The 230,686-nt window shown below is 41.8% G+C and carries 219 protein-coding genes, 26 tRNA genes, 15 rRNA genes, 1 other RNA gene, 4 pseudogenes and 3 other annotated features (1 of these 268 cut by a window edge); of the genes and pseudogenes, 236 read left to right on the forward strand and 29 right to left on the reverse strand.

The features are described 5' to 3' along the window. The 16 genes from dnaA (at nucleotide 1) to rrf (LIT25_00080) (ending at nucleotide 17,919) form a co-directional block, all read left to right on the forward strand. Nucleotides 1–1,350, forward strand: coding sequence for a chromosomal replication initiator protein DnaA (gene dnaA, locus LIT25_00005; GenBank protein ID USK33907.1), 1,350 nt, complete (start codon nucleotides 1–3; stop codon nucleotides 1,348–1,350). A 226-nt stretch (nucleotides 1,351–1,576) separates the two neighbouring features. Further along, nucleotides 1,577–2,713, forward strand: a complete 1,137-nt coding sequence (gene dnaN / locus LIT25_00010; GenBank protein USK33908.1) for a DNA polymerase III subunit beta — start codon at nucleotides 1,577–1,579, stop codon at nucleotides 2,711–2,713. A gap of 217 nt (nucleotides 2,714–2,930) precedes the next feature. Beyond that, a complete protein-coding gene (gene yaaA, locus LIT25_00015; protein USK36418.1) occupies nucleotides 2,931–3,143 on the forward strand; it encodes a S4 domain-containing protein YaaA in 213 nt (70 codons plus the stop codon). Between the two features lie 98 nt (nucleotides 3,144–3,241). After that, nucleotides 3,242–4,354: a DNA replication/repair protein RecF gene (recF, locus tag LIT25_00020; GenBank protein ID USK33909.1), complete on the forward strand. Its 1,113-nt coding sequence runs from the start codon at nucleotides 3,242–3,244 to the stop codon at nucleotides 4,352–4,354. Nucleotides 4,355–4,370: 16 nt separating this feature from the next. Continuing rightward, on the forward strand, nucleotides 4,371–4,652 hold the full coding sequence (locus LIT25_00025; protein ID USK33910.1) for a DUF370 domain-containing protein: 282 nt from the start codon (nucleotides 4,371–4,373) through the stop codon (nucleotides 4,650–4,652). A 43-nt stretch (nucleotides 4,653–4,695) separates the two neighbouring features. Continuing rightward, nucleotides 4,696–6,618 carry a DNA topoisomerase (ATP-hydrolyzing) subunit B gene (gene gyrB / locus LIT25_00030; GenBank protein ID USK33911.1) on the forward strand — a complete coding sequence of 641 codons (1,923 nt, stop codon included), beginning with the start codon at nucleotides 4,696–4,698 and terminating at the stop codon, nucleotides 6,616–6,618. A gap of 177 nt (nucleotides 6,619–6,795) precedes the next feature. After that, nucleotides 6,796–7,053: a hypothetical protein gene (locus tag LIT25_00035; protein ID USK33912.1), complete on the forward strand. Its 258-nt coding sequence runs from the start codon at nucleotides 6,796–6,798 to the stop codon at nucleotides 7,051–7,053. A gap of 391 nt (nucleotides 7,054–7,444) precedes the next feature. Next, nucleotides 7,445–7,588, forward strand: a complete 144-nt coding sequence (locus LIT25_00040) for a hypothetical protein (protein USK33913.1) — start codon at nucleotides 7,445–7,447, stop codon at nucleotides 7,586–7,588. 60 nt (nucleotides 7,589–7,648) lie between these two features. Then, nucleotides 7,649–7,837 carry a hypothetical protein gene (locus LIT25_00045; GenBank protein USK33914.1) on the forward strand — a complete coding sequence of 63 codons (189 nt, stop codon included), beginning with the start codon at nucleotides 7,649–7,651 and terminating at the stop codon, nucleotides 7,835–7,837. 752 nt (nucleotides 7,838–8,589) lie between these two features. After that, nucleotides 8,590–11,151: a DNA gyrase subunit A gene (gene gyrA, locus LIT25_00050; GenBank protein USK33915.1), complete on the forward strand. Its 2,562-nt coding sequence runs from the start codon at nucleotides 8,590–8,592 to the stop codon at nucleotides 11,149–11,151. Between the two features lie 269 nt (nucleotides 11,152–11,420). Next, entirely contained in the window at nucleotides 11,421–12,509 is a 1,089-nt protein-coding gene (locus LIT25_00055; protein ID USK33916.1) for an HD-GYP domain-containing protein, read from the forward strand. A gap of 266 nt (nucleotides 12,510–12,775) precedes the next feature. Next, nucleotides 12,776–14,311, forward strand: a 16S ribosomal RNA gene (locus tag LIT25_00060). Nucleotides 14,312–14,468: 157 nt separating this feature from the next. Next, nucleotides 14,469–14,545 (forward strand) — tRNA-Ile (locus tag LIT25_00065). A 17-nt stretch (nucleotides 14,546–14,562) separates the two neighbouring features. Then, nucleotides 14,563–14,638 (forward strand) — tRNA-Ala (locus LIT25_00070). Between the two features lie 149 nt (nucleotides 14,639–14,787). Next, a 23S ribosomal RNA gene (locus LIT25_00075) occupies nucleotides 14,788–17,717 on the forward strand. Between the two features lie 86 nt (nucleotides 17,718–17,803). Next, nucleotides 17,804–17,919 (forward strand): 5S ribosomal RNA (gene rrf / locus LIT25_00080). The 16S, 23S and 5S rRNA genes sit together here with 2 tRNA genes alongside, the layout of an rRNA operon. Nucleotides 17,920–18,167: 248 nt before the next feature. On the opposite strand, the gene LIT25_00085 is transcribed toward rrf (LIT25_00080), so the two are convergent. Further along, complete coding sequence (locus LIT25_00085; protein ID USK33917.1) at nucleotides 18,168–19,127, reverse strand: YaaC family protein; 960 nt, start codon at nucleotides 19,125–19,127, stop codon at nucleotides 18,168–18,170. 117 nt (nucleotides 19,128–19,244) lie between these two features. Here LIT25_00085 and guaB point away from each other — a divergent pair, with 117 nt between their 5' ends. From guaB to LIT25_00115, 6 genes are all read left to right on the forward strand, one after another. Continuing rightward, nucleotides 19,245–20,711, forward strand: coding sequence for an IMP dehydrogenase (gene guaB / locus LIT25_00090; protein ID USK36102.1), 1,467 nt, complete (start codon nucleotides 19,245–19,247; stop codon nucleotides 20,709–20,711). 166 nt (nucleotides 20,712–20,877) lie between these two features. Continuing rightward, nucleotides 20,878–22,242: a D-alanyl-D-alanine carboxypeptidase gene (locus tag LIT25_00095; GenBank protein ID USK33918.1), complete on the forward strand. Its 1,365-nt coding sequence runs from the start codon at nucleotides 20,878–20,880 to the stop codon at nucleotides 22,240–22,242. A 198-nt stretch (nucleotides 22,243–22,440) separates the two neighbouring features. Then, nucleotides 22,441–23,325, forward strand: coding sequence for a pyridoxal 5'-phosphate synthase lyase subunit PdxS (gene pdxS, locus LIT25_00100; GenBank protein USK33919.1), 885 nt, complete (start codon nucleotides 22,441–22,443; stop codon nucleotides 23,323–23,325). A gap of 20 nt (nucleotides 23,326–23,345) precedes the next feature. Then, nucleotides 23,346–23,936 (forward strand): pyridoxal 5'-phosphate synthase glutaminase subunit PdxT, encoded by a 591-nt coding sequence (gene pdxT, locus LIT25_00105; GenBank protein ID USK33920.1) that lies wholly within the window; start codon nucleotides 23,346–23,348, stop codon nucleotides 23,934–23,936. Between the two features lie 56 nt (nucleotides 23,937–23,992). Next, nucleotides 23,993–24,212, forward strand: a binding site (T-box leader). 52 nt (nucleotides 24,213–24,264) lie between these two features. Continuing rightward, complete coding sequence (gene serS / locus LIT25_00110) at nucleotides 24,265–25,542, forward strand: serine--tRNA ligase (protein ID USK33921.1); 1,278 nt, start codon at nucleotides 24,265–24,267, stop codon at nucleotides 25,540–25,542. A gap of 121 nt (nucleotides 25,543–25,663) precedes the next feature. Then, a tRNA-Ser gene (locus LIT25_00115) sits at nucleotides 25,664–25,756 on the forward strand. Nucleotides 25,757–25,871: 115 nt separating this feature from the next. On the opposite strand, the gene LIT25_00120 is transcribed toward LIT25_00115, so the two are convergent. Next, entirely contained in the window at nucleotides 25,872–26,540 is a 669-nt protein-coding gene (locus tag LIT25_00120; protein USK33922.1) for a deoxynucleoside kinase, read from the reverse strand. Next, nucleotides 26,537–27,178, reverse strand: coding sequence for a deoxynucleoside kinase (locus LIT25_00125; GenBank protein USK33923.1), 642 nt, complete (start codon nucleotides 27,176–27,178; stop codon nucleotides 26,537–26,539). Before LIT25_00125 ends, LIT25_00120 begins: the two co-directional genes overlap by 4 nt. Before the next feature lie 276 nt (nucleotides 27,179–27,454). Between LIT25_00125 and hppD the strand changes: the two genes are divergently transcribed. The 4 genes from hppD to LIT25_00145 are packed head-to-tail and all read left to right on the forward strand — an operon-like array spanning nucleotide 27,455 to nucleotide 31,296. Further along, nucleotides 27,455–28,570, forward strand: coding sequence for a 4-hydroxyphenylpyruvate dioxygenase (gene hppD / locus LIT25_00130; protein ID USK33924.1), 1,116 nt, complete (start codon nucleotides 27,455–27,457; stop codon nucleotides 28,568–28,570). Nucleotides 28,571–28,600: 30 nt separating this feature from the next. After that, entirely contained in the window at nucleotides 28,601–29,209 is a 609-nt protein-coding gene (locus LIT25_00135; protein USK33925.1) for a flavin reductase family protein, read from the forward strand. 7 nt (nucleotides 29,210–29,216) lie between these two features. Next, a complete protein-coding gene (locus LIT25_00140) occupies nucleotides 29,217–30,146 on the forward strand; it encodes a fumarylacetoacetate hydrolase family protein (protein ID USK33926.1) in 930 nt (309 codons plus the stop codon). A 4-nt stretch (nucleotides 30,147–30,150) separates the two neighbouring features. Further along, nucleotides 30,151–31,296, forward strand: coding sequence for a homogentisate 1,2-dioxygenase (locus tag LIT25_00145; protein ID USK33927.1), 1,146 nt, complete (start codon nucleotides 30,151–30,153; stop codon nucleotides 31,294–31,296). 32 nt (nucleotides 31,297–31,328) lie between these two features. Here LIT25_00145 and LIT25_00150 read toward each other — a convergent pair whose 3' ends face one another. Together LIT25_00150 and LIT25_00155 are read right to left on the reverse strand one after the other, a co-directional pair. Beyond that, the gene (locus tag LIT25_00150; GenBank protein USK33928.1) at nucleotides 31,329–32,621 is read right to left on the reverse strand and encodes a glycoside hydrolase family 18 protein; all 1,293 of its coding nucleotides are present in this window, start codon (nucleotides 32,619–32,621) and stop codon (nucleotides 31,329–31,331) included. A gap of 68 nt (nucleotides 32,622–32,689) precedes the next feature. Further along, nucleotides 32,690–33,235: a cysteine hydrolase gene (locus LIT25_00155; protein USK33929.1), complete on the reverse strand. Its 546-nt coding sequence runs from the start codon at nucleotides 33,233–33,235 to the stop codon at nucleotides 32,690–32,692. A gap of 65 nt (nucleotides 33,236–33,300) precedes the next feature. Between LIT25_00155 and tadA the strand changes: the two genes are divergently transcribed. From tadA to rsmI, 23 genes are all read left to right on the forward strand, one after another. Beyond that, nucleotides 33,301–33,792 carry a tRNA adenosine(34) deaminase TadA gene (gene tadA / locus LIT25_00160; GenBank protein ID USK33930.1) on the forward strand — a complete coding sequence of 164 codons (492 nt, stop codon included), beginning with the start codon at nucleotides 33,301–33,303 and terminating at the stop codon, nucleotides 33,790–33,792. 85 nt (nucleotides 33,793–33,877) lie between these two features. Then, an RNA gene (gene ffs, locus LIT25_00165) (signal recognition particle sRNA large type) lies at nucleotides 33,878–34,143 on the forward strand. Nucleotides 34,144–34,380: 237 nt separating this feature from the next. Then, entirely contained in the window at nucleotides 34,381–36,078 is a 1,698-nt protein-coding gene (gene dnaX, locus LIT25_00170; GenBank protein ID USK33931.1) for a DNA polymerase III subunit gamma/tau, read from the forward strand. A gap of 18 nt (nucleotides 36,079–36,096) precedes the next feature. Next, nucleotides 36,097–36,423, forward strand: a complete 327-nt coding sequence (locus LIT25_00175) for a YbaB/EbfC family nucleoid-associated protein (protein ID USK33932.1) — start codon at nucleotides 36,097–36,099, stop codon at nucleotides 36,421–36,423. 10 nt (nucleotides 36,424–36,433) lie between these two features. Beyond that, on the forward strand, nucleotides 36,434–37,030 hold the full coding sequence (gene recR / locus LIT25_00180; GenBank protein USK33933.1) for a recombination mediator RecR: 597 nt from the start codon (nucleotides 36,434–36,436) through the stop codon (nucleotides 37,028–37,030). Between the two features lie 29 nt (nucleotides 37,031–37,059). After that, on the forward strand, nucleotides 37,060–37,281 hold the full coding sequence (locus LIT25_00185) for a YaaL family protein (protein ID USK33934.1): 222 nt from the start codon (nucleotides 37,060–37,062) through the stop codon (nucleotides 37,279–37,281). Between the two features lie 64 nt (nucleotides 37,282–37,345). Beyond that, complete coding sequence (locus LIT25_00190; protein USK33935.1) at nucleotides 37,346–37,612, forward strand: pro-sigmaK processing inhibitor BofA family protein; 267 nt, start codon at nucleotides 37,346–37,348, stop codon at nucleotides 37,610–37,612. 257 nt (nucleotides 37,613–37,869) lie between these two features. Further along, nucleotides 37,870–39,406, forward strand: a 16S ribosomal RNA gene (locus LIT25_00195). A 156-nt stretch (nucleotides 39,407–39,562) separates the two neighbouring features. Beyond that, nucleotides 39,563–39,639 (forward strand) — tRNA-Ile (locus LIT25_00200). 16 nt (nucleotides 39,640–39,655) lie between these two features. Beyond that, a tRNA-Ala gene (locus LIT25_00205) sits at nucleotides 39,656–39,731 on the forward strand. Nucleotides 39,732–39,880: 149 nt separating this feature from the next. Continuing rightward, nucleotides 39,881–42,810 (forward strand): 23S ribosomal RNA (locus tag LIT25_00210). An 88-nt stretch (nucleotides 42,811–42,898) separates the two neighbouring features. Then, nucleotides 42,899–43,014, forward strand: a 5S ribosomal RNA gene (gene rrf, locus LIT25_00215). 404 nt (nucleotides 43,015–43,418) lie between these two features. Then, nucleotides 43,419–43,622, forward strand: coding sequence for a sigma factor G inhibitor Gin (locus LIT25_00220; GenBank protein USK33936.1), 204 nt, complete (start codon nucleotides 43,419–43,421; stop codon nucleotides 43,620–43,622). 83 nt (nucleotides 43,623–43,705) lie between these two features. Beyond that, complete coding sequence (locus LIT25_00225) at nucleotides 43,706–45,130, forward strand: aminotransferase class I/II-fold pyridoxal phosphate-dependent enzyme (protein ID USK33937.1); 1,425 nt, start codon at nucleotides 43,706–43,708, stop codon at nucleotides 45,128–45,130. Between the two features lie 5 nt (nucleotides 45,131–45,135). Further along, complete coding sequence (gene tmk, locus LIT25_00230; GenBank protein USK33938.1) at nucleotides 45,136–45,762, forward strand: dTMP kinase; 627 nt, start codon at nucleotides 45,136–45,138, stop codon at nucleotides 45,760–45,762. A gap of 95 nt (nucleotides 45,763–45,857) precedes the next feature. Further along, a complete protein-coding gene (locus LIT25_00235) occupies nucleotides 45,858–46,187 on the forward strand; it encodes a cyclic-di-AMP receptor (GenBank protein ID USK33939.1) in 330 nt (109 codons plus the stop codon). 13 nt (nucleotides 46,188–46,200) lie between these two features. Further along, nucleotides 46,201–46,641, forward strand: a complete 441-nt coding sequence (locus tag LIT25_00240; protein ID USK33940.1) for a YaaR family protein — start codon at nucleotides 46,201–46,203, stop codon at nucleotides 46,639–46,641. Nucleotides 46,642–46,653: 12 nt separating this feature from the next. Continuing rightward, nucleotides 46,654–47,649, forward strand: a complete 996-nt coding sequence (gene holB, locus LIT25_00245; protein USK33941.1) for a DNA polymerase III subunit delta' — start codon at nucleotides 46,654–46,656, stop codon at nucleotides 47,647–47,649. A gap of 2 nt (nucleotides 47,650–47,651) precedes the next feature. Beyond that, nucleotides 47,652–48,479 (forward strand): stage 0 sporulation family protein, encoded by an 828-nt coding sequence (locus LIT25_00250; protein ID USK33942.1) that lies wholly within the window; start codon nucleotides 47,652–47,654, stop codon nucleotides 48,477–48,479. 13 nt (nucleotides 48,480–48,492) lie between these two features. After that, nucleotides 48,493–48,858 (forward strand): DNA replication initiation control protein YabA, encoded by a 366-nt coding sequence (gene yabA, locus LIT25_00255; GenBank protein ID USK33943.1) that lies wholly within the window; start codon nucleotides 48,493–48,495, stop codon nucleotides 48,856–48,858. Nucleotides 48,859–48,941: 83 nt separating this feature from the next. Further along, entirely contained in the window at nucleotides 48,942–49,685 is a 744-nt protein-coding gene (locus LIT25_00260; GenBank protein USK36103.1) for a tRNA1(Val) (adenine(37)-N6)-methyltransferase, read from the forward strand. Then, complete coding sequence (locus LIT25_00265) at nucleotides 49,672–49,998, forward strand: GIY-YIG nuclease family protein (GenBank protein USK33944.1); 327 nt, start codon at nucleotides 49,672–49,674, stop codon at nucleotides 49,996–49,998. Before LIT25_00260 ends, LIT25_00265 begins: the two co-directional genes overlap by 14 nt. Next, on the forward strand, nucleotides 49,976–50,851 hold the full coding sequence (rsmI, locus tag LIT25_00270) for a 16S rRNA (cytidine(1402)-2'-O)-methyltransferase (protein USK33945.1): 876 nt from the start codon (nucleotides 49,976–49,978) through the stop codon (nucleotides 50,849–50,851). The genes LIT25_00265 and rsmI overlap by 23 nt, the downstream gene beginning before the upstream one ends. 40 nt (nucleotides 50,852–50,891) lie before the next feature. On the opposite strand, the gene LIT25_00275 is transcribed toward rsmI, so the two are convergent. Further along, nucleotides 50,892–51,176: an AbrB/MazE/SpoVT family DNA-binding domain-containing protein gene (locus LIT25_00275; GenBank protein USK36104.1), complete on the reverse strand. Its 285-nt coding sequence runs from the start codon at nucleotides 51,174–51,176 to the stop codon at nucleotides 50,892–50,894. A 520-nt stretch (nucleotides 51,177–51,696) separates the two neighbouring features. On the opposite strand from LIT25_00275, the gene metG reads away from it, so the two are divergent. The 130 genes from metG to rpsI (LIT25_00925) all read left to right on the forward strand — a co-directional run bounded on the left by metG (nucleotide 51,697) and on the right by rpsI (LIT25_00925) (nucleotide 162,221). Beyond that, nucleotides 51,697–53,652: a methionine--tRNA ligase gene (gene metG / locus LIT25_00280; protein ID USK33946.1), complete on the forward strand. Its 1,956-nt coding sequence runs from the start codon at nucleotides 51,697–51,699 to the stop codon at nucleotides 53,650–53,652. Between the two features lie 91 nt (nucleotides 53,653–53,743). Then, the gene (locus LIT25_00285) at nucleotides 53,744–54,514 is read left to right on the forward strand and encodes a TatD family hydrolase (GenBank protein USK33947.1); all 771 of its coding nucleotides are present in this window, start codon (nucleotides 53,744–53,746) and stop codon (nucleotides 54,512–54,514) included. Between the two features lie 244 nt (nucleotides 54,515–54,758). Continuing rightward, nucleotides 54,759–55,976 carry a ubiquitin-like domain-containing protein gene (locus LIT25_00290; GenBank protein ID USK36105.1) on the forward strand — a complete coding sequence of 406 codons (1,218 nt, stop codon included), beginning with the start codon at nucleotides 54,759–54,761 and terminating at the stop codon, nucleotides 55,974–55,976. Nucleotides 55,977–56,093: 117 nt separating this feature from the next. Next, a complete protein-coding gene (gene rnmV, locus LIT25_00295; GenBank protein USK33948.1) occupies nucleotides 56,094–56,657 on the forward strand; it encodes a ribonuclease M5 in 564 nt (187 codons plus the stop codon). Next, nucleotides 56,650–57,531 (forward strand): 16S rRNA (adenine(1518)-N(6)/adenine(1519)-N(6))-dimethyltransferase RsmA, encoded by an 882-nt coding sequence (gene rsmA, locus LIT25_00300; GenBank protein ID USK33949.1) that lies wholly within the window; start codon nucleotides 56,650–56,652, stop codon nucleotides 57,529–57,531. Before rnmV ends, rsmA begins: the two co-directional genes overlap by 8 nt. Nucleotides 57,532–57,954: 423 nt before the next feature. Further along, nucleotides 57,955–58,839, forward strand: a complete 885-nt coding sequence (yabG, locus tag LIT25_00305; protein USK33950.1) for a sporulation peptidase YabG — start codon at nucleotides 57,955–57,957, stop codon at nucleotides 58,837–58,839. Nucleotides 58,840–59,101: 262 nt separating this feature from the next. Beyond that, nucleotides 59,102–59,371 carry a Veg family protein gene (locus LIT25_00310; GenBank protein ID USK33951.1) on the forward strand — a complete coding sequence of 90 codons (270 nt, stop codon included), beginning with the start codon at nucleotides 59,102–59,104 and terminating at the stop codon, nucleotides 59,369–59,371. Between the two features lie 163 nt (nucleotides 59,372–59,534). Further along, nucleotides 59,535–59,717 (forward strand): alpha/beta-type small acid-soluble spore protein, encoded by a 183-nt coding sequence (locus LIT25_00315; GenBank protein ID USK33952.1) that lies wholly within the window; start codon nucleotides 59,535–59,537, stop codon nucleotides 59,715–59,717. A 178-nt stretch (nucleotides 59,718–59,895) separates the two neighbouring features. Beyond that, nucleotides 59,896–60,765: a 4-(cytidine 5'-diphospho)-2-C-methyl-D-erythritol kinase gene (ispE, locus tag LIT25_00320; GenBank protein ID USK36106.1), complete on the forward strand. Its 870-nt coding sequence runs from the start codon at nucleotides 59,896–59,898 to the stop codon at nucleotides 60,763–60,765. A 55-nt stretch (nucleotides 60,766–60,820) separates the two neighbouring features. After that, nucleotides 60,821–61,657, forward strand: a complete 837-nt coding sequence (purR, locus tag LIT25_00325; GenBank protein ID USK33953.1) for a pur operon repressor — start codon at nucleotides 60,821–60,823, stop codon at nucleotides 61,655–61,657. A 9-nt stretch (nucleotides 61,658–61,666) separates the two neighbouring features. Next, on the forward strand, nucleotides 61,667–62,044 hold the full coding sequence (locus LIT25_00330; GenBank protein USK36107.1) for a RidA family protein: 378 nt from the start codon (nucleotides 61,667–61,669) through the stop codon (nucleotides 62,042–62,044). 223 nt (nucleotides 62,045–62,267) lie between these two features. Further along, a complete protein-coding gene (spoVG, locus tag LIT25_00335; protein USK33954.1) occupies nucleotides 62,268–62,558 on the forward strand; it encodes a septation regulator SpoVG in 291 nt (96 codons plus the stop codon). A gap of 192 nt (nucleotides 62,559–62,750) precedes the next feature. Further along, entirely contained in the window at nucleotides 62,751–64,106 is a 1,356-nt protein-coding gene (glmU, locus tag LIT25_00340) for a bifunctional UDP-N-acetylglucosamine diphosphorylase/glucosamine-1-phosphate N-acetyltransferase GlmU (GenBank protein USK33955.1), read from the forward strand. Between the two features lie 61 nt (nucleotides 64,107–64,167). Continuing rightward, nucleotides 64,168–65,121 carry a ribose-phosphate diphosphokinase gene (locus tag LIT25_00345; GenBank protein ID USK33956.1) on the forward strand — a complete coding sequence of 318 codons (954 nt, stop codon included), beginning with the start codon at nucleotides 64,168–64,170 and terminating at the stop codon, nucleotides 65,119–65,121. 191 nt (nucleotides 65,122–65,312) lie between these two features. After that, on the forward strand, nucleotides 65,313–65,948 hold the full coding sequence (locus LIT25_00350) for a 50S ribosomal protein L25/general stress protein Ctc (protein USK33957.1): 636 nt from the start codon (nucleotides 65,313–65,315) through the stop codon (nucleotides 65,946–65,948). A 229-nt stretch (nucleotides 65,949–66,177) separates the two neighbouring features. Then, nucleotides 66,178–66,735: an aminoacyl-tRNA hydrolase gene (pth, locus tag LIT25_00355; GenBank protein USK33958.1), complete on the forward strand. Its 558-nt coding sequence runs from the start codon at nucleotides 66,178–66,180 to the stop codon at nucleotides 66,733–66,735. Between the two features lie 65 nt (nucleotides 66,736–66,800). After that, the gene (locus tag LIT25_00360; GenBank protein ID USK33959.1) at nucleotides 66,801–67,031 is read left to right on the forward strand and encodes an anti-sigma-F factor Fin family protein; all 231 of its coding nucleotides are present in this window, start codon (nucleotides 66,801–66,803) and stop codon (nucleotides 67,029–67,031) included. Nucleotides 67,032–67,187: 156 nt separating this feature from the next. Next, nucleotides 67,188–70,718 (forward strand): transcription-repair coupling factor, encoded by a 3,531-nt coding sequence (gene mfd / locus LIT25_00365; protein ID USK33960.1) that lies wholly within the window; start codon nucleotides 67,188–67,190, stop codon nucleotides 70,716–70,718. A gap of 202 nt (nucleotides 70,719–70,920) precedes the next feature. Continuing rightward, on the forward strand, nucleotides 70,921–71,457 hold the full coding sequence (gene spoVT, locus LIT25_00370; GenBank protein USK33961.1) for a stage V sporulation protein T: 537 nt from the start codon (nucleotides 70,921–70,923) through the stop codon (nucleotides 71,455–71,457). A gap of 200 nt (nucleotides 71,458–71,657) precedes the next feature. Beyond that, a complete protein-coding gene (locus LIT25_00375) occupies nucleotides 71,658–73,250 on the forward strand; it encodes a polysaccharide biosynthesis protein (protein USK33962.1) in 1,593 nt (530 codons plus the stop codon). Between the two features lie 20 nt (nucleotides 73,251–73,270). Continuing rightward, on the forward strand, nucleotides 73,271–74,740 hold the full coding sequence (mazG, locus tag LIT25_00380; protein ID USK33963.1) for a nucleoside triphosphate pyrophosphohydrolase: 1,470 nt from the start codon (nucleotides 73,271–73,273) through the stop codon (nucleotides 74,738–74,740). Between the two features lie 15 nt (nucleotides 74,741–74,755). Next, nucleotides 74,756–75,019, forward strand: coding sequence for an RNA-binding S4 domain-containing protein (locus LIT25_00385; GenBank protein USK33964.1), 264 nt, complete (start codon nucleotides 74,756–74,758; stop codon nucleotides 75,017–75,019). Between the two features lie 92 nt (nucleotides 75,020–75,111). After that, the gene (yabP, locus tag LIT25_00390; protein ID USK33965.1) at nucleotides 75,112–75,417 is read left to right on the forward strand and encodes a sporulation protein YabP; all 306 of its coding nucleotides are present in this window, start codon (nucleotides 75,112–75,114) and stop codon (nucleotides 75,415–75,417) included. After that, nucleotides 75,414–76,043, forward strand: a complete 630-nt coding sequence (gene yabQ / locus LIT25_00395; protein ID USK33966.1) for a spore cortex biosynthesis protein YabQ — start codon at nucleotides 75,414–75,416, stop codon at nucleotides 76,041–76,043. The genes yabP and yabQ overlap by 4 nt, the downstream gene beginning before the upstream one ends. 13 nt (nucleotides 76,044–76,056) lie before the next feature. Beyond that, complete coding sequence (locus LIT25_00400; GenBank protein ID USK33967.1) at nucleotides 76,057–76,437, forward strand: septum formation initiator family protein; 381 nt, start codon at nucleotides 76,057–76,059, stop codon at nucleotides 76,435–76,437. Nucleotides 76,438–76,518: 81 nt separating this feature from the next. Beyond that, complete coding sequence (locus tag LIT25_00405) at nucleotides 76,519–76,971, forward strand: RNA-binding protein S1 (protein USK33968.1); 453 nt, start codon at nucleotides 76,519–76,521, stop codon at nucleotides 76,969–76,971. Between the two features lie 461 nt (nucleotides 76,972–77,432). Further along, nucleotides 77,433–77,509: transfer RNA gene (locus LIT25_00410), tRNA-Met, on the forward strand. Between the two features lie 8 nt (nucleotides 77,510–77,517). Continuing rightward, a tRNA-Glu gene (locus LIT25_00415) sits at nucleotides 77,518–77,589 on the forward strand. Nucleotides 77,590–77,794: 205 nt separating this feature from the next. Continuing rightward, a complete protein-coding gene (gene spoIIE, locus LIT25_00420; protein ID USK33969.1) occupies nucleotides 77,795–80,275 on the forward strand; it encodes a stage II sporulation protein E in 2,481 nt (826 codons plus the stop codon). Between the two features lie 111 nt (nucleotides 80,276–80,386). Further along, complete coding sequence (locus tag LIT25_00425; protein ID USK33970.1) at nucleotides 80,387–81,124, forward strand: VWA domain-containing protein; 738 nt, start codon at nucleotides 80,387–80,389, stop codon at nucleotides 81,122–81,124. Further along, on the forward strand, nucleotides 81,090–82,076 hold the full coding sequence (locus LIT25_00430; protein USK33971.1) for a protein kinase family protein: 987 nt from the start codon (nucleotides 81,090–81,092) through the stop codon (nucleotides 82,074–82,076). Before LIT25_00425 ends, LIT25_00430 begins: the two co-directional genes overlap by 35 nt. A 150-nt stretch (nucleotides 82,077–82,226) precedes the next feature. Next, nucleotides 82,227–83,612, forward strand: coding sequence for a tRNA lysidine(34) synthetase TilS (gene tilS, locus LIT25_00435; protein ID USK33972.1), 1,386 nt, complete (start codon nucleotides 82,227–82,229; stop codon nucleotides 83,610–83,612). Between the two features lie 21 nt (nucleotides 83,613–83,633). Then, nucleotides 83,634–84,176, forward strand: a complete 543-nt coding sequence (hpt, locus tag LIT25_00440) for a hypoxanthine phosphoribosyltransferase (GenBank protein ID USK33973.1) — start codon at nucleotides 83,634–83,636, stop codon at nucleotides 84,174–84,176. 103 nt (nucleotides 84,177–84,279) lie between these two features. Next, complete coding sequence (gene ftsH / locus LIT25_00445; GenBank protein ID USK33974.1) at nucleotides 84,280–86,214, forward strand: ATP-dependent zinc metalloprotease FtsH; 1,935 nt, start codon at nucleotides 84,280–84,282, stop codon at nucleotides 86,212–86,214. A 219-nt stretch (nucleotides 86,215–86,433) separates the two neighbouring features. Continuing rightward, nucleotides 86,434–87,201: a type III pantothenate kinase gene (locus tag LIT25_00450; GenBank protein ID USK33975.1), complete on the forward strand. Its 768-nt coding sequence runs from the start codon at nucleotides 86,434–86,436 to the stop codon at nucleotides 87,199–87,201. 19 nt (nucleotides 87,202–87,220) lie between these two features. Beyond that, a complete protein-coding gene (gene hslO / locus LIT25_00455; protein ID USK36108.1) occupies nucleotides 87,221–88,099 on the forward strand; it encodes an Hsp33 family molecular chaperone HslO in 879 nt (292 codons plus the stop codon). A gap of 23 nt (nucleotides 88,100–88,122) precedes the next feature. After that, nucleotides 88,123–89,034: a peptidyl-prolyl cis-trans isomerase gene (locus tag LIT25_00460; protein ID USK33976.1), complete on the forward strand. Its 912-nt coding sequence runs from the start codon at nucleotides 88,123–88,125 to the stop codon at nucleotides 89,032–89,034. Nucleotides 89,035–89,140: 106 nt separating this feature from the next. Continuing rightward, the gene (gene cysK, locus LIT25_00465; protein USK33977.1) at nucleotides 89,141–90,064 is read left to right on the forward strand and encodes a cysteine synthase A; all 924 of its coding nucleotides are present in this window, start codon (nucleotides 89,141–89,143) and stop codon (nucleotides 90,062–90,064) included. Between the two features lie 132 nt (nucleotides 90,065–90,196). Further along, nucleotides 90,197–91,627, forward strand: coding sequence for an anthranilate synthase component I (gene trpE, locus LIT25_00470; GenBank protein ID USK33978.1), 1,431 nt, complete (start codon nucleotides 90,197–90,199; stop codon nucleotides 91,625–91,627). After that, nucleotides 91,624–92,211 carry an aminodeoxychorismate/anthranilate synthase component II gene (pabA, locus tag LIT25_00475; protein ID USK33979.1) on the forward strand — a complete coding sequence of 196 codons (588 nt, stop codon included), beginning with the start codon at nucleotides 91,624–91,626 and terminating at the stop codon, nucleotides 92,209–92,211. The genes trpE and pabA overlap by 4 nt, the downstream gene beginning before the upstream one ends. Nucleotides 92,212–92,215: 4 nt before the next feature. Next, nucleotides 92,216–93,079, forward strand: a complete 864-nt coding sequence (gene pabC, locus LIT25_00480) for an aminodeoxychorismate lyase (GenBank protein ID USK33980.1) — start codon at nucleotides 92,216–92,218, stop codon at nucleotides 93,077–93,079. A gap of 15 nt (nucleotides 93,080–93,094) precedes the next feature. Continuing rightward, nucleotides 93,095–93,952, forward strand: a complete 858-nt coding sequence (gene folP / locus LIT25_00485; protein USK33981.1) for a dihydropteroate synthase — start codon at nucleotides 93,095–93,097, stop codon at nucleotides 93,950–93,952. Further along, the gene (gene folB / locus LIT25_00490) at nucleotides 93,945–94,307 is read left to right on the forward strand and encodes a dihydroneopterin aldolase (protein USK33982.1); all 363 of its coding nucleotides are present in this window, start codon (nucleotides 93,945–93,947) and stop codon (nucleotides 94,305–94,307) included. Before folP ends, folB begins: the two co-directional genes overlap by 8 nt. Then, a complete protein-coding gene (gene folK, locus LIT25_00495) occupies nucleotides 94,304–94,828 on the forward strand; it encodes a 2-amino-4-hydroxy-6-hydroxymethyldihydropteridine diphosphokinase (protein USK33983.1) in 525 nt (174 codons plus the stop codon). The genes folB and folK overlap by 4 nt, the downstream gene beginning before the upstream one ends. Next, nucleotides 94,780–94,986 (forward strand): helix-turn-helix domain-containing protein, encoded by a 207-nt coding sequence (locus tag LIT25_00500; protein ID USK33984.1) that lies wholly within the window; start codon nucleotides 94,780–94,782, stop codon nucleotides 94,984–94,986. Before folK ends, LIT25_00500 begins: the two co-directional genes overlap by 49 nt. Before the next feature lie 23 nt (nucleotides 94,987–95,009). Beyond that, nucleotides 95,010–96,011, forward strand: coding sequence for a tRNA dihydrouridine synthase DusB (gene dusB, locus LIT25_00505; GenBank protein ID USK33985.1), 1,002 nt, complete (start codon nucleotides 95,010–95,012; stop codon nucleotides 96,009–96,011). 92 nt (nucleotides 96,012–96,103) lie between these two features. Beyond that, entirely contained in the window at nucleotides 96,104–97,603 is a 1,500-nt protein-coding gene (lysS, locus tag LIT25_00510) for a lysine--tRNA ligase (GenBank protein USK33986.1), read from the forward strand. A gap of 286 nt (nucleotides 97,604–97,889) precedes the next feature. Further along, a 16S ribosomal RNA gene (locus tag LIT25_00515) occupies nucleotides 97,890–99,425 on the forward strand. 233 nt (nucleotides 99,426–99,658) lie between these two features. Next, nucleotides 99,659–102,589 (forward strand): 23S ribosomal RNA (locus tag LIT25_00520). A 90-nt stretch (nucleotides 102,590–102,679) separates the two neighbouring features. Continuing rightward, nucleotides 102,680–102,795: ribosomal RNA gene (rrf, locus tag LIT25_00525) — 5S ribosomal RNA — on the forward strand. A 37-nt stretch (nucleotides 102,796–102,832) separates the two neighbouring features. Further along, nucleotides 102,833–102,908, forward strand: a tRNA-Val gene (locus LIT25_00530). 46 nt (nucleotides 102,909–102,954) lie between these two features. Next, a tRNA-Thr gene (locus LIT25_00535) sits at nucleotides 102,955–103,030 on the forward strand. A gap of 171 nt (nucleotides 103,031–103,201) precedes the next feature. Then, a tRNA-Lys gene (locus tag LIT25_00540) sits at nucleotides 103,202–103,277 on the forward strand. Nucleotides 103,278–103,291: 14 nt separating this feature from the next. Continuing rightward, a tRNA-Leu gene (locus tag LIT25_00545) sits at nucleotides 103,292–103,372 on the forward strand. A 9-nt stretch (nucleotides 103,373–103,381) separates the two neighbouring features. Beyond that, nucleotides 103,382–103,453, forward strand: a tRNA-Gly gene (locus LIT25_00550). A 9-nt stretch (nucleotides 103,454–103,462) separates the two neighbouring features. Beyond that, a tRNA-Leu gene (locus tag LIT25_00555) sits at nucleotides 103,463–103,551 on the forward strand. 14 nt (nucleotides 103,552–103,565) lie between these two features. Then, nucleotides 103,566–103,642 (forward strand) — tRNA-Arg (locus tag LIT25_00560). A 4-nt stretch (nucleotides 103,643–103,646) separates the two neighbouring features. Further along, nucleotides 103,647–103,723, forward strand: a tRNA-Pro gene (locus tag LIT25_00565). 17 nt (nucleotides 103,724–103,740) lie between these two features. Further along, a tRNA-Ala gene (locus LIT25_00570) sits at nucleotides 103,741–103,816 on the forward strand. Nucleotides 103,817–103,969: 153 nt separating this feature from the next. Further along, nucleotides 103,970–105,506, forward strand: a 16S ribosomal RNA gene (locus LIT25_00575). A gap of 233 nt (nucleotides 105,507–105,739) precedes the next feature. Beyond that, nucleotides 105,740–108,668 (forward strand): 23S ribosomal RNA (locus LIT25_00580). Nucleotides 108,669–108,760: 92 nt separating this feature from the next. Beyond that, nucleotides 108,761–108,876, forward strand: a 5S ribosomal RNA gene (rrf, locus tag LIT25_00585). Between the two features lie 727 nt (nucleotides 108,877–109,603). After that, complete coding sequence (locus LIT25_00590) at nucleotides 109,604–110,065, forward strand: CtsR family transcriptional regulator (GenBank protein USK33987.1); 462 nt, start codon at nucleotides 109,604–109,606, stop codon at nucleotides 110,063–110,065. A 16-nt stretch (nucleotides 110,066–110,081) separates the two neighbouring features. Next, nucleotides 110,082–110,627: a UvrB/UvrC motif-containing protein gene (locus LIT25_00595; protein ID USK33988.1), complete on the forward strand. Its 546-nt coding sequence runs from the start codon at nucleotides 110,082–110,084 to the stop codon at nucleotides 110,625–110,627. Nucleotide 110,628: 1 nt separating this feature from the next. After that, nucleotides 110,629–111,720, forward strand: coding sequence for a protein arginine kinase (locus LIT25_00600; protein ID USK33989.1), 1,092 nt, complete (start codon nucleotides 110,629–110,631; stop codon nucleotides 111,718–111,720). Beyond that, entirely contained in the window at nucleotides 111,717–114,161 is a 2,445-nt protein-coding gene (gene clpC, locus LIT25_00605; protein USK33990.1) for an ATP-dependent protease ATP-binding subunit ClpC, read from the forward strand. Before LIT25_00600 ends, clpC begins: the two co-directional genes overlap by 4 nt. A 127-nt stretch (nucleotides 114,162–114,288) precedes the next feature. After that, nucleotides 114,289–115,671, forward strand: coding sequence for a DNA repair protein RadA (gene radA, locus LIT25_00610; protein ID USK33991.1), 1,383 nt, complete (start codon nucleotides 114,289–114,291; stop codon nucleotides 115,669–115,671). Between the two features lie 4 nt (nucleotides 115,672–115,675). After that, entirely contained in the window at nucleotides 115,676–116,758 is a 1,083-nt protein-coding gene (gene disA, locus LIT25_00615; protein USK33992.1) for a DNA integrity scanning diadenylate cyclase DisA, read from the forward strand. 193 nt (nucleotides 116,759–116,951) lie between these two features. Then, a complete protein-coding gene (locus tag LIT25_00620) occupies nucleotides 116,952–118,052 on the forward strand; it encodes a PIN/TRAM domain-containing protein (protein ID USK33993.1) in 1,101 nt (366 codons plus the stop codon). A 12-nt stretch (nucleotides 118,053–118,064) separates the two neighbouring features. Beyond that, on the forward strand, nucleotides 118,065–118,751 hold the full coding sequence (gene ispD / locus LIT25_00625) for a 2-C-methyl-D-erythritol 4-phosphate cytidylyltransferase (GenBank protein USK33994.1): 687 nt from the start codon (nucleotides 118,065–118,067) through the stop codon (nucleotides 118,749–118,751). After that, entirely contained in the window at nucleotides 118,751–119,227 is a 477-nt protein-coding gene (gene ispF, locus LIT25_00630; GenBank protein ID USK33995.1) for a 2-C-methyl-D-erythritol 2,4-cyclodiphosphate synthase, read from the forward strand. The genes ispD and ispF overlap by 1 nt, the downstream gene beginning before the upstream one ends. Before the next feature lie 76 nt (nucleotides 119,228–119,303). Then, nucleotides 119,304–120,761, forward strand: a complete 1,458-nt coding sequence (gene gltX / locus LIT25_00635; protein USK33996.1) for a glutamate--tRNA ligase — start codon at nucleotides 119,304–119,306, stop codon at nucleotides 120,759–120,761. Between the two features lie 38 nt (nucleotides 120,762–120,799). Further along, nucleotides 120,800–121,042: a binding site (T-box leader), on the forward strand. 64 nt (nucleotides 121,043–121,106) lie between these two features. Next, nucleotides 121,107–121,802 carry a serine O-acetyltransferase gene (gene cysE / locus LIT25_00640; GenBank protein USK33997.1) on the forward strand — a complete coding sequence of 232 codons (696 nt, stop codon included), beginning with the start codon at nucleotides 121,107–121,109 and terminating at the stop codon, nucleotides 121,800–121,802. Next, entirely contained in the window at nucleotides 121,753–123,150 is a 1,398-nt protein-coding gene (gene cysS, locus LIT25_00645; protein USK33998.1) for a cysteine--tRNA ligase, read from the forward strand. Before cysE ends, cysS begins: the two co-directional genes overlap by 50 nt. A gap of 2 nt (nucleotides 123,151–123,152) precedes the next feature. Beyond that, complete coding sequence (locus tag LIT25_00650) at nucleotides 123,153–123,569, forward strand: Mini-ribonuclease 3 (GenBank protein ID USK33999.1); 417 nt, start codon at nucleotides 123,153–123,155, stop codon at nucleotides 123,567–123,569. 2 nt (nucleotides 123,570–123,571) lie between these two features. Beyond that, the gene (gene rlmB / locus LIT25_00655) at nucleotides 123,572–124,315 is read left to right on the forward strand and encodes a 23S rRNA (guanosine(2251)-2'-O)-methyltransferase RlmB (GenBank protein ID USK34000.1); all 744 of its coding nucleotides are present in this window, start codon (nucleotides 123,572–123,574) and stop codon (nucleotides 124,313–124,315) included. A 4-nt stretch (nucleotides 124,316–124,319) separates the two neighbouring features. After that, complete coding sequence (locus LIT25_00660; GenBank protein ID USK34001.1) at nucleotides 124,320–124,829, forward strand: NYN domain-containing protein; 510 nt, start codon at nucleotides 124,320–124,322, stop codon at nucleotides 124,827–124,829. A 67-nt stretch (nucleotides 124,830–124,896) separates the two neighbouring features. Next, the gene (gene sigH, locus LIT25_00665) at nucleotides 124,897–125,553 is read left to right on the forward strand and encodes an RNA polymerase sporulation sigma factor SigH (protein ID USK34002.1); all 657 of its coding nucleotides are present in this window, start codon (nucleotides 124,897–124,899) and stop codon (nucleotides 125,551–125,553) included. Between the two features lie 94 nt (nucleotides 125,554–125,647). Further along, nucleotides 125,648–125,797 (forward strand): 50S ribosomal protein L33, encoded by a 150-nt coding sequence (gene rpmG / locus LIT25_00670; protein ID USK34003.1) that lies wholly within the window; start codon nucleotides 125,648–125,650, stop codon nucleotides 125,795–125,797. A gap of 63 nt (nucleotides 125,798–125,860) precedes the next feature. Further along, nucleotides 125,861–126,040, forward strand: coding sequence for a preprotein translocase subunit SecE (secE, locus tag LIT25_00675; GenBank protein ID USK34004.1), 180 nt, complete (start codon nucleotides 125,861–125,863; stop codon nucleotides 126,038–126,040). 210 nt (nucleotides 126,041–126,250) lie between these two features. Continuing rightward, entirely contained in the window at nucleotides 126,251–126,784 is a 534-nt protein-coding gene (gene nusG, locus LIT25_00680) for a transcription termination/antitermination protein NusG (protein USK34005.1), read from the forward strand. Between the two features lie 170 nt (nucleotides 126,785–126,954). After that, complete coding sequence (gene rplK, locus LIT25_00685) at nucleotides 126,955–127,380, forward strand: 50S ribosomal protein L11 (GenBank protein USK34006.1); 426 nt, start codon at nucleotides 126,955–126,957, stop codon at nucleotides 127,378–127,380. Between the two features lie 102 nt (nucleotides 127,381–127,482). Beyond that, nucleotides 127,483–128,181: a 50S ribosomal protein L1 gene (gene rplA, locus LIT25_00690; GenBank protein USK34007.1), complete on the forward strand. Its 699-nt coding sequence runs from the start codon at nucleotides 127,483–127,485 to the stop codon at nucleotides 128,179–128,181. A 49-nt stretch (nucleotides 128,182–128,230) separates the two neighbouring features. Then, nucleotides 128,231–128,376: a sequence feature (ribosomal protein L10 leader region), on the forward strand. Between the two features lie 54 nt (nucleotides 128,377–128,430). After that, nucleotides 128,431–128,931: a 50S ribosomal protein L10 gene (gene rplJ, locus LIT25_00695; GenBank protein USK34008.1), complete on the forward strand. Its 501-nt coding sequence runs from the start codon at nucleotides 128,431–128,433 to the stop codon at nucleotides 128,929–128,931. A 57-nt stretch (nucleotides 128,932–128,988) separates the two neighbouring features. Further along, nucleotides 128,989–129,354 carry a 50S ribosomal protein L7/L12 gene (gene rplL, locus LIT25_00700; protein USK34009.1) on the forward strand — a complete coding sequence of 122 codons (366 nt, stop codon included), beginning with the start codon at nucleotides 128,989–128,991 and terminating at the stop codon, nucleotides 129,352–129,354. A 136-nt stretch (nucleotides 129,355–129,490) separates the two neighbouring features. Continuing rightward, nucleotides 129,491–130,096 (forward strand): class I SAM-dependent methyltransferase, encoded by a 606-nt coding sequence (locus LIT25_00705; GenBank protein USK34010.1) that lies wholly within the window; start codon nucleotides 129,491–129,493, stop codon nucleotides 130,094–130,096. Nucleotides 130,097–130,355: 259 nt separating this feature from the next. After that, nucleotides 130,356–133,937 (forward strand): DNA-directed RNA polymerase subunit beta, encoded by a 3,582-nt coding sequence (rpoB, locus tag LIT25_00710; GenBank protein USK34011.1) that lies wholly within the window; start codon nucleotides 130,356–130,358, stop codon nucleotides 133,935–133,937. 46 nt (nucleotides 133,938–133,983) lie between these two features. Beyond that, nucleotides 133,984–137,583 carry a DNA-directed RNA polymerase subunit beta' gene (gene rpoC, locus LIT25_00715; protein ID USK34012.1) on the forward strand — a complete coding sequence of 1,200 codons (3,600 nt, stop codon included), beginning with the start codon at nucleotides 133,984–133,986 and terminating at the stop codon, nucleotides 137,581–137,583. Nucleotides 137,584–137,709: 126 nt separating this feature from the next. After that, nucleotides 137,710–137,958, forward strand: a complete 249-nt coding sequence (locus LIT25_00720) for a 50S ribosomal protein L7ae-like protein (GenBank protein ID USK34013.1) — start codon at nucleotides 137,710–137,712, stop codon at nucleotides 137,956–137,958. Nucleotides 137,959–138,065: 107 nt separating this feature from the next. Next, complete coding sequence (rpsL, locus tag LIT25_00725) at nucleotides 138,066–138,488, forward strand: 30S ribosomal protein S12 (protein ID USK34014.1); 423 nt, start codon at nucleotides 138,066–138,068, stop codon at nucleotides 138,486–138,488. A gap of 50 nt (nucleotides 138,489–138,538) precedes the next feature. After that, nucleotides 138,539–139,009 (forward strand): 30S ribosomal protein S7, encoded by a 471-nt coding sequence (gene rpsG, locus LIT25_00730; GenBank protein ID USK34015.1) that lies wholly within the window; start codon nucleotides 138,539–138,541, stop codon nucleotides 139,007–139,009. Between the two features lie 53 nt (nucleotides 139,010–139,062). After that, entirely contained in the window at nucleotides 139,063–141,141 is a 2,079-nt protein-coding gene (gene fusA, locus LIT25_00735; GenBank protein USK34016.1) for an elongation factor G, read from the forward strand. A gap of 111 nt (nucleotides 141,142–141,252) precedes the next feature. Continuing rightward, nucleotides 141,253–142,443 carry an elongation factor Tu gene (gene tuf / locus LIT25_00740; GenBank protein USK34017.1) on the forward strand — a complete coding sequence of 397 codons (1,191 nt, stop codon included), beginning with the start codon at nucleotides 141,253–141,255 and terminating at the stop codon, nucleotides 142,441–142,443. Between the two features lie 342 nt (nucleotides 142,444–142,785). Continuing rightward, nucleotides 142,786–143,094 (forward strand): 30S ribosomal protein S10, encoded by a 309-nt coding sequence (rpsJ, locus tag LIT25_00745; GenBank protein ID USK34018.1) that lies wholly within the window; start codon nucleotides 142,786–142,788, stop codon nucleotides 143,092–143,094. Between the two features lie 43 nt (nucleotides 143,095–143,137). Continuing rightward, complete coding sequence (gene rplC, locus LIT25_00750) at nucleotides 143,138–143,764, forward strand: 50S ribosomal protein L3 (protein ID USK34019.1); 627 nt, start codon at nucleotides 143,138–143,140, stop codon at nucleotides 143,762–143,764. 27 nt (nucleotides 143,765–143,791) lie between these two features. Beyond that, entirely contained in the window at nucleotides 143,792–144,415 is a 624-nt protein-coding gene (rplD, locus tag LIT25_00755; GenBank protein ID USK34020.1) for a 50S ribosomal protein L4, read from the forward strand. Continuing rightward, complete coding sequence (rplW, locus tag LIT25_00760) at nucleotides 144,415–144,702, forward strand: 50S ribosomal protein L23 (GenBank protein ID USK34021.1); 288 nt, start codon at nucleotides 144,415–144,417, stop codon at nucleotides 144,700–144,702. The genes rplD and rplW overlap by 1 nt, the downstream gene beginning before the upstream one ends. Before the next feature lie 29 nt (nucleotides 144,703–144,731). Next, nucleotides 144,732–145,562 carry a 50S ribosomal protein L2 gene (gene rplB / locus LIT25_00765; protein ID USK34022.1) on the forward strand — a complete coding sequence of 277 codons (831 nt, stop codon included), beginning with the start codon at nucleotides 144,732–144,734 and terminating at the stop codon, nucleotides 145,560–145,562. 57 nt (nucleotides 145,563–145,619) lie between these two features. Next, complete coding sequence (rpsS, locus tag LIT25_00770; GenBank protein USK34023.1) at nucleotides 145,620–145,898, forward strand: 30S ribosomal protein S19; 279 nt, start codon at nucleotides 145,620–145,622, stop codon at nucleotides 145,896–145,898. A gap of 17 nt (nucleotides 145,899–145,915) precedes the next feature. Continuing rightward, nucleotides 145,916–146,257: a 50S ribosomal protein L22 gene (gene rplV / locus LIT25_00775; protein ID USK34024.1), complete on the forward strand. Its 342-nt coding sequence runs from the start codon at nucleotides 145,916–145,918 to the stop codon at nucleotides 146,255–146,257. A gap of 3 nt (nucleotides 146,258–146,260) precedes the next feature. Next, nucleotides 146,261–146,917 (forward strand): 30S ribosomal protein S3, encoded by a 657-nt coding sequence (gene rpsC, locus LIT25_00780; protein ID USK34025.1) that lies wholly within the window; start codon nucleotides 146,261–146,263, stop codon nucleotides 146,915–146,917. Between the two features lie 2 nt (nucleotides 146,918–146,919). After that, nucleotides 146,920–147,354 (forward strand): 50S ribosomal protein L16, encoded by a 435-nt coding sequence (rplP, locus tag LIT25_00785; GenBank protein ID USK34026.1) that lies wholly within the window; start codon nucleotides 146,920–146,922, stop codon nucleotides 147,352–147,354. Then, nucleotides 147,344–147,547 carry a 50S ribosomal protein L29 gene (gene rpmC / locus LIT25_00790; protein ID USK34027.1) on the forward strand — a complete coding sequence of 68 codons (204 nt, stop codon included), beginning with the start codon at nucleotides 147,344–147,346 and terminating at the stop codon, nucleotides 147,545–147,547. Before rplP ends, rpmC begins: the two co-directional genes overlap by 11 nt. A 20-nt stretch (nucleotides 147,548–147,567) precedes the next feature. Continuing rightward, a complete protein-coding gene (rpsQ, locus tag LIT25_00795; protein USK34028.1) occupies nucleotides 147,568–147,834 on the forward strand; it encodes a 30S ribosomal protein S17 in 267 nt (88 codons plus the stop codon). Between the two features lie 38 nt (nucleotides 147,835–147,872). Then, entirely contained in the window at nucleotides 147,873–148,241 is a 369-nt protein-coding gene (gene rplN, locus LIT25_00800; GenBank protein USK34029.1) for a 50S ribosomal protein L14, read from the forward strand. Between the two features lie 39 nt (nucleotides 148,242–148,280). After that, entirely contained in the window at nucleotides 148,281–148,592 is a 312-nt protein-coding gene (gene rplX / locus LIT25_00805) for a 50S ribosomal protein L24 (protein USK34030.1), read from the forward strand. 24 nt (nucleotides 148,593–148,616) lie between these two features. Beyond that, nucleotides 148,617–149,156 carry a 50S ribosomal protein L5 gene (gene rplE / locus LIT25_00810; GenBank protein ID USK34031.1) on the forward strand — a complete coding sequence of 180 codons (540 nt, stop codon included), beginning with the start codon at nucleotides 148,617–148,619 and terminating at the stop codon, nucleotides 149,154–149,156. Nucleotides 149,157–149,177: 21 nt separating this feature from the next. Further along, nucleotides 149,178–149,363: a 30S ribosomal protein S14 gene (rpsN, locus tag LIT25_00815; protein USK34032.1), complete on the forward strand. Its 186-nt coding sequence runs from the start codon at nucleotides 149,178–149,180 to the stop codon at nucleotides 149,361–149,363. A gap of 32 nt (nucleotides 149,364–149,395) precedes the next feature. Further along, nucleotides 149,396–149,794, forward strand: a complete 399-nt coding sequence (gene rpsH / locus LIT25_00820) for a 30S ribosomal protein S8 (protein USK34033.1) — start codon at nucleotides 149,396–149,398, stop codon at nucleotides 149,792–149,794. A 30-nt stretch (nucleotides 149,795–149,824) separates the two neighbouring features. Beyond that, entirely contained in the window at nucleotides 149,825–150,361 is a 537-nt protein-coding gene (rplF, locus tag LIT25_00825) for a 50S ribosomal protein L6 (protein USK34034.1), read from the forward strand. 33 nt (nucleotides 150,362–150,394) lie between these two features. Further along, nucleotides 150,395–150,757: a 50S ribosomal protein L18 gene (rplR, locus tag LIT25_00830; protein ID USK34035.1), complete on the forward strand. Its 363-nt coding sequence runs from the start codon at nucleotides 150,395–150,397 to the stop codon at nucleotides 150,755–150,757. Nucleotides 150,758–150,780: 23 nt separating this feature from the next. Further along, entirely contained in the window at nucleotides 150,781–151,281 is a 501-nt protein-coding gene (gene rpsE, locus LIT25_00835) for a 30S ribosomal protein S5 (protein ID USK34036.1), read from the forward strand. 13 nt (nucleotides 151,282–151,294) lie between these two features. Next, complete coding sequence (gene rpmD, locus LIT25_00840) at nucleotides 151,295–151,477, forward strand: 50S ribosomal protein L30 (GenBank protein ID USK34037.1); 183 nt, start codon at nucleotides 151,295–151,297, stop codon at nucleotides 151,475–151,477. Between the two features lie 31 nt (nucleotides 151,478–151,508). Then, on the forward strand, nucleotides 151,509–151,949 hold the full coding sequence (gene rplO, locus LIT25_00845; protein USK34038.1) for a 50S ribosomal protein L15: 441 nt from the start codon (nucleotides 151,509–151,511) through the stop codon (nucleotides 151,947–151,949). Then, complete coding sequence (secY, locus tag LIT25_00850; GenBank protein ID USK34039.1) at nucleotides 151,949–153,244, forward strand: preprotein translocase subunit SecY; 1,296 nt, start codon at nucleotides 151,949–151,951, stop codon at nucleotides 153,242–153,244. The genes rplO and secY overlap by 1 nt, the downstream gene beginning before the upstream one ends. Nucleotides 153,245–153,300: 56 nt before the next feature. Next, nucleotides 153,301–153,954, forward strand: a complete 654-nt coding sequence (locus tag LIT25_00855; GenBank protein USK34040.1) for an adenylate kinase — start codon at nucleotides 153,301–153,303, stop codon at nucleotides 153,952–153,954. Continuing rightward, nucleotides 153,951–154,697, forward strand: coding sequence for a type I methionyl aminopeptidase (gene map / locus LIT25_00860; GenBank protein USK34041.1), 747 nt, complete (start codon nucleotides 153,951–153,953; stop codon nucleotides 154,695–154,697). The genes LIT25_00855 and map overlap by 4 nt, the downstream gene beginning before the upstream one ends. A 17-nt stretch (nucleotides 154,698–154,714) precedes the next feature. Next, a complete protein-coding gene (locus LIT25_00865) occupies nucleotides 154,715–155,026 on the forward strand; it encodes a KOW domain-containing RNA-binding protein (protein USK34042.1) in 312 nt (103 codons plus the stop codon). Then, entirely contained in the window at nucleotides 155,027–155,245 is a 219-nt protein-coding gene (gene infA, locus LIT25_00870; protein USK34043.1) for a translation initiation factor IF-1, read from the forward strand. Nucleotides 155,246–155,277: 32 nt separating this feature from the next. Then, nucleotides 155,278–155,391 (forward strand): 50S ribosomal protein L36, encoded by a 114-nt coding sequence (gene rpmJ, locus LIT25_00875; GenBank protein ID USK34044.1) that lies wholly within the window; start codon nucleotides 155,278–155,280, stop codon nucleotides 155,389–155,391. 23 nt (nucleotides 155,392–155,414) lie between these two features. After that, nucleotides 155,415–155,780, forward strand: a complete 366-nt coding sequence (gene rpsM / locus LIT25_00880) for a 30S ribosomal protein S13 (GenBank protein ID USK34045.1) — start codon at nucleotides 155,415–155,417, stop codon at nucleotides 155,778–155,780. Nucleotides 155,781–155,801: 21 nt separating this feature from the next. Then, nucleotides 155,802–156,191, forward strand: coding sequence for a 30S ribosomal protein S11 (rpsK, locus tag LIT25_00885; GenBank protein ID USK34046.1), 390 nt, complete (start codon nucleotides 155,802–155,804; stop codon nucleotides 156,189–156,191). Nucleotides 156,192–156,376: 185 nt separating this feature from the next. Further along, nucleotides 156,377–157,321, forward strand: coding sequence for a DNA-directed RNA polymerase subunit alpha (locus LIT25_00890; protein ID USK34047.1), 945 nt, complete (start codon nucleotides 156,377–156,379; stop codon nucleotides 157,319–157,321). An 80-nt stretch (nucleotides 157,322–157,401) separates the two neighbouring features. After that, nucleotides 157,402–157,764, forward strand: a complete 363-nt coding sequence (gene rplQ, locus LIT25_00895) for a 50S ribosomal protein L17 (protein USK34048.1) — start codon at nucleotides 157,402–157,404, stop codon at nucleotides 157,762–157,764. A 218-nt stretch (nucleotides 157,765–157,982) separates the two neighbouring features. After that, nucleotides 157,983–158,825: an energy-coupling factor ABC transporter ATP-binding protein gene (locus LIT25_00900; protein USK34049.1), complete on the forward strand. Its 843-nt coding sequence runs from the start codon at nucleotides 157,983–157,985 to the stop codon at nucleotides 158,823–158,825. Then, entirely contained in the window at nucleotides 158,801–159,667 is an 867-nt protein-coding gene (locus tag LIT25_00905; protein ID USK34050.1) for an energy-coupling factor ABC transporter ATP-binding protein, read from the forward strand. The genes LIT25_00900 and LIT25_00905 overlap by 25 nt, the downstream gene beginning before the upstream one ends. Beyond that, the gene (locus LIT25_00910; GenBank protein ID USK34051.1) at nucleotides 159,664–160,461 is read left to right on the forward strand and encodes an energy-coupling factor transporter transmembrane protein EcfT; all 798 of its coding nucleotides are present in this window, start codon (nucleotides 159,664–159,666) and stop codon (nucleotides 160,459–160,461) included. Before LIT25_00905 ends, LIT25_00910 begins: the two co-directional genes overlap by 4 nt. A gap of 6 nt (nucleotides 160,462–160,467) precedes the next feature. After that, the gene (gene truA / locus LIT25_00915) at nucleotides 160,468–161,211 is read left to right on the forward strand and encodes a tRNA pseudouridine(38-40) synthase TruA (protein USK36109.1); all 744 of its coding nucleotides are present in this window, start codon (nucleotides 160,468–160,470) and stop codon (nucleotides 161,209–161,211) included. Nucleotides 161,212–161,370: 159 nt separating this feature from the next. Continuing rightward, nucleotides 161,371–161,808 (forward strand): 50S ribosomal protein L13, encoded by a 438-nt coding sequence (rplM, locus tag LIT25_00920; protein USK34052.1) that lies wholly within the window; start codon nucleotides 161,371–161,373, stop codon nucleotides 161,806–161,808. A gap of 20 nt (nucleotides 161,809–161,828) precedes the next feature. After that, nucleotides 161,829–162,221: a 30S ribosomal protein S9 gene (gene rpsI / locus LIT25_00925; protein USK34053.1), complete on the forward strand. Its 393-nt coding sequence runs from the start codon at nucleotides 161,829–161,831 to the stop codon at nucleotides 162,219–162,221. Nucleotides 162,222–162,311: 90 nt separating this feature from the next. On the opposite strand, the gene LIT25_00930 is transcribed toward rpsI (LIT25_00925), so the two are convergent. Both LIT25_00930 and LIT25_00935 read right to left on the reverse strand, forming a co-directional pair. Further along, entirely contained in the window at nucleotides 162,312–163,268 is a 957-nt protein-coding gene (locus tag LIT25_00930) for a site-specific integrase (protein ID USK34054.1), read from the reverse strand. Next, nucleotides 163,243–163,485 (reverse strand): Arm DNA-binding domain-containing protein, encoded by a 243-nt coding sequence (locus LIT25_00935; GenBank protein USK34055.1) that lies wholly within the window; start codon nucleotides 163,483–163,485, stop codon nucleotides 163,243–163,245. The genes LIT25_00930 and LIT25_00935 overlap by 26 nt, the downstream gene beginning before the upstream one ends. 548 nt (nucleotides 163,486–164,033) lie before the next feature. On the opposite strand from LIT25_00935, the gene LIT25_00940 reads away from it, so the two are divergent. The 9 genes from LIT25_00940 to LIT25_00980 all read left to right on the forward strand — a co-directional run bounded on the left by LIT25_00940 (nucleotide 164,034) and on the right by LIT25_00980 (nucleotide 171,395). Continuing rightward, nucleotides 164,034–164,501, forward strand: coding sequence for a zinc-ribbon domain-containing protein (locus LIT25_00940; GenBank protein ID USK34056.1), 468 nt, complete (start codon nucleotides 164,034–164,036; stop codon nucleotides 164,499–164,501). 844 nt (nucleotides 164,502–165,345) lie between these two features. Further along, complete coding sequence (locus LIT25_00945; protein USK34057.1) at nucleotides 165,346–166,740, forward strand: hypothetical protein; 1,395 nt, start codon at nucleotides 165,346–165,348, stop codon at nucleotides 166,738–166,740. Nucleotides 166,741–166,941: 201 nt separating this feature from the next. Continuing rightward, complete coding sequence (locus LIT25_00950) at nucleotides 166,942–167,649, forward strand: DUF4176 domain-containing protein (protein USK34058.1); 708 nt, start codon at nucleotides 166,942–166,944, stop codon at nucleotides 167,647–167,649. Further along, entirely contained in the window at nucleotides 167,649–167,879 is a 231-nt protein-coding gene (locus tag LIT25_00955; protein USK34059.1) for a hypothetical protein, read from the forward strand. Before LIT25_00950 ends, LIT25_00955 begins: the two co-directional genes overlap by 1 nt. A gap of 30 nt (nucleotides 167,880–167,909) precedes the next feature. Beyond that, on the forward strand, nucleotides 167,910–168,215 hold the full coding sequence (locus tag LIT25_00960; GenBank protein ID USK34060.1) for a YwqI/YxiC family protein: 306 nt from the start codon (nucleotides 167,910–167,912) through the stop codon (nucleotides 168,213–168,215). Continuing rightward, nucleotides 168,215–169,747, forward strand: a complete 1,533-nt coding sequence (locus LIT25_00965) for a hypothetical protein (GenBank protein USK34061.1) — start codon at nucleotides 168,215–168,217, stop codon at nucleotides 169,745–169,747. The genes LIT25_00960 and LIT25_00965 overlap by 1 nt, the downstream gene beginning before the upstream one ends. Beyond that, on the forward strand, nucleotides 169,734–170,234 hold the full coding sequence (locus tag LIT25_00970; protein ID USK34062.1) for a hypothetical protein: 501 nt from the start codon (nucleotides 169,734–169,736) through the stop codon (nucleotides 170,232–170,234). Before LIT25_00965 ends, LIT25_00970 begins: the two co-directional genes overlap by 14 nt. A gap of 377 nt (nucleotides 170,235–170,611) precedes the next feature. Next, nucleotides 170,612–170,986 (forward strand): hypothetical protein, encoded by a 375-nt coding sequence (locus tag LIT25_00975; protein USK34063.1) that lies wholly within the window; start codon nucleotides 170,612–170,614, stop codon nucleotides 170,984–170,986. A 115-nt stretch (nucleotides 170,987–171,101) separates the two neighbouring features. After that, nucleotides 171,102–171,395: a WXG100 family type VII secretion target gene (locus LIT25_00980; GenBank protein ID USK34064.1), complete on the forward strand. Its 294-nt coding sequence runs from the start codon at nucleotides 171,102–171,104 to the stop codon at nucleotides 171,393–171,395. 502 nt (nucleotides 171,396–171,897) lie between these two features. Here the strand turns inward: LIT25_00980 and LIT25_00985 are convergent. Beyond that, nucleotides 171,898–172,083: pseudogene (locus tag LIT25_00985) on the reverse strand (tyrosine-type recombinase/integrase). Between the two features lie 134 nt (nucleotides 172,084–172,217). Between LIT25_00985 and LIT25_00990 the strand changes: the two are divergent. From LIT25_00990 to LIT25_01000, 3 genes are read left to right on the forward strand one after another with little or no spacing between them, the layout of a single operon-like run. After that, nucleotides 172,218–172,784 carry a hypothetical protein gene (locus LIT25_00990; protein USK34065.1) on the forward strand — a complete coding sequence of 189 codons (567 nt, stop codon included), beginning with the start codon at nucleotides 172,218–172,220 and terminating at the stop codon, nucleotides 172,782–172,784. 25 nt (nucleotides 172,785–172,809) lie between these two features. Beyond that, nucleotides 172,810–173,655, forward strand: coding sequence for a bacteriocin family protein (locus LIT25_00995; GenBank protein USK34066.1), 846 nt, complete (start codon nucleotides 172,810–172,812; stop codon nucleotides 173,653–173,655). 12 nt (nucleotides 173,656–173,667) lie between these two features. Then, nucleotides 173,668–174,036, forward strand: coding sequence for a 2Fe-2S iron-sulfur cluster binding domain-containing protein (locus LIT25_01000; GenBank protein ID USK34067.1), 369 nt, complete (start codon nucleotides 173,668–173,670; stop codon nucleotides 174,034–174,036). Nucleotides 174,037–174,075: 39 nt separating this feature from the next. On the opposite strand, the gene LIT25_01005 is transcribed toward LIT25_01000, so the two are convergent. Next, nucleotides 174,076–174,555: a hypothetical protein gene (locus LIT25_01005; protein USK34068.1), complete on the reverse strand. Its 480-nt coding sequence runs from the start codon at nucleotides 174,553–174,555 to the stop codon at nucleotides 174,076–174,078. 138 nt (nucleotides 174,556–174,693) lie between these two features. After that, nucleotides 174,694–175,101 carry a hypothetical protein gene (locus LIT25_01010; GenBank protein ID USK34069.1) on the reverse strand — a complete coding sequence of 136 codons (408 nt, stop codon included), beginning with the start codon at nucleotides 175,099–175,101 and terminating at the stop codon, nucleotides 174,694–174,696. 609 nt (nucleotides 175,102–175,710) lie between these two features. Here LIT25_01010 and rpsI (LIT25_01015) point away from each other — a divergent pair. Then, complete coding sequence (gene rpsI / locus LIT25_01015; GenBank protein ID USK36110.1) at nucleotides 175,711–175,782, forward strand: 30S ribosomal protein S9; 72 nt, start codon at nucleotides 175,711–175,713, stop codon at nucleotides 175,780–175,782. 136 nt (nucleotides 175,783–175,918) lie between these two features. On the opposite strand, the pseudogene LIT25_01020 reads toward rpsI (LIT25_01015), so the two are convergent. Beyond that, nucleotides 175,919–177,273, reverse strand: a pseudogene (locus LIT25_01020) (IS1182 family transposase). A gap of 216 nt (nucleotides 177,274–177,489) precedes the next feature. On the opposite strand from LIT25_01020, the gene LIT25_01025 reads away from it, so the two are divergent. From LIT25_01025 to LIT25_01035, 3 genes are all read left to right on the forward strand, one after another. Further along, nucleotides 177,490–177,933 carry a YbaK family protein gene (locus LIT25_01025; GenBank protein ID USK36111.1) on the forward strand — a complete coding sequence of 148 codons (444 nt, stop codon included), beginning with the start codon at nucleotides 177,490–177,492 and terminating at the stop codon, nucleotides 177,931–177,933. Nucleotides 177,934–178,003: 70 nt separating this feature from the next. Continuing rightward, nucleotides 178,004–178,717 (forward strand): N-acetylmuramoyl-L-alanine amidase CwlD, encoded by a 714-nt coding sequence (gene cwlD / locus LIT25_01030; protein ID USK34070.1) that lies wholly within the window; start codon nucleotides 178,004–178,006, stop codon nucleotides 178,715–178,717. A gap of 118 nt (nucleotides 178,718–178,835) precedes the next feature. Continuing rightward, nucleotides 178,836–179,894: a P-loop NTPase gene (locus LIT25_01035; protein ID USK34071.1), complete on the forward strand. Its 1,059-nt coding sequence runs from the start codon at nucleotides 178,836–178,838 to the stop codon at nucleotides 179,892–179,894. Between the two features lie 52 nt (nucleotides 179,895–179,946). Here the strand turns inward: LIT25_01035 and LIT25_01040 are convergent, their stop codons facing one another. After that, entirely contained in the window at nucleotides 179,947–180,594 is a 648-nt protein-coding gene (locus LIT25_01040; protein ID USK34072.1) for a spore gernimation protein GerD, read from the reverse strand. Nucleotides 180,595–180,736: 142 nt separating this feature from the next. Between LIT25_01040 and LIT25_01045 the strand changes: the two genes are divergently transcribed. Beyond that, the gene (locus LIT25_01045) at nucleotides 180,737–181,351 is read left to right on the forward strand and encodes a KinB-signaling pathway activation protein (GenBank protein USK34073.1); all 615 of its coding nucleotides are present in this window, start codon (nucleotides 180,737–180,739) and stop codon (nucleotides 181,349–181,351) included. Between the two features lie 30 nt (nucleotides 181,352–181,381). Here the strand turns inward: LIT25_01045 and pdaB are convergent, their stop codons facing one another. Further along, the gene (gene pdaB, locus LIT25_01050) at nucleotides 181,382–182,146 is read right to left on the reverse strand and encodes a polysaccharide deacetylase family sporulation protein PdaB (GenBank protein USK34074.1); all 765 of its coding nucleotides are present in this window, start codon (nucleotides 182,144–182,146) and stop codon (nucleotides 181,382–181,384) included. 120 nt (nucleotides 182,147–182,266) lie between these two features. Between pdaB and LIT25_01055 the strand changes: the two genes are divergently transcribed. From LIT25_01055 to glmS, 21 genes are all read left to right on the forward strand, one after another. Further along, nucleotides 182,267–182,479 carry a hypothetical protein gene (locus LIT25_01055; GenBank protein USK34075.1) on the forward strand — a complete coding sequence of 71 codons (213 nt, stop codon included), beginning with the start codon at nucleotides 182,267–182,269 and terminating at the stop codon, nucleotides 182,477–182,479. Nucleotides 182,480–182,718: 239 nt separating this feature from the next. Next, nucleotides 182,719–184,253: ribosomal RNA gene (locus tag LIT25_01060) — 16S ribosomal RNA — on the forward strand. Nucleotides 184,254–184,486: 233 nt separating this feature from the next. Next, nucleotides 184,487–187,416, forward strand: a 23S ribosomal RNA gene (locus LIT25_01065). A gap of 128 nt (nucleotides 187,417–187,544) precedes the next feature. Continuing rightward, a 5S ribosomal RNA gene (gene rrf, locus LIT25_01070) occupies nucleotides 187,545–187,660 on the forward strand. A gap of 15 nt (nucleotides 187,661–187,675) precedes the next feature. Further along, a tRNA-Asn gene (locus LIT25_01075) sits at nucleotides 187,676–187,747 on the forward strand. Nucleotides 187,748–187,751: 4 nt separating this feature from the next. Continuing rightward, nucleotides 187,752–187,824: transfer RNA gene (locus tag LIT25_01080), tRNA-Thr, on the forward strand. A 19-nt stretch (nucleotides 187,825–187,843) separates the two neighbouring features. After that, a tRNA-Glu gene (locus LIT25_01085) sits at nucleotides 187,844–187,918 on the forward strand. Between the two features lie 47 nt (nucleotides 187,919–187,965). Continuing rightward, a tRNA-Val gene (locus LIT25_01090) sits at nucleotides 187,966–188,041 on the forward strand. Between the two features lie 64 nt (nucleotides 188,042–188,105). After that, a tRNA-Thr gene (locus tag LIT25_01095) sits at nucleotides 188,106–188,181 on the forward strand. A 9-nt stretch (nucleotides 188,182–188,190) separates the two neighbouring features. After that, a tRNA-Tyr gene (locus tag LIT25_01100) sits at nucleotides 188,191–188,275 on the forward strand. Nucleotides 188,276–188,390: 115 nt separating this feature from the next. Further along, a tRNA-Gln gene (locus LIT25_01105) sits at nucleotides 188,391–188,465 on the forward strand. A 142-nt stretch (nucleotides 188,466–188,607) separates the two neighbouring features. Beyond that, nucleotides 188,608–188,683: transfer RNA gene (locus LIT25_01110), tRNA-Lys, on the forward strand. Between the two features lie 5 nt (nucleotides 188,684–188,688). Then, nucleotides 188,689–188,763, forward strand: a tRNA-Gly gene (locus LIT25_01115). A gap of 18 nt (nucleotides 188,764–188,781) precedes the next feature. After that, nucleotides 188,782–188,854: transfer RNA gene (locus LIT25_01120), tRNA-Ala, on the forward strand. 708 nt (nucleotides 188,855–189,562) lie between these two features. Beyond that, complete coding sequence (gene rocF / locus LIT25_01125; GenBank protein ID USK34076.1) at nucleotides 189,563–190,468, forward strand: arginase; 906 nt, start codon at nucleotides 189,563–189,565, stop codon at nucleotides 190,466–190,468. 189 nt (nucleotides 190,469–190,657) lie between these two features. Next, entirely contained in the window at nucleotides 190,658–191,221 is a 564-nt protein-coding gene (gene sigW / locus LIT25_01130) for an RNA polymerase sigma factor SigW (protein ID USK34077.1), read from the forward strand. Nucleotides 191,222–191,236: 15 nt separating this feature from the next. Then, nucleotides 191,237–191,848, forward strand: coding sequence for an anti-sigma-W factor RsiW (gene rsiW, locus LIT25_01135; GenBank protein USK34078.1), 612 nt, complete (start codon nucleotides 191,237–191,239; stop codon nucleotides 191,846–191,848). Nucleotides 191,849–192,057: 209 nt separating this feature from the next. Continuing rightward, nucleotides 192,058–192,879 (forward strand): diadenylate cyclase CdaA, encoded by an 822-nt coding sequence (gene cdaA, locus LIT25_01140; protein USK34079.1) that lies wholly within the window; start codon nucleotides 192,058–192,060, stop codon nucleotides 192,877–192,879. After that, nucleotides 192,872–194,128 carry a YbbR-like domain-containing protein gene (locus LIT25_01145; GenBank protein ID USK34080.1) on the forward strand — a complete coding sequence of 419 codons (1,257 nt, stop codon included), beginning with the start codon at nucleotides 192,872–192,874 and terminating at the stop codon, nucleotides 194,126–194,128. Before cdaA ends, LIT25_01145 begins: the two co-directional genes overlap by 8 nt. Before the next feature lie 32 nt (nucleotides 194,129–194,160). Next, a complete protein-coding gene (gene glmM / locus LIT25_01150; protein ID USK34081.1) occupies nucleotides 194,161–195,507 on the forward strand; it encodes a phosphoglucosamine mutase in 1,347 nt (448 codons plus the stop codon). A gap of 606 nt (nucleotides 195,508–196,113) precedes the next feature. Continuing rightward, entirely contained in the window at nucleotides 196,114–197,916 is a 1,803-nt protein-coding gene (gene glmS / locus LIT25_01155; GenBank protein USK34082.1) for a glutamine--fructose-6-phosphate transaminase (isomerizing), read from the forward strand. 205 nt (nucleotides 197,917–198,121) lie between these two features. On the opposite strand, the gene LIT25_01160 is transcribed toward glmS, so the two are convergent. Then, nucleotides 198,122–199,492: a PLP-dependent aminotransferase family protein gene (locus tag LIT25_01160; GenBank protein USK34083.1), complete on the reverse strand. Its 1,371-nt coding sequence runs from the start codon at nucleotides 199,490–199,492 to the stop codon at nucleotides 198,122–198,124. A gap of 151 nt (nucleotides 199,493–199,643) precedes the next feature. Here LIT25_01160 and LIT25_01165 point away from each other — a divergent pair, with 151 nt between their 5' ends. Continuing rightward, complete coding sequence (locus LIT25_01165; GenBank protein ID USK34084.1) at nucleotides 199,644–200,558, forward strand: DMT family transporter; 915 nt, start codon at nucleotides 199,644–199,646, stop codon at nucleotides 200,556–200,558. A 337-nt stretch (nucleotides 200,559–200,895) separates the two neighbouring features. Here LIT25_01165 and LIT25_01170 read toward each other — a convergent pair whose 3' ends face one another. Next, nucleotides 200,896–201,219 (reverse strand): hypothetical protein, encoded by a 324-nt coding sequence (locus LIT25_01170; GenBank protein USK34085.1) that lies wholly within the window; start codon nucleotides 201,217–201,219, stop codon nucleotides 200,896–200,898. 555 nt (nucleotides 201,220–201,774) lie between these two features. Here LIT25_01170 and LIT25_01175 point away from each other — a divergent pair. Then, a complete protein-coding gene (locus tag LIT25_01175; GenBank protein USK34086.1) occupies nucleotides 201,775–203,175 on the forward strand; it encodes a hypothetical protein in 1,401 nt (466 codons plus the stop codon). Between the two features lie 308 nt (nucleotides 203,176–203,483). Here the strand turns inward: LIT25_01175 and guaC are convergent, their stop codons facing one another. Then, entirely contained in the window at nucleotides 203,484–204,467 is a 984-nt protein-coding gene (gene guaC / locus LIT25_01180; protein ID USK34087.1) for a GMP reductase, read from the reverse strand. 256 nt (nucleotides 204,468–204,723) lie between these two features. Between guaC and safA the strand changes: the two genes are divergently transcribed. Further along, nucleotides 204,724–205,344 carry a SafA/ExsA family spore coat assembly protein gene (gene safA / locus LIT25_01185; GenBank protein USK34088.1) on the forward strand — a complete coding sequence of 207 codons (621 nt, stop codon included), beginning with the start codon at nucleotides 204,724–204,726 and terminating at the stop codon, nucleotides 205,342–205,344. 103 nt (nucleotides 205,345–205,447) lie between these two features. On the opposite strand, the gene LIT25_01190 is transcribed toward safA, so the two are convergent. Beyond that, the gene (locus LIT25_01190; protein USK34089.1) at nucleotides 205,448–206,350 is read right to left on the reverse strand and encodes a superoxide dismutase; all 903 of its coding nucleotides are present in this window, start codon (nucleotides 206,348–206,350) and stop codon (nucleotides 205,448–205,450) included. 256 nt (nucleotides 206,351–206,606) lie between these two features. Between LIT25_01190 and LIT25_01195 the strand changes: the two genes are divergently transcribed. Beyond that, nucleotides 206,607–207,767, forward strand: coding sequence for an AI-2E family transporter (locus tag LIT25_01195; protein ID USK34090.1), 1,161 nt, complete (start codon nucleotides 206,607–206,609; stop codon nucleotides 207,765–207,767). 46 nt (nucleotides 207,768–207,813) lie between these two features. Here LIT25_01195 and LIT25_01200 read toward each other — a convergent pair whose 3' ends face one another. From LIT25_01200 to LIT25_01210, 3 genes and pseudogenes are all read right to left on the reverse strand, one after another. Further along, complete coding sequence (locus tag LIT25_01200) at nucleotides 207,814–208,674, reverse strand: glycine/betaine ABC transporter (protein ID USK36112.1); 861 nt, start codon at nucleotides 208,672–208,674, stop codon at nucleotides 207,814–207,816. A 60-nt stretch (nucleotides 208,675–208,734) separates the two neighbouring features. Next, nucleotides 208,735–209,547: pseudogene (locus tag LIT25_01205) on the reverse strand (proline/glycine betaine ABC transporter permease). Further along, complete coding sequence (locus tag LIT25_01210; protein ID USK34091.1) at nucleotides 209,548–210,753, reverse strand: glycine betaine/L-proline ABC transporter ATP-binding protein; 1,206 nt, start codon at nucleotides 210,751–210,753, stop codon at nucleotides 209,548–209,550. A gap of 437 nt (nucleotides 210,754–211,190) precedes the next feature. Here LIT25_01210 and LIT25_01215 point away from each other — a divergent pair, with 437 nt between their 5' ends. The 4 genes and pseudogenes from LIT25_01215 (at nucleotide 211,191) to LIT25_01230 (ending at nucleotide 214,340) form a co-directional block, all read left to right on the forward strand. Beyond that, on the forward strand, nucleotides 211,191–211,616 hold the full coding sequence (locus LIT25_01215; protein ID USK34092.1) for an organic hydroperoxide resistance protein: 426 nt from the start codon (nucleotides 211,191–211,193) through the stop codon (nucleotides 211,614–211,616). 115 nt (nucleotides 211,617–211,731) lie between these two features. Then, nucleotides 211,732–212,487 (forward strand): DUF2087 domain-containing protein, encoded by a 756-nt coding sequence (locus LIT25_01220; GenBank protein USK34093.1) that lies wholly within the window; start codon nucleotides 211,732–211,734, stop codon nucleotides 212,485–212,487. Nucleotides 212,488–212,507: 20 nt separating this feature from the next. After that, nucleotides 212,508–212,864 carry a GIY-YIG nuclease family protein gene (locus LIT25_01225; GenBank protein USK34094.1) on the forward strand — a complete coding sequence of 119 codons (357 nt, stop codon included), beginning with the start codon at nucleotides 212,508–212,510 and terminating at the stop codon, nucleotides 212,862–212,864. Nucleotides 212,865–212,982: 118 nt separating this feature from the next. Beyond that, nucleotides 212,983–214,340 (forward strand): annotated as a pseudogene (locus tag LIT25_01230) (IS1182 family transposase). Between the two features lie 133 nt (nucleotides 214,341–214,473). On the opposite strand, the gene LIT25_01235 reads toward LIT25_01230, so the two are convergent. Then, on the reverse strand, nucleotides 214,474–215,481 hold the full coding sequence (locus LIT25_01235; GenBank protein ID USK34095.1) for a hypothetical protein: 1,008 nt from the start codon (nucleotides 215,479–215,481) through the stop codon (nucleotides 214,474–214,476). Nucleotides 215,482–215,485: 4 nt separating this feature from the next. Continuing rightward, the gene (locus LIT25_01240; protein USK34096.1) at nucleotides 215,486–215,815 is read right to left on the reverse strand and encodes a helix-turn-helix transcriptional regulator; all 330 of its coding nucleotides are present in this window, start codon (nucleotides 215,813–215,815) and stop codon (nucleotides 215,486–215,488) included. Between the two features lie 196 nt (nucleotides 215,816–216,011). Here LIT25_01240 and LIT25_01245 point away from each other — a divergent pair, with 196 nt between their 5' ends. Continuing rightward, nucleotides 216,012–216,941 (forward strand): ring-cleaving dioxygenase, encoded by a 930-nt coding sequence (locus tag LIT25_01245; GenBank protein USK34097.1) that lies wholly within the window; start codon nucleotides 216,012–216,014, stop codon nucleotides 216,939–216,941. A gap of 12 nt (nucleotides 216,942–216,953) precedes the next feature. After that, nucleotides 216,954–217,562 (forward strand): flavin reductase family protein, encoded by a 609-nt coding sequence (locus LIT25_01250; GenBank protein ID USK34098.1) that lies wholly within the window; start codon nucleotides 216,954–216,956, stop codon nucleotides 217,560–217,562. Nucleotides 217,563–217,661: 99 nt separating this feature from the next. Here LIT25_01250 and LIT25_01255 read toward each other — a convergent pair whose 3' ends face one another. The 4 genes from LIT25_01255 to LIT25_01270 all read right to left on the reverse strand — a co-directional run bounded on the left by LIT25_01255 (nucleotide 217,662) and on the right by LIT25_01270 (nucleotide 220,916). After that, complete coding sequence (locus LIT25_01255) at nucleotides 217,662–218,159, reverse strand: GNAT family N-acetyltransferase (protein USK34099.1); 498 nt, start codon at nucleotides 218,157–218,159, stop codon at nucleotides 217,662–217,664. Between the two features lie 287 nt (nucleotides 218,160–218,446). Further along, on the reverse strand, nucleotides 218,447–218,893 hold the full coding sequence (locus LIT25_01260; protein USK34100.1) for a DUF4385 domain-containing protein: 447 nt from the start codon (nucleotides 218,891–218,893) through the stop codon (nucleotides 218,447–218,449). Nucleotides 218,894–218,996: 103 nt separating this feature from the next. Continuing rightward, on the reverse strand, nucleotides 218,997–219,965 hold the full coding sequence (locus LIT25_01265; protein ID USK34101.1) for a tetratricopeptide repeat protein: 969 nt from the start codon (nucleotides 219,963–219,965) through the stop codon (nucleotides 218,997–218,999). 3 nt (nucleotides 219,966–219,968) lie between these two features. Further along, a complete protein-coding gene (locus LIT25_01270) occupies nucleotides 219,969–220,916 on the reverse strand; it encodes an ATP-binding protein (protein USK34102.1) in 948 nt (315 codons plus the stop codon). 235 nt (nucleotides 220,917–221,151) lie between these two features. Between LIT25_01270 and LIT25_01275 the strand changes: the two genes are divergently transcribed. After that, nucleotides 221,152–222,135 (forward strand): ring-cleaving dioxygenase, encoded by a 984-nt coding sequence (locus tag LIT25_01275; GenBank protein USK34103.1) that lies wholly within the window; start codon nucleotides 221,152–221,154, stop codon nucleotides 222,133–222,135. Between the two features lie 130 nt (nucleotides 222,136–222,265). Here LIT25_01275 and LIT25_01280 read toward each other — a convergent pair whose 3' ends face one another. Beyond that, the gene (locus tag LIT25_01280) at nucleotides 222,266–223,981 is read right to left on the reverse strand and encodes an ABC transporter ATP-binding protein/permease (GenBank protein ID USK34104.1); all 1,716 of its coding nucleotides are present in this window, start codon (nucleotides 223,979–223,981) and stop codon (nucleotides 222,266–222,268) included. A 194-nt stretch (nucleotides 223,982–224,175) separates the two neighbouring features. Here LIT25_01280 and LIT25_01285 point away from each other — a divergent pair, with 194 nt between their 5' ends. Next, nucleotides 224,176–224,916, forward strand: coding sequence for a YqcI/YcgG family protein (locus LIT25_01285; protein ID USK34105.1), 741 nt, complete (start codon nucleotides 224,176–224,178; stop codon nucleotides 224,914–224,916). Nucleotides 224,917–225,095: 179 nt separating this feature from the next. Here the strand turns inward: LIT25_01285 and LIT25_01290 are convergent, their stop codons facing one another. Next, nucleotides 225,096–226,343 (reverse strand): MFS transporter, encoded by a 1,248-nt coding sequence (locus tag LIT25_01290; protein ID USK34106.1) that lies wholly within the window; start codon nucleotides 226,341–226,343, stop codon nucleotides 225,096–225,098. A 285-nt stretch (nucleotides 226,344–226,628) separates the two neighbouring features. Here LIT25_01290 and LIT25_01295 point away from each other — a divergent pair, with 285 nt between their 5' ends. The 7 genes from LIT25_01295 to LIT25_01325 form a co-directional block, all read left to right on the forward strand. After that, on the forward strand, nucleotides 226,629–226,799 hold the full coding sequence (locus tag LIT25_01295; GenBank protein USK34107.1) for a class I SAM-dependent methyltransferase: 171 nt from the start codon (nucleotides 226,629–226,631) through the stop codon (nucleotides 226,797–226,799). Nucleotide 226,800: 1 nt separating this feature from the next. Continuing rightward, nucleotides 226,801–227,151 carry a class I SAM-dependent methyltransferase gene (locus LIT25_01300; GenBank protein USK36113.1) on the forward strand — a complete coding sequence of 117 codons (351 nt, stop codon included), beginning with the start codon at nucleotides 226,801–226,803 and terminating at the stop codon, nucleotides 227,149–227,151. Between the two features lie 65 nt (nucleotides 227,152–227,216). Continuing rightward, entirely contained in the window at nucleotides 227,217–227,396 is a 180-nt protein-coding gene (locus LIT25_01305) for a hypothetical protein (protein USK34108.1), read from the forward strand. 1 nt (nucleotide 227,397) lies between these two features. Further along, a complete protein-coding gene (locus LIT25_01310; GenBank protein ID USK34109.1) occupies nucleotides 227,398–227,886 on the forward strand; it encodes a cupin domain-containing protein in 489 nt (162 codons plus the stop codon). Nucleotides 227,887–228,024: 138 nt separating this feature from the next. After that, a complete protein-coding gene (locus tag LIT25_01315) occupies nucleotides 228,025–229,404 on the forward strand; it encodes an aldehyde dehydrogenase (protein USK34110.1) in 1,380 nt (459 codons plus the stop codon). A 139-nt stretch (nucleotides 229,405–229,543) separates the two neighbouring features. Then, nucleotides 229,544–230,260 carry an ABC transporter ATP-binding protein gene (locus tag LIT25_01320; protein ID USK36114.1) on the forward strand — a complete coding sequence of 239 codons (717 nt, stop codon included), beginning with the start codon at nucleotides 229,544–229,546 and terminating at the stop codon, nucleotides 230,258–230,260. Then, nucleotides 230,257–230,686, forward strand: partial view of an ABC transporter permease gene (locus LIT25_01325; GenBank protein ID USK34111.1) — the beginning only. It continues 584 nt past the right edge of the window; only the first 430 of its 1,014 coding nucleotides appear in the window; the start codon lies at nucleotides 230,257–230,259; its stop codon lies beyond the right edge, outside the window. Before LIT25_01320 ends, LIT25_01325 begins: the two co-directional genes overlap by 4 nt.

The following is a 230,686-nucleotide window of genomic DNA, read 5'->3' on the forward strand; positions in this document are numbered from 1 at the left end:
ATGGAGAATATTGATGAATTATGGAGCAAAGCTTTATCAGAAATTGAAAAAAAGCTGAGCAAGCCCAGTTTTGAAACATGGCTTAAATCCACTAAAGCTCATGCTCTTAAGGGAGATACATTAACAATTACTGCACCAAATGAATTTGCGCGTGACTGGCTTGAATCCAGGTATCTGCATTTAATTGCCAATACCATTTATGAGCTTACCGGCGAGGAATTGCTGATTAAATTTATTATTCCTCAAAATCAGAATGAAGCTGATTTTATGCCGAAGTCACCTATAAAGCCGATGAATAAAGAGGATGAACAAATCGAGCTTCCGCAAAATATGCTTAATCCGAAATATACATTTGACACATTCGTAATCGGATCCGGGAACCGTTTTGCCCATGCAGCTTCTCTTGCTGTAGCAGAAGCACCCGCCAAAGCTTATAATCCGCTGTTTATTTATGGGGGAGTAGGACTTGGAAAAACGCATTTAATGCACGCGATTGGCCACTATGTGATTGACCATAAGCCTAACGCTAAAGTCGTTTATTTATCATCAGAAAAGTTTACAAATGAATTTATCAACAGCATTCGCGACAACAAAGCGAAAGACTTCCGCAACAAATACCGCAGTGTCGACGTGCTGCTTATAGATGATATTCAATTTCTTGCAGGGAAAGAACAAACTCAAGAGGAGTTTTTCCATACGTTTAATACGCTCCATGAAGAAAGCAAGCAAATTGTTATCTCAAGCGACCGTCCTCCAAAAGAAATTCCCACCTTGGAAGACCGTCTTCGTTCCAGGTTTGAATGGGGTTTAATCACAGATATTACACCGCCGGATTTAGAAACAAGAATTGCTATCCTCAGAAAGAAGGCAAAGGCTGAAGGACTTGATATTCCGAATGAGGTTATGCTTTACATTGCGAATCAAATTGATTCAAATATTCGTGAGCTAGAAGGAGCACTTATTCGAGTTGTAGCTTATTCATCTTTAATTAATAAGGATATAAATGCGGACCTGGCAGCAGAAGCTCTAAAGGATATTATTCCAAGCTCTAAGCCGAGAATGATTACGATTGCTGATATCCAGCGCATGGTCGGTCAGCACTTCAGTGTAAAACTAGAAGACTTCAAAGCAAAAAAACGCACAAAATCAGTGGCGTTTCCAAGACAAATCGCTATGTATCTTTCCAGAGAATTAACGGATTCCTCATTGCCTAAAATTGGCGAAGAATTCGGAGGCCGTGATCATACGACAGTTATTCATGCCCACGAAAAAATTTCTAAGCTGCTTCAGGCCGATGATCAGCTTGTTAAACAGCTAAAAGAGATCGAAAGCATGCTGAAGGGCTCTTAAAAAAGCTTGCACTTATAAAAATTAATATGGATAATGTGAATAACCAAGCACGATTCATACACAGTCTGTCCACAGGTGGATAGGCTGTGTTTCCTTTCGTCAACAGAGTTATACACATTTCCACAGGCCCTACTAGTACTTCTACTATTTTTTCTTTAAATAATATATATATTAAGTGGCTCAATGAAATATGCTCCCATACGAAAAAAAAGGAGGATTTCCCTAAATGAAATTTGTCATCCAAAAAGATCGGTTAGTTCAAAGTGTTCAAGATGTTATGAAGGCTGTATCTTCAAGAACAACGATCCCGATTTTGACAGGAATTAAAATTGTTGCAACAGAAGAAGGTGTCACACTTACAGGAAGCGATTCAGACATCTCCATTGAATCTTTTATTCCTACTGAAGAAAACGGCAAAGAAATTGCTGAAATCAAACAAACTGGAAGCATCGTTCTTCAAGCCCGCTTTTTTGGTGAAATCGTTAAAAAACTTCCGAAAGAATCGGCAGAAATAGAAGTTGTTGGCCATCATATGACCGTCATCCGTTCAGGCAAAGCAGAATTTAATCTGAATGGGCTGGATGCAGAAGAGTATCCTCATCTGCCGCAAGTAGAAGAACATAATAGTTTTAGAGTACCGACAGATCTATTAAAAACGATGATCCGTCAAACTGTATTCTCAGTCTCAACTTCAGAAACCCGTCCCATTTTGACAGGTGTCAACTGGAAGCTTGAAAATAGAGAATTAACCTGTATTGCAACAGACAGTCACCGTTTGGCGCTCCGCAAAGCAAAAATTGAAACGGAGACAGACAGCTCTTATAATGTCGTTATTCCTGGAAAAAGCTTAAATGAATTAAGCAAAATTCTTGCAGACACAAGTGATGAAATTGAAATTGTCATTACAGAAAGCCAAGTCCTTTTTAAAGCTGAAAATTTACTTTTCTTCTCAAGGCTTTTGGACGGCAACTATCCAGATACAACGAGACTTATTCCTGCTGAAAGCAAAACGGACATGGTGCTGAATACAAGAGAATTTCTTCAAGCCATCGACCGTGCATCCCTTCTTGCAAAAGAAGGAAGAAATAACGTGGTTAAGTTTTCAACCCTTGAAGAAGGCATTGTAGAAGTTTCTTCAAACACCCCGGAAATCGGAAAAGTAATTGAGGAAGTACAGACTCAGGAAATAACAGGAGAAGAATTAAAAATCTCATTCAGTGCAAAATATATGATGGATGCATTAAAAGCACTTGAAGGAACGGAAATTAAAATCAGCTTTACGGGTGCAATGAGACCATTTTTGATCCGCACTCCAGAAGACGATTCCATTCTCCAATTAATTCTTCCTGTCAGAACGTATTAATTAAACAAGCTGCTGGCACAAGCTGGCAGCTTTTCTTTTCCATTCACAGGACCTTATACCTACTTTTTGTTCACCTAGGATGGACATTGCGATTCTTGATAGCGAACATATATAAAGTGAAGTTTTTAAAGGTTTAATTATGTATTGTTAAAGTATAAAGAAGTTTAGTAAAATTAACTGTTGGAGACTTGAAGAAAGAAGGCGATCCGTAGTGTCAATAAAACCAGTAAAAATTGAGACAGAATACATTACGCTTGGACAGTTCTTAAAGCTTGCTGAAGTCATTCAGACAGGCGGTATGGCCAAATGGTTTTTGCAGGAATATGCGATTTTTGTAAATGGCGAGCCTGAAAACCGCCGCGGGAAAAAACTGGTTGCTGATGATACGGTTGATATTCCAGACTTTGGCTCTTTTATCGTGAAAAACTAAGGCTCTTTTCTATAAAGTCCGCCATTTATATATAAGATAATCTGAATGATTGAACACTCTCTTTACAAAAGAGCAAAAACTAAAGTTGGTGAACGGATTTGTTTATCAAAGAATTAACGCTGCGGAATTACAGGAATTATGAAGAGCTGACCGTGGAGTTTGAAAATAAGGTCAATGTTATTTTAGGGGAGAATGCCCAGGGCAAGACAAATGTGATGGAAGCAATCTACGTTTTAGCCATGGCAAAGTCTCATCGTACCTCAAATGACAAAGATCTTATCTATTGGGACAAGGAATATGCTAAAATAGAAGGCAGAGTAGAAAAGTACAGCGGCTCTGTCGCCATGCAGCTCGTTGTCTCGAAAAAAGGGAAAAAAGCGAAGCTGAATCATATTGAACAGCAGAAATTAAGCCAGTATGTAGGGGCAATGAATGTCATTATGTTTGCACCCGAGGATCTCAATCTCGTGAAGGGAAGCCCCCAAATCAGAAGACGTTTTATTGATATGGAAATTGGACAGGTTTCTCCTATCTATCTGCATGATTTAAATAGATTTCAAAAAATTATGCTGCAGCGGAATCAGTATTTAAAGCAGATGCAGATGCGAAAACAAACGGATCGCACCATGCTTGATGTACTAACTTCACAGCTGGCAGAGTCTGCCGCAAAAGTCATTTTAAAACGGATTGAGTTCATAGAGAAGCTGCAAAAGTGGGCCCAGCCGATTCACACAGGCATCAGCAGAGGACTTGAAACGTTAACAATTGAGTATAAAGCATCTGTGGATGTATCAGAAGAGGCAAGTTTGTCGAAAATGATAGAAGCATATGAAGAGAAGTTTGATAAAATAAAAGATAGAGAAATCGAGCGCGGCGCAACACTTGCTGGTCCCCACAGAGATGATCTCTTATTTTTTGTGAATGGGCGCGATGTGCAGACATTCGGTTCCCAGGGGCAGCAGCGGACAACCGCATTATCGCTGAAGCTTGCAGAAATCGAATTGATCCATGAAGAAATTGGAGAATACCCGATTTTGCTTCTCGATGATGTTTTATCAGAACTCGACGATTACAGACAATCGCATTTATTAAATACGATTCAAGGGAAAGTGCAGACATTTGTTACTACAACAAGTGTTGAAGGCATTGACCATCAGACGCTGAAAGAAGCAACGACATACCGTGTTGCAAAAGGCAGGCTGACACGCTGAAAAGAGGTGGTTTTTCTTGTATATTCACCTGGGAGACAATTTTGTGATTCCCTCAAAAGAAGTTGTCATGATTGTTGATCATCAATCTTCAAAAACATCCGGCATTGTCAGTGAGTTTTTAGAAAAACATCAGAATCATACAGTCAAGCTTGCGAGCGGCGAGACAAAATCAATTGTTGTAACCACAGATAAAATCTATTTTTCCCCTCTTGCTTCAGGCACGTTGAAAAAACGCGCGAAATTCACATTTGACATAGAAATGGTTGCGGATGAACCATTCAAAAATCATTCTCAATAATTTTTATAAGCCCTTAAGAAAAGTGTAGGTGATCATAGTGGCGATGGAACAAAAACAAGTCGAACAGCAAACTTATGATGAAAACCAAATACAAGTATTAGAAGGCTTAGAAGCTGTCCGGAAACGTCCTGGGATGTATATTGGATCAACAGCAGCGAAAGGTCTTCACCATCTCGTTTGGGAAATTGTTGATAACAGTATTGACGAAGCTCTTGCTGGTTACTGTGACGAAATTAACATTATTGTTGAAGAAGATAACAGTATTACCGTAAAAGATAATGGCCGCGGTATTCCGGTCGGGATTCATGAAAAGATGGGACGCCCTGCGGTTGAAGTTATCATGACCGTTCTCCATGCCGGAGGAAAGTTCGGCGGCGGAGGGTACAAAGTATCAGGCGGACTGCATGGCGTTGGTGCATCTGTAGTTAACGCGCTTTCGACAGTCCTTGAGGTTACTGTTTACCGTGAAGGCAAAATTCATTATCTAAAATTCGAGCGCGGTGTGCCTGCCGGTGATTTGGAAGTCATAGGAGAAAGTGAACTAACAGGGACGACAACTCACTTTTGCCCTGATCCGGAAATTTTCACGGAAACGGTTGAATATGACTTTGACACCCTTGCAAATCGCTTAAGAGAATTAGCTTTCTTAAACCGTAATATTAAAATTACTATCGAAGATAAACGCGAAAATAAACGCAAAAAGGAATACTTATACGAGGGCGGAATTAAGTCATATGTCGAGCATTTAAACCGTACACGTGAAGTCATTCATGAAGAGCCTGTCTACATGGAAGGCGAAAAGGACGGCATTACAGTTGAGGTTGCCTTGCAATACAATGATTCTTACACAAGCAATATTTATTCTTTTGCCAACAATATTCATACGTATGAAGGCGGAACTCATGAAGCTGGATTTAAAACAGCTCTTACTAGAGTAATTAATGACTATGCCCGTAAAAATGGAGCATTTAAAGAAAATGATGCCAATCTGACGGGTGATGATGTCCGTGAAGGAATAACTGCGATTATCTCTGTTAAGCATCCTGACCCGCAGTTTGAAGGACAAACCAAAACAAAATTAGGCAACTCGGAAACACGAACGGTTACTGATAATCTTTTTGCAGAAGGTTTTGAGAAGTTTTTATTGGAAAACCCTTCAACCGCCAAGAAAATCCTGGAAAAAGGATTAATGGCATCGAGAGCCCGCCTTGCAGCAAAAAAAGCACGTGAATTAACACGCCGCAAAAGCGCCCTTGAAATTTCGAACTTGCCGGGTAAACTTGCGGACTGTTCTTCTAAAGACCCTTCTATTTCTGAATTATATGTCGTTGAGGGTGACTCTGCGGGAGGTTCTGCAAAACAAGGCCGTGACCGTCATTTCCAGGCAATCCTTCCGCTTAGAGGGAAAATCATTAACGTTGAAAAAGCCCGTCTGGATAAAATTCTTTCCAATAACGAGATCCGCACGATCATTACCGCTCTCGGAACAGGGATCGCAGAGGATTTCGATATATCAAAGGCGCGTTATCATAAAATAGTTATCATGACTGATGCTGACGTGGATGGCGCCCATATCCGGACGCTTCTGCTCACATTCTTCTACCGCTACATGCGTCAAATCATTGAAAATGGATTTGTCTACATTGCCCAGCCGCCTTTATATAAAGTGCAGCAGGGTAAACGAATTGAATATGCGTACAACGACAGAGAAATGGAGAAGCTGATGGCAGAACTGCCTGCTAATCCAAAACCGGGAATCCAGCGCTATAAAGGTCTTGGGGAAATGAACCCTGAGCAGCTTTGGGAAACAACGATGGACCCTAACACAAGAACATTCCTTCAAGTTACTTTAGAAGATGCGATGGAAGCAGACGAAACATTTGACATCCTAATGGGTGACAAAGTAGAGCCCCGCCGAAATTTCATTGAAGGCAATGCTCAATACGTAAAAAATCTGGATATCTAGCAAGAAATTCAGATTCGGAAATACAGCATAATCTAAAGAACAGGAAAGCAGAATTCGTGCTTTGCCTGTTCTTTTTTTTCTCCTGCTATGAATTCGCAAAGAGCCCACTACTTTTAAAGTTGTCCTGCATATCTTTTTAAAGTAAGTAGGCAATTTATCTAAGCAGGAGGCGTAAAGATGAATAATCAGCCATTTTATAATCAAGACGACTTACGGCGTCCATTTGGTTTTGGAAGACCTGGATTCGGATTCGGATTCGGCAGACCCGGGTTTGGTTTTGGAAGACCGGGTTTTGGATTTCCATTTGCAACTGGCTTTATTGGAGGGCTTGCAGCAGGAGCATTATTAACTCCTGGATATGGTTATGGTTATGGTTATCCGTACTATCCGTACTATCCGCCGTATCCATATCCGTACTACCCTTATTACTGGTAACAGCCGAAAAACATCCGGTAAGGATGTTTTTTTCTTTTTATGAAAACAAGTTTTGAAAAAATTTTTATATTTTATGATCCATTTAACAACTCTCCGTTAGTCATAGTGTAAATATAGCTAAACTAAAAGAGTAAAGTTATTCTCTGAGCATGCTGCTCTAGCTGCACTTACTATGCAAAAAGGAATAGATGGAGCGGAAGATTTTGAATCAGCAGCGGGAGCTTAAAATGAAAATACAGATGATTTAACAGCAGCAGTTGAATCTGTTTACGGTCCTGAAGGGGCTGCACAGTTTAAAGAAATTTGGAGCAGCCACATCGGATACTTTGTAGACTTCGTAACCGCAACTGCTGAAAACAATGAAGAAGGAAAAGAAACGGCTGCAGCAGAATTGGATGAGTACCGAGCAGAACAGGCGGCATTCCTTGATACTGCAACAGATGGACGCTTAAAAGCGGCTGACCTTGAGGCGGGCCTCAAAGAGCATATTGAACAATTGCTGAGTGCATTCAACAGCTATACCGGCAAAAATTAGCCTGCAGCTTATGAAAATATTCATGCTGCATACACGCATATGTTTGGAGTAGGCCAAGCAATGTCTGGCGCGATTGTTGATCGTTTCCCTGAAAAATTCGAAGGCAAAAAACCATCTGATATGCCTAAAACAGGTATGGGCGGAATGAGCGAAACAAACAGCAGAGCAATTTTAAAGAGCTTTTTTGGATTTATCCTGGCTTCTGCTGTGATTGCAATAATTGCTCGCAGGAAATCTGTAAATAACTAAGCAGGATGAAACAAGGGGCAGAGATGTCCTCTTTTTCCTATCCAAATAAGGGTGAGAAAAGAGAATATCATCTGATGAAATTGCTGGTAAGCCTTCTTATATTCCTTCTTATGCATTCCGGCTGTGCAAGTTCAGAGCAGCATGCAAAAAAGGAGATAAGACGGATCTCAGTACAGATGAGGCAGACGACACAAATGGCAATTCAGATAAAAAAACAAATTCTTCACCCTTCTATCACCCCCGGAAAGTATGAAATTAAAAGAAGATAGAGAAGGAATTGTACCCTTTTTGGTAGAGATATCCGCCCTTAAGGAACTCAAGAAAATCAGGTTTAATTACATGCACGGTACATTTAACCAAGAAGAACGTGCGAATGAAGAAAGAATGGTTGTCTGTACTGAATTAAAAGAATCACAAAACTAGAATCCTTGCCTCAACAGGCAGGGATTCTTTGATTGAATCGCATTTTTATCTGAATTTGACGTGTAATGTCATAGGTTTATTGATATAATGGAGAGTAGGCTATTATTTAATTTTATTCAGCCATACATAATCAGTTTGATATATTGTCAACAAGATTTAAAAGATCAAAAGTTTCCGGAGACCTTTAGCTCCCGTTTTTTTTTGAGATAAGAAAGTATAAAAATTTGCGCATCTTTGTCAAGCTTCAGCGCTTGGATCCTCGGTTAAACAAGGGGCTTCCGCTTTTCTGGCTGGAGCTATATAGCTATATAGATTAGGGAGGTTCAATCATGGAAGAAAATAAAACCCCTCAAGTAAAAGAGATTAATATTAGTCATGAAATGCGCTCATCTTTTTTGGATTATGCGATGAGTGTTATTGTTTCGCGTGCGCTTCCCGATGTTCGTGACGGGTTAAAGCCTGTTCACCGCCGTATTTTATATGCGATGAATGATTTAGGGATGACATCTGATAAACCGTTTAAGAAATCTGCCCGTATCGTCGGGGAAGTTATCGGTAAGTATCACCCTCATGGTGACAGTGCTGTTTATGATTCAATGGTCCGCATGGCACAAAATTTCAACTTCCGATATATGCTTGTAGATGGACATGGCAACTTCGGTTCAGTCGATGGCGACGGAGCTGCGGCTATGCGTTATACAGAGGCGCGCATGTCCAAAATTGCGATGGAACTTATTCGCGATATCAATAAAGATACAATCGACTATCAGGACAACTATGACGGTTCAGAACGAGAGCCGGTTGTCCTTCCGTCCCGATACCCTAATTTGCTCGTAAACGGCGCAGCGGGTATCGCAGTCGGCATGGCAACAAATATCCCTCCACATCAGCTGGGAGAAGTCATCGACGGTGTACTTGCTGTAAGTAAAGATCCGGATGTGAGCATTCCTGAGCTGATGGAAATCATTCCGGGACCGGATTTCCCTACAGCTGGTCAGATTATTGGCCGAAGCGGAATTCGCAAAGCTTATGAAACAGGCCGCGGATCTATAACAATCCGGGCTAAAGTGGAAATAGAGGAAAAGGCATCAGGTAAAGAAGTCATTATCGTAAGAGAACTTCCTTATCAGGTAAATAAAGCGAAGTTAATTGAAAAAATTGCTGAGCTTGTGCGTGACAAGAAAATTGAAGGTATCACCGATCTGCGCGATGAATCAGACCGCAACGGAATGCGCATCGTTATTGAAGTGCGCAAAGATGCCAATTCAAATGTTCTTTTAAATAATCTATACAAACAGACTGCCCTTCAGACAAGCTTCGGCATCAATATGCTCGCACTTGTAAATGGCCAGCCTCAAGTATTGAACCTTAAACAGTTCTTAGTTTACTATCTGGATCATCAGAAGGTTATTATCCGCCGCCGTACAGCGTTTGAACTTCGCAAAGCGGAAGCACGTGCGCATATTTTAGAGGGCTTGAGAATTGCACTAGATCACCTGGATGAAGTGATCGCCCTGATCCGCAGCTCTCAGACAACTGATATTGCGCGTCAAGGCCTTATGGATAATTTCTCCCTTTCTGAAAAACAGGCACAGGCGATTCTTGATATGCGTCTGCAGCGTTTAACAGGACTTGAAAGAGAGAAAATCGAAGAAGAATACCAGGGACTTGTACAGCTGATTGCAGAATTAAAAGCAATCCTGGCAGACGAAGAAAAAGTCCTTGAAATTATCCGCGAGGAATTAGAAGAAATTAAAGATCGTTTTAACGATGTGCGCCGCACAGAAATTGTATCCGGCGGAATTGAAATGATCGAAGATGAAGATCTGATTCCTGTTGAAAATATCGTTATTACTCTTACTCATAATGGCTATATTAAGAGACTGCCTATCTCAACCTACCGCAGCCAGCGCCGCGGAGGAAGAGGGATTCAGGGTATGGGGACGAATGAGGATGATTTCGTAGAACATCTTTTAACAACATCTACTCATGACACGATTCTTTTCTTTACTAATAAAGGGAAGGTTTACCGTGCAAAAGGGTATGAAATTCCAGAGTATGGAAGAACAGCTAAAGGGCTTCCGATTATTAACCTATTGGAGATAGAAAAAGGCGAATGGGTGAATGCCATTATTCCTGTTTCTGAATTCGTTGACGATTGGTCGTTATTCTTTACAACAAAAGAAGGAATATCTAAACGTTCACCTCTTACTCAATTTGCAAATATAAGAAAAGGCGGCTTGATCGCAGTTAACCTGCGTGAAAACGATGAACTGATTTCCGTCCGTTTAACAGATGGAACAAAGCACATCATGATCGGCACGAAAAAAGGAATGCTGATTCGTTTCCCTGAAACAGATGTGCGTTCAATGGGACGTACCGCGACTGGTGTAAAAGGGATTACACTCGACTCTGACGATGAAGTTGTCGGAATGGAAATCCTTGAAGAAGATGTCGATGTTCTTGTCGTAACCCGAAATGGATTCGGGAAACGAACGCCCGCTGCTGAATATCGGATTCAAAGTAGAGGCGGTAAAGGAATTAAAACATGTAACGTCACGGAGAAAAATGGTACAGTGATTTCTGTTAAGCCTTCTACAGGAGAAGAGGACCTCATGCTGATTACAGCAAGCGGCGTTCTGATCCGGATGGCTATCGACAGTATCTCTACAACCGGACGTAATACACAGGGTGTTAAGCTGATTAAACTTGGTGACGAAGAGCATGTTGCAACTGTTGCTGTCGTAGAAAAAGAAGAGCTCGAACCGGAAGATGATGAGCTTTTAGAGAATGAAGAAGGGTCACTGGAAGAATCATCTGCAGAACAAAACTCAATTGAAGAAAATTCTGTCGAAGACTCCATCTCTGATGAATCAGATTCAGAAGAATAAGCAAATGAAAGACATAGCCCAAAAAGCTATGTCTTTTTTTATGCTCTTTTTGTAACTTTGTTGCTGGCATTTGTCAGTAAAAAGATCGGCTTAGGAACTAATTAACTTCAGTATCTGTTTATTCCTTGATAAGAGCGCGATATGAAACTTAAAATGTGATCGGTTTATATACGGAAAGCAATAATCATTTCGAGCACAGCCTTTATTTATTTTCGAAAACCATTTTTTACTAAATGGAATCGTTTATAATATGGTTGGGAGGGATTCATATGAGAGTCCATATTAATCAGCTATCTGAAGGATGCATTCTTTCAAAAGACGTATTTTCCATATCGCCCAAGCCTTTAATGCGAAGACAAACAATCTTAGATCAAGATCTTCTGCAAATACTGCGGGCATTTTTAATAGATGAAGTTGATGTAGAGCCATACCTTGAAAATGGATATGTTTTTAAACCTGATGGGGCACTAATAGAATCTTCTCTTAGTGAAAAAACAGCAGAAATAAAACAAAGCAATGATTTTGAGGGATTGTATATAAACGCTGTATTTGCCTTTAAGCAATTGTATCTTGACTGGCAATCCGGTGCATTAGTTGATATCTCGAAAATCAGAAATCTATTAATTCCTGCTGCAGAGCAGGGACTGAAAGAGCCCCATGAAATATTTAAGACCTACAATTATACAAAACATGATGACCATCTTTACCACCATTCAGTATCTGCAGCCTTAGTAAGCGCTTATTTGGGAAAGAGTATGGGCTTTTCTTATGGTGATACGATACAGGTCGCTATGGCGGGTCTTCTCTGTGACTGCGGCATGACAAAATTAGAACAAGGGTTTCTGATTAAAAAGACAGCTCTCACTGACAAAGAGTTTAAAGAAATAAAGCAGCATCCGGTTTACAGCTACAAAATGCTTAAAAATATCGTTTCTTTGAAAGAGGCTGTTAGGCTTGGAGTGCTGCAGCATCATGAACGGCTTGACGGGAGCGGGTACCCTCTGGGAGCGAAGGCAGATCAGCTTCATGTATTCGGCAAAATTGCGGCTCTTGCTCATGCGTATCAGGCAATGGTCTCCGAAAGACCGCATAGAAGCAAACAATCTCCTTTTAAAGCTCTAGAACTGCTCATGCAAGATGAGTTTGGTAAATTTGATCTGACAGCATTGAACGAATTGAAGAAAGGTCTACTAAAACTAAGTTCAGGCACAAATGTCAGATTGTCAGACGGCAGAATAGCAGAGATCGTTTTTATAGAAGATCAATATCCGACCAGGCCTCTTGTAAAGATAGAAGAAACAGAGGAAATTCTTTCGCTGAAAGAACAAAGACACCTTTTTATTGAAGAGATCATTTAAGAGCAAACTTTTTGCTCTTTTCTTATTGCATATTTTAATAGATACTGATATACTTCTATAAGTCAGTAACAAACCTTCTACATAAAGCAGTTAACGAAAATTATTTCTTAAAAAAAATGATTGACATTAACTCAGTAGAAATGGTATATTAAAGGGGTCGCTTCGAGAGAGTGCGACACAATAAGTTCTTTGAAAACTAAACAAAACCAAAAGCGTACCAAACGTTTTAAATTTTTGAAGTCAGCAACAAATCGAGTCACAAATTTTCTTCGGAGAGTTTGATCCTGGCTCAGGACGAACGCTGGCGGCGTGCCTAATACATGCAAGTCGAGCGGACCTCTTCGGAGGTTAGCGGCGGACGGGTGAGTAACACGTGGGCAACCTGCCTGTAAGACTGGGATAACTCCGGGAAACCGGAGCTAATACCGGATAGTATCTTGAACCGCATGGTTCAAGTTGGAAAGACGGTTTCGGCTGTCACTTACAGATGGGCCCGCGGCGCATTAGCTAGTTGGTGAGGTAATGGCTCACCAAGGCAACGATGCGTAGCCGACCTGAGAGGGTGATCGGCCACACTGGGACTGAGACACGGCCCAGACTCCTACGGGAGGCAGCAGTAGGGAATCTTCCGCAATGGACGAAAGTCTGACGGAGCAACGCCGCGTGAGTGATGAAGGTTTTCGGATCGTAAAACTCTGTTGTTAGGGAAGAACAAGTGCGAGAGTAACTGCTCGCACCTTGACGGTACCTAACCAGAAAGCCACGGCTAACTACGTGCCAGCAGCCGCGGTAATACGTAGGTGGCAAGCGTTGTCCGGAATTATTGGGCGTAAAGCGCGCGCAGGCGGTTTCTTAAGTCTGATGTGAAAGCCCCGGCTCAACCGGGGAGGGTCATTGGAAACTGGGAAACTTGAGTGCAGAAGAGGAGAGTGGAATTCCACGTGTAGCGGTGAAATGCGTAGAGATGTGGAGGAACACCAGTGGCGAAGGCGACTCTCTGGTCTGTAACTGACGCTGAGGCGCGAAAGCGTGGGGAGCGAACAGGATTAGATACCCTGGTAGTCCACGCCGTAAACGATGAGTGCTAAGTGTTAGAGGGTTTCCGCCCTTTAGTGCTGCAGCTAACGCATTAAGCACTCCGCCTGGGGAGTACGGTCGCAAGACTGAAACTCAAAGGAATTGACGGGGCCCGCACAAGCGGTGGAGCATGTGGTTTAATTCGAAGCAACGCGAAGAACCTTACCAGGTCTTGACATCCTTTGCCACTTCTAGAGATAGAAGGTTCCCCTTCGGGGGACAAAGTGACAGGTGGTGCATGGTTGTCGTCAGCTCGTGTCGTGAGATGTTGGGTTAAGTCCCGCAACGAGCGCAACCCTTGATCTTAGTTGCCAGCATTCAGTTGGGCACTCTAAGGTGACTGCCGGTGACAAACCGGAGGAAGGTGGGGATGACGTCAAATCATCATGCCCCTTATGACCTGGGCTACACACGTGCTACAATGGATGGTACAAAGGGCTGCGAGACCGCGAGGTTTAGCCAATCCCATAAAACCATTCTCAGTTCGGATTGCAGGCTGCAACTCGCCTGCATGAAGCTGGAATCGCTAGTAATCGCGGATCAGCATGCCGCGGTGAATACGTTCCCGGGCCTTGTACACACCGCCCGTCACACCACGAGAGTTTGCAACACCCGAAGTCGGTGGGGTAACCGCAAGGAGCCAGCCGCCTAAGGTGGGGTAGATGATTGGGGTGAAGTCGTAACAAGGTAGCCGTATCGGAAGGTGCGGCTGGATCACCTCCTTTCTAAGGATATATGAGGACGCTTTTGGTTTTTGTTTAGTTTTGAGAGAACTTTGTTCCCTCTAAGTGAATAGCGAGTTTACTTTAGAAGTAAGCGAAGAATCATTTGCGCGTACTTTTTTGTACGTCAAAAACATTCTTTTATTCATACTTATGAGATGGGCCTATAGCTCAGCTGGTTAGAGCGCACGCCTGATAAGCGTGAGGTCGATGGTTCGAGTCCATTTAGGCCCACCATCTCTTAAAATTCATATGGGGCCTTAGCTCAGCTGGGAGAGCGCCTGCCTTGCACGCAGGAGGTCAGCGGTTCGATCCCGCTAGGCTCCACCAAGAAGTTGTTCTTTGAAAACTAGATAACGTAATTGATAACAAGTAATTCACTGAGATTTACGCTTACCATAATTAGTGATTTTCTAGACATTTATGTCTAAACAAACAACGAAATGCGAAACGCATCTTGTGATGCGGTTGACCATTTAGGTTAAGTTATGAAGGGCGCACGGTGGATGCCTTGGCACTAGGAGCCGATGAAGGACGGGACTAACACCGATATGCTTTGGGGAGCTGTAAGTAAGCTTTGATCCAGAGATTTCCGAATGGGGAAACCCACTGTTCGTAATGGAACAGTATCTTTATCTGAATACATAGGATAATGAAGGCAGACCCGGGGAACTGAAACATCTAAGTACCCGGAGGAAGAGAAAGCAAACGCGATTTCCCAAGTAGCGGCGAGCGAAACGGAATTAGCCCAAACCAAGAGGCTTGCCTCTTGGGGTTGTAGGACACTCTATACGGAGTTACAAAGGAACGGGGTAGATGAAGCGACCTGGAAAGGTCCGTCAGAGAAGGTAATAACCCTGTAGTCGAAACTTCGTTCCCTCCAGAGTGGATCCTGAGTACGGCGGGACACGAGAAATCCCGTCGGAAGCAGGGAGGACCATCTCCCAAGGCTAAATACTCCCTAGTGACCGATAGTGAACCAGTACCGTGAGGGAAAGGTGAAAAGCACCCCGGAAGGGGAGTGAAAAGATCCTGAAACCGTGTGCTTACAAGTAGTCAGAGCCCGTTAATGGGTGATGGCGTGCCTTTGTAGAATGAACCGGCGAGTTACGATCCCGTGCAAGGTTAAGTTGATGAGACGGAGCCGCAGCGAAAGCGAGTCTGAATAGGGCGTTTTAGTACGTGGTCGTAGACCCGAAACCAGGTGATCTACCCATGTCCAGGGTGAAGTTCAGGTAACACTGAATGGAGGCCCGAACCCACGCACGTTGAAAAGTGCGGGGATGAGGTGTGGGTAGCGGAGAAATTCCAATCGAACCTGGAGATAGCTGGTTCTCTCCGAAATAGCTTTAGGGCTAGCCTCAAGTATGAGAGTCTTGGAGGTAGAGCACTGATTGGACTAGGGGCCCTCATCGGGTTACCGAATTCAGTCAAACTCCGAATGCCAAAGACTTGCTCCTTGGGAGTCAGACTGCGAGTGATAAGATCCGTAGTCAAGAGGGAAACAGCCCAGACCACCAGCTAAGGTCCCAAAGTATACGTTAAGTGGAAAAGGATGTGGAGTTGCTTAGACAACCAGGATGTTGGCTTAGAAGCAGCCACCATTTAAAGAGTGCGTAATAGCTCACTGGTCGAGTGACTCTGCGCCGAAAATGTACCGGGGCTAAACGTATCACCGAAGCTGTGGACTGTTCTTACGAACAGTGGTAGGAGAGCGTTCTAAGGGCGTTGAAGCTAGACCGTAAGGACTGGTGGAGCGCTTAGAAGTGAGAATGCCGGTATGAGTAGCGAAAGAGGGGTGAGAATCCCCTCCACCGAATGCCTAAGGTTTCCTGAGGAAGGCTCGTCCGCTCAGGGTTAGTCGGGACCTAAGCCGAGGCCGAAAGGCGTAGGCGATGGACAACAGGTTGATATTCCTGTACCACCTCCTCACCATTTGAGCAATGGGGGGACGCAGGAGGATAGGGCAAGCGCGCTGTTGGATATGCGCGTCCAAGCAGTTAGGCTGAGAAGTAGGCAAATCCGCTTCTCATATAAGGCTGAGCTGTGATGGCGAGGGAAATTTAGTACCGAAGTTCCTGATTCCACACTGCCAAGAAAAGCCTCTAGCGAGGTGAGAGGTGCCCGTACCGCAAACCGACACAGGTAGGCGAGGAGAGAATCCTAAGGTGAGCGAGAGAACTCTCGTTAAGGAACTCGGCAAAATGACCCCGTAACTTCGGGAGAAGGGGTGCTTTTTAGGGTTCATAGCCCTGAAAAGCCGCAGTGAATAGGCCCAGGCGACTGTTTAGCAAAAACACAGGTCTCTGCGAAGCCGCAAGGCGAAGTATAGGGGCTGACGCCTGCCCGGTGCTGGAAGGTTAAGAGGAGAGGTTAGCGCAAGCGAAGCTTTGAATTGAAGCCCCAGTAAACGGCGGCCGTAACTATAACGGTCCTAAGGTAGCGAAATTCCTTGTCGGGTAAGTTCCGACCCGCACGAAAGGCGTAACGATCTGGGCACTGTCTCAACGAGAGACTCGGTGAAATTATAGTACCTGTGAAGATGCAGGTTACCCGCGACAGGACGGAAAGACCCCGTGGAGCTTTACTGTAGCCTGATATTGAATTTTGGTACAGCTTGTACAGGATAGGTAGGAGCCTTGGAAGCCGGAGCGCCAGCTTCGGTGGAGGCATTGGTGGGATACTACCCTTGCTGTATTGAAATTCTAACCCACAGCCCTGATCGGGCTGGGAGACAGTGTCAGGTGGGCAGTTTGACTGGGGCGGTCGCCTCCTAAAATGTAACGGAGGCGCCCAAAGGTTCCCTCAGAATGGTTGGAAATCATTCGCAGAGTGTAAAGGCACAAGGGAGCTTGACTGCGAGACCTACAAGTCGAGCAGGGACGAAAGTCGGGCTTAGCGATCCGGTGGTTCCGCATGGAAGGGCCATCGCTCAACGGATAAAAGCTACCCCGGGGATAACAGGCTTATCTCCCCCAAGAGTCCACATCGACGGGGAGGTTTGGCACCTCGATGTCGGCTCATCGCATCCTGGGGCTGTAGTCGGTCCCAAGGGTTGGGCTGTTCGCCCATTAAAGCGGTACGCGAGCTGGGTTCAGAACGTCGTGAGACAGTTCGGTCCCTATCCGTCGTGGGCGCAGGAAATTTGAGAGGAGCTGTCCTTAGTACGAGAGGACCGGGATGGACGCACCGCTGGTGTACCAGTTGTCTTGCCAAAGGCATCGCTGGGTAGCTATGTGCGGAAGGGATAAGTGCTGAAAGCATCTAAGCATGAAGCCCCCCTCAAGATGAGATTTCCCATCACATTAGTGAGTAAGAACCCTGAAAGATGATCAGGTTGATAGGTCTGAGGTGGAAGCGCGGTGACGTGTGGAGCTGACAGATACTAATCGTTCGAGGACTTAACCACAGTCTAATAAAGTGTAAAACCTAAGTGAAACTTGTTATCAAACGTTATTTAGTTTTGAAAGAATAACTCTTTCTAATTGCATATTGTCTGGTGATGATGGCAAAGAGGTCACACCCGTTCCCATGCCGAACACGGAAGTTAAGCTCTTTAGCGCCGATGGTAGTTGGGGGTTTCCCCCTGTGAGAGTAGGACGTTGCCAGGCACGCAAAAAAAAGAACAGCAGAGATGCTGTTCTTTTTTTTATGGAAAAAATAAAAGGCAAAGGACCTTTAGAGGGATGGCATTGGAAGTTGTTGCATAGCGGAACATAAAATGACGCTAAGCGCTAGTAAATGAAAATAGCCGCTTCCCATTCGATGGAGTGCTGTTACGATCCCGATAACCCGTTCAACTATTCAATATGGATTCTTTTTATCCGATACTTATTCGCCTGATTTTGAATGCGCTGAACTATCCCTTTTCCCATAATTCATTCAAAAACGTCAGTGCAAACTGAGGTATTTTTTCTTTCGTCACTTCAAGAAAACGAACGATGAATACATAATCATCCTGTGAATGGCTTAGCATTAGTTCGTACCACCACTCGGTTTCATATCTTGAGATCATGCTTAAGTTGTACAGCAATAAGTAATGAGCCATAAATTCAGGCAATCCGGCAAGATCATTCATTGATGCAGGCAAGGTGTATTCGCCTGTTTGCCCATTATACAGAAATGGAAGACTGTAAAAAGCGCTGAAGTGATCAGGCGGATAGCAAGTAATTATGTTTTCGGAATGACTTCCTCTGCTAAGCTGAAAATGATAATTAAGATATTCAAGCAGCCTTTCCGGTGTCATGTGATAAGAGGCTGCCGCTTCAACTGGAATATGCAGCTGCTTGTTTTCATATTTGGTTCTAAAATGAACATTTTTCTGTTTATGCCTAGTAAATAAATCACTTATTTCTGGGATTCTTTTTAAAAGTTCATGCATGGTGTATTTATCATTTTCTACATGTTCCAGCTTAAATAAATGGGATGCTGTGTGAGCAAATAAACCATTTCTTTGGATCTTTACTTCATCCTGCAAAAAGCGATAATGCTGTTTTTTTCGCTTTCTTGTTGATACGCCATGTGCAAGGACAGAGGAAGTGGCGGGGTATTCTGGATCTGCTGTAAGAATGCAGGCTTTCATAAGCTGAGACATTCCGTAAAACAGGAGCATTGGCTGTACGGGAAGTGCGGCGCATACTGATGAAAGATAAAAGTTTTCGGCATGCTTTAGATGGTAAACGAAAGGATAGCTGTTTTGATAGGATAATTCTGCAGGTGCTGTTTGCTGATTTTTTTTATAACTTTTTTCCAGAAACTTTTGGACCGTTTCCGTTGATTGATATGATTTTAACTGGTTCCAGACGCTTGTTTTCATCATCCTGCAGCTCCCCTTTCTTTTTTCGCAATTTTTAAACTCTTTTGCCTGTTCTTGACAGTGGGTTGGCTAGTTGTTAATCTACTAATAATATTTTGCCGTTAAGAGGGGGATTTAATGATGTGGGAAAGTAAATTTTTAAAAGAAGGCTTAACGTTTGATGATGTATTGCTTGTACCGGCTAAGTCGGAGGTTCTTCCAAGAGACGTAAATTTAAGTGTGAACTTAACACCAACATTAAAGCTGAATGTCCCAATCATTAGTGCTGGGATGGATACTGTTACTGAAGCGCAGCTTGCAATTGCAATGGCAAGACAAGGCGGAATGGGCATTATTCATAAGAATATGTCGATTGAACAGCAGGCAGAGCAGGTTGATAAGGTAAAACGTTCTGAAAGAGGCGTTATTACTAATCCATTCTTTTTAACTCCAGACCATCAAGTTTTTGATGCAGAGCATTTGATGGGAAAATACCGCATTTCCGGTGTTCCTGTTGTAAATAATGTGGATGAACAGAAACTAGTAGGCATTATCACGAATCGTGACATGAGATTTATTCAAGACTTCTCCATCAAGATCTCTGATGTTATGACAAAAGAAAACTTAGTAACGGCAGACGTCGGAACAACACTTAAAGAAGCAGAAAGCATTTTGCAAAAGCATAAAATTGAAAAGCTTCCACTGGTTGATGACCAGGGTGTTTTAAAAGGATTAATTACAATTAAAGATATTGAAAAGGTAATCGAGTTTCCGCATTCAGCAAAAGACGAGCATGGACGTTTGCTTGTTGGTGCTGCAGTAGGTGTTACTTCAGACACGATGCTTCGCGTGAAAAAACTGGTTGAGGCTAACGTTGATGCAATCGTGCTGGATACAGCTCATGGCCATTCAAAAGGCGTTATCGAAATGGTAAGAACCATTAGAAATGAATATCCTGATCTGAATATTATTGCAGGAAATGTTGCAACAGGAGACGCTACAAGAGAACTTGCAGAAGCTGGAGCGAACGTTGTAAAGGTAGGCATCGGACCTGGTTCTATTTGTACAACCCGTGTTGTTGCAGGTGTAGGGGTACCTCAAATCACAGCTGTATATGATTGTGCGACTGAAGCACGCAAGCTTGGCATTACTATTATCGCAGATGGCGGAATTAAATATTCAGGCGATATCGTAAAAGCATTAGCATCAGGCGGTCACGCAGTTATGCTGGGCAGTCTCCTGGCTGGTACTTCGGAAAGTCCCGGCGAAACGGAAATTTACCAGGGAAGACGCTTTAAGGTCTACCGCGGTATGGGTTCTGTCGGCGCAATGGAAAAAGGAAGCAAAGACCGTTACTTCCAGGAAGATAACAAAAAATTTGTTCCTGAAGGCATTGAAGGAAGAACTCCTTATAAAGGACCTCTTTCAGATACGATCTATCAGCTGGTTGGCGGTATCCGTTCCGGTATGGGATATTGCGGAACAGCAAACTTGGAAGAGCTGCGGGAAAATACACAGTTTGTCCGCATGACGGGTGCAGGTCTTCGCGAAAGTCATCCTCATGATGTTCAAATTACAAAAGAATCACCGAACTATTCGCTTTCATAAGTGTTTCTAGGTCGATTTACCTGAAATTTAAAACAATGTTCAATCTTTAGGACAGAGTCTCAGACTCTGTCTATTTTTTTTGATCATAGTGTGATAAAATCGAATTTGTTGTTTGTAACTCAGGTCAATAATTGAATATAAAAATAGATGAAAAACGGTGGAGGTTATGAATTTGAGCAACATGAAGTTAAAGCGTTTGCTGTCCGTTCTGTTTGCTGCTGTTCTGGCGATAACAGTTGTTATGCAGGCATCACAGACATCTGCGGCAGAAAATGATGCAGTAGGAGTCAATGCAAAAGGTGCAATTTTAGTAGAAGCGTCTACAGGTAAAATTTTATACGGGAAAAATGCAGACGAACTGCTGCCGATTGCAAGTATGGCTAAAATCATGACAGAATACTTGGTTCTTGAAGCAGTTGATAAAGGAAAAATCAAATGGGATCAAACTTACACTCCAAGTGAGTATGTATATAAAATTTCCCAAAACCGCGAACTTTCCAACGTTCCATTACGAAAAGACGGTACATACAATGTGAAAGAGCTTTATGAAGCGATGAGCATTTATTCTGCAAACGGAGCAGCTATTGCATTAGCTGAAATCGTTTCAGGATCTGAGACTAATTTTGTAAAATTAATGAATGAAAAAGCAAAAGAGATGGGTCTTAAAAACTTCGAATTTGTGAACTCTACAGGTTTAGAAAATGGAGATCTTGCAGGAATGCATCCGGATGGAACGACAGTAGATGCTGAAAATAAAATGTCAGCGCGGGATATGGCGCTGCTTTCTCAAAAATTAATTAACGACTACCCAGAAGTTTTGGAAACAGCAGGTACTCCGAGAAAAGTATTCAGAGAAGGCACAGAAGATGCAATCAAGATGGATAACTGGAACTGGATGCTTGAAGGCCTATTATTTGAAACAGAAGGTGTAGATGGTTTAAAAACGGGTTCTACTAAATCAGCAGGTTCCTCTTTTACTGCAACTGCTGAACGAAATGGCATGAGAGTCATAACTGTAGTATTAAACGCAACAGGTGATGACGGCAGCCTGCATACTCCTCGTTTTAAAGAAACGAAAAAAATGATTGAATATGCATATAACAATTTCAAGATGGAAGAAGTCTATCCTGAAAACTATCAAATCAAAAACAAATCTGACCTCTCTGTTGTGAAAGGGAAAGAAAAAGAAGTAGCAGTAGCAACAAAAGAACCGCTTAATCTTGTTGTTAAAAATGGTGAAAAAGAATCATATGAGCCAAGCTACGTTTTTGATCAAAAGAAGGTCAATGCTGACAATGAAGTACAGGCCCCTGTCAAAAAAGGCGAGAAGATCGGCTATATGACAGTTAAGTACACAGGTAAAGGCCAAGACCTGGGCTTCTTAGAAGAAAAAAGCGACGCCAATGTTGATATCGTAACAAAAAGCGGTGTTGAAAAAGCCAATTGGTTTGTATTATCCATGAGAGGTATCGGCGGATTCTTCGGAAGTCTTTGGGGAACAGTGACAGACACTGTCACAGGCTGGTTTTAATTGAAAAAATGACTTACTCGAGATGAGTAAGTCTTTTTTTATAAATGGTTATATTAGGAATTGGATAGGTGGATCCGCTTTTCTTTGATTGAATTGTTTTAATTATCTCTTTAATTTTGATAGGATTTTTTTATAACTTAGGATAGAATAAGTTATATGTGCAAAATGAAATTTTACATATTACAAGGGGGATATAGAATGAATAACACAGGTACAGATCGAGTAAAACGCGGAATGGCAGAAATGCAAAAAGGCGGCGTCATTATGGACGTAGTCAATGCAGAGCAAGCAAAGATCGCTGAGGAAGCTGGAGCAGTTGCTGTTATGGCACTTGAGCGCGTTCCTGCTGACATTCGTGCAGCAGGCGGAGTTGCCCGTATGGCAGATCCTACAATTGTTGAAGAAGTGATGAAGGCTGTAACGGTTCCAGTTATGGCAAAAGCACGTATTGGTCACATTGTTGAAGCTCGCATTTTAGAAGCGATGGGTGTCGATTACATTGATGAAAGTGAAGTGCTGACTCCGGCTGATGAGGAGTACCACTTAAATAAACGTGATTATACAGTTCCATTTGTTTGCGGATGCCGTGATTTAGGCGAAGCTACTAGACGTATTGCAGAGGGCGCTTCTATGCTCCGCACAAAAGGCGAGCCTGGTACAGGAAATATCGTTGAGGCTGTTCGCCATATGCGTAAAGTAAATGGCCAAGTGCGCAGAATCATTGGAATGAGCACGGATGAACTGATGACAGAAGCGAAGCTGTTAGGCGCGCCTTATGAGCTTCTTCTTCAAATCAAGCATGAGGGCCGCCTTCCGGTTGTAAACTTCGCAGCAGGCGGAGTAGCAACTCCGGCAGATGCTGCGCTAATGATGCAATTAGGTGCAGACGGTGTATTCGTAGGTTCAGGTATCTTCAAGTCTGAAAACCCGGCAAAATTTGCTCGTGCGATTGTTGAAGCAACAACTCACTATCAGGACTATGAGCTAATTGCAAGTCTTTCAAAGGGACTTGGAACAGCAATGAAAGGCATTGAGATCTCAACATTGCTTCCTGAGAACAGAATGCAAGAGCGCGGCTGGTAATCATAAAGGAGTAGAATACAATGCTTAAAATTGGTGTATTAGGCCTTCAAGGTGCTGTAAGAGAGCACATTCGATCAATAGAGGCAAGCGGTGCAGAGGGAGTCGTTGTTAAACGTCCTGAGCAGCTGGATGAACTGGACGGACTTATTATGCCAGGCGGAGAAAGCACGACAATGCGCCGCCTGATTGATAAATATGATTTCATGAATCCTCTGAAAGCATTCGCTGAACAGGGAAAGCCCATGTTTGGAACTTGTGCCGGCTTAATTCTTCTTGCTAAGAACATTGTGGGATACAGTGAAGGACATCTTGGCTTAATGGATGTTACGGTTGAGAGAAATTCATTTGGGCGTCAGCGCGAAAGCTTTGAAGCAGAATTGAACATTACGGATGTTGCTGAAGATTTCGTTGGTGTGTTTATCAGGGCTCCTCATATTGTGGAAGTTGGAGAAGATGTAGAGATTCTGTCTAAGCATAACGGGAGAATTGTTGCAGCGCGTCAAGGACAGTTCCTGGGCTGCTCGTTTCATCCTGAATTAACGGATGATCACCGGATGACTGGGCTGTTTGTACGTATGGCGGAAAACACAAAAGCAAAGTTAAGTGTATAAAACCCTTGCAACCGTCCCAAACTTGTAGTAAATTATGAATTACTTAATTGAACATGTGAAACATGATGACAGGAAATAGTAGCAAGTGTATCTTTCTTAGAGAGCCGGTGGCTGGTGAAAATCGGTGTTAGAACCTTGTGAATCCATCCTTGAATGAGATGTTGAAATCCTCGGAGAGTATACATGTCCGGTACAGGCCGTTATCCTGCTTAAGAGGAAGGCGTTTTATTTGCCTTCAATTAGGGTGGCAACGCGGATATAACTTCCGTCCCTTTACCAGGGGACGGGAGTTTTTTATTTGCAAAAAAACATAAAAAGGAGTTTTGTCATGCTGGATATTAAATATTTGCGCGCTAACTTTGAAGAAGTAAAAGAAAAACTGTCTCATCGCGGAGAAGATTTAGGCGACTTCAGCAAGTTTGAGGAACTGGATCAAAAACGCCGTGAACTGATTTCTAAAGTAGAGGTATTTAAAAGCAAGCGAAATGAAGTTTCAGGCAAAATTGCTGTTTTAAAACGTGAAAAACAGGATGCAGATCATCTAATAAAAGAAATGCGTGAAGTTGGCGACCTCGTGAAAGAAATGGACGATGAGCTTCGCGAGGTTGAGGCAGAGCTTGAAACGTTAATGCTGTCTATTCCAAATATCCCTCATGAAAGTGTGCCTGTAGGCGAGACAGAAGACGATAATATTCTTCACCGCGAATGGGGAGAAGTTCCTGCATTTGCATTTGAACCAAAGCCGCACTGGGATGTTGCCGATCACCTTAGGATTTTAGATTTTGAACGTGCTGGTAAAGTAACCGGCAGCCGATTTGTTTTCTACCGCGGCTTAGGTGCCCGTCTCGAGCGTGCACTTATTAGTTTTATGCTTGATTTGCATATCGATGAGCACGGCTATACAGAAGTGCTTCCTCCATATATCGTAAATCGTGACAGCATGACGGGAACAGGCCAGCTGCCTAAATTTGAAGAAGATGCATTTAAAATTGCGGGTGAAGATTACTTTTTAATTCCTACAGCTGAAGTGCCTGTAACCAACATGCACCGTGAAGAGATTCTCTCTATTGATCAGCTTCCGGTTAACTATGCAGCATACAGCTCTTGCTTCCGTTCTGAGGCTGGTTCTGCAGGAAGAGATACTAGAGGATTAATCCGCCAGCATCAATTTAATAAAGTAGAGCTTGTGAAATTTGTTAAGCCGGAAGATTCTTATGATGAGCTTGAAAAACTGACAGGACATGCAGAGAAAGTTCTTCAGCTGCTGGGTCTTCCTTATCGCGTGCTTAGAATGTGCACAGCTGACCTTGGATTCACTGCAGCAAAGAAATATGACATTGAAGTATGGATACCGAGCCAGGAAACGTACCGCGAAATTTCATCTTGCAGTAACTTTGAGGCTTTCCAGGCGCGCCGCGCAGGAATCCGTTTCAGACGTGAACCTAAAGGTAAACCTGAATTTGTTCATACATTGAACGGATCTGGTCTTGCGATTGGCAGAACTGTTGCCGCGATCCTTGAGAATTATCAGCAGGAAGATGGAACAGTCGTTATTCCTAAAGTCTTGCGTCCATATATGGGGAATAGAGAAGTCATTTCACGATAATAATAACCTTTTAAGAAGGGGCCATAATCCGTTTTGTCCCCTTCTTAAATTTTTTTGAAAAAGTTTTTTAGAATCGTTGACAAGCATATTTTAGATATGCTATATTAATTATTGTCAGTACGGAGGTATACCCAAGTCTGGCTGAAGGGATCGGTCTTGAAAACCGACAGGGGGGTCAAACCCCGCGGGGGTTCGAATCCCTCTACCTCCTCCATTTTACATATAAAATCCAATGTTAATTGGAGATTGATAAAACCTGCGGCAGATTCTGCTGCAGGTTTTTTGTATATCTTTTTGCTGGATACAAAAAAAATAACCGATTAGACCGGTTATTTCTTAAGTAATCTTGTCTGCTCTATAAAATGGGCGACGCGCTCAACTATTGGTTCAATTGAACCTTCGTTTGCCATAATGTCATAATCGTTAATGTTGAGGCGCAGGACAGGACATGCATTAAAGTTATTAATCCAATCCTCATAGCGGCGGTGCATCTCTTCCCAATAAGCAATTGGTGTCTGCTGCTCCATCGGACGCCCGCGTTCTTTGATGCGGGATAAAATATCCTCAAGGCTGCCTTCTAAGTAAATCAAAAGGTCAGGATGAGGGAAGTAAGGTGTCATGACCATCGCATCGAATAAATTCGTGTATGTTTCATAATCCACTTCTGTCATCGTGCCTTTTTCAAAATGCATTTTGGCGAAAATCCCAGTATCTTCATAGATTGACCGATCCTGAATAAAACCTCCGCCGTATTCAAAAATCCGCTTTTGCTCTTTAAATCTTTCAGCAAGGAAGTAGATTTGCAGATGAAAGCTCCATCTTTCAAAATCTGCGTAAAATTTATCAAGATAGGGGTTTGTGTCTACTTTTTCAAATGAGGTGCGGAATTTCAATGCATTTGCAAGTGCATTTGTCATTGTCGATTTTCCGACACCGACCGTTCCCGCTATGGTAATGACGGCGTTGTGAGGGATGCTGTATTTCTCTCTCAAATTCATTTACTAGTAACTCCTTCATGTAAAGATTCATCCAGGCGTTTAAATATATAGGTTAAATCTTTTTCGTTTTGTACAAAATCAAGCTCATCTCCGCTGAATCTCAGAACAGGGATGGATGGGTGCTCTTTTTCCCACTGTGACATGGCCACTTCGTAGTCCTCCGATAACTGCTTTAAATAGCCGGGATCGATATTTTTTTCGATCTCTCTCCCGCGCATATCAATGCGGTTAAGCAAGGTATCAAGACTTGCATTCAAGTAAATGATCAAGTTTGGCTTTGGCATGTCGCTTGTTAAAATCGAATAAATATCAAGGTATTTATCGTATTGTTCTTTTTTAAGAGTGCGCTTTGCGAAAATAAGATTTTTATAAATATGATAATCTGCCACAACAGGCTGACTCTTTTTCAGAAATAACTGAGCAATATCTTCAAGCTGTTTATATCGATTACACAGGAAGAACATCTCTGTTTGGAAACTCCACTCTTCAATGTTTTCATAAAATTTGCCGAGAAAAGGATTCTCATCAACGATCTCTTTAAGCAAATGAAATTGATAGTGTTCTGCTATCGCTCTTGCAAGCGAAGTTTTTCCAACACCAATCGGTCCTTCCACGGTAATAAACGGTACGCCACTCATCATGGGTCCTCCTAAGCAAAAAAATCTATCAAAACAGACAAATTTTATTGTATCACAGTGGCAATATGAAAGAGTAAGGTTTTAACTAAAAAGAAAAGTTTCCAATTATCCTCTCATAGCAGCGAGAGTTTTATGCGGATTCAGAAGCGGGAGATATAAGGTTACATCATTGCAGAAAAGCGTTATAGCTTTACTCAGCACTCTTGCTTTCATCTCTTCTTTTTCCGTATGATGTATTCGGAATAGTAATAATATTCATTAAATGGAGGGATTTATATGCGTGAGGAAACAGCAGCGAAGGACAGTCAGGTTGAAGATTTTTTTCCGGTTAAAGATGTTGACTATCTGGAAATGTATTCAGGCAATGCCAAGCAGTCGGCTCACTATTTTTGTACTGCCTTCGGTTTTAAAATCGTCGCCTATTCAGGACTTGAGACTGGGAACAGGGAAACCGTATCCTATGTGCTTCAGCAGCAGAAGGTACGCTTAGTTATTACAGGTTCTTTAAATGATACCTCGCGTGTAGCTGAATTCGTCAAGAAGCACGGGGACGGGGTAAGAGATATCGCTTTAGTCGTGGATAATGTTGAAAAGGCTTACAACGAGGCTGTTTCCAGAGGAGCCATTGCCATTGCTCCGCCATTTGAACTGAAGGATGAACATGGTGCCGTTAAAAAAGCCGTAATCGGTACATACGGAGACACCATTCATTCTCTAATAGAGAGGAAAGAATACAAGGGCGCATTTATGCCTGGGTTTGAAGCGGCTGAAATGAAGATTCCTTATACAGAAGCAGGAATCATCGGCGTTGACCATGTTGTAGGAAACGTTGAGAGTATGCAGGAATGGGTTTCCTATTACGAGAAAGTGATGGGTTTTAAAGAAATGCGTCATTTTACAGATTCGGATATCAGTACAGAGTATTCATCTCTTATGTCGAAGGTTATGCATAATGGAGGCCGGATTAAATTTCCTATTAATGAGCCGGCAGAAGGAAAACGCAAATCGCAAATTCAGGAATACCTGGAGTTCTTCAAAGGGCCAGGTGTGCAGCATCTTGCTATTTTAACAGAGGATATCGTCTCTACAGTTGCGATTTTAAAGAAAAATGGCGTGGAATTCCTGAAGACCCCTGAGACTTATTATGAAACACTAAGTGAACGTGTCGGAGATATTGATGAAGAGATTGATAAGCTGAAAGAACTTAACATTCTCGTGGACCGTGACGATGAAGGGTATTTGCTGCAGATTTTCACCAAGCCGATTGTCGATCGTCCCACAGTCTTTATAGAAGTGATTCAGAGAAAAGGAGCGAAAGGCTTCGGTGACGGAAACTTTAAAGCGCTTTTTGAATCAATCGAACGGGAGCAGGAGCGACGCGGTAATTTATAAGGACTTAATCCTGAAAGCAAGGTGATACAGATGGATGTAATGCCAGAGTCGCTTCACTGGAAAGATGCTTATAAATTAATGATTGGCTCGATCCTGCCAAGGCCAATCGCTTTCGTATCGACTATTGATGAAAAAGGAGCGGCAAACTTGGCCCCGTTCAGCTTTTTTACCGCAATCTCAGCTGAACCGATGATGATTTGTTTCTCTCCTATGAGAAAAGGTACGGATGGATCTAAAAAGGATACTCTCATCAATATTGAAAAAACGAAGGAATTTGTCATCAACATTGTGAGTGAACAAATAGTGGAACAAATGAATCGATGTGCAGGCGATTTTGATCCGGAGGTAGATGAATTTGTTCAAAGTGGGCTGACGAAGGGGAAAAGCAAGGCAGTTGCCCCTCCCCGTGTGAAAGAAAGTCTGGTTCACCTGGAATGCGAGCTGCATGATGTCTTGCATTTTGGAGAGAAAGCGGGATCCGGCAGTCTTGTCATCGGCAAGGTAAAGCACATCCATGTTGATGATGCTCTTTTCTATGAAGGGAAAATTGACTCTGAAGAACTAAAGCCGATCGGACGTCTTGCCGGACACATGTATACAAAACCGATGACAGATACGTTTGAGATCAAGAGAAGGTGAAATCTTTATGAAGTTTGTGACATTTCAAACCCCGTACAGCAGGCAGGCAGCGGGATGGCTTCAGGGGCATGATCTGGTGATTGATATGAACGCTGCAAGCCGGGGGTTCCTTCCTGAATCCATTCAAGAATTTTTAACAGAGCATGAACGATACCTCCCATATATTCATGAAATGAACCCGTTTGAAGAGGGGGATCTGGGAGTTTACCGGCTTTCAGAGGTGAAGCTGTCTTCACCTCTTCCAAGGCCGGTTAGCATTCGCGATTTTTATGCGTTTGAAGAGCATGTGAAAACTGCCCGCAAGAAAAGAGGGCTTGATGTTATTCCGGAATGGTATCAATTTCCCGTGTTTTATTTTACAAATCACCTGGCCGTGAAAGGTCCGGAGGAAAAGATTGAAGTTCCTCCATGCTGTAAGGCTCTTGATTATGAACTTGAGATTGCCTGTGTTATAGGGAAGGAAGGGCGTGACATCCCTGCAAGTGAATCAGAAGAGTACATTTTTGGATACTGCATCATGAATGACTGGAGTGCGCGAGATCTTCAAAGAGAAGAAATGAAAGTTGGTCTTGGTCCGGCAAAAGGAAAGGATTTCGCAACATCGCTTGGACCATACCTGGTTTCAAAAGAGGAGCTTCATCCATGTAAGGCAGGAAATCGGTATGATTTAACGATGACAGCGGCTGTTAATGGAAAAGAGATATCGAAAGGGAATTTAAAAGATATTTATTATTCTTTTGCAGAGATGATAGAAAGGGCTTCTTCGGGTGTCACCTTATATCCGGGAGAAGTGATTGGCTCAGGAACCGTTGGAACCGGGTGTATTTTAGAGCTGGGGGAAGAGGTGCATCGTTATTTAAGGCCGGGAGATGAGGTCGAATTAACAATAGAAGGTCTGGGCTCATTAAAAAATAAAATTGCAGCCAAAAGCAGGTGAGAGAATGTATTATCGCACGTTAGGCAAAATTCCGCATAAGAGACATACGATGTTTAAAAAAGAAGACGGAAGCCTATACCGGGAACAGGTTATGGGAACGAAGGGGTTTTCAGGTACACAATCCATTCTGTATCATCACTACATGCCTACAGAGGTAGCAAAGTCAGAGCTTCTTCATTCCTATCTCCCTGAATATGAACAGACGGATTCCTTGAAACACAGGCATTTCTTTACAGATGCTCTGCAAACTGAAGGGGATGCTATTGAGGCTAGAGAGTATATCCTCGGAAATGATGATCTCTTAATAGGTGTGGTTCTTGCAAAAAAACCGATGGAGTCCTATTACCGGAACGGTGATGGAGATGAATTGCTCTTTATTCATTTTGGAAATGGAACGATTGAGACGATGTTCGGTGTCATCACATACCGGCCGGGAGATTACATCAACATCCCGATAGGCACAATCTATCGTGTCGTGCCAAAAGCCGAAACAAAAATCCTTTTCATAGAATCGTTCAGCCAGATCACAACACCTAAACGATACCGAAATGAATACGGCCAGCTTTTAGAGCACAGCCCTTTTTGTGAAAGAGATTTCCGGGGTCCTGAACAGCTTCTGACAGTAGAATCCCGAGGCGAGTTTGAGGTCTTGACAAAATCCAGGGGCTATATGCATAAGCATACCTTTAACCACCATCCCTTCGATGTAGCGGGATGGGACGGCTACTTGTATCCATGGGCTTTTAATATCGGGGATTTTGAGCCGATTACAGGACGGATTCATCAGCCGCCGCCTGTTCATCAAACATTTGAAGGCCACAATTTCGTTGTCTGCTCATTCGTGCCTAGAATGTACGATTATCATCCTGAGTCGATTCCGGCGCCGTATTATCACAGTAATGTCAACAGTGATGAGCTTCTTTACTATGTAGAAGGAAATTTTATGAGCCGAAAAGGAATCAAAAAGGGATCCATCACACTTCATCCAAGCGGAATTCCGCATGGTCCTCATCCGGGAAAAACGGAAGCAAGCATCGGGAAAAAAGAGACGCTTGAACTCGCGGTAATGATTGATACGTTTCGCCCGCTCAGAATTGTGAAAAAGGCCAAGGAAATTGAAGATGCCGATTACATGTATACTTGGACCTGAAAAATAAGAAAAGCAGCCGGATAGGCTGCTTTTTATGTTGGCATTTTTACGACATTAAAGTTGTCGGCAATCAATAACCAGTTTTGCGGGAACGAGAGTCCGAGCTTCCAATAGCTCATGCCTCTTAGCTTTAACTCCTTCATTAAATCAAATTTGGCCTGAATGGAACGGGCATCCTCAAACCAGACTTCATGCTCTTTTCCTTCATTATCGCGGTAATTGAAGTGTGGAGCTTGTGCTTTCATATCATATTGTATGGGGACGTTGTATTGACTTGCTAAGCGGATCGCCTGCTGCGGGCTGATGGCTTTTGCAAATTCTCCTCCGGGCTTAAACGGCAGGGTCCAGTCGTACCCGTATAAATTCTGTCCCATCATGACTTTATTTGCCGGTATTTCTGACAGCGTGTACTCGAGGACCTCCCTAACCGGTCCAATTGGGGATACTGCCATTGGCGGTCCGCCGCTATAGCCCCACTCGTAAGTCATCACCACTACAAAATCGACAATTTCACCATGTGCTTTATAATCATGCGCCTCGTACCATTTTCCTTTTTGATCTGCGCTTGTTTTAGGGGCCAGAGCTGTAGAAATGAGCCAGCCTTCTTTTTTAAAGCGGGCTTTTGCTTTTCTTAAGAAACGATTATAGGCCTCTCTGTCGACCGGCCTTAAATACTCCATATCAAAATGGATATCGCGGAATCCATATTTTTTCGCGGTTTCAACAATGTTATTCAGAAGTTTATTCTGGACGTCCTGATTTGTTAAGATGATTCGGCCGATTTCGTCACTGAAGCCTTCATCATCTAAATTCGTCACTATCATCATTAATGTGACTCCATTGTTTTTGGCGATATTGGCAAAGTCATTTAAGAGCGGCTCATCTAGGGTGCCATCCTTTTGAATGCGGAAGCTGAACGGACCGAGGTAAGTTAAATAAGGCGCTGCTTCCCGTGCACTTTCCTCCAGAATAGGACTTACCTGATTTCCGGAAGGTTCAATATAAGCATTGAATTCTGCTTTTTGTTTTGGACGGTCGGGAATATAAAGTCTGAACCCAATTTGCAGCGGGCTATTAATCGAGATTTGATTTACTTCAGATAATTCCTTTGGAGTTGAACCGTATCTTCTGCTGATAGACCACAATGTATCTCCAGGCTGCACCCAATAAAATCGCCCTTTTATCGGAATGACTATTGTCTGGCCGATAACAAGCTGGCCTGGATTGGGAATTTCATTTGTCCGGATGATCTCTTCAGCGGTTGTACTGTAAGCTTGAGCTATCCCGTATAAAGTTTGTCCTTCTCGGACAATATGTATCTGCATATTGATTCCCCTCACTCATTCGTCATAATCTCTCTGTTACATCTTATGAAGGAACGAGCGAGAGCATGTTATATTTTTATTTGGCGGGAATCGCCTATATCTGCCTGAAGGACATTTTTCATCATACGAAGAGCGTATTCATTGTCATGTTTATCATTTGAAGCAATGCAGTCAGATGGAACGGAGAGTTTATATCCCCGCATATAGGCATCATTAGCTGAAAAAAGAACACAGATGTTTCCGGCTATTCCTGTCAAAATTAGATGCTGCACTTTAAGATTGTCCAAAAGCATGTTTAAGGCGGTTCCATAAAAGGCAGAATGCATGGGTTTAATTAAGAAAAAATCCGTATCATCAGGATAGAGCTGTTCAATGATTGGCCTGCTCAGTTCATTTGTGCATTTTTCAGAAATCTTTTGAAAATCAGCCTGCCATAATTTATAATGATCATTTATATAAATGATGGGACGTTTTTTTTCCTGCATTTTCTTTTTTAATGAGAAAATATTCTCAGAAACTCGTTTAGCTTCATCAGCTAAAACTTCACCATGCTTAAATTTAAAATTATTTATCATATCAATAATGAGCAGGGCACAGTTATCTTTTTTAACCAAGGCGTCATCTCTCCTTTATAAAAATTAGCTTGTGTCATAATGAAATAATCTATAAGGAGTACATTATGGATAAGGACATGGTATATATGGAACTTGCAATAAAAGAAGCTTTGAAAGCTAAAGCAATCGGCGAGGTTCCAATAGGTGCGGTCATCGTACATAACGATGAAGTAGTTGGATCCGGATACAATCTAAGAGAAAGTGAGCAAAGGTCAATTGCCCATGCGGAAATGATTGCGATTGATCAGGCGTGTGCCTCAATGGGTACGTGGAGGCTTGAGGATGCGACGCTTTACGTAACCCTTGAGCCCTGTCCGATGTGCGCGGGGGCGATTGTGCTTTCAAGAGTGAAAAGAGTGGTTTACGGGGCCGCAGATCCGAAAGGCGGATGTGCAGGGACGCTGATGAATCTTCTGGATGAAAAAAGATTTAACCACCAGGTTGAAGTAGCTAAAGGAATCCTTGAGGATGAATGCGGGTTAATGCTTAGCGATTTTTTCAGGGATCTTAGAAAGCAAAAGAAAGCAGAAAAAGCTTCTTCAAAAAATTTACAGTAGGTGGATATTGCATTTTTTCCGAAAAGCTTATATACTAGATTATGCGTCGTACTAAACGGCGCACCTTAACTAGGTATCAATTTTGCCGTGCTAAGCGGGGAGGTAGCGGTGCCCTGTACTCGCAATCCGCTCTAGCGAGGCCGAATCCCTTTCCCGAGGTTAGCTGTCTGTAGGGCCTGCCTTAAGTAAGTGGTGTTGACGTCTGGGTCCTGCGCAATGGGAATCCATGAACCATGTCAGGTCCGGAAGGAAGCAGCATTAAGTGGAACCTCTCATGTGCCGCAGGGTTGCCTGGGCCGAGCTAACTGCTTAAGTAACGCTTATGGACACTAATCGACGGAAGGTGCACGGCAGTTTAATTTATAATGAACAAACCCATCCTCTTGCAGGGTGGGTTTTTTATTTGTTTGGGAAATTATTCTTCGTTCAGATCCGTAACTTAGACTCCCGGTCAGAACGGATCTGACCAAGACGCCTGCGCTTTTGATCTTTGCAAAAAAGGCTGTCTGAAATTAGTCCTTGTCCCCTTTGTAAAATACTAATTCCATAAGGTATAATAGAAGGGATGAATTTGAAGGAGGGCGTTATGTGAGTTACCAGGCTTTATACCGTGTTTGGCGGCCGCAGCAATTTCATGATGTCGTAGGTCAAGAACATATTACAAGAACGCTTCAAAATGCCCTGCTGCAAGAAAAATTCTCGCATGCCTATCTTTTTTCCGGACCAAGAGGAACAGGGAAAACGAGTGCGGCCAAGATTTTTGCGAAAACAGTCAATTGTGAAAAAGCTCCGGTTGCAGAACCATGCAATGAATGTTCTGCCTGCCTTGGCATCACAGATGGTTCCATTTCCGATGTGATTGAAATAGATGCTGCTTCAAATAATGGAGTAGATGAAATACGGGATATACGTGATAAAGTAAAATATGCACCGTCTTCGGTGAGCTATAAGGTTTATATCGTTGATGAAGTGCACATGCTCTCCATAGGAGCGTTCAATGCCTTGTTAAAAACGCTTGAAGAACCGCCTAAGCATGTCATCTTTATATTAGCCACTACAGAACCTCACAAAATACCGCTGACGATTATCTCCAGGTGCCAGAGATTCGATTTTAAACGAATAACAGCGGCTGCAATTGTCGGGAGAATGCAGGAGATCATTGAAGGTCAGGAGATAGAAGCAGATGCTGCTGCGCTTCAGGTCATTGCAAGTGCAGCGGATGGCGGTATGCGTGATGCCTTGAGTTTGCTCGATCAGGCTATTTCCTTCAGTGATGAAACCGTGACATTAGATGATGCACTGCTGATAACGGGGTCAGTCTCACAGGCGATGATAGGCGAATTAATCCATGCTATGTTCAATAAAGACGTATCTGCAGCTCTGCAGGCTTTAGATGAGCTGATGAATCAGGGAAAAGATGCATCGAAACTTGTAGAAGACTTTATCTACTATTACAGGGATCTGCTGCTGCATCAAACAGCTCCGCATCTTGAGGAAGTATTAGAGCGGGTTACAGTTGATGAACAGTTTGTGGAATTATCTAAACAGATGCCTCCCGATACAATCTACCATGCTATAGATGTCCTAAACAAAAGCCAGCAGGAAATGAAATGGACAAATCACCCCCGTATTTTCCTTGAGGTGGCAATTGTTAAGCTTTCCGAGCATGAGGCAAAAGCTGTTCAATCTGGTAAAAGTGAAAACCATACTGAGCTTGAAGCGACAGTGAAGAAACTTGCAAATGAATTAGAGCTTCTGAAAAAACAGGGAGTCGCAATCAGCGGACAGCAAGCGCCGCAAAATGAACAAAAGGCACCAAAAGCCGTCCGAAGCGGGTACAAAGTGCCTGCAGGCCGGATTCAGGAAATCCTGAAAGATGCAACGAAACAAAACCTGGCAGCCATAAAGAGCCGCTGGGGAGAGCTGCTTGATTATCTGCGCAGGCAAAACAAAGTATCTCATGCAGCCCTATTGACAGACAGTGAACCGGTAGCTGCATCAGAAACAGCATTTGTGTTAAAGTTTAAATATGAAATCCATTGTAAAATGGTAGCGGACAACAACAATCAGGTTCGCAGCAATATGGAAGCCATTCTTTTAGAATTAACGGGACGAAACATGGAAATGGTTGGCGTTCCAGAACAAGAATGGGGTAAAATAAGAGAAGATTACATACGTGATCAGCGTCAGAATGATGACGGCGATTCCCCTGAAGAAGACGAAGATCCGCTCATAGCTGAAGCAAAAAAACTAGTGGGTACAGATCTCATTGAAATAAAAGATTAATATTGGAGGAGATTTATTATGAACCGTGGCGGAATGGGCAACATGCAGAAAATGATGAAACAAATGCAAAAAATGCAGAAAGACATGGCCAAAGCGCAAGAAGAACTGGCTGAAAAAACAATTGAAGGAACAGCTGGCGGCGGTATGGTCATTGTTACGATTAATGGAAACAAAGAAGTAGTAGATGTAAACATTAAAGAGGAAGTTGTAGATCCGGAAGATATCGATATGCTTCAAGATTTAGTTCTTGCTGCTACAAATGACGCTCTGAAGAAAATGGATGAACTCACAAACGATACAATGGGTAAATTTACAAAAGGCATGAACTTGCCAGGCATGTTCTAGGAGGAATGGAATGCATTATCCTGAACCGATATCAAAGCTGATTGACAGCTTTATGAAACTGCCAGGAATTGGCCCGAAGACGGCCGTTCGTCTGGCTTTTTTTGTACTGAATATGAAAGAAGACGTTGTGCTGGATTTTGCAAAGGCCTTGGTCAATGCCAAAAGAAATCTTACGTACTGTTCTGTATGCGGTCATATTACAGATCAGGATCCCTGCTATATTTGTGAAGACCAAAGAAGAGATAAAACCGTCATTTGCGTCGTTCAGGACCCAAAAGACGTTATCGCAATGGAGAAAATGAAGGAATACTCAGGGCTGTATCATGTGCTTCAAGGTGCAATCTCACCGATGGATGGCATCGGACCTGAGGATATCAAGATTCCTGAACTGCTGAAAAGGCTTCAGGACGATACGGTGCAGGAAATCATACTCGCTACCAATCCTAACATTGAAGGTGAAGCAACCGCGATGTATATCTCCAGACTTTTAAAGCCGACAGGGATTAAAATGACGCGAATAGCACATGGCCTTCCTGTAGGCGGAGATCTGGAATATGCGGATGAAGTAACTTTATCAAAAGCTCTGGAAGGAAGACGGGAGCTTTAATATCGGGATGCCGGAGAGGGGAAGTTTCTTTGTTTTTTCGCAGAAAAGGCTGGCTTAGAAAAGAATACGATCAGCTGCTGGTTGATGACCTCCTTTTTATGAAGGATGAATGGAATCGGCAAAAGCAGCTTGTTGATAAAAGTGTGGAGCCATCTCCTGAAATACTATATGAATTAAAAGTGGCTCAATCAAAATATTTCTTCTTATTAAGAGAAGCAAAAAAGAGAAATATTACAATCGGCAGGAAATAGCTTGTTCTATTTTCACCAGGCTTTCATAGATATATAGAAAGTAATGATGAAAGTGAGTGGTGGAATGGAACCGGTCTACGTTTTTTCCATTCTCGGAGGAATCATAATCCTGCTGCTTGTTGCAGGCGCCCCGCTCAAGTCAATGCGCTGGGCTGGTCAAGTGCTTGCGAAAGTTGTTATAGGTGCATTATTTTTATTCTTCATTAATGCATTTGGTACAAGCATGGGCCTGCACATCCCCATTAATCTGACGACTGCGGGTATTTCTGGATTGCTTGGTTTGCCGGGTGTTGCTGCATTAATTATTATAAAAATGGTTATTTTATCTTAGAACAGGCGGCTGATTTCGCTTGTTCTAATTTTTTTGTTGACACTATTTACAGCGGGTGGTATATTAATAGACGTCGCTGATGACGTTACATAAAACTTTTTAAAAAAGTTGTTGACGGAACAGAGCGATAAATGGTATATTAAAGAGGTCGCTTCGAGAGAGTGCGACACAATAAGTTCTTTGAAAACTAAACAAAACCAAAAGCGTACCAAACGTTTTAAATTTTTGAAGTCAGCAACAAATTGAGTCGCAAATTTTCTTCGGAGAGTTTGATCCTGGCTCAGGACGAACGCTGGCGGCGTGCCTAATACATGCAAGTCGAGCGAACTTCTTCGGAAGTTAGCGGCGGACGGGTGAGTAACACGTGGGCAACCTGCCTGTAAGACTGGGATAACTCCGGGAAACCGGAGCTAATACCGGATAGTATCTTGAACCGCATGGTTCAAGTTGGAAAGACGGTTTCGGCTGTCACTTACAGATGGGCCCGCGGCGCATTAGCTAGTTGGTGAGGTAATGGCTCACCAAGGCAACGATGCGTAGCCGACCTGAGAGGGTGATCGGCCACACTGGGACTGAGACACGGCCCAGACTCCTACGGGAGGCAGCAGTAGGGAATCTTCCGCAATGGACGAAAGTCTGACGGAGCAACGCCGCGTGAGTGATGAAGGTTTTCGGATCGTAAAACTCTGTTGTTAGGGAAGAACAAGTGCGAGAGTAACTGCTCGCACCTTGACGGTACCTAACCAGAAAGCCACGGCTAACTACGTGCCAGCAGCCGCGGTAATACGTAGGTGGCAAGCGTTGTCCGGAATTATTGGGCGTAAAGCGCGCGCAGGCGGTTTCTTAAGTCTGATGTGAAAGCCCCCGGCTCAACCGGGGAGGGTCATTGGAAACTGGGAAACTTGAGTGCAGAAGAGGAGAGTGGAATTCCACGTGTAGCGGTGAAATGCGTAGAGATGTGGAGGAACACCAGTGGCGAAGGCGACTCTCTGGTCTGTAACTGACGCTGAGGCGCGAAAGCGTGGGGAGCGAACAGGATTAGATACCCTGGTAGTCCACGCCGTAAACGATGAGTGCTAAGTGTTAGAGGGTTTCCGCCCTTTAGTGCTGCAGCTAACGCATTAAGCACTCCGCCTGGGGAGTACGGTCGCAAGACTGAAACTCAAAGGAATTGACGGGGCCCGCACAAGCGGTGGAGCATGTGGTTTAATTCGAAGCAACGCGAAGAACCTTACCAGGTCTTGACATCCTTTGCCACTTCTAGAGATAGAAGGTTCCCCTTCGGGGGACAAAGTGACAGGTGGTGCATGGTTGTCGTCAGCTCGTGTCGTGAGATGTTGGGTTAAGTCCCGCAACGAGCGCAACCCTTGATCTTAGTTGCCAGCATTCAGTTGGGCACTCTAAGGTGACTGCCGGTGACAAACCGGAGGAAGGTGGGGATGACGTCAAATCATCATGCCCCTTATGACCTGGGCTACACACGTGCTACAATGGATGGTACAAAGGGCTGCGAGACCGCGAGGTTTAGCCAATCCCATAAAACCATTCTCAGTTCGGATTGCAGGCTGCAACTCGCCTGCATGAAGCTGGAATCGCTAGTAATCGCGGATCAGCATGCCGCGGTGAATACGTTCCCGGGCCTTGTACACACCGCCCGTCACACCACGAGAGTTTGCAACACCCGAAGTCGGTGGGGTAACCGCAAGGAGCCAGCCGCCTAAGGTGGGGTAGATGATTGGGGTGAAGTCGTAACAAGGTAGCCGTATCGGAAGGTGCGGCTGGATCACCTCCTTTCTAAGGATATATGAGGACGCTTTTGGTTTTTGTTTAGTTTTGAGAGAACTTTGTTCCCTCTAAGTGAATAGCAGTTTACTTTAGGAGTAAGCGAAGAATCATTTGCGCGTACTTTTTTGTACGTCATAAACATTCTTTTATTCATACTTATGAGATGGGCCTATAGCTCAGCTGGTTAGAGCGCACGCCTGATAAGCGTGAGGTCGATGGTTCGAGTCCATTTAGGCCCACCATCTCTTAAATTCATATGGGGCCTTAGCTCAGCTGGGAGAGCGCCTGCCTTGCACGCAGGAGGTCAGCGGTTCGATCCCGCTAGGCTCCACCAAGAAGTTGTTCTTTGAAAACTAGATAACGTAATTGATAACAAGTAATTCACTGAGATTTACGCTTACCATAATTAGTGATTTTCTAGACATTTATGTCTAAACAAACAACGAAATGCGAAACGCATCTTATGATGCGACTGACCATTTAGGTTAAGTTATGAAGGGCGCACGGTGGATGCCTTGGCACTAGGAGCCGATGAAGGACGGGACTAACACCGATATGCTTTGGGGAGCTGTAAGTAAGCTTTGATCCAGAGATTTCCGAATGGGGAAACCCACTGTTCGTAATGGAACAGTATCTTTATCTGAATACATAGGATAATGAAGGCAGACCCGGGGAACTGAAACATCTAAGTACCCGGAGGAAGAGAAAGCAAACGCGATTTCCCAAGTAGCGGCGAGCGAAACGGAATTAGCCCAAACCAAGAGGCTTGCCTCTTGGGGTTGTAGGACACTCTATACGGAGTTACAAAGGAACGGGGTAGATGAAGCGACCTGGAAAGGTCCGTCAGAGAAGGTAATAACCCTGTAGTCGAAACTTCGTTCCCTCCAGAGTGGATCCTGAGTACGGCGGGACACGAGAAATCCCGTCGGAAGCAGGGAGGACCATCTCCCAAGGCTAAATACTCCCTAGTGACCGATAGTGAACCAGTACCGTGAGGGAAAGGTGAAAAGCACCCCGGAAGGGGAGTGAAAAGATCCTGAAACCGTGTGCTTACAAGTAGTCAGAGCCCGTTAATGGGTGATGGCGTGCCTTTGTAGAATGAACCGGCGAGTTACGATCCCGTGCAAGGTTAAGTTGATGAGACGGAGCCGCAGCGAAAGCGAGTCTGAATAGGGCGTTTTAGTACGTGGTCGTAGACCCGAAACCAGGTGATCTACCCATGTCCAGGGTGAAGTTCAGGTAACACTGAATGGAGGCCCGAACCCACGCACGTTGAAAAGTGCGGGGATGAGGTGTGGGTAGCGGAGAAATTCCAATCGAACCTGGAGATAGCTGGTTCTCTCCGAAATAGCTTTAGGGCTAGCCTCAAGTATGAGAGTCTTGGAGGTAGAGCACTGATTGGACTAGGGGCCCTCATCGGGTTACCGAATTCAGTCAAACTCCGAATGCCAAAGACTTGCTCCTTGGGAGTCAGACTGCGAGTGATAAGATCCGTAGTCAAGAGGGAAACAGCCCAGACCACCAGCTAAGGTCCCAAAGTATACGTTAAGTGGAAAAGGATGTGGAGTTGCTTAGACAACCAGGATGTTGGCTTAGAAGCAGCCACCATTTAAAGAGTGCGTAATAGCTCACTGGTCGAGTGACTCTGCGCCGAAAATGTACCGGGGCTAAACGTATCACCGAAGCTGTGGACTGTTCTTACGAACAGTGGTAGGAGAGCGTTCTAAGGGCGTTGAAGCTAGACCGTAAGGACTGGTGGAGCGCTTAGAAGTGAGAATGCCGGTATGAGTAGCGAAAGAGGGGTGAGAATCCCCTCCACCGAATGCCTAAGGTTTCCTGAGGAAGGCTCGTCCGCTCAGGGTTAGTCGGGACCTAAGCCGAGGCCGAAAGGCGTAGGCGATGGACAACAGGTTGATATTCCTGTACCACCTCCTCACCATTTGAGCAATGGGGGGACGCAGGAGGATAGGGCAAGCGCGCTGTTGGATATGCGCGTCCAAGCAGTTAGGCTGAGAAGTAGGCAAATCCGCTTCTCATATAAGGCTGAGCTGTGATGGCGAGGGAAATTTAGTACCGAAGTTCCTGATTCCACACTGCCAAGAAAAGCCTCTAGCGAGGTGAGAGGTGCCCGTACCGCAAACCGACACAGGTAGGCGAGGAGAGAATCCTAAGGTGAGCGAGAGAACTCTCGTTAAGGAACTCGGCAAAATGACCCCGTAACTTCGGGAGAAGGGGTGCTTTTTAGGGTTCATAGCCCTGAAAAGCCGCAGTGAATAGGCCCAGGCGACTGTTTAGCAAAAACACAGGTCTCTGCGAAGCCGCAAGGCGAAGTATAGGGGCTGACGCCTGCCCGGTGCTGGAAGGTTAAGAGGAGAGGTTAGCGCAAGCGAAGCTTTGAATTGAAGCCCCAGTAAACGGCGGCCGTAACTATAACGGTCCTAAGGTAGCGAAATTCCTTGTCGGGTAAGTTCCGACCCGCACGAAAGGCGTAACGATCTGGGCACTGTCTCAACGAGAGACTCGGTGAAATTATAGTACCTGTGAAGATGCAGGTTACCCGCGACAGGACGGAAAGACCCCGTGGAGCTTTACTGTAGCCTGATATTGAATTTTGGTACAGCTTGTACAGGATAGGTAGGAGCCTTGGAAGCCGGAGCGCCAGCTTCGGTGGAGGCATTGGTGGGATACTACCCTTGCTGTATTGAAATTCTAACCCACAGCCCTGATCGGGCTGGGAGACAGTGTCAGGTGGGCAGTTTGACTGGGGCGGTCGCCTCCTAAAATGTAACGGAGGCGCCCAAAGGTTCCCTCAGAATGGTTGGAAATCATTCGCAGAGTGTAAAGGCACAAGGGAGCTTGACTGCGAGACCTACAAGTCGAGCAGGGACGAAAGTCGGGCTTAGTGATCCGGTGGTTCCGCATGGAAGGGCCATCGCTCAACGGATAAAAGCTACCCCGGGGATAACAGGCTTATCTCCCCCAAGAGTCCACATCGACGGGGAGGTTTGGCACCTCGATGTCGGCTCATCGCATCCTGGGGCTGTAGTCGGTCCCAAGGGTTGGGCTGTTCGCCCATTAAAGCGGTACGCGAGCTGGGTTCAGAACGTCGTGAGACAGTTCGGTCCCTATCCGTCGTGGGCGCAGGAAATTTGAGAGGAGCTGTCCTTAGTACGAGAGGACCGGGATGGACGCACCGCTGGTGTACCAGTTGTCTTGCCAAAGGCATCGCTGGGTAGCTATGTGCGGAAGGGATAAGTGCTGAAAGCATCTAAGCATGAAGCCCCCCTCAAGATGAGATTTCCCATCACATTAGTGAGTAAGAACCCTGAAAGATGATCAGGTTGATAGGTCTGAGGTGGAAGCGCGGTGACGTGTGGAGCTGACAGATACTAATCGTTCGAGGACTTAACCACAGTCTAATATGTGTAAATGTAAGTGAATCTTGTTATCAAACGTTATTTAGTTTTGAAAGAATAACATTCTTTCTTCAATTGCATATTGTCTGGTGATGATGGCAAAGAGGTCACACCCGTTCCCATGCCGAACACGGAAGTTAAGCTCTTTAGCGCCGATGGTAGTTGGGGGTTTCCCCCTGTGAGAGTAGGACGTTGCCAGGCACGTATAAAAAAAGAACAGCAGAGATGCTGTTCTTTTTTGTATAGAATAAGAGATAAATGGCCTTTTTCTAGCTGCATTTGGCAAATGAATCTTTTAAGAAGCAGACAAAGCACTCATTTAAGAGAGCTTTAAGAACTTACTCTCCAAAACAGCGTTTAACTCTCCACTGGAGTATTGCAGCAGGTACTGTAACCTCATTTCGCTGTCCGAAACCGGGCTCTGACTATTCAACAGCCAAAATATCATCTGCCGCCATCTTTAATGAGCCTTCAGCCCAGATATTTTTTTGTAGACAAACACGATTTATGAACACCATCATACAATTAGAGAGGGTAAGATAATTCGTAATTTTGTATACAACTTTCAAACTGTGGCAAAACTGTTTGTATGGAGGTGGAGAGCATTGAATTCGGAAGATTTAAAGAAACCGGCTGGGGAAACGTGTATTATATGTGATACGGAAAAGGCGAAGGGAATTCATCTCTATACAAGCTTTGTTTGTACAGATTGTGAGATTGATATGATTCAGACAGAAACAGAAGATCCTAAATATAAATTTTTTATTGATAAGCTGCGGAGAGTGAAAACGCCGCCGCTCTATTCTTAAGCTGCCGGGTCAGGCAGCTTTTTCTATTGACCTACTACTGATATAATAACAGTAATACATGATAAAGGACGGTTTTTGTTTAGATGAATACTCCACTGTATTCAGCCCTGAAAAGGCATGCGATGAAGCACCCGGTTTCGTTTCATGTACCCGGGCATAAATATGGACAGATTTTTCCTCAAGAGGCAATAGATGATTTTGAAAAGATTTTAAAGTTAGATGCGACGGAGATTACAGGATTGGATGATCTTCATGATCCAAGCGGCCCGATTGCAGAGGCTCAGGGGCTTGCTGCAGCTCTATATAAGGCAGATAAAACGTATTTTTTAGTAAATGGTACAACCTCAGGAAATATCGCAATGATTATGGCTTGCTGTGAGAGAGATAAGCCGGTTTTAGTTCAGCGGAACAGTCATAAATCCATTATTAATGGAATCAGGCTTGCAGGAGCCTGTCCAGTATTTCTGGCGCCAAAATTTGATGAAGAATTGATGGTTCCTTCTTATGTGCCGCAGGAAACCATTGCTGAAGCTATAAATGAATACCCAGATGCATCAGCTTTAATATTAACGAGTCCGAATTATTATGGCCTGGCGTGTGACCTGCAAGGTGCAGTAAAGCTTGCCCATGAAAAGAATATCCCTGTTTTGGTGGACGAAGCACACGGTGCCCATTTTATACTGGGGGATCCTTACCCGCAATCTGCATTAGAGGCTGGTGCAGATGTTGTTGTTCACTCTGCCCATAAAACATTGCCAGCAATGACAATGGGTTCCTATTTGCATGTGAATGGCAAATTGGCAAATGCAAACCGTATAGGTCACTATCTATCCACTTTACAGAGCAGCAGTCCATCTTATCCAATCATGGCCTCATTGGACTTAGCAAGAGCTTATTTAAAGGGTTTAACATCTGCAGAAGCAGTTAATTCCATCTCTGACGCAATAAACACTTTTGAAAATACAATTATGGAAATAGATGAGCTGTGTATTGTTCGTTCCAAAGACAGGAAGACAAGTACAGATCCTCTTAAACTTACGATTAAATCAAATATTGGAATGACCGGTTTTGAGCTTCAGAGTCACTTAGAGGCTTCTGGCATCTATACGGAGCTTGCAGACCTCCAGAATGTTTTGCTCGTTTTGCCGTTAGCAAGTAAGATAGCGCCTGAATTTGGGTATACCACTATAAAGGGTACTTTCGCTGGAAAAAACGAGCTGAATCCTCTAATCTTCCAAACTGGCACCAGCCCTATCAGTAAGCCCCTATCCTATCATCAGTTAAATGGGTATAGTAGAGAGGTTGTATCTTTTAAGGATGCGGCCGGCTTATTAAGCGGAGATGCTGTTATTCCATATCCGCCGGGAATCCCTCTTTTAATGGAGGGAGAACGAATCACGATGGAACATATCAGCCTAATACAGGTGCTGATACAAGGCGGTGCAAGGTTTCAGGGAAGCAGTGCACTGTCAGAAGAAAAGCTTGCAGTTTATATAAAGAAAAGGTGATTGTAATGAAAGGGATTTTTATCACATTCGAAGGACCTGATGGTGCAGGGAAGACAACCATCCTAAATATGCTGTCAGAGGAATTCAGGGAAAAGGGTATAGAGGCAGTATTCACCCGTGAACCAGGAGGAATCCGGATTGCTGAGCAAATCCGCGAAGTGATTTTAAATAAAGAAAATACAGAAATGGATTCAAGAACAGAGGCTTTGCTGTATGCAGCTGCAAGACGCCAGCATATTGTAGAGAAAGTAATTCCTGCCTTAAATGAGGGGAAATTGATTATCTGTGACCGGTTTATTGATAGTTCCTTAGCCTATCAGGGGTATGCGAGAGAAATTGGTGTAGATGATGTTTATTCTATTAATATGTTTGCGATTGACGGTGTCATGCCTGAGGTTACTTTATACTTTGATATAGAGCCAGAGCGCGGTCTGATGAGAATCAGCGGCAATGACGGCAGAGAAGTGAACAGACTGGATCTTGAGAAGATGGACTTTCATTTAAAGGTTCAGCAGGGCTATAAACATTTAATTGATAAATTCCCTGAACGGATAAAAGTTATTAATGCCGATCAGTCTCTTGCTGACGTCTATCATGATGTGAAGGAAGTTTTAATTCCTTATTTAAAGTAAACGCTGATATAATAAGTAACAACAATGTTACAATTACCATAAATGAAACAATGCTTTATCGGGATTAAGCTGTTAAACTATAAGGAGGCATACCTATGAAAATGATTATTGCGGTTGTACAGGATCAGGACAGCAATAAGCTTTCAAGCGCATTGGTTGAACATAATTTCAGAGCAACGAAACTTGCATCGACTGGCGGGTTTTTGAAGTCGGGCAATACAACCTTCATGATTGGTACGGAAGACGCGCGTGTTGAGAAAGCATTAGCCGTTATTAAAGAGAACTGCCAATCAAGAGAACAGCTTGTAGCTCCAGTGTCTCCCATGGGCGGAAATGCGGATTCGTATGTACCTTATCCTGTTGAAGTTGAAGTTGGCGGAGCGACAGTCTTTGTGCTTCCGATCGAACAATTCCACCATTTTTAAGGTGCGGGCATAAATGAAGATCAATCAAGAGCTTCGTACTGGATTAGATAAGAGAAACGCCAATCAGAAAACAACAGCAGCCGGATCCAAACCATTTTCAGAAATAGTGCTGAAACAAGAATCCAAGCTGCAGCTGCAGCAATTAAATACATTGATGGCAAACGTTGAAGAGGCTGGCCGGCGTGTTGCGAAATCCCGGAATATACGGGATCTCTCAAGATATAAATCGCTTGTCAGACGATTCATACAGGAAGCTGTGGACTATGGGCTGAAAGTAAAGCAGTCCGGGAGCTGGGACTATAGCGGAAACACCCGGTCACTGGTCACCGTAGAACAACTGGATCAGCATCTAATTGAACTGACGGAAAATCTGCTCAATGAAGATCAGTCATCCATCGACATACTGGCAAAAATAGGTGAAATTAAAGGCCTTTTAATTAACCTCTATACGTAAAGAGTGATAGATATGACGATGAGTACTTGGAATGAGCTGGCCGATTATCAGCCTAAAGTACTGAAACTGCTGGGCAACAGTCTCGAAAAAAACCGGCTTGCTCATGCATACCTTTTTGAAGGAAAAAAAGGTACAGGAAAAAAAGAAATCAGCCTGCTTCTCGCCAGAAGTTTCTTTTGTGAAAATACCGAAGATTTCAGACCTTGTGAGTCATGCAGAAACTGCAAACGCATCCATTCCGGCAATCATCCGGATGTCCATTTAGTTGAACCGGACGGATTATCGATAAAAAAGTGGCAGATTCAAGATCTTCAGGGAGAATTCACAAAAACCGGCGTTGAATCAAGCAAAAAACTGTACATTATTTCACATGCTGACAAAATGACGGCCAATGCTGCCAACAGTCTGCTGAAATTTTTAGAAGAACCAAATGCCAATACGATGGCTATTTTGATGACTGAACAAGTGCATCAAATTTTAAATACAATCCTATCAAGGTGCCAAACGCTTACCTTTATGCCGCTGCCAACTTCAGCTATTGAGAAAGAGCTGTTAAAGCAGGAGATATCTTCTAATTTTGCGAAGCTTGCAGCAAGAATGACCAATAATGTTGAAAAAGCACTCGAATTAAGTCGAGATGATTGGTTTGCACAGGCAAGACTTGTAGTGATAAAATTGTATGAAGTGATATCAAAGCGAAACGGACAGGCATTTGTCCAAGTTCAAACGCAATGGATGCCATTTTTCGCAGAAAAAGAACAGCAAGACATGGGTTATGACTTGCTATTATACTTATATAAAGACATTCTTTCCATCCAAATTGGCAATACGGATCATGTTATCTATCAAGATCTGCTTCCACAGTTAGAACAGCACGCCATTCAAGTATCCAAACAAAAGATCCTTGAAAAAATCACTTCTATTTTAGAAGCAAAAAAAAGACTCCAGATGAATGTGAGTCCACAATTACTGATGGAGCAATTGGTTTTATCTTTGCAGGAGGGATAAGATTGTACGATGTAGTGGGTGTCCGCTTTAAAAAAGCGGGTAAAATATATTATTTCGACCCTAATGGGCTTCAAATAGAAAACGCCGATTTTGTTATTGTCGAAACGGTAAGAGGCGTAGAGTTCGGCAAAGTAGTAATTCATAAGAAACAAGTTGGCGAGAATGATATTGTTTTGCCGCTTAAAAAGGTTCTTCGTGTGGCTGATGAGAAAGACCGCCTGATCGTAGACGAAAATCATCATGCTGCAAAGGAAGCCTACGAGGTTTGTCAGCAAAAAGTGAACGAGCACAGGCTTGATATGAAACTTGTTGATGTTGAATATACATTTGACAGAAACAAGGTTATTTTTTACTTCACTGCTGACGGACGAGTTGATTTCAGAGAATTGGTTAAGGATCTCGCTGCCATCTTCAAGACTCGAATTGAGTTAAGACAAATAGGGGTCAGAGATGAGGCGAAAATGCTTGGCGGTATCGGACCCTGCGGAAGAATGCTGTGCTGCTCCACTTTCTTAGGGGATTTCGAACCGGTTTCCATTAAGATGGCCAAGGATCAGAATCTTTCGTTGAATCCAACAAAAATCTCAGGGTTATGCGGCAGATTAATGTGCTGCTTAAAATATGAGAATGATGAGTACGAATCTGCAAAAGAACAGCTTCCGGATATTGGAGAATCGATCGGCACTCCAATCGGCATCGGAAAAGTAGTCGGGTTAAATATATTGGAACGGGTATTGCAGGTTGAACTTTCAGAAAAAGACCGCGTGGTTGAATTTACTTGGGAAGAATTAATGAAAGAAGGCGCAGTTCCAATGAAATCCACAGATTAATGAGGTGGAACAAGTGGATAAAAAAGAGATCTTTGAATCTGTAAGCAGTATGGAGGAACAAATCGGCTCTCTGTATCGACAGCTTGGAGAGCTGAAGCATCATTTAGGCGAGCTGCTTGAGGAAAATCATCATTTGCAGCTTGAAAATGATAACCTTCGCAGGCGGCTAAACTCGACTGCTGCGACAGAAAAAAAGAAGCAAAATAAACAGCATACAGATAAACAAGCACCGGATTCAAAGATTGTGGACATTGGAGAGGGATACGACAATCTGGCCCGTCTTTATCAGGAAGGCTTCCATATTTGCAATGTTCATTATGGAAGTGTCCGCAAAGATGGAGACTGCTTGTTTTGTCTTTCCTTTCTTAATAAGAAATAAACTGGCTTTCCTGCTTATGGGAAAGCTTTTTTTATGGAAGAGGAACACTTTGTCAATACTAACAAAAAAGAAAGGATTTTATGATGGTTGATTTAATAGGAGATGAACGTCTCGATTATTTATTGGCAGAAGATTTAAGGATTATTCAAAGTCCGTCAGTTTTTGCCTTTTCTTTAGATGCTGTCCTTCTTTCGAAATTCGCATATATGCCGATACAAAAGGGACGGGTCATTGATTTATGCTCGGGAAATGCAGTTGTGCCCCTGCTTCTATCTACAAGATCCAAAGCAATGATTACAGGAGTTGAAATTCAGGAGAGATTATTTCAAATGGCAGAAAAAAGTGTGGTCTACAATGAGCTTCAGAATCAGATTACCATGATTCATGGAGACTTAAAGGATATGCCGGCAGCACTCGGTCACGGGAAATTCGATGTGGTTACGTGCAATCCTCCTTATTTTAAAACTCCTAAGAAAGACGAAATGAATCAAAATGAACACCTTGCCATTGCCCGTCATGAAATCCTCTGCACACTTGAGGATGTTATTATGGCCAGCAGCAAGCTTTCAAGAATGGGCGGCAAAATAGCGCTTGTTCATCGTCCGGGAAGATTAATTGAAATTGTAGAGCTAATGAAGAAATATAAAATTGAACCTAAGCGGATTCAGCTTGTTTACCCAAAACAGGGAAAGGAAGCGAATACTCTTTTAATAGAAGGAATTAAAGGCGGACAGCCTGATTTAAAGATTCTGCCTCCGCTGTTTGTATATGACGAAAACAATGAATACACAACAGAAGTAAAAGAGATTTTATATGGAGACAAATAGCAATCACTTCTTTTATGTGCTCGAATGCAGGGATGGGAGCTACTATGCAGGCTACACAAATGACCTTGAAGCACGCATTCAAAAACATAATGCCGGAAAAGGCGCTAAATACACCCGTGCAAGAAAACCAGTATCTTTACTATATAACAAGCAGTTTGAAACAAAAAGCGATGCTCTGAAAGCAGAATATTATTTCAAAAAGCTGTCGAGGAAAAAGAAGGACGAATTTTTGAATATGCCTGATAACGAGAAGGTATGGGGATTTTCGCAGGGAGAGGATGAAGATACAAATGCAGGAACAAAAAAGCTTTAACCAAGATACAGAGTGGGGATCCCTTTACCTGGTCCCAACTCCTATAGGGAATTTAGAAGATATGACGTTTCGCGCAATCAATATTTTAAAAGAGGTTGATGTAATTGCAGCTGAGGATACACGGGAGTCGAAAAAGCTGTGCAATTACTTTGAAATCGATACTCATCTGATTAGTTACCACGAGCACAATAAGGAATCAAGCGGCCATAAAATTCTTGAGCTGATGAAGCAGGGAAAAAACATTGCGTTAGTAAGTGATGCCGGGATGCCGATTATTTCAGATCCAGGCAGTCAGCTTGTAAATGAAATTTTGGCTGAGAATGGAAAGGTTATACCTCTCCCGGGTGCAAATGCAGCCCTGACGGCTTTAGTTGCATCAGGAATTACCCCTCAGCCATTCTTCTTTTTCGGATTTTTGGAAAGACAGAAAAAAGAGAAGAAAAAGCAGCTGGAAGAATTATCGAAGCGCACGGAAACGATGATTTTTTATGAATCTCCCCACCGGTTAAAGGAAACCCTGGCCGTGATGAGTGAAATATTGGGCAACCGCAGAATATGCTTATCAAGAGAGCTGACCAAACGCTTCGAGGAATTTATCAGGGGAACAATAAGCGACGCTTTAATGTGGTCGGAGGAGAATCAGATTCGCGGTGAGTTTTGTTTAATCGTTGAAGGAAGAGATGAAAACGACGTGATCGCGGAAGAAGAGTGGTGGAACTCCCTTACTCTTGAAGAACATGTCAGTCAATATGTCCGTGAAGGCCATCCTTCAAAAGAAGCCATTAAGCAGGTAGCAAAAGAACGCGGCATACCGAAGCGGGATGTTTATCAGTCTTATCATGTAAATGAATAAAATAAAAAGACCTGACAGCGAGTGTCAGGTCTTTTTTAAATTATTTTACTAAATTGCTTTGAATTTCTTTAAGAATTTGCTCTGCACCTTCGCGGCTAAGAACTAATTTTCCGTTGCCTAGAGTGAAGTTATCATCAGATACTTCTCCAGTTACAGCACAAGTCATGTTTGGCTTATATTTTTTAAGGATAATTCTTTCGTCATCCACGTAGATTTCTAATGCATCTTTTTCTGCAATTCCTAAAGTGCGTCGTAATTCGATTGGAATAACCACACGGCCGAGCTCATCAACTTTACGTACGATTCCTGTAGATTTCATGTTTATGTTCTCCTCCCAATAATAGGTTCTCTATATGTTTTTTTCTTAAACTTCGTCATTATTCGACAAAATCTTCATCCTCATAAGCATAACAGTGTTTCCAATAAACGTCAATCCTCAAGTATCCAATAGTTTGTAAAAAAAAATGAATTTTCCTTGAACCCTTATGCACTAAGCATAATATGAATATATACCCTTAATAAAAGGAAAATAAACTCATAAAAGGAATTTTTTAATTATACACCGAATAGTATTAATTCGAAATATTGTTTATTTTATTATAACGATTGTTCGACAATAATCAACAAAAATATTTCATTAGGAAACATTTGGCATACAAGAGGCATTCATATTATTCCTGTCATCCTTTGTTTTTTTGTCCATAGAAGGTATATTTTCTTGATATTAAAGGCTAAGATGGTATCATAAAGAGTATAAATAACAATGATTAGTCGCTCTCGTCCATTGGGGCGGGGGCTTTTCTTCTCTAACCCAGAGACAGTCTTCATTACCAGGAGGGAAACGGATGGAAGGTCACAAAAAGTCATTTTATATTACAACACCTATTTACTATCCAAGCGGAAAACTACATATTGGACATGCCTATACAACGGTTGCGGGTGATGCTATGGCCCGTTATAAACGCATGCGCGGTTTTGATGTTATGTATTTAACAGGCACAGATGAACATGGGCAGAAAATTCAGCGCAAGGCAGAAGAAATCGGAGTAACGCCTCAAAAATATGTTGATGACATTGTCAGCGGCATTAAAGATCTTTGGAGAAAACTTGATATCTCGTATGATGATTTTATTCGTACAACAGAAGACCGTCATAAAGAAATTGTTGAAAAGGTATTTGCGAAGCTGCTTGAGCAAGGTGATATTTATCTGGATCAATACGAAGGATGGTATTGTACACCTTGTGAATCATTCTTTACAGAAAGGCAGCTTGAAAACGGAAACTGTCCGGATTGCGGGCGTCCTGTTGAAAAAGTAAAAGAAGAATCCTACTTCTTCAAGATGAGCAAGTATGCAGATCGTCTTCTGCAGTATTACTCAGAGAATCCGGAATTTATTCAGCCGGAATCACGCAAAAACGAAATGATTAACAACTTCATTAAACCAGGTCTTGAGGACTTGGCAGTATCTCGGACGACTTTTGATTGGGGAGTGAAAGTTCCGGGAGATCCAAAGCATGTCATATATGTATGGATTGATGCGCTGTCCAATTATACTACAGCACTTGGATATGGCTCGGAGAACGATGAAAAGTACAAAAAATTCTGGCCTGCAGATGTTCATCTAGTAGGAAAAGAAATTGTTCGTTTCCATACAATCTATTGGCCGATTATGCTGATGGCACTTGATTTGCCGCTGCCGAAAAAAGTGTTTGCACATGGCTGGCTATTGATGAAGGACGGAAAAATGTCCAAATCAAAAGGAAATGTTGTAGATCCGGTTACGTTAATTGACCGCTACGGCCTTGATGCTCTTCGATATTATCTATTAAGAGAGGTACCGTTCGGTTCAGACGGCGTCTTTACTCCAGAAGGATTTATCGAAAGACTGAACTTTGATCTTGCAAATGACCTTGGAAACCTGCTGAATCGTACAATTGCCATGATTCAAAAATATTTCGACGGCGAAATCCCTGCGTACATCGGACCTAAGACAGACTTTGACGGGGAATTAACAGCTTTCAGCAAAGATACCCTTGTAAAATACGAAGAAGCGATGGAGAAAATGGAGTTTTCCATTGCATTGAATGCACTATGGCAATTCATCAGCAGAACGAATAAATACATTGATGAAACGCAGCCTTGGAATCTTGCAAAGGATGAGGAAAACCGTGAAAAGCTTGGTTCAGTTATGTATCATCTTGCTGAGTCCCTTCGTATTTCAGGGATCCTGCTGAAGCCATTCCTTACGAAAACACCTGACAAGATATTTGAACAGCTTGGTATCCAGGAGCCCGCGCTAAAAGAGTGGTCCAGCTTATCAGAATTTGGTCAGCTGCCTCAAGTCAAAGTCTCTAAAGGGGTTCCGATTTTCCCTCGTTTAGAAGTGGAGGAAGAGGTTCAGTATATTAAAGAGCAAATGCAGGGAACGGCTCCTGCTGCTGAGGAAGAAAAGAAAGAGCAAAAAGCGGATGCATCAGGCGAAATTACGTTTGATGAATTTATGAAAGTTGAAATGCGTGTTGCAGAAGTCATTCATGCAGAACCGGTGAAAAAAGCGGATCGTTTATTAAAACTGCAGCTTGATCTAGGTTCTGAAAAAAGACAGGTTGTATCAGGAATTGCGAAGAGCTATCAGCCTGAACAGCTTGTCGGAAAGAAAGTCATTTGCATCACGAATCTTAAACCTGTAAAACTGCGCGGAGAACTTTCACAAGGCATGATCCTGGCTGGCGAAGAAGAAGGCAATTTGTCGCTTGCTACTGTCGATTCCAGTCTTCCGAACGGTACGATTATTAAATAAAAAAAGAGAAGAAAGAGGTGTTTCACGTGTAACAATCGGGAATGACGCCTCTTTTTTCCTTTGTTTAAACCCTATGAAAGGATGTCGAAACATGTTATTTGATACACATGCTCATTTAAATGCGATTCAATACAAGGATGACTTAGAAGAAGTGATTGAAAGAGCACTTGAAGAAGGGGTAACCCATACAGTTGTAGTCGGCTTTGATACGGAGACCATTACACGTGCAATCGAGCTTGCGGAGAAGTATGATTTTATTTATGCAGCTGTTGGCTGGCATCCAGTAGATGCAATTGATATGAAAGATGAAGACCTCAAGTGGATAAAAGAACTGGCATCACACCCTAAAGTTGTAGCAATTGGTGAGATGGGGCTTGATTATTATTGGGATAAATCTCCGAAGGAAATTCAAAAGGAAGTATTCCGCAAGCAAATCGCCCTTGCAAAAGAAGTGCAGCTTCCGATAATTATTCATAATCGCGATGCAACTTCGGATGTTGTTGAAATTCTTCATGAAGAAAATGCGAGTGAAGTAGGCGGCATTATGCATTGTTTTACAGGAAGCCTTGAAGTGGCGAAACAATGTATGGATATGAATTTTTATATTTCATTTGGCGGGCCGGTTACATTTAAAAATGCTAAAAAACCGAAGGAAGTTGCTGCGCAGATTCCGATGGATCGTCTTTTGATTGAAACAGATTGCCCATATTTAACACCTCATCCGTTTAGAGGAAAACGAAATGAACCGAGCTATGTGAAATATGTAGCAGAGCAAATTGCTGAACTTAGAGAAATGGAATATGCGGAATTTGTTAGACAAACTTCCGACAATGCAAAAAGATTATTCGGCATTTCTCGCTAAAGGAATTTGTAGAATTTTGATAGGGCTTGTCCGAAAGTACAGGTTTTAAAGAGGTTCTACATGTTTCCTTTTTCTCATAGGATATATTTGTCGACAAGAATTGCTTCACTTTTTGATAGTTTTTTAGCATAATAGTGATTATGATTAGAAAAATTTGATAGAAGTGGGTGGGGGTTGACAGCAAGATCGATACTCTATATAATCCTCGGAGGAGAAGGAGGCGTTTTTCATAGTGATAAATAATATGAAAAAGCTGTTATCCGCAAAACTAAGCTTTAACAAGATTGTCCTCGCAATTGTCAGTTTAGTAGTTTTGGGATCGGGTACTGCATTCGCGACATTTGAAGCGTCGAAGAACACGGTTACTGTTTCGCTGAACGGCAAAGACGAGAAGCTCAGGACACACGCACGTACAGTAGATGAATTACTTCAAGATTTAAACATAAATAAAAAACAAGAAGATGAGGTATCCCCATCAGGAGATACTAAGATCAAAAACAATCTAAAAGTTGTTTATGAGGCTTCGAAACCTGTACAGCTAACGGTGGACGATGAGAAAAGGACAATAAGGACAACAGCAAAAACCGTAGAAGAATTTTTGAAAGAACAAAAAATAGCAGTTTCAGAGCACGATAAGATGAATGCTTCGCTACAAACGAAAATTTCTGATAATCTTACGCTCAATATTGAGAAAGCCATACTGATCACACTAACAGTTGAAAATAAAAAACAACAAGTATGGTCAACTTCGACTACTGTCGCTGACTTTTTGAAAGACCAAAAGGTACAGGTAAATGAACTTGATAAGGTTGAACCCCAAATTCATGAAACATTGAGTGCAAATGACGCCGTAATAGTCACACGTGTAGAAAAAGTCACCGATGTAGTGGAAGAACCAGTTGCATTTTCAGTTGTAACAAAAAATGATAGCAGCATTCCAAAAGGAAAACAGGAAGTTATTAAGCCTGGTACAGAAGGTACTGTTGCGAAACATTTTGAGGTTATGCTTGAAAATGGAAAAGAAGTGTCAAGAAAGCTGATCAAAGAAGAAACGAAAAGTGAAAGCCAGGATCGGGTTGTTGCAATAGGCACAAAAGCTGCACCTAAGCCTGTGAGTACGGCAAGTGCTTCAAGCAAGCCTGAAACCGTGTCGCGTTCAAACGATTCTGTTGCGAAAGAGTTTTATGTTACTTCAACTGCTTATACAGCTTATTGTAATGGGTGTTCCGGCAAGACTGCCACAGGTGTCGATTTAAGAGCAAATCCGAATGCCAAAGTAATCGCGGTAGATCCAAGTGTCATTCCTTTAGGGTCTAAAGTATATGTAGAAGGCTACGGATATGCCATTGCCTCAGATACAGGCGGCGCAATCAAAGGGAAAAAAATTGATGTTTTCTTCTCTGATAAGGGAGCAGCCTATCGATGGGGAAGAAAGCAAGTTAAAATTAAAGTGTTAAATTGATTCTCTGACAGAGGGTTTAGATCCCTCTGTTTTTTTGCGTTATAATGGGGTACAATTACGATTCAATAATATAGACGTTTGACCGCTCAGGAAAGTTTCATCTTTTTGGAGGAAAACATGAAAATTAAAGAAATTATTGTTGTTGAAGGAAGAGATGATACAACTGCCATTAAGCGCGCAGTTGATGCTGATACAATTGAAACGAACGGATCTGCAATTGGCGATTCGGTCATTGAACAGATCCGCCTTGCCCAGAAGACGAGGGGTGTCATTATTTTTACAGATCCTGACTTCCCCGGAGAAAAAATACGCAAAACGGTTGCAGAGCAGGTTCCCGGCTGCAAGCATGCTTTTATTACAAAACCTGAAGCGAGACCTAAAAATGGAAAAGGCATCGGGGTTGAGCATGCTTCCATAGAAGCGATCCGAAACGCACTTAAAGAGATCAAAGAAGAGATGATGGATACAGACCCGATTATTGATAAAGATGATTTGATGACGGCGGGTTTAATAGGCGGTCCAAAAGCGAAGGAGCGGCGTGAAAAACTCGGGGTGCTTTTGAAAATAGGCTATACAAACGGCAAGCAGCTTGAAAAAAGACTGCATATGTTTCAAATTACAAAACAAACTTTTGCACAAGCTATAGAGGAGATTGTTCGGGAGGAGCAGCAAAATGATTAAAGATATCGCAACACCGGTTCGCACGAAAGCTATTTTAGAAAAGTACGGTTTTTCATTTAAGAAAAGTCTTGGACAAAACTTTTTAATTGACCCGAACGTGCTGAACCGTATTGTAGACCATGCAGATGTAACAGATGAAACAGGTGTTATTGAAATCGGTCCGGGGATCGGAGCTTTGACAGAACAGCTTGCCAAACGGGCAAAAAAGGTTGTTGCATTTGAAATTGATCAGCGCCTCATCCCGATCTTAAAAGACACCTTATCACCTTATGACAATGTAACAGTCATTCATCAGGATATCCTTTTGGCGAATGTAAAAGAGGTTATGGAAGAACAATTCAGGGACTGCCGCGAAGTGATGGTCGTCGCTAACCTCCCTTATTATGTAACAACTCCAATTATTATGAAACTGCTTGAAGATCATTTGCCTTTGAAAGGGATCGTCGTCATGCTTCAAAAAGAAGTAGCAGATCGAATCGCGGCTTCTCCTTCTTCAAAAGATTATGGTTCGCTTTCCATTGCTGTTCAATACTATACAGACGCCAAGACGGTCATGACGGTGCCTAGAACCGTTTTTATGCCCCAGCCTAATGTTGACTCTGCTATTATCCGTCTGCTTCTGCGTGAAGAAGCCAGAGTGGTTATAAAAGATGAAGACTTTTTCTTTAAAATTGTTCGTGCGAGCTTTGCTCAGCGAAGAAAAACACTCCTTAACAATCTGACTCATTCTCTTCCAGACGGAAAAGAAAAGAAATCTGCTATTGAACAAGCTTTAGAAAAAGCTTGCATCGACGGAAAGAGAAGAGGAGAAACTCTTTCGATTGAGGAATTTGCAGTGCTGAGTGATTTGTTAGTTGAGGATTTTAATGGATAAAGTTCATTTATGAAAAATTGCCCGCAGCGGAGACAGCTGCGGGCTTTTTATGATGGGCATTTTTGATGTAAAGGGTTGTCGGGGCTGAAAGGGTTTTAATATGCTTAACAACATCTGGCGGGCGGTTCCGCTTTTCTATTGTCCAGCTCCACCGCCCAACTCCTCGGCCAGAACAGATCCGCCAAAAAAGTCAAACCCGGACTTTTCCGGTGAATCCTTATCTGTCTGTCGGAGCTAAACGGGCGGTTCCGCTTTTCTGGCGGGTCACACTTTTCAATCAGCATCATAGGCTAGAAAAGGATTGTTCTTAGCTTAGGGGTCTATACAAATTAGACATAGAATGGGCATCACCTTGGGGCCTAACCAGTCCGCGGTGCTCTTTGAAGATCAGTTCCAGGGAATCGGTCATTTGGAGTGAAGAACATGCAAGTAAAAATTGGAGATATCGTAGCCCGAAAATCATATCAGTATGATGTCCTGTTTCGGGTGATAGACTTGAAACAAGGAGAAGATGGAAAGTGGGCTGCCATTTTATACGGAGAAGAAGTACGTCTGGTCGCTGATGCCTTATGTGATGACTTGGCGATTATTGGAGACCGGGAACGCAATGAAAGGAAAGTGCATGAAAAAGAAATGCTTGAGCAGTCTCTGTACTTATTAAAGCAGGATTACCGCTTGCTGCAGGAAAAGCGTGAGTATGGGGCAACGGCGAGCTACAGCCACAATGAGGAGTTTTTTCATTTGCCTGGGAAAGTGCTTCACTTAGATGGTGATCCGCTATATCTGCAAAAGTGTCTGACTTTCTATGAGCGTGTCGGTGTCCCGGTATTTGGCGTACATGTGAAAGAAACAGAGATGCAGGATGTTGTAACGGAGCTTATTGAAGAGTACCGGCCTAATATCCTTGTCATAACGGGTCATGATTCATACTCAAAGCATAAAGGTTCGATTAATGATCTCAATGCCTACCGTCACTCGAAGCATTTCGCTCAGACTGTGCGCAATGCAAGAAAAGCCGTCCCTAATCTAGATCAGCTGGTTATCTTTGCGGGGGCCTGTCAGTCTCACTTTGAATCTTTAATCGGGGCAGGAGCCAATTTTGCGAGCTCGCCCGCGCGAGTTAATATTCATGCACTGGATCCTGTGTATATAGTCGCTAAAATAAGCTTTACTCCATTTATGGAGAGAATTAATGTCTGGGATGTCCTGCGCAATACGCTTACAAGAGAGAAAGGCCTTGGCGGGATTGAAACAAAAGGTGTCCTCCGTACAGGCATGCCTTATCACAGACATGAGGACAATTCTTAGGGTCGCTTTCCACTTTGAGAGAGCGGTCTTTTCTTTCGATAGTGAATGTACGCCCGAAAACAAGCATCTCTTATTGGACAAATGAAAACATTTCCTTTCTTTACATAAAAATTAAGAATTAGGTAAAGCCTAATTTGTAGATATAACGTGAATTTTGTTGAAAATATTTTGTTGACAACGAACTTTTATCACTGTTATAATTTAAATTTTATTTGACTTAAAATAGGCTATCGTGTATACTGAAATTAGTGAGGTGGATGCAATGGCAAAAACTTTAGTCGATATCAAAAATTCCCTGGATTCAAATCTTGGAAAGCGGCTTACGCTTAAAGCAAATGGCGGCCGCAGAAAAACGATTGAGCGTTCAGGTGTTCTTACAGAAACATACCCAGCTGTTTTCGTTGTACAACTAGATCAAGATGAAAATGCATTTGAACGTGTATCATACAGTTATGCAGATGTATTAACTGAAACAGTGCAATTAACATTTTTTGAAGATACTTCAGGTTCAGTGGCAGTTGCTGGGCAGTAGACACATGTTTGCTGCTTTTTTTTGATTAAAAATCATTAACGATTCTATATTTATTTTGGATAACACTAACACAAAGCGGCACATACTAATAGTGCCGCTTTTTTTTATGCGGTTAAATCCAGCAGGATTTAGAATCAGACGTAAATTAAAGGGGTGTTCTGTGATGGGAAGACGTCAGGGAATCATGTCCGATGAATTTAAATACGAACTGGCTAAAGACTTGGGGTTTTATGATACGGTAAAAAATGAAGGCTGGGGTGCAATCAGATCGCGCGATGCCGGCAACATGGTGAAGAGGGCGATTGAGCTTGCAGAACAGCACCTTTCAAGTCAGAATAAATCATAAAGCATAAAAACAGACGGCAGAAGCCGGGGCGATAAGCCCCGGCTTTTTATCACAATAAAAACAGGCTCATTATTTCAAATGTTCCATCAATAAGCGGAAATGTCGAAAACTGCGTTATATTCATTCTATTTGTGGTACAATGTGGATAATTTCAGTTCGTTAAAAGTAGGTGAAAATGTTGCGTATTTTGGAGAAAGCACCAGCTAAAATCAATCTATCGCTCGATGTCCTTCATAAGAGAACAGATGGTTTTCATGAAGTGAAAATGATCATGACGACCATCGACCTGGCTGATCGCGTCGAGCTTGTGGAGCTTGCGTCTGATGAGATCAAAATCATTTCTCATAATCGATTTGTGCCGGATGACCAGCGGAATTTAGCTTATCAGGCTGCTTTATTATTAAAAAAGCAGTACGGTGTAAAAAAAGGGGTCTCAATATCCATCACAAAGGTGATTCCTGTGGCTGCCGGCCTGGCAGGGGGCAGCAGTGATGCAGCTGCTACTCTTAGAGGTTTGAACAGGTTATGGAAGCTTGGACTTAGCTTAGATGAGCTAGCAGAGCTTGGAGCCGAGATAGGCTCAGATGTTTCATTCTGTGTCTACGGCGGAACTGCACTGGCTACGGGCCGGGGCGAAAAGATTCAGCATATCGATACTCCGCCTCATTGCTGGGTCGTACTGGCAAAGCCGACGATTGGCGTATCTACTGCTGATGTGTACCGCAATTTGAATTTGAGCGCTGTTGCTCATCCTGATGTAGAAGGGATGATTGAAGGAATTAAGACTCAGGATTTTGATCAGATTTGCAGCCTTTTGGGAAATGTCCTGGAAGATGTTACCTTGAAAATGTATCCAGAGGTAGCTAATATTAAAGATCAAATGAAGCGGTTTGGTGCTGATGCTGTCCTGATGAGCGGCAGCGGGCCTACTGTGTTTGGCCTTGTCCGCTATGAATCGAGGCTTCATCGTGTGTATAACGGATTAAGAGGTTTTTGCGATCAGGTATTTGCTGTAAGATTGCTTGGGGAACGGAATAACCTTGATTAAATCCGTATATTAAGTTATATTATCTTTAAAATATTCGGATTTTGGAGGTTATTCCATGAAATTTCGTCGCAGTGGAAGGCTTGTTGATATGACTTATTACTTGCTACAACATCCACATGCACTTGTTCCTTTAACTTTTTTCTCTGATCAATATCAATCGGCCAAGTCTTCAATCAGTGAAGATTTGACGATCATAAAGCAAACCTTTGAACAGCGGGGCATCGGTTCACTCTTAACCGTGCCGGGCGCTGCCGGCGGAGTTAAATTTATTCCTAAAATCGGGGTAAATGAAGCAAAAGAAATTATTTCTGAGCTTTGCAGTCTAATGGCTAAACCGGAACGCCTGCTGCCCGGGGGATATTTATATTTAACAGATATACTCGGAAACCCGACTATGGTGAATCAGATTGGACGTTTATTTGCATCTGTTTTCGCTGACCGCAAAATTGATATTGTCATGACGGTAGCTACAAAAGGGATTCCTGTCGCTTACGCAGTAGCAAATCAGCTTGACGTACCAGTTGTCATTGTAAGAAGAGACAGCAAGGTAACAGAAGGACCGACTGTCAGCATCAATTATGTTTCAGGGTCATCAAAGAGAATTCAGACAATGGTTTTATCAAAAAGAAGTCTTAAAGTGGGCTCGAATGTCCTGATTATTGACGACTTTATGAAAGCCGGCGGAACAATAAATGGAATGGTCAGCATGCTTGAAGAGTTTAATGCAAATCTCGCCGGAATTGGCGTGCTGGTTGAATCAGAAGGTGTAGAAGAACGCCTTGTGGATGAATACATATCTGTTGTGAAATTAACGGATGTTGATGTAAAAGAGAAACAAATCGATGTCATGGACGGAAACTTCTTCCGCTTCTTAAACCAAGTAACTTTATAGGGAGAGATTATTATGAGAAAAGTTGATACAAAAAAAGCTCCGGCGGCCATTGGTCCTTATTGTCAGGGAATTGTCATTGACCGATTATTCTTCAGTTCTGGTCAAATTCCGCTTACTCCTGAAGGTGAAATGGTGAATAGCTCAATTGAAGAGCAGACACATCAGGTTTTTTCGAATTTAAAAGCTGTGCTTGAAGAAGCGGGAGCCTCTTTACAGACTGTTGTAAAAGCAACTGTATTTTTAAAAGATATGAATACCTTCGCTGCATTCAACGAAGTGTATACCGAATACTTCAGCGAACATAAACCTGCCCGTTCATGTGTTGAAGTAGCAAGATTGCCTAAAGATGCGCTGGTAGAAATTGAAGTTATTGCTTCTGTTAACTGATCATTTATAAGATGGAGCTTTTGCAAGATGAATCGTTTATGATTAGCTGTATATTAAAAAAGCAGCTTGATTCCATTAATAAATGGCACAATCACAAGCGTCCAGATAAAATGAGCACAATCACCTGATTTTTCGAAAAATTTTTCCATTCTTGCAGGAAAAAGAAAAATTCCGTTGAATAACTTAACTAAAGTTTTTCATACAGGAAAAGGTGGTGAACAGAATGGAAGTAACTGACGTAAGATTACGCCGCGTAAACACCGAAGGCCGCATGAGAGCGATTGCATCAATTACGTTGGATCATGAGTTTGTTGTTCATGATATTCGTGTGATTGATGGAAACAATGGACTTTTTGTGGCAATGCCAAGCAAACGCACTCCAGACGGAGAGTTCCGTGATATAGCACATCCAATTAATTCTGGAACTCGCGGAAAAATTCAAGAGGCAGTGTTAGCCGAGTATCATCGTTTAGGTGAACTTGAAGTTGAATTTGAGGAAGCAGGCGCTTCTTGATTATATGAAGCACTTTAAAAGTCGGGTAGGACTTAGTCCTATTCGGCTTTTTTGTTTTTTTTATGATTGAAAGATTCTTACATATCATGACAATTTTATGAAAAATTATGTACTTTCATATGTTTCCTTGAAATAAGGTGCTATTTGAGATATATTTTTCTATGGATAAAAAGGTATATTGGAGGCCTGGAAATGGATAACCGATACGCAGTAATTTTAGCTGCAGGACAAGGCACTAGAATGAAATCAAAGCTTTATAAAGTGCTGCATCCAGTTGGCGGAAAGCCGATGGTTCAGCATGTTGTTGATGAAGTTTCTAAATTAGATTTAAGCAAAATCGTTGCCATTGTAGGTCACGGAGCGGAAAAAGTACAAGATCAGCTTGGAGAAAGCGTCCAATATGCTGTCCAGGGTGAACAGCTTGGAACGGCTCATGCTGTTATGCAGGCAGCAGATCATTTAGAAGATCAAGAGGGAACGACTATTGTTATTTGCGGAGATACTCCTTTAATAACAGCAGAAACAATGGCATCATTACTTTCTCATCATACAGAAATGAAAGCAAAAGCTACAATTCTTACAGCGAAAGCAGAAGATCCTGCCGGTTACGGCCGCGTCGTCAGAAATGCGGAAGGCCGCGTTGAAAAAATTGTAGAGCATAAAGATTCAAATGCAGAAGAGCTCTTGATCAAGGAGATCAATACAGGCACTTATTGCTTTGACAACCGTGCTCTTTTTGATGCGCTGAAGAAAGTGTCAAATGACAATTCCCAAGGTGAATATTATCTTCCAGATGTGATTGAAATTCTTAAAACAAACAATGAAATCGTTTCGGCATTCCAGACGGCATCATTCGAAGAGACGCTTGGAGTAAATGATAGAGTAGCTCTTGCGCTAGCTGAGCAGTATATGAAAAAGCGGGTAAACGCCTTTCATATGAAAAACGGGGTTTCCATTATTGATCCTGAGAACACATACATCTCAAGTGATGCTAAAATTGGACGGGACACTGTGATTTACCCTGGCACTGTTATTTCAGGCAATACTGTTATTGGAGAAGATTCTATTATTGGACCTCATACAGAAGTAAAAGACTGCACGGTTGGAGATCGCACAACAATCCGCCAGTCTGTTGCACATGACAGTGAAATCGGTCATGATGTAAATATCGGGCCTTTTGCGCACATCAGACCTGCATCGTCTATTGCGGATGAGGTGAAGATCGGCAACTTTGTTGAAATCAAGAAATCATCAATGGGCAAAGCAAGCAAAGCTTCTCATTTAAGCTATATCGGCGATGCTGAAGTCGGCGCAGATGTGAACCTTGGCTGCGGATCCATTACTGTCAATTACGACGGCAAGAATAAATTCCTTACAAAAATTGAGGATGGTGTTTTCATAGGCTGCAATTCAAACTTAATTGCTCCGGTAACAGTCGGTCAAGGTGCGTATGTTGCGGCAGGCTCGACAATTACAGATGATGTACCTGGCAATGCGCTTTCTATTGCGCGTGCAAGACAAGTGAATAAAGATGGGTACATGAAGTAAAGAATGCGCAAGAAATCATACTTCTCAATATTATAAAACCTAGTGGAGGTCTCCTTTAAATATGTCTAATCGTTATGCAGATTCTAATTTAAAGATTTTTACATTAAACTCGAACACAGCTTTAGCTGAAGAGATTGCAGATGAAGTTGGTGTTGACTTAGGTAAATGTTCGGTAACTCGTTTCAGTGATGGGGAAGTTCAAATTAACATTGAAGAAAGTATCCGCGGCTGTGACGTTTTCGTTATTCAATCAACGAGCGCGCCAGTTAATGAACACTTGATGGAAGTATTGATAATGGTTGATGCGCTTAAGCGTGCCTCTGCTAAAACAATCAATATTGTTATGCCTTATTATGGCTATGCGCGTCAAGACCGCAAAGCGCGTGCACGTGAGCCGATTACCGCAAAGCTTGTTGCGAACTTGCTTGAAACGGCAGGCGCAGACCGCGTCATCACTCTTGATCTGCATGCTCCGCAAATTCAGGGATTCTTTGACATCTTAATTGACCATCTAATGGGTGTGCCGATTCTTTCAGAGTACTTCCTTGAAAAAGACTTAAAGGACATCGTTATTGTTTCGCCTGACCACGGTGGCGTAACGCGTGCCCGCAAGCTTGCAGACCGTTTGAAAGCGCCGATTGCGATCATCGACAAACGCCGTCCGAGACCGAATGTAGCTGAAGTAATGAACATTGTAGGTAACATTGAAGGCAAAACAGCTATCTTAATTGATGATATAATTGATACAGCCGGAACGATTACACTTGCTGCTAACGCATTAGTAGAAAACGGGGCAACAGAAGTATATGCTTGCTGTACTCATCCTGTTTTATCAGGACCTGCGATCGAGCGTATCCAAAACTCAAATATTAAAGAATTAGTTGTTACGAATTCAATTACTTTAAGTGAAGAGAAGAAAATTAGCAAGCTGAAACAGCTATCGGTTGCTCCACTAATTGGTGAAGCTATTATCCGAGTTCATGAAGAGCAATCTGTCAGCACTCTCTTTGATTAATGCTTTTGAAAAACACCCTCGCTGCCTTTTTGGCCCTGAGGGTGTTTTTGTATTATAAAAATCGTTAAAGAATATATATATGGAAGAAGAAGACGAGACGAAACCATCCTTTTCTAAGAAAAATGTTTAGACGCTGGCAATAATGGGAATTAAATAAGACATAACTTATCTTTAGGAAGGTGTTTTGGACTATGACAACATTAAAAGTACAAGAACGAACAGTATTTACAAACTCAGCAAGAAGAAAGGTTCGTGAACAGGGACAAGTTCCTGCTGTCATTTATGGAAAGTCAACGGATACAAAATCAATCTCCTTAGATAGCACTGAATTAATTAAAACGCTGCGTGATGAAGGACGAAACGCCATTATAAAGCTTGATTTAGATGGAAAATCACATTCGGTTATGCTGTATGAAATGCAGACAGATCCGCTCAAAAACGAAATCATTCATGCTGACTTCCATGTCGTCAACCTTAAAGAAGACGTTGTCGTTGAGGTTCCGATTACACTGACAGGCGATGCAGCAGGGGTAAAAGACGGCGGAGTGCTTCAGCAGCCAATGTATCAGGCATCAATTACAGCTAAACCTGGTGATATCCCTCAGTCCATTGAGGTCGATATTTCAGAGCTTGGCGTCAACGATACACTGACGATTAAAGATGTTAAGGTTTCTGGCAAGTACACATTCAATCATGAAGAAGATGAAGTTGTTGCTTCTATTCTGCCTCCAAAGCAAGAAGAAGAAATTGACAGCGGCGAGCAGCAAGAAGGTGGCGAACCGGAGCGTGTTGAGGGCAGAGAGAATAAAGAAGATTCCTCTGAATAAAATAAACAATTATAATTTGCAGAACGTAGCCATTTAATGGCTGCGTTTTTTATGGTATTGTTTAAATAGAGAAAAAGATACTAAAACTAGGGTGATGATAGGTGATTGGGATAAATCTCTCCAATCCGCATCATCCTTTTTGAACATAATTGAGCGAGTATGGCTAAGGTAGGTACACACTGTTGGTTAGCTTAGTTATACCACTTCTAGAATAAAGGCAGGTACGAGAATGAAACTATTCATTGGACTTGGGAATCCAGGGAAGCAATATGAGGATACACGGCACAATGTCGGCTTTATGGCGATTGACGAACTATCAAAGCGATTGGACATCCCTCTTGATCGTTCAAAGTTTAACGGAATCTTCGGAATCGGTCATGTTTCAGGCGAGAAAATCATATTATTAAAACCACTTACATATATGAACCTCTCAGGTGAATGTATCAGACCCTTGATGGACTATTATGAAATCGAGGAAAAAGACATTGCTGTCATTTACGATGATCTTGATTTACCCGCTGGAAAAGTGCGCCTGAGAATGAAGGGCAGTGCGGGCGGCCATAACGGAATCAAATCAATGATTACGCATTTAAACACCCAGGAATTTAATCGTGTGCGAATTGGAATCGACCGTCCGACAGGCGGAATGAGTGTTTCAAATTATGTATTAGGCTCATTCGGGAAAGAAGAACAGCCGAGCATAAAAGACGCGATTGCAATCTCTGCAGATGCATGTGAAAGCTTTATTACAGAGCCATTTTTACAGGTGATGAACAAATATAACTGAAGAGTATAAGCGAGCTCCTGAAGGTCCATACTAGAGTTAAAAACTTTTTCAGGAGGGGCTTTTCATTGGCGCTACATTATAACTGCCGTCATTGCGGTGTAAAGGTTGGAACAATTGACAGCGTTTCAGTATACAGTGAACAATTGGGATTCCATCACCTGTCGCAGGAAGAGAGACAAGAAATGATATCATATGAGTCGAATGGCGATATACTTGTAAAAACCATTTGCGAGGATTGTCAGGAAGCATTAGAGAGAAATCCTGATTATCATCAGCTGCAGCGTTTTATTCAATAGGAAAAGCTTTGGTGACGAAAGGAACCAAGGCATTTTTCCGTTAAATCCAGTAACTGATATTGTGCAGGCGCCGGAATCTCTGGCCCTGTGCTCTGCTTCTAATAGAGAGATCGACATCCGCCTTTCTATCACTAACAAAAGGGGAGGTTTTAGCCTTTGCAAAGTTTGCAGCATTACTTTTATGATAATGACGATTTTCAGACGATTATTGAAGGAGTTCATGGAGGCCTGAAAGAGCAGCTCGTAGCAGGCTTATCCGGCTCTGCAAGGTCTGTCTTCTCGTCTTCACTTTATCAGCATTCAAAAAAACCGATTTTAATGATTACCCATAACCTGTTTCAGGCACAGAAGATCTATGAAGACCTGGCCAACCTTATAGGAGATCAGGTTCTTCTTTATCCTGTAAATGAATTAATTGCTTCTGAGCTTGCTGTAGCAAGCCCTGAGTTAAAAGCACAGAGAATGGAAGTCCTGAATCAATTATCCCAAGATAAAAGAAAAATTATCGTTGCTCCAGTCGCAGCGCTCAGAAGGTTCTTGCCGCCGAAAGAAGCTTGGCTTGAAAATCAGTTTCATTTAAAGCTTGGACAAGAATTAAATCTTGAAAAAACAATGGCATCCTTAATTACGATGGGGTATGAAAGAGCCGGAATGGTTTCTGCTCCCGGAGAGTTCAGTTTAAGAGGCGGGATTATGGATATCTATCCTCTTACTGAAGAATACCCGATTCGGATTGAACTGTTTGATACAGAGATTGATTCGATCCGCTCTTTTAACAGCGAAGATCAGCGTTCAATTGCTAAGCTTAAAGAAGTTCATATCGGTCCTGCAGAGGAACTCATTGTTGATCAAAGCAGAATCACTGCATGCATACAGAAGCTGGAAAGTGGTTTAGCCTACAGCTTGAAACGGCTGAAGGATGAAAAACAAAAAGAGATTCTGGCAGAGAATATCGGGTATGAGCTTGAACAATTAAGGAACGGCCAATTTAATCAGGAAATGTTTAAATATCTTTCATACTTTTATGAGAAGCCCGCTAGTTTACTAGATTATTTTAATGAGCAGACCATTGTAGTCATGGATGAAGTCAGCAGAATTCAGGAAATGTACGAAAATCTTGAAAAAGAAGAGGCTGATTGGTATACGAGCCTGCTTGAGCACGGGAAAATTGTGAATGATGTTAAAATGTCCCATAAATATGCAGATGTTTTAACAAAAACAAAGCATCCGCTTGTCTATCTATCCCTATTTTTGCGTCATGTCCCGCATACAAGTCCTCAGAATATCTTAAATGTGTCATGTAAGCAGATGCAGAATTTTCATGGGCAAATGAATGTGCTGAAAAGTGAAATTGATAGATGGAAAAAAGCAAAATTCTCTGTTGTATTTCTTGGTGCTACGGAAGAGAGAGTCAAAAAGCTTGAGGGTGTGCTGGCTGATTATGACATTACAGCTGCTTTTTTGAAAAAAAATGAAGCGCCAAGGCTTGGCAATCTCTACATTATGGAAGGCGATCTGCAAACGGGGTTTGAACTCCCGCTGCAAAAGCTTGCCGTTATTACAGAGGAAGAGCTTTTTAAAAAGAGAGTGAAAAAACAGCCAAGAAGCCAGAAAATATCAAATGCGGAAAGAATTAAGAGCTATTCGGAACTTCAAGTTGGAGATCATGTTGTTCATGTGAATCACGGGATCGGTAAATACTTGGGTATTGAAACCCTCGTAATAAATGGCGTGCACAAAGACTATCTGCATATCCGCTATCATGGCAGCGATAAGCTGTATGTTCCTGTCGAACAAATTGATCTGATTCAGAAGTATGTAGGCTCAGAGGGAAAAGAGCCAAAGATTTACAAGCTTGGCGGCAGTGACTGGAAGCGGGTTAAGAAGAAAGTTGAATCCTCTGTCCAGGATATAGCTGATGACTTAATCAAGCTTTATGCTGAGAGGGAAGCAAGTGTAGGTTATGGGTTTTCGCCTGATGGCGAGATGCAGCGCGAGTTTGAATCGATTTTTCCATATCAGGAAACGGAGGATCAGCTTCGCTCCATTCATGAAATCAAGCTTGATATGGAAAGAGAACGGCCGATGGACCGGCTTCTTTGCGGTGATGTGGGCTATGGTAAAACAGAGGTTGCAATCCGTGCTGCATTTAAAGCCATTGCTGATGGTAAGCAGGTCGCCCTGCTGGTTCCGACAACCATCCTTGCACAGCAGCATTTTGAAACAATCCGGGAGAGGTTTCAGGATTACCCGATTAATATAGGCTTGCTCAGCCGTTTTAGATCAAGAAAAGAAATGAACGAAACAGTAAAAGGTCTGAATAACGGGACTGTTGACATGGTTATTGGGACACACCGCCTTTTATCTAAAGATGTTACGTACAAAGAGCTGGGCCTTTTGATTATCGATGAAGAGCAGCGCTTTGGTGTTACACATAAAGAGAAAATTAAACAAATGAAGGCAAACATTGATGTCCTGACTTTAACAGCTACCCCAATCCCGCGTACGCTCCATATGTCAATGCTTGGAGTCCGCGATTTGTCTGTTATCGAAACACCGCCTGAGAACCGGTTCCCTGTACAGACATATGTCGTTGAATATAATGGCGGGTTCGTCCGTGAAGCGATTGAAAGAGAACTTGCAAGGGGCGGCCAAGTCTACTTTTTATACAACCGCGTAGACGATATTGACCGCAAAGCAGATGAAATATCTATGCTTGTACCTGATGCACGTGTGACATACGCTCATGGAAAAATGTCCGAGAATGAACTTGAATCAACGATGCTTAATTTCCTTGATGGGCAATTTGATGTGCTTGTCAGTACGACAATCATTGAAACGGGGGTTGATATTCCAAATGTGAATACGCTGATCGTCCATGATGCCGATAAGATGGGTCTCTCTCAGCTCTATCAGCTAAGGGGCCGTGTCGGACGTTCCAGCCGAATTGCGTATGCTTACTTTACGTACCGAAAAGACAAAGTGTTGACTGAAGTAGCGGAAAAACGTCTGCAGGCAATTAAAGAGTTTACAGAGCTAGGTTCGGGCTTCAAAATTGCGATGCGCGACCTTTCTATCCGCGGAGCAGGAAATCTGCTTGGTGCACAGCAGCACGGATTCATCGATTCTGTTGGTTTTGATCTTTATTCTCAAATGCTGAAGGAAGCAATTGAGGAACGAAGAGAAGACGGTCCGAAAGAGAAACCGTTCCAGGTTGAAATCGATCTTGAAGTGGATGCTTACTTGCCGGAAGAGTACATTTCAGATGGCAGACAGAAGATCGACATCTATAAACGATTCAGAGCTGTTGCCTCTTTAGCTGATTTAGAAGAGCTGCAGGAAGAAATTGTCGATAGATTCGGGGATTATCCGGCAGAGGTAGGCTATCTTATGCAGATTGCAAAGCTTAAAGTTTTTGCCGTCCAGGAGAAGGTAGATATGATCAAGCAGGAAAAAGACTCAGTAGCCCTTTACGTCAGTGAAGATGCGAGCAGGCTGGTCGATGGGCAGAAGCTGTTTGAGCTGAGCAGCAAATACGGCAGAGCCGTCGGTCTCGGAATGGACGGTAAAAGGCTTAAAATCACCATCCAGACAAAAGGAGTTATTGCTGATAAATGGCTGAAGATCGCATCAGAGCTTTTAAATGGTTTAGGCTCGGTAAAAAAAGAAGAGATTTCTGCTAACTGAGTTTAATACCCGTTCTTTTTGTCTAAGCTGAAAAGAAAATACTGCCTATTCAAGAAAAATTCGCTGTGTTTGTGTATATTGCGTGTTTTAGTGAAGGATACTATCCCTAAGCAATGGTGATTGTTGAAAAAAGAAGCTCACTTTAGCTGGAGTCAACAATCATCAAGTACACAATCATCAAGTGAAAGTGAGGCAGCATTAGATGAAAGCAACTGGTATAGTACGTCGTATTGATGATTTAGGCCGTGTGGTGATCCCGAAGGAAATTCGCAGAACCCTGCGCATCAGAGAAGGAGATCCGCTTGAAATCTTCGTCGATCGAGACGGAGAAGTGATATTGAAAAAGTATTCACCTATAAGCGAGCTTGGCGATTTTGCAAAAGAATATGCTGATGCTCTATATGACAGCCTTGGACATCCCGTGCTGATATGTGACCGTGACACATACATAGCAGTTTCAGGAGGCTCTAAAAAGGAATACATGAATAAAAATATAAGCGAACAGGTAGAAAAAGCAATGGAAGAACGCAGCTCTGTGCTGAACACAGAAGGCGGGAATATCCAATTGATAGATGGAACAAGCGAAGAGCTTAAATCCTTCACAGTTGGACCGATTGTTGCCAATGGAGATCCTATCGGTGCTGTTGTTATCTTTTCAAAGGATCAGGATGTAGGAGAAGTAGAGCATAAAGCAGTAGAAACTGCAGCTGGGTTTTTGGCGCGCCAAATGGAACAGTAGTCATTATTCATATAGTTTTATCTAGGCAGCGATTTTTGCTGCCTTTTCCTATTGAATACTTATAGAGTCTTGATCGATGTCCAGCTCCTTATCTGTCTGCCTGCGCTAAACGGGCGCTTCCGCTTTTCTGAAGATGGAGCGGGTTACATATTGTGGTATAATAGGCACGTTCAGCTTAAAATTGGAAGGAGAATTGGGCGATGAACGTCCGTTCTGATACATCAGCAAATCTCTTTCTGCAAGGTGCCTTTGTACTGACACTTGCGGGACTGATTATAAAGATAATGAGCGCTGCTTACAGGGTGCCCTATCAAAATATTGTCGGAGACATAGGGTTTTACATATACCAGCAGGTTTATCCTTTTTACGGAATTGCCATTATGCTTGCTACAACCGGATTTCCGGTCATTATTTCAAAATTAATCATCGAATTTGGAGACAGAGAAAACGATTCCTCGATTTTTTCTATAGTAAAGATTTCCTTTTTGTTCTTAATTGCAGTTTGTACTTTATTCTTTTTATGCCTCTATTTTGGTGCAGTGTACATTTCAGAAATCATGGGGGACACAGAGCTTGCCCCGCTGCTTAAAATTATTTCATTTTCTTTTCTGCTGATTCCCTTTATATCGATTGCGAGGGGTTATTTTCAAGGATTTGATAATATGCTTCCTACTGCTCTCTCCCAAGTGACAGAACAAGGGATCAGAGTTGTAACGATCCTTTTCTTTTCATATATTCTGATTCACAATGGATACTCCCTTTACGAAGCGGGAGAAGGGGCTTTATTCGGCTCATTGACAGGCGGGCTGGCTGCTGCTGCAGTGTTATCTGTATTTTTGGCAAGAGACAAAAAAAGAGGTTTTCCTTTTCGAACAGGGAAATCATCCATTAACACAAAAACAATCGTTAAATATTTATTAATAAATACTATGACCATTTGCATCACAAGCTTAATGCTGATTTTCATCCAATTGATTGATGCGATGCAGCTATATTCGGCGCTTCGCTCAAACGGAATTGAAATGTCCGCTGCCAAAGCTCTAAAAGGCATATATGACAGGGGTCAGCCTCTGATTCAGATTGGGACTGTCGCAGCAACATCCTTTTCCTTATCTTTAGTTCCGCTTATCTCATATGCGAAAAAGAATCATGAAGCTTACGTGATTGAAGATAAAATAACGAGCTCCATGAAAATCTGCACAGTAATTGGAACGGGTGCAGCAGCAGGACTGATTATGATTATGGAGCCGACAAACATCATGCTGTACCGGGATGCATCGGGAACGAAAGTACTGGCTGTTTTAGGCGTTTCAGTCATTTTTACATCCTATGCACTGACACTTTCTGCGATCTTGCACGGGCTAAGTTTCACTTTTTTTCCTGCAGCTGCAGTTCTGATTGGAACAGCAGTTAAACTTGGTTTAAACATTCTTTTGGTTCCGTCGATGAATACGGAGGGGGCAGCTGTTGCAACAGTTGCTGCATATGCAGTGATCAGTCTTCTGAATGCCTATTATTTGAAAACGAAAGGCTACATGCTGATCAGCTGGATGGATATTCTCAAAACTGCCGCCGCTGCAGGTCTGATGATTGCGGTACTTTTTCTTTATATGTCGGTCTTTGATCAATATTGGGCGGACCATGACCGTGTGGCGGCTGCAATAGGATCATTAATGGGTGCTTTAACAGGAGCGGTCATCTATATAATGGCCATTTTAAAACTATCTATTTTTACAAATAATGAACTAGCTGCATTTCCGGGCGGAAAAAAGCTTGAGAAGTTTTTAAAATAAATGAAACGGGGTATGGAATGATGGCGAAAAAGATTACTGTTGTAGGACTTGGGGGCTCAGATGCCAGTCATTTGCCGCTTGGAGTTTATCGTAAACTTACATCAGCCTCCCACTTGTTTTTAAGAACAAAAGAACATCCTGTGGTTGATGAACTGAGGGCAGAACTGCCGGATTTCAGGACATTTGATCACCTTTACGAAGAGAATGACAAGTTCGGTGATGTTTACGCTAAAATTGAACTGGAGCTATACAAGGAAGCGGAAGATAAAGAGATTATTTATGCTGTTCCTGGACATCCGCTTGTTGCAGAGCAGACGGTGCAATTGCTTCTTCAAAATGGCGGACAGAAAGGCTATGAGATCCATATAGCTGGAGGCCAAAGCTTTTTAGATGCCACATTTACTGCGCTTCAAATCGATCCGATTGATGGGTTTCAAATGGTTGACGGTCTGACGATGAAGAGAGAACAGTTAAATTTCAGACAGCATTTGATTATTTGCCAGGTATATGACCAAATGGTTGCTTCTGAAGTGAAATTAACTCTGATGGAAGATTTGCCTGATGACTATGAGGTTAAGATTATTACGGCGGCCGGAAGCAGTGAGCAAAAGATCGTAAAGGTACCCCTTTTTGAGCTTGACCGGGTTACGTCGGTTAACAACTTAACAAGTGTGTATGTACCTCCTGCAGAAGATGAGAGCATTCTGAATCATCAATTTTCAGCACTGCGCGCGGTGATTGCTGAGCTTCGGGGGCCAAATGGGTGCCCGTGGGATTTAAAGCAGACCCATCAGTCCCTGAAAAAATATTTAATTGAAGAATGCTATGAGTTAATAGAGGCCATTGACGAAGAGGATGATGAACATGTGGTTGAAGAGCTTGGAGATGTTCTGCTTCAGGTCATGCTGCATTCTCAAATTGGCTCAGACGATGGCATGTTCTCCATTGATGATGTCATCAGAACATTAACAGAAAAAATGATCCGCAGACATCCTCATGTTTTTTCAACTGCTGTTGTAAGCGGAACAGACGAAGTCCTGTCGAACTGGCAGGAGATAAAACGTGCAGAGAAGGGATCTGATGAAAAAGAATCCCTATTGAAATCCATTGCCGGTTCACTCCCTGCATTATCTAAGGCCTACCATATTCAAAAGAAGGCTGCAAAAGTCGGTTTTGACTGGGATCATGCTGAGTCAGCGTGGGAAAAGGTTCATGAAGAGATGCAGGAATTCAAGGCTGAAACAGCAGAAAATCATGCTGATCAAACGAAGATCCTGGCGGAGTTTGGGGACATCCTCTTTGCACTGGTCAACATCGGCAGATTTTACGGAGTTGAACCTGAGGAAGCCTTATCGGCAACCAATCATAAATTTAAAAGACGATTCGAATATATTGAGAAAAAGGCAGTTGAACTGAATCTAAACCTGGAACAAATGTCTCTTGAACAAATGGATTCTTACTGGGATGAAGCAAAAAGCAAAGGGCTATAAAGGGGTGATGAAAAGATGAGACTAGATAAATTTTTGAAGGTTTCAAGACTGATTAAAAGAAGAACACTTGCAAAAGAAGTGTCTGACCAAGGCAGAATAACGGTTAATGGCACAGTGGCAAAAGCAAGTTCTATTGTAAAATTAGGTGATGAGCTTGCCATTCGATTTGGGCAAAAACGCATCATCGTGAAAATTGAAAACCTGCAGGATTCTTCTAAAAAAGAAGATGCAGCGGGCATGTATTCACTTGTAAAAGAAGAAAAAATCAGCGAAGAATAGAATTTGATATCATGTGAGGGCTTGTTCTATTTCGCATTCTTGGCTCATAGAAATAGGTAAGAATATTTCTTAGAAGAATGCGGGGGTTGGCAATGAATCAATATTATGATAATCAATCACAGCCTAAGGGAACGATCCAGGAGCATGATGTTATTATGAGAGGCCGTAAACTGCTTGATATTACAGGCGTTACACATGTTGAAAGCTTTGATAATGAAGAATTTCTGCTTGAGACGGTGATGGGTGCTCTTGCTATCCGCGGTGAGAATCTCCAAATGAAAAATTTGGACGTAGATAAAGGGATCGTCTCAATAAAAGGAAGAATTTTTGATCTCGTTTATCTGGATGAGCATCAGACGGAGAAAGCTAAAGGACTCTTTAGCAAGTTATTTAAATGACGCTCTCCACTCAATTCCTGACGATGCTTTCCATGGTTTGTTCAGGCTGTTTTATTGGCGCTTCACTAGATACTTACGGCCGCTTTCTTATGCGGCCGAGAAGAGCCAAATGGGTTGTATTCATAAATGACATCCTATTCTGGCTCGTACAGGGCCTCCTTTTATTTTATATTCTCCTGAATGTGAATGAAGGGGAATTCCGCATATACATTCTGCTTGCCCTGCTGTGCGGATATGCGGCATATCAAAGCTTGATCAAAGGTATTTACTTAGCTCTTCTCGAATTCATTATTAAGTGTACAGTAGGCATTTATAAGACGATGCTGAAGATGGGAAACTTTTTTTTAATTAAGCCAATTGTTGGCATTTTTAATTTATTGACAGCAATTATAAGCGGACTTGTCATTTTTTTATGGAACTTGTTAAAATGGATGGCAAGAGTGGTTTATGCCATTGCAAAGGTGCTGTTATCTCCCGTTTTTTGGATCTTAAAAGGATTGTGGAGACTGATTCCATTGTCCATCAGAAACTTTTTTTACAGGTTTTTCAAAAAAACGGCAGGACTTTATGAGAAAATCAAGAATAAGAGTGGTAACTTATGGATTTCGTGGAAAAAGAAGAAATAAAGGAGGCTAATAAATGAGTCTCGCTAAAGACCGGAAAATTACGCAGCTTCAATCACAGTATATGCAGCAGCAGGAGCGGAAAGATCAGATATTAAAAAGGCGAAAACGCGGATTGATCAGACGGTTGACATTATTTGGATTGATTGCAGCGGTAACTTCTGTTATCGTATTAACGACTCTCATATCTCAATCTAGTGCCATTAATGAGAAGGTTCATCAAAAGAAAGAACTTCAAACTCAATTAACGGAGCTTCAAAAAGAGGAAAAGGTATTAGAGGAAGAAATCGTAAAGTTGAATGATGATGAGTATATTGCTAAAATTGCTCGTCGGGACTATTTTTTATCTGAAGACAATGAGATTATCTTCACGTTGCCAAAAAAAGATAAAGAGTAGTGTTGTTGACACTTGATTTTTGGATTATGTATAATTAAATAAATGAGTTTTTTATGTTTATTAAGGAGGAGCATTTTTTTTATGTCGATAGAAGTTGGCAGCAAGTTACAGGGTAAGGTAACGGGCATTACAAATTTCGGAGCGTTCGTAGAGCTTTCGGGTGGCACTACAGGACTCGTCCACATCAGTGAAGTTGCTGATAATTATGTGAAAGATATTAACGATCACTTAAAAGTCGGTGACGAGGTAACGGTTAAAGTCATCAATGTAGAGAAAGACGGAAAAATTGGCTTGTCAATTAAAAAGGCAATTGATCGTCCTGAGCGCCCAGAACGTTCAGAACGCCCGAATCGCTCAGACCGTCCAAACCGCTCAGATCGTCCAAGAGGCAGAACGAACACAAATGAATTCCGCCCTAAAGAGAATTTCGAGCAAAAAATGAGCAGATTCTTAAAAGACAGTGAGGATCGCTTATCATCACTTAAACGCAATACAGAATCAAAGCGCGGCGGTCGCGGAGCAAGAAGAGGTTAACTTGCTGCTATCTGATATAAATGCTGAAACGGCAGAGGAAGTACATGAGAATGTGCTTTCTTTTTTTATGGATAAGGAAGTATGTGGATATCCGCATTCGTGTCTATAGCTCCAGTTTTTGTGCTGGGCGCCACTAGTTGGCTAATAAAAGGCTATTTAAGCTTATTGATTAGAATAACGGGTGAAAAATCAAGCAAAAGGATAAATGGGTTGTTTTAGCTACTAAACAATTCCACTGCTTGCCGGGATGATTGGTCCGGTCTGTTTTTTTTCACTGCCGAAGCGTTCAGGCGGTTCTCTATATCTTTATCTGCTCAAAACGAGTGAACGATTTTTCATGAATAGATCCCATTTATTCCGACAGCGTTTACTGAATATTTCAACTTTCTTTTTTTTGTTGACGAAAGTCGAAATCCTTTGTATTATATATCTTGTGCCTTATAACATTTGGCAGTTAAAATGGCGGTGTAGCTCAGCTGGCTAGAGCGTACGGTTCATACCCGTGAGGTCGTGGGTTCGACTCCCTCCGCCGCTACCATTTTTTCCGGCCCGTTGGTCAAGCGGTTAAGACACCGCCCTTTCACGGCGGTAACACGGGTTCGAATCCCGTACGGGTCATCAAGATGAAAACCCTGATTTTCCTTAATGGAAAATCAGGGTTTTTGTTGTTTTCATTATGAAAATAAAAAGCTTTTTCGGGCATTTTGTCGCTATTCAAAAAAACAGTCGAACGTTTCTTGGGATAAGCTTCCTTCTTTTGACAAAATCTTTTTTTTACCTTCGATATAATAACCACATCATTAAAAAGTGGGGGAATGAAAATATGGAAAAGGTAGAAAGAAGGGTTATCGAGCCGATTACGGAAGTGAATCTTGAGAGGACGCATCAATGGTTTAATCGTTCAGTTCATCGTTTTGGGACAAGACTGCAGCTGCTCTTTTTGCATAAAGGTCTTCTTTATGTGCTGATCGGCTTTCTGCTGGGAAGAGCACTTATTTTAACTGAAGTACTTCCTTTTGCGCTGCCGTTCTTTGGCGCTGTCCTCTTAATGAAAAAAGATAAAGCGCTATTCTCCTCGTTTGCTCTGATCGCAGGAGCTGTCACGATATCGTGGCAGACCTCTCTATTTGTCACTGCCTCTATTCTTATCTTTCTGATCATGAAAAAAATAACCTCTCTTTTCTATAAAGATAAAATGAAAGCATTGCCGTTTGTTGTTTTCCTTTCAATGATGCTGACTAGAATCGGCTACTTCTATCTACAGGGTTCCCTTACATTGTACGATTATATGATGGCGGGGGTTGAGTCAGGACTTGCTTTTATTCTGACACTTATTTTTCTGCAGAGCTTGCCTCTAATATCAGCCAGGAAGTACAAGCAGTCTCTTAAAATAGAAGAAATCATATGCATTATGATTCTTCTTGCTTCCGTGCTGACCGGTTTTGTTGGGGTCTCCTATCAGGAGCTTCAGGCAGAGCATGTTTTATCGAGATATATTGTCCTGCTGTTTGCTTTTATCGGAGGATCGAGCATTGGCTGCACAGTAGGTGTTGTAACCGGCTTAATCTTGAGTCTTGCCAATGTCGGAAACCTCTATCAAATGAGTCTCCTTGCCTTCTCAGGGTTACTTGGAGGGCTCTTAAAAGAAGGTCAGAAATTCGGGGCGGCCATCGGTTTGTTAATCGGATCTCTGCTGATTTCCCTTTACGGAGAAGGGTCATCCGACCTGATGAAAAACTTATCGGAATCACTCATTGCCATTGGGTTATTTCTATTAACACCAAAAGCAATTACAAATAAATTAGCTAAGCATATTCCAGGAACAAACGAACATACACAGGAACAGCAGCAGTATGTAAGAAAAATCAGGGATGTAACGGCCCATCGGGTAGATCAATTCTCTCAAGTATTTCATGCCCTTTCAGAAAGCTTTGTCACATTCTATGAAAAAAGTGAAGAGTCAGAAGATCAAAGGGGGACCGACTTGTTTTTAAGCACCATAACTGAAAAAACGTGCCAGACCTGTTTTAAAAAAGAACGGTGCTGGGTGCAGAACTTTGATACAACCTATGACTTTATGAAGGAAATTATGCATGAAAGCAAAGAAAATACGTATCACGGTAACCGGAAATTAAAAAAGGAATTTGAGAGATATTGTTCAAAATCGAAAAAAGTAGAGGAGGCTATTGAACAGGAAATTAACTATTACGACGCTAATGAAAAGTTAAAAGAGCAGGTGCAGGAGAGCAGAAGGCTCGTAGCGGAACAGTTGATGGGAGTTTCGCAGGTCATGGAGGATTTTGCAAAGGAAATAAAGCGTGAACGAGAAAATCATTTTGTTCAGGAAGAACAAATTCTTGAGGCGCTTCAAAGCTTTGGGATTGAAATCGGGCACGTAGATATATACAGCCTGGAGCAGGGAAATGTTGATATCGAGATGAGTATTCCATTTTGCAATGGACACGGGGAGTGCGAGAAGATCATCGCACCAATGCTCTCTGATATTCTGGAAGAGTCAGTGATTGTCAAACATGAAGAATGCTCGAGCTATCCGAATGGATATTGTCATGTCTCCTTCGGTTCTTCGAGAACATATAGAGTTGATTCCGGTGTGGCTCATGCGGCAAAAGGAGGAGGTCTTGTTTCCGGAGACAGTTATTCAACGATTGAACTCGGTTTTGGAAAATACGCCATTGCGATCAGTGACGGCATGGGAAATGGAGTGAGAGCCCATTTCGAGAGCAATGAGACAATAAAGCTGTTACAAAAGATTCTGCAGTCCGGAATTGAAGAAAAAGTTGCAATTAAGACAATAAATTCCATTTTATCCCTAAGAACGACGGACGAAATTTTTTCAACGCTTGATTTGGCTATTGTTGATCTGCAGGATGCAACCTGCAAATTTTTAAAGATTGGATCCACACCAAGCTTTATTAAACGCGGCGATCAAATCATGAAAATTCAAGCCAGCAATTTGCCGATGGGAATCATTGAGGAATTTGATGTTGATGTCGTTGGAGAACAGCTGAAGGCGGGAGATCTTCTGATCATGATGAGTGATGGAATCTTCGAAGGGCCAAAGCATGTGGAGAATCATGATTTGTGGATGAAGAGGAAAATAAAAGAATTGGAGACAATGGATCCGCAAGAGGTGGCAGATTTAATTATGGAGGAGGTTATCCGTACGAGAGCAGGCAAGATTGAGGATGATATGACGGTGGTTGTAGCCAAAATCGATCATAATACTCCTAAATGGGCTTCTATTTCAACGTCCAAACATTACAAAAAGCAAAATGTGATTTAGAAGAATCACCCTTTAAATAAGCCCCTTCTAAAGTATAAAACTCTTATTTCATGGCGAGGATGGTAGTACATTATTTCCTTGGTGATAAGAGGATATTAGGAGGGGACTAAAATGAATAAGGGAAAATTAAAACAAATTCTGCTTATAACAGACGGCTGCTCCAATCACGGTGAAGATCCGATTGCGATGGCGGCTCTGGCAAAAGAACAAGGAATTTCAGTGAACGTAATCGGAATCGTAGAAGAAAATGTGATTGATCAGGAGGCGATCGATGAGATTGAAGGGATAGCTATGTCGGGCGGAGGCGTAAGCCAGATTGTCTATGCTCATCAGCTCTCTCAAACGGTGCAAATGGTAACAAGGCAAGCAATGACTCAAACTCTGCAAGGGGTGGTCAATTCTGAACTTCAGCAAATCTTTGGAAAGAAAGTCTCGATGGAGGAGCTTTCGCCTGAAAAACGGGGAGAGGTGATGGAAGTAGTCGATGAGCTTGGAGAAACGATCGGCATGGAGATTTTAATATTAGTAGATATGAGCGGAAGCATGAAGCCGAAGCTGCCGACTGTAAAAGAATCACTTTTGGATTTATCTATCAGCTTAAATTCGAGAATTGGGGAAAATCAATTTTCAGTGTCTGTATTTCCTGGGAAAAAGGATGAAGTTGAAACCATTTTGGAATGGACACCGAAACTTGAATCTCTCTCCTCTATTTTTCCTAAACTTACAACTGGCGGCATTACACCGACCGGACCGGCTATTCGTGATGGCATCCACTCGTTTAAGAAAAAGCGTTCTTTAAGGAGTTTGCTCTCAGATGATGAACAATACTTCAGCGAATCAAACATGTAAAGCGGCACCAGGCACTATTATTAAGGGAAAGTGGCATCATCAGCAGTACCGGATATTGAAACCTCTTGGTCAGGGTGCTACAGGGATTGTCTATTTAGCGGAGGGAAAACATGGACTTTCAGCTCTTAAAGTAAGTGAGAACAGCATGTCCATTACTTCTGAAGTGAATGTCCTTAAACACTTTTCAAAGGTCCAGGGGAATTCCCTTGGGCCTGCTTTAATTGATGTAGATGATTGGATGAATCCCAGAACACGAACGCAAGTTCCTTTTTATGTAATGGAATATATTAAAGGAAAGCAATATCTTGATTTTATCCAGACCAACGGCCATGAATGGATTGGTGTTTTAACAATTCAGCTTCTCTCGAATCTGCAGGAGCTCCATCAGGCAGGCTGGGTTTTCGGCGACTTGAAACCAGAGAATCTGATTGTGGCCGACAGGCCGGTTCAGCTCAGGTTTATAGATGTTGGAGGAACAACGCTTAAGGGCAGGTCGATAAAAGAGTTTACCGATTTTTTTGATAGAGGGTACTGGGGACTCGGGACCCGCAAGGCGGAGGCGGAGTATGATCTATTTGCAGCTGCTATGATCGTGATCAATTCTGTTTATCCTAAACGGTTTAAAAAGCAGGGCGACGGATGCGGTCAGCTGAATGCCGTTATTCAGTCAAATCCTTACTTGCGGCAGCATTCTGCCGTTTTAAATAATGCCATCTTGGGAAAATACAAGTATGCTTCTGAAATGAAACAGGATTTCCTGCAGTCTCTTTATCCAAAGAGGAGCAGAAAACCCCCTGCCTCATCAAGACAGCCTGCTCCAAATCAGCAGCAGAAAAAAACGCGAGTGCAGGTTAAAAAGAAGAGCAAAGTAAGCGGATGGCTCGAAACTGTGATGATTATTGCTGCTTTATGCATTATCTATTCATTCTATGTTTATCACTATCTCATGTAAATTTGATAAATGTGTGAACCGGGGACTTCTTTTTTGCAGACGCCAAAGCATGCGTGATAGTATTAAAGTGCACTCATTATAGAATGCTGTTCTCGGACAGGATGCGTTTTAGGAAAAACTTATTAAATAATGCTATAAAAGAGGAATGCCATGCTAGAACGTTTCCGGACTTTTCTTAATGTTAACGATATAAAAGATGCAACCATTGTGATCGGGGTTTCAGGCGGACCTGATTCGCTCGCCCTTCTTCACTTATTTATGAGGTTTCGGCAAGCTTATCAGCTTAAAATCATTGCTGCTCATGTAGATCATATGTTTAGAGGTTCACAATCCGAAGAAGAAATGGAATTTGTTAAGCACTATTGCCGTTCGAATGGGGTTCCATGTGAAGCTGTTCAGCTGAACGTTCCCCACTTCGCCAGGGAGCACCCTGAAATGAGCTCTCAGAATGCAGCCAGAGAATGCCGCTACGCTTTCTACAGCAAAGTAATGGAAAAGTATGATGGAAATTTTTTGGCTTTAGGGCATCATGGCGATGATCAGGTTGAGACCATTTTAATGAGAATGACTAGAGGCGGAATGGGTGCTTCTATTGCAGGAATTCCTGAAATACGTGATTTTGACAGCGGGAAAATCATTCGTCCTTTCTTATCCTTTACAAAAGAACAAATTCTTACTTACTGTCTTGACCAGAAGCTTGCTCCGCGGTTTGATCCAAGCAACGAGAAACTTGACTATACGAGAAATCGCTTTCGCAAACATATTTTGCCGTTTCTTAAGGAAGAAAACCCTAAGGTTCATGAAAGATTTCAGTTTTTCAGCAGAACATTTAGAGAAGATGAGCAGTTCTTACAGGAATTAACGAATGAAAAATTGAATACAGTATTGAAAAGGAAAGAAAAGAACGAAATCGAACTGAATATTGAAATGTTTAAAACCCTGCCTATGCCTTTACAAAGAAGAGGTATTCAACTAATATTAAACTATCTTTACGAAGATATTCCATCTTCCCTTTCTTCTATACATATAGAGAGTCTTCAGTCTTTACTCTCGCAAAAACATCCTTCCGGTTCACTTGATTACCCAGACGGTCTAAAAGTAATCAAATCTTATCAAACGTGTTTGTTTACTTTTGAACAAAACACAGACCAGTCATATGAGATGCAGGTGCAGATACCTTCTAGCACAGCCCTCCCAAACGGGTATATCTTAACTTGTGAAATTGCGGACAGGAGTCCTGATGATCTGTCAGGGAACCATGTGTTCGTCATGCCTTATTCTTCTTTGAACAAGCCCTTGCTGATCCGCACAAGAAGGCAGGGCGATAAAATCAAACTGAAAGGCATGAATGGTACGAAAAAAGTAAAAGATATATTTATTGATGCTAAAGTACCGATCAATAAGAGAAACAGCTGGCCTGTTTTAGAAGATGGCAGCGGTAATATCCTCTGGCTTCCCGGCCTTAAGAAATCTTCATTTGAAGAATACGGGTTATCCGAGGGCGATTGTGTTGTACTGGAATATAAAGAGCAATGATTTTGTAGGGGGCAACTTGTAATGAAGCAGGATATCGAAAAAGTATTAATCACAGAAGAAGAGATCAGTGTCAAAGTAAAAGAATTGGGCAAAGTGCTTACAGAAGAATATAAAGACCGCTTTCCGCTCGCAATTGGTGTTTTAAAAGGTGCAATGCCTTTTATGGCTGATCTGCTGAAGAACATCGATACATACTTGGAAATGGACTTTATGGATGTTTCAAGTTATGGTACATCTACGGTCTCTTCCGGAGAAGTTAAGATCCTTAAGGATTTGGATACTTCAGTTGAAGGCAGAGACATTCTTATCATTGAAGATATCATCGACAGCGGTTTAACGCTAAGCTACTTAGTAGAGCTTTTCCGTTACCGTAAAGCAAAAACAATCAGAATTGTGACCTTGCTTGATAAACCAGCTGGACGAAAAGCTGATATCCAGGCAGATTATGTAGTCTTTGAAGTTCCGGATGCATTTGTAGTCGGCTATGGTTTAGATTACATTGAACGCTACCGCAATCTTCCGTACATCGGCGTACTGAAGCCTGAAATTTATCAAAATAACTAACACTGGATTTTGTCAAGTATACAAATAGCTAATTAGTTGTATTGGTATGATTTTCTATGATACTATTTAAAATAGTTATGTTTACTGTGGGAGGAGGTAAGGAATGAATCGGATCTTCCGTAATACCATATTTTATTTATTAATCTTTTTAGTGGTTATTGGAGTCGTCAGTTTTTTCCAAGGAAACAATACAAAAACTGAAGCATTAACTTACAGCACGTTCATTTCCGAACTTGAGGCTGGAGATGTTGAAGAAATAACAATTCAGCCGATGCGTGGGGTTTATGAAGTTAAAGGTAAGTTAACTGATTATAAAGAAGATGAGTTATTTGTAACTCATGTATTAAGCGACAAAGCATTAGACCGTGTGGATGCTGCTGCTCAGGGGAAAACGGACGTTAAGTTCGTACCTGCAGAAGAAACCAGCGGATGGGTAACGTTCTTTACATCCATCATTCCTTTTGTCATTATCTTCATTCTTTTCTTCTTCTTGCTCAACCAGGCTCAGGGCGGCGGCAGCCGTGTCATGAACTTTGGTAAAAGCAAAGCTAAGCTTTACAGCGAAGAAAAGAAAAAAGTCAGATTTAAAGATGTTGCAGGTGCAGATGAAGAGAAGCAGGAGCTTGTTGAAGTCGTGGAATTCCTGAAGGATCCACGTAAATTTGCAGAGCTTGGCGCCCGCATTCCTAAAGGTGTTCTACTTGTAGGACCTCCTGGAACAGGTAAAACGCTTCTTGCACGTGCTGCTGCCGGAGAAGCTGGCGTGCCGTTCTTCTCAATCAGCGGATCTGATTTCGTTGAAATGTTTGTCGGTGTAGGGGCTTCCCGTGTTCGTGACTTGTTTGAGAATGCGAAAAAGAACGCACCGTGTATTATCTTTATTGATGAAATTGATGCAGTTGGCCGTCAGCGCGGCGCTGGTCTTGGCGGAGGTCATGATGAGCGTGAGCAGACCCTTAACCAATTGCTTGTTGAAATGGATGGATTCGGCGGAAATGAAGGAATCATTATGATTGCTGCTACAAACCGCCCAGACATTCTTGATCCTGCTTTATTGCGTCCAGGCCGTTTTGACCGTCAAATTACGGTTGACCGTCCTGATCTTAAAGGTCGTGAGGCAGTGCTTCAAGTACATGCCCGCAACAAGCCTTTAGATGATGGTGTCAATTTAAAATCGATCGCCGCCCGTACACCTGGATTCTCAGGGGCAGATCTTGAAAACCTTCTGAATGAGGCTGCACTTGTTGCTGCCCGCCGCAATAAGAAAAAGGTCGATATGACAGATATTGATGAAGCTACAGACCGTGTAATTGCAGGTCCTGCGAAGAAGAGCCGTGTTATTTCTCAAAAAGAACGCAAAATTGTTGCCTATCACGAGGCAGGGCATACAATTATCGGAGTAATTCTTGATGAGGCTGATATGGTCCACAAAGTAACAATCGTACCACGCGGTCAAGCTGGCGGATACGCTGTTATGCTTCCGAAAGAGGATCGTTACTTTATGACGAAACCTGAGCTTCTTGATAAAATTACCGGACTGCTCGGTGGACGTGTAGCTGAGGATATCGTGTTTGGCGAAGTCAGCACAGGAGCATCCAATGACTTCCAGCGTGCGACAGGCATTGCCCGCCGCATGGTAACAGAGTTTGGTATGAGTGATAAGCTTGGGCCATTGCAATTTGGCCAATCGCAAGGACAAGTGTTCTTAGGACGCGACTTCAACAGCGAGCAGAACTATAGTGATGCCATTGCACATGAAATTGATATGGAAGTGCAGCGTTTCATTAAAGAAAGCTATGAGCGCGCTAAGAAGATTCTTACTGAGAATCGTGACAAATTAGAGCTGATTGCTCAAACACTGCTTGAAATTGAAACACTCGATGCAGAACAGATTAAACACCTTGTGGATCATGGCACATTGCCGGATCGACCAGCTGCTGATCTCGACAAAAAACAAGAAGATGTGAAAGTGAACATCCTCCCTAAAAAGGATGAAGAACAAACATCTGAAATACATGAAGATCGAAAAGAAGATTAATTAGTCTTTAGAAGAACCGCATGTTCATTATGAGCTTGCGGTTCTTTCTTTTTGCATTCCATCTTCTAAAAAGAATAAAATGGAGATGTTGTTTATTTTGGGAAATAAAAACTGATTCAGTTCTTATTTTTATACGATTCGATTTCTTACCTCGTATGATATGATTGGAAAGAATAAAACTTAAAAAGTGAAAAGAAACTATACAAAGTGGTGATACATATGTTTTTAGTATTGGATGTAGGGAATACAAATACCGTTTTAGGCGTTTTTGGGAGTGATGAATTAAAACATCACTGGCGTATTGAAACGACAAGAAACAAAACGGAAGATGAGTTTGGCATGCTGATCAAATCATTATTTGAACATGAAGGTATAAAGCTTACCGATATTAAAGGAATTATTATTTCGTCCGTTGTTCCTCCAATTATGTTCTCGCTCGAGAGAATGTGTTCAAAGTACTTTAAGCAAAAGCCTTTAGTTGTAGGACCGGGAATGAAAACAGGTTTGAACATAAAATATGAGAATCCGCGTGAGGTTGGTGCTGACAGAATTGTAAATGCAGTGGCCGGCATTCATTTATACGGTGGGCCTTTGATTATTGTCGACTTTGGTACAGCCACAACCTATTGTTATATCAATGAGGAAAAACAATATATGGGGGGAGCTATTGCCCCGGGAATTAACATTTCAACAGAAGCGTTATATTCAAGGGCAGCTAAACTTCCAAGAATTGAAATTGCAAGACCGGACGATATTATTGGAAAAAATACTGTGAGTGCGATGCAGGCCGGTATTTTATTTGGCTATGTGGGACAAGTAGAAGGCATTGTTAATAGAATGAAACAGCAGTCAAAAGCAGAGCCTAAGGTTATTGCTACAGGAGGACTGGCATCATTGATTGCATCTGAATCGAATGTAATTGAGATTGTCGATCCTTTCCTGACGTTAAAAGGCCTGCAGCTTATTTATGAAAGAAACAGCATATAATTTGGAAGGTGAGATTACAATGGATTATTTAGTGAAGGCGCTTGCGTTTGACGGGCAAGTGCGTGCATATGCTGCAAAAACAACAGATACAGTAGGAGAAGCGCAAAGAAGACACCAGACATGGCCGACTGCATCAGCGGCTTTAGGCCGGTCTATGACAGCTGGAGTCATGCTTGGATCTATGCTTAAAGGCGAGAATAAAATGACGATCAAAGTTGAGGGAGGCGGGCCTATCGGTGTCATTGTTGTAGACAGCAATGCAAAAGGCGAGGTGAGAGGCTACGTCACAAACCCTCAAACTCATTTTGACCTTAACGAAAAAGGGAAGCTTGATGTCGCAAGAGCAGTAGGCACCTCAGGCATGCTTTCCATTGTGAAGGATCTTGGAATGAAAGAACATTTTACAGGTTCGGTTCCCATCGTGTCTGGTGAATTAGGTGAGGATTTCACCTATTATCTTGTATCCTCAGAGCAGGTTCCTTCGTCTGTGGGCGTTGGAGTACTTGTTAATCCGGATAATACAATCCTTGCAGCGGGTGGATTCATTATTCAATTAATGCCGGGTACGGATGAATCAACCATTACAGAAATCGAAAAACGTCTTGGCAGTGTAGAGCCAATCTCGAAGTTAATTCAAAAAGGTTTAACTCCAGAAGAAATTCTTTTTGAAGTATTAGGTAAAGAAAATGTGAAGCTGCTGGATAAACATTCCGTTGCCTTCCATTGCCCTTGCTCCCGCGAAAGAATCGCAAATGCCATTATCAGCCTAGGTGCCGAAGAAATTCAAAGCATGATTGAAGAGGATGGCAAAGCAGAAGCAGAATGTCATTTCTGCAATGAGAGATATCATTTCAATAAAGAAGAATTAACAGAGATGAAGGAAAGTGCCTCAAACTGAACAATGAAACAGGAGATGGAGAAATGAACGGGAAAACAGTATGGTCAATCATTTTTGGCCTTGTCATCATTAATTGTTTTACCTTGGCCTATTTCTTATCTAAAGATGATAGTATAGCAGCTGTTGTTTCTGGAAACCAGAAATCGGAGTCCATTGCTGTTGTCGGAAAGAAAGAAATTACAAGGGAAGATTGGATGGCGGAGCTTGAAGAGCGTTTCGGAAAAGAAACACTTGAAGAGATGATTAATTTTACAGTAGTTGAGGAGCTTGCGGAAAAGCACAGCATCAAGATTCCGGAAGAAGAACTTGAACGCGAGCTGACGATGTACAAATCCATGTACAATTCTCTTGATAACGAACAACAGCTGACAGATACTAAAGAACTGCGCGAGCAAATCAGATACAGCATACTATTAGAAGAATTGTTAACCAAGGATGTTGAAATATCTGATAAAGAACTAAAAGCTTATTATGACTCCAATAAAGAGCTGTATTCAATTGAAGATTCGTATCACTTATTCCATATTGTGACGGAGACCGAGGAAGATGCTTTAAAAGTGATAGAAGAACTAAAAGGCGGTTCAAGCTTTGAAGCGCTGGCTGCTGAAAAGTCAATTGATGAATTTACGGCAAACGAGGGCGGAGAGCTTGGGTTTGTGTCAGCCGATATTGATTACCTTCCATCAAAATATGTTGACGAGGCTGAGAAACTGAAAATAGATGAATGGAGTCAGCCGATTAAGAGTGATCTCGGCTATTCAGTTCTTTTATTAAAAGAAAAGCTTAATGGTGTCCATTACTCATATGAAGATGTCAAAAATCAAATGAGAAGGCAAATTGCACTAGAACAAATGGAATCTGCTGTATCTGTTAAACCATTGTGGGAAGAGGCAGGGGTTACGTGGTTTTATGGCGATGATACTTCTAAGGAATAAGTAGTTTGTCCTATCCGAGAAGTAAGAAAAGATTGACAATTCAGAATGAGTTTTGGTACATTCTTTTTAAAGCCAATAAAAATACTCGGAAATAGAGGTGGTCAGATTGACGCGTGTTGCAAATTCAATACACGAACTGATTGGGGAAACACCGATAGTGAAGTTAAATCGAATCGTAGAAGAGGATAGCGCTGATGTTTATTTGAAGCTTGAGTTTATGAACCCGGGAAGCAGCGTAAAAGACCGGATTGCACTTGCAATGATTGAGGCAGCTGAAGAAAAGGGTCTTCTTAAAGCTGGAGATACGATTATTGAACCAACAAGCGGCAATACAGGAATCGGCTTAGCAATGGTAGCTGCTGCTAAAGGCATTAAGGCTATTTTGGTTATGCCTGAGACAATGAGTATGGAGCGCCGTAATCTTTTAAAAGCATATGGAGCAGAGCTTGTGCTTACACCAGGTCCAGAAGGAATGGGCGGAGCCATTCGCAAAGCTGAGGAACTTTCTAAAGAACATAGCTACTTCATGCCTCAGCAATTTAAAAATGAAGCGAATCCTGAAGTTCACCGCAGAACAACAGGTCCTGAAATTGTGAGCCAAATGGGCGATAAGCTTGATGCATTTATTGCAGGTATCGGAACAGGCGGTACAATCACTGGTGCAGGCCAAGTACTTAAGGAAGCTTATCCAGACATCAAGATTTATGCTGTTGAGCCTTCAGATTCACCAGTATTGTCTGGCGGTAAACCGGGCCCTCATAAAATTCAGGGTATCGGCGCCGGATTTGTGCCTGATATTTTAAAAACAGACATTTACGATGGAGTCATTACCGTCAAAAATGAAGAAGCATTTGAGGTTGCCCGCCAAGCAGCTAAAGAAGAAGGTTTGCTCGGAGGGATTTCTTCTGGTGCAGCCATTAAAGCTGCATTGCAGGTTGCGAAAGAATTAGGAAAAGGCAAAAAAGTTCTGGCCATCATTCCAAGCAACGGCGAAAGATACTTAAGCACTCCGCTTTATCAATTCGATTAAAAATAAAAACAGCCTTCGGGCTGTTTTTTCTATATAGTCTCTTTAGTTTCCACTCCTTTCAATATTTTCATCATGTAATCTTCTTGTGTTTTAGGTAAAATGGAGGTATGAGTTTTTAAGGAGAGGGTACAGATGCATCTTGAGAGAAAGCCGATCGCAAAAAAAGCGGAATACAATCTTGATTTCTTTAAACAATATCAGCATCTTTCTAAACATGAGGAGTATCATGCATTCTTAGAAAGCGGCAGAGGCGGACGGTACAGCATTGCAGGACTGAAGCCTGCAGCGATTGTAAGAGGGAAAGATTCTGTTTTGACCATACAGTCGAATGATACGGAAGAAGAACGGAATGGGAATCTGCTCGATACATTCAGAGATTGGTTTTCTGCTTATAAATCTGTTAAAGACGAAGAGCTTCCGGATTTTCAGGGAGGAGCCATTGGCTTTTTCAGCTACGATTGTGTAAGGTATTTTGAAAAACTGGAACAGCATTCAGAAGATGATCTGGAAACGCCTGATTTGTTTTTCCTGCTGTTTGATGATCTTGCTGTTTATGATCACCAAATGCGTGAGGTTTGGTTCATTACCCATTACAGACAGGATAATGAAGTAGAAGAGGCTAAGAGACGTATTGCTGAAATGGAGCGGAGCTGGACTGAGGTGCGTTCTGAGCCATTTACTCATAAACCGGCCGCGCCTGAAGGGGAAGCGCTTCAGGGTGCTTTTACTAAAGAATCTTTTATGGAAGCAGTAGAGAAAATCAAAGAATATATAGAGAGCGGCGATGTTTTTCAAGTGAATTTATCCGTAAGGCAAACCCAGCCGTTAGGTGTTCATCCGCTTAAGATTTATGAAACGCTAAGAGAATTAAATCCTTCTCCTTACATGGCTTATCTGGAATTGAAGGATTTCCAGATTGTCAGCGGCTCTCCAGAGCTTTTAGTGAAGATTGATGGAGAAAAAGCAAGCACGCGCCCAATCGCAGGAACTAGGTCGAGAGGGGAAAATGAAAAGGAAGATACAAAGCTTGCTGATGAACTGATTCAAAATGAGAAGGAACGGGCAGAACATGTCATGCTCGTCGATCTCGAGAGAAATGACTTAGGAAGAGTATGCAAGTACGGATCAGTTGATGTAAACGAGTTTATGGTCATTGAAAAATATTCGCATGTTATGCACATTGTTTCAAATGTACAAGGAATATTAGCTGAAGGCAAAGACTATATCGATGTTTTTAAAGGTGTTTTTCCTGGCGGCACGATAACAGGAGCGCCGAAAATAAGGACGATGGAAATTATTGAAGAATTAGAACCGTCTCGAAGAGGCATTTATACGGGCTCCATCGGCTGGATTGGATATAATGGAGATATGGAGCTGAACATTGTCATCCGTACACTGCTTGCAAAGGATGGACATGCCTACATCCAGTCAGGAGCGGGGATCGTGATCGACTCAAATCCGAAACATGAATACAAAGAGTCATTAAAAAAGGCGCAGGCCTTATTGAGGGCAAAAGAGCTGAGTGAAGAAGAGAATATGACAGCAGAGGTGAGAGAAAGATGATTTTAATGATTGATAATTATGATTCATTTACATTCAATTTAGTGCAGTATTTAGGTGAGCTTGGTGAAGAGCTGATTGTCCGCAGGAATGATGAAATTACTCTGGCTGAAATGGAAGAGCTTGCTCCGGATTTCTTAATGATTTCACCAGGGCCATGCAGTCCTAACGAAGCGGGAATCAGTCTTGCAGCCATAGAGCACTTCGCAGGGAAAATTCCTATTTTTGGAGTATGCCTTGGTCATCAATCCATTGCGCAGGTATTTGGCGGTGATGTAGTCCGTGCAGAACGATTAATGCATGGCAAAACATCCGAGATGCATCATTATGGAAAAACAGTCTTTCAGGACATAGAAAATCCATTTACCGCGACGCGCTATCATTCATTAATTGTGAAAAAAGAAACATTGCCGGACTGCTTTGAGATTACAGCATGGACAGATGAAGATGAAATTATGGCGATTCGGCATAAAACCCTTCCAATCGAAGGGGTGCAATTTCATCCTGAATCGATTATGACTTCTTTCGGAAAAAATCTGCTGGGCAATTTTATAAAAACCTACCAGCCATCTAGAAAACTGGTTTAATGATATGTATATTTACCTTAATTCAGACTATGTAAAAGCAGAGGAAGCAAAAATCTCCCCTTTTGATCATGGCTATTTGTATGGATTAGGGGTATTTGAAACATTCAGGCTGTATAAGGGGCATCCTTTTTTACTGGACGATCACTTGCAGCGTCTGCAGAGTGCCATGGAAGAGCTTCACATCCGCTTAGAACTATCCGGTCTTAAGATTGAGGATGTGATTCAGAAGCTGCTTGTCCTTAATCAGCTGGAGAACGAGAACGTCTCCGTTCGTTTAAATGTTTCAGCAGGTGCCGGCGGGCTAGCTTTTGGGGCAATGGAATACATGGAGCCGACCGTGATGCTCTTTATGAGGAAGCTGCCTGAAATGCCTGAGAACTTTGAAAAGAGCGGGCGTATCTTATCGCTGCCGCGCAATACCCCTGAGGGAGAGCTGCGCCTGAAATCGCATCATTATCTTAATAATATACTGGCCAAGCATGAAATCGGCAATGACCCATCAATTGAAGGCATTTTTTTAACAAAAGAAGGTTTTGTGGCAGAAGGAATTGTATCTAACCTTTTTTGGGTGAAAAATCATATCGTATATACTCCTTCAATTGATACTGGTATTTTAAATGGGATTACCCGCCAGTTTATTATGCGCTGTTTAGAAAAAATCGGCCTGCAAGCGGAGGAAGGTTTCTATCCAACAGAAAAGCTGCTAAAAGCTGATGAGGTATTTGCGGTAAATTCTGTTCAGGAGATCATTCCTTTAAAAGAAATTGGTTCCCAATCTTTTTTAGGGAAAAAAGGTGAAATTACGCAAACACTACAGAAGATGTATAAGCAAAATACAATGCTGCTGAAAAGCAGATTTGAGCTGTAAAGGATTGATGAGAAGATGGACACGATTATATTGGACAATAAGAAACAACTATCATGCGGCCCTTATCATTTAAACCTAAGTGAAAAGACCTTTATCATGGGAATCTTAAACCTCACTCCGGACTCATTTTCTGATGGAGGGAAATTTAATCAAATAGATTCTGCCCTTGCACATGCAGAAGAGATGATTGCAAACGGGGCGGATATTATTGATGTTGGAGGGGAATCCACAAGACCTGGGGCAGAGTATGTTGATTCTGCTGAAGAGATCAAAAGAGTGGTTCCGATTATTGAAAAACTTTCTAATGACATCAATGTGCCAATATCTATTGATACGTATAAAGCGGATGTGGCTGAACAGGCCATACTTGCAGGAGCGACCATAATTAACGATGTATGGGGAGCTAAAGCAGATTCAAATATGGCTGCTGTAGCGGCTAAGTATAATGTTCCCATTGTTCTAATGCACAATAGGCCAGAGCGGAAATACGACAGCCTGATTCCTGATATGATCGCCGATCTTAATGAAAGTGTTGAAATTGTTAAGCGGGCGGGTGTACAGGATGATAAGATTATTTTAGACCCGGGAATAGGTTTTGCAAAGACAATGGAGGATAACCTCGTTGTCATGAGAAACCTTGAAACATTTACGAAGCTTGGCTATCCGGTCCTTTTAGGAACATCAAGAAAATCCTTCATTGGCCGCATTCTTGACCTCCCACCTTCTGATAGAATGGAAGGGACGGGCGCGACCGTGTGCCTCGGCATTGAAAAAGGGTGCAGCATTGTGCGTGTGCATGATGTTCAGGGTATTGCAAGAATGGCAAAGATGATGGATGCGATGCTTGGAAAAGGGGCGGCTGTTCATGGATAAAATTGTTGTGAGCGGAATGGAATTCTACGGGTATCACGGTGTATTCTCAGAAGAAACGAAACTAGGCCAGCGGTTTCGCGCGGATCTTACGGTCGAGCTTGATTTGCGGGAAGCTGGACAGACAGATGATCTTCAGCATACAGTAAATTATGCTTCTCTCTACCACATCTGCAAAAACATTGCTGAAGGGAAGCCATATAAGCTTGTGGAGTCTGTTGCGGAAAAGATAGCGGAGCAAGTGCTGAAGGAATTCCAGCAGGTGATCAATTGCACAGTAAAGCTGTACAAGCCAGATCCTCCAATCCCAGGGCATTATCGGCATGTTTCGGTTGAAATCAAAAGAGGCCGGACATGAACAAGGCCTTTCTCGCACTTGGATCTAATATAGGAGACAGAGAGCGTTATGTAAAAGATGCCATCCTAAGCTTACACGAGCATCCAGCTATAGAGGTAGAAAATATTTCCTCTATTTATGAAACAGATCCAGTCGGGTATGTGGATCAGGATGCATTTTTGAACATGGTGCTCTCCGTCCGCACAGAATTATCAGCGTTTCAGCTGCTGGCTGTCATGCAGGAGATTGAAAAAGAGCTTGGCAGAAAAAGAGAATTAAAATGGGGTCCGCGAACTTTAGACCTTGACATTTTATTGTTTAATCACGAAAATATTGAAACAGAGCACCTAATTATTCCTCACCCAAGGATGTTAGAACGCTCATTCGTATTAATACCGCTTTATGAGATACAACCAGATATAAGTATTCCAAACAGCGAGCAGCCGCTTTCGATGATTATAGATCAATTAACAGATAAAAAAGGAGTACGAATATGGAAGCAGAAAAATGGGGAAGACGTATTCGCGCTTTTCGAAAGCTAAAAGGATATACTCAAGAAGGCTTTGCAAAAGACTTGGGTATTTCTGTTTCTGTTTTAGGTGAAGTTGAACGGGGAAACAGACTGCCGAATGATCAGTTGATACAAGAAGTAGCGGCCGCGCTGAACGTCACCATAGAAGAATTATCACCAAGAGATTGAATCGCAGAAAAGGAGGTCAAATAATGTTTAAAATAGGCGATATTCAAATGAAAAACCGCGTTGTTCTTGCGCCAATGGCCGGAGTCTGCAACTCTGCATTCCGTCTGACAGTAAAAGAATTTGGAGCGGGTCTTGTTTGTGCTGAAATGGTCAGCGATAAAGCGATCCTTTATAACAATGCCAAAACAATGGGTATGCTGTATATTGATGAGCGCGAAAAACCATTAAGCCTTCAAATTTTCGGAGGCGAAAAAGAAACGCTTGTAGAAGCAGCTAAATTCGTTGAGAAGAATACCACTGCAGATATTATTGATATCAATATGGGGTGCCCTGTACCTAAGATTACGAAATGTGATGCAGGTGCAAGATGGCTCCTTGATCCGGACAAAATTTATGACATGGTTTCAGCTGTTGTTGATGCAGTAGATAAACCTGTAACTGTTAAAATGCGCATGGGCTGGGATGACAAACATATCTATGCTGTCAGAAATGCTCAAGCAGTTGAAAGAGCGGGCGGAAAAGCTGTAGCGCTTCATGGCCGTACAAGAGTTCAAATGTATGAAGGAACGGCAAATTGGGATATCATTAAAGAAGTTAAACAATCTGTCAATATTCCTGTTATCGGAAATGGCGATGTCCAAACACCTCAAGATGCAAAAAGAATGCTTGATGAAACAGGTGTTGATGGCGTCATGATCGGCCGTGCGGCACTTGGAAACCCATGGATGATCTATCGTACAGTTCAGTATCTGGATACGGGAGAATTGATCGGTGAGCCGTCTGTTCGCGAAAAAATGGATGTATGCAAGCTTCACTTAGACCGCTTGATCGCATTAAAAGGTGAAACGGTAGCTGTCAGAGAAATGAGAAAGCATGCTGCATGGTACCTTAAAGGAATCCGCGGCAACGCCATCGTAAGAAACGCCATTAATACAATGGATACAAGAGATGAGCTTGTGAACTTGCTTGATGAGTTTATTTTAGAGGTAGAAGCAAAACAACAAAACAGCATTCAGGCAGGATAATCTGTCTTTCAACGCAGCGATTGCATACTGCCAGTTTGAACTGGCAGTTTTTCTGCTTTCGTTCGTAAATAATAGAATAGGAGCTGATTTTTTTGAGTCACGAAGAATTAACCCACGAAGAACTGAATGACCAGCTGAAAGTAAGACGGGAAAAATTACATACACTTCGCGAAAAAGGTTTGGATCCATTCGGCAAACGTTTCGAGCGTACAGGTTATACAGCACAATTGGTGCGAGAGTACGGTGAAATTTCAAAAGAAGATCTTGAAGAAAGAGAAATTTCTGTTACGCTTGCCGGAAGAATCATGACCAAGCGAGGCAAAGGAAAAGCGGGATTTGCTCACATTAAAGACATCGAAGGGCAAATTCAGATCTATGTGCGCAAAGATGCTGTAGGCGATGAGCAGTATGAGCTTTTCACTACAGCTGACTTAGGGGATATTGTCGGTGTTACAGGAGTTATGTTCAAAACAAAAGTAGGCGAGCTTTCTATTAAAGTCACAAGCTTTGAATTGCTGACAAAATCATTGCGTCCTCTCCCAGACAAATTTCATGGCTTAAAAGACATCGAGCAGCGCTACCGTCAAAGATACCTTGATTTAATCATGAACGACGAAAGCAAAAGCACATTTATTGCACGAAGCAAGATCATTCAGTCTATGCGCCGTTATTTGGACCAAAACGGATACTTAGAGGTCGAAACACCAACTATGCATACAATTGCAGGCGGAGCATCAGCACGTCCGTTTGTAACGCATCACAACGCACTTGATATGCAATTGTACATGCGCATCGCGATAGAGCTTCATTTGAAGAGACTAATTGTGGGCGGAATGGAAAAAGTATATGAAATCGGCCGTGTATACAGAAACGAAGGAATTTCTACGCGCCATAATCCGGAATTCACGATGATTGAGCTTTATGAGGCTTATGCAGACTATAGAGACATCATGTCATTAACTGAAAATCTCATTGCTCATATTGCAAAAGAGGTAACTGGATCTACAAAAGTGACTTATGGCGAATATGAGATTGATCTTCAGCCTGAGTGGACAAGACTGCACATGGTTGATGCAATCAAAGAACGTACAGGTGTAGACTTCTGGCAGGAAATGACCGTTGAAGAAGCGCGTGCACATGCAGCGGAGCATAATGTTGAAATTAACAAAAACATGACTGTAGGCCATATAATCAATGAATTTTTTGAGCAAAAAGTAGAAGAGCATTTAATTGAGCCGACATTTATCTTTGGTCATCCTGTTGAAATCTCTCCTCTTGCGAAAAAGAATGATGAAGATCCTCGTTTCACTGATCGTTTTGAATTATTCATTGTAGCGCGCGAGCATGCGAACGCATTTACAGAACTCAATGATCCAATCGATCAAAAAGAGCGTTTTGAAGCACAACTTCAAGAAAGAGAACAAGGAAATGACGAAGCGCATATGATGGACGAAGACTTCATTGAAGCTTTGGAATACGGAATGCCTCCAACAGGCGGTCTTGGAATCGGAATCGACCGTGTTGTTATGCTTCTGACAAACTCTTCTTCAATAAGGGATGTATTGTTATTCCCGCATATGAGACATCGTTAATATCGGTTTAAAGCCTCCGTTCAAATACGGAGGTTTTTTTATTTTATTTTTTTATAAAAAAGTCTTGCTTAATAGTGTTAGCGGTGATATATTATTAAACGTTGCCGCAAAAAAAGCGGACAAACACAAAAATAAAAAGTTGAAAAGAGTGCTTGACTTAATAAAGTGAATTTGTTATTATTATAAAGCTGCTCTTGAAGCAAATGATCTTTGAAAACTAAACAAAACCAAAAGCGTACCAAACGTTTTAAATTTTTAAGTCAGCAACAAATTGAGTCACAAATTTTCTTCGGAGAGTTTGATCCTGGCTCAGGACGAACGCTGGCGGCGTGCCTAATACATGCAAGTCGAGCGGACCTCTTCGGAGGTCAGCGGCGGACGGGTGAGTAACACGTGGGCAACCTGCCTGTAAGACTGGGATAACTCCGGGAAACCGGAGCTAATACCGGATAGTATCTTGAACCGCATGGTTCAAGATGGAAAGACGGTTTCGGCTGTCACTTACAGATGGGCCCGCGGCGCATTAGCTAGTTGGTGAGGTAATGGCTCACCAAGGCAACGATGCGTAGCCGACCTGAGAGGGTGATCGGCCACACTGGGACTGAGACACGGCCCAGACTCCTACGGGAGGCAGCAGTAGGGAATCTTCCGCAATGGACGAAAGTCTGACGGAGCAACGCCGCGTGAGTGATGAAGGTTTTCGGATCGTAAAACTCTGTTGTTAGGGAAGAACAAGTGCGAGAGTAACTGCTCGCACCTTGACGGTACCTAACCAGAAAGCCACGGCTAACTACGTGCCAGCAGCCGCGGTAATACGTAGGTGGCAAGCGTTGTCCGGAATTATTGGGCGTAAAGCGCGCGCAGGCGGTTTCTTAAGTCTGATGTGAAAGCCCCGGCTCAACCGGGGAGGGTCATTGGAAACTGGGAAACTTGAGTGCAGAAGAGGAGAGTGGAATTCCACGTGTAGCGGTGAAATGCGTAGAGATGTGGAGGAACACCAGTGGCGAAGGCGACTCTCTGGTCTGTAACTGACGCTGAGGCGCGAAAGCGTGGGGAGCGAACAGGATTAGATACCCTGGTAGTCCACGCCGTAAACGATGAGTGCTAAGTGTTAGAGGGTTTCCGCCCTTTAGTGCTGCAGCTAACGCATTAAGCACTCCGCCTGGGGAGTACGGTCGCAAGACTGAAACTCAAAGGAATTGACGGGGCCCGCACAAGCGGTGGAGCATGTGGTTTAATTCGAAGCAACGCGAAGAACCTTACCAGGTCTTGACATCCTTTGCCACTTCTAGAGATAGAAGGTTCCCCTTCGGGGGACAAAGTGACAGGTGGTGCATGGTTGTCGTCAGCTCGTGTCGTGAGATGTTGGGTTAAGTCCCGCAACGAGCGCAACCCTCGATCTTAGTTGCCAGCATTCAGTTGGGCACTCTAAGGTGACTGCCGGTGACAAACCGGAGGAAGGTGGGGATGACGTCAAATCATCATGCCCCTTATGACCTGGGCTACACACGTGCTACAATGGATGGTACAAAGGGCTGCGAGACCGCGAGGTTTAGCCAATCCCATAAAACCATTCTCAGTTCGGATTGCAGGCTGCAACTCGCCTGCATGAAGCTGGAATCGCTAGTAATCGCGGATCAGCATGCCGCGGTGAATACGTTCCCGGGCCTTGTACACACCGCCCGTCACACCACGAGAGTTTGCAACACCCGAAGTCGGTGGGGTAACCGCAAGGAGCCAGCCGCCTAAGGTGGGGTAGATGATTGGGGTGAAGTCGTAACAAGGTAGCCGTATCGGAAGGTGCGGCTGGATCACCTCCTTTCTAAGGATATATGAGGACGCTTTTGGTTTTTGTTTAGTTTTGAGAGATCATTCTCTCTATGATAGAAGACAAATCATCTGATTTGCCGGTTGTTCTTTGAAAACTAGATAACGTAATTGATAACAAGTAATTCACTGAGATTTACGCTTACCATAATTAGTGATTTTCTAGACATTTATGTCTAAACAAACAACGAAATGCGAAACGCATCTTATGATGCGACTGACCATTTAGGTTAAGTTATGAAGGGCGCACGGTGGATGCCTTGGCACTAGGAGCCGATGAAGGACGGGGACTAACACCGATATGCTTTGGGGAGCTGTAAGTAAGCTTTGATCCAGAGATTTCCGAATGGGGAAACCCACTGTTCGTAATGGAACAGTATCTTTATCTGAATACATAGGATAATGAAGGCAGACCCGGGGAACTGAAACATCTAAGTACCCGGAGGAAGAGAAAGCAAACGCGATTTCCCAAGTAGCGGCGAGCGAAACGGAATTAGCCCAAACCAAGAGGCTTGCCTCTTGGGGTTGTAGGACACTCTATACGGAGTTACAAAGGAACGGGGTAGATGAAGCGACCTGGAAAGGTCCGTCAGAGAAGGTAATAACCCTGTAGTCGAAACTTCGTTCCCTCCAGAGTGGATCCTGAGTACGGCGGGACACGAGAAATCCCGTCGGAAGCAGGGAGGACCATCTCCCAAGGCTAAATACTCCCTAGTGACCGATAGTGAACCAGTACCGTGAGGGAAAGGTGAAAAGCACCCCGGAAGGGGAGTGAAAAGATCCTGAAACCGTGTGCTTACAAGTAGTCAGAGCCCGTTAATGGGTGATGGCGTGCCTTTGTAGAATGAACCGGCGAGTTACGATCCCGTGCAAGGTTAAGTTGATGAGACGGAGCCGCAGCGAAAGCGAGTCTGAATAGGGCGTTTTAGTACGTGGTCGTAGACCCGAAACCAGGTGATCTACCCATGTCCAGGGTGAAGTTCAGGTAACACTGAATGGAGGCCCGAACCCACGCACGTTGAAAAGTGCGGGGATGAGGTGTGGGTAGCGGAGAAATTCCAATCGAACCTGGAGATAGCTGGTTCTCTCCGAAATAGCTTTAGGGCTAGCCTCAAGTATGAGAGTCTTGGAGGTAGAGCACTGATTGGACTAGGGGCCCTCATCGGGTTACCGAATTCAGTCAAACTCCGAATGCCAAAGACTTGCTCCTTGGGAGTCAGACTGCGAGTGATAAGATCCGTAGTCAAGAGGGAAACAGCCCAGACCACCAGCTAAGGTCCCAAAGTATACGTTAAGTGGAAAAGGATGTGGAGTTGCTTAGACAACCAGGATGTTGGCTTAGAAGCAGCCACCATTTAAAGAGTGCGTAATAGCTCACTGGTCGAGTGACTCTGCGCCGAAAATGTACCGGGGCTAAACGTATCACCGAAGCTGTGGACTGTTCTTACGAACAGTGGTAGGAGAGCGTTCTAAGGGCGTTGAAGCTAGACCGTAAGGACTGGTGGAGCGCTTAGAAGTGAGAATGCCGGTATGAGTAGCGAAAGAGGGGTGAGAATCCCCTCCACCGAATGCCTAAGGTTTCCTGAGGAAGGCTCGTCCGCTCAGGGTTAGTCGGGACCTAAGCCGAGGCCGAAAGGCGTAGGCGATGGACAACAGGTTGATATTCCTGTACCACCTCCTCACCATTTGAGCAATGGGGGGACGCAGGAGGATAGGGCAAGCGCGCTGTTGGATATGCGCGTCCAAGCAGTTAGGCTGAGAAGTAGGCAAATCCGCTTCTCATATAAGGCTGAGCTGTGATGGCGAGGGAAATTTAGTACCGAAGTTCCTGATTCCACACTGCCAAGAAAAGCCTCTAGCGAGGTGAGAGGTGCCCGTACCGCAAACCGACACAGGTAGGCGAGGAGAGAATCCTAAGGTGAGCGAGAGAACTCTCGTTAAGGAACTCGGCAAAATGACCCCGTAACTTCGGGAGAAGGGGTGCTTTTTAGGGTTCATAGCCCTGAAAAGCCGCAGTGAATAGGCCCAGGCGACTGTTTAGCAAAAACACAGGTCTCTGCGAAGCCGCAAGGCGAAGTATAGGGGCTGACGCCTGCCCGGTGCTGGAAGGTTAAGAGGAGAGGTTAGCGCAAGCGAAGCTTTGAATTGAAGCCCCAGTAAACGGCGGCCGTAACTATAACGGTCCTAAGGTAGCGAAATTCCTTGTCGGGTAAGTTCCGACCCGCACGAAAGGCGTAACGATCTGGGCACTGTCTCAACGAGAGACTCGGTGAAATTATAGTACCTGTGAAGATGCAGGTTACCCGCGACAGGACGGAAAGACCCCGTGGAGCTTTACTGTAGCCTGATATTGAATTTTGGTACAGCTTGTACAGGATAGGTAGGAGCCTTGGAAGCCGGAGCGCCAGCTTCGGTGGAGGCATTGGTGGGATACTACCCTTGCTGTATTGAAATTCTAACCCACAGCCCTGATCGGGCTGGGAGACAGTGTCAGGTGGGCAGTTTGACTGGGGCGGTCGCCTCCTAAAATGTAACGGAGGCGCCCAAAGGTTCCCTCAGAATGGTTGGAAATCATTCGCAGAGTGTAAAGGCACAAGGGAGCTTGACTGCGAGACCTACAAGTCGAGCAGGGACGAAAGTCGGGCTTAGTGATCCGGTGGTTCCACATGGAAGGGCCATCGCTCAACGGATAAAAGCTACCCCGGGGATAACAGGCTTATCTCCCCCAAGAGTCCACATCGACGGGGAGGTTTGGCACCTCGATGTCGGCTCATCGCATCCTGGGGCTGTAGTCGGTCCCAAGGGTTGGGCTGTTCGCCCATTAAAGCGGTACGCGAGCTGGGTTCAGAACGTCGTGAGACAGTTCGGTCCCTATCCGTCGTGGGCGCAGGAAATTTGAGAGGAGCTGTCCTTAGTACGAGAGGACCGGGATGGACGCACCGCTGGTGTACCAGTTGTCTTGCCAAAGGCATCGCTGGGTAGCTATGTGCGGAAGGGATAAGTGCTGAAAGCATCTAAGCATGAAGCCCCCCTCAAGATGAGATTTCCCATCACATTAGTGAGTAAGAACCCTGAAAGATGATCAGGTTGATAGGTCTGAGGTGGAAGCGCGGTGACGTGTGGAGCTGACAGATACTAATCGTTCGAGGACTTAACCACAGTCTAATAAAGTGTAAAACCTAAGTGAATCTTGTTATCAAACGTTATCTAGTTTTGAAAGAATAACATTCTTTCTTCAATTGCATATTGTCTGGTGATGATGGCAAAGAGGTCACACCCGTTCCCATGCCGAACACGGAAGTTAAGCTCTTTAGCGCCGATGGTAGTTGGGGGTTTCCCCCTGTGAGAGTAGGACGTTGCCAGGCAGTATACTTTTATACTTTAGCACGAAAGTGCTGTAATGGAGGATTAGCTCAGCTGGGAGAGCATCTGCCTTACAAGCAGAGGGTCGGCGGTTCGAGCCCGTCATCCTCCACCATTTATTCTTTACAGCTGCTTAATATCAGCGAAACTTACTATTAAATGCCGGTGTAGCTCAATTGGTAGAGCAACTGACTTGTAATCAGTAGGTTGGGGGTTCAAGTCCTCTTGCCGGCACCATTTTTTACCGAAACATGTTTTATTTATTAATTATGTGCCATTAGCTCAGTCGGTAGAGCACGACCGAGTAATCTTCGAAGCTTACGCTTCAGCACACAAATCGAGCCACTCCTTGAATAATCTTTCTGAGATTTGGGTGTCTTGCAAAACTAAAGAGTGTTTTTTAACTATGTGCCATTAGCTCAGTCGGTAGAGCATCTGACTTTTAATCAGAGGGTCGAAGGTTCGAGTCCTTCATGGCACACCATTTTTCCTTAATATGCGGGTGTGGCGGAATTGGCAGACGCGCTAGACTTAGGATCTAGTGTCTTTGACGTGGGGGTTCGAGTCCCTTCACCCGCATCATATTTTGCGGAAGTAGTTCAGTGGTAGAACACCACCTTGCCAAGGTGGGGGTCGCGGGTTCGAATCCCGTCTTCCGCTCTTACTTGCGCCGGGGTGGCGGAACTGGCAGACGCACAGGACTTAAAATCCTGCGGTAGGTGACTACCGTACCGGTTCGATTCCGGTCCTCGGCACCACTTATATCATATATGCGCCCGTAGCTCAATTGGATAGAGCGTTTGACTACGGATCAAAAGGTTATGGGTTCGACTCCTATCGGGCGCGCCATATACGGGAAGTAGCTCAGCTTGGTAGAGCACTTGGTTTGGGACCAAGGGGTCGCAGGTTCGAATCCTGTCTTCCCGACCATTTTCAACTTTTAATTAGGGGCCTTAGCTCAGCTGGGAGAGCGCCTGCCTTGCACGCAGGAGGTCAGCGGTTCGATCCCGCTAGGCTCCACCAATTACTTTTAAAAAGTTGTTGACTTAATGATTCAACAATGATATGATTTAAAAGTTGCTCTTGAAGCAAATGATCTTTGAAAACTAAACATAACCAAAAGCGTACCAAACGTTTTAAATTTTTGAAGTCAGCAACAAATCGAGTCACAAATTTTCTTCGGAGAGTTTGATCCTGGCTCAGGACGAACGCTGGCGGCGTGCCTAATACATGCAAGTCGAGCGAACTTCTTCGGAGGTTAGCGGCGGACGGGTGAGTAACACGTGGGCAACCTGCCTGTAAGACTGGGATAACTCCGGGAAACCGGAGCTAATACCGGATAGTATCTTGAACCGCATGGTTCAAGTTGGAAAGACGGTTTCGGCTGTCACTTACAGATGGGCCCGCGGCGCATTAGCTAGTTGGTGAGGTAATGGCTCACCAAGGCAACGATGCGTAGCCGACCTGAGAGGGTGATCGGCCACACTGGGACTGAGACACGGCCCAGACTCCTACGGGAGGCAGCAGTAGGGAATCTTCCGCAATGGACGAAAGTCTGACGGAGCAACGCCGCGTGAGTGATGAAGGTTTTCGGATCGTAAAACTCTGTTGTTAGGGAAGAACAAGTGCGAGAGTAACTGCTCGCACCTTGACGGTACCTAACCAGAAAGCCACGGCTAACTACGTGCCAGCAGCCGCGGTAATACGTAGGTGGCAAGCGTTGTCCGGAATTATTGGGCGTAAAGCGCGCGCAGGCGGTTTCTTAAGTCTGATGTGAAAGCCCCCGGCTCAACCGGGGAGGGTCATTGGAAACTGGGAAACTTGAGTGCAGAAGAGGAGAGTGGAATTCCACGTGTAGCGGTGAAATGCGTAGAGATGTGGAGGAACACCAGTGGCGAAGGCGACTCTCTGGTCTGTAACTGACGCTGAGGCGCGAAAGCGTGGGGAGCGAACAGGATTAGATACCCTGGTAGTCCACGCCGTAAACGATGAGTGCTAAGTGTTAGAGGGTTTCCGCCCTTTAGTGCTGCAGCTAACGCATTAAGCACTCCGCCTGGGGAGTACGGTCGCAAGACTGAAACTCAAAGGAATTGACGGGGCCCGCACAAGCGGTGGAGCATGTGGTTTAATTCGAAGCAACGCGAAGAACCTTACCAGGTCTTGACATCCTTTGCCACTTCTAGAGATAGAAGGTTCCCCTTCGGGGGACAAAGTGACAGGTGGTGCATGGTTGTCGTCAGCTCGTGTCGTGAGATGTTGGGTTAAGTCCCGCAACGAGCGCAACCCTTGATCTTAGTTGCCAGCATTCAGTTGGGCACTCTAAGGTGACTGCCGGTGACAAACCGGAGGAAGGTGGGGATGACGTCAAATCATCATGCCCCTTATGACCTGGGCTACACACGTGCTACAATGGATGGTACAAAGGGCTGCGAGACCGCGAGGTTTAGCCAATCCCATAAAACCATTCTCAGTTCGGATTGCAGGCTGCAACTCGCCTGCATGAAGCTGGAATCGCTAGTAATCGCGGATCAGCATGCCGCGGTGAATACGTTCCCGGGCCTTGTACACACCGCCCGTCACACCACGAGAGTTTGCAACACCCGAAGTCGGTGGGGTAACCGCAAGGAGCCAGCCGCCTAAGGTGGGGTAGATGATTGGGGTGAAGTCGTAACAAGGTAGCCGTATCGGAAGGTGCGGCTGGATCACCTCCTTTCTAAGGATATATGAGGACGCTTTTGGTTTTTGTTTAGTTTTGAGAGATCATTCTCTCTATGATAGAAGACAAATCATCTGATTTGCCGGTTGTTCTTTGAAAACTAGATAACGTAATTGATAACAAGTAATTCACTGAGATTTACGCTTACCATAATTAGTGATTTTCTAGACATTTATGTCTAAACAAACAACGAAATGCGAAACGCATCTTATGATGCGACTGACCATTTAGGTTAAGTTATGAAGGGCGCACGGTGGATGCCTTGGCACTAGGAGCCGATGAAGGACGGGACTAACACCGATATGCTTTGGGGAGCTGTAAGTAAGCTTTGATCCAGAGATTTCCGAATGGGGAAACCCACTGTTCGTAATGGAACAGTATCTTTATCTGAATACATAGGATAATGAAGGCAGACCCGGGGAACTGAAACATCTAAGTACCCGGAGGAAGAGAAAGCAAACGCGATTTCCCAAGTAGCGGCGAGCGAAACGGAATTAGCCCAAACCAAGAGGCTTGCCTCTTGGGGTTGTAGGACACTCTATACGGAGTTACAAAGGAACGGGGTAGATGAAGCGACCTGGAAAGGTCCGTCAGAGAAGGTAATAACCCTGTAGTCGAAACTTCGTTCCCTCCAGAGTGGATCCTGAGTACGGCGGGACACGAGAAATCCCGTCGGAAGCAGGGAGGACCATCTCCCAAGGCTAAATACTCCCTAGTGACCGATAGTGAACCAGTACCGTGAGGGAAAGGTGAAAAGCACCCCGGAAGGGGAGTGAAAAGATCCTGAAACCGTGTGCTTACAAGTAGTCAGAGCCCGTTAATGGGTGATGGCGTGCCTTTGTAGAATGAACCGGCGAGTTACGATCCCGTGCAAGGTTAAGTTGATGAGACGGAGCCGCAGCGAAAGCGAGTCTGAATAGGGCGTTTTAGTACGTGGTCGTAGACCCGAAACCAGGTGATCTACCCATGTCCAGGGTGAAGTTCAGGTAACACTGAATGGAGGCCCGAACCCACGCACGTTGAAAAGTGCGGGGATGAGGTGTGGGTAGCGGAGAAATTCCAATCGAACCTGGAGATAGCTGGTTCTCTCCGAAATAGCTTTAGGGCTAGCCTCAAGTATGAGAGTCTTGGAGGTAGAGCACTGATTGGACTAGGGGCCCTCATCGGGTTACCGAATTCAGTCAAACTCCGAATGCCAAAGACTTGCTCCTTGGGAGTCAGACTGCGAGTGATAAGATCCGTAGTCAAGAGGGAAACAGCCCAGACCACCAGCTAAGGTCCCAAAGTATACGTTAAGTGGAAAAGGATGTGGAGTTGCTTAGACAACCAGGATGTTGGCTTAGAAGCAGCCACCATTTAAAGAGTGCGTAATAGCTCACTGGTCGAGTGACTCTGCGCCGAAAATGTACCGGGGCTAAACGTATCACCGAAGCTGTGGACTGTTCTTACGAACAGTGGTAGGAGAGCGTTCTAAGGGCGTTGAAGCTAGACCGTAAGGACTGGTGGAGCGCTTAGAAGTGAGAATGCCGGTATGAGTAGCGAAAGAGGGGTGAGAATCCCCTCCACCGAATGCCTAAGGTTTCCTGAGGAAGGCTCGTCCGCTCAGGGTTAGTCGGGACCTAAGCCGAGGCCGAAAGGCGTAGGCGATGGACAACAGGTTGATATTCCTGTACCACCTCCTCACCATTTGAGCAATGGGGGGACGCAGGAGGATAGGGCAAGCGCGCTGTTGGATATGCGCGTCCAAGCAGTTAGGCTGAGAAGTAGGCAAATCCGCTTCTCATATAAGGCTGAGCTGTGATGGCGAGGGAAATTTAGTACCGAAGTTCCTGATTCCACACTGCCAAGAAAAGCCTCTAGCGAGGTGAGAGGTGCCCGTACCGCAAACCGACACAGGTAGGCGAGGAGAGAATCCTAAGGTGAGCGAGAGAACTCTCGTTAAGGAACTCGGCAAAATGACCCCGTAACTTCGGGAGAAGGGGTGCTTTTTAGGGTTCATAGCCCTGAAAAGCCGCAGTGAATAGGCCCAGGCGACTGTTTAGCAAAACACAGGTCTCTGCGAAGCCGCAAGGCGAAGTATAGGGGCTGACGCCTGCCCGGTGCTGGAAGGTTAAGAGGAGAGGTTAGCGCAAGCGAAGCTTTGAATTGAAGCCCCAGTAAACGGCGGCCGTAACTATAACGGTCCTAAGGTAGCGAAATTCCTTGTCGGGTAAGTTCCGACCCGCACGAAAGGCGTAACGATCTGGGCACTGTCTCAACGAGAGACTCGGTGAAATTATAGTACCTGTGAAGATGCAGGTTACCCGCGACAGGACGGAAAGACCCCGTGGAGCTTTACTGTAGCCTGATATTGAATTTTGGTACAGCTTGTACAGGATAGGTAGGAGCCTTGGAAGCCGGAGCGCCAGCTTCGGTGGAGGCATTGGTGGGATACTACCCTTGCTGTATTGAAATTCTAACCCACAGCCCTGATCGGGCTGGGAGACAGTGTCAGGTGGGCAGTTTGACTGGGGCGGTCGCCTCCTAAAATGTAACGGAGGCGCCCAAAGGTTCCCTCAGAATGGTTGGAAATCATTCGCAGAGTGTAAAGGCACAAGGGAGCTTGACTGCGAGACCTACAAGTCGAGCAGGGACGAAAGTCGGGCTTAGCGATCCGGTGGTTCCGCATGGAAGGGCCATCGCTCAACGGATAAAAGCTACCCCGGGGATAACAGGCTTATCTCCCCCAAGAGTCCACATCGACGGGGAGGTTTGGCACCTCGATGTCGGCTCATCGCATCCTGGGGCTGTAGTCGGTCCCAAGGGTTGGGCTGTTCGCCCATTAAAGCGGTACGCGAGCTGGGTTCAGAACGTCGTGAGACAGTTCGGTCCCTATCCGTCGTGGGCGCAGGAAATTTGAGAGGAGCTGTCCTTAGTACGAGAGGACCGGGATGGACGCACCGCTGGTGTACCAGTTGTCTTGCCAAAGGCATCGCTGGGTAGCTATGTGCGGAAGGGATAAGTGCTGAAAGCATCTAAGCATGAAGCCCCCCTCAAGATGAGATTTCCCATCACATTAGTGAGTAAGAACCCTGAAAGATGATCAGGTTGATAGGTCTGAGGTGGAAGCGCGGTGACGTGTGGAGCTGACAGATACTAATCGTTCGAGGACTTAACCACAGTCTAATAAAGTGTAAAACCTAAGTGAATCTTGTTATCAAACGTTATTTAGTTTTGAAAGAATAACATTCTTTCTAATCAATTGCATATTGTCTGGTGATGATGGCAAAGAGGTCACACCCGTTCCCATGCCGAACACGGAAGTTAAGCTCTTTAGCGCCGATGGTAGTTGGGGGTTTCCCCCTGTGAGAGTAGGACGTTGCCAGGCACGCATAAAAAAAGAACAGCAGAGATGCTGTTCTTTTTTTGTATGTAAAAGATAAAATGGCAAAGGACAAAGGACGATTAGAGGGATGGCGGTTGGAAGCAGGTTTTTGCTTTTTAGTAGGACTGCACCGATTAGAGGGAATTGGCTGCATGGGCATAAAACCGTGCATAGCGAGCATAAATGTTGTTCGAGCGCGTATAACTTGGCCGTGAACGAGCACAAATGACCGGTAAGTGTGCATAAATGCTCTTCTAGGAAGGGGACTAAACCAGTGTATGATGGGGATGAGGCTCAAAATAAGAAGAGGAGTTTCAAAATGAGAACCAGTACATATCAAAACACTCCCGAAATTGGTTTTTATTTAGCTGTAAATTTATCATTTATAGCATTTGCAAACTATAGTGCTTCAGCGGTCTGAACGGGTCTCAAATAATGTATGAGCGGTGAGGAAGGGATAAACCGACATTCTATTAGAAAAAGATATTACCTTTCATGAATCCATTTTATTAGACGTATATATAACGTAACCCCTCCATGCTTTTACTCCTTTTTTATAAATTCCTTTAAGCAGCCAATAAATAAAATGGTAATTCCTGTTTAAAAATGTTTCACTGCCGTTAATAATGGAAATAGGTAAATTAGTGGTTATAAGTTGAAAAAAATTGAACTTCGTTTTATATTAGTGTTAAAGTCAAATATAGTCAAAGTCAAGTTAGGGGGAGGCGGAGTGCGGAATATTTCGGATGTCATTGAACAGTATTTGAAGCAGGTGCTTACTACGAGCGGCAAAGAAATCGTTGAAATCAAAAGAAGCGAGATTGCGGATAAGTTTCAATGTGTGCCCTCACAAATAAATTATGTGATTAATACGCGTTTTACTATTGAAAGAGGGTATATAGTAGAGAGCAAGAGAGGCGGCGGAGGCTACATTCGTATTATTAAGGTGAAATCGAATGATGCTGCCCACTTAATTGATCAGATATTGGGAATTATCGATAGACGGATTTCGCAAACCGCTGCTGAAGATCTTATTTTAAGGCTGGTTAATGAAGAAGTGATTTCAAGACGTGAAGCGAAGATTATGATGAGTGTAATTGACCGTTCCGTCTTATATATTGATTTGCCGCATAGAGACGAGTTAAGGGCAAGGATGATAAAGGCTATGCTGACTTCCTTGAAATACCGATGAAAGCAGGTGAACAGACTTGATTTGCCAGGAATGCAATGAAAGGCCGGCAACTTTTCATTTTACAAAAGTAGTGAACGGCGAAAAGACAGAGATTCATATTTGTGAACAATGTGCACAGGATAACAGTTCGATGTTTATAGACAACAGTACTGGTTTTTCAATCAATAACTTATTAGCAGGTTTATTAAATATGGAACCTTCTATTTCAAAAACTAAGCAGGATGTTTTTAAGAAAAATGAAGTTTTGCAGTGCAGCAGATGTCAAATGACATATCAGCAGTTTACAAAAGTCGGCCGTTTTGGCTGTTCGGAGTGCTATCGGACTTTTAATGATCAGATAAATCCTATTTTAAGAAGGGTCCATAGCGGAAACACTGTTCATGCGGGTAAAATTCCTGAACGAATTGGCGGTAGCATTCACGTCCGTAAACGAATAGAGTTATTAAAACAGAATCTTAAGGATTTGATACAGCAAGAAGAATTTGAAAAAGCTGCTGAGACTCGAGATGAAATCCGTTCGCTTGAACTGAAATTAAAAAGTTCCAGAGGAGGAGAATCCTGACATGTCACTTCAGCAATTTATCAATCAGGCAATGAGCGCCTGGATGAGCAAGGAAGGACCTGATTCTGACATTGTTCTCAGCAGCAGGGTCAGGCTTGCAAGAAATATTGAGAAATATAAGTTTCCAACGATTGCGACAAACGAAGAATCGCAGGAAATTTTAACCCTTTTTGAAGAAACTTTTTCGGATAAAAGTGTGAATGAAATTGGCAAGCTTGAAATGCTCAGGATGGAAGATCTGCAGCCCATTCAAAAAAGGGTTTTAGTTGAAAAGCATTTAATTAGTCCGAATTTAGCGGAAGATTCTTCTTTTGGAGGATGTTTATTATCAGAAAATGAAGAAGTCAGCATTATGCTGAATGAAGAGGATCATATTCGAATTCAATGTTTATATCCAGGCCTTCAGCTGAAAGAAGCATTAAAATCAGCAAGCGAGCTGGACGATTGGATGGAACACGCTGTAGATTACGCATTTGACGAGCAGAGAGGATACTTAACAAGCTGTCCGACGAATGTCGGAACAGGCCTTAGAGCATCTGTTATGATGCACTTGCCTGCACTTGTCCTGACACAGCAGATGAACAGGATTATTCCGGCAATTAATCAATTAGGTCTGGTTGTTAGAGGAATTTACGGGGAAGGCAGCGAAGCATTAGGTAACATCTTTCAGATTTCAAATCAGATTACACTGGGGAAGTCTGAAGACGATATAGTAGAGGATTTGCTGAGTGTTGTCCATCAGCTGATTGACAAGGAGCGTTCTGCACGCGAAGCCTTATATAAAACGTCGCAGATACCGCTTGAAGACCGTGTGTTCAGATCTCTCGGCACTCTGACATACAGCCGTATAATCGAGTCTAAAGAAGCCGCCAAATGTTTATCAGATGTCAGGCTGGGAATAGACTTAAATATTATTAAAGACATTTCCAGAAACATATTAAATGAGTTAATGATTTTAACTCAGCCTGGTTTTCTGCAGCAATATTCGGGCGGGGCTTTAAGACCAGATGAACGGGATATAAGAAGAGCTTCCTTAATAAGAGAAAGATTAAACCTAGAAATGGTCAGAAGGATGGAGGATGATGAAGTATGATGTTTGGAAGATTCACTGAGCGGGCTCAAAAAGTTCTTGCACTGGCACAAGAGGAAGCAGTTCGACTGGGACATAATAATATCGGCACTGAGCATATTCTTCTCGGTCTTGTACGTGAAGGCGAAGGAATTGCTGCAAAAGCACTGACAGCACTTGGCCTTGGTTCAGATAAAATTCAAAAAGAAGTAGAGAGCCTAATCGGGAGAGGGCAAGAAATTTCTCAAACGATTCACTATACTCCGCGGGCGAAGAAAGTCATCGAGCTTTCAATGGATGAAGCAAGAAAGCTTGGTCATTCTTACGTTGGCACTGAGCATATCCTTTTAGGTCTTATCCGTGAAGGTGAAGGTGTAGCAGCAAGAGTTCTGAACAATCTTGGAGTAAGTTTAAATAAAGCACGCCAGCAAGTTCTTCAGCTTTTGGGCAGCAATGAATCAGGATCGGGGCATCAGGGCGGCTCAATGAACAATGCCAATACACCGACCCTTGACAGTCTTGCACGCGACTTGACTGCCATTGCACGTGAAGGCAGCTTAGACCCTGTAATCGGCAGAAGCAAAGAGATTCAGAGGGTCATTGAGGTACTGAGCCGCAGAACGAAAAACAATCCTGTCTTAATCGGGGAGCCTGGAGTAGGTAAAACGGCAATCGCAGAAGGATTGGCTCAGCAAATCGTAAATAATGAAGTTCCTGAAATTCTCCGTGATAAACGAGTGATGACACTAGATATGGGAACTGTTGTAGCAGGAACGAAATACCGCGGTGAGTTTGAGGACCGTCTTAAGAAAGTGATGGACGAAATTCGCCAGGCAGGCAACATTATTTTATTCATTGATGAATTGCATACGTTAATTGGAGCTGGAGGCGCAGAGGGCGCAATCGACGCTTCAAATATTCTTAAGCCATCACTTGCAAGAGGTGAATTGCAGTGTATTGGAGCAACAACTCTTGATGAGTACCGCAAATATATTGAAAAAGATGCTGCTTTGGAACGACGCTTTCAGCCAATCCAGGTTGATGAGCCTACAGCTGAAGAAAGCATCCTGATTTTAAAAGGGCTTCGCGACCGCTATGAGGCTCACCACAGAGTATCCATTACAGATGAAGCGATCGATGCTGCAGTAAAATTTTCAGACCGTTACATTTCCGATCGGTTCTTGCCAGATAAGGCGATCGATTTAATTGATGAGGCAGGTTCAAAAGTGCGCCTTCGTTCCTTCACAACTCCTCCAAACTTAAAAGAGCTTGAAATGAAGCTTGAAGAAGTGCGGAAAGAAAAGGATGCATCTGTTCAGAGCCAAGAGTTTGAAAAGGCAGCTTCATTGCGCGATACAGAACAGCGTCTTCGTGAACAGCTTGAAGAAACGAAGAAAACATGGAAAGAAAAACAAGGTCAGGAAAACTCCGAGGTCACAGTTGAGGATATTGCCATGGTTGTGGCCAGCTGGACTGGAATACCTGTATCACGACTTGCTCAAAAAGAAACAGATAAACTTCTGAACATGGAACAAATCCTTCATAACCGTGTAATTGGCCAAGATGAGGCTGTTGTTGCAGTTGCGAAAGCCGTACGCCGTGCAAGAGCAGGCTTAAAGGATCCAAAGCGCCCAATCGGTTCTTTCGTTTTCTTGGGACCTACTGGAGTAGGGAAAACAGAGCTTGCACGTGCACTTGCAGAATCTATTTTTGGTGACGAAGATGCGATGATCCGCATTGATATGTCTGAGTATATGGAGAAGCATTCTACATCCAGACTTGTCGGTTCGCCTCCAGGGTATGTCGGCTATGAGGAAGGCGGACAACTGACAGAGAAAGTTCGCAGAAAGCCTTACTCAGTTGTACTTCTTGATGAGATTGAAAAGGCACATCCAGATGTCTTTAACATTCTCCTTCAAGTTTTAGAGGATGGACGTTTAACAGATTCTAAAGGAAGAACGGTTGATTTCAGAAATACGATTTTAATCATGACTTCAAATGTTGGAGCGAGCGAGCTTAAACGCAACAAATACGTTGGCTTCAATGTACAGGACGAAGCACAGGATTATAAAGATATGAAAAGCAAGGTAATGAGTGAACTCAAAAAAGCATTCAGACCTGAGTTCTTAAACCGTATTGACGAAATCATTGTGTTCCATTCTCTTGAGAAGAAGCACATTAAAGAAATCGTAACGCTGATGGCTGATCAGTTGATGAAACGTCTAGCAGAGCAGGATCTAGTGCTTGAGCTAACGGATGCCGCTCAGGATAAAATTGCAGATGAAGGATTTGATCCTGAATACGGTGCCCGTCCTCTAAGAAGAGCCATTCAAAAGCATGTAGAAGATCGTCTGTCAGAAGAGCTGCTGAAAGGCACAATCGAGAAAGGCCAAAAAGTCGTACTTGATGTAACGGATGGAGAATTTATCGTAAAAGGCTCTGAGGCAGAAGCGAAAATAAAATAATCATCTTAGGCGAAATATCATGAGGCATACATTTTTTACGTATGCCTCGATTTCGTTTCTGTGATAGCACATCAAAAATAACCATTTCTTATTAAAATAGGTAATCTAGTAAGGAAGGACCGAAATAATGGCTAAAACAAAATCGAAATTCATGTGTTTGACGTGCGGATATGAATCTGCCAAATGGATGGGGAAATGTCCAGGCTGCGGCGCATGGAATACGATGACAGAGGAAATTGTCAAAACAGGAACTGCAAATAGAAGAGTTGCCTTTGCGCACTCAGCTCCAGGTCAAACCGCCAATAAACCTTCACCCATTACAAACATTGAAACAACTCAAGAACCGCGCATTAAAACAAACCTGCAGGAATTTAACCGTGTCCTAGGAAGCGGAATTGTAAGGGGCTCCCTAGTATTAATAGGAGGAGATCCCGGAATAGGAAAATCAACACTGCTGCTTCAAGTTTCTTCTCAGTTAGCCGACAATGGAAACGATGTCTTATATATTTCAGGCGAAGAATCAGTCAAGCAAACGAAAATGAGGGCTGACAGACTTGGTGTTAAATCTGAAAAGCTCTTTGTTCTTGCTGAAACAGATCTTGAATTTATTTCAAAAGCGATTGATGAAACGAATCCTGCATTTGTAATCGTGGATTCAATCCAAACGGTTTTTCAAAGTGACATTACATCTGCACCGGGCAGTGTTTCACAAGTCCGGGAATGTACCGCTGAACTGATGAGGCTCGCGAAAACAAAAGGCATTGCGATCTTTATTGTGGGACATGTCACGAAGGAAGGGTCCATTGCAGGTCCGAGAATCCTAGAACACATGGTTGATACCGTGCTTTATTTTGAAGGAGAACGTCATCATACGTACCGGATTTTAAGGGCGGTGAAAAACCGTTTTGGCTCTACAAATGAAATGGGTATTTTTGAAATGAAAGAAAGCGGTCTTGAGGAGGTACTGAACCCTTCAGAGATTTTTCTTGAGGAACGTTCCAAAGGTGCAGCGGGCTCAACGGTTGTTGCATCCATGGAGGGTACAAGGCCGGTTCTGGTGGAAATTCAGGCGTTAATCTCGCCTACAAGCTTCGGGAATCCGCGAAGAATGGCAACCGGGATTGACCATAATCGTGTACCGCTGTTAATGGCTGTCCTTGAGAAAAGAGTAGGCTTGCTTCTGCAAAACCAGGATGCCTATTTAAAAGTGGCAGGAGGAGTGAAATTAGATGAACCTGCTATTGATTTGGCAATAGCAGTCAGTATAGCTTCAAGCTTTAAGGACGTACCATCAAAAGCGACGGATATCATTATTGGAGAAGTAGGCTTAACCGGCGAAGTCAGACGCGTTTCAAGAATCGAACAGCGCGTCATGGAAGCAGCCAAGCTTGGGTTTAAGCGTGCAATCGTTCCAGAGGCCAACATTGGGGGATGGACGGTGCCGGGGGACATAGAGGTTGTGGGAGTAAAGAACGTCTCAGAGGCCCTGCAGACTACATTAGGGGGGTAGGACAATGATTGATAAAGAGAAAAAAACACATGAAAAAAGCATGAAAGAAATCTTGCAATTTATTGCTCCGGGGACACCTCTCAGAGCTGGAATTGAAAACGTATTACGGGCGAAAACCGGCGGTCTGATTGTGGTCGGTTTCAGTGATAAAGTAAAAGAGCTAGTAGATGGAGGATTTTACATAAACTCTGCATTTTCCCCGGCTCATCTTTATGAACTTGCTAAAATGGACGGAGCCATTATCCTGAGTGATTCGGGCAATAAAATATTATATGCAAATGCTCAGCTTGTTCCAAATGCTTTTATCGGGTCCATCGAAACAGGTATGCGTCACCGTACAGCTGAGAGAGTGGCGAAGCAGACAGGCAATCTGGTAGTAGCCATTTCACAGAGAAGAAATGTTATTACTCTTTATTACGGAGAGCTTCGTTATGCACTGAGAGACATCGGTGTAATCTTAACGAAGGCAAACCAGGCCATTCAGACGCTTGAGAAATACCGCACCGTTCTTGATCAGTCAATCATAAATCTTGGAGCATTGGAATTTGAAGAACTTGTAACATTTGATGAATTGCTGCAGGTGATTCACCGGATTGAAATGGTCCTTCGAATAAAAAATGAAATCTTAAATTATATTAATGAACTTGGAACGGAAGGGCACCTGATCCGTTTACAGCTGAACGAATTGCTGTCAGATATAGAAGAGGAAGCAGCGCTTGTCATTAAAGATTATTGTTTTGATAAAACACTTGATCCTAAATATGTGCTCGATCAATTTCAGGTTCTCACAAATACGGAGCTCTTAGATGACATGGTCCTGCTCAGGCTTCTAGGATATTCGGCACATTTTACCAATCTTGAGGATTTAGTTATGCCCCGAGGCTACAGAGTTCTTAAAAAGATTCCTCGCCTTCCGCCTGTCATAATTGAAAATTTAGTGAACAAATTTACAAATCTGAAACTTATTACGCGTGCAACCGTAGAACAGTTGGACGAGGTTGATGGCATTGGCGAGGTTCGGGCGAAGAAAATTAGAGAAGGTCTGCGCAGGCTGCAGGAACAACTGCTGATTGATCGTCAAATATAGCGAACTTTTTATGAAATTTTTTGTTTGAACGTTTTAATCCGGAGGATTTAGGTTATATTATTCTTGTTTTTCTTTTTTGGGGAGAGGTATAATCTGTTCTAACATTTCAATCTGTTTACAGCTATAGAATTTCATATCTTTGGCGTTTTAATTGAATTAAAGTGATTATAATAGATAAAAAGGAGGTGGAGGTATGTTAAAGCGTATAGTGCAGATCTTTTTCCTGTTCCTTGGAGGAACTCTAGGCATTTTCTTTATGCCGGAGCTAATGAGATTGTTAAATCTACAAGACATACCTTTTATTAATTCACCATATGCATTAGCCATTTTAGGAGCGATATTATTCTATATAGCAACATTCTGGCTTGTCGATTATGTGATTAACTGGGTAAAGCTTTTAGAAGAATCACTGGTAAAGGCACCTGTAACGGATGTTCTATTTGGTAGTTTAGGATTGATTGTCGGACTTATAATTGCCTTTCTTATCGTAAATGTTATTCCGTTTAAAGACATCCAATATCAAGTGTTCAGTACGATTATTCCGATCTTTCTTACACTTTTGCTTGGGTATCTTGGTTTTCAGGTCGGATTCAAGCGGAAAGATGAATTAATCAGTCTTTTCTCTATTTCCGGCAAAATCGGAAAGAAAAAAGGCGCTGGCGAGGAAGACACAGAAATAGAAGACAAAAGGCTTAAAATTTTGGATACAAGCGTGATTATCGACGGCAGAATCGCAGATATCTGCCAGACGGGATTTTTAGAAGGTACGATTGTGATTCCTCAATTTGTCCTTGAAGAACTGCAGCACATTGCTGATTCCTCTGATGCATTAAAACGAAATCGCGGAAGACGCGGACTTGATATCTTGAACCGCATTCAAAAGGAGCTGTCCATTAAAGTAGAGATTTATGAGGGCGACTTTGACGAAATACAAGAGGTTGACAGCAAACTCGTAAAACTGGCCAAGCTTACATCAGGCGTCGTGGTAACAAACGATTTTAACTTAAACAAAGTATGTGAGCTTCAGGGTGTAGCAGTATTAAATATCAATGACTTAGCAAACGCTGTGAAGCCGGTAGTATTGCCTGGGGAAGAAATGAAAGTACAAGTCATTAAAGATGGAAAAGAACATAATCAGGGCGTCGCCTATTTAGATGACGGCACGATGATTGTTGTTGAAGATGGAAGAGATTATATAGGCAAGCACATTGATGTGATTGTTACGAGTGTGCTGCAGACATCTGCCGGAAGAATGATTTTTGCTAAACCCAAGCTGCTGGAAAAAGCATTGTAGGGGAGTAAACGCATGAAGTATGAAGTAGTCATTCCTGCTGCAGGACAAGGAAAGCGTATGAATGCAGGGAAGAACAAGCAATTCATTGAGCTTGATGGAATTCCTGTCATTGTTCATACATTGAAAGTTTTTGAACATGATCCACAATGTACAGGCATTCTCTTAGTTGTAAATCCGAACGAAAGAGATATTTTTGCCACCATGGCTGACCGTTACGAAATCCATAAGATTAAAGGATTGATCAGCGGGGGCAGTGAGAGGCAGCACAGCGTGTATAATGGTCTCAAAGCTGCATCATCTGAGATTGTTCTTGTCCATGACGGAGCACGTCCATTCATCAAAAAACAAATGATGACAAAATTAGTTAAAGCAGCAAGTGAAGATGGAGCAGCAACGGTTGCAGTCCCTGTAAAGGACACCATTAAACGCGTTCTAAACAGCGAAGTGATTGAAACAGTTGAACGTTCTAGCTTGTGGGCCGTACAGACCCCACAAGCTTTTCGTCTTTCAGATATCCTCACTGCCCACGAGGAAGCTTTGCAGTCTGGGTTCTTGGGAACCGATGACGCAAGTTTGATTGAAAGAAGCGGAAGAAAGGTTCAAGTGATAGAGGGCGACTATACAAATATAAAACTAACGACACCAGATGATCTGCTGATAGCAAAAGCCATCTTAGAAAGTGAAAGAGGGGAAACGTAATGTTGAGAATTGGACAGGGATTTGATGTGCACCAGCTCGTAGAAGGCCGCCCGCTCATCCTCGGAGGAATCGAAATTCCGTATAAAAAAGGACTGCTTGGCCATTCGGATGCAGATGTTTTGCTTCATACGGTAGCTGATGCATGCCTTGGTGCTATTGCTGCCGGTGATATCGGCAAGCATTTTCCGGATACTGATCCAGAATTTAAAGATGCAGACTCCGCAAAATTACTGCAGCATGTTTGGCAGCTCGTAAAAGAAAAAGGATATGCGCTTGGAAACATTGATTGTACAATTATTGCTCAGAAGCCTAAGATGGCTCCATATATTGATCAAATGAGAGAAAGAATTGCTGAGTTGCTTGAGGCTGATATCAATCAAGTGAATGTAAAAGCAACAACGACCGAACAGCTTGGTTTTACGGGCAGAGGAGAAGGAATAGCTTCACAGGCAACGGTTCTCATTCAGAAAAAATAATCACGGACCATCTTTTGAACAGAGTGACTTTAGTGATAAAATGAAACGGACGTTAAAGATTATCGGAGGTACAACAATGACAAATGAAGTAAGAGTGCGATACGCTCCAAGTCCGACTGGACATTTACATATCGGGAATGCCCGAACAGCCCTTTTTAATTATTTATATGCGAGAAATACAGGCGGCAAATTTATTATCCGAATTGAAGACACGGATAAGAAGAGAAATATTGAAGGCGGCGAAGAAAGCCAGCTTAAATATTTGAAATGGCTCGGCATTGACTGGGATGAAAGCATCGATACAGACGGTGAATACGGTCCATACAGACAGTCAGAGCGCAATGATCTTTATAAAAAATATTATGATGAACTTCTTTCTGGCGGAAAGGCGTATAAATGCTATTGTACAGAAGAAGAGCTTGAGCAGGAGCGGGAAGAGCAAAGTGCCCGCGGCGAAACTCCTCAATATTCTGGAAAATGCGCACATTTAACACCTGAAGAGCAGCAAAAGCTTGAGGATGAAGGAAGAAAACCAAGCATTCGCTTCCGTGTACCAAAGGGAGAGGTCATTACATTTAACGATATCGTGAAAGACGAAATCTCATTTGAAACTGATGGAATCGGCGACTATGTCATTGTAAAAAAAGACGGCACGCCAACTTATAACTTTGCTGTAGCAGTAGATGATTATTTAATGAAAATGACTCATGTTCTTCGCGGGGAAGACCACATTTCAAATACTCCGAAGCAAATTATGATTTTCAATGCATTAGGCTGGGAAGCACCTATTTTCGGCCACATGACACTGATCGTCAATGAAAACCGCAAAAAATTAAGCAAACGTGATGAATCAATTATTCAATTTATTGAACAATATAAAGAATTGGGCTATTTGCCGCAGGCGCTCTTTAACTTTATCGGCATGCTTGGATGGTCTCCTGGCGGCGAAGAGGAAATTTTCAGCAAAGAGCAGTTCATTGAAATATTCGATCCGAATCGACTATCGAAATCACCGGCTGTTTTTGATACACAGAAGTTAATGTGGCTGAACAATCAGTATGTCAAACAGCTCGAATTAGATCAGCTGGCTGAGCTGTCCCTTCCTCATTTGATCAAAGCTGGAAAAGTATCAGAAACTGCTTCAGCAGAAGAAATGGACTGGGCACGGAAATTAATCGGCCTTCATCAGGACAAAATGAGTTATGGTGCAGAAATAGTTGAGCTGACTGAGCTTTTCTTTAAAGAAGAAATTACTTATAACCGCGAAGCGCGAAATGTTCTTGAAGAGGAACAGGTTCCAGAGGTTCTTACAGCATTTGCAGAGGAAATTGAGAAGCTTGAGTCCTTTACGGCTGATCAAATTAAAGCTGCTACGAAAGCTGTTCAGAAGTCTACCGGACATAAAGGCAAGAACCTGTTTATGCCAATCCGTGTTGCAACAACCGGACAAACTCATGGTCCCGATCTGCCTCAGGCAATCGAGCTGCTCGGAAAAGAAACAATTTTAACCCGATTAAAAAGTGCGAACAGTTAACTTTTTTCTAAAAATGTAATATAGTAAGATTAATACATTAAAACACGTTGATAAGGAGAAGTAGAGAGTCCGTTTCCATGATAGAGAGAACCTCCCTGGCTGAAAGAGGTTTATGCGAAATCATTCTCGAAATGCACCTTTGAGTCTTTTATTGAACCATCAGCCAGTCTGACGTAGTAAATAAAAGCGGATTGCTCACCGTTACAGGAGCCTAAAGTTGAAGCAGGCAATTTTTTGCTTGTTTAAACAGAGTGGAACCGCGCATTTAAAGCGTCTCTGTCTATTAGGCAGAGGCGCTTTTTTAGTTTCATTTAAAAATCATGGGGATTGTTTGGGGGGAATAGAATGTTCAAAATCCTGAAGGAAGATATCGAGGTTGTTTTCGAACAGGATCCGGCTGCAAGGTCTTATTTAGAAGTCATTCTTACTTATTCCGGGCTTCATGCAATTTGGGCACACAGGCTGGCACATGCTTTTTTTAGACGGAATCTGTTCTTCATTGCAAGAGTCATTTCTCAAGTGAGCCGCTTTTTTACAGGAATCGAAATCCATCCAGGCGCGAAAATCGGGAGGCGCTTTTTCATAGACCACGGCATGGGTGTTGTAATTGGAGAAACGTGTGAAATCGGTAATAACGTAACAGTCTTCCAAGGAGTAACTTTAGGCGGAACCGGGAAAGAGAAAGGAAAGAGGCATCCGACCATTCTGGATAACGCTTTGATTGCTACAGGTGCGAAAGTACTGGGATCCATTACAGTCGGCGCTTATTCTAAGATTGGTGCGGGTTCGGTTGTGCTCCGTGATGTGCCTGATCATTCCACTGTTGTAGGAATACCAGGCAAGGTCGTGATACAAAATGGGAAGAGAATCAAAAATGATCTTGATCACTGCAATCTTCCTGATCCAGTCGCAGACAGGTTCAAAGAACTGGAAGCAGAAATGCTGCATTTGAGACAAGAGCTTGCACAATTGAAAGAAGGGAAGAGTCAAGATGACCATCAAGCTATACAATACGCTAACCAGACAAAAGGAAACGTTTAAGCCCCTTGAAGAGGGCAAGGTCAAAATGTATGTGTGTGGACCGACCGTTTATAACTATATCCATATAGGAAATGCCCGTCCTGCTATTGTCTATGATACTGTCCGGAAATACTTGGAGTACAGAGGATACGATGTTACTTATGTATCAAACTTTACAGATGTAGATGATAAGCTGATAAAGGCTGCAAATGAGCTTGGAGAAGATGTTCAGACAATTGCGGACCGTTTTATTGAAGCCTATTTTGAAGATGTCACGGCTCTTGGCTGCGACCGTGCAACAGCTCATCCGCGTGTGACAGAAAGCATGGATATTATTATCGACTTTATTCAGGCTTTAATTGAAAAAGGGTTTGCTTATGAAGCAGACGGGGATGTGTATTATAGAACAAGATTTTTTAAAGATTACGGAAAGCTCTCTCATCAATCCATTGATGAACTCCGCGTTGGTGCCAGAATCGATGCAGGCGAGAAGAAGCAGGATCCACTTGATTTCGCGCTTTGGAAAGCGGCGAAAGAGGGCGAGATTTCTTGGGAAAGTCCATGGGGAGAAGGAAGACCCGGCTGGCATATTGAGTGCTCCGCTATGGTCCATGATCACTTCGGAGATACAATCGATATCCATGCAGGAGGACAGGACTTAACATTCCCCCACCATGAGAATGAAATTGCCCAATCTGAAGCATTGACAGAAAAGCCGTTTGCTAACTACTGGCTGCATAATGGGTATATTAATATAAACAACGAAAAAATGTCGAAGTCTCTAGGCAACTTTGTATTGGTTCATGACATCCTGAAAGAACACGATGCCCAGGTTCTTAGATTGTTCATGCTGTCCGTCCACTACCGTCATCCGATTAATTATTCCGTTGATTTGCTTGAGAGCACTAAAAATGCATTAGACCGCCTTCGTACATCTTACGAAAATCTGCTGCACCGTGCACAAAGCAGCACTGATTTAACCGATGACAATGAAAAGTGGCTGAACATTATCTCTGAACAGCGCACGGTTTTTGTGGAAGCTATGGATGATGATTTCAACACAGCCAACGCCATTTCAGTTATGTTTGAATTGTCAAAGCAAGCCAACTACTATTTGCAGGAAAAGAATACTTCAAAAGAAGTAATTGCTGCTTTCACTGCTGCATTTGATGAGCTTGGAGCTGTACTTGGCCTTCAGTTTGGAAATAAAGAACTTTTGGATGCGGAAATTGAAGAATTGATTGAAAAGCGCATTCAAGCCAGAAAAGACCGCAACTTCCAGCTGTCAGATGAAATCCGGGATCAGCTGAAGGGTATGAATATCATTTTAGAAGATACGCCTCAAGGCACGAGATGGAAAAGAGGGTAAGCATGCTTCACTTAGAAGAGATTCCGAACCCAAAACAAGTGAACAGCCTGGCTCTTGCCTATATAGGTGATGCTATTTATGAAGTCTGCGTCAGGCATCACCTGCTTTCTAAAGGCAACGTCCGTCCAAATCAGCTGCATAAATTAGCAACAAAATATGTTTCAGCCAAGGCGCAGGCAACAATTCTTCATGAATTGTCAAAATCGGATTATTTCTCTGAAGAAGAAATGGCGATCATACGCCGCGGCCGAAATGCAAAATCAGGCACGGTTCCAAAGAACACAGATGTTCAAACATACCGCTACAGTACAGCATTTGAAGCATTAATCGGCTACCTGCATCTTGAAAAAAATGCAGACCGTCTAGCAGAAATCATTCAGTCGTCATTTGAATTGATTCAGAACGAAGGGAGGAAATAGGAATGTCAGAAGAATATATTATTGGCCGCAACACCGTCATTGAAGCATTAAAATCAACGAGAAATGTGTATAAAATCTGGATGGCGGAAAACTCCGTCAAGGGACAGGCCCAGCAAATAATGGTGCTTGCAAAAGAAAAGGGCATATCCATTCAGTCTGTTCCTAAAAAGAAAATTGATCAAATGGTTGAAGGAAATCATCAAGGTGTCGTTGCTCAGGTAGCAGCATATGAATACTCAGAGGTAGATGATATCCTAAAGGCGGCTGAAGATAAAAATGAAGCCCCATTTATTCTTCTTTTAGATGAAATTGAAGACCCTCATAACCTTGGTTCCATTATGAGAACAGCAGATGCAACAGGCGCGCACGGCATCATCATTCCTAAAAGAAGAGCAGTTGGACTGACAGCTACAGTAGCGAAGTCTTCTACTGGCGCCATTGAATATATCCCTGTAGCAAGAGTGACAAATATGGCAAGAACCATTGAGGAATTAAAAGAGCGGGGCGTCTGGATTGTTGGCACAGATGCTAAAGGATCAGATGATTACCGTTCTATGGACGGAAAAATGCCTCTTGGATTAGTTATAGGCAGTGAAGGTAAAGGAATGGGAAGACTGGTTAAAGAAAAATGCGATTTTCTGGTCAACTTGCCGATGGCTGGCCGGGTCACTTCGCTCAATGCCTCAGTGGCAGCAAGTCTGCTGATGTATGAGGTCTTTAGAAAGCGTCACCCTTTAGGAGAATAAGAAAATGGATATCCTTCTTGTTGACGGATATAACATCATCGGTGCATGGGCGAATCTTCAATCATTAAAAAAAGAGAATCTCTCAGAAGCAAGAGAGCTGCTTATTCAGAAAATGGCAGAGTATCAAGCTTACACCGGTTACCGGGTAATCGTCATATTCGATGCTCATCAAGTGAAGGGTATTGAAAAGAAACAAAAAAACCACCGTGTCGAAGTAATTTATACCCGTGAAAATGAAACGGCGGATGAACGCATTGAAAAACTTGCGATTTCCCTGAGCAATATTAAAACACAGATTCACGTGGCAACTTCCGATTTCACAGAGCAATGGGCCATTTTTGGCCAGGGAGCTCTCAGAAAGTCGGCAAGAGAACTTTTAAATGAAGTAGAAGCCATTGAAAAAAGAATTCAAAAAAGAGTAGAGAAAATCAAAGTGAATAGTCCTCAATCAAAGATTCCTATAACAGATGATGTCCTGAAAATGTTTGAAAAATGGCGCAGGGGTGATTTATAGCCTGTTGACGCTTTCAAAAATCATACTGTATAATATTTCTATCTATTGTGCGGTCGGGGGGATCGGCATGAACACACATTTCAGCACGGGTAAACTCAGCAAGGAAGACTTTCATGCTCTTTTGGATGAACGGGTTGTGGAGCTTGTTCATAATGGAGACAGCGACGCTCTTGATTATTTAATAACCAAATACCGTAATTTTGTTAGAGCTAAGGCAAGGTCCTATTTCCTGATAGGCGCTGACAGAGAAGATATTATTCAAGAAGGTATGATCGGTTTGTATAAAGCTATCCGTGATTTCAGAGAGGACAAGCTTACTTCTTTCAAAGCTTTTGCAGAACTGTGCATTACTCGCCAAATCATTACCGCTATTAAAACCGCAACCCGTCAAAAACATATTCCTCTAAACTCTTATGTTTCACTGGACAAGCCGATTTACGATGAAGAATCAGACCGGACATTGATGGATGTCATTTCAGGGACGAAAGTCATGGACCCGGAAGAACTGATTATAAATCAAGAAGAATTTGACGATATTGAATTGAAAATGGGAGAGCTTCTGAGCGACCTGGAACGGAAAGTACTTGTTCTGTACCTGGACGGCAGATCCTATCAGGAAATTTCTGAAGAGCTCAACCGTCACGTCAAATCAATAGATAATGCCCTTCAGCGGGTGAAGAGAAAACTTGAAAGATATCTGGAGCTTCGTGAAATCAATATGTAAAAATCATGTAAAACATGTCAGGCGTGATTGACGAAGGACCTTGCGTGTGTTACATTTTTATAGAAAAATGCAGGACTAGCGGAAGGTGCCATATATGCGTAAGAAAGTTACATTGGCTTGCACAGACTGTGGAAGCAGAAACTACACAACGATGAAAAACACGTCAAGTTCTGAAGAGCGTTTAGAATTCAAGAAATTTTGCAAAGCTTGTAACGCACATACGGACCACCGTGAAACAAAGTAGCACTCATCTCATAATTCTTTATTTCTATGACAGGCTTTCTGAATTCTCTTGGAGGTAATGTAAATGAAGCGTATTGTTAATTTTTTCAAAGATGTATCCCGTGAAATGAAAAAGGTCAGCTGGCCAAAAGGCAAAGAACTGACACGCTATACGATTACAGTTATTGCAACTGTCGCTTTTGCTGTTGTCTTTTTCGCCCTTGTTGATTTGGGAATTTCATCGTTAATTCGTCTAATGACTTAAGAAATAAACCAGGGATCTTCAATTTCGTTTTATTTTTTGAATAATAGATATAAAATCGTGCTATAATAGAGAATATTATATTTCCCCAAAAACCCGTTCGACGGGTTTTTTCATTGTCTTCAAAAGAGTCAGCCAAAGAAATAAGAACAGCAGAATCAAAATATAAGATTCAAAAAGCAGGGAGGGAATGGACAAATCGTCCTATAAAAGATGGAGAAAAATTGGTATGTAGTCCACACTTATTCCGGTTATGAGAATAAGGTAAAGGCGAATCTTGAAAAGCGTGTAGAATCAATGGGCATGCAAGATAAAATCTTCCGTGTAATCGTTCCGGAAGAGGAAGAAACAGATTATAAAAACGGCAAAAAGAAAGTAACGAAGAAAAAGGTATTCCCCGGTTATGTCCTAGTAGAAATCGTCATGACAGATGATTCATGGTACGTAGTCCGGAATACACCTGGTGTAACAGGATTTGTCGGTTCAGCTGGATCAGGTTCAAAGCCAACAGCGCTGCTTCCGGAAGAAGTTGTAACGATCCTTAAACATATGGGAATGGAAGAAAAGAGAGTTGAACTTGATTTCGACTTGAAAGAGACTGTAAAAGTAATAGACGGACCTTTTGCTAACTTTACCGGCTCAATTGAAGAGATTGATAAAGATAAGAGCAAAGTGAAGGTGCTTGTGAATATGTTCGGCCGCGAAACACCGGTTGAGCTGGAATTTTCTCAAGTTGATAAATTATAAGAAAAAACTTGAATTCACAAAAGAAAAGTGATAATATTTCATAAGTCAGTATGTCTCGCTATGCGGGACATAAAACTTGATTAATTTCTATCATTCATATAAAGAATGAACGACATGAGTGGGAGGGTATTACCCTATTACCACATCACGGACTTAAGGAGGTGTGTCTCGTGGCTAAAAAAGTAATTAAAATGGTTAAATTGCAAATTCCTGCTGGGAAAGCAAATCCAGCGCCGCCGGTTGGTCCTGCATTAGGTCAAGCTGGTGTTAACATCATGGGATTCTGTAAGGAGTTTAACGCTCGTACAGCTGATCAGGCTGGACTTATCATTCCTGTTGAAATTACGGTATTTGAAGACCGTTCATTTACATTTATTACAAAAACTCCGCCTGCTGCAGTATTGCTTAAGAAAGCAGCTGGTATCGAGTCTGGTTCAGGTGAACCTAACCGTAATAAAGTAGCAACAGTTAAGCGTGATAAAGTACGTGAAATCGCTGAAACAAAAATGCCTGACTTAAATGCAGCAAATGTTGAATCAGCTATGCGTATGGTTGAAGGTACTGCGCGCAGCATGGGTATCGTCATCGAAGACTAATTGTTGTTTTTGTTTTAGGGGTTGCGAGTTTGCTTTTAACAAGTTCGCAACCTTTATTCGTGGGAGGTTATTCCGCTAAAACCACTAAGGAGGAAATTTAAAATGGCTAAAAGAGGTAAAAAGTACGTAGAAGCTGCTAAATTAGTAGACCGTACTCAAGCTTACGGAGTTCAAGAAGCAATTGAACTTGTAAAGAAAACAAACACAGCTAAATTTGATGCAACAGTTGAAGTTGCATTCCGTTTAGGCGTTGATCCACGTAAAAACGATCAGCAAATCCGCGGAGCAGTTGTTCTTCCAAACGGAACAGGTAAAACTCAACGCGTTTTAGTATTTGCTAAAGGTGAAAAAGCGAAGGAAGCAGAAGCTGCCGGAGCTGATTTCGTAGGCGATGCTGACTACATCAACAAAATCCAGCAAGGATGGTTTGACTTCGATGTAATCGTAGCTACTCCTGACATGATGGGTGAAGTTGGTAAGCTTGGCCGCGTACTTGGACCAAAAGGCTTAATGCCAAACCCTAAAACTGGCACTGTTTCATTTGACGTTGAAAAAGCAGTTAAAGAAATCAAAGCTGGTAAAGTTGAATACCGTGTTGACAAAGCTGGTAACATCCACGTGCCAATCGGTAAAGTATCTTTCGAAGACAGCAAGCTAGTTGAAAACTTCACTACAATCTTCGAAACTTTATTAAAAGCTAAACCTGCTGCTGCAAAAGGCACATACATGAAGAACGTAGCTGTTGCTTCTACTATGGGACCTGGCGTTAAAGTTGATTCATCAAGTTTCAGCGTTAAATAATAGTTGACATAAGGCTCAACTTTATATATAATCAAAAATGTTGTTTAACAAATTAACTTCATTTATACCGTAGACAGTAGGTGCTTGCGAAAGCTTAATTTCCTGCCGAGGTGTATATATGTGAACTAGAATTATTAGATCGCTTGTATATATACTGCCTCCATGTCTAACGTGGAGGCATTTCTTGTTTTAAGAGAAAACACCGATCGGTATAAGTGTGGGACTTTGATTCTTACAGGAGGTGTATCAATGAGCAGCGCTATCGAAACAAAAAAATCCATCGTAGATGACATTACTGCTAAATTTCGCGACAGCAAAACAACAATAGTTGTTGACTACCGCGGTTTAACAGTATCAGAAGTTACTGAACTTCGTAAAACTCTTCGTGAAGCTGGCATCGAGTTCAAAGTTTACAAAAACACAATGACTCGCCGTGCAGTTGAAAATGTTGAACTTACTGGTCTTAATGACGCCCTAACAGGTCCTAATGCGATCGCATTCAGTAATGACGACGTAGTTGCTCCAGCTAAGATTCTTAACGACTTTGCAAAAAAGCATGACGCGTTAGAAATCAAAGCAGGTGTAATCGAAGGAAACATCGCAACTGTAGAACAAATTAAAGCTCTTGCTGATCTTCCGTCACGTGAAGGCTTACTTTCTATGTTGCTTAGCGTTCTTCAAGCTCCAATCCGCAATCTTGCACTTGCTACTAAAGCAGTTGCAGAACAAAAAGAAGAGCAAGGCGCTTAATCTGTTTGACCCGCACCAAAACAAAAAACTAATAGGTTTATAAGGAGGAAATATACAATGACTAAAGAACAAATCATTGAAGCAGTTAAAGAAATGACTGTTTTAGAATTAAACGACTTAGTTAAAGCAATCGAAGAAGAATTTGGCGTAACTGCAGCTGCTCCTGTAGCAATGGCTGGTGGCGCTGCTGGTGGCGAAGCTGCTGCTGAGCAAACTGAATTTGATGTAGTACTTGCTAGCGCTGGTGCTCAAAAAATCAAAGTTATCAAAGTAGTACGTGAAATCACTGGTCTTGGCTTGAAAGAAGCTAAAGAATTAGTTGACAACACTCCTAAAGCTGTTAAAGAAGGAATCGCTAAAGAAGAAGCTGAAGAAATCAAAGGCAAACTTGAAGAAGTTGGCGCTTCTGTAGAAGTTAAGTAATTCCAAAAAGACAAAGCTCGCTTAATTCATATAGCGAGCTTTTTTTTCACGTTTGACAGAAAATTGATTTTTTGCAAATACAGAGGTATGAAAAATACCATGATTTGCTATACTCCTTTAACATGGAGGGAAAAAGATGACAAATCATTATTATTCACAACAGCCAGAGGCTGAGAGTAACCGTAAATCATGGACGTTTACTTTAAGAGGGAATTCCTTTCATTTTCAAAGTGATCGCGGCGTTTTTTCAAAAAATGAAGTCGACTTTGGTTCAAGACTGCTGATTGAAACATTTACAATACCTGATCAAAAAGGCGACTTGTTAGACGTAGGCTGCGGATACGGACCAATCGGAATTTCGCTTGCTAAAGAATTTAAGGATCTCACAGTTGATATGATCGATGTTAATGAGAGAGCAGTAGAACTTGCGAAAGTAAATGCAGAAGCAAACGGTGTGAAAAATGTCCGTATTATTGCAAGCAATCTTTTTGAAAATGTTGATCCTTCGAAAAAGTATGCGGCTGTCTTAACCAATCCTCCTATCCGTGCAGGGAAAAAGGTTGTTCACGAGATTTTCGAAAAAAGCTTTGAATCTCTTTTGCCGGGCGGAGAATTATGGATTGTCATTCAGAAAAAGCAAGGAGCCCCTTCGGCTATTGCCAAATTGAATGAGATGTTTAAAGAGGTTGTTACAGTCAAAAAGGATAAAGGCTACTTTATTATCAGAGCAGAAAAAGATTGACTCGTATTTTTCGCTATGTTAATATTATAAAATGCCAATATATATATTCCATAAGTCTCTATTTTTTGAGGTAAATGTATAAATATAGGACAGATGGAAAAACTTATAAAATCAATAGTACGTTTTACAAAAGTGGTTTTCTAATTTATAGAGACCTTTTTATTTTTGTTTTCTCCTTGTATGTGTATTGGTGGTTAATAGATTGATTTGCGAGTACATATTACAAGTTATATTACGCTTGATTTGAGGGGTGAAGCAGTTGACAGGTCAACTAGTTCAGTATGGACGACACCGCCAACGCAGAAGTTATGCACGTATTAGTGAAGTGTTAGAATTACCAAATCTTATTGAGATTCAAACCTCTTCCTATCAGTGGTTTCTTGATGAGGGTCTTAGAGAAATGTTCCAGGACATATCTCCTATCGAAGACTTCACTGGTAACCTCTCGCTAGAATTTATTGATTATAGTTTAGGTGATCCTAAATATTCAGTAGAGGAATCTAAAGAGCGCGATGTTACCTATTCTGCACCGCTTCGTGTGAAGGTGCGTTTAATTAACAAGGAAACTGGTGAAGTAAAAGATCAGGATGTTTTCATGGGTGATTTCCCATTGATGACTGAAACAGGTACATTTGTGATTAACGGTGCTGAACGTGTTATCGTATCACAGCTCGTACGTTCACCAAGTGTTTATTACAGCGGAAAAGTCGATAAAAATGGTAAAAAAGGCTTTACTGCAACTGTCATTCCAAACCGTGGCGCTTGGTTAGAGTACGAAACAGATGCTAAAGATGTTGCATATGTGCGTATTGATCGCACTCGAAAATTGCCGGTAACGGTTCTTTTGCGCGCACTAGGGTTTGGCTCTGATCAAGAAATCACCGATCTTTTCGGTGAAAATGAATACCTTCGCAACACACTTGATAAGGACAATACAGAAAGCACAGAAAAAGCTCTTCTTGAAATCTATGAGCGTCTGCGCCCTGGTGAGCCTCCAACGGTGGATAATGCGAAAAGCTTGCTGGATTCAAGATTCTTTGATCCAAAACGCTACGATCTTGCAAGTGTAGGACGCTACAAGATCAATAAAAAGCTTCATATTAAAAATCGCCTTTTCAACCAGCGTCTTGCTGAAACATTAGTAGACCCTGAAACTGGCGAAATTATTGCAGAAAAAGATACTTTAATTGATAGACGCACACTTGACCGAATCATTCCTAATTTAGAGAGTGGAGTAGGCTTCAGAAAAATCACGCCATCTGGCGGTGTAGTTGAAGAAGATGTGACGCTTCAATCAATTAAAATCTATGCTCCTATCGATTCAGAAGGTGAAAAAGTCATTAACGTAATCAGCAACGCTTATGTTGAAGAGAACGTTAAAAATATTACGCCTGCTGACATCCTGTCTTCAATTAGTTATTTCTTTAACTTGCTTCATGGAGTAGGAGACACAGATGATATTGACCATTTAGGCAACCGTCGTCTGCGTTCTGTAGGGGAGCTTCTTCAAAATCAATTCAGAATCGGTCTTTCACGTATGGAGCGTGTTGTACGCGAGAGAATGTCCATTCAAGATACAAATACAATTACGCCTCAGCAGCTGATTAACATTCGTCCTGTTATTGCGTCAATTAAAGAGTTCTTCGGCAGCTCTCAGTTATCGCAGTTCATGGATCAGACGAATCCGCTAGCTGAATTAACTCATAAACGCCGTCTATCTGCACTTGGACCTGGTGGTTTAACACGTGAACGTGCTGGATTTGAAGTGCGTGACGTCCATTACTCTCACTATGGCCGCATGTGTCCGATCGAAACGCCGGAGGGACCAAACATCGGTTTGATCAACTCTTTGTCTTCATATGCTAAAGTCAATCGCTTCGGTTTCATTGAAACGCCGTATCGCCGCGTAGATCCTGAAACAGGGAAAGTAACTTCCCGCATCGATTACTTAACAGCAGATGAAGAGGATAATTATGTAGTTGCCCAAGCGAACGCCCGTTTAGCAGATGATGGTTCATTCCTTGATGAGGATATCGTTTCCCGTTTCCGCGGTGAGAACACAGTTATGTCCCGTGACAGAATGGATTACATGGATGTATCTCCTAAACAGGTAGTTTCTGCAGCGACAGCATGTATCCCGTTCCTGGAAAATGATGACTCCAACCGTGCCCTTATGGGAGCGAACATGCAGCGACAAGCAGTACCTCTTATGAACCCTGAGTCTCCGATTGTCGGAACAGGCATGGAGTATGTATCTGGCAAAGACTCTGGTGCTGCAGTAATCTGTAAGTACCCTGGAGTTGTTGAAAAAGTAGAAGCTAAAAACATTTGGGTACGACGCTACGAAGATGTGGATGGCGTGAAAACAAAAGGCAACTTAGATAAGTACAGTCTTCTTAAATTCATTCGTTCTAACCAAGGTACCTGCTACAACCAGCGCCCAATTGTAAGTGTCGGCGATGAAGTTGTTAAAGGTGAAATCCTTGCTGATGGACCTTCTATGGAAAAAGGCGAATTGGCACTTGGACGCAACGTTATGGTTGCATTCATGACATGGGATGGCTACAACTACGAGGATGCCATCATCATGAGTCAGCGTCTTGTAAAAGATGATGTTTATACTTCTATTCATATCGAAGAATATGAATCAGAATCACGTGATACAAAGCTTGGACCTGAAGAAATCACACGCGATATCCCGAATGTCGGAGAAGATGCGCTTCGCAACTTAGACGACCGCGGTATTATCCGTGTCGGTGCAGAAGTAAAAGACGGAGATCTGCTTGTTGGTAAGGTTACGCCAAAAGGGGTAACAGAACTGACTGCTGAAGAACGTCTGCTTCATGCGATCTTTGGTGAAAAAGCAAGGGAAGTCCGTGATACTTCACTTCGTGTTCCTCACGGAGGCGGCGGTATCGTTCTTGATGTTAAAGTGTTCAACCGTGAAGACGGAGATGAACTGCCACCTGGAGTTAACCAGTTAGTCCGTGCATACATCGTTCAGAAGCGTAAAATTTCTGAAGGGGATAAAATGGCCGGACGTCACGGAAACAAAGGTGTTATCTCAAGAATTCTTCCTGAAGAAGATATGCCGTATCTTCCAGACGGCACACCGGTGGATATCATGTTAAATCCGCTCGGCGTTCCATCACGTATGAACATTGGTCAGGTGCTTGAACTGCATCTTGGAATGGCAGCGCGCAAGCTTGGCTTACACGTTGCATCTCCAGTATTTGATGGTGCCCGCGAGGAAGATGTTTGGTCAACTCTTGAAGAAGCTGGCATGGCACGCGATGCTAAAACAGTTCTTTATGACGGCCGTTCAGGTGAACCGTTTGATAACCGTGTATCAGTAGGAATCATGTACATGATTAAACTTGCCCACATGGTTGATGATAAATTGCATGCTCGTTCAACAGGTCCTTACTCACTTGTTACGCAGCAGCCTCTTGGCGGTAAAGCCCAGTTTGGCGGACAGCGTTTCGGAGAAATGGAAGTATGGGCACTTGAAGCTTATGGCGCAGCTTATACTCTTCAAGAAATTCTCACAGTTAAATCGGATGATGTTGTTGGTCGTGTGAAAACGTACGAAGCAATCGTCAAAGGCGAAAATGTTCCGGAGCCTGGGGTTCCAGAATCATTCAAAGTATTAATAAAAGAGCTTCAAAGCTTAGGTATGGATGTCAAGATTCTCTCAAGCGACGAAAAAGAAATCGAAATGAGAGACTTAGAAGATGATGAAGAAGGACAGCAATCAGAAGGTTTATCCTTGAATGATCAGCCGGATGATCTTTCATCAGCAGCCATGGAAAAAGAAAAAGACGCAGTTACTAAAGAATAGTAAGCAATAAGGGTAAAACCTGAAGACGAAAAGGGAGGTAGGCCCCTTGCTAGATGTAAATAACTTTGAGTATATGAACATCGGTCTCGCTTCACCTGATAAAATTCGCTCGTGGTCATTCGGTGAAGTTAAGAAACCAGAAACGATTAACTATCGTACATTAAAACCAGAAAAAGACGGTTTGTTCTGCGAGCGCATTTTCGGTCCTACAAAGGACTGGGAATGTCATTGCGGAAAATATAAAAGAGTTCGCTACAAAGGTGTAGTCTGTGATCGATGCGGAGTTGAAGTAACTCGTGCAAAGGTTCGCCGTGAGCGTATGGGGCATATTGAACTTGCTGCCCCAGTTTCTCACATTTGGTATTTCAAAGGCATTCCTAGCCGCATGGGCTTAGTCCTTGATATGTCTCCGCGTGCACTAGAAGAAGTGATTTACTTCGCTTCTTACGTGGTTACAGAAACAGGCGACACACCACTTGAGAAAAAACAGCTGCTTTCTGAAAAAGAATATAGAGCATACCGTGATAAATACAGCTCAACTTTCCAGGCTGCAATGGGTGCAGAAGCAATTAAAAAGCTTCTCTCTGACATCGACTTGGACAAAGAAGTTGATCAGCTTAAAGAAGAGCTTAAAACATCACAAGGGCAGCGCAGAACCCGTGCAATCAAACGTTTAGAAGTATTAGAAGCGTTCCGCAACTCAGGAAATGAGCCATCATGGATGGTCCTTGATGTGCTTCCGGTCATCCCGCCTGAACTTCGTCCAATGGTTCAATTAGACGGAGGCCGCTTTGCGACTTCTGACTTAAATGATTTGTACCGCCGTGTAATCAACCGCAACAATCGTTTAAAACGTCTATTGGATCTTGGTGCGCCTAGCATCATCGTTCAGAACGAAAAACGCATGCTTCAGGAAGCTGTTGATGCATTGATTGACAATGGCCGCCGCGGCCGTCCTGTTACAGGACCGGGTAATCGTCCTCTTAAATCACTTTCACACATGCTGAAAGGAAAACAAGGACGTTTCCGTCAAAACCTTCTTGGTAAACGTGTTGACTACTCAGGCCGTTCCGTTATCGTTGTAGGACCGAACCTGAAAATGTATCAATGCGGATTGCCGAAAGAAATGGCTCTTGAATTATTCAAGCCTTTCGTTATGAAAGAACTAGTTGAAAAAGGCTTAGCACATAACATTAAGAGTGCTAAACGCAAAATAGAGCGTGTATCTCCTGAGGTTTGGGATGTATTAGAAGCAGTTATCAGAGAGCATCCAGTTCTGCTTAACCGCGCACCTACACTTCACAGACTGGGAATCCAGGCATTCGAGCCTACGCTTGTAGAAGGCCGCGCAATTCGTCTTCACCCATTAGTATGTACAGCATATAACGCTGACTTTGATGGTGACCAAATGGCGGTTCACGTACCTCTATCTGCTGAAGCTCAAGCAGAAGCACGCATTTTGATGCTTGCAGCTCAAAACATTCTAAATCCTAAAGATGGAAAACCTGTTGTTACTCCTTCTCAGGATATGGTATTAGGCAATTACTACCTGACATTAGAACGCGAAGAAGCTGTCGGCGAAGGAATGGTCTTCAAGGATACAAACGAAGCGTTGATTGCATATCAAAACGGATATGTGCATCTGCATACTCGTATTGCTGTTCAAGCAAGCTCTCTGCCTAATGAATCATTCACTGATGAACAGCGCAAAAAGCTTCTTGTAACAACAGTAGGAAAATTGATCTTCAATGAAATTCTGCCGCCTTCATTCCCTTATATGAATGAACCGACAAAGAGCAACATTGAAGATGAAACACCGGAAAGATTCTTTATTGATGCAAATGTGAATGTAAAAGAATTCATTCAAAGCCAAGAGGTCATTCCTCCGTTCAAGAAGGGGATCTTAGGTAAAATCATTGCTGAAATCTTTAAGAAATTCCATATCACTGAAACATCTAAAATGCTTGACCGAATGAAAGATCTTGGATTCAGATACTCTACAAAAGCCGGTATTACGGTTGGTGTATCAGATATCATCGTATTGCGCGAAAAAGAAGAGATCCTTAAAGAGGCACAGGCTAAAGTAGATAATGTTCTAAAACAATTCAAACGCGGTCTGATTACAGAAGAAGAGCGCTATGAACGTGTTATTTCCATCTGGAGTGCGTCTAAAGATGTTATCCAGGGCAAACTGATGGCTTCTCTTGATAAACGCAACCCAATCTTCATGATGAGTGATTCAGGAGCCCGTGGTAACGCATCTAACTTTACGCAGCTTGCCGGAATGCGCGGACTGATGGCCAACCCGGCTGGACGTATTATTGAACTTCCAATCAAATCAAGTTTCCGCGAGGGCTTAACAGTGTTAGAGTACTTTATCTCAACACATGGTGCGCGTAAAGGTCTTGCCGATACAGCCCTTAAAACAGCTGACTCAGGTTACTTGACAAGACGTCTCGTAGATGTTGCACAGGATGTAATCATTCGTGATGAAGACTGTGGAACGGACCGCGGCATCTTAACGAAATCAATTAAAGAAGGCACTGAAGTAATCGAGCATTTAGAAGAGCGTTTAATTGGGCGTCATGCACGCAAAACACTTAAACATCCTGATACTGGCGAAGTCATCGTTTCTGAAAATGATCTCATTACAGAAGACCTTGCTTTAGCGATTGTTGAAACTGGTATTGAAGAAGTATGGATCCGTTCTGCATTTACATGTAACACCCGTCATGGTGTATGTAAAAAATGCTACGGACGCAACTTGGCTACAGGTACAGAGGTTGAAGTTGGAGAGGCAGTCGGTATTATCGCTGCTCAATCTATCGGAGAACCAGGAACTCAGCTTACAATGCGTACGTTCCATACAGGCGGTGTTGCCGGAGATGACATCACTCAAGGTTTACCTCGTATTCAAGAGCTATTTGAAGCGAGAAATCCGAAAGGTCAAGCAACCATTTCTGAAATTGATGGTGTAGTAGTGGAAATAAATGAAGTTCGTGACAGACAACAGGAAATCGTTATTAAAGGCGATGTTGAAACACGCACTTACACAGCTGCTTACAACGCTAGACTTAAAGTGGCTGAAGGCGACAAAATTATTCACGGTCAGGAACTTACTGAAGGTTCAATTGATCCTAAAGAATTGCTGAAAGTAACAGATATCACTTCTGTTCAGGAATATCTGCTTCGTGAAGTTCAAAAAGTATACCGTATGCAAGGGGTAGAAATTGGTGACAAACACGTTGAAGTAATGGTTCGCCAAATGCTTCGCAAAGTAAGAGTAATGGATGCAGGAGATACGGATGTATTGCCTGGAACATTGCTTGATGTTCACCAATTTACGGATGCCAACAAAAAGGTATTGCTTGACGGCAAACGCCCTGCAACAGGACGTCCGATCCTTCTTGGTATTACAAAAGCATCACTTGAAACAGATTCATTCTTATCTGCTGCATCATTCCAGGAAACAACTCGTGTCCTTACTGATGCTGCGATTAAAGGCAAACGTGATGAACTGCTCGGCTTGAAAGAAAATGTTATCATCGGTAAGCTTGTGCCTGCCGGAACTGGAATGCAGCGCTATAGACGCGTTAACCCAATCCCGCGTACACAGCCGGAAGATGAAACTGTAACTGTAGATTAACTAACTGAAAAAGAGATGGACGATTCTAGAAAAATGTTTCATTGATCTAGTTGACATCCATCTCTTACGATGTTAGTATGTTCTAGGTGCTTAATTAAAACCTGTTGCTTTGGAGGATATATTATTATGTCTTATGAAAAAGTATCGCAGGCACATAAAATTATTGTTGGTACGAAGCAAACAGTAAAGGCTCTAAAACTTGATCAAGTAAAGGAACTGGTCATTGCTGAGGACGCTGATTCGAGAATCATACAAATGATTATTGAACTAGCTAAACAGAAGGACATTCCCTTTAGTATGGTTGACTCTATGAAAAAGCTTGGAAAAGCTTGCGGAATAGAAGTAGGAGCAGTAACTGTAGCTATTATCAATTAAAACCGTTTTTGCCAAGGGTTTTAAATCCTCTGCAAAAACTTTGTTTTTGCCCAAATATGAACCACCTGGATGTGTGGTATTAAACTTCGAGAAGGGAGGACATAAACATGCCTACTATTAACCAATTAGTGCGCAAGGGACGCGTAAGCAAAGTTGAAAAATCAACTTCTCCTGCGTTAAACAAAGGTTACAACAGCTTCAAAAAAGAGCAAACAAACACATCATCACCGCAAAAACGCGGAGTATGTACTCGTGTTGGTACAATGACACCGAAGAAACCGAACTCGGCTCTTCGTAAATATGCTCGTGTTCGCTTAACTAACGGAATCGAGGTAACTGCCTACATTCCTGGTATCGGACACAACCTGCAAGAGCATAGTGTTGTACTTATCCGCGGCGGACGTGTAAAAGATTTACCGGGTGTACGTTATCACATCGTACGCGGTGCATTAGACACTGCTGGTGTTGACAAACGTATGCAAGGTCGCTCTAAATACGGTACAAAACGACCAAAAGCACCAAAAAAATAATGCCTTAAGTATATAAAGCTTAAGATTATAGCATGAAGGGAGGATATAACATGCCACGTAAAGGTCCTGTTACAAAAAGAGACGTATTACCAGATCCACTTTACAACTCAAAGCTTGTTACTCGTCTAATTAACAGAATTATGGTTGACGGTAAGAGAGGTAAAGCACAAACTATTCTTTACACTGCTTTTGACTTAGTGAAAGAGCGTTCAGGTAAAGAAGCAATCGAAGTGTTTGAACAAGCACTTAAAAACATCATGCCAGTTCTTGAGGTAAAAGCTCGTCGTGTTGGTGGTGCAAACTATCAAGTTCCTGTTGAAGTTCGCCCTGACCGTCGTACTACTCTTGGTCTTCGCTGGTTAGTAAACTACGCTCGTCTTCGCGGTGAAAAAACGATGGAAGAGCGTTTAGCTAACGAGATTCTTGATGCAGCTAACAACACTGGCTCATCAGTTAAGAAACGTGAAGATACTCACAAAATGGCTGAAGCTAACAAAGCATTCGCTCACTACCGCTGGTAGGATTCAAACCGTAAAATATAATAATCCTTATAATAGGAAGGAGAAAAACCCAAATGGCAAGAGAGTTCTCCTTAGACAAAACTCGTAATATCGGCATCATGGCTCACATCGATGCCGGTAAAACGACTACTACTGAACGTGTATTATTCTACACTGGACGTATCCATAAAATTGGTGAAACACATGAAGGTGCTTCTCAAATGGACTGGATGGAGCAAGAGCAAGAACGTGGTATCACTATCACTTCTGCTGCTACAACTGCTCAGTGGAAGGGTCATCGCGTAAACATCATCGATACACCAGGACACGTAGACTTCACAGTTGAAGTTGAACGTTCATTGCGTGTACTTGATGGTGCGGTAGCAGTACTTGATGCACAATCAGGTGTTGAGCCACAAACTGAAACAGTATGGCGCCAGGCAACAACTTACGGAGTACCGCGTGTAGTATTCGTTAATAAAATGGATAAAATCGGTGCGGATTTCTTATACTCTGTAAAAACAATGCATGACCGTCTTGAAGCAAACGCTCATCCTATCCAGCTTCCAATTGGTGCTGAAGATGAATTTGTAGGTATTATCGATTTAGTAGAAAATGTAGCATACATTTACGAAGATGACCTAGGAACTCGTTCAGAAGCAATGGAGATTCCTGATGAGTATAAAGATCTTGCAGAAGAGTGGCGCGGAAAGCTTGTAGAAGCTGTAGCGGAACTTGATGAAGATCTTATGATGAAATACCTTGAGGGAGAAGAGCTTACAATTGATGAATTGAAAGCTGCTATCCGTAAAGGTACTGTAAATGTAGAATTCTACCCAGTTATCTGTGGTTCTGCATTTAAAAACAAAGGTGTTCAGTTAATGCTAGATGCTGTTCTAGACTACCTGCCATCACCTTTGGATGTACCAGCAATTAAAGGTACATTGCCTGACAGTGAGGATGAAGTAGTTCGTGAATCTAGTGATGAAGGTCCATTCTCAGCACTTGCATTTAAAGTTATGACTGATCCTTACGTTGGTAAATTAACATTCTTCCGTGTGTATTCAGGTGTTCTTAACTCTGGATCATACGTGCAGAACTCTACGAAAGGCAAGCGTGAACGCGTAGGTCGTATCCTGCAAATGCATGCTAACTCTCGTGAGGAAATTTCAACAGTATATGCTGGAGATATCGCTGCTGCTGTAGGTCTTAAAGATACTACTACTGGTGACACTCTATGTGATGAAAAGAACCTTGTTATCTTGGAATCAATGAATTTCCCAGAGCCTGTTATCTCACTTTCTGTTGAACCAAAATCTAAAGCTGACCAAGACAAAATGTCTACAGCTTTAACAAAGCTTTCTGAAGAAGATCCAACTTTCAAAGCTCACACTGACACTGAAACGGGTCAAACGATCATATCTGGTATGGGTGAACTTCACCTTGACATCATTGTTGACCGTATGAGACGTGAATTTAAAGTTGAAGCTAACGTTGGTGCTCCTCAGGTTGCTTATCGCGAAACCTTCCGTGGCTCTGCTAAGGTTGAAGGTAAATTCGCACGACAATCTGGTGGACGCGGTCAGTTCGGACACGTTTGGGTAGAATTCGAACCAAACGAAGAAGGAAAAGGCTTTGAGTTCCAAAATAAAGTAGTTGGTGGTACAGTACCACGTGAATACGTGCCTGCTGTTGCAGCTGGTTTAGAAGACTCTATGAAAAATGGTGTCCTAGCTGGTTATCCGCTAATCGATGTAAAAGCAACATTAGTTGATGGTTCTTACCATGATGTTGACTCTAGTGAAATGGCGTTTAAGATTGCTGCATCAATGGCTCTTAAAAACGCTGTATCTAAGTGTAACCCTGTTATCCTTGAGCCTGTTATGAAGGTTGAAGTTGTAATCCCTGATGAGTACATGGGAGATATCATGGGTGATATCACTTCTCGTCGCGGACGAGTAGAGGGTATGGAAGCACGCGGAAATGCTCAAGTTGTACGTGCAATGGTTCCACTTTCTGAGATGTTTGGCTACGCTACTGCGTTACGTTCAAATACTCAAGGCCGCGGAACATTCTCAATGCATTTTGATCATTACGAAGAGGTTCCAAAATCAATTTCTGAAGAAATTATCAAAAAAAATAAAGGTGAATAATTGATTTTCACCTTTTATTGAAGTATAACTACTTATGTATGAATAGAAAGTGGACATGTTTCATTTTCTGCAATCTATATAATTAATCATGACTCTAAGGAGGAATTTAGAATGGGTAAAGAAAAATTCGACCGTTCCAAAACGCATGCCAATATCGGTACAATTGGACACGTTGACCACGGTAAAACAACTTTAACAGCTGCTATTACAACTGTATTAGCTAAACGTAGCGGTAAAGGTGCTGCAATGGCATACGACATGATCGATGCTGCTCCAGAAGAGCGCGAGCGCGGAATCACAATCTCAACTGCACACGTTGAGTACGAAACTGAAACTCGTCACTATGCACACGTTGACTGCCCAGGACATGCTGACTATGTTAAAAACATGATCACTGGTGCTGCTCAAATGGACGGCGGAATCCTAGTTGTTTCTGCTTCTGACGGCCCAATGCCACAAACTCGTGAGCACATCCTTCTTTCTCGTCAAGTAGGTGTTCCTTACCTAGTTGTATTCATGAACAAATGTGACATGGTAGACGACGAAGAGTTACTTGAATTAGTTGAAATGGAAGTTCGTGACCTTCTTTCTGAATACGACTTCCCTGGCGATGACATTCCAGTAATCAAAGGTTCTGCTTTAAAAGCTCTTGAAGGTGACGCAGCTTGGGAAGAAAAAATCGTTGAACTTATGAACGCAGTTGACGAGTATATCCCAACTCCAGCTCGTGACACTGAAAAACCTTTCATGATGCCAGTTGAGGATGTATTCTCAATCACTGGTCGTGGAACAGTTGCTACAGGACGTGTAGAGCGCGGCGTAGTTAAAGTTGGAGATGTTATCGACATCATCGGCTTCACTGAAGAGCCAAAATCTACAACTGTAACAGGTGTTGAAATGTTCCGTAAGCTTCTTGACTATGCAGAAGCTGGCGACAACATCGGTGCACTTCTTCGTGGGGTTTCTCGTGAAGACATCCAACGTGGACAAGTTCTTGCTAAGCCAAAAACAATCACTCCACACACTAAATTTAAATCAGAAGTTTACGTTCTTTCAAAAGAAGAGGGTGGACGTCACACTCCATTCTTCTCTAACTACCGCCCACAGTTCTACTTCCGTACTACGGATGTAACTGGTATCATTCAACTTCCAGAAGGCGTTGAAATGGTTATGCCTGGCGATAACATCGAAATGACTGTTGAACTTATCGCTCCAATCGCGATTGAAGAAGGTACTAAATTCTCAATCCGTGAAGGTGGACGTACAGTAGGCGCTGGTGTCGTAGCTACGATCACTGAGTAATTCTACTTTTAAAAAGACGAGCTTTAATGCTCGTCTTTTTTTATATGAAAAAATCTCTTCTATTAGAAGTATTTTATTCAATCAGCAAAAACATTTTCCAGCTGCTGATTCACTTGTCAGACGCCTATGAAGTATGTATAATAGTAAAAGTGCGCAAGAAAGTAAAAACTTTATTTTCTTCTTGCATTGGGCACGGATTTTTTATATAATAGACAATGTTGGTCTTTGACTGCGATGAAGTAGGAGGTTGCCGATACACACGGCCGCTTTGCCATGGCGAGTGTGCGGAAAATTTCTACGGAGAAAGTCTATTTTAAAAGTAGGCGAAAAGGAGGGAAAATAATGGCAAAACAAAAAATTCGTATTCGTTTGAAAGCATATGATCACAGAATTCTTGATCAATCTGCTGAGAAGATCGTTGAAACAGCAAAACGTTCAGGTGCTAACGTTTCTGGTCCGATCCCGTTGCCAACAGAAAAATCGATTTATACGATTCTTCGTGCGGTACACAAATACAAAGATTCTCGTGAGCAATTTGAAATGCGCACGCACAAACGTTTGATAGATATCATTAACCCAACACCACAAACTGTTGATGCATTAATGCGATTAGACTTGCCGTCAGGCGTTGACATTGAAATCAAACTTTAATTTCAAAAATAGATTTTACAACAAATTATAGGAGGTGTGACTAATGACCAAAGGAATCTTAGGTAAAAAAATCGGTATGACTCAAGTATTTACGGAAAAGGGTGACCTTATCCCGGTAACAGTAATTGAGGCTACTGGAAACGTTGTTCTTCAATTGAAAACTGTTGAAAGTGACGGCTACGAAGCTGTTCAAGTTGGTTTCTCAGACAAACGCGACAAGCTTTCTAACAAACCTTCAAAAGGACACGCTGCAAAAGCTAATACTGCACCTAAGCGCTTCGTAAGGGAATTCCGCGGAGATGCTGGTGAGTATGAAGTTGGTCAGGAAGTCAAAGTTGATATTTTCTCTGCTGGAGATGTAGTAGATGTAACAGGAATATCGAAAGGTAAAGGTTTCCAAGGCTCAATCAAACGCCATAACCAATCTCGCGGACCAATGTCACATGGTTCTCGTTACCACCGTCGCCCAGGTTCAATGGGTCCTGTTGCTCCAAACCGTGTATTCAAAAACAAATTATTGCCAGGCCGTATGGGTGGAGAGCGTACTACTGTTCAAAACCTTGAGATCATTAAAGTTGACGTAGAACGTAACTTGCTATTGATCAAAGGGAATGTACCTGGTTCTAAAAAAGCTCTAATTACTGTTAAAAAAGCAGTTAAATCTAATTAATTTTCATAAGAAAGGAGGAATTCGATAATGCCGAAAGTAGCATTATTAAACCAAAGCGGATCAAACGTTGGTGAAATCGAGCTAAATGATTCCGTATTTGGTATCGAACCTAATCAGCACGTTTTATTCGAAGCGGTTATCATGCAAAGAGCTTCCTTACGTCAAGGAAACCACAAAGTTAAAAATCGTTCAGAAGTTAGAGGCGGAGGTCGTAAGCCTTGGCGCCAAAAAGGTACTGGACGTGCTCGTCAAGGGTCTATCCGTTCACCACAATGGCGCGGCGGTGGTATCGTATTCGGTCCAACACCACGCAGCTACGCTTACAAATTACCAAAAAAAGTTCGCCGCTTAGCGATCAAATCAGCTTTATCATCTAAAGTACAAGAAAACAATGTAGTAGTATTAGAAGACTTACTAATGAATGCTCCTAAAACAAAAGAAATGACTTCTATTCTAACAGGTCTTTCAATTGCGAAGAAAGCATTGATTGTTACTGCTGATGTAAACGAAACAATTGAATTATCAGCTCGTAACATCCCTGGCATTACAGTTCTTACAGCTAATTCTATTAACGTTTTAGATGTACTTAACCATGAGAAGCTTGTTATTACGAAAGCAGCGGTGCAAAAAGTAGAGGAGGTGCTTGCATAATGAAAGATCCTCGTGATATTATTAAGCGCCCCGTAATCACTGAACTTTCAACAGACTTAATGACTGAGAAAAAGTACACGTTTGAAGTAGACGTTAAAGCTAACAAAACTCAAGTTAAAGATGCTATCGAAGCGATCTTTGGCGTGAAAGTTGAGAAAGTTAACGTACTTAACTACAAAGGCAAATATAAGCGTGTAGGTCGTTATACAGGTCTTACTAATAAGCGTAAAAAAGCAGTTGTTAAATTAACAGCTGACAGCAAAGAAATCGAATTATTCGAAGTCTAATACATTTTTCAAGATAGGAGGGAAACGAGATGGCGATTAAAAAGTACAAACCAACCTCAAATGGTCGTCGCGGCATGACAGTTTCTGATTTCGCTGAGATTACAACAAACAAACCAGAAAAGTCATTACTTGCGCCTGTTCACAGAAAAGGCGGTCGTAACAACCAAGGTAAAATTACTGTACGTCATCAAGGCGGCGGTCACAAACGTCAATACCGTATTATCGACTTTAAACGCGATAAAGATGGTATACCAGGACGCGTTGCTACAATAGAGTATGATCCGAACCGTTCTGCAAACATTGCACTTATTAATTATGCAGATGGTGAGAAAAGATATATCCTTGCTCCAAAAAACCTAGAAGTAGGTTTACAAGTTGTTTCTGGACCTGAGGCTGATATTAAAGTAGGAAATGCACTTCCTCTTCAAAACATCCCAGTAGGTACAGTCATCCACAACATCGAATTAAAACCTGGAAAAGGCGGACAATTAGTACGTTCTGCTGGTACTTCTGCACAAGTACTTGGTAAAGAAGGCAAATACGTATTAGTTCGTTTAACTTCTGGTGAAGTTCGCATGATCCTTGCTACTTGCCGCGCTACAATTGGTCAAGTAGGAAATGAACAGCATGAACTTATCAATATTGGTAAAGCTGGACGTTCACGCTGGTTAGGCATCAGACCTACAGTTCGTGGTTCTGTAATGAACCCTAACGATCACCCGCATGGTGGTGGTGAAGGTCGTGCTCCAATCGGACGTAAGTCTCCAATGACTCCTTGGGGTAAACCAACTCTTGGTTACAAAACTCGCAAGAAATCCAATAAGTCCGATAAATTCATCGTACGTCGTCGTAAAAAATAACGTGATGGTTCTACGGTTCGAAGGAACCGTAGCGCAATCGCGAAGGGAGGTACAAGTATGGGCCGTAGCTTGAAAAAAGGACCATTCGTAGATGAGCATTTATTCAAAAAAGTTGAAAAGTTAAACGAGTCAGAGAAAAAGCAAGTGATCAAAACTTGGTCTCGTCGTTCTACTATTTTCCCACAATTCATCGGTCAAACGATCGCTGTATATGACGGTCGCAAACATGTTCCTGTATACGTTACTGAAGATATGGTAGGACACAAACTCGGTGAGTTTGCACCTACACGTACGTATAAAGGTCATGCAGCTGACGACAAAAAAACAAGACGTTAATGAGAGGAGGCTTTTAAATGCAAGCTAAAGCCGTTGCAAGAACAGTACGTATTGCTCCTCGTAAAGCTCGTTTAGTAATTGATCTTATCCGAGGAAAGCAAATAGGTGAAGCGGTAGCGATTCTTCGTCACACACCGAAAACTGCTTCTCCAATTATTGAAAAAGTTCTAAAATCTGCTGTGGCAAATGCAGAGCACAACTATGAAATGGACATTAACAACTTGGTTGTAACTGAAGCTTATGTAGGCGAAGGTCCAACTCTAAAACGTTTCCGTCCACGCGCAATGGGTCGTGCTAGTGCTATCAACAAACGTACGAGCCACATTACAATCGTTGTATCAGAAAAGAAGGAGGGATAATCCGTGGGTCAAAAGGTAAATCCAGTCGGTCTTCGCATTGGTGTCATTCGTGATTGGGAATCTAAATGGTTCGCTGGTAAAGATTATGCTAATCTTTTACACGAAGACATCAAAGTTCGTGAATATATCAACCAACGTTTAAGCGATGCTTCTGTTTCAAAGATTGAAATTGAGCGTGCTGCTAATCGTGTAAACATTACGATCCACACTGCTAAGCCAGGTATGGTAATCGGTAAAGGCGGTACTGAAGTTGAAGCACTTCGTAAAGCTCTTAACCAATTAACTGGCAAGCGTGTACACATCAACATTCTTGAAATTAAAAGAGCTGATTTAGATGCTAAATTAGTTGCTGAAAACATCGCTCGTCAATTAGAAAACCGTATTTCTTTCCGTCGTGCTCAAAAACAAACAATTCAACGTGCTATGCGCGCTGGTGCACAAGGAATCAAAACAATGGTATCTGGTCGTCTTGGCGGTGCTGATATCGCTCGTTCTGAACATTACAGTGAAGGAACTGTTCCACTTCACACACTTCGTGCTGATATTGACTATGGTACAGCTGAAGCTGACACTACTTATGGTAAATTAGGCGTTAAAGTTTGGATCTATCGTGGAGAGGTTCTTCCTACTAAGAAGAAAAAAGAGGAAGGAGGAAAATAATTATGTTGTTGCCAAAACGCGTTAAGTATCGCAGAGAACACCGTGGAAAAATGCGCGGTCGTGCAAAAGGCGGTACAGAAGTTCACTTCGGTGAGTTCGGTATTCAAGCTCTAGAAGCTTCATGGATTACAAATCGTCAAATCGAGGCAGCTCGTATTGCGATGACTCGTTACATGAAACGTGGCGGTAAAGTCTGGATCAAAATTTTCCCTTCTAAGCCATATACGGCGAAACCTCTAGAGGTACGTATGGGATCCGGTAAAGGGGCTCCAGAAGGCTGGGTAGCAGTCGTAAAACCTGGAAAAGTTTTGTTTGAGATTGCTGGTGTTTCTGAGGAAGTAGCACGCGAAGCATTGCGTCTTGCATCTCACAAATTACCAATCAAAACAAAATTCGTTAAACGCGAGGAAATTGGTGGTGAATCAAATGAGAGCTAATGAAATTCGTGATCTTACCACTGCTGAAATTGAACAAAAAGTAAAATCACTAAAAGAAGAGTTGTTTAACCTTCGTTTCCAATTAGCGACAGGTCAACTTGAAAACACTGCTCGCATTCGTGAAGTACGTAAATCGATCGCTCGTATGAAAACTGTGATCACTGAAAGAGAGATCGCTGCTAATAATCGATAATCCTGAGAGGAGGTTGCAGAATGAGTGAACGCAACAACCAGCGCAAAGTCTACACTGGACGTGTAGTTTCTGATAAAATGGATAAAACGATCACTGTTCTTGTCGAAACTTATAAAAAGCATTCGCTTTACGGCAAGCGTGTTAAATACTCCAAAAAGTTCAAAGCTCATGATGAGAACAACCAAGCTAAAGTTGGCGATGTAGTGAAAGTCATGGAAACTCGCCCTTTATCAGCTACTAAACGTTTCCGTCTAGTTGAAATTGTTGAAGAAGCTGTTATTATCTAATATTGTTCGGATTATTTTTCCGAAGGGAGGTAACGTAAATGATTCAACAAGAATCCCGTTTAAAAGTTGCTGACAACTCCGGTGCTCGTGAAGTTCTTACTATTAAAGTTCTTGGCGGATCTGGACGTAAAACTGCTAGTATTGGTGATGTAATTGTTTGTACGGTCAAACAAGCAACACCAGGAGGCGTTGTTAAAAAAGGTGACGTTGTTAAAGCAGTTATTGTCCGCACTAAAAGTGGTGCACGCCGTCAAGACGGATCTTATATCCGCTTCGACGAAAATGCATGTGTAATCATTAAAGATGACAAGAGCCCTCGCGGAACTCGTATCTTTGGACCAGTTGCACGTGAATTGCGTGAAAATAACTTTATGAAAATTGTTTCTCTTGCTCCAGAAGTATTATAAATCGAAAATAGACAGCCTTACTAAGGAGGTGCGACTAGGATGCATGTAAAAAAAGGTGATAAGGTAATGGTTATCTCAGGTAAAGATAAAGGTAAACAAGGCACTGTTCTTGCTGCTTTCCCTAAGAAAGACCGAGTACTTGTTGAAGGCATCAACATTATGAAGAAGCATTCAAAACCTTCTCAATCAAATCCTCAAGGCGGAATTATCAGCCAAGAGGCACCTATCCATGTATCAAATGTTATGCCACTAGATCCTAAATCTGGTGAACCAACTCGTGTTGGATTCAAAGTGGTTGATGGCAAAAAGGTACGTGTTGCAACAAAATCTGGTGAAACTTTAGATAAATAGTAAATAAGGAAGGGAGGTCCTCGCATGAACCGCCTTAAAGAAAAGTATCAAAAAGAAATTACACCTGCTTTAATGAGCAAGTTCAACTATAAATCAGTGATGCAAGTTCCAAAGCTTGAGAAGATCGTAATCAACATGGGTGTTGGTGACGCAGTATCTAACTCAAAAGCTCTTGACACAGCTGTTGAAGAGTTAACAACTATCTCAGGTCAAAAGCCGGTTATCACTAAAGCTAAAAAATCAATTGCAGGATTCCGTCTGCGTGAAGGCATGCCTATCGGTGCGAAAGTAACTCTTCGCGGCGAGCGTATGTATGAATTCCTAGATAAATTAGTTTCTGTATCATTACCACGTGTACGTGACTTCCGCGGTATTTCTAAAAAGTCTTTTGACGGACGCGGCAACTACACACTAGGTGTTAAAGAACAATTAATCTTCCCTGAAATTGATTATGATAAAGTATCAAAAGTTCGTGGTATGGACATCGTTATCGTTACAACTGCTAACACTGACGAAGAATCTCGTGAGTTATTAACTCAGTTCGGTATGCCATTCCAAAAATAATCGAAATAGGGAGGCGAAAACGTGGCTAAAAAGTCAATGATTGCGAAACAAAAACGCACTCAAAAGTTTAAAGTACAAGAGTACACTCGCTGCGAACGCTGTGGTCGTCCACATTCAGTTCTGCGCAAATTTAAACTTTGCCGTATTTGTTTCCGTGAACTCGCATATAAAGGTCAAATTCCAGGCGTTAAAAAAGCTAGCTGGTAATACCCCATAATCGGGAAGGAGGTAATTTTGATATGGTAATGACAGATCCAATTGCAGATATGCTTACTCGTATTCGTAACGCGAATATGGTTCGTCATGAAAAATTAGAAATTCCTGCATCTAAAGCGAAAAAAGAGATCGCTGAAATTCTTAAGCGTGAAGGTTTCGTACGTGATGTTGAATATGTAGAAGATAACAAACAAGGTATCATTCGTATTTTCTTGAAATACGGATCAAACAACGAGCGTGTTATCACTGGTTTGAAACGTATCAGTAAGCCAGGATTACGCGTTTACGCTAAAGCTAACGAAGTACCACGTGTACTTAACGGTTTAGGAATTGCAATCGTATCTACTTCTCAAGGTGTCTTAACTGACAAAGAAGCTCGTGCGAAGCAAGCTGGCGGAGAAGTTCTAGCATACGTTTGGTAAGAACCTGAAATAGAATGGAGGTGTACATGAATGTCTCGTATTGGTAAAAAACCACTTGAAATCCCTGCTGGTGTAACAGTTGCGATCAACGAAAGCACTGTAACTGTTAAAGGACCTAAAGGTGAATTAACTCGTACTTTTAACTCTGATATCAACGTTAAAGTTGAAGATAACGTACTTACTGTGACACGTCCTTCTGATCAAAAAGAACATCGTGCTCTTCACGGTACTACTCGCAGCCTTTTAGGCAACATGGTTGAGGGCGTTTCTAAAGGATTTGAAAAAGGTCTTGAATTAGTAGGTGTCGGTTACCGTGCTACTAAATCTGGCAACAAGCTAGTTCTAGCTGTTGGATACTCACATCCTGTAGAAATCGTTCCTGAACAAGGAATCGAAATTGAAGTACCAACAAATACGAAAATTATCGTAAAAGGTACTGATAAAGAGCGTGTTGGAGCTATCGCTTCAAACATCCGTGCTATTCGTCCGCCAGAGCCTTATAAAGGCAAAGGTATCCGCTACGAAGGTGAATATGTACGTCGTAAAGAAGGTAAAACAGCGAAGTAATATCGCCTAGATGATAAGAAAGGAGTGACCTAGATGATTACGAAACTTGATAAAAACGTTGTGCGTAAGAAAAGACACGGCCGTGTTCGCGCGAAATTATCTGGAACAACTGCTCGTCCTCGTTTAAACGTATTTCGTTCTAATCAGCACATCTATGCTCAAGTAATTGACGATCTTAACTCAGTTACAATTGCAAGTGCTTCTACTTTAGATAAAGATCTTAATGTTGACGCAAAAGCTAATATCGATGCAGCTCAAAAAGTTGGCGAATTAGTTGCTAAGCGTGCGATTGAAAAAGGTGTTAAATCTGTTGTATTTGACCGCGGGGGTTACTTATACCATGGTCGTGTAAAAGCTTTGGCTGAAGCTGCTCGCGAAGCTGGATTAGAATTTTAATAAAAAAAGGAGGGACACAGAGAATGGGTCGTATTGAACCAAACAAATTAGAGCTTGAAGAACGCGTTGTTACCGTAAACCGTGTAGCTAAAGTAGTTAAAGGTGGACGTCGTTTCCGCTTTGCTGCATTAGTAGTTGTCGGCGACAAAAACGGTCATGTAGGTTTCGGTACTGGTAAAGCACAAGAAGTGCCAGAAGCGATTCGCAAAGCGATCGAAGACGCTAAGAAAAATCTTGTTGAAGTACCTATGGTTGGTACTACTATTCCTCACCAAGTCATCGGAAGATTCGGTGCTGGAAACATCCTTTTAAAACCTGCATCTGAAGGTACTGGTGTTATCGCTGGTGGTCCTGTTCGTGCGGTACTAGAATTAGCAGGAGTTAGTGACATCTTGTCAAAATCACTAGGTTCTAACACTCCAATTAACATGATTCGTGCTACAATTTCTGGATTAACAGAACTTAAACGCGCTGATGAAGTTGCGAAGCTACGTGGCAAGTCGGTTGAAGAATTGTTAGGATAAGGAGGGAAACATGATGGCAAACAAATTAGCGATTACCCTCACTCGTAGTGTAATTGGTCGCCCAGAAGACCAACGTATTACTGTTAAAACACTAGGTCTTAAAAAAATGCATCAAACTGTTGTACTTGATGATAATGCTGCTATTCGCGGTATGATCGGTAAAGTATCACATCTGGTTACAGTTAAAGAACAATAATATAGATCTCTAATATCAAGGAGGTGTCCCGATGAAACTTCATGAATTAAAACCAGCAGAAGGGTCACGCAAAACACGTAACCGTGTTGGCCGTGGTACAGGTTCTGGTAACGGTAAAACGTCTGGTAAAGGTCATAAAGGACAAAACGCTCGTTCTGGCGGCGGTGTTCGCCCTGGATTCGAAGGTGGTCAAACTCCTTTATTCCGTCGTCTGCCTAAACGCGGATTTACGAACATCAACCGTAAAGATTACGCGATCGTGAGCTTAGACAAATTAAATCTTTTTGAAGACGGTACTGAAGTAACAACTGAACTTTTACTTGAAGCTGGCATGATCAGCAAAGTAAGATCAGGCGTGAAAGTACTTGGCGACGGCAAGCTTGAGAAAAAGCTTACTGTAAAAGCAAACAAATTCTCTGCATCTGCTAAAGAAGCTATTGAAGCTGCTGGCGGTTCGGCTGAGGTGATTTAATGTTTAAGACAATCTCCAATTTTATGCGCGTGGGTGATATCCGCAATAAAATCTTGTTCACCCTTTTAATGTTAATTATATTTCGTATTGGTACTTTCATCCCTGTGCCTAACGTCAACGCTGACGTTTTAAAGGCTCAGGATGAAATGAATGTTTTCGGAATTCTTAACACTTTCGGCGGTGGTGCACTGTATAACTTCTCTATCCTCGCGATGGGAATTATGCCTTACATTACAGCATCCATTATCGTGCAGCTTCTGCAGATGGATGTTGTGTCGAAATTTACTGAGTGGTCAAAGCAAGGTGAAGTTGGCCGTCGTAAACTAGCACAATTCACTAGATATTTTACGATTGTACTAGGTTTCATCCAGGCGTTGGGTATGTCTTATGGTTTTAATAATCTCGCTGGGGGATTATTAATTGAAAACCCAGGTATTACAACGTACCTTTTAATTGCAGTTGTCTTAACAGCAGGTACTGCTTTTTTAATGTGGTTAGGAGAGCAAATTACCTCTAGAGGTGTTGGCAATGGTATATCCATTATCATCTTTGCGGGGATTGCAGCAGGAATCCCAACAACCCTTAACCAAGTCTATGTACAACAATTCCAGGACGCTGGAGATCAGCTTTTCTTGAATATTGTAAAAGTTGCGCTGATAGTTTTAACGATAATCGCAATTATAGTTGGAGTTATCTTCATTCAGCAGGCGCTTCGCAAGATTCCTATTCAATATGCGAAGAACTCAGCAGGTCGTGCACCGGCGAAAGGTCAGTCTACTCACCTTCCGCTTAAAGTGAACCCGGCTGGCGTAATCCCTGTCATCTTTGCGGTTTCGTTCATTATTACACCGCCAACTATTGCTTCATTCTTTGGATCCAACGATGTTACAAACTGGATTCAAAAAACGTTTGACTATACACAGCCAATCGGTATGGTAGTCTATGTTGCACTAATCATTGCTTTCACTTATTTCTATGCATTCGTTCAGGTTAATCCGGAACAAATGTCAGAGAATCTGAAAAAGCAAGGCGGATATATCCCAGGCATTCGCCCTGGTAAAAATACGCAAGAATATTTGACAAAAATTCTATACAGACTGACGTTTGTTGGTTCTCTTTTCTTAGCAGCTATCTCAGTTCTTCCTGTATTCTTTATTAAGTTCGCTAACTTGCCAGCTTCTGCACAGATTGGCGGAACGAGCTTGTTGATCGTAGTAGGGGTTGCTCTTGAAACGATGAAACAACTTGAAAGTCAGCTTGTAAAGCGTCATTATAAAGGATTCATTAAACAGTAAGGTTATGGGACTTGGGTCCCTTTCCTTCTAAATAGAGACTGAGGGGGGTAATATTCTTGAATTTAGTTCTTATGGGTCTGCCAGGAGCCGGAAAAGGCACACAGGCAGAACGAATCGTTGAAAAATATGAAATCCCTCATATCTCAACAGGGGATATGTTCAGAGCTGCTATTAAAGGTGAAACAAAATTAGGTCTTAAAGCAAAATCCTTCATGGATCAGGGTGCACTTGTTCCTGATGAAGTAACAATTGGTATCGTCCGTGAGAGATTGGGCAAGAATGATTGTGAAAAAGGTTTCCTCTTAGACGGATTCCCTCGCACAGTTGCTCAAGCTGAAGCTTTAGAAGAAATTCTGTCAGATCTTAATAGAAAAATTGATTACGTCATTAACATCGAGGTTGATAAAGACATCCTTATGGAACGTCTTACAGGTCGCCGTATTTGTAAAAAATGCGGATCAACATATCATCTCGTTTTCAACCCTCCTGCGGCTGAAGGAATCTGCGACAAATGTGGCGGAGAGCTTTACCAAAGAGAAGATGATAACGAAGAGACTGTTGCAAACAGACTTGAAGTGAATCTCAAACAGACACAACCTTTGCTGAATTTCTATGAAGAAAAAGGATATTTGCGTAATATTAATGGACAACAGGACATTAAGCAGGTTTTCGTTGACGTTAATGAGCTGCTTGGAGGATTAGGTGAATGATCATTTGTAAGACTCCACGTGAAATTGAAATCATGCGTGAAGCTGGTCGCATTGTCGCATTGACCCACCAGGAACTCCAAAAACATATACAGCCTGGAATTACTACAAAAGAACTGGATGTAATTGCCGAAAAGTTTATACGCGGAAGCAATGCAATTCCATCTTTTAAAGGTTATAATGGTTTTCGCGGGAGCATTTGTGCTTCAGTGAATGAGGAGCTCGTTCACGGAATACCTGGAGATCGAGTATTGCGTGAAGGAGACATTATCAGCATTGATATCGGTGCTAAGTATAATGGCTATCATGGTGACTCTGCTTGGACATATCCTGTTGGAAAAATCTCTGAGGAATCCGAAAGACTTCTTGAAGTAACGGAGGAATCCTTGTACAAAGGGCTTGCTGAAGCAAAGCCTGGCGAGAGACTATCCAATATATCACACGCTATTCAGACGTATGTTGAACAGCATCAATTCTCGGTCGTTCGGGAATATGTTGGACACGGCGTTGGACAGGATTTACATGAAGATCCGCAGATTCCGCATTATGGTCCGCCAAACAAAGGTCCGAGGTTAAAACCAGGCATGGTCTTGGCAATTGAGCCAATGGTTAATGCCGGCAGCCGTTACGTAAGAACTCTTTCTGACAACTGGACAGTTGTTACGCAAGACCGTAAGATGTGTGCTCATTTTGAACATACAATTGCTATTACTGACACTGGCTATGAAATTTTAACTAAAGCCTGATCCGAAGGTGATATTGTTTGAACGAAGCCGAATCGAGTCCGCGCATAGGTCAGTTTGTCTATATTACTGAAGGCAGAGAAGCTGGACAATATGCTGTTGTGATCAGAATTCTCGATGAACGATTCGTTTTAATAGCTGATGGAGAGAATCGATTGTTTCACTCCCCGAAAAAGAAGAATGTTAATCATCTAGAATTTATTGATTGCGTATCTCCGGAAGTTCAGAACAGTATATATGAAACAGGTCGTGTGACAAACGGGAAACTTCGGTTTGCCTTAACAAAGTTTGTCAATGAGCAAGTTGCTGATTTGAAGAAGGGAGAAAAGTGAATGGCGAAAGACGATGTAATTGAAGTTGAGGGTACTGTACAGGAGACATTGCCAAATGCAATGTTCAAAGTTGAGCTTGAGAACGGTCATACGGTTTTAGCGCATGTATCTGGAAAAATCCGCATGCATTTTATTCGTATTTTACCTGGAGACAAAGTTACGGTAGAATTATCACCATATGATCTATCTCGTGGCAGAATTACGTACCGTTTTAAATAAAACACTCCGCAACTAAGGAGGTAAGAGAAATCATGAAGGTAAGACCATCGGTTAAACCAATCTGTGAGAAATGCAAAGTTATTCGCAGAAAAGGCAAAGTAATGGTAATTTGTGAAAATCCAAAACATAAACAAAAACAAGGCTAAAACTAAAGGAGGTGCAGCTTTAAATGGCTCGTATTGCTGGTGTAGATATTCCTCGTGACAAACGCGTTGTTATTTCATTAACTTACGTTTTCGGTATTGGTCGTCCAACTGCTGAAAAAGTACTAGCTGAGGCTGGTGTTTCTGAAGATACACGTGTGCGTGACTTAACAGAAGAAGAATTAGGTAAAATTCGTGATATCGTAGACAAGCTGAAAGTTGAAGGAGACCTTCGTCGTGAAGTTTCTTTAAACATCAAACGTCTGATTGAGATCGGCAGTTTCCGCGGTTTGCGTCATCGTCGCAGTTTACCTGTTCGTGGTCAAAATACCAAAAATAACGCTCGTACTCGTAAAGGACCTCGTCGTACGGTTGCGAACAAGAAAAAATAAGGTAAAGGAGGTTAACCCACAATGGCTCGTAAAACGAACACTCGTAAGCGTCGCGTAAAAAAGAATATTGAGGCAGGTATCGCTCATATTCGTTCAACATTTAACAACACGATTGTTACTATTACAGACGTACATGGTAACGCTCTTTCTTGGTCAAGTGCAGGTTCACTGGGATTCAGAGGATCACGTAAATCCACTCCATTTGCTGCACAAATGGCTGCTGAAGCTGCAGCTAAAGGATCAATCGAACACGGCATGAAAACTCTTGAAGTAACTGTTAAAGGACCAGGCGCAGGCCGTGAAGCTGCAATCCGTGCACTTCAAGCTGCTGGTCTAGAAGTAACAGCTATCAGAGACGTTACTCCGGTTCCACATAACGGATGCCGTCCGCCAAAACGTCGTCGTGTATAAATTTTCTGTATAGATTTTGTATCCCTGTCAATAATGGGTTATGATACAGTAAAAAGTTCTCGCAGAAATAACTATTTGTTGTTGTGCACATTCGGGACTTTATAATGGGGAATTTCGGTTAGACACACCTATAAGTAAATTACTTGTCTAGCCGGGGTTTCGACGTTTTGAAGGAGGGTTTATAGATGATAGAAATTGAAAAACCAAAAATCGAAACGGTTGAAATCAGCGACGATGCCAAGTACGGTAAATTCGTCGTCGAACCACTCGAGCGTGGATATGGTACTACTTTGGGTAACTCCTTACGTCGTATCCTCTTATCTTCACTCCCTGGTGCCGCTGTAACATCAATCCAGATAGATAGTGTACTCCATGAATTCTCTACAATTGAAGGCGTTGTTGAAGATGTTACAACAATCATCTTAAACATTAAAAAACTTGCTCTTAAGATCTACTCTGAGGAAGAAAAAACGCTTGAGATTGACGTACAGGATGAAGGAGTTGTAACGGCTGCAGATATTACTCACGACAGTGATGTTGAAATTCTAAATCCGGACCTTCATATTGCTACATTAGCGAAGGGTGCACATTTCCGTATGAGATTGACTGCGAAGCGTGGACGCGGATATACTCCGGCTGATGCAAACAAAAGAGAAGATCAGCCAATTGGCGTTATCCCAATCGATTCTATTTTCACACCTGTATCCCGCGTGTCTTATCAAGTTGAAAATACACGTGTAGGGCAAGTGTCGAACTATGATAAACTTACTTTTGATGTGTGGACAGACGGAAGCACAGGTCCAAAAGAAGCGATTGCACTTGGTGCAAAGATTCTGACTGAACATCTTAATATCTTCGTAGGGCTTACTGATGAAGCTCAAAACGCTGAGATTATGGTGGAGAAGGAAGAGGACCAAAAAGAAAAAGTTTTAGAAATGACGATCGAAGAATTGGATTTGTCAGTTCGTTCTTATAACTGTTTAAAACGTGCAGGCATCAACACTGTACAGGAGCTTGCTCATAAAACAGAAGAAGACATGATGAAAGTTCGTAACTTAGGTCGTAAATCTTTGGAAGAAGTTAAAGCGAAACTAGAAGAACTTGGCTTAGGTCTTCGTAAAGACGACTGACGACTAGTTAACAAGTTAACTAGCGTTTTCGCGTGTTTCTAAAATTAACATACAGTATTAAACGAAGGAGGGAACACATAATGCCTTACAGAAAATTAGGACGTACAAGTGCTCAACGTAAAGCGTTACTTCGTGATCTAACTACAGATTTAATTATCAGCGAGCGCATTGAAACTACTGAGGCTCGTGCGAAAGAATTACGTTCAACTGTAGAAAAAATGATTACTTTAGGTAAACGTGGGGATCTTCATGCCCGCCGCCAAGCTGCTGCTTACATCCGTAACGAGGTAGCAAACGAAGAAGGCACGCAAAATGCACTTCAAAAACTATTCGGTGATATCGCACCACGTTATACAGAGCGTCAAGGTGGATACACTCGCATAATGAAACTTGGACCTCGCCGCGGCGACGGAGCACCAATGGTCATTATCGAATTAGTTTAATTATATTTAGTTACTCCAAGGGCGGGTCAGTTTTTAGAAACTGGATCTATGCCCTTTTTTTATACACTTAAAGCCCCCCTCTTATTCCTGTCATAGAATGAGGGGGCAATCTAAGTGTGAGCAGAGAGAGAATAGAAGAGTACAGGTGTTTTTTTGTGTGAACATGCAGGTTGCACCATTTCATTAAACGCACAAAAACACAGGTGAGGGAGGCAGCAATGGAACAACCGATCATTCATGTGAATGACGTGACATTCCGTTATCACGAAGAGGATGAAAGACCCGCATTGAACTCCGTTTCCTTAAGCGTAAACAAAGGAGAGTGGCTTGCGGTCGTCGGTCATAACGGCTCGGGCAAGTCTACACTTGCGAGAGTCCTGAATGGTCTGATCCTGCCTCAGAAGGGTAACGTAATCGTAAACGGCATCACTCTTAATGAAGATTCAGTTTGGGAGATTCGAAAACAGATTGGCATGGTTTTTCAAAATCCTGATAATCAGTTTGTCGGTACAACCGTAAAAGATGATGTGGCTTTTGGTTTAGAAAATCACGGAGTGCCGCGAGAAGTAATGAAAAAGCGCGTGGAATGGGCTACACATAAAGTGAAGATGGAAGCATTTCTCGATCAAGAGCCGCACCATCTATCAGGAGGACAAAAGCAGCGTGTTGCCATTGCCGGCGTAATCGCTGTGCAGCCTCAAATTATTATCTTAGATGAAGCCACCTCCATGCTAGATCCCCAGGGAAGAAAAGAAGTCATGGAAACAGTAAGAGAGCTAAAAGATCAGGGGATCGTTACAGTCATATCGATTACTCACGATTTAGAGGAAGCTTCGAGGGCTGACAGGATTGTTGTCATGAATGGTGGGGAAAAGTTCGCCGAAGGTACACCTGAGACAATCTTCAAACTAGATCAGAAGCTAGTTGAAATTGGCCTTGATCTCCCTTTTCCATACAGAGTGAGCATGAAGCTGAGAGAAGCAGGGGTTAACCTGTCGCGCAACCATCTAGATGAAGAAAGCCTGGTGAATGAACTATGGACATTACATTCAAAGAGTTAGAGCACAGGTACCAAGTTCATTCCCCTTTTGAACGTCTTGCCCTATATGACATCAACCTGACGATTAAAGATCGTTCGTTTGTTTCGATTATCGGACATACGGGATCAGGGAAATCTACCATTCTGCAGCATTTAAATGGCCTGCTGAAACCAACGAAGGGATCGATCTCTATTGGGGAACGCAAGATTGAAGCTAACAAGAAAAATAAGAATCTGAAATCAATCCGCCAATCGGTTGCGATTGTCTTTCAATTTCCAGAGCATCAGCTGTTTGAGGAAACGGTGGAACGTGATATTATGTTTGGCCCATTGAATTTCGGCGTACCGCCTGAAGAGGCAAAAGTGAAGGCGGGAGATGCATTAAGACGTGTCGGCCTCCCTGCAGAGGTACTTCAAAAATCGCCATTTGATTTAAGCGGCGGACAAATGAGGCGTGTCGCCATTGCAGGTGTCCTGGCCATGGAGCCGAAGGTGCTGGTACTCGATGAACCGACAGCAGGACTTGATCCAAGCGGCAGAAAAGAGATCATGGACCTTTTCTATACCCTCCATCAAGATCGGTCGCTTACGACCATCCTTGTCACGCACAGTATGGAAGACGCTGCCCGTTATTCAGATGAAATTGTTGTCATGCACAAAGGGACGGTTCAAATGAAAGGAACGCCTGAAGATGTATTCAGCCATGCTGAAACGTTAATCTCTGCAGGACTTGATCTTCCGGAAACCGTAAAGCTTCAAAGGATAATAGAACAAAAGCTTGGCAAGGAACTGAAAGGGATCTCACTTTCCATAGATGACTTGGTTGATCAGGTTGCATCTGAGATAAAGGGTGACCCAAAATGATGAACAGTATGATCATTGGAAAATATGTGCCTGGTAGTTCTCTCATTCATAAGATGGATCCGCGTTCGAAACTAACGATGATCTTTGTATTTGTCTTTATTGTCTTTTTTGCGAACAATGCACTGACCTATTCAATCCTTGGTTTGTTCACGCTCTTTATTGTTGCTTCTACCAAACTGCCGCCGAGATTTTTGCTGAATGGCTTAAAGCCGATCATCTGGATTATTCTATTTACATTTATTCTGCACATTCTGGTCACAAAAGAAGGTCCGCTTCTGTTTGAATTCGGTTTTCTTTCGATACATGAAGAAGGTGTCAGACAGGGGATATTCATTTCCCTGCGGTTCCTGTTTCTTATTCTGCTTACAACAATCCTGACGTTAACTACTACTCCTATCGAAGTAACAGATGGGATGGAAAGTCTGCTGAACCCGTTTAAAAAAATCGGACTTCCTGTCCATGAGCTCGCGTTAATGATGTCGATCTCACTCCGGTTTATTCCAACACTGATGGAAGAAACGGATAAAATCATGAAAGCGCAGATGGCAAGAGGAGTTGATTTTACGAGCGGACCTGTAAAACAAAGGATCAGTGCAATCATACCGCTGTTAGTACCGCTGTTTATAAGCGCCTTTAAACGGGCTGAGGAACTTGCAACAGCCATGGAAGCGCGGGGATATCAGGGCGGCGAGGGCAGAACAAAGCTGCGTGAGCTGAAATGGGGAATCCTCGATACAGTTATTCTGGCTATTTTAATCGGTGTAGGCATTGTTCTATTACTATTTCGTTCATAGGAGCTTATCATGAGGGTAAAATGCACAATCGGATATGATGGCACAAGATTTAACGGTTTTCAAATTCAGCCGAATATGAGAACTGTACAGGGTGAGGTTGAGAGGGGCCTTAAAAGGCTTCATAAAGGAAAAGAAGTAAAAGTATTTGCATCGGGAAGAACGGATGCAGGAGTCCACGCAGTTGGACAGGTTCTGCATTTTGATACGGATATTTATATTCCTGAGGACCGCTTTCCAAATGCATTAAATTCACTGCTTGCTGAGGACGTTGCGATTCAATCCGTTTCGTTTGTAAATGATGACTTTCATGCGAGGTATCATGTCCGAGCCAAGGAATATCGCTATAAAATAAGCCGCTCAGCGATCCGGAATGTATTTAATCGAAATTATTCTTATCATTATCCATATAAACTTGATTACGTCAAAATGAGAGAAGCGATTAAATTTCTTATCGGCACTCATGACTTTACGAGCTTCTGTTCTGCGAAGACGGATAAAGAAGACCGGGTAAGAACGTTATATGATATCGAATTTTATGAAGAAGATGACATGCTTACTTTCCGGTTTGTAGGCAATGGATTTCTTTATAACATGGTAAGGATATTGGTCGGCACTCTGATCAATGCAGGACGCGGAGCGCTGGATCCTTATCAGATTCCGGAGATACTGAAGGCACGGGATCGTTCCCTTTGCGGCAAAACAGCCCCGGGGTGCGGATTATATTTGTGGAAAGTTTATTATGACAACTAAACCAGGTGTAACATTTTCTTGACAATGTTGCCTGAACGTTATAATATATCATATGGTATGTATTTCAACCCCACAAATAAGCCCCGGAAGAGTTTAATTTGTGTTTTGAAATAGAATGATTAAATTTTAACAATTGAAAGATATTTAGGAGGGAAAAACATGCGTACAACATATATGGCGAAAGCAACTGAAGTTGAACGTAAATGGTTCGTAGTAGATGCGGCTGGCAAAACTTTAGGTCGTCTAGCTAGCGAAGTAGCATCTGTACTTCGTGGTAAACACAAACCAACTTACACACCACATGTAGACACTGGTGATCATGTTATCATCATTAATGCAGCACAAATCGAACTTACTGGTAAAAAATTGACTGACAAGATTTACTACCGTCACAGCCAATTCCCAGGCGGTTTGAAATCAAGAACAGCTCTTGAAATGCGTACAAACTACTCTGAGAAAATGCTTGAATTAGCAATTCGCGGAATGCTTCCTAAAGGTTCATTAGGACGTCAAATGTACAAAAAATTACATGTATATGCTGGCAACGAACATCCACATCAAGCACAACAACCAGAAGTTTACGAACTTCGCGGTTAATTATTAAGGAGGTTATTAATTTGGCACAGGTTCAATATTACGGTACTGGCCGTCGTAAAAGCTCAGTAGCGCGTGTTCGTCTGGTTCCAGGCGAAGGCCGTATTGTTATCAACGATCGTGAAGTAAAAGATTACATCCCATTCGCAGCTTTAATCGAAGATATTAAACAACCATTAAACTTAACTGAAACAGCTGGAAGCTATGATGTTTTAGTTAGCGTTAACGGCGGTGGATTTGCTGGTCAAGCTGGCGCTATCCGTCACGGTATCTCTCGTGCATTATTAGAAGCTGACCCAGAATACCGCGGCACTTTAAAGCGCGCTGGTCTTCTAACTCGTGACGCTCGTATGAAAGAACGTAAAAAATACGGTCTTAAAGGCGCTCGTCGTGCACCTCAGTTCTCAAAACGTTAATTATCAGCGTTTATGCCCTTTCCCGAAGTATCGGGGAGGGGTTTTTTATTTGTCGAAAAAGAGATCTGAATACCCATTGAATACCCCTCCTCATAAATCCATGTAATCTTGAAATAAATTGGCTACTTTTTCTTTGGCCGTGTTTGAGACGTGAGTATAGATATTCATGGTTGTTTGAATGTCTGTATGGCCAAGCCGTACTTGTACATCTTTAATACTAGCCCCAGCTTCGAATAACAGTGAAGCATGAGTGTGACGTAAACCATGAATGGAAATAGACGGAAAATACTTATGATTTTTGAGTAACTTGGTTAACTGATCATTTAAGCTGGCTAAACGGATATACTTCATTTTTCTTTCATTGTAGTCGTACCTAGTGAAAAGAGGCTGCTGGTTATCAGGTAGTAAATCTATATCTACATCGTAAAACTCTTCAGATTGCCTTTTACGCCATTTTTTAAGCCACCCAAGTGTTTCATCGTCAATACTGATTACGCGTCGTGAATCGGCTGTTTTGGGCGTCTGGAGAAGTTGAAGCCCCTTTGTTGTAACTAGGGTCTTCCTAAATGATATAGATTTATTATTAAAATCAATATCTGACCAATACAACGCAAGAACTTCACCTTTACGTGCTCCAGTAAAAGCTAGGAGACGAAAAATAATAAAAGTTTTTGTATTTACCTCGTATTCAGCTAATTTTAAGAATTGCTTTAATTCTTCTTTGGTGAAAAAATTTTGCACTTCTTCATGATGGTTATATATCATGTCTGCTTGTTTTTTTGGAAGTGTTACATGTTCCATTGGATTTTGTTGAATTACATCCAGTTTTAAAGCGTATTTAAAAACAAGATTAACTTGGACTTTATAATCATTAAATGCTTTTAATTCTTCAGCCCATTCATTCACAGCTTTCTGGCAAAATACTCTTGTAATACTGTTTATTTTCAAATGACCAAACATAGGAAGAATCCTCGAATTAAACTTGCTAACAATGGCATCGTAAGTTGTAATTTTAACTTCTTTACGGTTGGTTAATCCACAGTTCATATACTTCAAGAAAAGATAGATTATTGATACTTCCGATGCCCTGATCTTCTAACTCTAATCTTAATTTAGATAATGCAAGATTTGCTTCTTTTCTCGAATGAAACCCTCGCCTTGTAGTTCTTTTTTTCTTTTTAGTAATCGGATCAACACCTAAATACACATTAAACATATAAGCCTTTGATCCATCTTTTTTTGTATATGGTTTAATTATTGTCACATTTATTATTCCCTTCAATATGCTGGCGGGCAATATATGTAAAAGGAATAGTAGCTTCAACTAATTCACATAAATATCAATTTCACAATAACCAAATTGGGGTTTACATCTAACATCTTCAATGTTAGGTAAGCTTTTTAAATATCGTACATTAGGAAGGACATCAAAGTGATTTTCATTAAACTCGAGTTCGACGTTGTCATCACGGGGAGCTAAAGGTATTTTATAGACCTCTTCATCTTCAAATAAAACAAATCCGTACCAAGTGAATAAGACAAGTGAATTTAGGTTTAACCCTTCAATTTGAAGGTGATTTATCAAGTCATATGCGACTAAATAAGAAAAGGGTACTAATACTTTAGAGTCTCTCTGGTGAAAAACATTTTTCATAAATAACTCATCATATTTAGAATCGAGTTCATAGCTGCTATATGAAATTTGGATAATATGACGAGTATTTTGAGTGTAATGTGTTACATAAAATGTAAACTCCCAAGAAACCTCCTCATTATTTGGATTTCTAGCATGTAAATTTAGAGAGAGATAATGTGTCCATTTTAGAATTAAAGGATCGTTTTGAATGTGAAAATTCATTAGCCAATAATAGACCAGATCTATTAAAAGAATGGGATTACAAAAAGAATGGAAATTTAAAACCAGAGAACTTTAAAGTGGCAAGTAAGGAAAAAGTAAATTGGGTTTGTAAAAAAGGTCATTGTTGGTCAGCTACAATCGCAAGTCGAACATATGGTGGCAATAACTGTCCAGACTGTGGGAATAGAAGGTTACATAGGGGAAATAATTTAGCTGCCGTTAATCCAGGACTTGTTAAGGAGTGGCATCCTACTAAGAATGAAAAAGGCCCACAAGATTACTTTGCAAACTCTCATTTTAAAGTTTGGTGGTTATGTAAAAAATGCAGTTACGAATGGACTGCACTAATCTACAATAGAAATGGTAAACGTAGTGGATGTCCACTTTGTAATGGGAACATTCTTAAAAATAAGCAAGGTTAGACTAATAAGGATACAATGGTTGGTTTATTATAAAACATATCTTTTAAACTGGGCTACTTGCTTGATTCCTCTTGTATTAGAACTTTGCCTTCCCTAAACGGCTTTTTATTTATACTGCCCGCCAGCATAAAACTTGAATACCTAATGAATACTTTCTGATGAAAAATTAGATGAGATATTACTTTATAGAAGAAACTCGTTAAATTAAAGGCTTTAGACATTGAATGCGATATCGCCAATGTCTAATGAAAAATGAACGTAAACCTTCACAGCCCTTTCTCGGATAATCGAGGAGGGTTTTTGTTGTTTAGGAAACTATAAAAGATGATACAAACTCTGTCCACTCTATCCTTTGTTAAAAAAATTTCATTCAACAAAAAGATGAGTTTAGCACTAACTGTCCAGTTAATCAAATACGTATTCTGAATAAAAAGACATGAATAATAGTAAAGATTAAATGATTCTTTTGTAGTGAAAAGGATGTAAAAAGGAAGTGAAAACAAGTTGAGATCCTAAAAGAAGTATTTAAAATATTGGTTTTCTGTTGAACAGTTGCCTTCAGATTTTATTTTTATACAAAAATAGGAAGTAAGGAATATTGAATTTAGATAATTCTGGGAATAAGATTAACTTATATCCAACCGTTCGGTTGGTTCTAAATGAGCAAATTTTCATGCTTAGATTCTATGATCGCCAATTACAAGGGATATGGGAAGGTGAATCGAGCAATGTGTTTGCTCAATTTAATTATGGAGAAGAGAGATAGAAGACTGTTAGTTTGGATGAGGCGATCCAACAAGGCAATGGTAAACCAAAGATTATAAGATAATGTGAGGGATTGATAATGGAAATAATGACAAAAGTTAAACAGCATAAAGCGATAACAGTAATTACCACTCTCGTGATATTAGGGATCATCTTTTTAACTATTATCTCTACAAATCAACCTACTTCTGAAGAATTAGTAAATAATTTTGAGCGAGCAATTATCGAAGGTGATGTTAAAACTCTCGAGAAACTGCTTGATACAGAAGACAAGGAAATGAGATTAACTGAAAAAGATAGTAAACAACTCATTTTATATACACAAGATGATTCTGAATACTTGAAGGAGCTTATTTTTATTATGAAAGCTCAAGCTGCCATACTTGACCAAAATCAAGCTGCAAAGACTCAAAATCCTATCTTTCAACATGCAACAGAAGGAGAGATTTTAGAAGCAGGGGATTATTATGTTAAGAAAAGTGAAGGTCTATTTTCCTCTCCTCATATCTATACTAGGTCTTATTCACTTACTGTATCTGTGGAAGAACCGAAATCAACTATTAAGATTGAGAACAAAAAAGTACTTACTACCACAAAAAATCGTTTAGAGACTACACATCATCATCTACCACCAGGCACATACAATGTTTCAGCTTCAAAAAAATATAAATACGCGACAGTTACAGATAAAGAAAAGATACAACTTTTTGAAGAAGATGAATTTAAAGATAACGTATCGCTTGATGTATCTGGAAATCGAATAGCAATTGAATCAAATGCAGACAACGTTTCCATTTTTGTGAATGGAAAAGATACCGGAGATAAGGCTACGGTTGTAAGAGAATCATCATCCAATAGTAGTGACGATGAAGTTTTATATGGACCGTTCTCTAATAATGGAACTACTAAAATTCATGGAGAAGCGAGTTATCCATGGGGAAAAGCGAAAAGTGATCCTCGATCGATCGATGAACAAACTGAAAGCATTGACGTAACACCCAATCCCTTTCAAGAAAAAAGTAATAAAGACCAAATTGTACGGTTAATTAATGACTTTTCTCGACAGAGAATGCAAGCATTAGTGCAAGGAAATGCCTCTCTTATTAAAACAGCTTCAGATAATATTGTGAGAGAGTATACTGAAGATATTCAGAACGATAAAGAATATGAGTACTATTGGAAAGGCAAAGCGCTAGGGACGCGTATAAATTTCGGACAATTTACATTAAACCAAGAACAAGATCAATATACAGTGCGAATTCCTGTTGAATTTCATGATACACAAAAAGAATATGGTGGATGGAGCACTGACGAAGCAGAGCCCCTTGAGGAAAATTTTGAGGATGCTTGGATAGAAGTTACCTATGATAATGAAAATAAAAATTGGACTGTGAATAGTGTAGATAATGTTGGTTGGGGTAAACCGGACGGATGGATGGAAGGAAATCAGGTGGTTAAAAGTGAGTTTAAATAATTGCAAAAGAACATTCAATGCAATTACACACATTGCCCGCCAGCATATGATTTTATGAATACCTTTTGAGTACCCTTTAATGCACTTAAATGAAATTCATTGAAATCGAAAATGTATTAAATCCTTATTAACAAAGGCTTATGAAGTATTGTTAAATGGTTTAAATGATTTAATTCATTAGAAAGTGAGTGTTTTCAGTTCATGAAAGAAGAATTTAAAAAGAAATTAAAAGCGCTTGCGATGGAAAAAGCAGATAAGATTGTCCATACATTAGACAAAGAAAACCAAATGGAGTTTGGGTTAACAATAAAAGAATTTTCTAAATTATTCATTGAAGATCAACCGATTTTTCAAAAACTTTATCGTGCGTATAAAAAAAATGTAACTTCTATAGAATTGGAAAGCAATACTCTTGATATTTTATATAAAAAAGAAAATAGTCTACATACAATTGAATTTTCAAATAAGCAATTTTCATTAGATGAAGAAACTTATGTTCATTTACTTTCTTATTCAATAGAAATTATGAGGGAAGTTTTGCCGCTAGGTTCTGTTGTCGAATTAGATACAACATATTTTAAACCCGATCAACAAATGAAATCACCATCAAAAATAATCATTACAGGTCGATTTATTGCGCCAAAGGGCTATAACATATATTTTCCGTATTCTGGTGTTGTATACCCATTTGGTGAAATGAAACCCGGCTCGAAAATACATTTTACAGCACCTTTAATCAAAAGTGTCATACATCTAGGGTTTAAAGATGAAGTAGAAGAAGCGTTTGAACTATTAATAAAAAAGGAGTTTATCGTGGATAAAAATATGAAATCCATTGAGTTTTCCGTTCATGATATGAAAAAGCTTCAAAAAGAGCTGGAATCGAAACAAAAAGCAGGTGAACTTTAATGGGGTTATATGATTATGATTTTTGCCATGGCATCGTTTATGGATCATGGGGATTAGACTCTGGAATTATTAATAATTTACAGGATGCAATAGATGAAATTAAGCAGAATTTTGAAGATATGGATCTTGAAAATGCCTCCGTTCAAGAAGAAATGAAAGTTATTATCGATCAAATGATTTCCGAATTAAACAGGTTAATCGATACGATTAATTCAGTGCAGTTCAGATAAAATGCCGAAGGGAAGGAGTGTCTTCACGGTATGGCGGCAAAAGAAATCAAATTAGATAAAGAAAGTCTACAATCAACTTTAAATGAATTAAAGAAGGCAATTGATAATTTTAACAGCTACACAACAACTTTTAATTCCAATACGAGAAATCAATTAGAAAGTTTCAATTCAGACTTTATCGAAAAGGTAGACACCTTGTTGGAAAACATGACTGATAATGTGAATACGGATTTGATTAAAAATATGAACGCCATTCATAAAGTAGGAGAAGAATTACTGCGAAATATGAAAGAAACAGACGAAGAGATTAGTGATGCTATCCGGAGTGGGAAATAATGAGCGATTTAAAAATAAATTATGGCATACTTGACCACATTATCGGCCAGCTGTATATATATACCGAGGCACTTAATAGTATGAACACTTCCCTTTCTAACATATCAGCATTTTTAGAAAGCAATCGCGGTGAAAGTATTGACGCATGGGAGGAAATGATAAAAAATTCAAAGGAAAATATTAAAAGCTATAAAACTCAAGTCGAAGATCTCCTTTCATTATTTGAAAATTATGTAGCAGATACGACGACATTCATCACACCAATCGCAAGAAATGCAATGATGCAAGTGGATCGATATGATATATGGGCAAATTTAGAAAACCTTGAAACAGGCATATTAAAAAATGTACCAATAGCATTAAAATTAACATATATGACTCCTACTTCTTTTTTTAGTTTTACAGACCCCACTGAACAAGAAAAAGATAAAAGTGAAGAAAATAAGGCAAAAATGAAAAGGATCCGCCATGAAATTGAAGTTTCTAAAAATAGACTAGATAAGAAAATGGATGAACTATGGGATCTTTATCATTCGAAAATTGTTAAATTTGAAAATACTGATGTTGCATATAGTGATAAAGCTGCCCATATAAAAGGTAAGTATACAAGCTTTTTGGAAGGTACAGTGGATATTGTTGAAATAATCTTCGTAGGGGCATGGGACCTTTTAAAAGGCCTTGTAATAGCGGTTTATGAAATCGTAAAAGGAGTACTTACGATCGTAGTAGATATTGGAGTTGTTTCCCTATCGGGTTGGATTCCTGATGAGGATGAACCTGATTTTCTAAAAAAAGAAGCATATGAAACATACTATGATTATAAAGCAATGATTCAACAATTAATAAATGACCCTACGGACGTTTTATTTGAATCTCCCTTTCAATCTATTACAGATACAGTTGAAGAAGAAGGAATCATGTATGTGGCGGGTGGTACCTTATCGTCTTTTGTACCTATTGTTGGTGGTCTAAAACTGATTAAGGCTAGAGTTGGTATTGCTTTGGAAGGTGCAGATGGTCAAAATCTCATGACCACTATTGGGAAAGCAGATAAATCAGCATCAACAATTAAGTATTTAGAGGACATGATTAGAAATGAAGTAAACGAGCATGGCGTAATATTTGACCGAAATGGCAATGTGATTAGTAATTTGATAACCGATGGTCATCGAAGTAAAATTGATCTTTCTCCATATAAAAATCAATGCAAGGACGCAATCTTTACACATAATCATCCACAAAATGGACATTTTAGTTTTGAGGATATTGAAACTGCAATGAACTTTGATATGGCAGAAATACGTGCTACCCTTCCAAATGGGGTCACCTTTAGTATGAAACGAGGAGCAAATGGGTGGAATCAGTCTGCTATGAATGATTTGCGTGGTGTTTTTCAGAAAGCGTACCAAGAATTGAAAACTGACCCCAAAATGATTAAGCTACAACAAGAAGGGAATAAAGCAGCTATAAATGATATGTTTATGGACACAATAGGAAAAATGATTGGAGGAGAATATAATGTCTTTAGATGATTATTGCACTTCGTTTGAAAAGAAGCATTTATATAAGAAAGTCTATCCGATTGGCGTGATTGATGATAGTGAGGAGAATCCAATTTACTATTTTACAAGCGAGTGGAATCAATTAAGGGCTGAATTTCAAGCACTACCTTTTCCCGAACTTGTTTTTAAACTGGTTTCTATTTTTCAAGAAGGAATTCCAGAATACATGCGACTTATGGAGTTGTTTGGAACGGATATTAGTTCTGAATTAGTGGATGAGAAAAAAAGAATTTACTGTAGCAATGTTGAATGCGGGCAGGATGATATTTACAAAGTTGAAATGCGGCTCGATGAACAGGGAGTAAAGATTAATGAGCTTTACTTATTTGTTCGGGAGTTGCCTGACATGAATAATGTAAGAACCTTTTTAAAGGGGAACTATGACGATGTAAATATCAGTATGATTGATAATCTTGTAGTCCTAGATATGGATTGCAAAATAGTTTTACAGAATTAAGCTGGATGATGTGAGCTATATGAAAGCGCAACATTGCAGGACTGGTGAATTACCCAGTTCTTTAGCCAATCAAGGTCTATGTTTAAAGTAACGTTTTTATTTTTGACTATCCCTTTTCCACACACTTTGTCGGTCAGTTAAAAAAACTGCACTTGGCGGATCATCATAGAGAGAAATTTAAACCAATGAACCTTTCTCTTGTATTAACCAATTATATATAAGCCTTTCGCTGAAGAAGAATTGTTATCAAATATTAATCAACTAAAAAACGATACTATGGATATTGCAGATAATATACGGAATATGGCGATAAATTTTAAAGAAAAAGATAATTAAATTGCAAACTGGTTAAAGTTAGATTTAAGGAGAGCGGTTTAATGGAGGATAATCTGCATAGATATGATAGGTATGACGAGAGCAAGCTAACAAAAGATCAAGAGGAAAAAATTCAAGAAATTTTGTTACAATCACAACGGGAACAATTAGAACGTCAAATTAAAGCACGTCTGGATGAAGAATGTAGAAATCTACAAAAGATTGCATCATACAGATATCAACTCCGAGAACATCCATCTCAAATAATGAATATCACAAAAATATTAATACAGAGCTTTAATGGTAAAGCAAGAGATGCCCTGGATGAGAGAATAAAAAATAACTTCTATCTTAGCAATCATACAAATTCAAATTACGATAGATTTATAAATAGCTCTGGTATGCGAGGTTCTAATAGATATTTCATTGAATTTTAAAAAGGTAAAACAAAATTATAATTACATCCTTAATAAGTTTAGAAGTCTTTGTTTCTTCTCTAATATAGAAGTAACTTTGATTTTATAAAAATTAATTAATAAGGGAGAGATTGAAATGTCAGGTAATATTCGCGTTACCCCAGCTGAATTAGTTGTTATGTCGACTCGCTACAATGGTGAAAGCGGTCAGGTGGGTGAGCAAATTACTCGCTTGGATTCCATGATTAGTCAATTACAAGGAATGTGGGAAGGCGAAGCAAGCCGTGCATTCGCTGAGCAATATGAAACATTAAAGCCTTCTTTCATTCAAATGCAGCAATTATTAGAGGATATCTCTAGTCAGCTGAACGGTACTGCTCGTGCCCTTGAAGAAGCAGATCAGCAAATTGCCAGTCAAATCCGTAGTTAATATCATATGACAATTTAGTTAGTAAAGAAGGAGCAGAGTAATAATTGGATTACTTTCTGGTTATTTAGAATTGCAGGGCTTACGGAAAAGGAGTTTTATCGACTCCTTTTTTCTTTTTAAATTAATGAGAAATTTAATTTTGAATTGCAACATTTTTATTGGTGTTGATAGGCTGCAATAATACTACAAGTAAAAAGAACATTTAATGTACTTACACACATTACCCGCCAGCATATAAATTTGAATACCTTTTAGTCACTTGTATGAAATAAGGTGAAACCAAAATGTAAGAAACCTTTATATCTTAAGGGTTTTAACATTTGATGAAATACCTTTAAGGTATATCAAAAAATGGACGTAAAAAATATGGTCTTAAAGGCGCTCGTCGTGCACCTCAGTTCTCAAAACGTTAATATTCTCTATCTATCAACGTTTACTGCCCTTTCTCGGATTGCCGAGGAAGGGTTTTTTTTTGAGAAAAAATCAGTTTGAATACCCTTCCTCATAAATCTATATAATTTTTAAATAAATTTGCTACTTTTTCTTTCGCTGTATTTGTCACGTGTGTATAGTTATTCATTGTGGTTTGAATGTCTGTATGACCTAGTCTTACTTTAACATCCTTAATACTTGCACCAGCTTCAAATAGTAAAGAAGCATAGGTATGTCGGTATCTATGAATGGTAATGGGCTGAAGTTAACTATGTTTGTGTTATTAAATTCACAATTAAACTTAAACATATATTTGTGAATAGAGATGTAATAAATATCAATAGCCTGGCAATAATGGGTTTTATCAGATAAAAACTGGAGGTGGATCGTATGAGAGAAGAATTAGCGATTTTCAACCGAATTTTTACAGCTACAAAGGAATCAATCGAAAACTTTATGGCCATGCTAGATCCTGTTATTCAAAATGCAAAAGACGATCATGAACGACTCTACTACCATCATATTTATGAAGAAGAAGAACAAAGGCTATCACGTTTAGAGGAACTTATTCCGCTAATAACAAAATTTGAAAATGATAAAAATGATACTATTTTTTCTCCAACCAACAATGAGTTTAACCGTCTTTTGCAAGAATTAAATCTTGAAAAATTCGGCTTGCACAATTTTGTAGAACACCTGGATTTAGCACTCTTTAAATTTACAGACGAAGTACGAAGCACACAACTGCAGCAAATGAGAGAGGTTTCTTATCAAGATTATCAACAAGTTAAGAATTTCTTAAATGAAATAAATGGAAAGTTTGATCGTGATTATGTAGATCCCCATGCACATCATGATAAAGACCATGATCATTTGGCTCCCCTAATCTCTCAAACTGCAACAGCAAAAAATCATAAAAGTCCCAAAAAAGGTTTTACTGTTGGGAGTTTACTATAAAGAACTTACGAGAAAGGAGAAATTTATGAATTCTCAAATACATTCAGATTTACCTCTATCAAATCAAGAATTTCAACAATTAAACCAAATCGTTATTGAGGCTGCAAGGAGACAATTAGTTGGACGACGCTTTATTGAATTATACGGTCCTCTTGGCAGAGGGGTGCAAAGTATTTTCAATGATATCTTTGTAGAAAATCATGAAGCCAAAATGGACTTTCAAGGTTCTTTTGATACAGAAATTGAGTCCAGCAAAAGAGTCAACTATACAATACCGTTGCTTTACAAAGATTTTGTGCTTTATTGGCGCGATTTAGAACAGGCAAAAGTGCTGGACATCCCTATTGATTTTTCAGTGGCTGCAAATGCCGCACGCGATGTTTCCATCTTAGAAGACCAAATGATTTTCCATGGGTCAAAGGAATTTGATATCCCCGGGTTAATGAATGTAAAGGGCCGATTAACACACTTAGTCGGGAATTGGTATGAATCGGGAAACGCCTTTAAAGATGTTGTTGACGCAAGAAATAAGCTGCTCGATCTAAATCACAATGGACCATATGCACTCGTTTTATCGCCTGAATTATATTCACTACTGCATCGTGTGCATAAAGATACAAATGTATTGGAAATTGAACATGTACGTGAACTTATGACAGATGGCGTCTTTCAGTCACCCGTTTTAAAAGGAAAAACTGGAGTCGTAGTAAATACGGGGAGAAATAACTTGGATCTGGCTGTCTCTGAGGATTTTGAAACAGCTTACTTAGGAGATGAAGGAATGAACCATCCATTCCGTGTATATGAGACAGTTGTACTAAGAATTAAACGTCCTTCCGCGATATGCACTCTTGACGACCCTAAAGGTTAAGGAGTGAATTCGTTGAATAAAAGAATATTTACTGTTGGTTCACTTATTCCCGGAAACATAGTTAACATAGAGGCAATAAATTCGAATTTAATTGATGCTGAAAGTATTCCGGTGGCCCATCAATTGCAAAAAATCGGTTTGGTTCAAAATCAGAACAAGCTTGAAATTCAGCCTATTAAAGGAAAACTATTGTTGGATGCTGCCTTGCAGCAGGGGCAGGACTTAAAGTTCAAATGCCGAAAGGGAACTTGTGGGGTATGTACAGTAAAAATTGAAGAGGGGTCATCCCATTTACTCCCTCCTAACGATAAAGAGAAAAAAAAGTTGAAAATGGCCTTAAACCAAGGGTATAGATTAGCATGTCAATCGATGATCCAGTGAATACGAAAAGAGGTTCCCTGTCGGAACCTCTTTTTCGCATTACGCAAACATTCGCTCATTTAGTTGGATTAGGTTATCTTCAATTTGGAATGGAAGGTCAAAATTGCGCTTTTTAAGCTCTTTTACACTTATATCTCGAACTAGCTTAAACGTTTCTTTCTTAAAAGTAGGTGTAATAAACCCATTATTTATTTCACACAATTTTTCTAAGTATTGTAACGTTTCATTCACCAAAAATTGTTTTACGTAGTTGTTATTTAACTGACAAATCAATTTATGCTCCAATCCTTTGATTACAGCAATTTGATCAATGTGAGCAATGATATTTGTTCCATTTTCATCTATAAAGCAAAGGGAAACATATTGTCCTTTTGAAATGTCAATATTCATAAATACTGGATTTTGGTATGATTCACCAGATGTCAAACGGATGATTTTTGCTTCTGCAACCCCGCCTACCTTGCGATAATTTGAAATCACTGTATGAATATCCTTCAATCCATGAAGCATATTTAACATTTTAAGTCCCCCTAGCAAAAGTTTCGTCTGAAAATTATATATGTTGATTTTAGAGAAAATGAGAATCATTGTCAACTGGATTTGTGGTTTTCCTTTTTTTACAATTCAGTTCTACTTTAGTGATAGTTGGCGATTTTTTTATAAAGCAGATGAGATAAGTGATATTTTTTCCATAAGACTTTGCAAATGCCGATGCTTATTAGAGATACATAAAAACAATTCTTTATTTTTGTATTCTAAAGCTTTATCCAATTGATAAGACAAAGATATATGCTCAGTTACTAAATCAATCATTAATTGAATATTGTTGGAGTTAATGGCCTCTTCAGGTATCTTTATCGGTACAAAACTGTTTATTTCTTCGTTGACGATAATTAATATGTACCAACCAATTCCAAACACATATTTTCCATAATCAGCAACTGTCAATATATCGCCGTATTTCAGCGTTTCTACACCGCTTACAATATTGTCTTGTTTATTCCCATAATATAAACACTGTACCTTTATACCGTTTTTATTCGTTACAACAAAATAAGATTCCATTAACTCCTCCTCATTCAGATTCACTATATCATTCTTTAAATATTATTCTTGGGCTTACACTTTATACCTTTGTCTTGCATAGATATATTAAGGGTCCTGAATCATTATAAAACCTTAATTTTTCTTACCACCTAGAGGAATAAGAACCTTCTTCAGGTGAACATGATAGTCAATCCTTAAAAAGCTCACCCTCCTTAATCCGTTCTACTTTGCTAAGCATGGCGCCATTTAATCACTCTTTCGGCATTTCTACGTCAGTAATGAGATACGATTAAAGAAAAAACCTATTTGGAATAATGTTTTTGATTAATTTTAAAAGCATCGGTTACAACAAATAATTGATTTGATCTCGTCATCATAATTGAAGAAGCAGTTGCCCCAAAATATCAAATGTTAATAAAGAAATTACAGTTTGACTTATTACTTATCACTAGAAGATGGAGCAAACACTCTAAGCTTAGGTTATCTTACACATATTACCCGCCAGCATATAAATTTGAATACCCTTTGAATACCTTTGGCCTAATTGTATGAAATAAGGTGAAACCAAAAATGTAAAAAACCTTTATATCTTAATGGGTTTAACATTTGATGAAATACCTTTAAGGTATATCAAAAAATGAACGTAAAAAATACGGTCTAAAAGGTGCTCGTCGTGCACCTCAGTTCTCAAAACGTTAATTCGATTTCCAAAAACCACAACATTATGTTGTGTTTTCAGATTGTAGACAAAAGGCATTCGGATGAACTCTATCCGAATGCTTTTTGTCATTTCTAGGGCTAATTTGATGTTTGTAGGCCTATTCGTTGACTATTTTTATACCGCTTTCGCTGGCTTCCATGTCCAGGATGCCAACTTTTTCAAGTTCATGGCAGCAAAAGTAAGCATCGCCTGCATGGACAATTTTTTGAGTCCTCTCAACGTTGTCCAACGCATACCATGCTTTTCTTTTGCATCTGCAAAGACACGCTCTATCGTTTCTTTACGTTTTGCATAAATTGTTTTGTTCTCTTCTGTATGACGAAGGTGTTCAGCTTCATCTAAGTATTCTTGCCAGAGATGCCTTTCAATCAATTTCTGATGATTTTGGCTCTCCGTACATTGGCTTAGGAATGGGCAATTTTCACAAACCTTCGGATCGGAAGAGTATTGTCTGTATCCTTTTTTCGTAGTAGTTCTGTAAGGAAGCACTTGATCGTGCGGGCATATGTAACAATCAAAATGTTCGTCGTACACATAATCACTTTTCTTGAAAAATCCATCTTTTGTTTTTGGCCGTGTATAAGGAAAAACCGGACGAATTTCTTTTTCGTTCAAATAGTGAGCAAGAGCAGGGTTCTTGTAAGCAGCATCGGCAGCAACAGCAGCAGGTTTCTTGTGAAGCTCAGTTACTTGATCAAGTAGAGGCTCGAATATTGCACTGTCGTGCACGTTACCAGGCGTAACGATTGTCCCCAGAACAAATCCTTTTTCGTCAGAGGCTGCGTGAAATGAGTAAGCGAACTGTTTTGTTCTTTCATCTTTTACGTAATAGCCACTTTCCGGATCCGTCGTACTTTCTTTAATCTCTTTCTCTTCCGGTTCAAATTTATCTGGGGAAAAGGCTTTTTCCGTTTTCTTCGCGGTCTAGATTGAGTTCGTTTTGGAGCCTTTCCTCATATGATTTCGTTTCTTTTCGTACGATTTTTTTCTGATACTTTCGTTTATTAGCACTAGCCTTTACGTGAGTTGAATCAATAAATACCTGTTCTCCATTGACCAGTTTCTTATCAATCGCCTCTTTTAAGATGCGGTAAAATATCTGCTCAAACAGATCTGTATCCTTAAAGCGCCGTTCATAGTTTTACCGAATGTTGAGAAGTGGGGCACCTTGTCATGAAAACCAAAACCCAAAACCAACGGTAGGCTAAGTTGGTTTCAATCTCTTCAATGGTTCTTCTCATGGATCGAATACCGAAAAGGTATTGGATGAAGGTCATTTTAATCAATATGACCGGATCAATACTTGGACGACCTCGATCTGCGGAATAGACTTTCTCTACTAATGGATAGATGAAAGAAAAATCGAGAGCTTGTTCAATTTTACGGACTAAGTGATCTTCCGGCACCAACTGTTCAAGTGTAATCATTTCTAGTTGATCGCGATTCATTTGATTATTTTTAGACAACATCCAAATCACCTCTGTATTGTTCTATTTTCATTATATAAAAAAACTGCCGACAAATCCCCCAAAAAGGGGGGATTTGTCGACAGTCTGAAACCACAACATTATGTTGTGTTTTTTTTGTTGTTTCTAAAACGCTGCCCTCCCATTCTGGATTTGAAAACTTTACCGCGTATGATAACCATGAGCAGTAGGACAATAGAGTGAGGGGGCATTTATATGATTGAAAATATCACTTCACTTTCAGATAAAAGAAGAGAGAAGCAAATCAACTATGAACGCAGCATACTTAAGGACCTTACGTTAACTCAGCTGAAAACAAAAGCTTACGAGTGCTTTGGCGTTTTTATGCATTCCGGAAAATTTGACTACTCAGCTATAGAAGATGGCTGCATTGATTTTTCCATAGAGGCATATCTGCTCGGTGCAAGCTACAGCAGGTTTGGCTTTTTTGGAGAAACCATGCAGACTGTGAATGCAAGGTCAAGACGGGAAGAAAAACTGCTTGTTGACCAGCTGTTTGACTACATGCTGATATGGGGGAACCCTGGCGAAAATGACTTCAAAAATGAATCGATCTACTATGCATGCGAGTTTTTAATTCATTTGTGGTGGTCGGAGGGTTTTGAAAAAGGAGAAAAACGGCTTAAGCTTCGTCTCCATTAAAACTGGATAACTTATCATATTTCCTGCTGGTCCGCCATATAGTGTTAAAGGACGAGCAGGAGGGGAAAAAATGAGAAGAAAGCTAAGATGGTTTGGCTTCGGTGCAGGCTTTATTTTATTACTCCTATTATTTCAGTTTCAATTTAACAACGACAGCTCCTGGAAGTCGTGGAATCTCCCTTTAACAGGAAAGGTCATTTACATAGACCCAGGCCACGGAGGACCAGACGGAGGGGCAGTCGGGAAAGAACATCTTGAAAAAGATATCGCACTCTCCATATCCAAACAGATCAGAGACTACCTTCAGGAACAGGGAGCATTGGTCCTCCTCACTCGTGAAAAGGATACTGATCTAGCTGAAAAGGATACAAAAGGATATTCAAAAAGAAAAAGGCAGGATTTAAGAAAAAGACTCCAAATAATAAACGAATCAGAAGCAGACCTTTACTTAAGTATTCACTTGAATGCCATTCCTTCTAATGAGTGGAGCGGGGCTCAGACTTTTTATCATTCAAAAATGAAAGAGAATGAAAAAGTGGCAAAATTTATTCAAGATGAACTAAGAAGAAATTTAGAGAATACAGACAGAAAAGCAAAACAAATGAATACGATCTATTTAATGAAACATATCGATAAGCCAGGCGCATTAGTAGAAGTAGGTTTCTTATCAAACCCTAAGGAAGCCCGGCTTCTCGGAACAAAAAAATATCAGGACAAAATAGCCGCTTCCATCTATAATGGCATCTTAAGATATATGACGCATGAAAAAAATCCTCCAGAGTGAAGGATTTTTTTGTTTTGCTGTTGAGTATTCCTCCATTTTCAGGACAAAACGTGCAATACCTCTTTTTTGTCTAAATATGTTATACTGATGTAAACGAATACAACAAAGGGTGGTTATCATGCTGAAAGAGGAAACAGCTCGTAAAGTCGTCGGGAATTTAAAAGAACCTTTTTTACATAGAACCTTAGAAGAATTAAATGCGATTGAAGAAGTGTCGATAAAAGAAGAGAAAAATCATATAAGTATGAAAGTAGCGATTGCCAAAACTGGTACATCAGAACAAATGCAGCTGCAGCAGGAGATCGTTGCTAAGCTGAAGGAAGCAGGGGCTGCAACAGTCGGTCTCCGTTTCACAGAGCTGCCTCAAGAAGTAATTGCGAAATATCAAACAGCAAAGCCTGAAGAACCTTCCTTGCTCACTGAAGGAAAGCAGCCTACATTTATCGCGATAGCAAGCGGAAAAGGCGGCGTCGGAAAGTCTACCGTATCAGTTAATTTAGCAGTAGCATTAGCTCGCTTAGGCAAGAAAGTCGGTTTAATTGATGCGGATATTTATGGATTCAGTGTTCCTGATATGATGGGAATCACCAAAAGACCGGTTGTAAGGGGAGAAAGAATCATCCCTGTAGAGCGGTTCGGTGTTCAAGTTATTTCAATGGGATTTTTCGTTGAAGATAATGCTCCGGTCATTTGGAGAGGACCTATGCTTGGTAAAATGCTCAACAACTTTTTTCAGGAAGTAGAGTGGGGAGATCTGGATTATCTGCTGCTTGATCTGCCTCCAGGCACTGGCGATGTTGCACTCGATGTGCATGCTATGCTTCCATCATGTAAAGAAATCATCGTGACAACTCCACATCCGACAGCTGCATTTGTAGCAGCTAGAGCGGGTGCTATGGCTCTTAGAACCGAGCATGAGGTTATCGGGGTAGTTGAAAATATGTCTTACTTTGAAAGTAAGCTCACTGGAGAAAAAGAATATGTATTTGGCAAAGGCGGAGGAGAAAAGCTTGCACATGAGCTTGATGTGCCTGTGCTTGGAAACATTCCGCTGCAGCAGCCGGACTGGAACGAAGAAGATTTTGCTCCATCGGTTTATGCGAAAGATCACCCTACAGGTGAGATTTACTTAGGTATTGCCAAGAAGGTTACAGAACTTGTGCCTGTGAGTGTATAAAGGAAAAGCGCCAAGTGATTGGCGCTTTTCTCTTTTTTGAGATTTATGGGAATTATTGACCGCCTTGCCCAGTTTCACCTTGACCGCCTGAGCTGCCTTGTCCGCCGCTTTGAGTGCCGCCTGAGCTGCCTTGTCCGCCGCCTTGCTGATTCATTTCTTTAGCAGCTTTTAGAAGGGTTTCTTCCATTTTTGCTTTAAAAAGCGGGCTATTAATGGTTTCTGTAATCACTTGCTGTAGATGCTTGCGGAATTCTTGACTTTGAAGCACCTTTACCGTTTGTTTTTCCATTTCGGGATTTTGAAGGACTCCAATAAGCATTTCTTGATACTCCGGGTCTTTCATTAAGCCCTTGATTACTTTTTCATGCTCCGTCTGCAGGCTTTTGGCGAAGCTTTCACTGAACTTTGGATCTTCAAATGTTTTTTTCCAGAATTCCGCTCCTTTTTCAGATGTCAGTGTTTTAGAAATGGTATCTGAGACAACTTTTTGATCCATGATCAAATTTTGCTTCATGTCATCATTTTTCAAAATTTCCTGGATCGCTTTTTTTCCATCATCAGTCTTTAATATATCAACAACCATCTTTTTTGTTTCTTCATAATCCAGTTGTCCTGCGGGCTGGTCTTTTGGAGAACAGCTCGCGAGGAAGGAACAGATGGCTATTAGTGTAAATAATGAGAGCAACCTTCGCTTTTTCATCTGTGCAAAGCTCCTTTCATTTTCAAGTTGCCTATTTTTAATATGAATTATCTAAAGCTTTTTATACTGGTAAATAAAATGGCTTTTTTAGAAAGACATTGGTAAAATTTCATGAGTAGATTACATATTGGGGGAAACTGCATTGAACAGTAGAAATTGGGTCCGTTTGTTTTTGACGACTCTGCTTGTCGGGGGCATTAGTACAAGCATCGTCGGTTTTACATTAAAGTGGGGAGAGTATCAGAAATTCTTCACATCTTTTGATCTTGTTGAAATCCTCTCCATTTTATTTTGGCTGATCGGTGTAGGTTTTATTTTCAGTATTATTAGCCAAATGGGCTTTTTTGCGTATTTAACGATCCACCGCTTTGGTCTTGGCATTTTCAGAACAGCAGCCTTATGGAATGCGATTCAAATCGTGCTGATTTTGTTTGTGTTGTTTGATTTGATTTATTTCCGCTACCAGCTTTTCGCGGCAGAAGGCGAATCCATTCTGTCATATATCCTTCTCGCATTATTCCTGGTCATTTTTGGCCTCGCTGTAGCATATATCAAGATGCAGCAAACCAATAAAATGGCGTTCATCCCGGCTTTATTCTTTATGATTGTCGTTACAGCTGTCGAATGGGTCCCTGCTCTCCGTGTAAATGAAGGAGACTGGCTGTATCTCATGCTCATTCCGCTTCTCATATGCAATGCGTATCAGCTTTTGTTATTAACTAAATTATCTCAAGTCAAAAAAGCTAAGCCTATGTGAGCTTAGCTTTTTTCTATGATTCGGCATTAATTATTTAACTTCTGTTGTTTTCGCATTTCCATTAGCAATTAATTCAGCTATTGATACATTCTTTAATCCTTTTTGTTTCAGGCCATCAACAATTTGGGGAAGTGCTTTTTGTGTTTGCTTAGCGGAGTCTGATGCATGCAGCAGGATAATGTCTCCGCCTTGAACGCTGTCATTTACGTTCTTAACAATGGCATCTACACCGGGATTTTTCCAATCATCAGAGTCAACACTGTAATGGACAACCGTATATCCGTATCTTTCGGCAATAGTAAGAATTTCTTCATTGAAATTGCCTGTTGGCGGTCTGAGGAGTTTAATATCCTTAAGACCGAGCTCATTAAATACATCCTGTGCCATAAGAATGTCCCGGCGTATATCCTCAGCCTCCAAAGCAGTGTAATTTTTATAGGCATATCCCATGCTTCCCACCTGGTGTCCGTCCTTCACAATTTGCTTGACGATTTCAGGATGACGTTCTGCCCATGCTGCAGAGAGGAAGAAGGTTGCATTCGAAATGCCGTTATTCTTCAATGTATCAAGAATGGGCTTTGCCTTTTCGTCGCCCCAGCTGATATCAAATGTTAAAGACACTTTATTTTCCTTCTCCTCACCCCTGAAAACAGCTTTAGGTCCATCTGCGGTTGAGAAAACAGGGAATTGCATGACGTTTTCTATATATAAGATCCCGGCTGTAAAAAGCGCAGCTATTACAATAATGATAAGTTGCTTGATCTTTTTAATATGTAAAACGTAAAAATTATTCATCCTCATCAACCCCGTCCCAATGTTCTTGTCTCATATGTATGCCAAGCTGTTAATAATATGATTAGAAAAATACACGTTGTGCAATAATGATAAAACTTAGGCAGCTTAGAGGAGGATCATATGTCAAAAGGATTCATTTTTAATGATAAAGAAGCACAAGAAATGGAACTGCTGGTCGAACAGGAATTATCAATTATCAGCAATATACTGATAGATGAGAATCTGACATTTGTTCAAAAAAGATCTCTCTTAGAAAAAAGAGAACTCCTCAGTAATTTGCACAAAATTATCAGCGGGAAATTCGATCAGCATTTAAATAAAAATATTAAATAATTTCTATTGACCATGGTTAGAATAAATGTTATATTATTATTCGTCGCTCAGAAACAATTTGAATTTGAAATAACGAAAAAATAATTTCAAAAGGTTGTTGACACTGCGATAGTGACCATGTTAAATTATATAAGCCGTCACCACTGATGACGGAAATGATCTTTGAAAACTAAACAAAACCAAAAGCGTACCAAACGTTTTAAATTTTTGAAGTCAGCAACAAATTGAGTCGCAAATTTTCTTCGGAGAGTTTGATCCTGGCTCAGGACGAACGCTGGCGGCGTGCCTAATACATGCAAGTCGAGCGAACTTCTTCGGAGGTTAGCGGCGGACGGGTGAGTAACACGTGGGCAACCTGCCTGTAAGACTGGGATAACTCCGGGAAACCGGAGCTAATACCGGATAGTATCTTGAACCGCATGGTTCAAGTTGGAAAGACGGTTTCGGCTGTCACTTACAGATGGGCCCGCGGCGCATTAGCTAGTTGGTGAGGTAATGGCTCACCAAGGCAACGATGCGTAGCCGACCTGAGAGGGTGATCGGCCACACTGGGACTGAGACACGGCCCAGACTCCTACGGGAGGCAGCAGTAGGGAATCTTCCGCAATGGACGAAAGTCTGACGGAGCAACGCCGCGTGAGTGATGAAGGTTTTCGGATCGTAAAACTCTGTTGTTAGGGAAGAACAAGTGCGAGAGTAACTGCTCGCACCTTGACGGTACCTAACCAGAAAGCCACGGCTAACTACGTGCCAGCAGCCGCGGTAATACGTAGGTGGCAAGCGTTGTCCGGAATTATTGGGCGTAAAGCGCGCGCAGGCGGTTTCTTAAGTCTGATGTGAAAGCCCCCGGCTCAACCGGGGAGGGTCATTGGAAACTGGGAAACTTGAGTGCAGAAGAGGAGAGTGGAATTCCACGTGTAGCGGTGAAATGCGTAGAGATGTGGAGGAACACCAGTGGCGAAGGCGACTCTCTGGTCTGTAACTGACGCTGAGGCGCGAAAGCGTGGGGAGCGAACAGGATTAGATACCCTGGTAGTCCACGCCGTAAACGATGAGTGCTAAGTGTTAGAGGGTTTCCGCCCTTTAGTGCTGCAGCTAACGCATTAAGCACTCCGCCTGGGGAGTACGGTCGCAAGACTGAAACTCAAAGGAATTGACGGGGCCCGCACAAGCGGTGGAGCATGTGGTTTAATTCGAAGCAACGCGAAGAACCTTACCAGGTCTTGACATCCTTTGCCACTTCTAGAGATAGAAGGTTCCCCTTCGGGGGACAAAGTGACAGGTGGTGCATGGTTGTCGTCAGCTCGTGTCGTGAGATGTTGGGTTAAGTCCCGCAACGAGCGCAACCCTTGATCTTAGTTGCCAGCATTCAGTTGGGCACTCTAAGGTGACTGCCGGTGACAAACCGGAGGAAGGTGGGGATGACGTCAAATCATCATGCCCCTTATGACCTGGGCTACACACGTGCTACAATGGATGGTACAAAGGGCTGCGAGACCGCGAGGTTTAGCCAATCCCATAAAACCATTCTCAGTTCGGATTGCAGGCTGCAACTCGCCTGCATGAAGCTGGAATCGCTAGTAATCGCGGATCAGCATGCCGCGGTGAATACGTTCCCGGGCCTTGTACACACCGCCCGTCACACCACGAGTTTGCAACACCCGAAGTCGGTGGGGTAACCGCAAGGAGCCAGCCGCCTAAGGTGGGGTAGATGATTGGGGTGAAGTCGTAACAAGGTAGCCGTATCGGAAGGTGCGGCTGGATCACCTCCTTTCTAAGGATATATGAGGACGCTTTTGGTTTTTGTTTAGTTTTGAGAGATCATTCTCTCTATGATAGAAGACAAATCATCTGATTTGTCGGTTGTTCTTTGAAAACTAGATAACGTAATTGATAACAAGTAATTCACTGAGATTTACGCTTACCATAATTAGTGATTTTCTAGACATTTATGTCTAAACAAACAACGAAATGCGAAACGCATCTCATGATGCGATTGACCATTTAGGTTAAGTTATGAAGGGCGCACGGTGGATGCCTTGGCACTAGGAGCCGATGAAGGACGGGACTAACACCGATATGCTTTGGGGAGCTGTAAGTAAGCTTTGATCCAGAGATTTCCGAATGGGGAAACCCACTGTTCGTAATGGAACAGTATCTTTATCTGAATACATAGGATAATGAAGGCAGACCCGGGGAACTGAAACATCTAAGTACCCGGAGGAAGAGAAAGCAAACGCGATTTCCCAAGTAGCGGCGAGCGAAACGGAATTAGCCCAAACCAAGAGGCTTGCCTCTTGGGGTTGTAGGACACTCTATACGGAGTTACAAAGGAACGGGGTAGATGAAGCGACCTGGAAAGGTCCGTCAGAGAAGGTAATAACCCTGTAGTCGAAACTTCGTTCCCTCCAGAGTGGATCCTGAGTACGGCGGGACACGAGAAATCCCGTCGGAAGCAGGGAGGACCATCTCCCAAGGCTAAATACTCCCTAGTGACCGATAGTGAACCAGTACCGTGAGGGAAAGGTGAAAAGCACCCCGGAAGGGGAGTGAAAAGATCCTGAAACCGTGTGCTTACAAGTAGTCAGAGCCCGTTAATGGGTGATGGCGTGCCTTTGTAGAATGAACCGGCGAGTTACGATCCCGTGCAAGGTTAAGTTGATGAGACGGAGCCGCAGCGAAAGCGAGTCTGAATAGGGCGTTTTAGTACGTGGTCGTAGACCCGAAACCAGGTGATCTACCCATGTCCAGGGTGAAGTTCAGGTAACACTGAATGGAGGCCCGAACCCACGCACGTTGAAAAGTGCGGGGATGAGGTGTGGGTAGCGGAGAAATTCCAATCGAACCTGGAGATAGCTGGTTCTCTCCGAAATAGCTTTAGGGCTAGCCTCAAGTATGAGAGTCTTGGAGGTAGAGCACTGATTGGACTAGGGGCCCTCATCGGGTTACCGAATTCAGTCAAACTCCGAATGCCAAAGACTTGCTCCTTGGGAGTCAGACTGCGAGTGATAAGATCCGTAGTCAAGAGGGAAACAGCCCAGACCACCAGCTAAGGTCCCAAAGTATACGTTAAGTGGAAAAGGATGTGGAGTTGCTTAGACAACCAGGATGTTGGCTTAGAAGCAGCCACCATTTAAAGAGTGCGTAATAGCTCACTGGTCGAGTGACTCTGCGCCGAAAATGTACCGGGGCTAAACGTATCACCGAAGCTGTGGACTGTTCTTACGAACAGTGGTAGGAGAGCGTTCTAAGGGCGTTGAAGCTAGACCGTAAGGACTGGTGGAGCGCTTAGAAGTGAGAATGCCGGTATGAGTAGCGAAAGAGGGGTGAGAATCCCCTCCACCGAATGCCTAAGGTTTCCTGAGGAAGGCTCGTCCGCTCAGGGTTAGTCGGGACCTAAGCCGAGGCCGAAAGGCGTAGGCGATGGACAACAGGTTGATATTCCTGTACCACCTCCTCACCATTTGAGCAATGGGGGGACGCAGGAGGATAGGGCAAGCGCGCTGTTGGATATGCGCGTCCAAGCAGTTAGGCTGAGAAGTAGGCAAATCCGCTTCTCATATAAGGCTGAGCTGTGATGGCGAGGGAAATTTAGTACCGAAGTTCCTGATTCCACACTGCCAAGAAAAGCCTCTAGCGAGGTGAGAGGTGCCCGTACCGCAAACCGACACAGGTAGGCGAGGAGAGAATCCTAAGGTGAGCGAGAGAACTCTCGTTAAGGAACTCGGCAAAATGACCCCGTAACTTCGGGAGAAGGGGTGCTTTTTAGGGTTCATAGCCCTGAAAAGCCGCAGTGAATAGGCCCAGGCGACTGTTTAGCAAAAACACAGGTCTCTGCGAAGCCGCAAGGCGAAGTATAGGGGCTGACGCCTGCCCGGTGCTGGAAGGTTAAGAGGAGAGGTTAGCGCAAGCGAAGCTTTGAATTGAAGCCCCAGTAAACGGCGGCCGTAACTATAACGGTCCTAAGGTAGCGAAATTCCTTGTCGGGTAAGTTCCGACCCGCACGAAAGGCGTAACGATCTGGGCACTGTCTCAACGAGAGACTCGGTGAAATTATAGTACCTGTGAAGATGCAGGTTACCCGCGACAGGACGGAAAGACCCCGTGGAGCTTTACTGTAGCCTGATATTGAATTTTGGTACAGCTTGTACAGGATAGGTAGGAGCCTTGGAAGCCGGAGCGCCAGCTTCGGTGGAGGCATTGGTGGGATACTACCCTTGCTGTATTGAAATTCTAACCCACAGCCCTGATCGGGCTGGGAGACAGTGTCAGGTGGGCAGTTTGACTGGGGCGGTCGCCTCCTAAAATGTAACGGAGGCGCCCAAAGGTTCCCTCAGAATGGTTGGAAATCATTCGCAGAGTGTAAAGGCACAAGGGAGCTTGACTGCGAGACCTACAAGTCGAGCAGGGACGAAAGTCGGGCTTAGTGATCCGGTGGTTCCGCATGGAAGGGCCATCGCTCAACGGATAAAAGCTACCCCGGGGATAACAGGCTTATCTCCCCCAAGAGTCCACATCGACGGGGAGGTTTGGCACCTCGATGTCGGCTCATCGCATCCTGGGGCTGTAGTCGGTCCCAAGGGTTGGGCTGTTCGCCCATTAAAGCGGTACGCGAGCTGGGTTCAGAACGTCGTGAGACAGTTCGGTCCCTATCCGTCGTGGGCGCAGGAAATTTGAGAGGAGCTGTCCTTAGTACGAGAGGACCGGGATGGACGCACCGCTGGTGTACCAGTTGTCTTGCCAAAGGCATCGCTGGGTAGCTATGTGCGGAAGGGATAAGTGCTGAAAGCATCTAAGCATGAAGCCCCCCTCAAGATGAGATTTCCCATCACATTAGTGAGTAAGAACCCTGAAAGATGATCAGGTTGATAGGTCTGAGGTGGAAGCGCGGTGACGTGTGGAGCTGACAGATACTAATCGTTCGAGGACTTAACCACAGTCTAATAAAGTGTAAAACCTAAGTGAATCTTGTTATCAAACGTTATCTAGTTTTGAAAGAATAACTTCTTTCAAAAAAAAGCTTGAAATTTTTTGATTTCATAGTATAATAATTTTTGTCACTATGTCTGGTGATGATGGCAAAGAGGTCACACCCGTTCCCATGCCGAACACGGAAGTTAAGCTCTTTAGCGCCGATGGTAGTTGGGGGTTTCCCCCTGTGAGAGTAGGACGTTGCCAGGCTGGTGAAAATATTATTCCGCAGTAGCTCAGTGGTAGAGCTATCGGCTGTTAACCGATCGGTCGTAGGTTCGAGTCCTACCTGCGGAGCCTTGCTTCCATAGCTCAGTCGGTAGAGCACTTCCATGGTAAGGAAGAGGTCATCGGTTCAAGCCCGGTTGGGAGCTTACATTAAACTAATAAAACGGCCCGTTGGTCAAGCGGTTAAGACACCGCCCTTTCACGGCGGTAACACGGGTTCGAATCCCGTACGGGTCACCATTCAAACGTAAGTCTTACTATGTGAAATATCAAACAATCTTTTATGCGGAGGATTAGCTCAGCTGGGAGAGCATCTGCCTTACAAGCAGAGGGTCGGCGGTTCGAGCCCGTCATCCTCCACCATTAAGACATTGCAGCAGACGACTTTAAAAAGCGAATAAACAGTATTGTATTTCTCACTTAATATGCCGGTGTAGCTCAATTGGTAGAGCAACTGACTTGTAATCAGTAGGTTGGGGGTTCAAGTCCTCTTGCCGGCACCACTTATGTGTGGAGGGGTAGCGAAGTGGCTAAACGCGGCGGACTGTAAATCCGCTCCCTCCGGGTTCGGCGGTTCGAATCCGTCCCCCTCCACCACTTTATTTAGACAAACTTAACTGAATAGTTCTTGTCTAGACTGTAAATAATATGTTTAGTTAACATAAACCTTTTTACGGTCAATTAGAATTTTATAGAATACATACATAATTGATGGGCTATAGCCAAGCGGTAAGGCAACGGACTTTGACTCCGTCATGCGCTGGTTCGAATCCAGCTAGCCCAGCCATTTTTTGTGCCATTATCTCAGTCGGCAGAGCACGACCGAGTAATCATCGAAGCTTAGCTTCAGCACACAAATCGAGCCGCTCCTTGAATAATCTTTCTGAGATTTGGGTGTCTTGCAAAACTGAAGAGTGTTTTCTTATTAAGTGCCATTAGCTCAGTCGGTAGAGCATCTGACTTTTAATCAGAGGGTCGAAGGTTCGAGTCCTTCATGGCACACCATTTTTGCGGAAGTAGTTCAGTGGTAGAACACCACCTTGCCAAGGTGGGGGTCGCGGGTTCGAATCCCGTCTTCCGCTCCAGAACTTCTTTTTTATATCGGGGCCTTAGCTCAGCTGGGAGAGCGCCTGCCTTGCACGCAGGAGGTCAGCGGTTCGATCCCGCTAGGCTCCATCATAAGTACCCTGTAAAAACCGTTAGACTTTGATGTCTAACGGTTTTTTGTTTAGGAATAATGATTAAAAAATTTCATATAGATACGTGCTTCATAAACGTTCGTATCAATATATATGAATTCTATATCTTATCCTTTATGTTATAACAGTTTTCTTGTTGAATATGAGGCTTGCGAGTTGGAGATCAATTTCCGCAAGTTAAACCATGATTTTTGCGAGTCAGAAATAAGGTTTTACTAATTGAAAGCCGATTTTTGCTAGTTGGAGGGCGGTTCTAAATATGAAGTTCCATACACAGCGTAACCTCTTTCTTAATTAGCAGCAGCTTTGATTCATAATGGCCAACGGCAGCTAGTAACAGGCAATTTTATATACTTTTTTCATTGAATCATGAATTTTGCGAGCCGAAACCCCATTTTTGAACACTAATTCGCTCGAGTTGGTTATCGTCTTTCGTTAATTAAAAGCCGCTGGATCCAAATTGATGTTCATTTCAGATCGGTCATAAAGGGAAAGTAGAAATCCTGAAATGGTCAAATGACCAGGAAATGCTGACTCCGCATCATCTTATTACATATTTTCTAATATTTTGCCAATTATTTTACAGAAAACTCTGTATATATATACACGATTTTGTCGAGTTGAGTCATGACCCTTTTTATCAGTACAATAGAGACAGAGTTTCTTACTAAGGGGGATGATTTACATGAAAGAAAGAATATCAATTATCGGGGTACCAATGGATTTAGGACAAATGCGCCGCGGTGTCGACATGGGGCCTAGTGCTATCAGATACGCAGGGGTTGTAGAACGACTTGAGTGGCTGCAATATGAGATTGAAGATAAAGGTGATATTAAAATTGGACGTCCAAACCGTGAAGAGGATAGCTCTTCGTTAAATAATTTAAGAAATTTGAAAGCGGTGTCAGAAGGCAATTTAAAGCTTTCTGAACAAGTTGACGAAGTGATTCAATCTGGTTCGTTTCCACTGGTGCTTGGCGGAGACCACAGTATTGCCATCGGAACACTCGCAGGAGTTTCAAAGCATTATAAAGAACTTGGTGTAATCTGGTATGATGCACATGGAGATCTCAACACAGGCGACACTTCACCGTCAGGCAATATTCATGGGATGCCGCTTGCTGTAAGTATCGGCATCGGCGATGAGACGTTAACGAGAATTGGAGGCTACACTCCTAAAGTGAAGCCGGAAAATATTGTGATTATCGGTGCCCGTTCCCTTGATGAGGGTGAAAAGGAATTAATTAAGGAGAAAGGCATTAAAGTATATACAATGCATGAGATTGACCGTCTTGGCATGACTAAGGTAATGGAGGAAACCATTCAATATTTGAAAGAGCGTACTGACGGTGTCCACTTGTCCCTCGATTTAGATGGACTTGATCCGCACGATGCGCCAGGAGTCGGCACACCGGTTATCGGAGGCATCAGCTACAGAGAAAGCCATTTAGCGATGGAGATGCTTGCAGAAGCAGATATCATCACTTCTGCTGAGTTTGTTGAAGTAAATCCTATTTTAGATGAAAAGAACAAAACAGCTACAGTAGCAGTAGCTCTGATGGGTTCTTTATTCGGCGAAAAACTCCTTTAATTTTTTAAAAAAGACACAGTTTATAAACTGTGTCTTTTTTTTAAGAAAAATTTAAGGTAAACATGTTAAAAAGCCATCTACAGACAACCTAAAATTTGTTAAAATATTTTTATGCGAAAAAAATGAAACCTTTTATGCGGCTTATGCGTAATAAGGGGAACCCGCACTTGCGCGGGGGTAAGGGGTATCATGGAGACGATCGTAAAAAATAGGATTAAACAAGTTAAAAAGGGCGACCAGAATGCTTTTGCCGAAATCGTAGATATATATAAAGACAAAATTTATCAGCTTTGCTACCGCATGCTCGGGAACTCCCATGAGGCGGAGGATATAGCCCAGGAAGCGTTTATCCGGGCTTATGTGAATATTAACAGCTATGACATGGATAAGAAGTTCTCTACGTGGCTGTATCGCATTGCGACAAATTTAACGATTGATCGAATCAGAAAGAAAAAACCGGATTATTACCTTGATGCCGAAGTGACAGGAACGGAAGGGTTAACGATGTATTCTCAAGTAGCAGCTGATGTAGTTCTGCCAGAGGATCAAGTGGAAACAATGGAGCTTCAGCAAATGATTCAAAAAGAAATTTTAAAGCTCCCCGATAAATATCGTACTGTCATCGTATTAAAGTATATTGATGAGCTTTCTTTAATTGAAATCAGTGAAATTCTAGATATGCCGATCGGTACGGTGAAAACAAGAATTCACAGAGGACGAGAAGCGCTGAGGAAGCAATTAAGGCATTTATGATTTGAGGTGATAAGGTTGAAGTGTTCAGAACAAATGAAAGAATGGATCCATCAATATTTGGATCATGATATAAAGCAGCAAGATGAGCGAATCTTGAAAGAGCACCTTCAGTCATGCGCGGACTGCACGCAGCACCTGCATGAGCTTGAGAAGTCAATCGCCCTGGTGCAGAGTACATCTCATATTGAGGCTCCGATGGATTTTACTCAAGCCATCATGGAGCGTCTGCCCAAAGAAAAGAAAACGGTTGGTGTCAACAGATGGCTGAAGGGTCATCCATTGTTGGCTGCTGCTTCTCTTTTCGTGTTATTGATGACAGGCAGTTTATTTTCTTCCTGGTCAACTGATTCAGATTTCAGTGTTTCAAAGCAGCCTAATTTGGTTGTTGAGAATAATACGGTTACCGTTCCTGAAGGTGAGACTGTTGAGGGAGATGTAACGGTTAAAGGCGGAACTATCAATATTGAAGGCAAAGTTGAAGGAAACGTCACGGTAATTAACGGAGAGAAGTATATGGCTTCTGCCGGACAGGTGACAGGTGATGTTGAAGAGATCAATGAGGCTTTTGAGTGGATTTGGTATCAAATGAAATCTCTTTCCAAAGAGGTTGTCGCCATATTTAAGTAAAGGTCACCTTTTGTATAAGGGGCCTCTTTTGTGCTGTACCATGCGTGAGACTCTGGCTAAAAAGATAATCCGGTATTTTTTGCCGAAGTCTTATCTGCCGGCATGCGATTTGCTTATGTGAGTACAATCCGGTTTAATTGCAGAATATATGGTATAATATCGTAGTTATAGTCCTATGCAAATGACTAAAACTGATGGAGGAAGAGAATATGGCACTTGAGGAATTTCCACTACTGCATTACCTCGGCATCGCCGTTGATATTCTCCTGGTTTGGTTCGTTATATATAAGTTGATTATGGTGATACGGGGAACGAAGGCCGTTCAGCTGCTGAAAGGCATTATCGTTATTATTCTCGTTCGTACACTCAGCCAGTACTTAGGGCTGCAGACCTTGCAATGGCTCATGGACCAAGCATTAACATGGGGTTTTCTTGCGATCATTATTATTTTCCAGCCTGAGCTGCGAAGGGCGCTAGAGCAACTGGGCAGAGGAAAATTATTCTCAAGAAGCGGAGCTCCAGAGGAGGAAGAACAACAAAAAATAATCGATGCCATCATAAAAGCGACAGATTATATGGCAAAACGAAGAATTGGCGCTTTAGTTACGATTGAAAAAGAAACAGGGATGAGTGATTACATAGAAACGGGCATACCGCTTCATTCAGCTCTCTCTTCTGAGCTTTTAATTAATATCTTTATCCCGAATACTCCGCTTCACGATGGAGCTGTTATTCTCCAGAAGAATCAGATTGCTGCGGCAGCATGTTATCTGCCTCTTTCCGAAAGTCCTTTTATTTCAAAAGAATTAGGGACAAGGCACCGGGCAGCAGTTGGGATCAGTGAAGTAACCGATAGCATTACGATAGTCGTTTCTGAAGAAACGGGCAGTATTTCTGTGACCAGAAACGGAGAGCTTCACAGAAATCTAACCGTTGAAGCTTTAAGTGAAATCTTGGTTTCCGAATTTGGAAAGCAGGCAAAGGTCACTTCCTCAAACCTATGGCAGTGGAGGGGGAAGAAAAATGGATAAGATGATTAATAATCATTGGGTAATGAGAATAATTGCACTGTTAATGGCGCTCATTCTTTATGTATCTGTTAATATCGAAACGCCGGCTCCGAAAAAACAGCCGGGGCCAGTAACATCCGTATTTCCATCTGCGCCTGCAAAAGACACAGAAACAATTCCCGATGTTGAAGTGAAAACGTATTTGGATCAAGAAGATGTTATTGTGACAGGAGTGCCTGAAACGGTAGCTGTTACGCTAAGCGGGCCAACTAATTCATTATTAAAGGCAAAGCAGCTTAAAGATTTTGAAATTTATGCTGAGCTCTCGGATCTGTCCATCGGCTCACACCGGGTTCAATTAAAGCATAAGAATATACCGGATAATCTTGAAGTGAAATTGAACCCTTCCATTATCACTGTAAATGTGGAGGAGAAAGTTACCCGGGATTTTCCGGTACAAGTGGATTTTATAAATAAAGACCAGATTGAAACTGGTTATACCGCACAGGATCCAATTGTTAAACCGAGTGTTGTTAGAGTAACCGGATCTAAAACTCTTATTGACAACATTGCTCTGATCAAGTCGAGGGTGAATCTGCAAAATGCTAATGAAACCATTGAGCAAGAATCAAAGGTCACGGTATATGACGGCGACGGAAACATCCTGCCTTTAGAGGTCTACCCTTCGGTTGTTGATGTGACAGTGCCGATTACAAGTCCAAGCAAAAAGCTTCCTTTTAAACTTATGAATGAAGGCGAGCTTGGAGAAGGATTAAGCATCTCAAACATTGAAGCAGTGCCGAATGAAGTGACCATATACGGACCGCTGGATGTGATTAATCCGCTTGAATTTATAAATGGTGTAACTGTAGATTTAAGCAAAATCAAAGATGATACCGTTCTTGATGTAGATATTCCTGTACCTGACGGAGTGACAAAAGTAAGTCCCGAAAAAATCCAAATTAAAGTTGACGTTGAAAAAGAAGAAGAAAAAGTACTTGAGAATCTGCCTGTTAATATCCGGGGTTTAGGGGAAGGGAAGATTATACAGTTCCTTGATCCGGAATCCGAAGAGCTCGATTTAAGCGTTGTAGGAGCACCTAGTGTATTGAAAAATATTAAGCCGTCTGATCTTGAATTATTTGTTAATGTGACAGATCTGTCGGACGGAGAGCATGATGTTAAGGTAGAAGTGAATGGGCCGCAGGGTATTAAATGGACCCTTCCTGTAGATGAAGTAAAAGTAAAAATTTCTTCTAAACAATCATGATGATTGAAACTGTCTAAAGGAGCGATAAAAGAATGGGAAAGTATTTTGGAACAGATGGAGTAAGAGGCGTTGCAAATAGTGAATTAACACCTGAATTAGCGTTTAAAATCGGTCGTTTTGGAGGTTACGTTTTAACAAAAAATGCGAACCGTCCAAAAGTGTTAATCGGAAGAGATACACGTATTTCAGGTCATATGCTAGAAGGTGCGCTAGTTGCAGGACTGCTCTCTATCGGTGCTGAGGTGATGCGTTTAGGAGTTATTTCAACACCTGGTGTTTCATATTTAACAAAGGCTCTTGGAGCACAAGCGGGTGTTATGATTTCTGCCTCACATAATCCTGTTCAAGATAACGGAATTAAATTCTTTGGTCCTGACGGTTTTAAATTGTCAGATGAGCAGGAATTTGAAATAGAAGGTTTAATGGATCAGGAAGAAGACACACTGCCAAGACCTGTTGGCGCTGATCTGGGACAAGTTAATGACTATTTCGAAGGCGGTCAGAAATATCTTCAATTCCTGAAACAAACAGTAGACGAAGATTTCACAGCCATCCACGTTGCACTTGACTGTGCACATGGTGCTACGTCTTCTCTTGCAACGCACTTGTTTGCAGATCTTGATGCCGATGTTTCAACTATGGGCACAACTCCAAATGGATTGAATATTAATGATGGTGTAGGTTCTACACACCCAAAAGCATTAGCCGGTTTCCTTATGGAAAAAGGCGCCGATATCGGGCTTGCTTTTGACGGTGATGGAGACCGCCTGATTGCTGTTGATGAAAAAGGTCAAATCGTTGATGGCGATCAAATCATGTTTATTTGTGCAAAATTCCTTAATGAGCACGGAAGATTGAAGAAAGAAACAGTTGTCTCTACAATCATGAGCAACCTTGGTTTTTATAAAGCAATTGAAGCAAACAACATGAAGAGTTCACAAACGGCTGTAGGAGACCGTTATGTTGTGGAAGAAATGAAAAAAGGAGATTATAATCTTGGCGGCGAGCAATCTGGCCATATTATCTTCCTTGATCATAATACAACGGGTGATGGTCTGCTTACAGCTATTCAATTAGTGAATATCATGAAAGTGACTGGCAAGCCTTTATCCGAGCTTGCAGCTGAAATGAAAAAGTTCCCTCAGTTGCTTATTAATGTGAAGGTAACGGATAAGCATAAGGTAACGGACAACATGAAAGTGAAGCAGGTCATTACTGAAGTAGAGAGTGAAATGAATGGAGACGGACGCATTCTTGTCCGCCCTTCAGGCACAGAGCCGCTTGTACGTGTAATGGCAGAAGCTCCAACAGCAGAATTATGTGAGAAGTATGTTACGCGCATCGTTGCTGTAGTGAAAGAAGAAATGGGTACGGAATAAAGCAAATGCGGGTCTGCCGATAAGACAGGCCCTTTTTCTATTCTCACCTGCTTTAATTTAACTGAATTTCACAGTCATAAACCTGATGGAACAAGTCGAATACTATAACCATACCTCATTGTTTCTTGACTTTTTATCTTCAACGCAGCTGGGCAGTGCTTGACTGCGGAATGTTTGAGTTGCTGATGAAATAGGGTATTTCAGTCAAGAACAATCTTTTCAAAAAAACATATACTGAAGAGTGCATCTTTCTAAGCACATTTGCTAGGTACTGAATTGACGATTTGAAGGTTAATATAGTATGATTACTTTTGTGTTTTTATTTTAGAATGGAAAGGGGCATTGTGAGGTTGTATTAATGAAAAGCGCCTGAACTAAGCGGACCGAAAATAGCTTAGTTGACGAGGATGGAGGATTATCGAAAGTTCGGCGGATGCCTCCCGGTTGACGATTACAGCCGTAAGCTCTCTCCTAAAAACAAAGAGGCAACTTTTTGCACAAAGGGAAGAACGTAATCAAACTAAAAAATATAGACATGTGTGAGGGGACAGCAGAAGGTCCCCGTGGCTTGACCTGTCCCCCGCCTATTTGGGAGGATACTTTATTATGTGCGGAATTGTAGGATATATTGGACAACAGGATACGAAAGAAATCTTATTGCGTGGACTAGAAAAGCTTGAATATCGCGGATATGACTCAGCGGGCATTGCCGTAATCAATGAAGACGGAGTGCATGTTTTTAAAGAAAAAGGACGCATTGCCATTCTTCGTGAAGTAGTGGATGCAAATGTAATGTCTACAGCAGGGATTGGACATACCCGCTGGGCGACTCACGGTGCACCAAGCAAACGCAATTCACATCCGCATCAAAGTGCATCAAGCCGCTTTACGCTAGTGCACAATGGTGTTATTGAAAACTATTCAAGCTTGAAACGCGAATATCTTCAGGATGTTATGCTAGTCAGTGATACAGATACAGAAGTAGTTGTTCAGGTCATTGAACAATTCGTTAATAAAGGAGCGGACGTGGAAGAAGCGTTCAGCCAAACACTTTCCATTTTAAAAGGTTCTTATGCGATCGCGCTTTTAGACAATCAAAATCCAGATACGATTTTTGTTGCTAAAAATAAAAGCCCATTGCTTGTTGGTCTTGGAGAAGGCTTCAACGTTGTTGCATCTGATGCAATGGCTATGCTGCAGGTAACAGACCAATATGTAGAATTGATGGATAAAGAAATCGTCATTGTGAAACGTGAAGCTGTTACAATCAAAAACCTTCAAGGTGAAACAATTGACCGTGCTCCTTATACAGCTGAATTAGATGCAAGTGATATTGAAAAAGGAACATACCCTCACTATATGTTAAAAGAAGTGGATGAGCAGCCGCTTGTTATGCGCAAAATCATCCAAAAATATCAAAATGATCAAGGCAAGCTGACAATGGACCCAGCAATTGTAGATGCTATCAACACTTCAGACCGCCTCTATATCGTAGCGTGCGGAACAAGCTACCATGCAGGTCTTGTCGGTAAGCAATTCATTGAAAGATGGGCTAAGAAACCGGTTGAGGTTCACGTTGCAAGTGAATTCTCATATAACATGCCGATTTTATCAGAGAAGCCATTATTCATCTTCATCTCACAAAGCGGTGAGACTGCAGACAGCCGTGCCGTTCTTGTTCAAATTAAAGAACTTGGCTACCAGTCTTTAACCATTACAAACGTACCTGGTTCAACCCTTTCACGTGAAGCGAACCACACGTTATTGCTTCATGCAGGTCCTGAAATCGCTGTTGCTTCAACGAAAGCTTATACAGCACAATTAGGCGTTCTTGCCATTCTTGCAGCTGTAACAGCTGAAGCTAGAGGTGTAGAGTTAAGCTTTGATCTTGTAAATGAGCTTGGCATCGTGGCAAATGCAATGGAAGTCCTTTGCGATCAGAAAGACGAAATGGAGTACATTGCACGCGAATACCTTTCAACAACACGCAACTGCTTCTTCATCGGCCGTTCCGTTGACTACTATGTAGGACTTGAAGGTGCGCTTAAACTAAAAGAAATCTCTTACATCCAGGCAGAAGGATTTGCCGGTGGAGAGCTTAAGCACGGTACAATCGCGCTGATTGAAAACGGCACGCCTGTTATCGCGCTTGCAACACAAGAGCATGTAAACTTAAGCATCCGCGGAAACGTTAAAGAAGTAGCAGCACGCGGAGCTAATCCATGCATCATCTCGCTTAAAGGTCTAGAAGAAGAAGATGACCGTTTCGTTCTTCCTGCAATCCATGAGGAACTTACACCACTTGCTTCTGTTATTCCTTTACAGCTGATTGCTTACTATGCAGCCCTTCACAGAGGCTGTGACGTTGATAAACCGCGTAACCTTGCTAAGAGTGTTACGGTTGAGTAAGAGGGATTATAGAGAAACAGCGACTTGTAGACCGACAACAAAGTTGAAGTCGTTTAAAAACAAATAAAGTTGTTTAAAAGTGGCATGGATTTGCGTTTTCATGCCACTTTTTTCTATTTTTAAGTATAATAATTGTAAGAATATGTCGGTATTCTTCAGTTTAAAGAATGAGCAGACACCTTGAAATAAAGGTGTCTTTTTGAGTTTAAAGATAAGATTTAAACGATAGTGGATTATATTTCTTCTTCTCACACATTTCCATTATACAAGCTGCTAATTGTTGAATACCGAGTTCTATTTTATTTTCATATACTTGTGAAATACTTAGTCGAATGGCTTTCTGTTTGTTTCCAACTAAATACATTCTAGAAGCATTGTCTACATAAATTTGTTTTTCATGTAATAGATAAATCAATTTATCAACATCTATATGTGAAGGCAAGAAGATGGTGAGATAAAAACCACTTTTGGGCTTTGTAAATGATATATAGCTTGGTAAATATGATGAACAAGCATTTAGTAATGTCTTCATTTTGTTTATGTACAATTGTTTTACATTTTCTAAATGATAGTGAAACATCCCACTTTTCAAATAGATTTCTAATGCTCCTTGTGAAAGTGCCGATGTATTGAAATCAGCACTAAATTTATAGCGTACAAAGGAATCAATCATTGTTTCTGGGAGTACAACAGTCGCAATGCGTAACCCTGGTAAAAATACTTTTGAAAAGCTTTTGACATAAATGATTCTTCCGTTGGGTTCATATGCAAACAAAGGGTCTGCTTTTGGATCCGCATCTAATTCTGCTAAGTAATCATCTTCTACAATGTATACATCATATTTTTCTGCAAGAGCAACGATTTTTTTCTTTTCTTCATTTGTATAATGATGACCAAGTGGATTATGACACCTTGGCACAATATAAAAGAATTTAATATCGTTGTTGCGGAATAAAGATTCTAGTCGTTCAAAATCAATCCCATCCATTGTTAAGTCAATTCCTAATGTTTCGCTTCGATTTAACTGTAAGGTATCCACCATACCAAAATAAGTCGGTTGCTCAATTAATACTTTCTTTTTGTCATTTGGGAACGGCATCGTCGATAGTATATGTAACGCTTGTTGTGATCCAGAAGTAATAACAAGTCGCTCAGGTTTCGTGAATACTTGTAAACACTGTAAATACTTCGTCAGCTCTTTTCTCAACGAATAGAGCCCTTGTCGCTCACTGTAAGTAAATAATTGTGCTTTATAATGATCAATTGCTTGGTTTATACAATGTTGAAAGTCTTCATAAGGCATGATTCGTTCATCTGGACCCGCAGATAAAAAATCTATATTTTCATTCGGACTAGGTACTCGATAATCATCAACAATGTAATAGCCACTTTTGGGTTTAGCATAGACAATATGTTGTTTCTCTAGTTCTAGTAATGCCTTTACAATCGTATTTTTACTGCATTGAAATTGTTCAGCGAGCGTCCGAATAGAAGGTAATTTATCTCCTGCTTTTAACTGCTCATCCTCTATTTGTTGTTTCATCCACTCTAAAATACCTCTATATTTTGTTATCATATATATCCTCCTTGGTATCTGTACCATGACAGATGTGAAATTCTACTGTATGGAAAAGAGTCGATATCAATTACAATCATGTTTAATTAGCTTATTTTAGTTTAACTATGATTATGGAATACATTTATGTGCTTGTGAAGGGGGAGTTTGAATGAAGAACAATATAAAAAAAGGAATGCTGCTAGGCTTTATTGGTATTATTTGTTTTAGTCTTACATTGCCAGCAACAAGCATCGCTGTACCTTACTTTGGTGCGACAATTGTTGGCTTAGGCAGGACAGTTATCGCAGCAATTATTGTTAGCATTATTTTTATCGTAAAAAAAGAAAAATTACCTAATAAGAAACAAATGAAAAGCTTATGGATTGTAGCTATTGGTGCTGTACTTGCCTTTCCGCTATTAACAACCTTTGCGATGAAATCATTACCTGTATCACACGGAGCAATTGAACTGGCTTTACTGCCGCTTGCGACAGCTGGATTTGCGATGTGGCGTGGAGGTGAGCGACTTTCGAAACGCTATTGGATTGCGAGTATTATTGGTGCGATAACCGTTCTTCTTTATGCCGTGTATTTAGGCTTAGGTCAATTACAAAAAGGCGATATTGCACTAATTGTAGCTGTCTTAATACTTGGATTAAGCTATGCAGAAGGTGGAAAACTGTCAAAAGAGCTTGGAAGTTGGCAAGTAATCGCTTGGGCAATTTTAATCGGCGCTCCGTTTTTTGTGATTCCTGTGGGATTAAGTGTATCCTTTGATATGCTGCAAGCACCTATAGAGGCTTGGATTAGTTTATTATACTTAGCCATTGTGAGCCAATTTTTAGCTTATGTAGCTTGGTATGGCGGGATGTCTTTAGGAGGGATTGCAAGAGTAGGACAGATGCAATATTTACAGCCATTTTTAATGATTGGTTTTTCTGTATTATTCTTAGGGGAATCAATTACATGGCTAACTATTGTCTTAGCTATTATTGTTGTAATGTGTGTGATAATTGGAAAAAATACACCTGCAGCTAAGAAAGAAACACATTATGATAATCGTGTTCTTCATGAAAAAAGTTGACGAATTTATTGATAGCAAAATTTTTTATGTAATCAGTCAGGAGCAATTTTTATAGATTCGTTCGCTGAAAATTAAACAACTTTATTATTCTTTAAAAATCAGATAACTAGAGAAAAATTTTACCTTTTAAACATCTTTAATAACCATCTATCAGTAAACAGATAGATGGTTATTGTATTTGTATGAATATAATTAAACGACTTTATTATTGATACACACAAGGAGTCTTTTTTCTATTTGTTTTACTTCAATCTATAATATGGTGAGTTAAGATTATGTTCTTGATCCTCAAGCAATAACAATTTCAATCTTTCTTTACTCAAATAATTTAATTTTTTCAAAACCTGAGAACCATTATAATTTTGAAGTCCGTCTCGGATTTCACTAACACTTGCTGGACTTTTTTTCTAAGTAACTCTATAATTTTTTCTTCAATAAGCTTCCCTATTTGAAATTCTGCAATTTTCATTTCAAAGTCTACATAAAGGTCCCCAGCTTCTTGAGGTGTAATGGCAAAATGTTTACTAGCTTTGTCAGCGACAAGCTTATCATGTTTTTCTACATCATAAATATCACCGTTATTTGTAACTTTATTGTATTCTTTTCTCATAAACTTATAGATTGCATTCCTGTCTAAAGTATCAATAAATTTTTCAATCACTCAGAAGCTCCACCTTTTGTCATATTTTACAAATTCAATAGTGCGACATCCAGTGACTTATTACCTGACTTATTACCTTTATTCTAAAGCAACAACAAAAGCTCCTTTAAATTCGAATTTATATACAAAGATTCATTTACAAATAAAGTGTATATTTGTAAAATTATTCTTGAGAAAATACAGGAGGGTGCTAAAGCGAAGAAAACATTACCTATAATCTTTACCCTAGTTTTCACCTTTGTCGAATTTTTTGTATTTACCCCTAGTTCTTATGCTAAGCCAGGAGGAACATTTTTTCCTGAAACTTAGTTTCAAACGATTGTATCGAAAGACATCACCAATACTGTTAGTCCTTAACTAGAAACTCTATTGGTGTTTCTTATCAAACTTTTTATAAAATGAACATCAAAAACTTTGCCGGTTTACTCTTACCTGCATAGCTCTTTTTCTTCATTTGAATGTTTCCATATCGCCTTACAAAAAAAGCAGCTGTGCAAAATGTCGATTGTCGTGTCGTGTGGATTGTGCCAAAAATGGAGATGTGGAGGAAAGAAAATGAAGAGAAAGTTGAAGTGGTTATCTGTTGCACTGGCGCTGACGATGCTGTTTGGTTTATTTGTCACACCAGACTCAGTGAAGGCCGCTCAAAACCAAGTATCTGGCAAGAAAGGTTCAGCAGAAGACACTTCTGAAAAAGGCGAACCGCAAATGTTTATTATCCCCACAAGTGATCCGCAAAAAGCGGATGAAGTACTTGAACAGCTTCAGAAAGGAAAATCGCCAAAGGAATTAGGGTTAATCTCCAATCAAAAACATACTCCAAGAAAACAAACGATTGAACAAATGGCTTCAGAAGCAGCAAAAAGCACAAAAACGTATCCAGTAGCGATGGGGGACATTAAACCTGCAGCTGAAGGGGATGATTGGACACCGCCGCCTTTTGGGTATGATGATATTCAATTTGATGCGTGTATTGGAAATGAGAATTCGTCTGAAGGATGGATTAAAAATCATTACTCGTATTGCTGGTCCAACTATGTTGTCTACTCTGATCCGGCTGGCTGCGGCCCCAGCCCGTTTCCATTCTTTTGTGATTGGGTTTCTTTTAGGGTGACTGTCATTGCCAATAGTATGAACGGAGCCAGAACGGTGTTCTACAATTATACGGTAGATGATATTCAGATGGACTTTGACAGTAAAGGGTGGATTGGCTCAAAAGTATCCGTCAGTATTAAGTGTGACGGCATATCTGAGACACGTGATTGTTTAGGAGATGATTCACCGGACAGCCGGACTCTCGCTCAATGGAAATCAAATGAAGATGGAGCCACATTATTTGATTCTGATCCGCCTCCAATCACTGCAGGAAATAAAGATCAAATAAGTTATATGGACTTGTGGCCTAGAATAACAATCGATCCGCCGGGGAAAAAATATCCGGAGCTTGCAGAAGATGGCCCAAAAGAAAAAGTCCGTATGGATTCTGCTGATTACATGTTCGTATTTAACCCGCAATTTTTTCCAAAAGAAGGGGCAGTCTTTGCGAACGTTCAGCCGGTCTTCTACTACGATATGAATAAGCCATATTTTAGTGTAATGAAAGATGCCTTTCAGCATCATAAGGATGCTCTCACTTCGCCGGGAAGTTTAATTCCCGGGATAGAGGGAAGGCCGCCGCTCACCAGATTGTATTCTAAATATGATCCTGCGCAGTATGCTGCCAATAGAAAAGCCAAAGATGCAGCTTGTGCAAAATTAAGCAAGCCTGAAGGGTATGAGTGTGATGAATTTCCGTTTGCCAGCACTTATGAGGGAGCGGGGGCCGGAGATGGAAGATTCTCTGTGCGATATATATCAAGAGCAGCAAACAACACGCATGGACGCTGGCTGGCTGCATGGTATGCATATGATCGGATTTTGCACAATGATAAATTCTTTATCGGATTTAATGAGTAGCTGACAGCCTGTAAATGTTCGTGACAGTTATCCATTCATACGAATCATAAATAATGGGAAGACAAGAGGCGATACTGGGTACCAACAGTTCGCCTTTTTTTAATAGCCGTATATTCGATTTTGTTACTATTTATCTATGTAATCAAAAATGTGTGATGCAAGTTGTCACACTGCTATCTTTTGTAAAATACAAGTTTTCGAGGTGTTTTTGATCAAACTTTCTTCTAAAGCAACAGCGACTGGTTATCAGTCGCTGTTTTTTTATTAAAAAAAGAGGAGCCAGGCACCTGGCTCCTCTTTTATAATCATTAATAAACCTTATCACCATTAAAGATCGAGTTCTTAACCACCACATAATCCACCGTTCGAATAGCATCAAGTTTGGTTCCGCCTGCATACGAGATAGATGACTGAAGATCTTGTTCCATTTCAGTCAAGGTATCCTTTAAAGCGCCTTTATGCTCCACGTACATTTTCTTGCCTTCTACGTTTTTCTTTTCGCCTTTTTGGAACTCTGAAGCTGAGCCGAAATATTCTTTGAAGAGCTTTCCATCCATTTCGATTGTTTCTCCAGGAGATTCTTCGTGCCCTGCAAACAAAGAACCGATCATGACCATAGAAGCACCGAAACGAATCGACTTGGCGATGTCTCCGTGTGTCCGGATACCGCCGTCAGCAATGATTGGTTTGGTTGCAGCTTTTGCACACCAGCGGATTGCAGCTAATTGCCAGCCGCCTGTACCAAATCCTGTTTTAATTTTCGTGATACATACTTTACCAGGGCCAATGCCTACTTTTGTTGCATCTGCACCGGCGTGCTCAAGTTCTCTTACAGCTTCTGGAGTACCAACGTTTCCAGCGATGACAAAGCTTTTAGGAAGATGCTTCTTGATGTGCTTAATCATTTCGATAACCGCATTAGAATGACCATGTGCAATATCGATTGTAATGTAATCCGGTATCAACTGCTCTGCAGCCAATTGCTCAATGAATTCGTACTCTTCTTCTTTCACACCAACACTGATAGAAGCGATTAATCCGCGTGATTTCATATCTTGAATAAATGAGTTTCTTTTCTCCGGCTGGAAGCGGTGCATGATATAGAAATAACCATTTTCAGCTAAGTTAACAGCAATTCTTTCATCTATAATCGTCTGCATATTGGCAGGCACAACAGGCAGCTTGAATGTGTGATTTCCTAAAGCAATTGTTGTATCACACTCTGAACGGCTGTTTACTACACATTTTGCAGGTATTAATTGAATATCTTCATAATCAAATACATTTTCCATATGATCTACACCCCTAAATACGAATGTTATTGTTGAATACCAATTTAATTGTTCGTCCATTTGGTACTTTACATCATTTGTATATGAATGTCAAAGATTTTTGGGGAAAAAGACGAAGAATAGTGATTATCCTTTTCATTTTAGAAAGCCTTTTCAAAAAAACAGGCAGATAGATATTGCCCGAAAAAGTCAAACCCTTTTATTCGGTAAAAACTACCGCTATTCTTCTAATCTAGTATTCGTATAAAATAAAACTATGAAAACATTAAAATCTTTATCACTTATGTTGTTGGTTGTCGCTCTAGCCTTTGGATTCAGCAGTCAAGCAAGTGCTGCAAGTACATACACCGTTAAAAGCGGTGACACGATGTGGAAAATTGCATCGAAATATCAGGTTGGCGTCTCGGAATTAATCAAAGCCAATCCAAGCGTTAAAAATGCCAATGTGATCTATCCGGGTCAATCGCTTAACATTCCTTCTGGAAGCGCTTATCAAAGCATGGAAAGCGAAGTGGTTACTCTAGTTAACCAAGAACGCGCAAAATACGGATTAAAGCCGCTTACAGCCAATTGGGAAGTTGCAAGAGTAGCAAAATATAAGTCAGAAGATATGCGTGACAAAAATTACTTCAGTCACACATCACCTACATACGGTTCTCCATTCGATATGTTGAAGAACTTCGGTATTCAGTACAGCTATGCCGGAGAAAATATCGCAGCGGGCCAAACAACAGCGCAAAGCGTTGTGACAGCCTGGATGAACAGTGAAGGACACAGAAAAAATATCTTATCTTCAAACTTCAAGGAAATTGGAGTGGGATATGCGAAAGGCGGCTCTTACGGCCACTATTGGACGCAGATGTTTATTAGTAAGTAAAGAAAGGATGAGTTCCGCTTAAATAAATAGTTCAAAAAAAAGGATGACTGATTGTTTTCAGTCATCCTTTTTTTACATATCATTCATGAAAATCCGATCGTCATTAAAAAGGCTTCCATTTTAATTGCTGTGCTGCTTGAAAACGTCCTTCTGCTTCTTGCCAATTAACAACATTCCACCAATTTTCGATGTATTTTTTTCTGTCATTCTTATATTGCAGGTAATAGGCATGTTCCCACACGTCAAGGACAAGTATTGGCACGACATCCCATTGACTTAAGTTTTGATGTTTTTCTGCCTGAAGAATCTCTAATCGTCGTGCACGAGGCGACCAGACTAAAATTGCCCAGCCAGCTGCTTCAACTTTGTCAGCTGCTTCTGAGAAGTGCCGTTTAAACTTTTCAAAGGTGCCAAAGGTGTGATTAATTTCCTTCATTAGCTTTCCAGCAGGTTTTCCTCCGCCCTTAGGACTCATAATACTCCAGAATATCGTATGAAGATAATGGCCGGCTCCATGAAATGCAGCTTCTCTTTCCCAATGCTTAATAAGATCATAGTTGTTAGATGAACGTGCTTTCTGCATTTCTTTTTCTGCTTTATTTAACCCATCCACATAACTTTTATGGTGCTTATCATGATGAAGCTTCATAATTTCCTGATCAATGTAGGGCTCTAATGCATCATATTTATAAGGCAGCGGGGGAAGAGTGTGCCCCCCGATTGGAACGGCAGCGGCGGATTCATTTTGAATCCGAGTTTGCTCATTTTCGCTGTCTAGTTCAAAATAAGGCGCAATCTTTACATATAGTGAATTAGCACGTTCATAGATCTCGCTGTCTTCAAATGATCCCGTTGAAAGTTCTTCTTTAAATTGGCTTATTTGCTGCAGCCAAACCTCTAAGTCTTGATGATCCACATGTTTTCGTATTTCTTCAAGTGACTGATTAAAGCATTCTAACATATTTTCACACCACTTTTTCATTAAGACAATGTAATCTTCAGACATTCATATCCCACCCCTTAGTCAGTTGTAGACAATATATGCGTAAAGAGAAAATGGATGATGTTTTTTAAAGGCTGCCTTTTACACTGGCTAATCTGTATAAGCTGTTGATTTCAAAAAAGACAGATCTCATCTTCATTTGCAGATATTTTCCTTTCTTTAAAAGGGAATCGAATTATATTTTCAATTTCTAAATAAAGCCACTATAATAATCATTAGAGTGCAAGTACTGAGTGCATAGAGAGAAAGGAGGACACTCATGAAACCGGTAAATCCCAGAGTAGGGACTTTTAAAAGGTTTATCCTTAATAATAGATTTGTTCTGTTTCTTCTGATTTTGCTTCTGATTGGATTGAACATTCTTGTCTTTATGAAAGTATCCTTTATTTTTACTCCGATTAAGGTATTAATTAAAACGATTCTGCTGCCGATTATTCTTGCGGCCATCGTTTATTATCTATTAAATCCGGTTGTTGATTTTTTTGAAAGAAAAGGCATTCGCAGAATATACACGATCCTGGCCCTGTTTATAGTGATTATTGGCTTGCTGACAATCTTGATTGTGTCGGTTATCCCGTTTCTTAAGGAGCAGGTGTTGAGCCTGATTAAGAGCTTTCCGCAATATATAAGCGATGTGGAGCAGCTGGTCAGAGATGTTGTCGGAAGTGATTTTGTGAATCAGGCGCAAAAAACACTGAATATCAACGTCGCAGATCTTTCGAGACAAATTTCGGAACAGGCATCAACCATTATAAATAATATGTTTGCTGGAATTGGAAATCTCGTAGGGATAGTAAAGGATTTTATCCTTGCGCTTGTCACGCTTCCGTTCATTTTGTTTTATCTTTTAAAAGACGGCAAAAAGCTTGGGCCTTATGTTCTTAAGTTCATGCCTGTTTCTTTCCGCAGTTCAACGTATAAAGTAATGCATGAAATGAATAATCAAATCAGCTCCTATATTAGAGGGCAGATCATTGTCAGCTTTTGCATTGGTGCGTTAATGTACATAGGCTTTCTGATCATTGGCATGGAATATGCATCGCTTCTTGCCCTTATTGCAGCTTTTACAAGTGTTGTTCCGTATTTAGGGCCGGCAATTGCCATTACACCTGCACTCATCATTGCGCTTGTTTCATCCCCGTTTATGGTGCTGAAATTGATTATTGTCTGGACGGTTGTCCAATTAGTTGAAGGGAAATTCATTTCTCCTCAGATCATGGGACGGAATCTTCATATCCACCCGATCACCATTATTTTCGTGATCCTGACTGCGGGAAATTTATTTGGAGTAGTCGGCATTGTCCTGGCTGTTCCGGGCTATGCGGTGTTAAAAGTGATTGTGACTCATCTGTTTGAATGGATAAAGATCCGAAGTAATATGTATGAACAAAGAAATCAGATCAACAGCAAAAATAAATAGCAAAAATAAAAAGTGCTGAAGAATCGTTCTTCAGCACTTTTTATTTTTATTTTTTCAGGTCTTCAATTGACTCAATAGGCATGTATTCCGGAACGGTTAAACCTAATTTCGTTCCTTCAAGATTTGGCCCAAGATCGACAATTTGATCTTTATATTCATTAATATAGTCCTGATGTGTTGTTGGGAGCCATGCAGCTACTAACGCGTCTGCACTGCCATTAGCAACACCTGTGAACATTGGTCCTGCCTCTACTTGTTTTAAGGCAACATCATAGCCCTGCTTCTTTAATGCAGCAGCAATGACATTCGTACTTGCGATTTCTGACTCCCAAGAAACGTAGACAAGGCTTACTTTTTCACCATTGCCTTTTTGAGCGCCATCCGTCCATTTTTTCACTTTGTCAGGATGGTCGTTAATCCATTTTTCAGCAGCTTCCTCGGGTTTCATGCCTTCCTGGATATCTCCCATCACTTCTTCCATATCTTTTGGTTCCCAGAAGAATTGATCGAGGATTTTATAAGCACCGGGATTTTCTTCTTCTAAGCCTTTTCTGACTATGGTGTGAATGGATTCACCTTTACCGAACGAGCCTTTAGGATCCTCTAAATATTTCAGCTTATACTTTGTAAACATCCAGTGAGGTGTCCATCCAGTGACAATGATAGGTTCTTTTTGTTCATAAGCTTTTTGTAATTCAGCGGTCATGGCTGCTGAAGAGCCTTCTATTAATGTCCAATCTCCTTCTAGGCCGTAATCCTTCATTGCTTTTTCTGTGGATTTCATAAGTCCGGCTCCGGGATCAATTCCTGTAATTTTGTAATCAACCTGTTCGCCTATTTTACTCGGAGAAGCCTTTTCAGCCTGGCCTCCTCCAAAAGATACGGCAATGAAAGCACCAATTACCAATAAAGAAAAAATACTATATGCAAATCTTTTAGGTATAACTTGATGATAGGCAGGCTTTCGCAGGTTTTGTGAAATCCGGTCTAATATGATTGCAATAATAACAATGGCTAAACCAGCTACAAATCCTTCTCCAACTTTAACCTGTGTTACAGCACGGTAAACTTCTGCCCCTAATCCTGGCGCCCCTACCAATGACGCAATAACTACCATGGATAATGCAAGCATGATACTCTGGTTAACTCCAGCTAAAATGGTAGGCGCTGCAAGCGGCAGCTGCAGGGTAAAGAGTCTTTGAGAAGTCGTTGAACCAAATGCATTCGAAGCCTCGATCAAATCCTTAGGAACTTCACGTATCCCTAAGTTTGTCAGCCTGATTGTAGGAGGTACAGCAAAGATGACAGATGCTATAATTCCTGGTACAACTCCGATTCCGAAAAACAGAATGGCTGGAATCAGATAAACAAATCCAGGCATTGTCTGCATGAAATCTAGAATTGGGGTGACAACCTGTCTTACTTTATCACTTTGCGATGCCCAAATTCCAATCGGAATTCCAATAAGAATTGTGATGACAACAGATGAAAGCACTAAGGCCAATGTGTTGACTGTTGCATCCCACAGTCCAAGATTCTCAATTAAAAGCAGACCGATCAGTGTAAAAAGACCAACAAACCAGCGGCTTGTGTAAAGAGCTAACAGCGTAATCAAAATAATAAGGAGTAAAGGTGGGCCAAGCTCTAAAACTTTTACCAGTCTTTCTATAAAGCCTTCGGTGACGGCAGATATGCCGCTGAAAAAGCCTTGAAAATTTGTTATGATCCATCTTACAGCAGTATCTACCCAATCAGCGAGGGGGATTTGCGGGAGTCCCATTTAATCTGCCTCCTTCATGTTCAGATCATCTTTGTTTCCTGCAAGTGCTCCAATAACGGCACCGCGTATAATAACACCTTTTAAGCGGTTTTCCTGATCAACTACTGCAACCGGGAGGGCAGAATTCGAAAGTGCTTCAATAACGTCAGTAAGCAATGTATCTTCTGATACTGTTGCTATATTTCTTGTCATCACTTCTTCAACCGTCTTATTCTCTTTGACTGCAATGGATGCTTCATCAGCGGTGAGCGCCCCTAATAGCTTTTGTTTGCGGTCTACAATAAAGATGCTTGAATATCCCTGAGCCTTCATAATTTGCAGAGCCACACGCGGACCGCGATCAGGAGTCATTCTCTCAGCACGTTTTAAAACATGAGATGCCTGCAGCACCTTAGAAAGGTCCACATCTTCTACAAAGCGTTCTACATATTTGTCTGCAGGATTCATCATGATTTCTTCAGGGGATCCAATTTGAATGATTGTACCGTCTTTCATTAATGCAATACGATCCCCTATGCGAAGGGCCTCATCAAGGTCATGAGTAATAAAAATAATCGTTTTCTTCATGGTTTCTTGAAGTTCCAGTAATTCATCCTGCATGTCTTTGCGGATCAGCGGATCCAATGCACTAAAAGCTTCATCCATTAACAGAATGTCAGTATTGCTTGCAAGGGCTCTCGCTAGACCGACCCTTTGCTGCATGCCTCCGCTGAGCTGTGAAGGATACTGATTCTCATAGCCCTTCAAACCGACAACCGCGAGTGACTGCATGGCTTTTTCTCTTCTTTCATTTGCTGGTACGTTTCGGAGTACAAGCCCATGTTCCGTATTTTCAAGTACGGTTTTATGAGGAAATAAAGCGAAGTTTTGAAAAACCATGCTGATTTTATTTCTGCGCACGTCTCGCAGCTGCTGCGCTGACATTTTAACAATATCGGCGTCATCGATTAAAATTTCGCCAATTGTAGGATCTATTAAGCGGTTCAGCATACGGATCAATGTTGATTTTCCGCTTCCTGATAAACCCATTACAACAAAAATTTCACCTGGGTAAATTTCAAAACTAGCACTATTTACGCCAATGGTTGAACCCGTTTTTTCCAGTATCTCTTTTTTTGAATATCCTTCTTTAAGTAACTTAATAGCATTCTTGGGGGATTTTCCGAATACCTTCGTTACATTTTTCACTTCAACTTTTGGTCTCATCCATACACCTCAAAACTGCTTATTTTATTTAAATATAATGAGAAATCCTTTTGTTTTCCGCAATCTCCGGAGACTTACTAAACTTTTGCAAAAAACAATAACTTTTTAAGTATATAGAAGTTCTACTTTTGATTGCAAACGATATGGCAGCAGAAACAAGCGATAAAACCCTTACACTTCAACAAATACAAGACTGCTGCAACCGCTCCGGTGTCAATAGCGGTCCTATTTCACAGCTTATTTACTTTTGATAATTTAGTTTCTGCAAAAATTATTTATTTTATTTCAGGGAAAGGATGAAAGTTCTAAAAAAAATCTTTGAATATTAGGATTTTTTTCTTCAGATTGAAATAGTTTAAAAGAATAACATTCATAAAAAAGGGTATATAAAATATGTGTATAACAGCTCACGAATTTTCTGGAAAGGAAGATGAAAAATGTCAGAACCATTATTCACTGCCTCAGTTACAGCAGTAGGCGGAAGAGAAGGAAAAGTACACTCATCAAATGATGTAATCAACATGGATATTGCCATGCCGGGTTCACCCAGAGCTGAAAGAATGCCTGAAGCTACAAATCCGGAGCAGCTATTCGCAGCGGGATATGCCGCATGTTTCGATGGAGCCCTGCAGCATATGGCCAGAAAAGAAAAAGTGAAATTTGAATCTGAGGTTACGGCTAATGTAAGCTTTTTAAAAGATGAGGCTGATGGCGGCTTCAAATTAGCCGTAAAGCTTGATGTAAAAGGGAAAGGCATTGAAAAAGCTCAATTAGAAGACCTTGTTCACAAGGCTCATGAGTTTTGCCCGTATTCTAAAGCAACCAGAGGGAATATCGAGGTTACACTTGAGGCGATTGTTTAATTAGAGAGAGGCACCGTAAATACGGTGCCTTTTTTTATGTTTTATGTTGAAAATAAACAAACAATAATATAAAATGTTTATTATATATTAAACAAAATAGGGAAGTGTTTGTTGTATGGATGTATCCGAATTGTTTTGGAGTGCTTCTCTGGATGAATGGAAACAAGGGTTCATCCAAAACCAGGAGCACTATATTTGTCTGCTTTGCGGAGACAAAACAGAAAAAGGCGTTATTTACCCTGATGATGACATGTTCTATGATGCTGAAAAAGCGATGAAGATTCATATTGAAAAAGAACATGGATCTGTTTTTGATTATCTGATTGGACTTGATAAAAAGCTTACTGGGCTGACGGACCATCAAAATCGTTTACTGCGGCTCTTTTATGCCGGAAAAAATGATGCCGAAATCCAAAAAGAGCTAGAGATCGGAAGTTCAGCTACAATCAGAAACCATCGATTTGTATTGAAGGAAAAAGAACGCCAGGCAAAAATGATGCTGACGATTATGGAGCTTTTAAGAGAAAAAGATCAGCATGCTCCAGTATGGATAGCTCCTCACAAGGCAGCAAGAATGATTGACAGCCGCTACAATGTCACTCAGGAGGAAGAAGCAGAAATGCTTAAAAAGTTATTTCCTGAGGGGGCACATGGAAGGCTTAAGAAATTTCCGCTTAAAGAAAAGCAAAAGCTGATTGTCCTAAAAGCGATAGCTGACCGATTTGAAGGAAAACGGAAATATGACGAAAAAGAAGTGAACCAACTATTAGAATCCATTTATCACGATTATGTCCTCCTCAGACGGTACTTAATTGAATATGGATTTCTTGCCCGCAAGGCAGATGGAAGCGAGTATTGGAGAATACTTTGAAAAGGAAAGGAGATTCAGTAATGGATCGGAAAAAAGAATTAAAGCAGCTTTATAAAGAATCGAAGCCAGAAGCGGGAATCTATCAAATAAAGAATATCAAAAACGGGAAACTTTTTATCGGAAGCACAATGAATTTAAAAACATTGAATGGAAAGCAGTTTGAACTTGAAACAGGCTCAAGCACAAACAAAACTCTTCAAAACGAATGGAGTACTTTTGGAAAAGAAGCTTTTTCAATAGAAGTGCTGGAAGTATTAAAAAGAAAAGAAGAGGGCCATTTTGATGTGAAACATGCTTTGAAAAAGCTTGAGGAAAAATGGCTTAACGAGCTGAAACCATATGGTGAAAAGGGATACAATAAAGAAAAGCTTCAATAAGAAAAGGTGTTTACCAAATGGTAAACACCTCAGACTGTCGACAAATCCCCCCCTTTTTGGGGGATTTGTCGGCAGTTTTTTTATATAATGAAAATAGAACAATACAGAGGTGATTTGGATGTTGTCTAAAAATAATCAAATGAATCGTGATCAACTAGAAATGATTACACTTGAACAGTTGGTGCCGGAAGATCACTTAGTCCGTAAAATTGAACAAGCTCTCGATTTTTCTTTCATCTATCCATTAGTAGAGAAAGTCTATTCCGCAGATCGAGGTCGTCCAAGTATTGATCCGGTCATATTGATTAAAATGACCTTCATCCAATACCTTTTCGGTATTCGATCCATGAGAAGAACCATTGAAGAGATTGAAACCAACTTAGCCTACCGTTGGTTTTTGGGTTTTGGTTTTCATGACAAGGTGCCCCACTTCTCAACATTCGGTAAAACTATGAACGGCGCTTTAAGGATACAGATCTGTTTGAGCAGATATTTTACCGCATCTTAAAAGAGGCGATTGATAAGAAACTGGTCAATGGAGAACAGGTATTTATTGATTCAACTCACGTAAAGGCTAGTGCTAATAAACGAAAGTATCAGAAAAAAATCGTACGAAAAGAAACGAAATCATATGAGGAAAGGCTCCAAAACGAACTCAATCTAGACCGCGAAGAAAACGGAAAAAAGCCTTTTCCCCCAGATAAATTTGAACCGGAAGAGAAAGAGATTAAAGAAAGTACGACGGATCCGGAAAGTGGCTATTACGTAAAAGATGAAAGAACAAAACAGTTCGCTTACTCATTTCACGCAGCCTCTGACGAAAAAGGATTTGTTCTGGGGACAATCGTTACGCCTGGTAACGTGCACGACAGTGCAATATTCGAGCCTCTACTTGATCAAGTAACTGAGCTTCACAAGAAACCTGCTGCTGTTGCTGCCGATGCTGCTTACAAGAACCCTGCTCTTGCTCACTATTTGAACGAAAAAGAAATTCGTCCGGTTTTTCCTTATACACGGCCAAAAACAAAAGATGGATTTTTCAAGAAAAGTGATTATGTGTATGACGAACATTTTGATTGTTACATATGCCCGCACGATCAAGTGCTTCCTTACAGAACTACTACGAAAAAAGGATACAGACAATACTCTTCCGATCCGAAGGTTTGTGAAAATTGCCCATTCCTAAGCCAATGTACGGAGAGCCAAAATCATCAGAAATTGATTGAAAGGCATCTCTGGCAAGAATACTTAGATGAAGCTGAACACCTTCGTCATACAGAAGAGAACAAAACAATTTATGCAAAACGCAAAGAAACGATAGAGCGTGTCTTTGCAGATGCAAAAGAAAAGCATGGTATGCGTTGGACAACGTTGAGAGGACTCAAAAAATTGTCCATGCAGGCGATGCTTACTTTTGCTGCCATGAACTTGAAAAAGTTGGCATCCTGGACATGGAAGCCAGCGAAAGCGGTATAAAAATAATCAACGAATAGGCCTACAAACATCAAATTAGCCCCAGAAATGACAAAAAGCATTCGGATAGAGTTCATCCGAATGCCTTTTGTCTACAAACTGAGGTGTTTACCAAATGGTAAACACCTTTTGACTGTTAAAGAACATGCTTTCTGCTGTTTCTGAATCCTTTTGCCACATCCACTATTGAAAAGAGAATGACGATGGCAGCTGACGCCCAAAGCCAGTTTGACCAAACCTTATCATGATTTTCAGGCTGTACTCCAAAGGAATTCATCGTCAAGCTGATAAAATCATTGTTGAAAAGCGCCGGATTCAGCAGCATGATGCAGTAAAAGCTGCTGAAAAGGAGATTGCTGAGAGCATGGATCCAGGCGAGCCCTTTGTTCCATCTGCCTGTATAAAGCTTGTAAATGGCTATTAACATTTCTAATGCAAAAATGACAGCAATGCCGGGGAGATACATTTTAAGAACATCTGCCTGAAATAGAGGGGCAGCAAGCTTAAGGTCTTCAAGACCAGTTCCCTGCTGTGTATACCAGCCAAGCAGGTTCGATGCGTTCAAAAAGATGGAAGCCCACAGCACCGTGAAAAATAATTCAAAAATGGATTCAGACCTGGGTATGGTTCTTTTAGGAGCGTTGGTCAAAGCGAGTAAATCGTCAGGGGTCCATTTCGTGTTTTTCACATGATCACTTAGTGTTACAGCGCGTTCCATAAAGGCGTAAGTCAGAGTTACCCATGTAAACACTTGAAAGCTGACCAGCAGGGAGCCGATAAGAATGTCAAGGAAAATGGTCAGCATGAGAGAAAAAATGGATATATCTCCCTGATGCTGGATGATTCCTTCAAGAAACCTGGTTAAAAACGTGATGCACAATGCCGCAACAAGGGATATTTTCATGACATACAGGTAGGAACTATACAAAGCTGGCCCGATTAAATAATTGGGTTTACCAGAGTATTTTTGTGCTAGTTCAGCGGGGTTTTCGAGTTTAGTCAGTACCTTTTTTACATCTTCTTCGGTATAGTCCGCAGGAAGCATATCTTCAATATTCGATCGAAGCTCAAGGGCAATATCCTCTTGAGCCTTTTCAGGAAGCCTTCGTGTGACCTCATTAATATAAAGATGAATCAGATTCACTGAATCATTCCTCCTCTAAAAGCTTTTTCATTTGATTAGAAGTTCTAAGCCATTCCACTTTAAGCTGTTCGTACACCTCTTTTCCAAAATCGCTCAATTTGTAATACTTTCTTGGCCGAGTCTCTGTCAGTTCCCATTCACTTATTAGGAGTTCTTGTTTTTCCAGTCTGCGGAGTAAGGGGTAGAGGGTGCTTTGATCAATTGTTATGTTGTTTTTTTCGAGAAGCTGGACGAGAGAATATCCGTATTGAGGTGTTTGCAGCTGGCTGAGGACGGCAAGTGTAAGGGTTCCTCTTCTTAGTTCAGTGGTCAGCGAGTTCAGTAATTCATCCATTATGACACCTCCAATTTCATAATAGTATGTGACGTACAGTATTGTTAATAAAATAATACTAATATTTGTAAAATGAGCAATTCGTTGACATGCGAGAACAAATGAATTAAAATTATCTTTAATTCGAGATAATTATTAGGATAAGTTTTATAGAGATAAAATGAAAGAAATACAATTTATAAAGGAGAGGTTTTCAATGACTAAGAAAACAGCAGGTATCCACCATATCACGGCAATCGTTGGTCATCCCCAGGAAAATGCGGACTTTTATGCAGGGGTTCTTGGCTTGAGACTGGTAAAGCAAACAATCAATTTTGATGATCCTGGTACGTATCATCTTTATTTTGGAGACGCAGCGGGAAAACCGGGAACGATTATTACGTTTTTCCCATGGCCTGATGCGTATCAGGGGAAAGTTGGGGATGGCCAGGTTGGAGTAACATCATATGTTGTTCCAAAAGGTGCATTGAACTTTTGGGAAGCCAGACTTGAAAAGATGGATGTCCCATTTTCTAAAATGGAGCGGTTCGGTGAGGAGTATGTGGTATTTGATGATCCGCATGGTCTGCACCTCGAAATCGTTGAACGGGAAGAAGGAGAATCAAACACGTGGGAGTTTGGCGGAGTCTCATCTGATGTTGCAATAAAAGGATTTGGAGGGGCAACGCTGTTATCCGCTCAGCCTGAGAGAACAGCAGAACTGCTGGAGGCGATCATGGGATTTGAAAAAATCAGCCAAGAAGGAGATTTTATCCGTTTTCGCTCAACTGGAGAGATTGGAAATGTGATTGATTTGAAAATGACGCCAATTGGCCGCGGACAAATGGGAGTTGGAACGGTTCATCATATTGCGTTCCGCGCAGAAAATGATGAGGATCAGCTTCAGTGGCAAAAGCATGTTGCAAACGGCGGATATCAAGTCACTCCAGTACAGGACCGACAATATTTCAATGCGATCTATTTCAGAGAACACGGTGAAATCCTGTTTGAAATTGCAACAGATCCTCCAGGATTTGCTCATGATGAGGAGACGCTGGGAGAAAAGCTGATGCTTCCGAAATGGTATGAGCAGCAAAGAGAAAAGATTGAAAAAGTGCTTGCACCATTTGAGATTAGAGAGCTTTAAGGAGGAATGACAATGCTGAGCATTGATCCAGCTGTTAACACGGAAAGGGAAAATTATAAGCTTTTAACAGGAAGCATTATTCCAAGACCGATTGCATTTGTCACTTCACTTGCAGAAGACGGAACATTAAACGGAGCGCCGTTCAGCTACTTTAACATCGTTTCCGCCAATCCCCCGATGATTTCAGTGTCCGTTCAAAGAAGCGGAGGAAATCAAAAGGATACTGCCAGGAATATCAGCAGTCTGAAAGAATTTGTTGTGCATATCGTTGATTATGATAACGTTGAAAAGATAAACATCACGGCAGCGAACCTTCAGCCTGATCAAAGTGAGATTGAATTGGCGCAATTAACGCCTATTAAGAGCAGCAGGATTGCTGTGCCTGGAATAAAGGAAGCCAAAGTGCGCATGGAATGTGTGCTTGAACGAGTGATTGAGCTCGGCGGGAACGATTCGCCTGGATGTGATTTGATCATCGGGAAAATTGTTCAGTTTCACATAGAAGAGAGCATCTATGAAAAAGGAAGAATCAATCCTGATGGACTTGGCGCAGTCAGCAGACTTGCGGGAAATGATTACGCAAGTATCGGAGAGCTATTTTCAATCGAACGCCCAAAATAAAATGCCGGACCAAATGCTGGTCCGGTTTTTTTGGCACTTAGGAAATTATAAAAGTCAAAAGGTTGAAATATCGGTTATAAAAATCGAAGTCAAGCCCGCTCAAAAAAATAAAACCATATGATCCTCATCATAATAGATGCCATCAGCTTTTAGCGCTCTATTTTCATGACCATAAACGGTGAAGCCAAATGAAGTGTACAGCTGCTTTGCTGACTGATTGGTGCCCACAACTGATAACTGAAGCTGCTCTGTATCGTCAAACTCCTGTGCTTTTTTTACCACTTCAGCCATCAGCTTTTTTCCAATGCCCCTTCCGCGATAATCAGGAGAAACATACATCGCGAAAATCGAAGCTTTATGCTTAAGCTTGACCTTCGTTTCTTTTACTAGAGTGACAACACCGGCAAGTTCCTCCTTTTCAAAAGCTCCAAACGTATAGGCTGAATCTGATTCAAGTCGCGATTTGTAAAGATCAATCGGATAAAGCTGTTCTTCCTCGTAGCTTGATCCAAATGCTTCAGGGCTGTTTTTTAAACCTTCAAGCCGGATTTTACGGTAAGCGTCTGCATCATTTCCATTCAGGATTCGGATCTTCATGGGTACCTCCAGAAATGTTTTCTTTTAGTTTACAAGGCTGAGACCGTTAGTTCCAGTCATTTCATTGTTGGCAACAGTGAAAATGACAAAGTTGGGTTTTCTTTAATTTTGACAAAGATGAAGAAGCGGTTGAAATTCAGCAGCTGATTCAGGAAAAGGGCATTTCGGGTGCACTGCAGGAGGTTTCACAGCTTCCTGAAAATCATCCGCTGATTGGCCTTGTTGTAGAAAAATATCATAAGCTGTAAAGGGAAAAGCCTATCATTGTCTGACAATGATAGGCTTTATTAACCATACTTTTTCTGATGCTCTTTCTTTAATTCCAAATATTCCTCGTCTTCTCTGACTGCCATCCACATTTGTTTGAAGATTGCAGCAGACTTGGCTTTTTCCTCATCAATTTCCCGTTTGTGGATGTTTCCATCTTCTTTATACTTACGTCCGCCTTTATAATTGGCATATCTTCTTGCCCGTGTGTAGCCCATTTGCAGAAATTTCCTCGCCATGTCCATACCGTCAAAGTCATCGTTATCTTTGTATTCAAGAAAAAGATGATAAATTTTTTCAGAGGATTCTTTTGCGATCTCAGGAGTTTTAAAGCGCCAATAAGGCAAGATTTCACTTTTATAGGGTTCTACAAGCAGGGCACCCTGTTCGCCTCTGCCAATGCGGTATTTCTCTGGATGCTTTCGGAAATCCGTGTTTTCAAAGTCCTCATCGTAATTAAATGGCACACGAATCACCTCTCTTTTTTTACCATACCCCGAATCAATTAAAAAGTGAAACGTCCTGAATGTGCCGGAAAAGAAAAATATACCTTTATGAAAAGGTCATGACTTATTCCATAAAGATAGATACTGCGCCCATACCAATCAATATGATAAATAACCCAGTAAGAATAGCGGTTGAAATTTTGACCTTCTGCCTTCTTCGGGTAATCCCGAACTTCCGCCTGACAAGCAGTCCTGTTATGTAATTGCTGACATAGTATGGACACAGCGTGAACAAAAGGTACAGCCAAAATAGCGGGTTAAAGGCAAAAAAGATAAAAATCATGATGGTCCAAAATAAGACGGCTGATCTTCTTCTCAGAAAGGAATTAACCTGTATAATTCGGAGGAAGAACGTGTGAATGGGATAGGCCGTTTTTAATAATTCCAGATATTGCTCTCTGTATGTTTCTTCCTCAGGCTCTATTTCGGCAGCAAGCTGGCTCAGCTCTCTGGCCTGCTTGAAGTCTCCGCGATTAAAAGCAGTATTGGCCAAAGAATAGAAGACGTGCGGATCATTCTCATTTTTTTCTAAGGCGATCTTTTCGAATTCCCTCGATTCTTTCTTCTTATTGGAAAGCAGCAGGAAATCACTGTAGGCTGCAAGGTAAACAGGATCTTCGCTCTCATGGGCAAGAGCGCTCTCCATCAGCTTAAGTGAGTCCTTTAGCTTGTTTTTTTGAAAGGCTCTCAGAGCTTTTAAATAATAGAAATGAGCAACATCGGGATATATCCGAAGCGCATCTTCAACAGCGTGATCAAAGGATTTCATATCCCCGCTTTGATAATAAGAGCTGACAAGCAGAAAGTTGCCTGTGTAATCCTCAGGGTCTTTTTTTAATGCTTCTTTTGAAAAGTGAATCGCTGATTCAAAGTCTTCTTTATGAGAATAAACATGTGCCAGAATTGAATAGAAATGGGCGATTTCCGGATCTGATGCGATGAGGTTCTGTGCTTCTTCTATTGCTTCATCGTATCTTCTCCAGTCTCTGAGCTTTTTAATGCGCTCGATTGTCTGAATATGCCAATTAATCATGTCTTACCTGATTCCGTGTGTCTTCATGTAGTGAAGCACATTCTTGTAATCTTTATTTGTATCGCTGAAGGTAGCGTAATTTTTTGCCGTGGCAAACCATTCAAGAGTTGTAGGATTACGATCTTTGGCTGACTTCAGCAAATCAGTATTGGACATTGGCTGAAGGGATCCTTGTTCAAGAGAACGCTCAATCGCTTTTGAGATAGCATCATCGATTACCTGTGTTAAATCAGCGCCTGAGAAATGGCCGGTAACCTTTGCTATTTTAGACAAATCAAGCTTATCCTGAGGCTTATTTTTTGTTTTGATTGAAAGAATCAGCTCACGTTCCTGCTCAGAAGGCGGCGGAATAAATAACAGCGAATTAAATCTTCCTGGACGGCGAAGGGCAGGATCCAGGTACCACGGGGTGTTCGTGGCTCCAATAATATATACCTGATCGTTAAAAGATTGGAGGCCGTCAAGCTCAACTAACAGCTGATTCACAAGCACACGGTCATGATGCTGGCTCATGCGGTGACGATTGCCTCCCAGCGCATCCAATTCATCAATAAATAGAACGCACGGTTTTTGCTCTCGTGCCTTTTCAAAAATATCATGCAAATTGTGTTCGCTTTGGCCTACATACATTGAGAGAATAGCTTGCAGCTCCAGGTGAATGAAGCTGGCATCGATTTCACCGGCTATCGCTTTAGCAAGGAAAGTCTTTCCGCATCCCGGAGGACCATACAACAGCAAGCTTCCCCCTCCGGTTTTTCCGTATGCCTGAAAAAACTCAGGAGATTGGATGGGCATGATAAAGTCCATGCGGATCCGCTTTTTGACATCCTCAAGACCCCCGACATCTTCAAACGTTTCCTTAGGCTGCAAGGTTTCTATTAAACTGTTTTTATCCTTATCAAACTGAATGACCTTCAAGTTTTTCCGTCTCTTGTCATCTCCAGAGCTCATGAGATCCCTCCTATAAAACATTCCTCTTTGATACTAGCAAAATATGAAACTTTTTCCAACATTTAAAAGGAGAGAGATGCGATTGGATGACAAAATTCAGGGGTGAAAAGCCTTTTTCTAGCTGCCTTCGGCCATTGCTCATCAGGAACCAGCCGACTATATTTGACATCACTAAACAGAGTGTGTATATTGTAAGTATAGAAATTATCTCGAATTCAAGATATTATTTGGAGGGATGAACATGCAGCCATTAAAAGGCATTCACCATGTATCGGCCATTACAGCTAAAGCACCTGAAAACTACGAGTTTTATACAAAGACGTTAGGTTTAAGATTGATAAAGAAAACCGTTAACCAGGATGATGTATCTGTTTATCATTTATTTTATGGAGATGAGAAGGGAAATCCGGGTACGGAGCTTACCTTCTTTGAAATTCCAAATGCAGGACGCGTGCATGAAGGGGTCAACAGTATATCGGCAACCTCGCTGCGTGTGCGAAATGATAAGGCACTAAGCTTTTGGAAACAAAGATTTGAAGAACATGATGTGGAACACGGCGAAATTGTTCATGCAGGATACCGCCAAACTTTGTCATTCAAGGACTTTGAAGGACAGCGCCTGATCTTGGTTTCTGATGAAAATAACGCTGGAGTTGCCGGAGGACAGCCTTGGGATAAAAGTCAGGTTCCAGCCGAGTTTGCCATCATTGGACTTGGACCTGTGAAGTTAACGGTAGCAGTTCCGGAGAGAACAATTGAAATTTTAACAGACATTCTGGGCTTTAGAGCAAAAGGAAGCTATCCATCCGACGTGCCTGGACAGCCTGAAATTTTAGTATTTGAAACAGGTGAAGGCGGATCAGGAGCAGAGGTTCACATTGAAGAACGCCTCGACCTTCCTCAAGAACGTCTCGGCCGCGGAGGCGTGCATCACGTTGCGTTCCGTGTGGACAATGAAGAGGAAATGCATAAATGGATTGAAAAACTGAAATCTGAGAGAATTCCAAGCTCAGGATTTGTAGACCGTTTTTATTTCCGTTCTCTGTACTTCAGAGAGCCGAATGGCATTCTGTTCGAGCTTGCAACAGATGGGCCAGGATTTGATACAGATGAAGAATTGAATCACTTAGGAGAGTCACTTGCCCTGCCGCCGTTCCTTGAAAACCGCCGTTCAGAAATTGAGGCGAAATTGAAGCCTTTGAATACAAAATTGAGCTAAAAAAAGCTGATCCGGGTGACGGATCAGCTTTTTGTCTTCTATCAGGGCAGCCATCAGCCATTTTTAGAATTTATCAGATAAAATCGGAATTATTACAGTCGAAATCCAAAGCTTTCAGCTGATTTCCTCATTAAGACTGAAACTGGGCTTCATAAAGCCTGCGGTACCCTTTCCCTTCTGCCATCAGTTCATCATGTGAACCCTGTTCAGCAATGCCCTCTTTATTTACCACAATGATTCTGTCTGCGTTCTTAATCGTTGCGAGCCTGTGGGCGATGACAAGTGTTGTCCTGCCTGCAGACAGCTTTGCCAGAGATTCCTGAATGGCTTTTTCCGTCTCGGTATCAAGGGCGGAGGTAGCTTCATCAAGTATAAGAATTGGCGGATTCTTAAGGAACATTCTTGCAATAGACAAGCGCTGCTTTTGTCCGCCGGATAATTTGACGCCGCGCTCTCCAATTACCGTATCAAGCCCGTTTGGAAGAGAAAAAATCAGTTCTTCTAATTGTGCATGCTTCGCTGCAAGCCTTATGTCATGCTCCGTTGCATCAAGCTTGCCATAAGCAATGTTTTCTCTCATCGTTCCGGAAAAAAGGAACACATCCTGCTGGACAATTCCGATTTGCCTCCGCAGAGAGTGAAGAGTCAAGTCGCGGATATCCGTGCCATCAATCATAATTCGGCCTTCGCTCACTTCATAAAATCGTGGAAGAAGACTGCATAGCGTCGTTTTCCCGGCGCCGGAAGGGCCTACAAATGCAACGGTCTCACCGGCATGAATCGTTAAATCAATTTCGTTTAATACATTGTCCTCATTCTGATAACCAAAGGATACACCTTCATAGCGAATATCCCCGGTAAATGATAAAGCGTCAGCTGCATCCGGTTTATCTTCAATGTCGGGTTCTGTATCAATCAATTCAATATAACGCTTAAATCCGGCGATTCCTTTCGGATAGCTTTCGATGATGGCGTTGATCTTTTCAATCGGACGGAAAAGAACATTCGTTAACAGGACAAAGCCGATAAACTCACCGTAGGAAAGCTCATTTTGAATCACGAACCAAGTGCCGCACACTAAGACAAACAGTGTGACAAGGCGCATAAGGAAGTAGCTGATTGATAAGTTCATAGCCATAATTTTATAAGCGAGCAGTTTTGATAAGCGGAAGCGCAGGTTGTTTTCCTGAAACTGGGCTTTCTCAAATCTTTCATTTCCGAAAGCCTGCACAACGCGAATTCCGCTGACGTTGTTTTCGACACGTGCGCTGAAATCAGCAACGTCTGTATAGAGCTGATGAATTGCACCTGTCATTTTATTATTAAAATAAATGGCAAGGAAAAGGAGGAATGGAATGACTAAGAATGTCAGCAGCGCGAGCTTTACATTTATAACAAGCATCACAGAAAAAGCTCCGATTAACGTCATCACAGCTATAAATAAATCTTCTGGGCTGTGATGGGCGAGTTCACCGATTTCCATTAAATCATTTGTAAGGCGTGAAATTAAATGACCGGTTTTCGTATTATCAAAAAAGCGAAAGGAAAGCTTTTGAATATGCTCAAACAGCTTTTTGCGCATATCGGTCTCTATGTTGATTCCAAGCATGTGCCCCCAGTAGGTGACAACGTATTGAAGGACTGTGTTTAAAATGTACAGCAAAAGCAATCCGGCGCATGCCCAGATAATCAGGTTCCAGTCTCCGCTTGGAAGGAGACGGTCAATAAAGGCGTTGACGACTAGCGGGAAGCCGAGCTCGAGAAGTCCGGCGATTACCGCACATGTAAAATCAATCAAAAATAACCCTTTATAAGGGCGGTAATAGGCGAAAAAACGCTTCAGCATGAAACCACTCTTTTCTTTACCATTTTCTATGATAAGTATAGCGACTGGCGCACTGTAAAAACAATGAAATTTTCACCGACTGGCATCTGGTCTTAATTAAACGTTTGTTTAATAATATAAAAGGGGTTTAAGTGGTTGTTTGCAGGGTATTTAATGGGGGATGAATGTTTCACAATCTCTTTAGGAGTGAAAAGATGATAACCAAATCTAAATACCTTTTAGAAAAAGAAGATATGACTAACCCTGAACTTGTTCCTGAATGGGTCATTCGTGAGTATGAAAATTTTCATAATGTAGTAACAGATAAAACCTTTCCATGCTATTTCGGGATGGCAGCCGAAAAAAAAGGAGAGCTCAGATATGCCTATGTTTCAAAGGAAGACTGGTCAAATCTTCCTGAAGCTCTGATTGCTTTCAAGCAATTATTTGATGATGCGAAAAGACTGATCCGCCACGGATTATTTGTTTTCGTGGAACCGGAAGAAGATGAAAAATCAATTCCTTATTACCGGGAGTATTTCTGGAACATTCTTCAATATCTTCATGACAATGACAAGGAACCCTGGCCTGAGGATTATCCTCATGATCCGGATCATCATCTTTGGGCGTTTTCTTTCGCAAATGAGGCTTACTTTGTTTTCGGAAACGCTCCATCATATAAACAGCGGAAAACGAGAGATCTGGGGAACAGCTTAGTGCTTGGTTTTCAGCCCCGACGCATCTTTGAAGGGTTAGAAGGTACCTCAGAAGGCGGAAGCATGTCACGTGAAAAGGTGATAGAGCGCGTTGAGAAGTGGGATCAGCTTCCAAAGCATCCGAACATCAGCCATTACGGAGATCCTGAACACAGAGAGTGGAAGCAATATTTTATCGGGGATGACATTCTGCCTATCCAAGGTAAATGTCCATTCCATCATGAAGCAATGAAAAAATAAAGAAGCTGCTTGTTGATCAAGCAGCTTTTTTGTATGCAAAAAGCTTTTCGCTATAAAAATATTGAAAATGGCTAATAAAACTCTAAAAACGGCTAGAAAAAATGGAATAATGGCTAATAAAGTTTGAGTTTTCGGTAATAACCTTGCAAAATCTTTTCTATGCATGCGATTATTTATGCTTATTTATAATTCTTAATATCTTTTAAAAGCACCCAGCATACAATCCCGATTGCAAAAAGAGACAGGCCGCAAATAAAGAGGACACGTCCTCCTCCAAATGCATCTGTAAAAAAGGAAGCGACAGCTAAGCCTGCAGGCGGAAGAACACTTGTGAGGGCACCAATCATTCCGAACACTCTGCCTTGCAGCTCGCTTGTTACTTCTAAACGAAGGATGACATTCACAAGCAGTGTACAAAAAGAAAACATGAAGCCTACCAATAGAATAAGCGGGATGCTCCATGCTGCGGAGTTTATTCCTCCAAGCAGCATGTAAAGCGGTCCAAGTCCTATCATGCTGCATATTATGAGGACACCCCGGTGCACCAGTTTTTTCCCTAAAAACATAATGAGTCCTGCACCTGCCATGTATCCAAGAGGAATGCTCGCCTCAATCAGTCCAAATTCAATTGGACTTGCCCTCCATTCTTTGATTGCCATAACCTGAATAATCATAAGAGAAGTTGTGAAAAACAAGATAAGGGTAGGAGAGAGAATAGTAATGGCTCTTGCAAACGGTTCTTTCCATATATAAGTGAAACCTGTCATAAAATCCTGCTTGAAACTAGTTTTAGCTGCAAACGCTGCCCGATGTTCAGGGAAATCCTTTACGATGACGACAAGAATAACGGATAAAAGAAACATAAACGCATCAATTAAGATAGCAGTGACACCGCCAAAAGCGGCCACGACGACTCCGCCTGCTGCAAATCCAAGAGTTCTTGCAATATTATCTGCAAGACTCATGGCTCCTGTGGCGGTTTGAATGTTTTCTTTCCCGACTACATCGATGAGGGAAGCGTTAAATGCCGGTGCTTTAAATAATCCTGATAAAGCAGTTAAAGCGGTTAAAAGTATGATGACCCAAAAAGGAGGCTGCACAGAAATCGCAGCTGCAAGCCCGATTACAAGCACGCACCGGATCAAATCCGAAATCCACATCATTTTTTTCCGGTTCATCCGGTCTGCTGCGGTCCCTGCAATGGAGGCAAAACAGGTGCTGACGAGAAGATGAGTAATTATTATCGCTGACATCAATGTCGCGCTGTCATACGTCTTCAATATCCAAATATTCAAGGCAATTGTTTGAAAGGTGCCTCCGAATATGGAGAGAGTATATGCAGCAAAAAGAGATAAAAAAGTACGGTTGCGCCACAAGCCGAGCTGCTTAATACCTGATTCTAACTGAACGGACTGAGGACTTTCCAAGGCTGTCAACCCCCTTCACTTAATCGTTTAAGCGATTGCGGCCATATGAAAGGCGCAGCGCAATAGGTGAAAACACTTAAACGTTTAAGTTAAGTTTACGTTCAACCCGCATACATGTCAATACAGCAAATTATCTTTCCGATGTAGTTTAACAAGCTGTGTTTAGTGATAAAGATAAGAAAAAGACGAATCCGTAAGAGGTGAGAGATATGTTTTCAGCATTTACGAAAAATTTCAGTAAACCTAAAGGATTTCTTGGTATCATCGCCGGCAAGATTATGGCTCTTGAAAATCAAAAAACTGCGCATTAAACCAGGTGATCATATATTAGAAATTGGATTTGGCCCGGGTTACAGCATGGGCTACATGCTTAAGAATTACCGCAGCATAAAGATTGATGGTGTTGAGGTATCAGACACAATGAAAGAGCAGGCTAAAAAAGCATTGCGAATCTGACATTGCAGAAGGGAGAGTTAAGCTCATGACAGCTGATGCAGAGAACGTTGAATTACGGCAGCGTTCCTATGATAAAATCCTTTCCGTTAATAACTATACAATTTGGAACGATCCCTGTGCAGGGTTGGAAAATATTACAAAATCCTTAAAACCGGGCGGAGCAATCGCCATTACCTTGCAGCCAAGAGAAGAGGATGCAAGCGCAGAAAAGACAAGAATGTTCGGCAGGCAGATACACGATGACTTGCTTGCATGCGGATATGAAAACATAAAAGTATCATATAAAAATGTCCGTCCCGAGCTTACAGTTTGCGTAACCGCCAGAAAAAAAGATGGTGCAGGATTAAGATAAATTTAAGATACCGTTTCATTCATCCTTGTTATAATAAAAAAAGGAAAAATAAGGATGATGATCGTGTGATAAACCGCAATAATATCGGTATGATTCTGTTTTTGACTGCCTGTGTCATGGCGATTTGCTATGTTTTTATCTTTAAAGATACTTCTTGCGGAATCTATATCAGAAGATTAGCCAGTATCCTCGGTTTGGCAGGATGTCTGCTTATACCTGGAACGGTAAAAAAAGGAGTGAAATAACATGAAACTTAAAACATTTATGTTTAAAGACGACGGCAGCATTCCAAATAATCCGGATTTGCCGCTTCTCGTTTACGAGGGAGCCTTTACTTCAACGGAACAATTCGAGTACATGATTCTGGAACACGGCTGGTCGGGAACATGGATAGATGGTGTTTATGACTACCATCATTATCACAGCACCACTCATGAAGTTTTAGGAGTTATAAGCGGGAAGGCAAAAATCCTTTTCGGCGGGGAAAACGGGACAGCTGTTGCTGTTAAACAAGGGGATGTCGCAGTCATTCCTGCTGGCGTTGGACATAAATGCATGGAAAAAAGCACAGATTTTCGAGTGATGGGAGCCTATCCGGATCAACAGGAAATGGATATGTGCACGGGAAAGAAAGAAGAGCGCCCAAAGGCATTGAAGCATATACAAAACGTGCCATTGCCTGAAAATGATCCTTTATTGGGCAAAGGCGGACCAATGTTTGATTATTGGAAGTAAAGCAGGCGAGCAGCCTGCTTTTATGCGCAAAAATAATCTTGAAACTGATTCCATATTAATTGACACCAAATCCAATCATCGTGTATTATATGTTTATAAGATTAAACATATAAACGCTTTAAAAGGTGGTTAAAATAAATGAATACTCAAGAACAAATTCAAGCTCTTCTCTCAAATCAAAGAGCTTACTTTTTAAAAGGAAACACAAGAAGCGTGCAGGGAAGATGTAATCAGCTCGAAAAGCTTCGTCTTACTATAAAGAAAAATGAACGTGCGATCATGGATGCATTGAAAAAGGATATAAACAAATCCGAGTTTGAAGCCTATTCAACAGAAATCGGTATCCTCCTTGAGGAAATATCCTTTTCACAAAAGAATCTAAAAAAATGGGCTGCTCCTAAAAAGGTAAAAACAGCAATGACCCACATCGGTACAACCGGGAAAATTGTTCCGGAGCCTTTTGGAACAGCGCTGATTATCGCACCTTGGAATTATCCGTTTCAGCTGGCATTATCGCCTTTAATCGGAGCGATTGCCGCAGGAAACACAGCGGTTTTGAAACCATCTGAATTTGCTCCAAACGTGTCTAAACTTTTGAAAGACCTTGTAGAAGAAACCTTTCCATCAGAACTTGTTGCAGTGATTGAAGGAGGAATCGAAACGAATCAAGTGCTGCTCGCCAAGAAATTCGATGTAATTTTCTTTACGGGAAGTGTGCCGGTCGGGAAAATCGTTATGGAGGCAGCATCCAAGCATCTTACTCCCGTTACCTTGGAGCTTGGCGGAAAAAGCCCTTGTATAGTGCACAAAGATGCTGATTTAAAGCTTTCTGCAAAAAGAATTGCGTTCGGAAAGTTTACAAATGCGGGTCAAACCTGTATCGCCCCAGACTATCTGCTTGTTCACAGCGAAATAAAGAAAGAATTTTTATCTTTGCTTCAAGCTGAAGTAACAGAAATGTTCAGTGAGGACCCGCTTTTAAATGAAAATTACAGCAGGATGATCAGCGAGAAGCACTTCGACCGCTTAACGGAATTTTTCTCAGATGGCAAGGCTATTTTTGGCGGAAAAGCGGATCGTGATTCTTTAAAAATTGCTCCAACGATTTTAGATGAGGTAAATGCGGATGCTGCTGTTATGCAGGAAGAGATCTTCGGTCCGATTTTCCCGGTTATGGAATATACCGATTTAGATCAGACCATTACTTTTATTCAAGACCGCCCTAAACCACTAGCTCTCTACTTATTTACTTCAAGTAAACAGACTGAGCAGCAGATTATTGGACAGGTTTCCTTTGGCGGAGGGTGCATAAACGATACACTGATGCATATTGCCACGCCGCATCTTCCGTTTGGCGGAGTGGGGGAAAGCGGAATGGGAAATTATCACGGCAAGTACAGCTTTGAAGCCTTCTCACATTACAAAAGTGTTCTTCACCAAACAACAAAATTTGATTTCAGTTTCAGATATCCTCATGCAAAAAATGGGCTGAAATTAATAAGAAAATTGCTTAAATAAAAGACAGCAGCGAACTGGACAAAGGTTCGCTGTTTTTTTAACAAAAAAGTGATTACTCACTTTACAAAACGCTTATTATCGAATACAGTATAAATGAGTGATTACTCACTTCTATTTAGGAGGCATTTAAATGAACGAAATGAGCATCGAACTCCAATCTGTTTCAAAATCATTCGGTAAAAAGGAAGTAATAAAAGATGTTTCATTTTCAGTAGGCAAGGGGGAAATCTTTGGCCTGCTCGGACCTTCAGGGTCAGGAAAAACAACCTTAATTAAAATGATAGTTGGAATTGAAGAAGCAAGCATCGGGGATGCGAACGTTTTAGGAGTAAAAATGCCGGACTTAAAATCTCTTCAAAAAATCGGATTTATGGCGCAGTCAGATGCTCTTTACGGAGAGCTTACCGGAAAAGAAAATATAGCTTTTTTCGCAGCTCTCAGCGGTTTAAAAGGAAAAAAGAAAAAAGAGAGAATTCAGTATGTGATGGATCTTGTTAACCTTTCTGAGCATGCATCGAAACGGACAGGAGATTATTCAGGGGGAATGAAGCGACGACTGTCGCTTGCAATCGCCATGCTTCATGAGCCTCAAATCCTTGTGCTTGATGAGCCGACGGTGGGAATCGATCCAATCCTGCGCCAGTCGATTTGGGAGGAGCTTAAAAACATCAGGCGTACAGGAACGACGATTGTTGTCACAACGCATGTGATGGACGAAGCTGAAAAATGTGACAGGATTGGTTTCATTCGCGAAGGAGTCCTGATCGCCTCGGGAACTCCAGAGCAATTGAAATCAGAAACGATGTCACACACCATTGAAGAAGCATTTTTAGCATATGGGGGTGCTAAACAATGAGGGTACTTGCGATTGTGACACGTATCATTCAGCAATTTTTCCGGGATAAGCGGACGCTTGCGCTGATGTTGATTGCTCCGTTATTTATTCTGACTCTGATGAACTTTATTTTTGACAGTGAAGCCTATTCACCTAAAATTGGCTTGCACGGAGCTCCGGAGCAATTGGTGACAGTTCTCGGGGAGAACGATAGTAAAGTCATAGAATACGATGAAAATGAACCGGAAAAATGGATAAAAGCAGACAGCCTGGATGCCTTTATCTCTTTCAATAAAGGAAATCAAGAGATTACATTAGAAGGCTCAGATCCGAGTGTAAGCCGGGCAGTGCTGGGTCTGCTCCAAAAAAGCGGCCAGCCGGATCAACAAGCACAGCCATCTGTGAGCTATTTGCATGGATCAGAAGATATGACCTCCTTTGATTACA

The organism is Bacillus sp. F19 (assembly GCA_023823795.1).
Taxonomy (GTDB): Bacteria; Bacillota; Bacilli; order Bacillales; family Bacillaceae; genus Bacillus_P.

What these genes read in the sequence shown, in the direction of transcription:
- dnaA (USK33907.1), top strand. Translation starts at nt 1, where the DNA reads ATGGAGAATATTGATGAATTATGGAGCAAAGCTTTATCAGAAATTGAA.
- dnaN (USK33908.1), top strand. Translation starts at nt 1,577, where the DNA reads ATGAAATTTGTCATCCAAAAAGATCGGTTAGTTCAAAGTGTTCAAGAT.
- gyrB (USK33911.1), top strand. Translation starts at nt 4,696, where the DNA reads ATGGAACAAAAACAAGTCGAACAGCAAACTTATGATGAAAACCAAATA.
- LIT25_00035 (USK33912.1), top strand. Translation starts at nt 6,796, where the DNA reads ATGAATAATCAGCCATTTTATAATCAAGACGACTTACGGCGTCCATTT.
- LIT25_00045 (USK33914.1), top strand. Translation starts at nt 7,649, where the DNA reads ATGTCTGGCGCGATTGTTGATCGTTTCCCTGAAAAATTCGAAGGCAAA.
- gyrA (USK33915.1), top strand. Translation starts at nt 8,590, where the DNA reads ATGGAAGAAAATAAAACCCCTCAAGTAAAAGAGATTAATATTAGTCAT.
- LIT25_00055 (USK33916.1), top strand. Translation starts at nt 11,421, where the DNA reads ATGAGAGTCCATATTAATCAGCTATCTGAAGGATGCATTCTTTCAAAA.
- LIT25_00085 (USK33917.1), bottom strand. Translation starts at nt 19,127, where the DNA reads ATGATGAAAACAAGCGTCTGGAACCAGTTAAAATCATATCAATCAACG.
- guaB (USK36102.1), top strand. Translation starts at nt 19,245, where the DNA reads ATGTGGGAAAGTAAATTTTTAAAAGAAGGCTTAACGTTTGATGATGTA.
- LIT25_00095 (USK33918.1), top strand. Translation starts at nt 20,878, where the DNA reads ATGAATTTGAGCAACATGAAGTTAAAGCGTTTGCTGTCCGTTCTGTTT.
- pdxS (USK33919.1), top strand. Translation starts at nt 22,441, where the DNA reads ATGAATAACACAGGTACAGATCGAGTAAAACGCGGAATGGCAGAAATG.
- pdxT (USK33920.1), top strand. Translation starts at nt 23,346, where the DNA reads ATGCTTAAAATTGGTGTATTAGGCCTTCAAGGTGCTGTAAGAGAGCAC.
- serS (USK33921.1), top strand. Translation starts at nt 24,265, where the DNA reads ATGCTGGATATTAAATATTTGCGCGCTAACTTTGAAGAAGTAAAAGAA.
- LIT25_00120 (USK33922.1), bottom strand. Translation starts at nt 26,540, where the DNA reads ATGAATTTGAGAGAGAAATACAGCATCCCTCACAACGCCGTCATTACC.
- LIT25_00125 (USK33923.1), bottom strand. Translation starts at nt 27,178, where the DNA reads ATGAGTGGCGTACCGTTTATTACCGTGGAAGGACCGATTGGTGTTGGA.
- hppD (USK33924.1), top strand. Translation starts at nt 27,455, where the DNA reads ATGCGTGAGGAAACAGCAGCGAAGGACAGTCAGGTTGAAGATTTTTTT.
- LIT25_00135 (USK33925.1), top strand. Translation starts at nt 28,601, where the DNA reads ATGGATGTAATGCCAGAGTCGCTTCACTGGAAAGATGCTTATAAATTA.
- LIT25_00140 (USK33926.1), top strand. Translation starts at nt 29,217, where the DNA reads ATGAAGTTTGTGACATTTCAAACCCCGTACAGCAGGCAGGCAGCGGGA.
- LIT25_00145 (USK33927.1), top strand. Translation starts at nt 30,151, where the DNA reads ATGTATTATCGCACGTTAGGCAAAATTCCGCATAAGAGACATACGATG.
- LIT25_00150 (USK33928.1), bottom strand. Translation starts at nt 32,621, where the DNA reads ATGCAGATACATATTGTCCGAGAAGGACAAACTTTATACGGGATAGCT.
- tadA (USK33930.1), top strand. Translation starts at nt 33,301, where the DNA reads ATGGATAAGGACATGGTATATATGGAACTTGCAATAAAAGAAGCTTTG.
- LIT25_00175 (USK33932.1), top strand. Translation starts at nt 36,097, where the DNA reads ATGAACCGTGGCGGAATGGGCAACATGCAGAAAATGATGAAACAAATG.
- recR (USK33933.1), top strand. Translation starts at nt 36,434, where the DNA reads ATGCATTATCCTGAACCGATATCAAAGCTGATTGACAGCTTTATGAAA.
- LIT25_00190 (USK33935.1), top strand. Translation starts at nt 37,346, where the DNA reads ATGGAACCGGTCTACGTTTTTTCCATTCTCGGAGGAATCATAATCCTG.
- LIT25_00225 (USK33937.1), top strand. Translation starts at nt 43,706, where the DNA reads ATGAATACTCCACTGTATTCAGCCCTGAAAAGGCATGCGATGAAGCAC.
- tmk (USK33938.1), top strand. Translation starts at nt 45,136, where the DNA reads ATGAAAGGGATTTTTATCACATTCGAAGGACCTGATGGTGCAGGGAAG.
- LIT25_00235 (USK33939.1), top strand. Translation starts at nt 45,858, where the DNA reads ATGAAAATGATTATTGCGGTTGTACAGGATCAGGACAGCAATAAGCTT.
- LIT25_00240 (USK33940.1), top strand. Translation starts at nt 46,201, where the DNA reads ATGAAGATCAATCAAGAGCTTCGTACTGGATTAGATAAGAGAAACGCC.
- holB (USK33941.1), top strand. Translation starts at nt 46,654, where the DNA reads ATGACGATGAGTACTTGGAATGAGCTGGCCGATTATCAGCCTAAAGTA.
- LIT25_00260 (USK36103.1), top strand. Translation starts at nt 48,942, where the DNA reads ATGGTTGATTTAATAGGAGATGAACGTCTCGATTATTTATTGGCAGAA.
- LIT25_00265 (USK33944.1), top strand. Translation starts at nt 49,672, where the DNA reads ATGGAGACAAATAGCAATCACTTCTTTTATGTGCTCGAATGCAGGGAT.
- rsmI (USK33945.1), top strand. Translation starts at nt 49,976, where the DNA reads ATGCAGGAACAAAAAAGCTTTAACCAAGATACAGAGTGGGGATCCCTT.
- metG (USK33946.1), top strand. Translation starts at nt 51,697, where the DNA reads ATGGAAGGTCACAAAAAGTCATTTTATATTACAACACCTATTTACTAT.
- LIT25_00285 (USK33947.1), top strand. Translation starts at nt 53,744, where the DNA reads ATGTTATTTGATACACATGCTCATTTAAATGCGATTCAATACAAGGAT.
- LIT25_00290 (USK36105.1), top strand. Translation starts at nt 54,759, where the DNA reads ATGAAAAAGCTGTTATCCGCAAAACTAAGCTTTAACAAGATTGTCCTC.
- rnmV (USK33948.1), top strand. Translation starts at nt 56,094, where the DNA reads ATGAAAATTAAAGAAATTATTGTTGTTGAAGGAAGAGATGATACAACT.
- rsmA (USK33949.1), top strand. Translation starts at nt 56,650, where the DNA reads ATGATTAAAGATATCGCAACACCGGTTCGCACGAAAGCTATTTTAGAA.
- yabG (USK33950.1), top strand. Translation starts at nt 57,955, where the DNA reads ATGCAAGTAAAAATTGGAGATATCGTAGCCCGAAAATCATATCAGTAT.
- LIT25_00310 (USK33951.1), top strand. Translation starts at nt 59,102, where the DNA reads ATGGCAAAAACTTTAGTCGATATCAAAAATTCCCTGGATTCAAATCTT.
- LIT25_00315 (USK33952.1), top strand. Translation starts at nt 59,535, where the DNA reads ATGGGAAGACGTCAGGGAATCATGTCCGATGAATTTAAATACGAACTG.
- purR (USK33953.1), top strand. Translation starts at nt 60,821, where the DNA reads ATGAAATTTCGTCGCAGTGGAAGGCTTGTTGATATGACTTATTACTTG.
- spoVG (USK33954.1), top strand. Translation starts at nt 62,268, where the DNA reads ATGGAAGTAACTGACGTAAGATTACGCCGCGTAAACACCGAAGGCCGC.
- glmU (USK33955.1), top strand. Translation starts at nt 62,751, where the DNA reads ATGGATAACCGATACGCAGTAATTTTAGCTGCAGGACAAGGCACTAGA.
- LIT25_00345 (USK33956.1), top strand. Translation starts at nt 64,168, where the DNA reads ATGTCTAATCGTTATGCAGATTCTAATTTAAAGATTTTTACATTAAAC.
- LIT25_00350 (USK33957.1), top strand. Translation starts at nt 65,313, where the DNA reads ATGACAACATTAAAAGTACAAGAACGAACAGTATTTACAAACTCAGCA.
- pth (USK33958.1), top strand. Translation starts at nt 66,178, where the DNA reads ATGAAACTATTCATTGGACTTGGGAATCCAGGGAAGCAATATGAGGAT.
- spoVT (USK33961.1), top strand. Translation starts at nt 70,921, where the DNA reads ATGAAAGCAACTGGTATAGTACGTCGTATTGATGATTTAGGCCGTGTG.
- LIT25_00375 (USK33962.1), top strand. Translation starts at nt 71,658, where the DNA reads ATGAACGTCCGTTCTGATACATCAGCAAATCTCTTTCTGCAAGGTGCC.
- mazG (USK33963.1), top strand. Translation starts at nt 73,271, where the DNA reads ATGGCGAAAAAGATTACTGTTGTAGGACTTGGGGGCTCAGATGCCAGT.
- LIT25_00385 (USK33964.1), top strand. Translation starts at nt 74,756, where the DNA reads ATGAGACTAGATAAATTTTTGAAGGTTTCAAGACTGATTAAAAGAAGA.
- yabP (USK33965.1), top strand. Translation starts at nt 75,112, where the DNA reads ATGAATCAATATTATGATAATCAATCACAGCCTAAGGGAACGATCCAG.
- yabQ (USK33966.1), top strand. Translation starts at nt 75,414, where the DNA reads ATGACGCTCTCCACTCAATTCCTGACGATGCTTTCCATGGTTTGTTCA.
- LIT25_00400 (USK33967.1), top strand. Translation starts at nt 76,057, where the DNA reads ATGAGTCTCGCTAAAGACCGGAAAATTACGCAGCTTCAATCACAGTAT.
- LIT25_00405 (USK33968.1), top strand. Translation starts at nt 76,519, where the DNA reads ATGTCGATAGAAGTTGGCAGCAAGTTACAGGGTAAGGTAACGGGCATT.
- spoIIE (USK33969.1), top strand. Translation starts at nt 77,795, where the DNA reads ATGGAAAAGGTAGAAAGAAGGGTTATCGAGCCGATTACGGAAGTGAAT.
- LIT25_00425 (USK33970.1), top strand. Translation starts at nt 80,387, where the DNA reads ATGAATAAGGGAAAATTAAAACAAATTCTGCTTATAACAGACGGCTGC.
- LIT25_00430 (USK33971.1), top strand. Translation starts at nt 81,090, where the DNA reads ATGATGAACAATACTTCAGCGAATCAAACATGTAAAGCGGCACCAGGC.
- tilS (USK33972.1), top strand. Translation starts at nt 82,227, where the DNA reads ATGCTAGAACGTTTCCGGACTTTTCTTAATGTTAACGATATAAAAGAT.
- hpt (USK33973.1), top strand. Translation starts at nt 83,634, where the DNA reads ATGAAGCAGGATATCGAAAAAGTATTAATCACAGAAGAAGAGATCAGT.
- ftsH (USK33974.1), top strand. Translation starts at nt 84,280, where the DNA reads ATGAATCGGATCTTCCGTAATACCATATTTTATTTATTAATCTTTTTA.
- LIT25_00450 (USK33975.1), top strand. Translation starts at nt 86,434, where the DNA reads ATGTTTTTAGTATTGGATGTAGGGAATACAAATACCGTTTTAGGCGTT.
- hslO (USK36108.1), top strand. Translation starts at nt 87,221, where the DNA reads ATGGATTATTTAGTGAAGGCGCTTGCGTTTGACGGGCAAGTGCGTGCA.
- LIT25_00460 (USK33976.1), top strand. Translation starts at nt 88,123, where the DNA reads ATGAACGGGAAAACAGTATGGTCAATCATTTTTGGCCTTGTCATCATT.
- trpE (USK33978.1), top strand. Translation starts at nt 90,197, where the DNA reads ATGCATCTTGAGAGAAAGCCGATCGCAAAAAAAGCGGAATACAATCTT.
- pabA (USK33979.1), top strand. Translation starts at nt 91,624, where the DNA reads ATGATTTTAATGATTGATAATTATGATTCATTTACATTCAATTTAGTG.
- pabC (USK33980.1), top strand. Translation starts at nt 92,216, where the DNA reads ATGTATATTTACCTTAATTCAGACTATGTAAAAGCAGAGGAAGCAAAA.
- folP (USK33981.1), top strand. Translation starts at nt 93,095, where the DNA reads ATGGACACGATTATATTGGACAATAAGAAACAACTATCATGCGGCCCT.
- folB (USK33982.1), top strand. Translation starts at nt 93,945, where the DNA reads ATGGATAAAATTGTTGTGAGCGGAATGGAATTCTACGGGTATCACGGT.
- folK (USK33983.1), top strand. Translation starts at nt 94,304, where the DNA reads ATGAACAAGGCCTTTCTCGCACTTGGATCTAATATAGGAGACAGAGAG.
- LIT25_00500 (USK33984.1), top strand. Translation starts at nt 94,780, where the DNA reads ATGGAAGCAGAAAAATGGGGAAGACGTATTCGCGCTTTTCGAAAGCTA.
- dusB (USK33985.1), top strand. Translation starts at nt 95,010, where the DNA reads ATGTTTAAAATAGGCGATATTCAAATGAAAAACCGCGTTGTTCTTGCG.
- LIT25_00600 (USK33989.1), top strand. Translation starts at nt 110,629, where the DNA reads ATGTCACTTCAGCAATTTATCAATCAGGCAATGAGCGCCTGGATGAGC.
- clpC (USK33990.1), top strand. Translation starts at nt 111,717, where the DNA reads ATGATGTTTGGAAGATTCACTGAGCGGGCTCAAAAAGTTCTTGCACTG.
- radA (USK33991.1), top strand. Translation starts at nt 114,289, where the DNA reads ATGGCTAAAACAAAATCGAAATTCATGTGTTTGACGTGCGGATATGAA.
- disA (USK33992.1), top strand. Translation starts at nt 115,676, where the DNA reads ATGATTGATAAAGAGAAAAAAACACATGAAAAAAGCATGAAAGAAATC.
- LIT25_00620 (USK33993.1), top strand. Translation starts at nt 116,952, where the DNA reads ATGTTAAAGCGTATAGTGCAGATCTTTTTCCTGTTCCTTGGAGGAACT.
- ispD (USK33994.1), top strand. Translation starts at nt 118,065, where the DNA reads ATGAAGTATGAAGTAGTCATTCCTGCTGCAGGACAAGGAAAGCGTATG.
- ispF (USK33995.1), top strand. Translation starts at nt 118,751, where the DNA reads ATGTTGAGAATTGGACAGGGATTTGATGTGCACCAGCTCGTAGAAGGC.
- gltX (USK33996.1), top strand. Translation starts at nt 119,304, where the DNA reads ATGACAAATGAAGTAAGAGTGCGATACGCTCCAAGTCCGACTGGACAT.
- cysE (USK33997.1), top strand. Translation starts at nt 121,107, where the DNA reads ATGTTCAAAATCCTGAAGGAAGATATCGAGGTTGTTTTCGAACAGGAT.
- cysS (USK33998.1), top strand. Translation starts at nt 121,753, where the DNA reads ATGACCATCAAGCTATACAATACGCTAACCAGACAAAAGGAAACGTTT.
- LIT25_00650 (USK33999.1), top strand. Translation starts at nt 123,153, where the DNA reads ATGCTTCACTTAGAAGAGATTCCGAACCCAAAACAAGTGAACAGCCTG.
- rlmB (USK34000.1), top strand. Translation starts at nt 123,572, where the DNA reads ATGTCAGAAGAATATATTATTGGCCGCAACACCGTCATTGAAGCATTA.
- LIT25_00660 (USK34001.1), top strand. Translation starts at nt 124,320, where the DNA reads ATGGATATCCTTCTTGTTGACGGATATAACATCATCGGTGCATGGGCG.
- sigH (USK34002.1), top strand. Translation starts at nt 124,897, where the DNA reads ATGAACACACATTTCAGCACGGGTAAACTCAGCAAGGAAGACTTTCAT.
- rpmG (USK34003.1), top strand. Translation starts at nt 125,648, where the DNA reads ATGCGTAAGAAAGTTACATTGGCTTGCACAGACTGTGGAAGCAGAAAC.
- secE (USK34004.1), top strand. Translation starts at nt 125,861, where the DNA reads ATGAAGCGTATTGTTAATTTTTTCAAAGATGTATCCCGTGAAATGAAA.
- nusG (USK34005.1), top strand. Translation starts at nt 126,251, where the DNA reads ATGGAGAAAAATTGGTATGTAGTCCACACTTATTCCGGTTATGAGAAT.
- rplA (USK34007.1), top strand. Translation starts at nt 127,483, where the DNA reads ATGGCTAAAAGAGGTAAAAAGTACGTAGAAGCTGCTAAATTAGTAGAC.
- rplJ (USK34008.1), top strand. Translation starts at nt 128,431, where the DNA reads ATGAGCAGCGCTATCGAAACAAAAAAATCCATCGTAGATGACATTACT.
- rplL (USK34009.1), top strand. Translation starts at nt 128,989, where the DNA reads ATGACTAAAGAACAAATCATTGAAGCAGTTAAAGAAATGACTGTTTTA.
- LIT25_00705 (USK34010.1), top strand. Translation starts at nt 129,491, where the DNA reads ATGACAAATCATTATTATTCACAACAGCCAGAGGCTGAGAGTAACCGT.
- LIT25_00720 (USK34013.1), top strand. Translation starts at nt 137,710, where the DNA reads ATGTCTTATGAAAAAGTATCGCAGGCACATAAAATTATTGTTGGTACG.
- rpsL (USK34014.1), top strand. Translation starts at nt 138,066, where the DNA reads ATGCCTACTATTAACCAATTAGTGCGCAAGGGACGCGTAAGCAAAGTT.
- rpsG (USK34015.1), top strand. Translation starts at nt 138,539, where the DNA reads ATGCCACGTAAAGGTCCTGTTACAAAAAGAGACGTATTACCAGATCCA.
- fusA (USK34016.1), top strand. Translation starts at nt 139,063, where the DNA reads ATGGCAAGAGAGTTCTCCTTAGACAAAACTCGTAATATCGGCATCATG.
- tuf (USK34017.1), top strand. Translation starts at nt 141,253, where the DNA reads ATGGGTAAAGAAAAATTCGACCGTTCCAAAACGCATGCCAATATCGGT.
- rpsJ (USK34018.1), top strand. Translation starts at nt 142,786, where the DNA reads ATGGCAAAACAAAAAATTCGTATTCGTTTGAAAGCATATGATCACAGA.
- rplC (USK34019.1), top strand. Translation starts at nt 143,138, where the DNA reads ATGACCAAAGGAATCTTAGGTAAAAAAATCGGTATGACTCAAGTATTT.
- rplD (USK34020.1), top strand. Translation starts at nt 143,792, where the DNA reads ATGCCGAAAGTAGCATTATTAAACCAAAGCGGATCAAACGTTGGTGAA.
- rplW (USK34021.1), top strand. Translation starts at nt 144,415, where the DNA reads ATGAAAGATCCTCGTGATATTATTAAGCGCCCCGTAATCACTGAACTT.
- rplB (USK34022.1), top strand. Translation starts at nt 144,732, where the DNA reads ATGGCGATTAAAAAGTACAAACCAACCTCAAATGGTCGTCGCGGCATG.
- rpsS (USK34023.1), top strand. Translation starts at nt 145,620, where the DNA reads ATGGGCCGTAGCTTGAAAAAAGGACCATTCGTAGATGAGCATTTATTC.
- rplV (USK34024.1), top strand. Translation starts at nt 145,916, where the DNA reads ATGCAAGCTAAAGCCGTTGCAAGAACAGTACGTATTGCTCCTCGTAAA.
- rplP (USK34026.1), top strand. Translation starts at nt 146,920, where the DNA reads ATGTTGTTGCCAAAACGCGTTAAGTATCGCAGAGAACACCGTGGAAAA.
- rpmC (USK34027.1), top strand. Translation starts at nt 147,344, where the DNA reads ATGAGAGCTAATGAAATTCGTGATCTTACCACTGCTGAAATTGAACAA.
- rpsQ (USK34028.1), top strand. Translation starts at nt 147,568, where the DNA reads ATGAGTGAACGCAACAACCAGCGCAAAGTCTACACTGGACGTGTAGTT.
- rplN (USK34029.1), top strand. Translation starts at nt 147,873, where the DNA reads ATGATTCAACAAGAATCCCGTTTAAAAGTTGCTGACAACTCCGGTGCT.
- rplX (USK34030.1), top strand. Translation starts at nt 148,281, where the DNA reads ATGCATGTAAAAAAAGGTGATAAGGTAATGGTTATCTCAGGTAAAGAT.
- rplE (USK34031.1), top strand. Translation starts at nt 148,617, where the DNA reads ATGAACCGCCTTAAAGAAAAGTATCAAAAAGAAATTACACCTGCTTTA.
- rpsH (USK34033.1), top strand. Translation starts at nt 149,396, where the DNA reads ATGGTAATGACAGATCCAATTGCAGATATGCTTACTCGTATTCGTAAC.
- rplF (USK34034.1), top strand. Translation starts at nt 149,825, where the DNA reads ATGTCTCGTATTGGTAAAAAACCACTTGAAATCCCTGCTGGTGTAACA.
- rplR (USK34035.1), top strand. Translation starts at nt 150,395, where the DNA reads ATGATTACGAAACTTGATAAAAACGTTGTGCGTAAGAAAAGACACGGC.
- rpsE (USK34036.1), top strand. Translation starts at nt 150,781, where the DNA reads ATGGGTCGTATTGAACCAAACAAATTAGAGCTTGAAGAACGCGTTGTT.
- rpmD (USK34037.1), top strand. Translation starts at nt 151,295, where the DNA reads ATGGCAAACAAATTAGCGATTACCCTCACTCGTAGTGTAATTGGTCGC.
- rplO (USK34038.1), top strand. Translation starts at nt 151,509, where the DNA reads ATGAAACTTCATGAATTAAAACCAGCAGAAGGGTCACGCAAAACACGT.
- secY (USK34039.1), top strand. Translation starts at nt 151,949, where the DNA reads ATGTTTAAGACAATCTCCAATTTTATGCGCGTGGGTGATATCCGCAAT.
- map (USK34041.1), top strand. Translation starts at nt 153,951, where the DNA reads ATGATCATTTGTAAGACTCCACGTGAAATTGAAATCATGCGTGAAGCT.
- infA (USK34043.1), top strand. Translation starts at nt 155,027, where the DNA reads ATGGCGAAAGACGATGTAATTGAAGTTGAGGGTACTGTACAGGAGACA.
- rpmJ (USK34044.1), top strand. Translation starts at nt 155,278, where the DNA reads ATGAAGGTAAGACCATCGGTTAAACCAATCTGTGAGAAATGCAAAGTT.
- rpsM (USK34045.1), top strand. Translation starts at nt 155,415, where the DNA reads ATGGCTCGTATTGCTGGTGTAGATATTCCTCGTGACAAACGCGTTGTT.
- rpsK (USK34046.1), top strand. Translation starts at nt 155,802, where the DNA reads ATGGCTCGTAAAACGAACACTCGTAAGCGTCGCGTAAAAAAGAATATT.
- LIT25_00890 (USK34047.1), top strand. Translation starts at nt 156,377, where the DNA reads ATGATAGAAATTGAAAAACCAAAAATCGAAACGGTTGAAATCAGCGAC.
- rplQ (USK34048.1), top strand. Translation starts at nt 157,402, where the DNA reads ATGCCTTACAGAAAATTAGGACGTACAAGTGCTCAACGTAAAGCGTTA.
- LIT25_00900 (USK34049.1), top strand. Translation starts at nt 157,983, where the DNA reads ATGGAACAACCGATCATTCATGTGAATGACGTGACATTCCGTTATCAC.
- LIT25_00905 (USK34050.1), top strand. Translation starts at nt 158,801, where the DNA reads ATGGACATTACATTCAAAGAGTTAGAGCACAGGTACCAAGTTCATTCC.
- LIT25_00910 (USK34051.1), top strand. Translation starts at nt 159,664, where the DNA reads ATGATGAACAGTATGATCATTGGAAAATATGTGCCTGGTAGTTCTCTC.
- rplM (USK34052.1), top strand. Translation starts at nt 161,371, where the DNA reads ATGCGTACAACATATATGGCGAAAGCAACTGAAGTTGAACGTAAATGG.
- LIT25_00930 (USK34054.1), bottom strand. Translation starts at nt 163,268, where the DNA reads ATGAACTGTGGATTAACCAACCGTAAAGAAGTTAAAATTACAACTTAC.
- LIT25_00945 (USK34057.1), top strand. Translation starts at nt 165,346, where the DNA reads ATGGAAATAATGACAAAAGTTAAACAGCATAAAGCGATAACAGTAATT.
- LIT25_00950 (USK34058.1), top strand. Translation starts at nt 166,942, where the DNA reads ATGAAAGAAGAATTTAAAAAGAAATTAAAAGCGCTTGCGATGGAAAAA.
- LIT25_00955 (USK34059.1), top strand. Translation starts at nt 167,649, where the DNA reads ATGGGGTTATATGATTATGATTTTTGCCATGGCATCGTTTATGGATCA.
- LIT25_00960 (USK34060.1), top strand. Translation starts at nt 167,910, where the DNA reads ATGGCGGCAAAAGAAATCAAATTAGATAAAGAAAGTCTACAATCAACT.
- LIT25_00965 (USK34061.1), top strand. Translation starts at nt 168,215, where the DNA reads ATGAGCGATTTAAAAATAAATTATGGCATACTTGACCACATTATCGGC.
- LIT25_00970 (USK34062.1), top strand. Translation starts at nt 169,734, where the DNA reads ATGTCTTTAGATGATTATTGCACTTCGTTTGAAAAGAAGCATTTATAT.
- LIT25_00975 (USK34063.1), top strand. Translation starts at nt 170,612, where the DNA reads ATGGAGGATAATCTGCATAGATATGATAGGTATGACGAGAGCAAGCTA.
- LIT25_00980 (USK34064.1), top strand. Translation starts at nt 171,102, where the DNA reads ATGTCAGGTAATATTCGCGTTACCCCAGCTGAATTAGTTGTTATGTCG.
- LIT25_00990 (USK34065.1), top strand. Translation starts at nt 172,218, where the DNA reads ATGAGAGAAGAATTAGCGATTTTCAACCGAATTTTTACAGCTACAAAG.
- LIT25_00995 (USK34066.1), top strand. Translation starts at nt 172,810, where the DNA reads ATGAATTCTCAAATACATTCAGATTTACCTCTATCAAATCAAGAATTT.
- LIT25_01005 (USK34068.1), bottom strand. Translation starts at nt 174,555, where the DNA reads ATGTTAAATATGCTTCATGGATTGAAGGATATTCATACAGTGATTTCA.
- LIT25_01010 (USK34069.1), bottom strand. Translation starts at nt 175,101, where the DNA reads ATGGAATCTTATTTTGTTGTAACGAATAAAAACGGTATAAAGGTACAG.
- cwlD (USK34070.1), top strand. Translation starts at nt 178,004, where the DNA reads ATGAGAAGAAAGCTAAGATGGTTTGGCTTCGGTGCAGGCTTTATTTTA.
- LIT25_01035 (USK34071.1), top strand. Translation starts at nt 178,836, where the DNA reads ATGCTGAAAGAGGAAACAGCTCGTAAAGTCGTCGGGAATTTAAAAGAA.
- LIT25_01040 (USK34072.1), bottom strand. Translation starts at nt 180,594, where the DNA reads ATGAAAAAGCGAAGGTTGCTCTCATTATTTACACTAATAGCCATCTGT.
- pdaB (USK34074.1), bottom strand. Translation starts at nt 182,146, where the DNA reads ATGAATAATTTTTACGTTTTACATATTAAAAAGATCAAGCAACTTATC.
- LIT25_01055 (USK34075.1), top strand. Translation starts at nt 182,267, where the DNA reads ATGTCAAAAGGATTCATTTTTAATGATAAAGAAGCACAAGAAATGGAA.
- rocF (USK34076.1), top strand. Translation starts at nt 189,563, where the DNA reads ATGAAAGAAAGAATATCAATTATCGGGGTACCAATGGATTTAGGACAA.
- sigW (USK34077.1), top strand. Translation starts at nt 190,658, where the DNA reads ATGGAGACGATCGTAAAAAATAGGATTAAACAAGTTAAAAAGGGCGAC.
- cdaA (USK34079.1), top strand. Translation starts at nt 192,058, where the DNA reads ATGGCACTTGAGGAATTTCCACTACTGCATTACCTCGGCATCGCCGTT.
- LIT25_01145 (USK34080.1), top strand. Translation starts at nt 192,872, where the DNA reads ATGGATAAGATGATTAATAATCATTGGGTAATGAGAATAATTGCACTG.
- glmM (USK34081.1), top strand. Translation starts at nt 194,161, where the DNA reads ATGGGAAAGTATTTTGGAACAGATGGAGTAAGAGGCGTTGCAAATAGT.
- glmS (USK34082.1), top strand. Translation starts at nt 196,114, where the DNA reads ATGTGCGGAATTGTAGGATATATTGGACAACAGGATACGAAAGAAATC.
- LIT25_01160 (USK34083.1), bottom strand. Translation starts at nt 199,492, where the DNA reads ATGATAACAAAATATAGAGGTATTTTAGAGTGGATGAAACAACAAATA.
- LIT25_01165 (USK34084.1), top strand. Translation starts at nt 199,644, where the DNA reads ATGAAGAACAATATAAAAAAAGGAATGCTGCTAGGCTTTATTGGTATT.
- LIT25_01175 (USK34086.1), top strand. Translation starts at nt 201,775, where the DNA reads ATGAAGAGAAAGTTGAAGTGGTTATCTGTTGCACTGGCGCTGACGATG.
- guaC (USK34087.1), bottom strand. Translation starts at nt 204,467, where the DNA reads ATGGAAAATGTATTTGATTATGAAGATATTCAATTAATACCTGCAAAA.
- safA (USK34088.1), top strand. Translation starts at nt 204,724, where the DNA reads ATGAAAACATTAAAATCTTTATCACTTATGTTGTTGGTTGTCGCTCTA.
- LIT25_01190 (USK34089.1), bottom strand. Translation starts at nt 206,350, where the DNA reads ATGTCTGAAGATTACATTGTCTTAATGAAAAAGTGGTGTGAAAATATG.
- LIT25_01195 (USK34090.1), top strand. Translation starts at nt 206,607, where the DNA reads ATGAAACCGGTAAATCCCAGAGTAGGGACTTTTAAAAGGTTTATCCTT.
- LIT25_01210 (USK34091.1), bottom strand. Translation starts at nt 210,753, where the DNA reads ATGAGACCAAAAGTTGAAGTGAAAAATGTAACGAAGGTATTCGGAAAA.
- LIT25_01215 (USK34092.1), top strand. Translation starts at nt 211,191, where the DNA reads ATGTCAGAACCATTATTCACTGCCTCAGTTACAGCAGTAGGCGGAAGA.
- LIT25_01220 (USK34093.1), top strand. Translation starts at nt 211,732, where the DNA reads ATGGATGTATCCGAATTGTTTTGGAGTGCTTCTCTGGATGAATGGAAA.
- LIT25_01225 (USK34094.1), top strand. Translation starts at nt 212,508, where the DNA reads ATGGATCGGAAAAAAGAATTAAAGCAGCTTTATAAAGAATCGAAGCCA.
- LIT25_01240 (USK34096.1), bottom strand. Translation starts at nt 215,815, where the DNA reads ATGGATGAATTACTGAACTCGCTGACCACTGAACTAAGAAGAGGAACC.
- LIT25_01245 (USK34097.1), top strand. Translation starts at nt 216,012, where the DNA reads ATGACTAAGAAAACAGCAGGTATCCACCATATCACGGCAATCGTTGGT.
- LIT25_01250 (USK34098.1), top strand. Translation starts at nt 216,954, where the DNA reads ATGCTGAGCATTGATCCAGCTGTTAACACGGAAAGGGAAAATTATAAG.
- LIT25_01255 (USK34099.1), bottom strand. Translation starts at nt 218,159, where the DNA reads ATGAAGATCCGAATCCTGAATGGAAATGATGCAGACGCTTACCGTAAA.
- LIT25_01265 (USK34101.1), bottom strand. Translation starts at nt 219,965, where the DNA reads ATGATTAATTGGCATATTCAGACAATCGAGCGCATTAAAAAGCTCAGA.
- LIT25_01270 (USK34102.1), bottom strand. Translation starts at nt 220,916, where the DNA reads ATGAGCTCTGGAGATGACAAGAGACGGAAAAACTTGAAGGTCATTCAG.
- LIT25_01275 (USK34103.1), top strand. Translation starts at nt 221,152, where the DNA reads ATGAACATGCAGCCATTAAAAGGCATTCACCATGTATCGGCCATTACA.
- LIT25_01280 (USK34104.1), bottom strand. Translation starts at nt 223,981, where the DNA reads ATGCTGAAGCGTTTTTTCGCCTATTACCGCCCTTATAAAGGGTTATTT.
- LIT25_01285 (USK34105.1), top strand. Translation starts at nt 224,176, where the DNA reads ATGATAACCAAATCTAAATACCTTTTAGAAAAAGAAGATATGACTAAC.
- LIT25_01310 (USK34109.1), top strand. Translation starts at nt 227,398, where the DNA reads ATGAAACTTAAAACATTTATGTTTAAAGACGACGGCAGCATTCCAAAT.
- LIT25_01315 (USK34110.1), top strand. Translation starts at nt 228,025, where the DNA reads ATGAATACTCAAGAACAAATTCAAGCTCTTCTCTCAAATCAAAGAGCT.
- LIT25_01320 (USK36114.1), top strand. Translation starts at nt 229,544, where the DNA reads ATGAGCATCGAACTCCAATCTGTTTCAAAATCATTCGGTAAAAAGGAA.